The 230,686-nt window shown below is 39.9% G+C and carries 198 protein-coding genes and 2 tRNA genes (2 of these 200 cut by a window edge); 106 read left to right on the top strand and 94 right to left on the bottom strand.

What is annotated here, in order from left to right; all coding sequences use genetic code 11:
- The 4 genes from LEP1GSC185_RS02660 to LEP1GSC185_RS02675 form a co-directional block, all read left to right on the top strand.
- A protein-coding gene (locus LEP1GSC185_RS02660; protein WP_008589631.1) for a hypothetical protein crosses the window boundary here: on the top strand, positions 1 to 152 show its end. 280 nt of this gene lie to the left of the window's left edge; 152 of the gene's 432 nt are visible here — the last part of the coding sequence; its start codon lies beyond the left edge, outside the window; its stop codon occupies positions 150 to 152.
- Between the two features lie 6 nt (positions 153 to 158).
- Positions 159 to 235 (top strand) — tRNA-Arg (locus LEP1GSC185_RS02665).
- A 133-nt stretch (positions 236 to 368) separates the two neighbouring features.
- The gene (locus LEP1GSC185_RS02670; RefSeq protein ID WP_010515017.1) at positions 369 to 548 is read left to right on the top strand and encodes a hypothetical protein; all 180 of its coding nucleotides are present in this window, start codon (positions 369 to 371) and stop codon (positions 546 to 548) included.
- Positions 532 to 1,008 (top strand): WbuC family cupin fold metalloprotein, encoded by a 477-nt coding sequence (locus LEP1GSC185_RS02675; RefSeq protein WP_008589907.1) that lies wholly within the window; start codon positions 532 to 534, stop codon positions 1,006 to 1,008. The genes LEP1GSC185_RS02670 and LEP1GSC185_RS02675 overlap by 17 nt, the downstream gene beginning before the upstream one ends.
- Before the next feature lie 51 nt (positions 1,009 to 1,059).
- Here the strand turns inward: LEP1GSC185_RS02675 and LEP1GSC185_RS20000 are convergent, their stop codons facing one another.
- Positions 1,060 to 1,236 carry a hypothetical protein gene (locus LEP1GSC185_RS20000; RefSeq protein WP_008591083.1) on the bottom strand — a complete coding sequence of 59 codons (177 nt, stop codon included), beginning with the start codon at positions 1,234 to 1,236 and terminating at the stop codon, positions 1,060 to 1,062.
- A 209-nt stretch (positions 1,237 to 1,445) separates the two neighbouring features.
- Here LEP1GSC185_RS20000 and LEP1GSC185_RS02680 point away from each other — a divergent pair, with 209 nt between their 5' ends.
- The gene (locus LEP1GSC185_RS02680) at positions 1,446 to 1,724 is read left to right on the top strand and encodes a hypothetical protein (protein ID WP_008590334.1); all 279 of its coding nucleotides are present in this window, start codon (positions 1,446 to 1,448) and stop codon (positions 1,722 to 1,724) included.
- A gap of 18 nt (positions 1,725 to 1,742) precedes the next feature.
- Positions 1,743 to 2,453, top strand: a complete 711-nt coding sequence (locus tag LEP1GSC185_RS02685; protein WP_008590246.1) for a lysophospholipid acyltransferase family protein — start codon at positions 1,743 to 1,745, stop codon at positions 2,451 to 2,453.
- Here LEP1GSC185_RS02685 and dapF read toward each other — a convergent pair.
- Positions 2,450 to 3,319 carry a diaminopimelate epimerase gene (dapF, locus tag LEP1GSC185_RS02690; protein ID WP_008591423.1) on the bottom strand — a complete coding sequence of 290 codons (870 nt, stop codon included), beginning with the start codon at positions 3,317 to 3,319 and terminating at the stop codon, positions 2,450 to 2,452. The genes LEP1GSC185_RS02685 and dapF overlap by 4 nt on opposite strands.
- Positions 3,320 to 3,470: 151 nt before the next feature.
- Between dapF and LEP1GSC185_RS02695 the strand changes: the two genes are divergently transcribed.
- Complete coding sequence (locus tag LEP1GSC185_RS02695) at positions 3,471 to 4,331, top strand: class I SAM-dependent methyltransferase (protein WP_008591318.1); 861 nt, start codon at positions 3,471 to 3,473, stop codon at positions 4,329 to 4,331.
- Positions 4,332 to 4,344: 13 nt separating this feature from the next.
- Here the strand turns inward: LEP1GSC185_RS02695 and LEP1GSC185_RS02700 are convergent, their stop codons facing one another.
- Complete coding sequence (locus LEP1GSC185_RS02700; RefSeq protein ID WP_008589829.1) at positions 4,345 to 5,097, bottom strand: HAD family hydrolase; 753 nt, start codon at positions 5,095 to 5,097, stop codon at positions 4,345 to 4,347.
- A 115-nt stretch (positions 5,098 to 5,212) separates the two neighbouring features.
- Between LEP1GSC185_RS02700 and LEP1GSC185_RS02705 the strand changes: the two genes are divergently transcribed.
- The 3 genes from LEP1GSC185_RS02705 to LEP1GSC185_RS02715 all read left to right on the top strand — a co-directional run bounded on the left by LEP1GSC185_RS02705 (position 5,213) and on the right by LEP1GSC185_RS02715 (position 8,433).
- Positions 5,213 to 6,817 carry an NAD(P)-binding protein gene (locus LEP1GSC185_RS02705; RefSeq protein WP_008591505.1) on the top strand — a complete coding sequence of 535 codons (1,605 nt, stop codon included), beginning with the start codon at positions 5,213 to 5,215 and terminating at the stop codon, positions 6,815 to 6,817.
- Positions 6,817 to 7,962 carry a hypothetical protein gene (locus LEP1GSC185_RS02710; protein WP_008590634.1) on the top strand — a complete coding sequence of 382 codons (1,146 nt, stop codon included), beginning with the start codon at positions 6,817 to 6,819 and terminating at the stop codon, positions 7,960 to 7,962. Before LEP1GSC185_RS02705 ends, LEP1GSC185_RS02710 begins: the two co-directional genes overlap by 1 nt.
- Before the next feature lie 99 nt (positions 7,963 to 8,061).
- Positions 8,062 to 8,433, top strand: coding sequence for a VOC family protein (locus LEP1GSC185_RS02715; protein ID WP_008589759.1), 372 nt, complete (start codon positions 8,062 to 8,064; stop codon positions 8,431 to 8,433).
- An 85-nt stretch (positions 8,434 to 8,518) separates the two neighbouring features.
- Here the strand turns inward: LEP1GSC185_RS02715 and LEP1GSC185_RS02720 are convergent, their stop codons facing one another.
- Together LEP1GSC185_RS02720 and LEP1GSC185_RS02725 are read right to left on the bottom strand one after the other, a co-directional pair.
- A complete protein-coding gene (locus LEP1GSC185_RS02720) occupies positions 8,519 to 8,719 on the bottom strand; it encodes a hypothetical protein (RefSeq protein ID WP_008591642.1) in 201 nt (66 codons plus the stop codon).
- A 69-nt stretch (positions 8,720 to 8,788) separates the two neighbouring features.
- Entirely contained in the window at positions 8,789 to 9,517 is a 729-nt protein-coding gene (locus LEP1GSC185_RS02725) for an LIC10067 family putative lipoprotein (RefSeq protein ID WP_008589423.1), read from the bottom strand.
- A gap of 124 nt (positions 9,518 to 9,641) precedes the next feature.
- Here LEP1GSC185_RS02725 and LEP1GSC185_RS02730 point away from each other — a divergent pair, with 124 nt between their 5' ends.
- Entirely contained in the window at positions 9,642 to 10,415 is a 774-nt protein-coding gene (locus tag LEP1GSC185_RS02730; RefSeq protein WP_008591457.1) for an enoyl-CoA hydratase/isomerase family protein, read from the top strand.
- Between the two features lie 70 nt (positions 10,416 to 10,485).
- Positions 10,486 to 11,016: a dCTP deaminase gene (gene dcd / locus LEP1GSC185_RS02735; RefSeq protein WP_008590361.1), complete on the top strand. Its 531-nt coding sequence runs from the start codon at positions 10,486 to 10,488 to the stop codon at positions 11,014 to 11,016.
- Between the two features lie 4 nt (positions 11,017 to 11,020).
- Here dcd and LEP1GSC185_RS02740 read toward each other — a convergent pair whose 3' ends face one another.
- The 3 genes from LEP1GSC185_RS02740 to LEP1GSC185_RS02750 form a co-directional block, all read right to left on the bottom strand.
- Positions 11,021 to 14,218, bottom strand: a complete 3,198-nt coding sequence (locus LEP1GSC185_RS02740; protein ID WP_008590938.1) for a SpoIIE family protein phosphatase — start codon at positions 14,216 to 14,218, stop codon at positions 11,021 to 11,023.
- 180 nt (positions 14,219 to 14,398) lie between these two features.
- Entirely contained in the window at positions 14,399 to 15,325 is a 927-nt protein-coding gene (locus LEP1GSC185_RS02745) for a hypothetical protein (protein ID WP_008596377.1), read from the bottom strand.
- Positions 15,322 to 18,507 (bottom strand): SpoIIE family protein phosphatase, encoded by a 3,186-nt coding sequence (locus LEP1GSC185_RS02750; protein WP_008590124.1) that lies wholly within the window; start codon positions 18,505 to 18,507, stop codon positions 15,322 to 15,324. Before LEP1GSC185_RS02750 ends, LEP1GSC185_RS02745 begins: the two co-directional genes overlap by 4 nt.
- Before the next feature lie 187 nt (positions 18,508 to 18,694).
- On the opposite strand from LEP1GSC185_RS02750, the gene LEP1GSC185_RS02755 reads away from it, so the two are divergent.
- Complete coding sequence (locus tag LEP1GSC185_RS02755) at positions 18,695 to 20,008, top strand: dicarboxylate/amino acid:cation symporter (protein ID WP_008589909.1); 1,314 nt, start codon at positions 18,695 to 18,697, stop codon at positions 20,006 to 20,008.
- Positions 20,005 to 21,330, top strand: coding sequence for an MATE family efflux transporter (locus LEP1GSC185_RS02760; protein ID WP_008591428.1), 1,326 nt, complete (start codon positions 20,005 to 20,007; stop codon positions 21,328 to 21,330). Before LEP1GSC185_RS02755 ends, LEP1GSC185_RS02760 begins: the two co-directional genes overlap by 4 nt.
- On the opposite strand, the gene LEP1GSC185_RS02765 is transcribed toward LEP1GSC185_RS02760, so the two are convergent.
- Both LEP1GSC185_RS02765 and LEP1GSC185_RS02770 read right to left on the bottom strand, forming a co-directional pair.
- Positions 21,323 to 22,768 carry a Vgb family protein gene (locus LEP1GSC185_RS02765; RefSeq protein WP_008590320.1) on the bottom strand — a complete coding sequence of 482 codons (1,446 nt, stop codon included), beginning with the start codon at positions 22,766 to 22,768 and terminating at the stop codon, positions 21,323 to 21,325. The two genes, LEP1GSC185_RS02760 and LEP1GSC185_RS02765, sit on opposite strands and share 8 nt — an antisense overlap.
- A complete protein-coding gene (locus LEP1GSC185_RS02770; protein WP_008589856.1) occupies positions 22,765 to 23,709 on the bottom strand; it encodes a site-2 protease family protein in 945 nt (314 codons plus the stop codon). The genes LEP1GSC185_RS02765 and LEP1GSC185_RS02770 overlap by 4 nt, the downstream gene beginning before the upstream one ends.
- Before the next feature lie 150 nt (positions 23,710 to 23,859).
- Between LEP1GSC185_RS02770 and cysE the strand changes: the two genes are divergently transcribed.
- Entirely contained in the window at positions 23,860 to 24,573 is a 714-nt protein-coding gene (gene cysE / locus LEP1GSC185_RS02775) for a serine O-acetyltransferase (RefSeq protein ID WP_008591047.1), read from the top strand.
- An 86-nt stretch (positions 24,574 to 24,659) separates the two neighbouring features.
- The gene (locus LEP1GSC185_RS02780; RefSeq protein ID WP_010515003.1) at positions 24,660 to 24,926 is read left to right on the top strand and encodes a hypothetical protein; all 267 of its coding nucleotides are present in this window, start codon (positions 24,660 to 24,662) and stop codon (positions 24,924 to 24,926) included.
- A 55-nt stretch (positions 24,927 to 24,981) separates the two neighbouring features.
- Here the strand turns inward: LEP1GSC185_RS02780 and mpl36 are convergent, their stop codons facing one another.
- On the bottom strand, positions 24,982 to 25,884 hold the full coding sequence (gene mpl36 / locus LEP1GSC185_RS02785) for an RlpA family plasminogen-binding lipoprotein MPL36 (RefSeq protein WP_008590167.1): 903 nt from the start codon (positions 25,882 to 25,884) through the stop codon (positions 24,982 to 24,984).
- 103 nt (positions 25,885 to 25,987) lie between these two features.
- On the opposite strand from mpl36, the gene LEP1GSC185_RS02790 reads away from it, so the two are divergent.
- Both LEP1GSC185_RS02790 and LEP1GSC185_RS02795 read left to right on the top strand, forming a co-directional pair.
- Positions 25,988 to 26,896 carry a tetratricopeptide repeat protein gene (locus LEP1GSC185_RS02790; RefSeq protein ID WP_008591776.1) on the top strand — a complete coding sequence of 303 codons (909 nt, stop codon included), beginning with the start codon at positions 25,988 to 25,990 and terminating at the stop codon, positions 26,894 to 26,896.
- Positions 26,897 to 26,975: 79 nt separating this feature from the next.
- Positions 26,976 to 27,866 (top strand): tetratricopeptide repeat protein, encoded by an 891-nt coding sequence (locus tag LEP1GSC185_RS02795; RefSeq protein ID WP_008596059.1) that lies wholly within the window; start codon positions 26,976 to 26,978, stop codon positions 27,864 to 27,866.
- Here LEP1GSC185_RS02795 and folP read toward each other — a convergent pair.
- Entirely contained in the window at positions 27,854 to 28,753 is a 900-nt protein-coding gene (gene folP, locus LEP1GSC185_RS02800; protein WP_175284892.1) for a dihydropteroate synthase, read from the bottom strand. The two genes, LEP1GSC185_RS02795 and folP, sit on opposite strands and share 13 nt — an antisense overlap.
- A 51-nt stretch (positions 28,754 to 28,804) precedes the next feature.
- Here folP and LEP1GSC185_RS02805 point away from each other — a divergent pair, with 51 nt between their 5' ends.
- Genes LEP1GSC185_RS02805 through LEP1GSC185_RS02820 form a run of 4 tightly spaced genes read left to right on the top strand, consistent with a single transcriptional unit; the run spans position 28,805 to position 33,942 of the window.
- Complete coding sequence (locus tag LEP1GSC185_RS02805; RefSeq protein WP_008589511.1) at positions 28,805 to 30,883, top strand: OmpA family protein; 2,079 nt, start codon at positions 28,805 to 28,807, stop codon at positions 30,881 to 30,883.
- A gap of 11 nt (positions 30,884 to 30,894) precedes the next feature.
- On the top strand, positions 30,895 to 32,049 hold the full coding sequence (locus tag LEP1GSC185_RS02810) for a DUF1577 domain-containing protein (RefSeq protein WP_010514999.1): 1,155 nt from the start codon (positions 30,895 to 30,897) through the stop codon (positions 32,047 to 32,049).
- 5 nt (positions 32,050 to 32,054) lie between these two features.
- Entirely contained in the window at positions 32,055 to 33,377 is a 1,323-nt protein-coding gene (hisS, locus tag LEP1GSC185_RS02815; protein WP_008596198.1) for a histidine--tRNA ligase, read from the top strand.
- A gap of 52 nt (positions 33,378 to 33,429) precedes the next feature.
- Positions 33,430 to 33,942, top strand: coding sequence for a phosphatase PAP2 family protein (locus LEP1GSC185_RS02820; RefSeq protein ID WP_050806123.1), 513 nt, complete (start codon positions 33,430 to 33,432; stop codon positions 33,940 to 33,942).
- On the opposite strand, the gene LEP1GSC185_RS02825 is transcribed toward LEP1GSC185_RS02820, so the two are convergent.
- From LEP1GSC185_RS02825 to LEP1GSC185_RS02845, 5 genes are all read right to left on the bottom strand, one after another.
- Entirely contained in the window at positions 33,889 to 35,058 is a 1,170-nt protein-coding gene (locus LEP1GSC185_RS02825) for a Re/Si-specific NAD(P)(+) transhydrogenase subunit alpha (protein ID WP_008591035.1), read from the bottom strand. The two genes, LEP1GSC185_RS02820 and LEP1GSC185_RS02825, sit on opposite strands and share 54 nt — an antisense overlap.
- A gap of 78 nt (positions 35,059 to 35,136) precedes the next feature.
- Positions 35,137 to 36,072 (bottom strand): UDP-glucuronic acid decarboxylase family protein, encoded by a 936-nt coding sequence (locus LEP1GSC185_RS02830; RefSeq protein WP_010514994.1) that lies wholly within the window; start codon positions 36,070 to 36,072, stop codon positions 35,137 to 35,139.
- Entirely contained in the window at positions 36,065 to 36,937 is an 873-nt protein-coding gene (locus LEP1GSC185_RS02835) for a M50 family metallopeptidase (protein WP_008590068.1), read from the bottom strand. Before LEP1GSC185_RS02835 ends, LEP1GSC185_RS02830 begins: the two co-directional genes overlap by 8 nt.
- Before the next feature lie 18 nt (positions 36,938 to 36,955).
- Complete coding sequence (locus LEP1GSC185_RS02840) at positions 36,956 to 38,650, bottom strand: methyl-accepting chemotaxis protein (RefSeq protein WP_008591772.1); 1,695 nt, start codon at positions 38,648 to 38,650, stop codon at positions 36,956 to 36,958.
- Positions 38,651 to 38,821: 171 nt separating this feature from the next.
- Positions 38,822 to 40,039, bottom strand: coding sequence for a DUF445 domain-containing protein (locus tag LEP1GSC185_RS02845; RefSeq protein ID WP_008590297.1), 1,218 nt, complete (start codon positions 40,037 to 40,039; stop codon positions 38,822 to 38,824).
- Between the two features lie 86 nt (positions 40,040 to 40,125).
- Here LEP1GSC185_RS02845 and LEP1GSC185_RS02850 point away from each other — a divergent pair, with 86 nt between their 5' ends.
- The 4 genes from LEP1GSC185_RS02850 to LEP1GSC185_RS02865 are packed head-to-tail and all read left to right on the top strand — an operon-like array spanning position 40,126 to position 42,816.
- Positions 40,126 to 40,599 carry an LIC_10042 family TonB-like protein gene (locus LEP1GSC185_RS02850; RefSeq protein ID WP_008590318.1) on the top strand — a complete coding sequence of 158 codons (474 nt, stop codon included), beginning with the start codon at positions 40,126 to 40,128 and terminating at the stop codon, positions 40,597 to 40,599.
- Positions 40,592 to 41,113, top strand: a complete 522-nt coding sequence (locus tag LEP1GSC185_RS02855; protein WP_010514990.1) for a UpxY family transcription antiterminator — start codon at positions 40,592 to 40,594, stop codon at positions 41,111 to 41,113. The genes LEP1GSC185_RS02850 and LEP1GSC185_RS02855 overlap by 8 nt, the downstream gene beginning before the upstream one ends.
- A gap of 2 nt (positions 41,114 to 41,115) precedes the next feature.
- Positions 41,116 to 42,084 (top strand): KpsF/GutQ family sugar-phosphate isomerase, encoded by a 969-nt coding sequence (locus LEP1GSC185_RS02860; protein WP_008590690.1) that lies wholly within the window; start codon positions 41,116 to 41,118, stop codon positions 42,082 to 42,084.
- A gap of 6 nt (positions 42,085 to 42,090) precedes the next feature.
- Positions 42,091 to 42,816, top strand: coding sequence for a type I 3-dehydroquinate dehydratase (locus LEP1GSC185_RS02865; RefSeq protein ID WP_008589927.1), 726 nt, complete (start codon positions 42,091 to 42,093; stop codon positions 42,814 to 42,816).
- 4 nt (positions 42,817 to 42,820) lie between these two features.
- Here LEP1GSC185_RS02865 and LEP1GSC185_RS02870 read toward each other — a convergent pair whose 3' ends face one another.
- The 7 genes from LEP1GSC185_RS02870 to LEP1GSC185_RS02900 all read right to left on the bottom strand — a co-directional run bounded on the left by LEP1GSC185_RS02870 (position 42,821) and on the right by LEP1GSC185_RS02900 (position 51,292).
- The gene (locus LEP1GSC185_RS02870) at positions 42,821 to 44,332 is read right to left on the bottom strand and encodes a tetratricopeptide repeat protein (protein ID WP_008589935.1); all 1,512 of its coding nucleotides are present in this window, start codon (positions 44,330 to 44,332) and stop codon (positions 42,821 to 42,823) included.
- A 111-nt stretch (positions 44,333 to 44,443) separates the two neighbouring features.
- Positions 44,444 to 46,057 carry a GMC family oxidoreductase gene (locus LEP1GSC185_RS02875; protein ID WP_008591685.1) on the bottom strand — a complete coding sequence of 538 codons (1,614 nt, stop codon included), beginning with the start codon at positions 46,055 to 46,057 and terminating at the stop codon, positions 44,444 to 44,446.
- A gap of 5 nt (positions 46,058 to 46,062) precedes the next feature.
- On the bottom strand, positions 46,063 to 46,566 hold the full coding sequence (locus LEP1GSC185_RS02880; protein WP_008591169.1) for a hypothetical protein: 504 nt from the start codon (positions 46,564 to 46,566) through the stop codon (positions 46,063 to 46,065).
- A 73-nt stretch (positions 46,567 to 46,639) separates the two neighbouring features.
- Positions 46,640 to 49,183, bottom strand: a complete 2,544-nt coding sequence (locus tag LEP1GSC185_RS02885) for a ribonuclease R family protein (RefSeq protein ID WP_008591377.1) — start codon at positions 49,181 to 49,183, stop codon at positions 46,640 to 46,642.
- Complete coding sequence (tsaB, locus tag LEP1GSC185_RS02890; protein WP_008590920.1) at positions 49,180 to 49,869, bottom strand: tRNA (adenosine(37)-N6)-threonylcarbamoyltransferase complex dimerization subunit type 1 TsaB; 690 nt, start codon at positions 49,867 to 49,869, stop codon at positions 49,180 to 49,182. Before tsaB ends, LEP1GSC185_RS02885 begins: the two co-directional genes overlap by 4 nt.
- Positions 49,866 to 50,426 (bottom strand): tRNA (adenosine(37)-N6)-threonylcarbamoyltransferase complex ATPase subunit type 1 TsaE, encoded by a 561-nt coding sequence (gene tsaE, locus LEP1GSC185_RS02895; protein ID WP_008589811.1) that lies wholly within the window; start codon positions 50,424 to 50,426, stop codon positions 49,866 to 49,868. The genes tsaB and tsaE overlap by 4 nt, the downstream gene beginning before the upstream one ends.
- 8 nt (positions 50,427 to 50,434) lie before the next feature.
- Positions 50,435 to 51,292, bottom strand: coding sequence for an Hsp33 family molecular chaperone HslO (locus tag LEP1GSC185_RS02900; RefSeq protein ID WP_008590985.1), 858 nt, complete (start codon positions 51,290 to 51,292; stop codon positions 50,435 to 50,437).
- Between the two features lie 171 nt (positions 51,293 to 51,463).
- Here LEP1GSC185_RS02900 and LEP1GSC185_RS02905 point away from each other — a divergent pair, with 171 nt between their 5' ends.
- Genes LEP1GSC185_RS02905 through LEP1GSC185_RS02915 form a run of 3 tightly spaced genes read left to right on the top strand, consistent with a single transcriptional unit; the run spans position 51,464 to position 55,245 of the window.
- On the top strand, positions 51,464 to 53,440 hold the full coding sequence (locus LEP1GSC185_RS02905) for a beta-galactosidase (protein WP_008589565.1): 1,977 nt from the start codon (positions 51,464 to 51,466) through the stop codon (positions 53,438 to 53,440).
- Entirely contained in the window at positions 53,440 to 54,381 is a 942-nt protein-coding gene (locus tag LEP1GSC185_RS02910; protein ID WP_008590108.1) for an LIC_10030 family protein, read from the top strand. The genes LEP1GSC185_RS02905 and LEP1GSC185_RS02910 overlap by 1 nt, the downstream gene beginning before the upstream one ends.
- An 18-nt stretch (positions 54,382 to 54,399) precedes the next feature.
- Positions 54,400 to 55,245, top strand: coding sequence for an inositol monophosphatase family protein (locus LEP1GSC185_RS02915; RefSeq protein WP_008589950.1), 846 nt, complete (start codon positions 54,400 to 54,402; stop codon positions 55,243 to 55,245).
- A gap of 43 nt (positions 55,246 to 55,288) precedes the next feature.
- On the opposite strand, the gene LEP1GSC185_RS02920 is transcribed toward LEP1GSC185_RS02915, so the two are convergent.
- The 5 genes from LEP1GSC185_RS02920 to LEP1GSC185_RS02940 all read right to left on the bottom strand — a co-directional run bounded on the left by LEP1GSC185_RS02920 (position 55,289) and on the right by LEP1GSC185_RS02940 (position 60,288).
- The gene (locus LEP1GSC185_RS02920) at positions 55,289 to 55,663 is read right to left on the bottom strand and encodes a c-type cytochrome (RefSeq protein ID WP_008589533.1); all 375 of its coding nucleotides are present in this window, start codon (positions 55,661 to 55,663) and stop codon (positions 55,289 to 55,291) included.
- 10 nt (positions 55,664 to 55,673) lie between these two features.
- On the bottom strand, positions 55,674 to 56,378 hold the full coding sequence (locus LEP1GSC185_RS02925; RefSeq protein WP_008596354.1) for a urate hydroxylase PuuD: 705 nt from the start codon (positions 56,376 to 56,378) through the stop codon (positions 55,674 to 55,676).
- A 145-nt stretch (positions 56,379 to 56,523) separates the two neighbouring features.
- The gene (locus LEP1GSC185_RS02930) at positions 56,524 to 57,729 is read right to left on the bottom strand and encodes an LIC10025 family lipoprotein (RefSeq protein ID WP_008590630.1); all 1,206 of its coding nucleotides are present in this window, start codon (positions 57,727 to 57,729) and stop codon (positions 56,524 to 56,526) included.
- A 1-nt stretch (position 57,730) separates the two neighbouring features.
- On the bottom strand, positions 57,731 to 58,234 hold the full coding sequence (locus tag LEP1GSC185_RS02935; protein ID WP_008591781.1) for a hypothetical protein: 504 nt from the start codon (positions 58,232 to 58,234) through the stop codon (positions 57,731 to 57,733).
- Between the two features lie 119 nt (positions 58,235 to 58,353).
- Positions 58,354 to 60,288, bottom strand: coding sequence for an adenylate/guanylate cyclase domain-containing protein (locus LEP1GSC185_RS02940; protein WP_008591139.1), 1,935 nt, complete (start codon positions 60,286 to 60,288; stop codon positions 58,354 to 58,356).
- A gap of 121 nt (positions 60,289 to 60,409) precedes the next feature.
- Between LEP1GSC185_RS02940 and LEP1GSC185_RS20235 the strand changes: the two genes are divergently transcribed.
- Positions 60,410 to 60,532, top strand: coding sequence for a hypothetical protein (locus tag LEP1GSC185_RS20235; RefSeq protein WP_269739390.1), 123 nt, complete (start codon positions 60,410 to 60,412; stop codon positions 60,530 to 60,532).
- 23 nt (positions 60,533 to 60,555) lie between these two features.
- Here LEP1GSC185_RS20235 and fliG read toward each other — a convergent pair whose 3' ends face one another.
- A complete protein-coding gene (gene fliG, locus LEP1GSC185_RS02950; RefSeq protein ID WP_008589915.1) occupies positions 60,556 to 61,569 on the bottom strand; it encodes a flagellar motor switch protein FliG in 1,014 nt (337 codons plus the stop codon).
- A 133-nt stretch (positions 61,570 to 61,702) separates the two neighbouring features.
- On the opposite strand from fliG, the gene LEP1GSC185_RS02955 reads away from it, so the two are divergent.
- Positions 61,703 to 62,065, top strand: coding sequence for an arsenate reductase family protein (locus LEP1GSC185_RS02955; RefSeq protein ID WP_008590638.1), 363 nt, complete (start codon positions 61,703 to 61,705; stop codon positions 62,063 to 62,065).
- Positions 62,066 to 62,079: 14 nt separating this feature from the next.
- Here the strand turns inward: LEP1GSC185_RS02955 and LEP1GSC185_RS02960 are convergent, their stop codons facing one another.
- The 5 genes from LEP1GSC185_RS02960 to LEP1GSC185_RS02980 are packed head-to-tail and all read right to left on the bottom strand — an operon-like array spanning position 62,080 to position 65,860.
- Complete coding sequence (locus tag LEP1GSC185_RS02960) at positions 62,080 to 63,069, bottom strand: aldo/keto reductase (protein ID WP_008590200.1); 990 nt, start codon at positions 63,067 to 63,069, stop codon at positions 62,080 to 62,082.
- Positions 63,070 to 63,084: 15 nt separating this feature from the next.
- Positions 63,085 to 63,702 carry an L-threonylcarbamoyladenylate synthase gene (locus tag LEP1GSC185_RS02965; protein ID WP_008591089.1) on the bottom strand — a complete coding sequence of 206 codons (618 nt, stop codon included), beginning with the start codon at positions 63,700 to 63,702 and terminating at the stop codon, positions 63,085 to 63,087.
- Positions 63,699 to 64,442, bottom strand: coding sequence for an SDR family NAD(P)-dependent oxidoreductase (locus LEP1GSC185_RS02970; RefSeq protein ID WP_008591386.1), 744 nt, complete (start codon positions 64,440 to 64,442; stop codon positions 63,699 to 63,701). The genes LEP1GSC185_RS02965 and LEP1GSC185_RS02970 overlap by 4 nt, the downstream gene beginning before the upstream one ends.
- A complete protein-coding gene (locus tag LEP1GSC185_RS02975; RefSeq protein WP_008591461.1) occupies positions 64,439 to 64,942 on the bottom strand; it encodes a hypothetical protein in 504 nt (167 codons plus the stop codon). The genes LEP1GSC185_RS02970 and LEP1GSC185_RS02975 overlap by 4 nt, the downstream gene beginning before the upstream one ends.
- A 39-nt stretch (positions 64,943 to 64,981) precedes the next feature.
- Positions 64,982 to 65,860 (bottom strand): hypothetical protein, encoded by an 879-nt coding sequence (locus tag LEP1GSC185_RS02980; RefSeq protein ID WP_008591095.1) that lies wholly within the window; start codon positions 65,858 to 65,860, stop codon positions 64,982 to 64,984.
- A 72-nt stretch (positions 65,861 to 65,932) separates the two neighbouring features.
- On the opposite strand from LEP1GSC185_RS02980, the gene LEP1GSC185_RS02985 reads away from it, so the two are divergent.
- Positions 65,933 to 66,487: a Maf family protein gene (locus tag LEP1GSC185_RS02985; RefSeq protein WP_008589922.1), complete on the top strand. Its 555-nt coding sequence runs from the start codon at positions 65,933 to 65,935 to the stop codon at positions 66,485 to 66,487.
- Positions 66,488 to 66,511: 24 nt separating this feature from the next.
- On the opposite strand, the gene LEP1GSC185_RS02990 is transcribed toward LEP1GSC185_RS02985, so the two are convergent.
- Positions 66,512 to 66,733, bottom strand: a complete 222-nt coding sequence (locus tag LEP1GSC185_RS02990) for a hypothetical protein (protein ID WP_008590754.1) — start codon at positions 66,731 to 66,733, stop codon at positions 66,512 to 66,514.
- Between the two features lie 95 nt (positions 66,734 to 66,828).
- On the opposite strand from LEP1GSC185_RS02990, the gene LEP1GSC185_RS02995 reads away from it, so the two are divergent.
- Positions 66,829 to 67,932: a DNA polymerase III subunit delta gene (locus tag LEP1GSC185_RS02995; RefSeq protein WP_008596121.1), complete on the top strand. Its 1,104-nt coding sequence runs from the start codon at positions 66,829 to 66,831 to the stop codon at positions 67,930 to 67,932.
- Here LEP1GSC185_RS02995 and LEP1GSC185_RS03000 read toward each other — a convergent pair.
- Both LEP1GSC185_RS03000 and LEP1GSC185_RS03005 read right to left on the bottom strand, forming a co-directional pair.
- Complete coding sequence (locus tag LEP1GSC185_RS03000; RefSeq protein WP_024863976.1) at positions 67,877 to 68,773, bottom strand: AAA-type ATPase lid domain-containing protein; 897 nt, start codon at positions 68,771 to 68,773, stop codon at positions 67,877 to 67,879. The two genes, LEP1GSC185_RS02995 and LEP1GSC185_RS03000, sit on opposite strands and share 56 nt — an antisense overlap.
- A gap of 7 nt (positions 68,774 to 68,780) precedes the next feature.
- Positions 68,781 to 70,355 carry an LIC10012 family protein gene (locus LEP1GSC185_RS03005; RefSeq protein ID WP_008590683.1) on the bottom strand — a complete coding sequence of 525 codons (1,575 nt, stop codon included), beginning with the start codon at positions 70,353 to 70,355 and terminating at the stop codon, positions 68,781 to 68,783.
- Between the two features lie 134 nt (positions 70,356 to 70,489).
- Between LEP1GSC185_RS03005 and LEP1GSC185_RS03010 the strand changes: the two genes are divergently transcribed.
- Positions 70,490 to 71,044 (top strand): lipoprotein LipL21, encoded by a 555-nt coding sequence (locus tag LEP1GSC185_RS03010; protein ID WP_008589617.1) that lies wholly within the window; start codon positions 70,490 to 70,492, stop codon positions 71,042 to 71,044.
- A gap of 98 nt (positions 71,045 to 71,142) precedes the next feature.
- Here LEP1GSC185_RS03010 and lenA read toward each other — a convergent pair whose 3' ends face one another.
- From lenA to LEP1GSC185_RS03060, 10 genes are all read right to left on the bottom strand, one after another.
- Positions 71,143 to 71,898, bottom strand: coding sequence for a lipoprotein LenA (gene lenA, locus LEP1GSC185_RS03015; protein WP_008591654.1), 756 nt, complete (start codon positions 71,896 to 71,898; stop codon positions 71,143 to 71,145).
- A gap of 68 nt (positions 71,899 to 71,966) precedes the next feature.
- Entirely contained in the window at positions 71,967 to 72,920 is a 954-nt protein-coding gene (locus LEP1GSC185_RS03020; protein WP_008590561.1) for a tRNA dihydrouridine synthase, read from the bottom strand.
- Positions 72,917 to 75,430: a DNA gyrase subunit A gene (gene gyrA, locus LEP1GSC185_RS03025; protein ID WP_008591347.1), complete on the bottom strand. Its 2,514-nt coding sequence runs from the start codon at positions 75,428 to 75,430 to the stop codon at positions 72,917 to 72,919. The genes LEP1GSC185_RS03020 and gyrA overlap by 4 nt, the downstream gene beginning before the upstream one ends.
- Positions 75,431 to 75,460: 30 nt before the next feature.
- Positions 75,461 to 77,374 (bottom strand): DNA topoisomerase (ATP-hydrolyzing) subunit B, encoded by a 1,914-nt coding sequence (gene gyrB, locus LEP1GSC185_RS03030; protein ID WP_008591693.1) that lies wholly within the window; start codon positions 77,372 to 77,374, stop codon positions 75,461 to 75,463.
- A gap of 87 nt (positions 77,375 to 77,461) precedes the next feature.
- On the bottom strand, positions 77,462 to 77,923 hold the full coding sequence (locus LEP1GSC185_RS03035; protein WP_008590238.1) for a DciA family protein: 462 nt from the start codon (positions 77,921 to 77,923) through the stop codon (positions 77,462 to 77,464).
- The gene (recF, locus tag LEP1GSC185_RS03040) at positions 77,920 to 79,017 is read right to left on the bottom strand and encodes a DNA replication/repair protein RecF (protein ID WP_008589430.1); all 1,098 of its coding nucleotides are present in this window, start codon (positions 79,015 to 79,017) and stop codon (positions 77,920 to 77,922) included. The genes LEP1GSC185_RS03035 and recF overlap by 4 nt, the downstream gene beginning before the upstream one ends.
- A gap of 12 nt (positions 79,018 to 79,029) precedes the next feature.
- The gene (gene dnaN / locus LEP1GSC185_RS03045) at positions 79,030 to 80,151 is read right to left on the bottom strand and encodes a DNA polymerase III subunit beta (protein WP_008590573.1); all 1,122 of its coding nucleotides are present in this window, start codon (positions 80,149 to 80,151) and stop codon (positions 79,030 to 79,032) included.
- A 325-nt stretch (positions 80,152 to 80,476) separates the two neighbouring features.
- Entirely contained in the window at positions 80,477 to 81,784 is a 1,308-nt protein-coding gene (gene dnaA / locus LEP1GSC185_RS03050; RefSeq protein WP_008590074.1) for a chromosomal replication initiator protein DnaA, read from the bottom strand.
- 314 nt (positions 81,785 to 82,098) lie between these two features.
- Entirely contained in the window at positions 82,099 to 83,046 is a 948-nt protein-coding gene (locus tag LEP1GSC185_RS03055; protein WP_008590506.1) for a hypothetical protein, read from the bottom strand.
- A gap of 17 nt (positions 83,047 to 83,063) precedes the next feature.
- On the bottom strand, positions 83,064 to 83,987 hold the full coding sequence (locus tag LEP1GSC185_RS03060; protein WP_008591557.1) for a branched-chain amino acid transaminase: 924 nt from the start codon (positions 83,985 to 83,987) through the stop codon (positions 83,064 to 83,066).
- 110 nt (positions 83,988 to 84,097) lie between these two features.
- Between LEP1GSC185_RS03060 and mnmG the strand changes: the two genes are divergently transcribed.
- A complete protein-coding gene (gene mnmG / locus LEP1GSC185_RS03065) occupies positions 84,098 to 85,984 on the top strand; it encodes a tRNA uridine-5-carboxymethylaminomethyl(34) synthesis enzyme MnmG (protein ID WP_008590877.1) in 1,887 nt (628 codons plus the stop codon).
- 479 nt (positions 85,985 to 86,463) lie between these two features.
- On the opposite strand, the gene LEP1GSC185_RS03070 is transcribed toward mnmG, so the two are convergent.
- Positions 86,464 to 87,207, bottom strand: a complete 744-nt coding sequence (locus tag LEP1GSC185_RS03070) for a hypothetical protein (RefSeq protein WP_008591151.1) — start codon at positions 87,205 to 87,207, stop codon at positions 86,464 to 86,466.
- Positions 87,208 to 87,518: 311 nt separating this feature from the next.
- Here LEP1GSC185_RS03070 and LEP1GSC185_RS03075 point away from each other — a divergent pair, with 311 nt between their 5' ends.
- Genes LEP1GSC185_RS03075 through LEP1GSC185_RS03095 form a run of 5 tightly spaced genes read left to right on the top strand, consistent with a single transcriptional unit; the run spans position 87,519 to position 91,849 of the window.
- Positions 87,519 to 88,979 (top strand): M20/M25/M40 family metallo-hydrolase, encoded by a 1,461-nt coding sequence (locus LEP1GSC185_RS03075; RefSeq protein ID WP_008589704.1) that lies wholly within the window; start codon positions 87,519 to 87,521, stop codon positions 88,977 to 88,979.
- Between the two features lies 1 nt (position 88,980).
- A complete protein-coding gene (locus tag LEP1GSC185_RS03080) occupies positions 88,981 to 89,769 on the top strand; it encodes an RsmG family class I SAM-dependent methyltransferase (protein ID WP_008591651.1) in 789 nt (262 codons plus the stop codon).
- Positions 89,747 to 90,508 carry a ParA family protein gene (locus LEP1GSC185_RS03085; protein ID WP_008590261.1) on the top strand — a complete coding sequence of 254 codons (762 nt, stop codon included), beginning with the start codon at positions 89,747 to 89,749 and terminating at the stop codon, positions 90,506 to 90,508. The genes LEP1GSC185_RS03080 and LEP1GSC185_RS03085 overlap by 23 nt, the downstream gene beginning before the upstream one ends.
- On the top strand, positions 90,508 to 91,389 hold the full coding sequence (locus LEP1GSC185_RS03090; protein ID WP_008590338.1) for a ParB/RepB/Spo0J family partition protein: 882 nt from the start codon (positions 90,508 to 90,510) through the stop codon (positions 91,387 to 91,389). Before LEP1GSC185_RS03085 ends, LEP1GSC185_RS03090 begins: the two co-directional genes overlap by 1 nt.
- A gap of 34 nt (positions 91,390 to 91,423) precedes the next feature.
- Complete coding sequence (locus LEP1GSC185_RS03095; protein WP_008590706.1) at positions 91,424 to 91,849, top strand: acyl-CoA thioesterase; 426 nt, start codon at positions 91,424 to 91,426, stop codon at positions 91,847 to 91,849.
- Here the strand turns inward: LEP1GSC185_RS03095 and LEP1GSC185_RS03100 are convergent.
- From LEP1GSC185_RS03100 to LEP1GSC185_RS03110, 3 genes are read right to left on the bottom strand one after another with little or no spacing between them, the layout of a single operon-like run.
- Positions 91,846 to 92,352, bottom strand: a complete 507-nt coding sequence (locus LEP1GSC185_RS03100; protein ID WP_008591698.1) for a YaaR family protein — start codon at positions 92,350 to 92,352, stop codon at positions 91,846 to 91,848. The genes LEP1GSC185_RS03095 and LEP1GSC185_RS03100 overlap by 4 nt on opposite strands.
- The gene (locus LEP1GSC185_RS03105) at positions 92,349 to 92,696 is read right to left on the bottom strand and encodes a bactofilin family protein (RefSeq protein ID WP_008589609.1); all 348 of its coding nucleotides are present in this window, start codon (positions 92,694 to 92,696) and stop codon (positions 92,349 to 92,351) included. Before LEP1GSC185_RS03105 ends, LEP1GSC185_RS03100 begins: the two co-directional genes overlap by 4 nt.
- Complete coding sequence (locus LEP1GSC185_RS03110; protein WP_008590339.1) at positions 92,696 to 93,679, bottom strand: M23 family metallopeptidase; 984 nt, start codon at positions 93,677 to 93,679, stop codon at positions 92,696 to 92,698. The genes LEP1GSC185_RS03105 and LEP1GSC185_RS03110 overlap by 1 nt, the downstream gene beginning before the upstream one ends.
- Before the next feature lie 119 nt (positions 93,680 to 93,798).
- Between LEP1GSC185_RS03110 and LEP1GSC185_RS03115 the strand changes: the two genes are divergently transcribed.
- The 5 genes from LEP1GSC185_RS03115 to LEP1GSC185_RS03135 all read left to right on the top strand — a co-directional run bounded on the left by LEP1GSC185_RS03115 (position 93,799) and on the right by LEP1GSC185_RS03135 (position 99,665).
- Positions 93,799 to 94,605: a TatD family hydrolase gene (locus tag LEP1GSC185_RS03115; protein ID WP_008591700.1), complete on the top strand. Its 807-nt coding sequence runs from the start codon at positions 93,799 to 93,801 to the stop codon at positions 94,603 to 94,605.
- The gene (serS, locus tag LEP1GSC185_RS03120) at positions 94,598 to 95,851 is read left to right on the top strand and encodes a serine--tRNA ligase (protein ID WP_008591194.1); all 1,254 of its coding nucleotides are present in this window, start codon (positions 94,598 to 94,600) and stop codon (positions 95,849 to 95,851) included. Before LEP1GSC185_RS03115 ends, serS begins: the two co-directional genes overlap by 8 nt.
- Before the next feature lie 53 nt (positions 95,852 to 95,904).
- The gene (locus tag LEP1GSC185_RS03125) at positions 95,905 to 97,185 is read left to right on the top strand and encodes an OmpA family protein (RefSeq protein ID WP_008589641.1); all 1,281 of its coding nucleotides are present in this window, start codon (positions 95,905 to 95,907) and stop codon (positions 97,183 to 97,185) included.
- Between the two features lie 134 nt (positions 97,186 to 97,319).
- Positions 97,320 to 98,090, top strand: a complete 771-nt coding sequence (locus LEP1GSC185_RS03130) for a substrate-binding periplasmic protein (protein WP_008590742.1) — start codon at positions 97,320 to 97,322, stop codon at positions 98,088 to 98,090.
- Positions 98,091 to 98,117: 27 nt separating this feature from the next.
- Positions 98,118 to 99,665 (top strand): hypothetical protein, encoded by a 1,548-nt coding sequence (locus LEP1GSC185_RS03135; protein ID WP_029607915.1) that lies wholly within the window; start codon positions 98,118 to 98,120, stop codon positions 99,663 to 99,665.
- Here LEP1GSC185_RS03135 and recR read toward each other — a convergent pair.
- From recR to LEP1GSC185_RS03155, 4 genes are read right to left on the bottom strand one after another with little or no spacing between them, the layout of a single operon-like run.
- The gene (gene recR, locus LEP1GSC185_RS03140) at positions 99,662 to 100,255 is read right to left on the bottom strand and encodes a recombination mediator RecR (protein ID WP_008589439.1); all 594 of its coding nucleotides are present in this window, start codon (positions 100,253 to 100,255) and stop codon (positions 99,662 to 99,664) included. The genes LEP1GSC185_RS03135 and recR overlap by 4 nt on opposite strands.
- Positions 100,248 to 100,595, bottom strand: coding sequence for a YbaB/EbfC family nucleoid-associated protein (locus tag LEP1GSC185_RS03145; protein WP_008590423.1), 348 nt, complete (start codon positions 100,593 to 100,595; stop codon positions 100,248 to 100,250). Before LEP1GSC185_RS03145 ends, recR begins: the two co-directional genes overlap by 8 nt.
- A 10-nt stretch (positions 100,596 to 100,605) precedes the next feature.
- The gene (gene dnaX / locus LEP1GSC185_RS03150; protein ID WP_008591422.1) at positions 100,606 to 102,054 is read right to left on the bottom strand and encodes a DNA polymerase III subunit gamma/tau; all 1,449 of its coding nucleotides are present in this window, start codon (positions 102,052 to 102,054) and stop codon (positions 100,606 to 100,608) included.
- 59 nt (positions 102,055 to 102,113) lie between these two features.
- On the bottom strand, positions 102,114 to 102,572 hold the full coding sequence (locus tag LEP1GSC185_RS03155; protein ID WP_008590032.1) for a nucleoside deaminase: 459 nt from the start codon (positions 102,570 to 102,572) through the stop codon (positions 102,114 to 102,116).
- A gap of 73 nt (positions 102,573 to 102,645) precedes the next feature.
- On the opposite strand from LEP1GSC185_RS03155, the gene LEP1GSC185_RS03160 reads away from it, so the two are divergent.
- Complete coding sequence (locus LEP1GSC185_RS03160) at positions 102,646 to 104,250, top strand: anti-sigma factor antagonist (protein ID WP_008596030.1); 1,605 nt, start codon at positions 102,646 to 102,648, stop codon at positions 104,248 to 104,250.
- On the opposite strand, the gene LEP1GSC185_RS03165 is transcribed toward LEP1GSC185_RS03160, so the two are convergent.
- A complete protein-coding gene (locus tag LEP1GSC185_RS03165) occupies positions 104,247 to 104,459 on the bottom strand; it encodes a transcriptional coactivator p15/PC4 family protein (RefSeq protein WP_008596372.1) in 213 nt (70 codons plus the stop codon). The two genes, LEP1GSC185_RS03160 and LEP1GSC185_RS03165, sit on opposite strands and share 4 nt — an antisense overlap.
- Positions 104,460 to 104,576: 117 nt before the next feature.
- On the bottom strand, positions 104,577 to 105,509 hold the full coding sequence (locus LEP1GSC185_RS03170) for a ferredoxin reductase domain-containing protein (protein WP_008589385.1): 933 nt from the start codon (positions 105,507 to 105,509) through the stop codon (positions 104,577 to 104,579).
- Positions 105,510 to 105,839: 330 nt separating this feature from the next.
- Between LEP1GSC185_RS03170 and lpxD the strand changes: the two genes are divergently transcribed.
- Positions 105,840 to 106,892: a UDP-3-O-(3-hydroxymyristoyl)glucosamine N-acyltransferase gene (gene lpxD / locus LEP1GSC185_RS03175; protein WP_008591106.1), complete on the top strand. Its 1,053-nt coding sequence runs from the start codon at positions 105,840 to 105,842 to the stop codon at positions 106,890 to 106,892.
- Between the two features lie 415 nt (positions 106,893 to 107,307).
- On the opposite strand, the gene LEP1GSC185_RS03180 is transcribed toward lpxD, so the two are convergent.
- The 3 genes from LEP1GSC185_RS03180 to LEP1GSC185_RS03190 all read right to left on the bottom strand — a co-directional run bounded on the left by LEP1GSC185_RS03180 (position 107,308) and on the right by LEP1GSC185_RS03190 (position 111,076).
- Positions 107,308 to 108,501, bottom strand: a complete 1,194-nt coding sequence (locus LEP1GSC185_RS03180) for a multidrug effflux MFS transporter (protein ID WP_008596427.1) — start codon at positions 108,499 to 108,501, stop codon at positions 107,308 to 107,310.
- A gap of 31 nt (positions 108,502 to 108,532) precedes the next feature.
- Positions 108,533 to 110,146: a long-chain fatty acid--CoA ligase gene (locus LEP1GSC185_RS03185; RefSeq protein ID WP_008596200.1), complete on the bottom strand. Its 1,614-nt coding sequence runs from the start codon at positions 110,144 to 110,146 to the stop codon at positions 108,533 to 108,535.
- Between the two features lie 213 nt (positions 110,147 to 110,359).
- Complete coding sequence (locus LEP1GSC185_RS03190) at positions 110,360 to 111,076, bottom strand: hypothetical protein (RefSeq protein ID WP_010514943.1); 717 nt, start codon at positions 111,074 to 111,076, stop codon at positions 110,360 to 110,362.
- Positions 111,077 to 111,199: 123 nt separating this feature from the next.
- On the opposite strand from LEP1GSC185_RS03190, the gene LEP1GSC185_RS03195 reads away from it, so the two are divergent.
- From LEP1GSC185_RS03195 to LEP1GSC185_RS03215, 5 genes are all read left to right on the top strand, one after another.
- Positions 111,200 to 111,466 carry a metal-sensitive transcriptional regulator gene (locus LEP1GSC185_RS03195; RefSeq protein WP_008590863.1) on the top strand — a complete coding sequence of 89 codons (267 nt, stop codon included), beginning with the start codon at positions 111,200 to 111,202 and terminating at the stop codon, positions 111,464 to 111,466.
- 145 nt (positions 111,467 to 111,611) lie between these two features.
- Positions 111,612 to 111,842: a YgaP family membrane protein gene (locus LEP1GSC185_RS03200; protein WP_008590805.1), complete on the top strand. Its 231-nt coding sequence runs from the start codon at positions 111,612 to 111,614 to the stop codon at positions 111,840 to 111,842.
- 5 nt (positions 111,843 to 111,847) lie between these two features.
- Positions 111,848 to 113,275, top strand: a complete 1,428-nt coding sequence (locus LEP1GSC185_RS03205) for a TolC family protein (RefSeq protein ID WP_008590354.1) — start codon at positions 111,848 to 111,850, stop codon at positions 113,273 to 113,275.
- Positions 113,265 to 116,414 carry an efflux RND transporter permease subunit gene (locus LEP1GSC185_RS03210; RefSeq protein ID WP_008590956.1) on the top strand — a complete coding sequence of 1,050 codons (3,150 nt, stop codon included), beginning with the start codon at positions 113,265 to 113,267 and terminating at the stop codon, positions 116,412 to 116,414. The genes LEP1GSC185_RS03205 and LEP1GSC185_RS03210 overlap by 11 nt, the downstream gene beginning before the upstream one ends.
- A gap of 129 nt (positions 116,415 to 116,543) precedes the next feature.
- Positions 116,544 to 118,001, top strand: a complete 1,458-nt coding sequence (locus LEP1GSC185_RS03215) for an NAD(P)/FAD-dependent oxidoreductase (RefSeq protein ID WP_008589543.1) — start codon at positions 116,544 to 116,546, stop codon at positions 117,999 to 118,001.
- 379 nt (positions 118,002 to 118,380) lie between these two features.
- Here LEP1GSC185_RS03215 and LEP1GSC185_RS03225 read toward each other — a convergent pair.
- A tRNA-Leu gene (locus LEP1GSC185_RS03225) sits at positions 118,381 to 118,462 on the bottom strand.
- Positions 118,463 to 118,577: 115 nt separating this feature from the next.
- Between LEP1GSC185_RS03225 and hisB the strand changes: the two genes are divergently transcribed.
- The 6 genes from hisB to LEP1GSC185_RS03255 all read left to right on the top strand — a co-directional run bounded on the left by hisB (position 118,578) and on the right by LEP1GSC185_RS03255 (position 124,222).
- Positions 118,578 to 119,159, top strand: coding sequence for an imidazoleglycerol-phosphate dehydratase HisB (hisB, locus tag LEP1GSC185_RS03230; protein ID WP_008591488.1), 582 nt, complete (start codon positions 118,578 to 118,580; stop codon positions 119,157 to 119,159).
- Positions 119,156 to 119,788 carry an imidazole glycerol phosphate synthase subunit HisH gene (gene hisH / locus LEP1GSC185_RS03235; protein WP_008590094.1) on the top strand — a complete coding sequence of 211 codons (633 nt, stop codon included), beginning with the start codon at positions 119,156 to 119,158 and terminating at the stop codon, positions 119,786 to 119,788. The genes hisB and hisH overlap by 4 nt, the downstream gene beginning before the upstream one ends.
- Positions 119,785 to 120,519 carry a 1-(5-phosphoribosyl)-5-[(5-phosphoribosylamino)methylideneamino]imidazole-4-carboxamide isomerase gene (hisA, locus tag LEP1GSC185_RS03240; RefSeq protein ID WP_008596159.1) on the top strand — a complete coding sequence of 245 codons (735 nt, stop codon included), beginning with the start codon at positions 119,785 to 119,787 and terminating at the stop codon, positions 120,517 to 120,519. Before hisH ends, hisA begins: the two co-directional genes overlap by 4 nt.
- Positions 120,520 to 120,614: 95 nt before the next feature.
- Positions 120,615 to 121,832, top strand: a complete 1,218-nt coding sequence (locus tag LEP1GSC185_RS03245) for a vitamin K epoxide reductase/DsbA family protein (protein ID WP_008591751.1) — start codon at positions 120,615 to 120,617, stop codon at positions 121,830 to 121,832.
- 8 nt (positions 121,833 to 121,840) lie between these two features.
- Positions 121,841 to 122,383, top strand: a complete 543-nt coding sequence (locus LEP1GSC185_RS03250; RefSeq protein WP_008590783.1) for a hypothetical protein — start codon at positions 121,841 to 121,843, stop codon at positions 122,381 to 122,383.
- Between the two features lie 18 nt (positions 122,384 to 122,401).
- Positions 122,402 to 124,222, top strand: a complete 1,821-nt coding sequence (locus LEP1GSC185_RS03255; RefSeq protein ID WP_008589706.1) for a DUF885 domain-containing protein — start codon at positions 122,402 to 122,404, stop codon at positions 124,220 to 124,222.
- Here the strand turns inward: LEP1GSC185_RS03255 and thiD are convergent.
- From thiD to LEP1GSC185_RS03270, 3 genes are read right to left on the bottom strand one after another with little or no spacing between them, the layout of a single operon-like run.
- Positions 124,219 to 125,022 (bottom strand): bifunctional hydroxymethylpyrimidine kinase/phosphomethylpyrimidine kinase, encoded by an 804-nt coding sequence (gene thiD, locus LEP1GSC185_RS03260; RefSeq protein ID WP_008589696.1) that lies wholly within the window; start codon positions 125,020 to 125,022, stop codon positions 124,219 to 124,221. The genes LEP1GSC185_RS03255 and thiD overlap by 4 nt on opposite strands.
- Positions 125,023 to 125,040: 18 nt before the next feature.
- Positions 125,041 to 125,394, bottom strand: coding sequence for an MGMT family protein (locus LEP1GSC185_RS03265; protein WP_008591221.1), 354 nt, complete (start codon positions 125,392 to 125,394; stop codon positions 125,041 to 125,043).
- A complete protein-coding gene (locus LEP1GSC185_RS03270; protein ID WP_008590663.1) occupies positions 125,391 to 127,205 on the bottom strand; it encodes a sensor histidine kinase in 1,815 nt (604 codons plus the stop codon). The genes LEP1GSC185_RS03265 and LEP1GSC185_RS03270 overlap by 4 nt, the downstream gene beginning before the upstream one ends.
- Positions 127,206 to 127,232: 27 nt before the next feature.
- On the opposite strand from LEP1GSC185_RS03270, the gene rsgA reads away from it, so the two are divergent.
- From rsgA to LEP1GSC185_RS03295, 5 genes are all read left to right on the top strand, one after another.
- On the top strand, positions 127,233 to 128,201 hold the full coding sequence (gene rsgA / locus LEP1GSC185_RS03275; protein WP_008591743.1) for a ribosome small subunit-dependent GTPase A: 969 nt from the start codon (positions 127,233 to 127,235) through the stop codon (positions 128,199 to 128,201).
- The gene (locus tag LEP1GSC185_RS03280) at positions 128,185 to 129,498 is read left to right on the top strand and encodes a hypothetical protein (protein WP_008590969.1); all 1,314 of its coding nucleotides are present in this window, start codon (positions 128,185 to 128,187) and stop codon (positions 129,496 to 129,498) included. Before rsgA ends, LEP1GSC185_RS03280 begins: the two co-directional genes overlap by 17 nt.
- Positions 129,499 to 129,702: 204 nt before the next feature.
- A complete protein-coding gene (locus LEP1GSC185_RS03285) occupies positions 129,703 to 130,632 on the top strand; it encodes a FecR family protein (protein WP_008589555.1) in 930 nt (309 codons plus the stop codon).
- A 228-nt stretch (positions 130,633 to 130,860) separates the two neighbouring features.
- Positions 130,861 to 132,480 carry an LIC10124 family lipoprotein gene (locus tag LEP1GSC185_RS03290; protein ID WP_024863978.1) on the top strand — a complete coding sequence of 540 codons (1,620 nt, stop codon included), beginning with the start codon at positions 130,861 to 130,863 and terminating at the stop codon, positions 132,478 to 132,480.
- The gene (locus tag LEP1GSC185_RS03295; protein WP_008591389.1) at positions 132,480 to 136,052 is read left to right on the top strand and encodes a tetratricopeptide repeat protein; all 3,573 of its coding nucleotides are present in this window, start codon (positions 132,480 to 132,482) and stop codon (positions 136,050 to 136,052) included. The genes LEP1GSC185_RS03290 and LEP1GSC185_RS03295 overlap by 1 nt, the downstream gene beginning before the upstream one ends.
- A 7-nt stretch (positions 136,053 to 136,059) precedes the next feature.
- On the opposite strand, the gene trmB is transcribed toward LEP1GSC185_RS03295, so the two are convergent.
- Complete coding sequence (gene trmB / locus LEP1GSC185_RS03300) at positions 136,060 to 136,707, bottom strand: tRNA (guanine(46)-N(7))-methyltransferase TrmB (RefSeq protein ID WP_008590146.1); 648 nt, start codon at positions 136,705 to 136,707, stop codon at positions 136,060 to 136,062.
- A gap of 49 nt (positions 136,708 to 136,756) precedes the next feature.
- Here trmB and LEP1GSC185_RS03305 point away from each other — a divergent pair, with 49 nt between their 5' ends.
- The 3 genes from LEP1GSC185_RS03305 (at position 136,757) to LEP1GSC185_RS03315 (ending at position 138,978) form a co-directional block, all read left to right on the top strand.
- Complete coding sequence (locus tag LEP1GSC185_RS03305; RefSeq protein ID WP_008589499.1) at positions 136,757 to 137,695, top strand: MBL fold metallo-hydrolase; 939 nt, start codon at positions 136,757 to 136,759, stop codon at positions 137,693 to 137,695.
- A 162-nt stretch (positions 137,696 to 137,857) separates the two neighbouring features.
- Positions 137,858 to 138,196 (top strand): PilZ domain-containing protein, encoded by a 339-nt coding sequence (locus tag LEP1GSC185_RS03310; RefSeq protein WP_010514938.1) that lies wholly within the window; start codon positions 137,858 to 137,860, stop codon positions 138,194 to 138,196.
- Positions 138,197 to 138,273: 77 nt separating this feature from the next.
- Complete coding sequence (locus tag LEP1GSC185_RS03315; RefSeq protein WP_008590989.1) at positions 138,274 to 138,978, top strand: hypothetical protein; 705 nt, start codon at positions 138,274 to 138,276, stop codon at positions 138,976 to 138,978.
- Between the two features lie 2 nt (positions 138,979 to 138,980).
- On the opposite strand, the gene yihA is transcribed toward LEP1GSC185_RS03315, so the two are convergent.
- From yihA to LEP1GSC185_RS03335, 4 genes are all read right to left on the bottom strand, one after another.
- Entirely contained in the window at positions 138,981 to 139,655 is a 675-nt protein-coding gene (gene yihA, locus LEP1GSC185_RS03320) for a ribosome biogenesis GTP-binding protein YihA/YsxC (RefSeq protein ID WP_008591632.1), read from the bottom strand.
- A 15-nt stretch (positions 139,656 to 139,670) separates the two neighbouring features.
- On the bottom strand, positions 139,671 to 140,573 hold the full coding sequence (tilS, locus tag LEP1GSC185_RS20240) for a tRNA lysidine(34) synthetase TilS (protein WP_254656595.1): 903 nt from the start codon (positions 140,571 to 140,573) through the stop codon (positions 139,671 to 139,673).
- Between the two features lie 38 nt (positions 140,574 to 140,611).
- Positions 140,612 to 140,857, bottom strand: a complete 246-nt coding sequence (locus tag LEP1GSC185_RS20245) for a PP-loop family protein (RefSeq protein WP_254656594.1) — start codon at positions 140,855 to 140,857, stop codon at positions 140,612 to 140,614.
- Positions 140,858 to 140,925: 68 nt separating this feature from the next.
- The gene (locus LEP1GSC185_RS03335; RefSeq protein ID WP_008589965.1) at positions 140,926 to 142,854 is read right to left on the bottom strand and encodes a GAF domain-containing SpoIIE family protein phosphatase; all 1,929 of its coding nucleotides are present in this window, start codon (positions 142,852 to 142,854) and stop codon (positions 140,926 to 140,928) included.
- Between the two features lie 343 nt (positions 142,855 to 143,197).
- Between LEP1GSC185_RS03335 and LEP1GSC185_RS03340 the strand changes: the two genes are divergently transcribed.
- Entirely contained in the window at positions 143,198 to 145,243 is a 2,046-nt protein-coding gene (locus LEP1GSC185_RS03340) for a sigma-54-dependent Fis family transcriptional regulator (RefSeq protein WP_008589647.1), read from the top strand.
- Here LEP1GSC185_RS03340 and LEP1GSC185_RS03345 read toward each other — a convergent pair.
- Complete coding sequence (locus tag LEP1GSC185_RS03345) at positions 145,240 to 145,638, bottom strand: SET domain-containing protein (protein ID WP_008590694.1); 399 nt, start codon at positions 145,636 to 145,638, stop codon at positions 145,240 to 145,242. The two genes, LEP1GSC185_RS03340 and LEP1GSC185_RS03345, sit on opposite strands and share 4 nt — an antisense overlap.
- 4 nt (positions 145,639 to 145,642) lie before the next feature.
- Positions 145,643 to 147,520, bottom strand: a complete 1,878-nt coding sequence (locus LEP1GSC185_RS03350; RefSeq protein ID WP_008590345.1) for an ABC transporter ATP-binding protein — start codon at positions 147,518 to 147,520, stop codon at positions 145,643 to 145,645.
- Positions 147,521 to 147,786: 266 nt separating this feature from the next.
- Between LEP1GSC185_RS03350 and LEP1GSC185_RS03355 the strand changes: the two genes are divergently transcribed.
- The 6 genes from LEP1GSC185_RS03355 to LEP1GSC185_RS03380 all read left to right on the top strand — a co-directional run bounded on the left by LEP1GSC185_RS03355 (position 147,787) and on the right by LEP1GSC185_RS03380 (position 155,061).
- Complete coding sequence (locus LEP1GSC185_RS03355) at positions 147,787 to 148,398, top strand: ACT domain-containing protein (protein ID WP_008591759.1); 612 nt, start codon at positions 147,787 to 147,789, stop codon at positions 148,396 to 148,398.
- Between the two features lie 124 nt (positions 148,399 to 148,522).
- Positions 148,523 to 150,016 carry an HD-GYP domain-containing protein gene (locus tag LEP1GSC185_RS03360; RefSeq protein ID WP_008590388.1) on the top strand — a complete coding sequence of 498 codons (1,494 nt, stop codon included), beginning with the start codon at positions 148,523 to 148,525 and terminating at the stop codon, positions 150,014 to 150,016.
- Between the two features lie 224 nt (positions 150,017 to 150,240).
- Complete coding sequence (locus LEP1GSC185_RS03365; protein ID WP_008591785.1) at positions 150,241 to 151,728, top strand: HD-GYP domain-containing protein; 1,488 nt, start codon at positions 150,241 to 150,243, stop codon at positions 151,726 to 151,728.
- 72 nt (positions 151,729 to 151,800) lie between these two features.
- A complete protein-coding gene (gene aroC, locus LEP1GSC185_RS03370) occupies positions 151,801 to 152,946 on the top strand; it encodes a chorismate synthase (RefSeq protein ID WP_008591789.1) in 1,146 nt (381 codons plus the stop codon).
- A 146-nt stretch (positions 152,947 to 153,092) separates the two neighbouring features.
- Entirely contained in the window at positions 153,093 to 154,547 is a 1,455-nt protein-coding gene (locus tag LEP1GSC185_RS03375) for an NADH-quinone oxidoreductase subunit G (protein ID WP_008590751.1), read from the top strand.
- The gene (locus tag LEP1GSC185_RS03380) at positions 154,534 to 155,061 is read left to right on the top strand and encodes a NuoI/complex I 23 kDa subunit family protein (protein WP_008591605.1); all 528 of its coding nucleotides are present in this window, start codon (positions 154,534 to 154,536) and stop codon (positions 155,059 to 155,061) included. Before LEP1GSC185_RS03375 ends, LEP1GSC185_RS03380 begins: the two co-directional genes overlap by 14 nt.
- 84 nt (positions 155,062 to 155,145) lie before the next feature.
- Here LEP1GSC185_RS03380 and LEP1GSC185_RS03385 read toward each other — a convergent pair whose 3' ends face one another.
- Complete coding sequence (locus LEP1GSC185_RS03385) at positions 155,146 to 155,442, bottom strand: DUF433 domain-containing protein (RefSeq protein ID WP_008590196.1); 297 nt, start codon at positions 155,440 to 155,442, stop codon at positions 155,146 to 155,148.
- A 352-nt stretch (positions 155,443 to 155,794) separates the two neighbouring features.
- Here LEP1GSC185_RS03385 and LEP1GSC185_RS03390 point away from each other — a divergent pair, with 352 nt between their 5' ends.
- The 4 genes from LEP1GSC185_RS03390 (at position 155,795) to rsx (ending at position 160,244) form a co-directional block, all read left to right on the top strand.
- Positions 155,795 to 156,196, top strand: a complete 402-nt coding sequence (locus LEP1GSC185_RS03390; protein WP_008591008.1) for a hypothetical protein — start codon at positions 155,795 to 155,797, stop codon at positions 156,194 to 156,196.
- A gap of 322 nt (positions 156,197 to 156,518) precedes the next feature.
- Positions 156,519 to 158,213, top strand: a complete 1,695-nt coding sequence (locus LEP1GSC185_RS03395; protein WP_008589894.1) for an RICIN domain-containing protein — start codon at positions 156,519 to 156,521, stop codon at positions 158,211 to 158,213.
- A gap of 140 nt (positions 158,214 to 158,353) precedes the next feature.
- Entirely contained in the window at positions 158,354 to 158,884 is a 531-nt protein-coding gene (locus tag LEP1GSC185_RS03400; protein WP_008590710.1) for an RNA polymerase sigma factor, read from the top strand.
- A 1-nt stretch (position 158,885) separates the two neighbouring features.
- The gene (gene rsx / locus LEP1GSC185_RS03405; RefSeq protein WP_008589634.1) at positions 158,886 to 160,244 is read left to right on the top strand and encodes an LIMLP_03685 family anti-sigma factor; all 1,359 of its coding nucleotides are present in this window, start codon (positions 158,886 to 158,888) and stop codon (positions 160,242 to 160,244) included.
- A 64-nt stretch (positions 160,245 to 160,308) separates the two neighbouring features.
- Here the strand turns inward: rsx and LEP1GSC185_RS03410 are convergent, their stop codons facing one another.
- Positions 160,309 to 160,998 carry a YwaF family protein gene (locus LEP1GSC185_RS03410; RefSeq protein WP_008590401.1) on the bottom strand — a complete coding sequence of 230 codons (690 nt, stop codon included), beginning with the start codon at positions 160,996 to 160,998 and terminating at the stop codon, positions 160,309 to 160,311.
- A gap of 45 nt (positions 160,999 to 161,043) precedes the next feature.
- Positions 161,044 to 161,868 carry an acyl-CoA thioesterase gene (locus LEP1GSC185_RS03415; RefSeq protein WP_008591319.1) on the bottom strand — a complete coding sequence of 275 codons (825 nt, stop codon included), beginning with the start codon at positions 161,866 to 161,868 and terminating at the stop codon, positions 161,044 to 161,046.
- Positions 161,869 to 161,966: 98 nt separating this feature from the next.
- Here LEP1GSC185_RS03415 and LEP1GSC185_RS03420 point away from each other — a divergent pair, with 98 nt between their 5' ends.
- The gene (locus LEP1GSC185_RS03420; RefSeq protein ID WP_008589577.1) at positions 161,967 to 162,563 is read left to right on the top strand and encodes a TetR/AcrR family transcriptional regulator; all 597 of its coding nucleotides are present in this window, start codon (positions 161,967 to 161,969) and stop codon (positions 162,561 to 162,563) included.
- A 20-nt stretch (positions 162,564 to 162,583) separates the two neighbouring features.
- Here LEP1GSC185_RS03420 and LEP1GSC185_RS03425 read toward each other — a convergent pair whose 3' ends face one another.
- The 5 genes from LEP1GSC185_RS03425 to LEP1GSC185_RS03445 form a co-directional block, all read right to left on the bottom strand.
- Positions 162,584 to 163,180 (bottom strand): hypothetical protein, encoded by a 597-nt coding sequence (locus LEP1GSC185_RS03425; protein WP_008596271.1) that lies wholly within the window; start codon positions 163,178 to 163,180, stop codon positions 162,584 to 162,586.
- A gap of 77 nt (positions 163,181 to 163,257) precedes the next feature.
- Entirely contained in the window at positions 163,258 to 163,914 is a 657-nt protein-coding gene (locus LEP1GSC185_RS03430) for an SAP domain-containing protein (protein ID WP_008589408.1), read from the bottom strand.
- A 35-nt stretch (positions 163,915 to 163,949) separates the two neighbouring features.
- A complete protein-coding gene (locus LEP1GSC185_RS03435) occupies positions 163,950 to 164,519 on the bottom strand; it encodes a DNA-3-methyladenine glycosylase I (RefSeq protein WP_008591128.1) in 570 nt (189 codons plus the stop codon).
- 114 nt (positions 164,520 to 164,633) lie between these two features.
- Positions 164,634 to 165,383, bottom strand: a complete 750-nt coding sequence (locus LEP1GSC185_RS03440; RefSeq protein WP_008590620.1) for a glucose 1-dehydrogenase — start codon at positions 165,381 to 165,383, stop codon at positions 164,634 to 164,636.
- A gap of 53 nt (positions 165,384 to 165,436) precedes the next feature.
- Complete coding sequence (locus LEP1GSC185_RS03445) at positions 165,437 to 165,865, bottom strand: MarR family winged helix-turn-helix transcriptional regulator (protein ID WP_008591658.1); 429 nt, start codon at positions 165,863 to 165,865, stop codon at positions 165,437 to 165,439.
- Between the two features lie 413 nt (positions 165,866 to 166,278).
- Between LEP1GSC185_RS03445 and LEP1GSC185_RS03450 the strand changes: the two genes are divergently transcribed.
- From LEP1GSC185_RS03450 to LEP1GSC185_RS03495, 10 genes are all read left to right on the top strand, one after another.
- The gene (locus LEP1GSC185_RS03450) at positions 166,279 to 167,802 is read left to right on the top strand and encodes a TolC family protein (RefSeq protein ID WP_010514921.1); all 1,524 of its coding nucleotides are present in this window, start codon (positions 166,279 to 166,281) and stop codon (positions 167,800 to 167,802) included.
- Positions 167,803 to 167,888: 86 nt separating this feature from the next.
- Positions 167,889 to 169,184: an Ig-like domain-containing domain gene (locus LEP1GSC185_RS03455; RefSeq protein WP_232298408.1), complete on the top strand. Its 1,296-nt coding sequence runs from the start codon at positions 167,889 to 167,891 to the stop codon at positions 169,182 to 169,184.
- Complete coding sequence (locus LEP1GSC185_RS03460) at positions 169,181 to 169,810, top strand: lipoprotein (RefSeq protein ID WP_008591146.1); 630 nt, start codon at positions 169,181 to 169,183, stop codon at positions 169,808 to 169,810. Before LEP1GSC185_RS03455 ends, LEP1GSC185_RS03460 begins: the two co-directional genes overlap by 4 nt.
- A complete protein-coding gene (locus tag LEP1GSC185_RS03465; RefSeq protein WP_008589651.1) occupies positions 169,807 to 170,472 on the top strand; it encodes a tetratricopeptide repeat protein in 666 nt (221 codons plus the stop codon). The genes LEP1GSC185_RS03460 and LEP1GSC185_RS03465 overlap by 4 nt, the downstream gene beginning before the upstream one ends.
- Positions 170,473 to 171,141 carry a hypothetical protein gene (locus LEP1GSC185_RS03470; RefSeq protein WP_008591553.1) on the top strand — a complete coding sequence of 223 codons (669 nt, stop codon included), beginning with the start codon at positions 170,473 to 170,475 and terminating at the stop codon, positions 171,139 to 171,141.
- Between the two features lie 6 nt (positions 171,142 to 171,147).
- Positions 171,148 to 172,584: an efflux RND transporter periplasmic adaptor subunit gene (locus LEP1GSC185_RS03475; RefSeq protein WP_008590555.1), complete on the top strand. Its 1,437-nt coding sequence runs from the start codon at positions 171,148 to 171,150 to the stop codon at positions 172,582 to 172,584.
- Positions 172,584 to 175,655, top strand: a complete 3,072-nt coding sequence (locus LEP1GSC185_RS03480; protein WP_008591351.1) for an efflux RND transporter permease subunit — start codon at positions 172,584 to 172,586, stop codon at positions 175,653 to 175,655. The genes LEP1GSC185_RS03475 and LEP1GSC185_RS03480 overlap by 1 nt, the downstream gene beginning before the upstream one ends.
- Positions 175,645 to 178,311 carry an efflux RND transporter permease subunit gene (locus tag LEP1GSC185_RS03485; protein WP_008590219.1) on the top strand — a complete coding sequence of 889 codons (2,667 nt, stop codon included), beginning with the start codon at positions 175,645 to 175,647 and terminating at the stop codon, positions 178,309 to 178,311. The genes LEP1GSC185_RS03480 and LEP1GSC185_RS03485 overlap by 11 nt, the downstream gene beginning before the upstream one ends.
- A 192-nt stretch (positions 178,312 to 178,503) precedes the next feature.
- Positions 178,504 to 185,451, top strand: a complete 6,948-nt coding sequence (locus LEP1GSC185_RS03490; RefSeq protein WP_244264626.1) for a TIGR04388 family protein — start codon at positions 178,504 to 178,506, stop codon at positions 185,449 to 185,451.
- A gap of 14 nt (positions 185,452 to 185,465) precedes the next feature.
- The gene (locus tag LEP1GSC185_RS03495; RefSeq protein WP_008594041.1) at positions 185,466 to 186,137 is read left to right on the top strand and encodes a hypothetical protein; all 672 of its coding nucleotides are present in this window, start codon (positions 185,466 to 185,468) and stop codon (positions 186,135 to 186,137) included.
- A 2-nt stretch (positions 186,138 to 186,139) separates the two neighbouring features.
- Here the strand turns inward: LEP1GSC185_RS03495 and LEP1GSC185_RS03500 are convergent, their stop codons facing one another.
- Complete coding sequence (locus LEP1GSC185_RS03500) at positions 186,140 to 187,276, bottom strand: hypothetical protein (RefSeq protein WP_232298475.1); 1,137 nt, start codon at positions 187,274 to 187,276, stop codon at positions 186,140 to 186,142.
- 358 nt (positions 187,277 to 187,634) lie between these two features.
- On the opposite strand from LEP1GSC185_RS03500, the gene LEP1GSC185_RS03505 reads away from it, so the two are divergent.
- On the top strand, positions 187,635 to 188,075 hold the full coding sequence (locus tag LEP1GSC185_RS03505) for a hypothetical protein (protein ID WP_232298476.1): 441 nt from the start codon (positions 187,635 to 187,637) through the stop codon (positions 188,073 to 188,075).
- Here LEP1GSC185_RS03505 and lsa26 read toward each other — a convergent pair.
- Complete coding sequence (gene lsa26 / locus LEP1GSC185_RS03510; RefSeq protein WP_008594457.1) at positions 188,065 to 188,856, bottom strand: surface adhesion protein Lsa26; 792 nt, start codon at positions 188,854 to 188,856, stop codon at positions 188,065 to 188,067. The genes LEP1GSC185_RS03505 and lsa26 overlap by 11 nt on opposite strands.
- A gap of 471 nt (positions 188,857 to 189,327) precedes the next feature.
- On the opposite strand from lsa26, the gene LEP1GSC185_RS03515 reads away from it, so the two are divergent.
- From LEP1GSC185_RS03515 to LEP1GSC185_RS03525, 3 genes are read left to right on the top strand one after another with little or no spacing between them, the layout of a single operon-like run.
- Entirely contained in the window at positions 189,328 to 190,758 is a 1,431-nt protein-coding gene (locus LEP1GSC185_RS03515; protein ID WP_232298477.1) for a choice-of-anchor D domain-containing protein, read from the top strand.
- Between the two features lie 9 nt (positions 190,759 to 190,767).
- Positions 190,768 to 192,687 (top strand): S8 family serine peptidase, encoded by a 1,920-nt coding sequence (locus tag LEP1GSC185_RS03520; RefSeq protein ID WP_008595255.1) that lies wholly within the window; start codon positions 190,768 to 190,770, stop codon positions 192,685 to 192,687.
- Entirely contained in the window at positions 192,677 to 193,033 is a 357-nt protein-coding gene (locus tag LEP1GSC185_RS03525) for a hypothetical protein (protein WP_008593500.1), read from the top strand. Before LEP1GSC185_RS03520 ends, LEP1GSC185_RS03525 begins: the two co-directional genes overlap by 11 nt.
- A gap of 37 nt (positions 193,034 to 193,070) precedes the next feature.
- On the opposite strand, the gene LEP1GSC185_RS03530 is transcribed toward LEP1GSC185_RS03525, so the two are convergent.
- Complete coding sequence (locus tag LEP1GSC185_RS03530) at positions 193,071 to 194,102, bottom strand: alpha/beta hydrolase (RefSeq protein ID WP_008593780.1); 1,032 nt, start codon at positions 194,100 to 194,102, stop codon at positions 193,071 to 193,073.
- Entirely contained in the window at positions 194,083 to 195,519 is a 1,437-nt protein-coding gene (locus LEP1GSC185_RS03535) for a flavin-containing monooxygenase (protein ID WP_008594690.1), read from the bottom strand. Before LEP1GSC185_RS03535 ends, LEP1GSC185_RS03530 begins: the two co-directional genes overlap by 20 nt.
- Before the next feature lie 119 nt (positions 195,520 to 195,638).
- Between LEP1GSC185_RS03535 and LEP1GSC185_RS03540 the strand changes: the two genes are divergently transcribed.
- Both LEP1GSC185_RS03540 and LEP1GSC185_RS03545 read left to right on the top strand, forming a co-directional pair.
- Positions 195,639 to 197,342, top strand: coding sequence for a GMC family oxidoreductase (locus LEP1GSC185_RS03540; protein WP_008595475.1), 1,704 nt, complete (start codon positions 195,639 to 195,641; stop codon positions 197,340 to 197,342).
- 75 nt (positions 197,343 to 197,417) lie between these two features.
- On the top strand, positions 197,418 to 198,356 hold the full coding sequence (locus tag LEP1GSC185_RS03545) for a CPBP family intramembrane glutamic endopeptidase (protein WP_008594338.1): 939 nt from the start codon (positions 197,418 to 197,420) through the stop codon (positions 198,354 to 198,356).
- Between the two features lie 40 nt (positions 198,357 to 198,396).
- On the opposite strand, the gene LEP1GSC185_RS03550 is transcribed toward LEP1GSC185_RS03545, so the two are convergent.
- Positions 198,397 to 199,701 (bottom strand): hypothetical protein, encoded by a 1,305-nt coding sequence (locus LEP1GSC185_RS03550; protein ID WP_008594540.1) that lies wholly within the window; start codon positions 199,699 to 199,701, stop codon positions 198,397 to 198,399.
- 245 nt (positions 199,702 to 199,946) lie between these two features.
- Between LEP1GSC185_RS03550 and LEP1GSC185_RS03555 the strand changes: the two genes are divergently transcribed.
- From LEP1GSC185_RS03555 to ilvC, 6 genes are all read left to right on the top strand, one after another.
- On the top strand, positions 199,947 to 201,398 hold the full coding sequence (locus LEP1GSC185_RS03555) for an NAD-dependent succinate-semialdehyde dehydrogenase (protein ID WP_029607874.1): 1,452 nt from the start codon (positions 199,947 to 199,949) through the stop codon (positions 201,396 to 201,398).
- 126 nt (positions 201,399 to 201,524) lie between these two features.
- On the top strand, positions 201,525 to 204,668 hold the full coding sequence (locus LEP1GSC185_RS03560; RefSeq protein ID WP_008595486.1) for a SpoIIE family protein phosphatase: 3,144 nt from the start codon (positions 201,525 to 201,527) through the stop codon (positions 204,666 to 204,668).
- A gap of 166 nt (positions 204,669 to 204,834) precedes the next feature.
- Positions 204,835 to 206,403 (top strand): methyl-accepting chemotaxis protein, encoded by a 1,569-nt coding sequence (locus LEP1GSC185_RS03565; protein WP_008594406.1) that lies wholly within the window; start codon positions 204,835 to 204,837, stop codon positions 206,401 to 206,403.
- Positions 206,404 to 206,576: 173 nt separating this feature from the next.
- On the top strand, positions 206,577 to 208,145 hold the full coding sequence (locus tag LEP1GSC185_RS03570) for a methyl-accepting chemotaxis protein (RefSeq protein ID WP_008593846.1): 1,569 nt from the start codon (positions 206,577 to 206,579) through the stop codon (positions 208,143 to 208,145).
- A gap of 82 nt (positions 208,146 to 208,227) precedes the next feature.
- Positions 208,228 to 210,999, top strand: a complete 2,772-nt coding sequence (locus LEP1GSC185_RS03575) for a SpoIIE family protein phosphatase (RefSeq protein ID WP_008595262.1) — start codon at positions 208,228 to 208,230, stop codon at positions 210,997 to 210,999.
- Between the two features lie 92 nt (positions 211,000 to 211,091).
- A complete protein-coding gene (gene ilvC / locus LEP1GSC185_RS03580; protein WP_008594834.1) occupies positions 211,092 to 212,093 on the top strand; it encodes a ketol-acid reductoisomerase in 1,002 nt (333 codons plus the stop codon).
- A gap of 73 nt (positions 212,094 to 212,166) precedes the next feature.
- Here ilvC and LEP1GSC185_RS03585 read toward each other — a convergent pair whose 3' ends face one another.
- On the bottom strand, positions 212,167 to 212,538 hold the full coding sequence (locus tag LEP1GSC185_RS03585; RefSeq protein ID WP_024863892.1) for a DoxX family protein: 372 nt from the start codon (positions 212,536 to 212,538) through the stop codon (positions 212,167 to 212,169).
- A 306-nt stretch (positions 212,539 to 212,844) separates the two neighbouring features.
- Here LEP1GSC185_RS03585 and LEP1GSC185_RS03590 point away from each other — a divergent pair, with 306 nt between their 5' ends.
- Complete coding sequence (locus LEP1GSC185_RS03590; RefSeq protein ID WP_008595521.1) at positions 212,845 to 214,467, top strand: caspase family protein; 1,623 nt, start codon at positions 212,845 to 212,847, stop codon at positions 214,465 to 214,467.
- A gap of 72 nt (positions 214,468 to 214,539) precedes the next feature.
- Here the strand turns inward: LEP1GSC185_RS03590 and LEP1GSC185_RS03595 are convergent, their stop codons facing one another.
- The gene (locus LEP1GSC185_RS03595; protein WP_008594093.1) at positions 214,540 to 214,746 is read right to left on the bottom strand and encodes a hypothetical protein; all 207 of its coding nucleotides are present in this window, start codon (positions 214,744 to 214,746) and stop codon (positions 214,540 to 214,542) included.
- A gap of 164 nt (positions 214,747 to 214,910) precedes the next feature.
- Here LEP1GSC185_RS03595 and LEP1GSC185_RS03600 point away from each other — a divergent pair, with 164 nt between their 5' ends.
- The 3 genes from LEP1GSC185_RS03600 to LEP1GSC185_RS03610 all read left to right on the top strand — a co-directional run bounded on the left by LEP1GSC185_RS03600 (position 214,911) and on the right by LEP1GSC185_RS03610 (position 219,103).
- The gene (locus LEP1GSC185_RS03600) at positions 214,911 to 215,144 is read left to right on the top strand and encodes a hypothetical protein (protein WP_008595435.1); all 234 of its coding nucleotides are present in this window, start codon (positions 214,911 to 214,913) and stop codon (positions 215,142 to 215,144) included.
- Positions 215,141 to 217,051: a MutS family DNA mismatch repair protein gene (locus tag LEP1GSC185_RS03605; RefSeq protein WP_008594726.1), complete on the top strand. Its 1,911-nt coding sequence runs from the start codon at positions 215,141 to 215,143 to the stop codon at positions 217,049 to 217,051. Before LEP1GSC185_RS03600 ends, LEP1GSC185_RS03605 begins: the two co-directional genes overlap by 4 nt.
- Positions 217,052 to 217,132: 81 nt before the next feature.
- Positions 217,133 to 219,103: an LTA synthase family protein gene (locus tag LEP1GSC185_RS03610; protein ID WP_008595701.1), complete on the top strand. Its 1,971-nt coding sequence runs from the start codon at positions 217,133 to 217,135 to the stop codon at positions 219,101 to 219,103.
- Here the strand turns inward: LEP1GSC185_RS03610 and LEP1GSC185_RS03615 are convergent, their stop codons facing one another.
- The 6 genes from LEP1GSC185_RS03615 to LEP1GSC185_RS03640 all read right to left on the bottom strand — a co-directional run bounded on the left by LEP1GSC185_RS03615 (position 219,104) and on the right by LEP1GSC185_RS03640 (position 226,401).
- Positions 219,104 to 221,164 (bottom strand): AsmA family protein, encoded by a 2,061-nt coding sequence (locus LEP1GSC185_RS03615; RefSeq protein WP_008593634.1) that lies wholly within the window; start codon positions 221,162 to 221,164, stop codon positions 219,104 to 219,106.
- Between the two features lies 1 nt (position 221,165).
- Positions 221,166 to 222,128 carry an ABC transporter ATP-binding protein gene (locus LEP1GSC185_RS03620; protein ID WP_008595292.1) on the bottom strand — a complete coding sequence of 321 codons (963 nt, stop codon included), beginning with the start codon at positions 222,126 to 222,128 and terminating at the stop codon, positions 221,166 to 221,168.
- Complete coding sequence (locus LEP1GSC185_RS03625) at positions 222,125 to 223,117, bottom strand: ABC transporter ATP-binding protein (protein ID WP_008594003.1); 993 nt, start codon at positions 223,115 to 223,117, stop codon at positions 222,125 to 222,127. Before LEP1GSC185_RS03625 ends, LEP1GSC185_RS03620 begins: the two co-directional genes overlap by 4 nt.
- Complete coding sequence (locus tag LEP1GSC185_RS03630; protein ID WP_008594334.1) at positions 223,114 to 224,154, bottom strand: ABC transporter permease subunit; 1,041 nt, start codon at positions 224,152 to 224,154, stop codon at positions 223,114 to 223,116. The genes LEP1GSC185_RS03625 and LEP1GSC185_RS03630 overlap by 4 nt, the downstream gene beginning before the upstream one ends.
- The gene (locus LEP1GSC185_RS03635) at positions 224,151 to 225,164 is read right to left on the bottom strand and encodes an ABC transporter permease subunit (protein WP_008595506.1); all 1,014 of its coding nucleotides are present in this window, start codon (positions 225,162 to 225,164) and stop codon (positions 224,151 to 224,153) included. The genes LEP1GSC185_RS03630 and LEP1GSC185_RS03635 overlap by 4 nt, the downstream gene beginning before the upstream one ends.
- A 103-nt stretch (positions 225,165 to 225,267) precedes the next feature.
- Positions 225,268 to 226,401: a lipocalin-like domain-containing protein gene (locus LEP1GSC185_RS03640; RefSeq protein WP_008594642.1), complete on the bottom strand. Its 1,134-nt coding sequence runs from the start codon at positions 226,399 to 226,401 to the stop codon at positions 225,268 to 225,270.
- A gap of 182 nt (positions 226,402 to 226,583) precedes the next feature.
- Between LEP1GSC185_RS03640 and LEP1GSC185_RS03645 the strand changes: the two genes are divergently transcribed.
- Positions 226,584 to 227,567, top strand: a complete 984-nt coding sequence (locus tag LEP1GSC185_RS03645; RefSeq protein WP_008593594.1) for a lysophospholipid acyltransferase family protein — start codon at positions 226,584 to 226,586, stop codon at positions 227,565 to 227,567.
- On the opposite strand, the gene LEP1GSC185_RS03650 is transcribed toward LEP1GSC185_RS03645, so the two are convergent.
- The gene (locus tag LEP1GSC185_RS03650; RefSeq protein WP_008595284.1) at positions 227,568 to 229,535 is read right to left on the bottom strand and encodes a phosphoethanolamine transferase; all 1,968 of its coding nucleotides are present in this window, start codon (positions 229,533 to 229,535) and stop codon (positions 227,568 to 227,570) included.
- A gap of 604 nt (positions 229,536 to 230,139) precedes the next feature.
- Between LEP1GSC185_RS03650 and LEP1GSC185_RS03655 the strand changes: the two genes are divergently transcribed.
- Positions 230,140 to 230,686 carry the 5' portion of a phosphoadenylyl-sulfate reductase gene (locus LEP1GSC185_RS03655; protein WP_008594078.1) on the top strand. Its footprint extends 185 nt past the window's final position, so 547 of the gene's 732 nt are visible here — the first part of the coding sequence; the start codon lies at positions 230,140 to 230,142; its stop codon lies off the right edge, out of view.

The following is a 230,686-nucleotide window of genomic DNA, read 5'->3' on the forward strand; positions in this document are numbered from 1 at the left end:
GACCTTGGTTAGCGAACCTGGCTCACTTAGCCGGAGTGATTATCTATCTTGGCTTGTCCGGTTTACTGCTATACAATTACACCAAGGGAAAAAAACTGGTCCCGAAACTTCCCCAAGAGCACTTAGAGCTTTTGGAAAAGAAATTCTTTTAATCACCCGCGCCCATAGCTCAGCTGAATAGAGCGTCTGACTACGGATCAGAAGGTCGGAGGTTTGAATCCTTCTGGGCGCACCAACTTCTTCTTTTTCCCATAAACTCTGACATTATGTCCCAAATAGTTAAGAAAATATTTTAGAATTTCTATCAGAAAACTTGACTTTAATAATGAGTCTCAAGAACGATAGTTATAGAGAGACCGGGGACCAGAATGGAAAAGTGCCATTGTGCTCAAATCACGTTTGAAAAAATCGTAGAGACTGCTAAACAACAGGGACAAGACTATCGTGAAGTGGTAAAAGCTTGCGGAGCTGCGGATACTTGCACAGCCTGCACTGATTACCTAATCGCGTATTGTGAGCAGCATCTACAACTTGTCTCGGCCGGATAAATTACTCATAGATCAGGAGTTATTCGATAAACTCCTTCCACTTGCTTCCTCTTCCGCTAGAGGGAGAACCAATCACAATTTCCACGAACTAATAGAACCGTATCAGAGATTTCTGAATGTACTTACAAAGGACACTTACGTCCAAGCTCATCGCCACAAAAATCCTCCAAAGCCCGAGACCTTTTTAGTAATAAAAGGAAAACTAGGCTTCGTACTATTCGAAGAAGATGGAAAAGTAAGCGATAAGCATATCCTGAGTTCGGACGGACCGATCTACGGGATAGATATTCTTCCTGGAGTGTACCATACATTGGTCTCCCTTTCGGAAACCTGCATTTGTTTCGAAGGAAAATCAGGTCCGTACGATCCGGCCATCGACAAAGAGTTCGCAACTTGGGCTCCACCGGAGAACAGCGAAGATAAAACTCAATATCTGGATTTTCTCAGATCTCTTTTCTAAAATCAGAAACGATATAGTCTCTTATTCCTAACCCGCGTTGGGGATTAGGAATTAAGGTTTCTGATCGAAAATATCCTCGTACAATTCCCGGATCTTTTTCAAATTTCTTCCTGGCGGGGAAGGAAATGGAATGATCCTGCCTAGATTTTTCGCCGTACCGGTTTCTTTTATATCTTCCGATTCTTTATGATTATGTCTGTTTAAAGGGGGGAGATTTTCTCTCTCCATAACTTATTCCTTCGGAAAATCGAAGTCCTAAATTCAGTGACATTCGCGAGATTTTTTAAAAACGAAATCATAAAATCCGGTTTGAAATTTACGAAAACTGTTGCCATAGTATTTTCCCAGGCAAACATGCGAATGGTTTGAAAGGATTTTGCTTTTAGGCGATTCCGATCATATCCTATTCGAACTTCCCCTTAACGGAAAGGAAAAGTATGCCCGAATTCGATCAAATCGATCTGTTCAACTATGCCGCTTACGGCAATGAAGACGATCCTCAATGGGACGATATACGTAATTATATTCGCTCTAATGCCAACGCTTCGAAGGAATATGAGGAGATCAAAAAAAATCTCTCCAATGTTCAACCGAAACGAAAACAAAAAGATCTCGGAAGACTCCGACAAGAGATAAAATCCTCTGATGGAGATCCAAGTTCTAATAAGCCTGCTGGTCAGGATAAAAAATGGTGGAGCGTTTTCTTAGGAGAATAGTCGCTAAGGAAGGTTGCCATGGAGAAAGAAGCAAAAACATATCTTCGGATCAAAAATTTCGTGGCTCCCTTTATTGGTTTAGCCGTGAACATCAGCGCGTACGGAACCGAAAATATAATAACTAACGGTAAGGTAATCCTCACCTGCAATCATAGATCCGATATGGATCCGTTTATTCTTTCTTACACCTTTCCCAGATTCATTTCTTGGATCGCAGCGGAGTACACTTTCAGAATTCCTATCTTCCGGGACCTTGCAAAGATCGCAGGCGGGATCCCAATGTCTATCGATGGGAATATTTCCCTCGGCTCCATTAAGATGATCCAACAGGTTTTTAAAAAAGGAGAGACCCTAGGAATTTTCCCGGAAGGCCACGACTATATGGTCAAAAACGATTTTAAATCCGGAATGGTGGACTTTCATTCAGGATTCGCTGCATTCTCCATACGTAACAAAGTGGATATTCTTCCTTCCGTAATTATCCCAGTAGAGGAATCTTATTCTGATATCCCGATTCCGCCTATCGTTCGCAGCTTTATGGGAATGCCTAAAGAAGTCTGCGATATCAAAAAACGTGCAATCTACAAAAAAGTAAAAGTGATCTACGGAGAAAAAGTAGATCATAGAGAATTTCTTTCCGGTTCCTTAGAGGAGAATATGAAACAACTCTCCGACGTGGTTAGAAGTAGAATGATCGCGTTACAAGAAGGTCAGTACGCGGAAGCTTAAACTTCCACGACTCCACTGAATACTTCTGTAGCAGGTCCTGTCATCAGCACATGACCTGATTCCAGCAACTGAACTCTTAAGGTCCCACCTCTTAGATCTATACGAACATCTTTGCCTGTCTTACCATTTAGGTGAGAAGCTGTCATCACAGCACAGGCACCTGTTCCACAAGCCAATGTTTCTCCAGCACCTCTTTCCCAAGTCCTTTGGTATAGATGGTCTTTTCCTCTTAACGATACGAATTCAACATTCACTCTGCGAGGAAATAGTTCCGTATAATTTTCGATCAATGGACCGATCTCACGGACTGGAAATTGATCCGGATCTTCCACATAAATAATGCAGTGTGGATTTCCCATACTTACAGCGCTGAATTTTAGATTATAAGAAGAATAACCTGGCAGCCCGCTTAAAAAAGAAAGCGGCTGTTCTAAGATCGGATTTTCGTTTTCCCATTTAACAGGGATTAAAGAAGGAACTAAGATCGGTTTTCCCATATCCACGGAAACCTGTTCCACTTTACCAGTTCCATTCACTTTAAGGTCGAGTTCTAAAATTCCGGCGCCCGTTTCTATCTTAGGTTGTTTTTTATTCGTAAGACCGTGATCGAACACGTATTTTCCTACGCACCGGATCCCATTTCCGCACATCTCGGAAGAAGAACCATCCGCATTGTACATATCCATTTGGAAATCGCCTTTATTGGATGCACGAATGAAGATCACACCGTCACCTCCGATCCCGAAATTACGGTCGGAAAGTTTTTGGATTTGCTCCGGACTCAGACGTAAATCGTCTTTTGTTGCATCCACATATACGTAATCGTTCCCGATCCCTTCCATCTTGGTAAAATGTACTTTAGCCAAAAGAATCTCCTAATCAAACCTGAGAGGTTGTTTCCATGCTTCCAATGGGACCTTCTCCGGAAAATCCAAAAAGCCCCGGAGAGGCTTTGTTTTTTACTGGAATTTAAAGACTCGCCCCGAAGGATACACTATCACCTAAACGGAACTCCCTTTGAACCAGACCTGTTATCTTTGCGGAAGCCAGAAAAACAAAACCTTATTCGTCGAAAACGGAATCCCAATCGTGCGTTGTTTAAATTGCAGCCACGCATTCTCCACTTACGAACAAGACGAACATTACGAAGGATACTGGGACGACGAAACCGGTTATGATTTAGACTGGTGGGATGTGGCTCATAGAGAGATCTATAAAGACTTCATAGGCAAATTTCTTTCAGCTCCTAAGGGAAAAATTTTGGACGTTGGTTGCGGACTCGGATTCTTCGTTAAAACGATCGGAACTTCAAGACCGGGTTGGGAAGCGGTAGGTTACGAGATCTCCGAAAAAGCGGTCAAATTCGCGAGAGAAAAAAACGGTCTCAAACAAGTGTTCCCGGGTATCGTCCAAGACAGCGGACTTCCAAAAGAAAGTTTTGATATTATAACTCTTTGGGATGTAATTGAACATATCCCCAAACCTCATAGCCTTATCCAGTATCTGTTCGGACTCTTGAAACCCGGCGGATTCTTATTCGTGCAAACTCCTAATTTTCCGGTCCAGCTATTCAAAGCAAAATTGAAAGTAGCTTTAAAAGGAATGCAAGAAGGCGGACATTATTTAGAGGCGAAAGATCATATTAACGATTACACGGAAAAGACCTTGGGACTCCTTGCTGAACAATGCGGGTTTAGTTCCGTTGAATTTTCGATCTTAAAACCGATTGCGTCCGTATCCGGAGTTTCCGGCCCCAAAGCAAAATTAGGAGTTTTCTTAAAGAAGACATTCTATTACGGAACCTTAATGCTCTGGTATCTAACATTCAAACAAGTAAATCTGAATCTGACCTTGTTTGCTTTGCTAAAGAAAAAGTAATCGTTTAAAAAGTTTAAAGGACAATCCCTTTCTCCAAACTTAAAATATAATTTAAAGCGGAGGAAAGATCTGGAGATTCCCAATATTCTTTTCCTTCCAACGTTTTCTTTTCCAGAACTGATTTAGTTTTGGCGGAAGAGATAGGACTTTTCAAATAAAAAGATTCTAACCCGAAAGAAAGTCCACCGCCTACATCATCCTTTAGAGAATCTCCGATAATATAAGACTTTTCAGGATCGACACCCGTTAGTGCCTTATTAAAGATCAAGGCTGAAGGTTTTTCTGCTCCGCTTTCTTCTGAGGTCACTAATCTGTATCGAATATCTTTTGGAAATAGAACGGATAATTTCAGTAATTGAGTTCTGAGAGATTCGTTTGTGATAATGATCAAATCCTGAACTTCTTGTAAGGCTCTTAATAGAGAGAGGATCTTTTTGAACTCTGCAGAATTCTTCTTTTTCCAATCTTTGATTCCTTGTAGAAAAAACCCAAAGTATACAGAATCCAATTTGAGAACAAAAGAAGGATCTAACTTTCCAAAAAGAAGCTCGGACATCTTCTTAAAATAAAGAATACGGAGTCGATTGACCGGATTGTTCGGAAGTTCTTTTTTCACTTCTGCACGAACAGTGTCGTAAGCCTTTTTGAATTCTTTGGAAGAGGAGAAGCCTAAGGCCTTTGCCTTTTTTTCCATTTCACGGATCGTAAACTCATAGATCCCTATAGAATCGAAGACCGTATTATCCAAATCCAAAAGAACTGCCATAACTCTAAAAATCCCGGACCTATCGGAAAGCCAAGGAGAGTTTTGGAAAATACTCGGGAAATTTCTTTTTCCTTGCTTCTTCTTCCCTGAAAACTAATCTGCAATCCGTTCGTTTATGTCCGAAGATCGTTTTTCCAGAAAAGTATTCCTTTCCGCATTAGCATTTTGTGCAGCTCTTTTAGGGATTGGTTCTTATTTCAGATTCAAAAAAAGAAAGATCCAAGGAAGTATCCTAGGCCCAGACAGAGAAACAGGTCATAGACTCAGACAGGTCAGGACCAATTTTTCTCCTACAAGCACGATCCAAACAAAAGTGCTCATTGCAGGGGGAGGGATCTCAGGACTTTCTTCCGGATATTATCTATCCCAATTCGGGATCTCGGATTATTTGATCTTGGATCTGGAAAAGGATGTAGGTGGAAATTCCAGATACTCGGAAACCAATTCTTTAAAGTATCCTTGGGGTGCACATTATCTTCCGCAACCGGGGCCGGAGTCCGTATTAGTTCGTAAATTTTTAGAAGAGAACGGATTGGTCCAAGGCAAAGATCCCAATGGAAATCCCATCTACCCGGAAAAGTATCTCTGCTTCGATCCCGAAGAAAGACTTTTTTACCAAGGAAGATGGCAGGCAGGTTTAGTTCCGAGAAGAAATGGAGAACCAGACTCTCAAGAATTACTATTTCGTAAAATTATAAACTCCTGGCAAAATAAGAAAGGAAGAGATGGGCAAAAGGCATTTTGCATTCCAATAGATCGTTCTTCCAAAGATCCTGAAATTTTGAAATTAGATCGGATCAGTTTTACCGATTACCTAAAATCACTCGATATACATTCACCTGAAATACTCTGGTACGCTGATTATTGCACTCGAGATGACTATGGCGGAAATTCCGACAATATCTCTGCCTGGGCAGGACTTCATTACTTCTGCTCGCGACTGAGAGAAGAGGAAGATTCTCCTCCCGTTCTAACTTGGCCGGAAGGAAACGGATTCCTATCGGAACTCCTGCAAAAACCTTCTAAAGAAAAGATCAAAACTTCTACCCTCGTAGAAAGAATTCGTAAGAATTCTGGAAGTTGGGAAATCAACGCTTACGATGTAATAGAAAGGAAGGATCTTCTTATTAAAGCAGAGCAAGTTATCTACGCTTTACCTTCTTTTACCCGAAAATATATTTTGGGGGAGAAGGACCCATTCTTGCAAAAATTGGAATATTCTCCTTGGCTGGTTGCAAATCTGTTCGTCGAAGAACTTCCCCAAGGAAAAGGTCATCCCCCTGCCTGGGAAAACGTAATTTATAAGAGTAAATCTCTCGGCTATGTTGTTTCTACTCACCAAGATCTAAGAGCGCTAAGACCGCAATCCGTTCTCACCTATTATCTTGCTTTCGGTGAGAAAGATACAATCGCTTCAAGAAAATCTATCCTTCCTAAAACCTGGGAAACTTGGAAAGAAGAGATACTTACCGATCTAAAAAGGCCACATCCGAATATAGAAAGTTTGGTCTCTAGGATCGATATCATGACTCATGCACACGCAATGGTTCGGCCTGTTCCTGGTTTTCTTTGGGGAGGAGAAAGGGAAATATTAGCAAGGTCCGAATCCGGGATACATTTCGCTCATTGTGACTTAAGCGGTATTTCCATTTTTGAAGAAGCATTGTATAGAGGATTCGAAGCTTCCAAAAAAGTTCATGCATTTGCAAAGAGAAGTTGATGGAAGAGAATAAAACACTTAGTCCATGGATCATTTCCAAAAGATTCGACCTTAGCTGGTTTATCGCACCGGGTTTGATCTCCGTAATCATAGTGTTGGCCGCGAATTATTTTGGATTTCCGGAACCTTCTCCCCTCGGTTCTTCTAGAACAAGTGGTAGCGCATTGCCTCCTTGGCTTTGGTTACTCCTTATCCCAGGAGTAGATGTTTCTCATGTGTATTCTACTTTATTTAGAGCGTATCTCGATAAGGAAGTTTGGAATCGAAGAAAAGTGCTTTTAACTTTGGTTCCTTTTTTGTGCTTTATAGCAGCTCTTCTTCTTTACTCTTTTGGAAAATTATTTTTCTGGGGAGCGATGGCTTATCTTGCGGTATTCCATTTTATCAGACAACAATACGGTTTTCTAAGTTTGTATGCGAGAACAGAGCCGAAGACTGAAAGTAAACTTCCATTTCTTTTGGATAAGATCTGTTTGTATATGGTAACCTGTTTGCCCGTTCTATACTGGCATCTGGTTCCTGAAGGAAGGCATTTCGAATGGTTTATGGAAGGTGATTTTTATCAATATCCAAATCGTTCACTTTCAAACTTCATCCATATACTATTTTGGGTTTGGGTGATAGTATACTCATTAAGCCAAATCTACCTTCTTCTCAAAGGACGAAGGATCAGTTTAGGAAAACTTCTACTCTTATTCAACACAGCTTCTGTTTGGTATGTAGGCATCGTATTATTGAACGATGATCTTGCATTCACTCTTACGAATGTGATCAACCATGGAATTCCCTATATGGCCTTGGTATTCGCATATTCGAATTTTAGAAAGAAGCAACTTCCTTCCTTCTTCTATAATAGCTTTCGTAACGCTGCTTTGGCGATCCTAAGCTTCTCATTTGTACTACTGGTATTTGCTTTCACGGAAGAATGGTTATGGGATAGTTTTGTATGGAGGGAACATCCGTATCTCTTCGGAAACTCCTCCGTAATAAAAGCAGAGTTAGGACTGGGTCTTGATGGAATCTTAGTGCCTATCTTCTTTCTTCCCCAATTCACTCATTATATCTTGGATGGGTTCCTCTGGAAGGGTGGAAGAAACAACTCTGAGCTGGAAGGCTTTATAGGCCCCCGAAATTTAGGCTCATAAAGCCCATCCGACTTGAAAAACGAGTATCTTACGGTTTTCCGATAGACAAGCCCGGTTTTCTTCTCATAATGACGAAAAAGGAAAACAGGATCTACCTCAATGATCATCGTAGAAGGAATCGATTATATTGTAATACCTACCGGGGATATAGAAGCCTCTGTAAAATTCTATTCCGAACTATTTGATTTCGAGACGATCGAGGAAAAAGGAAACGAATTCGCAATCATCGGTTTGGATTCTGTTAACATTAAACTCCTCAATACAAACGGAGTTAAAAGTTCTTTAACCGAAGTTAAATCCCCTGTCCTTAGTTTCGTATTGGATGTGGATGATTTTACCGAAGCGATCGTAGAACTCGAGTCTAAGTCGGTTCAAATCGTAAGAGGACCAGAAGCCAGAGACGGAGGAGAATTCCTTCATTTCTTGGACCCGTCCGGTAATATTTTAGAGATCAATTACAAAGAAGATTAAGAGTAATTACTCGCTTCTTAATAAAGAAAAGCCCTCAAATTGAGGGCTTTTTTATTGGGGTTAGACAATCGGGCCAAAAAAGAAGTTAGGAGATCTTGTCTACAAATGCTCCCTTAGTTTTATAAATATCGCCCGCATAACTAGGATTCATTGCTTTTTGGTCAAAGACATCCGCCTGCTTGTTTTCGTAAGGTTTGTTTGGAATTCCTTCCACCTTAGGCATTTTGCGTGGATCGGAAGAGGCCTTTTCGGCGAGTCCGAGATATATAGAGGTTATCGTTGCCATTCAGTATTCCCTCCATTCCGATCCTAATCCAAATCGGAGAATAAACCAAGTATTTTTTTACCCTAAAGATCAGGGAAAAGATACGGTACAATCGCCCTTTCCGGCAGTGACGAACATCTGGACAGTGTAATAACTGGAGAAGGTCAAAGTAGGTTCAAATACCCAAGTGCTCGTATCTCCAAAAGTTCCCACATCCGTTCTACCGCAGGTTTTGGAAAACTTTGAATAGATGAGATAAGTATCACAGGCAATCTTAACGTTGGTGGGTCCTTCCGGATTCAGGTCAATTCTAAGCGCTTTAGTTCCCGTCTGACCTGAAATGGAAAATGTTTTGGAATCAGGATAAGATACTCCTAATTCTTCTCCATACAGGTTATCAAAGGACTTATAACAATCTATATAGAATTTTCTACCATAACAGTTGGTAGCAGTATCTCCGTTATTCTCATCACAAATAACGGGCCCATCTTTAGTCACAAACAATGTTCCGGTAGAAGCTCCTGCCGGAACCACTGTGACAATCTCAGTGCTGGTAGCGCTCAGAACACTTGCAGATACTCCATTAAATTTAACCGTAGTTAGACTTGTATCAGCTGAAAATAGACGACCTTTGATCGTGATCGTTGTTCCTGGATTTGTCCCAATTGGAGGAGATCCGCTGGGAGGATCAATTTCTGTGATTACTGGATTTCCCAAACCTAATTGGGTAGCAAGGTCCGAATCCTTGCCTGAAGAACAACCAAGCCCCAAAAGAGATAGAGATAAAATAATAGCTAAGATCTGAGTCTGAAATCGCATTTTTTCTTTAACCTAGAACCGTTCGCACACAGCGCTTTTGCTTGCCGTTTTTAAAAAACCGCAGAACCTACCCAATTATCGGAAAAATTCACCCTATCCGGGAAAGATTTTTTAGAAGGCAAACATGAGCGAGACTGTTCTTTATTCCATCGAAGATTATACGTGCATAATCAGTTTAAATCGACCCGAAAAACGAAATGCAATTTCTAGAGAACTACTCTATCAGCTTATGTCGCATATAGATAGAGCAAGCAAAGATCCAAAAATAAGAGCCCTAGTACTTAGGGGAGAAGGTTCCGTATTCTGCGCTGGAGCCGACCTAAAAGAAAGAGCAGATATGTCCGAGAAAGAAGTACATAAATTTCTGGACCAAGTAGGTAAATGTTTCTTGGCTTTGGAAAATCTTCCCTTCCCAACGATTGCCGCCTTAGATGGAGATGCGTACGGTGGCGGACTAGAAATGGCGCTATGCTGTGATTTCATTCTGATGAGTGCGGAAGCAAAAGTAGGTCTTACGGAAACAGGACTCGGAATTATTCCGGGCGCAGGCGGAACCCAAAGACTTCCGCGCAGAGTAGGAAAAACAAAAGCATTAGAACTTATTTTAACCGCATCTGTGATAGATGCGCAAACTGCGTTTGATATCCAACTTGCAAATTCGGTTTGGCATGACTCTGCATTTATGGCCGGGAAAAAATTGGCCTCCTTACTTTCCGAAAAAGCTCCTATCTCCTTAAGGCTCGCAAAGGAAGCAATTAGAGAAGGAGAAGGAAAAGATATACAAACAGCCCTAAAAATAGAAAGAAAACATTATAATAAAACTTTAAAAACGGAAGATAGGATCGAGGCATTAAAGGCTTTCCGAGAAAAAAGAAAACCGGAATTTAAAGGAAAATAGAACTTCGAAAAAGGGAGGCGAGACACAAGGCCGACCCAAAAATAGGCAAAACAAGGAAGCTGGAATACGAATGATTCTAACGGGTAAGGAAATTAAAAAAAGATTAGAGAAGGACATCATCATAGATCCTTACTCCGACACTAGATTAAATCCGAACTCTTATAACCTAAGGCTTCATAACGAATTGGTCCGTTATACGGAAAGCCCGTTGGATATGAAAAAATCCAACCCTTCCGAAAACCTGGTCATCCCGGATTCAGGACTTCTACTTCAACCGGGAGTTCTTTATTTAGGTAGAACATTAGAATACACCGAAACACATAACCTGGTCCCTATGCTAGAAGGTCGGTCTTCTATAGGTAGATTAGGAATGTACGTGCATGTCACTGCCGGATTCGGAGATGTTGGATTCAAAGGATTCTGGACTCTCGAAATTTCAGTCATCCAGCCCTTAGTGATCTATCCGAACGTGGAAATTTGCCAAATCTTCTACCATACGGTCGAAGGTGAGATCACTGAATACAAGTCAGGCAAATACCAAGGCAATAAAGGTATCCAAACCTCAATGCTCTATAAGGATTTTGAGAGCGGTAAATATTAAGCTTCTATAAAGAAGCTTTTCTATCTCTTTCGATCAGTCTTACTAATTTCTGGGCGTTTTCATCTTCTGGATCTTTCTGCAGAACTAGATGAGCATATTCTAAAGCTAATTCGAATTGTTCCGTCTGACGATATAGGTCTGAAAGATTGATCAGGTTCATGGAATTATCCGGTTGGAGTTCCTCCATTCTTTTTGCAGCCAAGATAGCTTCGTCCATTCTTCCGATCCTACGATTTGCCAAAGAAAGATAATACCAGTATTCTACTAAGTCAGGATCTGACCCTAAATACTTGTTCAGAACTTCCACAGCTTTTCCGTAATTTTTACCTTTAAAGCTGAGAAGTCCAAGAAGTTTAGTCACCTTTGTGTTTTGAGGATCCGATTTGTATAAACCTTCAAGTGCGCCAAGAGCCTCGCTCAATCGGCCGCCCATGTAATCTTCTTTCGCCTTTTTATAGATAAACTTCCAGTCGAAAGGGTCGGAGATCTCATCTTCTTTTCCGTTTCCTTCCGGAGAAGCGACAGGAGAATATTCCACTCTAAGAAGAGAAAGGTCGTCGGTTAACTCGCCGACTTTTAGGACTTCTTCTTCGATTCTCTCCAGATCTCCATTGCCTTTCTCGACCATTTGTAGGAAGAGCATCTCATCTTCATTGATGGTGCGAACTTCTTTTTCAGGAGTAAGATCCAAATCGTCCTTACCGTCCGAACCTATGATCAATACGTCGCCAGGTTCTAATCTTCCGGAGTGGACCTTAAATTCGTATTCTGAATCCAATCCTATCTTTCTAAGAGTAAGTCCGGTTTCTAAGAAACCTGCTCTTCCGTCTCTATACAAAACGGAGAATGGGTGCTCCGCGTTAAAATACCAGAATTTACCTGTTTCATCTTCTACGACGATAAACGTTCCGGAGATCACCATGGATCCGTTAAATGATTTAAAAACCGATTGCATTTCATGATAGATTTCGGTCAAAAATTCGGAAGGACCGGTATCCAAAACTCTATCGTTTGCAGCGGATCTTGCAAGAATGGAATTAATCACAACTCCCATGACAAGAGAGCCCCCTGCACCTTGCATGGACTTACCCATTGCGTCTCCATTCATCGCAAAAGTATAACGTTTATAGTCGTTTTCTTTTCCGAGACGAAGATTTCCGGTCACACAAAGGTCTCCGCCTAAGTCAGCACGTTTGCCTTTGAACTCGAATTGTTTCTTTTGGCGAAGAATAAAATCTGTGCTTACCTTAGGAGATTTATTCGCATTATAAAAAAGCGGTTTTGCCAATAGAGACGTTAAGAAATAATCCCCATCTTGCTGCACCTTCAGGCGTTGAAGTTCCTCTATCTTTTCGGAAAGTTCTCTGGTCCTTTCTCTTACCTTAGTTGCCAAATGTTCCGCGTAATCTTGGAGTTCTCCTCTTGCTTTTCGGATAGAAGTCACCATGTTATTGAATGAGTCCGACAAAAATCCGATCTCATCCTTTAGATCCACTTTTACCTCAACGTCCAAAGCTCCTAAGTTTACTTTTTCCACCCCGGACAATAATCTGTTTAAAGGAGTAACCAAACTTTGTCGGAAGAATAGAGGGAATACAAAGAATACTACCACCAAAACCAAGCCCAAAATCAGGGTTTGTTTTGCTGCAGTTGGATGCATAAATTCTCGATACTTGCGGTAAGAATATCCTACTTCGCTGACTACATCCTTCTTTACATCGTAATTAATATAAGTTACGAAATGTTGGTGTTCATCCAAACTTTTTCTGTAATGCCGGTACAATGCAGGTTGAAATGGACGGAAATATAAAAGGACTTCTGCTTTTAAATGGCCAATGAGGAGATCCTTTTCATCAAAGGTACAAGTTCCGTCCTTCTCTTTCCATTTTTGAAGAAGATGTTCTTTGAACGGAATTACTCCTTTATTCCCGACTCCTTTTAGATAATTTCTACCGTCCACGCAGAATTCTTTCGGGAAAATATAATCCAGTTTGTTGGAAGTTACGAAAACTGCTGTGTTTAAAGTAATCAGGTGATCGAATAATTTTGTTTTTAATTCTTTTCCTTCCAAATTCGGATTATCATCCAAAAACTTCAGGATAGAAGCTTTATATCCGCTGAAATATTCGTGAGTATCTTTTAACGTTTTTTTAACGGAGTTTCTAAAACCTTCTTCCGCTAAAAGTTTCATATGTTCGAATATGATCGTATTCTTAAAATCGATCTCTAACTGAGGAAGTCTTAGATCGTATTGATTATCGTAACGAGAATAATCCACATTCTTGGATCCGCCTTCCCATTGAACGATATATAACATCTCGGGGATTTGTTTCCCACCTTCCAGCGCTCTCGACATGTTTACGATACTTTTGGTATCGTATTCCGCTTCTTTATCTTGGTTAGAGATAAAAACCAATGCCTGCATGATCAACATCAATGTCACAAAAGTGATCCCTACAATCTTGACCATGAAGGTGGTTTTTTCTTCGCTGAAATTCAGGAAGATCACAAGGATCAAAAAGATCCCTAAGGTCATCAAAAGAACGATAGAAGTTAGATAAGTAGAACGTTCAATCCAACCGTCTCGACTAAGAATATTCGTGAGCGCAGGAACCACCCCACCCGCAAGAAGAGCGGCCATAAAACCGCCGATCGCAAATCGGACCCTTCCCTTAGTTTTGGTCATTCTGTAGATAGGTAATATCAAGAAAGAGATCAGAACGAATAGTCCGATCAAAACCGCAATGATAGAAGAAGCTTTCTCCGCGTTAAAATCCCAGTGATGAGCGGTGAAGTGATATTTCCTAGGAGAACTAAGAGTAATATAATAAAAATAGGAAATACCGATCGCAGCAACTGCATACATCCCGATAGTCAGGTTCCGGTTCATTTTGGGATTTGCATGACCAGGATAACGTGCTAAGAACTGACCCAAGTGAATGAGCGCGGGTAAAATGAATCCTACGGTCAACCATCTATGGTAAGCAGCGATCGGGTTGTATAAGAAAGCCGCAAAAAAATAACCGGAACAGAAGAAAGAAAAAAACAAGGCTCCCAATGCAAGATGCATTGTGCTTGAGGATTTTTCTTTCAAGAAGAGGAAGAATAAGGAAGTGCATAAAAACGCTAAGATAGATAGCAAACTTCCGAAAGAATAATAGTTCAGCAGAACATCGTTTTGTAAGATTGAAAAAATTTCCATGCAAGCAATAAGGAAGGGCTCTAATAATCCGGACTTCAGCCGGGTTTCAAGGGCTTGGCCCATTGAGACAAGCTCTTATAAATGGATTATATTAAAGCCGGAACCGATCAGATCAAATCAAAAAAGAAATTCGTTTAGAATTCACTGTTTTGTATAACGAGTGCGATATAAAAATCAAGCTTAAAGTTTTTCAATGTCTTGGATTTTCGTAAAAGAGTTGGGAGGATAAACGCTGTAAGGTCCTACTTCTACCCAACCTTGTAGGATCTTATTCCAATCTTTTCTCTGAACTTTATTCAAAATCTTGAAAACTAGTTCTGTGCTCAGCATTTCAGAAGAAGCTACCTGCTTTAGAAAGGATTTGTAACCTTCGTAACCCAGCTCTTTGTGAATAATGAATTGAGTACGGACCGACTTGGAGTAAAACCAAGGCCCTAAACTAGGATTGGAAAGATGAAAATCCTTGGAAAGTGGAGGATCATTTTTAGGAACTGTTTCATTCAGGCTCCATTCCTCCGTTATTGATTGGAGTTCATCCGCATCTAGCTTCAGATAACCTCTTTTGGATAAAAGATATGGTAGATAGGAAACAATCCCTTCGCTTAACCAAGAAGGTTCCGTAAAATAATAATGTCCCAATTCATGCAACAGCAACGCAGGGTAGCCGGGAGGCACCAATCCCAATTCCATAAAGATCCCGAATTCTTTTCCCAATTCTCCGGAGACATTATTGTATCCTCCCACTCTTGTCCCGTTCAGAAAAACAGTATCTCTTAATACCAATCGTATCTTATCTTTTTCGGAAGGAGGAAGAGATTTGAATATTGGAGAAGAAGCCTGATGGAACGGAATTCCTAGATAAGATTCGTATGCATCTAAGATCTTTTTTGTCTTATCGAAAGCGTATTTGTCCCATTCTTTCAGTTGGGTTTCATTTCGGATCGCTAATCTGATCTCTCCCCCTTTTAATCTGAAGGAGAAGTTGGATTCGTTTGTTTTGGCAGATTTCTTGTTTTGGGAAAGAATAGGAAAAACTGAAATTAAGAATGCGGAAAGTATTCCAATCCGCATCCAAAAAACGAACTTAGAGCGGAAACCGTTTATCAACGGTCTCTCTCTATCAAACGGATCAGTTTATGAGCGTTTTCATTCCCAGGTTCTTTTTGTAATACTTTTCGAGCATATTCTTCAGCTTTATCGTACATTTCCATCAAACGATAGATATCGGATAGATTGATCATATTGGAAATATTGTTTGGATCGATTTCCAAAAGTTTCAAACTCGCAGTTAAAGCCTGATCGTACTTGCCCATCTTCTTGTTTGCGATGGAAAGATAGAACCAATACTCGTGAAGATCCGGATCAGTTGCAAGGTAGTTATTTAGGACCTCTACAGCAGTGTTATAGTCCTTACCTTTAAAGCTCAAGAGTCCCAAAAGTTTGTTCAATCTTTGGTTAGCACTATCGTGCATATAACCTGTTTTCAGAAGTTCTAATGCTTCGTCTAAACGTCCGGTTTTGTACATCTTCTTTGCATCTTCGTAAACCGAATCCGTATTTAATGCTTTGTCGATATGATCGGAAGATTCGAAAATTTCTTCGATCTCGTCGTTCTTAGGTTCTCCCTGAAACTCTATCTTGAGAAGAGAAAGGTCGTCCGTGAGTTCTCCGGTTTTACGGATCTCTGTCTCTATATCTTCTAGATTCGCTTTCGCAGTCTCTACATGTCGCAAGAACAACATTTCATCTTCGTTGATGGTACGGATCGTTTCCTCAGGAGTTAGATCCACATCGTCCCTGCCGTCAGAGCCAAGAATGATGATATCGCCTCTTTTGAGTTGGAAACTTCTTACCTTAAATTCGAACTCCGAATCCAGACCTAGTTTCCTGAGAGTCAGTCCGTCTTCGATAAAACTTGCCTTTCCGTCTCTATATAAAACTGAGTAAGGATGCTCAGCATTAAAGTACCAACATTTTCCGGTCTCATCTTCTATTAGATAGAGGGAAGCGGAGATCACCATAGACCCGTTGAATGATTTGAATACTGCATGGATCTCGTTGTAAATTTCCGTTAGCCATTGCTCAGGAGTTACATCCAGAATTCTATTGTTTGCTGCGGAACGTGCAAGAATGGAATTCATAACAACCCCCATTACCAATGCACCGCCGGCACCCTGCATGGATTTACCCATTGCATCGCCGTTCATGGAAAGAGTATAACGTTTGAATGAATCCGGCCGTCCCAATCTAAGATTTCCGGTAACACAAATGTCCCCGCCCAGATCGGAATGCTTTCCTCTAAACTCGAATTGTTTCTTTTGGCGAATGATAAAATCAGTCGAAACCAATTTTGATTTGTTCGCGTTATAGAAGAGAGGTTTTGCCAATAAGGAAGTTAAAAAATAGTCCCCGTCCTGCTGCACTTTGAGGCGTTGGACTTCTTCCATTTTTTCTTGAACCTCTCTAGTCCTTTCACGGACTTTTTCTTCGAGGTTTTCTGCGTAATCTTGTAGTTCCCTTCTAGCTTGTTTAATGGAAGCTACCATCGCATTGAATGAGTCGGCCAAGAATCCGATCTCATCTCGGACCTTAACCGGAACCACTACGTCCAGATCTCCCTTGTTTACCTTTTCCACCCCGGAAAGAAGGCTATTCAAAGGATCCACCAAGCTGTTCTTGAAGAAGAGTGGAAACAATGCGAGAACGATAAAGATTACCGCGAGCAAAATCCCGGTCTGTTTTACGGCAGTAGGGTGCATAAATTCTCTATATAATCTATAAGAGAATCCGACCTCGCTCATCTGCTGCTTTTCAGGCTGGAATTTCATGAAGGCTACGTAATGCCCGCTTCCATCCTGACTTCTTCTGTAGTGACGAGTTTCGCTCGGTTTAAAATATCTGAAATATCTTAGAACTTCGGAACGTACCTGGGCTTGGTCTAAGTCTTTTCCATCCCAAAGGCAATCTTCGGACCAATGAGAGAAAATTTCGTCTTTAAAGCCGAACTCCGAATCTCCTAAACCTTTTACGAAATCTCTTCCTTTTTTGCAGAAAGATCCACCCACAATCGCTTCGAGTCTATTCGTAGCAACGAAAGCACGTTTGTTCCACTGCTCCGCATTTTCGAAGATCAGTTTTTTAAGTTCCGCATCTGAGAGGTCTTGCTTTTCATCCAATAATTTTTGGATAAAACGTTTATAACCGCCAAAGTAAGTATGAGTTCGGTCCAAAATAGAAATTAACGATTTTCTAAATCCTTCTTCCTTTAGATTGCGGATCTCTTCGTAAGTAGTGACGTTCTGTAAGTCAGCCTCGATCTCTTTGAGGTTTAATTCTTTATTAGGATCATACTCCGAAGAATCCAAACTCTCCTTGGAATCATCCCAATGGAAAGCGTACTCAATATCCCCGGATTTGACACCATTCTCCAAGGCCCTCTCGATATTCACCATACGCAAGCTGTCGTATTCGGCGTCTTTTTCCTGGCTGGAGATATAAACTAAAGCCTGCATGATCAAACAAATCGTAAAGAGTGTAATCCCAACGATCTTAACCATAAAGGTAGTACGTTCCGCACTATTATTGATGAACGCGATGACTAAGAAAGAGAAAGCAGTTAAGAACAAGATTACGTTTGAAGTCATGTACGTAGAACGTTCCATCACTCCGTCTCGACTGAGAATATTTGAGATATTCGGATAGATCGCAGCGATCAAAAATCCTATATTGAACATGAGAAGAGCGATCCTTCGCTTGTCCTTTGTGATCACTACTCTCCATGTAGGAACGATTATAAAACCTACGATTGAGAATATTCCGATTACTAATGCAAGATAACGACTGGCATCAAACGCGTTAAAATCCCAATGGTGTGCAGTGAAGTGGTAGATCTTCTCCGAAATATAAGTAAAGTATATGAATAAACTTACTGTGAGCGCTGAAACAGAATGTTCAGCAATCAGAACCAATCTTGCTATGCGTTGGTTACTATTTCCTGGAAATCGAAGTAAAAACTGCGTGAAATGAGCCAGAGAAAAAAGAATAAATCCGCCAGTCATCCAGCGGTGATATGCCGCAATGGGATGATATAAGAAGGCCGCTAAAAAGTATCCTGTCTCGAATACGCTTAATAGCAAAAAACCTATTCCCAGGTGAGTGGTGGCTATGGTCCTATTCTTTAAGGTAAGAAAGAAAATCCCAAGGAATGTGGTGGTCAAAGTGACCAATAAACTTCCAAACGAATAATAATTAAAGAGGACTAGGTCCCAAGAAATCGGATTTAACCCCATAAACTCCTATAGGCACTCGGACGCCCGGATGATCGAAACTGACTTCAAACCGAATCTTTTATTTTTAGTTTACCGGTTCCGGAATACATCTTCAGAACAGGTAAAAAATCGGCTAAAGCCTTCACTATCATTTTGAAAAGGGAAAAATCAATAGAAAAATAAGAATGTGACTCCTATTCTGTCGAGTATGTCCGATTCCAAGACGAACCGAAAGCTTCCGAATACTATTAAGTTTCTTCCTTTCGAGAAACTCTGGTTCAGAGTTTTGTTAGGTTTGGTATCCGGACTTTTAATAGGCCTGTATCTTAGTCCTGAAAATTCGTTGGTATCCCAAGAATATTCTAAGCCTATCGTTTCATGGTTAGGCCTTCCCGGTCATTTTTTCCTAATCCTTTTACAGATCATCATGATCCCTTTGGTCTTTTGTTCCATAGTCTTAGGAATACACGCAGGGGAAACTCTGGAGAATCTTAAAAATTTCGGGTTAAAAGCGTTCTTATACTTCGTATTCACCACGATATTAGCCGTATCTATCGGAATGATCTTAGCAAGTACGATCAAACCAGGAAGTTTTGTAGATCCGGCCGGGATCCCCAGAGTGCAGATCCCAAACAAAATATCCGAAACCTCAGGTACTCTTTCCGTAGATAAAGTCCCCGACTTGATCCTGTCGGTCCTTCCTAGAAACCCATTCCAAACATTTGCAAACGGAGATATGTTAGGAGTAGTTTTACTCGCTCTTTTAGTCGGGATCGCTCTTCTTTCTATTGAACAGCAAAGTACTGCAAATGTTTTGCCTGTATTCCAAGCCATATTCAAAACGAGTATGATATTCGTGCAATGGGCCATGAAGATCGCACCATTTGCGGTATTCGGGCTAATCGCTCAAATTACTGCAAAAATTGGACTCAAAGTTTTATTAAGCCTTGGAGTTTATTTTATAACGGTACTAGGCGGATTAGTTTTAGTACTGATCATGTATTCGATCATACTGATACTTTTCACAGGAAAGACACCTATCTGGTTTTTCAAACGAGCGGGAGAAGTACAATTACTCGCTTTCTCCACTTCCAGTTCTGCCGCTGTTCTTCCTTTTTCCTTAAAGACAGGAATAGAAAAGATGGGTATCTCTCGAAAAATTGCAGAGTTCATTCTTCCTTTAGGAGCCACAGTAAATATGGACGGAACCGCCCTCTACCAAGCGGTTGCAACTGTATTCTTAGCTCAGGTATATGGGATAGAATTGACGGCGACAAATCTTGCGTTCGTACTCATCGCAACTGTTGTAGCCTCTATCGGAACTCCAAGCACTCCAGGACTGGGCATCGTAATTCTCGCATCCATTTTAGCCGGGGTGGGAGTTCCTACAGAAGGGATCGGAATCATTCTGGGAGTGGACCGTATCTTGGATATGTGCAGAACGACTGTGAATATCACAGGAGATTTAGTTGCCTGCAACGTTTTCCAAAGTTTAGAAGATAAGAAACGACCGGATATTTGAGTCTTCTTTTGGAAAGAAAATTTCTCACTTTAACATTCTTCAATATAGTTGCGAATTTAACGGTTCCACTCACTAGCTTCGCGGATGTCGCAGTGCTAGGCCAGTTAGAATCTCATACGTACGTAGCAGGAGTCGCTCTTTCCAACGTTCTATTTGATTATTTGTTCTGGGGATTTTCATTCTTAAGGATGAGCACAACCGGTCTCACCGCTCAAGCAGAAGGAAACGAAAACAACAAAGAGTCCTTTCAAATACTTTTAAGATCGTTATTGCTCGGCCTTGGAATAGGCGTTCTGATCCTTCTGTCTAAAACTTATTTGGAAGAATTCGGGTTTTCCGTATTGGAAGGGGAGAAGGATGTAAAGTCAGCAGGAGGAGAATATTTTAAGTCCAGGATCATCAGTGCACCTGCAACACTTTGCAATTTTGTACTTACAGGTTGGTTTCTAGGCAGATCCAAAAGCGCTACTGTCTTAGTGGCCACAGTGATCGCCAACGTTGTAAATATAGGATTGAATGTTTGGTTTATTCTATTTTTAGATTGGAAAGCTTACGGAGCAGGAATTGCAACTTCTATAAGCCAATACTTAATGTCCGCATTCTTCCTTGTTTTGTTATTCAAGGAAAAAGACCGTTTCTTACAAATTTATCAGGAAATCCGGATCTTTTCCCTAAAGGGTTATACTTCTTTGCTCTCTTTGAATTCGGATATAATGATCCGGACATTACTTCTAATCACAACTTTCAGTTTATTCAGAAATTACAGCTCCGGCTTAGGCTCTGAAACATTAGCCGCTAACGCGATCCTTCACCAATTGATATTGATCGGAGCTTTTTGGATAGATGGGGCAGCTATCGCTATGGAAACTGTAGCAGGAAATCTAAAGGGAAACAATAACTCGGAGGGCTTAAGAAAGATCCTGAAAATGGCGATCGTTTCCGGGTTTGGGATCTCTTTGTTCTTTTGTATCCTGATCCTTCTCCCTTCCGGATTCTTATTCGAATTATTCAGCAAGTCCAAACCGGTAGTGTCTATCGCAAAAGAATACGGTTATTGGATAGCACCGGTTCTCATCTTTGGATCATTTGCATTCATATTCGATGGTTTCTTCTTAGGAATTTCAGAGGGTAAAATCCTCCGAAATTCGATGATAGTTAGTTCCATCGTATTCTTCTTTCCGATCGCCTATTGGGGAAAAATACAAAACAATAATCATATATTATGGCTTTCACTCTCTTCTTATATGCTGGGAAGAGCGATCACCTTAGGTATCGTTGCTTACAAAAGATATTTTTTAATCAGGCAAGAATCTTTTAGTTAGAGGAAAGATCCGTACCTTTCGGAAGGAGTGTCACCTCAATCTCTGCAGGAATAGGTTTCCAAATTTCGGAATCTTTTGCCTTGAATAAAATAGGAGAAGGTAAAGCGGCCCAAGCCTCGCTACGGAACAGATCCACCATATCTTCCGATTTTTGGTAAGCGCGAGAAGATTCTATCTTCTCCGGTTTTACACTCGCTAGAGGAACCCAACCAAAACTCGGAATATAAATGTCCAAAGTATCTTTGAAAGAAGGATTCGAATTTCCGGAGAATACTAAACTTTTTACGGGACGAACAGGCAAGCCTGAATCCAGCAGGGACTTTTTCAGGCCATCCCAATCGGAACGGAATAATCTCGCGTCGAAAATTTTATCTAAGAAAAAATTTCCCGCCTTCTCCCTTACTGAAACCCTGTTTTTTGTGAATGCAGCTAGGTCAGTCGGGATCTCTTCCTTCTTCTTTAAAAAATCGTCTAGGACGTAATATCTTACATTAGTCGTTCTTGCTTCAAAATGATATTCTAGAGCTTGAGGACCTTTTGGATCGTCTATGCCTAACTTTTTAGAAAGAGCACGAACTCCCATTACCATATCCCCTTTAAATTTAGGATCTTTAGTCTTTAGATTTCGTATCCTTTGGTGTTCAGTGGTAGGCGGGGGAAGAAGGCCCAAAACTCCGCCGACTAATGTGGTCTCATCCAGAGAAAATTTGATCTTTACGTTGATAAGATAAGTAGCTTCTCCAGAAGCAAGGAAACGATCCGTTTCTACGAAGGAGATCTTTTTTACTTCTCTTGTAGTTCTATCTACAATATAGATCCTGCTTCCCAAGATTGCAATCCCTCTAATATCTTTAGAAGGAGAACGAATGGAGCCTGTGATCTTTCCGCTAGCAGGGTCATATCTATAAACGTTCCCGTCGGAAGAGTCGGTTATCCAAAGGCTGTCTCTTGCAAAACAAATATCCTTTGGCTCGGATCTATCCGTTAAAAAACCGCCAAAAAAGCTCTGTGTACCCTTATCGTAAACTGAAACCTTTCCAGTATCAGAATCCAGGATATACAGATAATTTTGGAAGTTCGCAATCCCACCTATCTTGTCTATTGGGACTTGTATCCTTTCCGTAACTCCGCCTGTGTTCGGCTCAACTTTTAGAACGACCCTTTTGCTAGCTACGAACAGTTTACCTTCTCTCGGATCGAAATTTAAACCCGCAATGAATGGAATTCCTAAGTTAAAGGCTTCCTGCCTGCCGCTTGGATCCACACGAATGATTGCCCTTCGTTTACTATCGGCGAACCAAAAATTTGTTCCGTCGTAAGAAAGACCGTAAGGACTCTCCGTCAATTGAATGTCTACGTCACCTTCTTCTTGTGGATGAATAGAAAGGGAGGTTGTAAGAAAGAGTAGAATGGAAATTTTTGAGATCAGTTTTCTCATTTTGAAAATACTTCGAGTAGAATTTTCCAGAGATCTTCTCCTAAACTGTTTTGAACCCCGGAAGAAGATACGACAGTGATCGGAGAGATCGGAAAAATAAGCAGGAAGGATAATAACATACCCCAGCCGAATATCTTTCTAAATTTGCCGATTGGATAAGAAGCATCCGGAACAAAAGGATGTTCTACTCTGATAAAATAATAGATGAGCAATCCCCATAAGATCCACGAATAATTCCAAATTGAGAGCAAAAGAAATGCAGAAAACAGATAATAGATCCACTTTCTGTAACCTTCTCCCGCTAGTGAATAGATAATATGACCTCCGTCCAATTGACCAAAAGGTAAAAGATTTAATGCAGTGATCAGAAGTCCTACCCATCCAGCAAAAGCAAGAGGACTGTATTCAACAGTAAAGAGTGAAGAGTCGAAAGAGCCTAAAATTTTCTGGGATAAAACGTAAGTGAAAATACTATCTCCAAAATGAATGTCCATAAGACCGGGATGAGCTTGCAATACTGCAGTTCTTTCTGCGAGGGAAACTAATTGAGAATTATATAATCCGATCACTATACAAGGTATAGAAAGTACCAGACTCATTGCAGGTCCCCAAATCCCGATATCGAATAGTTGGATTTTGTTTCTGATAGGTTCCTTGATACGGATCACTGCACCCATGGTGCCTACGGGAGACATTGGAACAGGCAAAAAATATGGAAGAGTTGTCTTGATCCCATAATATCTAGCTGCAAAATAATGCCCCATCTCATGGCAGAAAAGAATTCCGAGAAGAGAGAAAGAATAAGGAGTTCTGATCCGAAAGATCTCCGAAATTGTAGCCGAGTTTAAATACGGGATCCTGAATATATCATCCTGAAAGGTTAAGGTAAAAAAAGTTAGAACAAAAAGAAGTATGTTCCAACTGTAAGACGATCTGTTCAATTTTTTAGACCGTTTTCCTTTAGATTCCGACTCAGGTCTTCTCTCAAAATGATTCCTCCTTTACATACAAGCATGCAATTTCAGGCTTATTCATAGCTAAATATAACATTACTCTTCTATCGACCGTCAAAGAAGAACCGGGATATACATTTGTTCGAAAACATCAAAGCAATAAAAAAAAATGATCCGGCAGCCAAGTCCTATTTGGAAGTCATTCTCTGCTATCCGGGTTTACATGCGCTTTGGTTCCACTCCCTGGCACACTCCTTATATAAGATCAAAGTTCCCCTGTTTCCCAGAATGATCAATACTTTCGCTCGATTTTTGACAGGGATAGATATCCATCCAGGAGCAAAAATCGAACCCGGGATCTTTATAGATCATGGTCAGGGTGTTGTTATAGGGGAAACTGCGGAAATAGCGAAAGGCTGTCTCATCCTGCAAGGCGTTACCTTAGGTGGAACAGGCAAAGAAAGCGGCAAAAGACATCCCACATTAAAAGAGAATGTGGTAGTGGGCGCAGGCGCAAAAATTTTAGGAAACATAGTCATCGAACATAATGTCCGGATCGGTGCCGGTTCTGTAGTTCTTAGGGATGTACCTGCAGATTGTACTGTTGTAGGTGTTCCAGGAAAGGTAGTCCGTTCCAAAGTGGATTTCGGAAAAGAAGGAGAAAGAATGCTGGATCACGGTGAACTTCCTGACCCTGTCGCAAGAGTTTTCTCTATTCTGGTCGAAAAGATAGATACCTTGCAAAAAGAAGTGAACGAACTGTACGCAAAATCCAATCTGAAAGAGAAAAAATCCGCTGCAAAGAACAAAGATGATGAATTAAACGAGTTCATTCACGGCGGCGGGATCTAAATTCCGGAAAGATTTTTTTTGACAAACTGACCTTCTTCTAAATCCTTTAGGCTATATTCGTTAGCCGCCTTTGCGGCCGAGGGTTTATGAAGTCGAAAATAAGGGCCTTTTTTCTAATTTGTTTTTCTGCGATCCTAATCTATTCATTTTCAGATTGCGGATTGTTAGTAAATCATGAAGATCTTTGTGCGGAAGATCTGAAAGATTATGATAATTGTTTTGCTTTGTTATTAATTGTTGATCCTGCCTGCGGGCAAGGAACAGGTACTTGTCTTCCTGGGTATGTCCAGTTATCTAAAGCGGTTTGTGCTAGCAGAATGAAAGTTAAAGGCTGTAGAGCTCACCGGAATTAAATAAAAAAGCCTCCGATAGTTGGAGGCTTTTTCTTTCAGAGACCGATTGATAGTTTTATTTTTTGGGGATAAAACAATCCACTCCGTCTTCTTTCAATTTAGATTTTAGAAGGTCCGCTTTTGCGCGATCCATAAAATCACCCATCTGAAGAACGAACATACCGTCTCTTTCGAAAAGATATACTTTTTCACCATATTCTGCAGAAAGATTTTTTCTGTAGTCTTCGGCAAGTCTGCTATTCCTGAAAACTCCTACTTGGACGGTCTGTCCTTTAGGAGCTCCTTTCACTAATGGAGCAGGAGTTACCGCTTTTTTAGGTGTAAGTCTTTCCGGCTTGTTTTCTTTTAGAAGAGCTTCTTCGTCTTCCAGACCTTCCATGTCTTCGGACTCCGCCGCTCCACCTTTGCTAACAACAGTGAGACCTACTCTTGCAATTCCTACATCTTTGAATTCCAAGTTCTCAGCCGCTTTTTCGGAAAGATCAATGATCCTATCTTTTACGAAAGGCCCGCGGTCGTTTACTTTTACTAAAACTTCTTTATCGTTTTCCAGGTTTTTTACTCGAACCACTGAACCTAAAGGAAGGCTTGGGTGAGCTGCAGTCAGTTTTGTTTTGTCGAAAATTTCTCCGCTTGCAGTCGGCTTACCGTGAAATTTAGGACCATACCAAGAAGAATATCCGACCTCGTCGAAGTCTCCATTGGAACCTGATTGCTGTCTGGAAGGAGTAGTGGCTTTTACAGGCTTGTTATCGGCAAGAAGATCATCCAATCCTCTGGAAGCGGATGAGTTCTTAGCCAGAACCAAATCTCTTTTGGACTCTTGGTCCATTGGAACGATCTCTTTTTCAAAAAATATTTCGGAAGGATCTCCGGACGCGCTGATACTTCTTCTTGTTTCGGAAGAAGCGCAAGCGGTAACAGTTATCAATGCGAAGATAGCAGCTATCTGTTTCATTTCGGACCTCTGTCTTTCTATGTTTTATTTTCGGAGGTTTTTGAAGTTTACATGAAGTTTTTTTCAGGTTGTTTTCTGGGGAAAATTAGTCGATATTCCGGGTATGACCGAGGCCGATATCAAAAGAAAGTTCAACGAGGCTTTAAAACTCGAGAAAGACGGGAAAATCTCCCAAGCGGCCAAGGTATATTCTGAAATTTTGGGAATGAATCCCAAATTCCAAAAGGCATATCTGAATCTGGGCGCCCTTTACTCTCGCACCGGGGATTCCGAGAATGCGATCAAGACCTACCAAAAGGCGCTCGAACTAGGAAAAACCACCGAGCTATACTATAACCTTGGTGTGGAATTGTATCGACTCGGAAGTTTAGACGCTGCAGTTAAAGCGCTCAAAAGTTCTCTCGAGTTAAATAAGAAATATTTAAACTCTCATCTTCTTCTTGCATATTGTTATAAACAATTGGATCGTCCGGATAAATCGGAATTGTATCTAAAGAATGCGATCAAATTAGATCCTAAAAATAAAACAGCTTATGCTGCGCTTGCTACCATTTACTTTGATACTGAAAAATGGGAAGACGCTTTAACTGCTGCCAACACTGCCATCCAGATCAATCCGAATGATCCTAGAATGGAAATCCTAATTACGGAAATCCATGTTAAACTTGGAAATTATAAACAATCTTTCGAAACTCTTAAGAAGGTGACTACGACCGCTCAAGGGTTCGTTCAATTCAACGACTCTATAAAGGCTGCTAAACAAAAACCGAAACCGGAAGAAAAAGTTTTCTTTGATAATCTGGAAGTCTTAACAAGAAAAAAATTGGATGAATTTAAGGACAAACTCACTCTTTCGAAAGAAAATCCTCAGGATTTCGAAGCTCCGGAAGCTCAGGACGCGCTTGATCTTTCTCTTATGTATTTGTTTCATGGAGATACGGAACGGGCTTTAAAGTACTTATTATATGCACAGAAAAACCTACAGGAAAATCCAACTTCTGAAGCCGGTTAATCTTTTTCTTTTACCTTTCCTTCTATTTTTCTCTTGTTTATATCCAATCAGAAACAACGAACAGATCGAAAACGATCCTATGTTTCTATATCTTCCTGCGACAGATTATACTAGGGAAAAGGTTGACTCAGTAAAAAGTCCTTGGGAAGCAAAGTCTCATAGAGGAAAAGCGATCCTTGCTCCAGACAAAAACAATCTCGGGATTTTATTCGTAAGATTTTCCCTCATAGACGATGCAGAGGGGGAATTCTTAAGTTCGCAAAAACTTCTTTCCAATAATCCCATTCCTTCGCTCAATCTATTACGTTTATATTATCTAGTGGACGATATTTCGGAAGCTAAAAAATTCCTGGAGACATTCCTCAAACAAGCGCCGCCTATCGAACGAAAAAAATTCGAGAACCTTCTTATCGAAGCGCAAAGGGACGAAGAACTTGTAATTTATAGAGACGCACTTTCTACCATCCCCGGCCAAGAGATCTATGCTTGGGAAGGATTGGCTGAGTACTTCTTCTCCAAACAGGAATGGTCCAAAAGTTATTATTATTTGGAGAAGATCCTACAACAGAGCCCTTTCCATAAGAATGCGAGGGGCCTCATGTTAAAAATGGCCCATATCTTGGAAAAATGGGACGACGTTTTGGTTTTCGGACTTAGTTTAAGCGGAACCGGAGAAAGGATCCCCGAATTAGAATATTATATCGCTCATGCATATTGTGAAAAGAGAAGATATACAGAAGCATTAGATTGGCTAAACAAGGCTCCGGAATCTGAAAAAGAATCCTTGGTATTTTTAGAATTATGGAAACTTTCCCTGCTATCTAAAAATCCTAAAGCGGATGTTTCTCCTCTTCTTCCTTATTTTAGAAAATTAAAATCCAAGGGACTTCAATTTACGGAAGAGGAATTTTTTCCCACCTTAACTCCGGAAGGAAAAGAAGCAATGGATCGCATTCGTTACGGACGATAGTCGCTTCGCTCCTGAAGCCCGCGTTGCGGACTATAAACGCCGTGAGACATTTCCCAGGTCTTCATAGCTAACAGAAAGGATTTTGGAGAATGGGTTCTGATCATAGGAACTCCTTTGGACCAAAGATATGTTTCCGAGATCACAGTCGGAATGACTCTATCTTCTACAGGCAATCCGCCCAAAGCGTTTCCTAAAAAGGATTTTTTAGTAACTGAAATCATTAAGTTCGGAAACTCCGAAAGGATTTCAGTGATCTTAGAAAGGACTCCAAAACTTACCTTATAGTCCGGGCTTAAAAAAAATCCCATCCCTGGATCTAAGATCAAACGATCCGCCAGTCCTAAATTTTCGAAAGTTTTCGTTCTTTCCCTAAAAAATTCCAGAGCAATAGGAACAACAGTCTCGGGTTTTAGATCCGAAAACTCGGAAGCTTTGATGGAATGATCCTGCGAAAACATGGCCACGTATTTTGTGGGCTTATCCTTTCGGCCCCTTAACAGATCCAAACTTTCGGGATCCACAAAACCCCTGATATTATTGATATAATCGACATTCGCTTCCAAAGCTTTTCGGATGACATAAGGACGGAACGTATCTACTGAGATGGCAACCTTCTCCTTTTTTAACTCGGAGATGATCTCTTTCATTCTATTCCATTCTATTTCTTCCGAAATGGGTTCCGCTTTTATATTGGAAGATTGTGCTCCGATATCGATTACGTCGGCACCTGCTTCTATTAGGGATTTTGCCTTAGCTAACGCCAGATCTTCGCGCAGGTATTTTCCCCCATCCGAAAAAGAGTCGCTGGTTATGTTCAAAACCCCGAATAGGATCGGTTTTGGAGGGAAAATTTCGCCCTGGGTTCTGTTCAGAAGGTCGGATTCCATCTTAGTTTCCATCTTGATACTTGGGGTCTTTGTTCCGATACTAATTACAAGATGTTTTTTTACAATCAAGGAAAAGGACCCGTTATAAAACGAAATCATTTTCTAAGCTCCGTCCTTGCCGGAACTCTTCTGTCTTTTTTATTTTCCTGGGATGGTTCCGCTCAACCTATTCCTACACTCTTGGAAAGAAATTTCGGATCCCCTTTAAACACACAAAACGTAGAATACAATCCTATCATCAGTCCTGACGGAAGATATTTGATCTTCCAATCCAATCGTCCTGGGGGAGAAGGAGAGATGGACATTTGGCTCTCCGAAAACGCAAATTATAAAAAAAGGGACGGGGAAGCTGATTGGAAGAAGCCAGTAAACCTAAACCAAGATATCTGGGAACAAAATAAGAAGGAACTCCCTTCCGGAGAAAAAAGGTCCAAACTATTCAATACGGATAAGTACGAAGGCGGAATCTCAATTCGATTCGACGAGTCCGGAAACCCTGAGGAAATTTTTCTTACTTCCGTCCGAAACGTAAAAGCGGACAGAGAAGGTTTTGACGCATTAGATATTTATTATACTAAGAGAGACGAAAAGACAAGACGTTGGAGCGATCTCATCGGTATCTCAGAGATCAATTCTAATTGGAACGAAAAGATGCCGACCATCTCTCCTGACGGAAAATATCTGATCTTTTCTTCAGATCGCCCTGGTGGATATGGAGAATACGATCTTTGGGTAAGTTACAGAAATCTTTCCACCGGTGTTTGGTCCAGCCCGGTCAATTTAGGATCGGAAACCAACTCTAAGGCTAGTGAAATTCTCCCTTATATTCATCCGGATGGGGAACAATTGTACTTCTCCTCTAACCGAGAGAACGATCGTAAAAAATTTTCCTTATATCGTAGTTTCTTAAATCTTCCCGGCACTGCCGACACGGAAGATGCTGAAGACAAACTCACCGTTTCTAAAACCAATCTTCCTCATCCGGTCCCGGAAACAGGAAGTCTGGAAAAACTACCTCACCCATTTAACTTGGATGCGACCGAAGGTATCGATTCCGAGGGAATTTCCTTCGATAATGAAGGACTTTGGGCTTATATATCTTCCAATCGAAATGGAGGACAGGGTCAGTACGATATTTATAGATTCCAGGTGCCTGAAAACCTGAGGAATTCCTACGACGTATCTTTTCAGGGATTGGTTCTGGACGGTTCAGAAGCCACAATGATAGGTCTAGATGCCACAATCAAAATTTCCGATAGTGTGGGACCTTCCCGCACAATTACGTCCAGAAGGATTGGAGGAGATCTTTCCAAAGGAAATCCGACTAACTTTAAAACCGTTTTAAAAACGGGAAGATTGTATAAGGTAGAAATTTCTTCTCCCGGTTTTTATCCCACTGAGGACAAGCTCGACTTACGTGGAAATGTGGAGAGAAACAAAAAAGTTTATAAAACTTACGTACTTCTGCCTATCAAAGATGAAGAGAAAGGTAAAATTGTTAATACCGGCGACGGTGATAAAGGGAAGGGACTTAATGTGGTAGTCGTAGATGCTACTACTAAAGAGCCAATCACTGGAGCGACCGTTACAGTTTTTACTCCTAAGAATAGACAGGGAGAAATCTTAAAATACAACAGTTTGTCAAAAAATTTCCATATCGACTTGATCCCTGACACTGATTTCGAGATCTTTGCAAAGGCTGAGAAATATATTTCCGAAAGTGTTAATATCTTGAAGAAAGATGTTAAACCCGGTTCCACGATCTCTATAGCGTTAAGGAAAGATTCGGAAGTCCCAGTTGTTTTAAATACTAAACTCTATTTTGAATTCAATAAGACCGAGGTGACTGACGCACATCGTAAACAACTCGATCTCATTGTAGACTATCTCAAGAAGAATCCGTCGGATAAAATAGAGATTGGGGGCCATACAGATAATATAGCTTCCAAAGAATATAATACTCGCTTAAGCGGGAACAGAGCGCGGAAAGTTTTTGACTACATACGTAGTAAAGGGATCCAAGCTTCTAGGTTAAAAACCAGAGCATATTGGTATTCCAGACCTGACGAAGATAACTCTACCGAAGACGGAAGAGCTAAGAACAGGAGGGTTGACTTCCGCAAGCTATAACAGGAGAGCAGATGGAAGTCGAGTACCGATCCTACTTACAATCACCAAGAATATGGGATACAATTAAAGACCCCCAGAAAGTCGGTTATATTCTGAAAGAGTACGTACATAACAACGGACTCTTTTTGAAAGAAAATCCCTTAAAACAAGAATTACAGATTCTGCAAACTACTCCAGAGGGAAAAATTTTTCTTAGGATCGATCCTGAATCTCTGAATGAAGAAGGGGAAATCACTGTTTACAAAACCTTAAGTAAACACATGGAAATCGGCTTTAAAGTAGAATCCGTCAATCACGAAGACGGAGTAGTAGTCTGTTCTCCTGAATATGTAAGGATTGCAAAAGACGGTCGCATTCTCCCAAGGATAGAAGGCCTACAAGGCAAAGTGGTCGCGCACAGATTCCATATGCTTAAGAAAGAACAGGATTCCACCAAGGTTCTGGGAACTTCCGGCCAAATCCTTATGACTGACTTACATAAGAATATCCTATCCGAATATCCGTATTCTAGATTGGTATTTCCTTCGGGAAAAGAACTTAGTTTTGAACAGGACCTAGCCAAACGTACAGGTAAAATCATCTTCGTAAAAGATGCGATCAATATGGATCCACTTTCCGAAGAAGAGGCAAGCGGTTTTAATGTCCTAGATCTAAAGCAAGAATTAGAAGATGAGATGATCTTGGAAGATAGGACCAAAATTTATCGTTCCGGAAAAATTCAATCTTTCGCGATCTATCCGATATATTACAAAGATCCTTCCGGATCGAAACTCGTTGCTTTAGGTTATGCGGAGACAAAGGACAGAATTTTGGATCCTGCTATTCTGAAAAAATACGCAGAGTTAGAAACTGTGTTTAACGATAGGATAGAAGACTCCAACACTCTGGATATTGATATCCGTCAAAACGTAATCAATGCTTCCGAAGGAGGAATTCTTCTGGAAGTAACCGAATCCCAGCTAGTCGAATCATTTCTGCATAAACCTTTCTTTACTGCGGATATAACTTTTAAGATGCAAGCCCCGTTGAGATTCGCGTTTAAAATCCGACATATTTCTCAGATCGGGGAAATTTACCTGGTCGGTGCAGAAATAGTTGGCTCCAACGATGCCAAGACGAATATGACTCTATTAAAGAAGAATTTAAGCTTCATTAAGAGCGTCTAAGAGACTTGGAAAAACAGAAAGCCTTTTTACCCACAGCCCCATACAAGGGGACGAGAGATTTTTATCCGGACGAAATGAGATTCCGAAATTGGATGTTTTCCGTTATGAGGAAGACTGTCCAATCTTTCGGGTACGAAGAATATGACGGCCCCATCCTAGAATCTTTCGAACTCTATCTTGCAAAAAGCGGAGAAGAGATCGTTCAACGACAACTCTACGATTTTACTGACAAAGGAGATCGCCATGTTGCGATCCGTCCCGAAATGACTCCCACTCTGGCAAGAATGGTAGCGGGAGAAGTCAGAAATCTTGCTAAGCCTATCCGTTGGTTCTCCATCCCGAACTTGTGGAGATATGAACAACCGGGCAAAGGCCGCCTCAGAGAACATTGGCAGCTCAATGTAGACCTGTTCGGAGTAAACTCTTATCGAGCGGAAGTAGAGATCATTCTGATCGCTAATGCAATTTTAGAAAATTTTAATGCTCCTAAGGGAAGTTATCAGATCAAGGTTTCTCATAGGGGGATCTTGGATTCCTTCTTAAATCAATCTCTGGCCTTAGCTCCCGAAAAAGCGCATGCTGTTTCAAAACTTTTAGATAAAAAATCAAAGATCAGCAAAGAAGCTTTTGAAGAAGAGATCAAACCTCTACTTTCTAATCCGGAAAAACAGTTAACTCTGATCTATAAATACTTGGATACGGATCTCCAAACGATCGGTGAGTTAGAAGGTATAGACAGTTCTTCCGTTGAATTTATTAAAAACCTTTTTTCAGATCTTGCTTCTTTAGGAATTAAAGATCAATTGGAATTCGATCCTTCTATCATCCGCGGTTTCGACTATTATACCGGCTGTATCTTCGAAGTATTCGATACCAATCCGGAAAACAGAAGATCTCTGTACGGCGGGGGGAGATACGACAACCTGATCGGATTATTCTCCAATGAACAACTTTCCGGGATCGGCTTTGGCTTGGGAGATGTTACCTTTAAAAACTTTTTGGAAGGACATGGACTCGTTCCCAAGGACCTAAATTCTAAAAATGCGGTTTTAATCCCTTTGATGGAAGATAAAGTTTTTCCGGAAGTTTTGAAACTTGCGGAAGAACTAAGGAAAGAAGGAATCGGAGTGGAAACAATGCTCGAATCTGCAAAACTCGGCAAACAAATCCAATCGGCCGAAAAAAAAGGATATCGTTTCCTGATCTTCTTGGGAGAATCCGAAATCTCCGAAAACAAGGTTCAGTTAAAAGATATCGTATCGGGAGAGCAGTCCTCCGTCTCAAGATCCGATCTAATCTCCATCTTGCGGAAATCCTTACTTGGATAAGAACACATTGGAAAAATTATCCGCTTTCGAAAGAATCGATTACTCGATCGCGATGTTCATTCGCGAAAAAATCCATTCTCCAATACTGAACAGAACTCTCTCTAGGATTAATCGTGGAGAAATGATGTTAGTTCTTATTCTTCCTTATCTTGCGTATGCCGCATGGCAGGGAATTCTTCCTTATCCTTGGTGGATCGTAATTCCTTATGCCGGGATTGTTGCCTATGCAAACGATCGTTTTGTTTTAGTTTTAAAAAAATTAATCGCTCGTAAGAGACCCTTAGTCACAGTCGCGGGAAAAGTGGATCAAAATCCGGACATGAAACATTCTTTTCCTTCCGCTCATGCATCTAATTCGATGACGGCGGCACTGATCTTAGTGTTCTTGTTCGGTTTTCCGGAATGGTTTTTAGTGCTGAGTCTTTTGGCGGGGATCGGTAGATTATTATCTCTACACCATTTTCCCTCCGATGTGCTCGGAGGGTGGTTGATAGGAACCTGTTTCGGGACCTTAGGCCTTTTTCTTGGCCGCTGGCTTCTTCCCTTCTTGTTTGGAACCACCTAAGGCATCCAAAGTAAGTTTATGACGGATCTCTCCTTCGTGAGTGATCGTCGTAGAAGCAATAACCTCGTCGTTCAAGTCAAAGTTGATCTTCTTCTCTTTAACCAATAGTTTCAGATAATTTAATACGTTCTTAGCGAACATTCTGGATGCATCGGAAGGAAGAGAACCTGCCAAGTTTTGGTGACCGACTACGGAGACTCCGTTTTTGGTTAAAACAACCTTACCGTGCTGAGTGTACTCGCAGTTTCCTCCGTTTGGAGAAGCAAGGTCCACTACTACCGATCCGGCTTTCATTTTATCTACGATCTTTTTAGTGATGATGATCGGAGCTTTTCTACCTGGGATCAAAGCAGTAGTGATGATCACGTCCGCTTTCGCAGCGAATTTTTCGATCGCTTCTTGCTGGCGTTTTTTGTATTCTTCAGTTTGTTCTACTGCGTAACCGCCTGCTGCTGCAGAGTGAGTTGCACCTTCTACCTCGACGAATTTAGCGCCAAGAGATTGGACTTGCTCTTTTACTTCAGGACGAGTATCGAATACGTCTACTACAGCTCCTAATCTTCTGGAACTTGCGATCGCTTGTAATCCTGCAACACCCGCTCCGATAATGAGCACGGAAGCAGGAGTAATAGTACCTGCAGCAGTAGTCAACATTGGAAAGAATCTGGTTAGATGAGTGGAAGCGATAAGAACAGCTTTATATCCGGCAACAGTTGCTTGGGAAGAAAGAACGTCCATAGACTGAGCACGTGTGATACGAGCAATCGCATCCAAACTCAATACTGTAACTTTTTGAGCGGCAAGCTTTTTGATTACCTGAGGATTCACCGCAGGTTGGAACATTCCTAAATAGAAAGCTCCTTTTTTGATCTTAGATAAGCTTGCTCCATCCGCTAAGTGAATACTCACAACTAGGTCGGATTTTTTCAGGATATCGGCGCGAGATTGTATCGACGCTCCGGCTTTTTTATAATCTTCGTCAGAGAAATAAGAACCTTCTCCAGCGCCTTTTTCGATGATAACAGAAGCACCGATTTTTTTTAAGGCATCAACTACGTCCGGCGTTACCGCTACTCTAGTCTCTTCCTTAGCTTCTTTTAAAACTCCGATATTCATACAGCCTACTCGAAACTCAATTTTTCGGTTAAATTCCCTTATAGGGGAAAAGTAGGTCCAGATTTTCTCGGCGAACGATTAATCCAAGTGATTTTTGAAATAATCGACCGTTTTCCTGATTCCTTCTAATAAAGGGACCTTAGGTTCATAACCCAGTTTTTGTCTAGCTAAAGTCAGATCCGGCTTTCTGCGGGCAGGATCGTCTTGGGGAAGAGTTTTATATATGATCTTGGAAGAAGAGCCTGTCTCTTTTAAAACTAACTCCGCTAGTTCTTTAACGGTAAACTCTCCGTCATTCCCTAAGTTAACAGGACCGTTGAAGTCTTGGGTATTCATCATTCTAATGATACCGTCCACAAGATCATCCACATAACAGAAGGATCTGGTTTGAGAACCGTCTCCATAAACCGTGATGTCTTTTCCTGCAAGTGCTTGGACCACGAAATTACTTACTACTCTTCCGTCGTCGGGAAGCATACGAGGTCCGTAAGTGTTGAAGATACGAATGACTCTTATGTCTACTTTATGATTTCTATGATAATCGAAACAAAGAGTTTCAGCGACCCTCTTTCCTTCATCATAACAACTTCTGATACCGATAGGATTTACATTTCCCCAATATGTTTCTTTTTGAGGATGTTCGATCGGGTTTCCATAAACTTCGCTGGTAGAGGCTTGTAAGATCCTTGCCTTGACTCTTTTAGCAAGTCCCAACATATTCATAGTACCTAGTACGTTGGTCTTAATCGTTTTGATCGCATTGGATTGATAATGGATCGGGCTCGCAGGACAAGCAAAGTTATAGATCTGATCCACTTCGAGTCGAATAGGCTCAGTGATATCATGACGTATTAGTTCGAAGCGAGGGTTGGAGAGAAGTTTTTCAACATTCTTCTTTCTTCCGGTGTGAAAGTTATCCACACAGATAACTTCGTTACCTTCGTTTATCAACCTTTCGCATAAATGAGATCCGATAAATCCGGCTCCACCGGTCACTAGCACTCTATTAGCCATCAATTCTCTCGATATTCGTAAATTCCGGAGGAAGAGGTTTGCCGTTCAGATCCAAACCTCTGCTTAAAAACCATTCCAATACTTCCGGAGTCACTTCTCCAGGAAATGGATTGTCTAAACCTAGTACCGGCCCTTCATCAAATCCAGGAGTTTCATCCGGAACCGGACGAGGAACTACCGCTCGCTTCAATGAAAAGAATATGATGGATACGCTAAAAAAGGACCAGAGCAGAGCAATCAAATATCCCAGGAATAAAACCGATTTCGGTACGGTTCCACCAGGATAAGTCCCCGTAGCCCAGTATGCCAAGATACCTGCGTCTGTATTTTGAACATTCTCCGTAAAATCCAAAAGATCGTATAGACTATATAAACTTACGCTGGTCCCTAAAAACACAGTAACCAATCGGTCCCAACCGAACGGAAGGAAAGAAGAGACTAAAAGAAAAATCCCCCAAAGTAGACCGGTCTTTTGAGCAAGTCCGCCGGAAGAAGTGTACTTTAAAGTGAGTAATAAAACTGCCCCTCCTAAAAGTAATAAAGTGGGTCGGACCAGACTTCCTTTGAATCCTCTGTTGATCAAAAATCCTCCGACCAAACATGAACCTAAATAACCTGCGGAAACTACGAATATAAAAGGACTTTTACCGGATGTAGGAGAAGCAACAGTTTGTCCAGCTTCGTCACCGTTCAGTTCTATCATCTGAACGGAACCGCCGGAGATCAAGGTTGCGATCGCATGCCCTGCTTCATGAATAAAAACGACGAAGTCTTTTAGATAAGAAACCCATCCGTGATTCCAATAGGAAAGAAGAGTTACTATGATCGCGAGTAAGAGTGCAAGTCTTAGGAAACGATTCTCCATTCTACATAGAATATCGGCCTATTCCGTTTTAAAATGGCTTAAAATCCCGCCGAATTTTTGAGAATGTTCCAGAGTATCTTTTACCGAATGCCTGATATTCTCGGAAGTAGCTGCGATGTCTTCCGCCGATTTAGAGATTGCGCTCATAGAATCCGAAATTTCGCCTGCAGATAGTTTTTGCTGCTCCGAAGTTCCTGCCATCATCTTTCCTAAAACCAAAACCTGATCGGAACTGCTTCGTATTTCTCCGAGTCTTTTAGACTGTTCTTGCAAAAGACTTTTCACCTTTGACGCGGAGTTGTGAACTTCTTCTATATAGTTTTGAAGATTTTCGAATACATCAACCGACTGTCCTACTTTCAGAGCGCCTTCTTCCACCGAATTAGATGTACTTTTTACGAGATAAGTTATATCTTTGATACTCGATTTGGTCTGTTCTGCAAGTTTCGAGATCTCATCCGCTACTACGGAAAACCCTTTTCCTGCTTCTCCGGCTCTTGCGGATTCGATCGATGCATTTAACGCAAGCATATTTGTTCTTTCGGAAATACTTGTGATAATGCTCACGATCTTATTGATCTCATTGGAATAAGAACGTATCTGCTCCATGGATTGGATTGCTTCATTAAATATCTGTTTTGCTTGGTCGGCCTTGTTTGCAACATTACCAGCTTGTGACTCCAAGTTTTGCATAGACTTGGAAGTTTCGCCCAACGATACATCTATAGAGCCGATACTATCGTTTACGTTGGATAAACTTCTAGTCTGCTCGGTGATCGTCAATACGATCTCATCGATCGTTTTCGAAAGTTCATGTGAAGCTGCTGCAGTTTCTTGAACTGCATGTGCTTGCTTTTGAGAAACTCTTTCGAAAGAACCTACTGATTGGAATAATTCCTCGTACAATTTGAGATTTCTTTGGTAGTTCTCTTTCATCTGAACAAGAAGTCCCCAAAGACTGATCGTCATACATCTTAGGTTAGAATAGATTTTGTCTGCATCTTCTATCCCTTCTTTCCTAGGAAATTCAGCTGCAAGATTTCCGTTCACTACCTTGCCCACGATCTCTAAAGTCTCGGACATTTTCTTTTTCAGTTTATAGATGGTTCTCAAACAAAGATAAAACCCCAGAACCACTGCAAGAAAGGTAACTGTAGAAGCGATCGGGTCGGTTAAAAATAATTTCAAACCTAAATAAGAAGAAGGAATGAATATACAAGCGAATGTAAAAGTTACAAGACCTATATATCCGAACTTAACTCTGAGAGAATTTACAAAAGAGAAAAAGGTCCTAAAAAGTTTAGATCCTTCGTTCAGTCTTGCAAAAAGTTTTTCCGCCTTTTCTATTTGTTGTCTATTCGTCTTCTTACGAACAGACATATAGCCGGTGATTACTCCATTTTCAAGAACAGGTGTTACAGTGGCATCCACCCAATAATGGTCTCCATTCTTTGCACGATTTTTAACGATCGCATTCCAAGGACGGCCGGACTGAACAGTATTCCAAAGATCTTCGTAAACTGCAGGGGGTATATCAGGATGACGAACAATATTATGAGGTTGGCCCAGCATTTCCTCTTCTGAAAAGCCGCTTACATCCGCAAAATCTTGTGAAACGTAAGTGATCCTTCCTTTAGAGTCGGTTCTGGAAATAATTACCGCCGATTCAGCGAACTGAATTTCTCGACCTGTAACCGGTAGGTTCTTTCTCATATTTTCAGTAATTTTTTTGAGTCAAGTTTGGTATAGCGAATTTAATGGATTCACTTCTTGATTTTATTAAATCGGAATATAGTAGAGTAATAATTCGTAAAAAATCAGCCTAAAGAATAATACTTTCGGATTATTTTTATGAATAGAAGCGTCTTGAAACCGAACGCACTCTTATTTTATAAAAACGAGATATGCTTGGATACATCCGGCAATACCTCCAAGAAAGGCGCCTAAGCTGATCAAGGTGGCCTCGTCTTCCTTAAAAACCGAATGTAATAAATGCTCGAATTCTTCCGGCGGGAGTATACTTAAGTTCTCGAAGACCAATTTTTCGATCTCTAATCTCTCTTCGATATAATCCTTCATTTTATCCGCTGTTTCAGGTACTAGCTCCAGAATAGAATTCGCAATCTTCTCCTTTAGTTCTTCCAACTTTTTGGAACCTAATATCAGGGAAGCATACGGGATCTTTTTCTTTAATTTCTCGTCCATCAACTCTTTGGATTTGGATAAAAGTTCCGTAATGATCAGATCTCCCCCTTTTCCTTTAAAGATCACACCGATCAAACTTTCCGGATCTAAAATTTTAGATGCTACTACCGATGCAAATTCTCTGGAAACATCTATCTGTCTTTTTAAGAAAAGACCTTGGTATTTAAAAAATATGAACCTTTTAGGGCGCAGAGGGGAGAAGATCATAAGGATAGCCAGCCAATTGGTGAAATAGCCTACAAATATCCCCATGAGAGGCATGGTCCACCATTGGTTTAAGTAGGCTATGAACAAAACTTGGACACATCCTATCAAAAATCCGAAATAGATCCCTGAACGAATAATAAATCTGAATTCAGGACCTCCGCATCTTCTAAAAATTTCAGAAAGAACGTTTGCATTTTCTCCGGAAAGAGATTCTTTAATTAAATCACCAATTCCTAATATACCTTCCAGATTTTTACCGAATGAAGTATAGATCTCTTGTATTTTTTTAGGGATATCCTCTCTGATCTCTTTTTCTAGGATTTGTTTCGCTTCTTCCGGTACCATTTTCCAGATTACCGGATTGTCCGCAAAAAAGATGTCTTTCACTATAGAGGAGGACTTTTCACCGATCCTATCTCGGATTAGATCTGCAATCTGGACCGGATCTATCTTTTTGTAAAGATCGTAAGGTCGGATCAATCTTTCCATCATTACGTCGGAAATGAGTCCCGCCATCTTTTGAGAATGTTTTGGAATGATACCCTGCCAGCCTAAAACTCGCCATCCTTTAAACTTAATAGGATAGAAGATCATCTGAACCGCAATATAGTTTGTGATCCAACCTACGAACGAACATGTGATCAAAATCGAAGTGATCTCGACCGTAGAACCGTGAATCGAATCGAACAAGTGCATCCGGCCGAGTTTTATTGGTCTGAAAATTCGATTCAAGAAAAATTCAATATTAATTATACTTGTAAAATCGTATCAATCCTATGGAAGCCAGAGTTTCATTTTACATATCTCTCTCTATCCATGTGATCGCATTTTTATCCTATTACTTGATCCGAAACCTAAACCCTGAAACTTTTTCGGAACAGATCAAACTTAGCCTTAGCAAGGGACAGATCCCAAGTTTACATTTTTCACTTCCTAAAAATTCAGGAGAAGGACCGAATACTTCTTCCAACTCGGATATAGCTGGGACTCCGGAAGCGGAGATCGAAAGATTCAAAAACGAGATCCATTTTCCTCCGGAAGCCTTGGAGCAAAGATTAGAATCTGATTGTTCTTGGGAAGTGCTGATAGGAGCTAACGGAGCCGCTAAAAAAGTCACTACTATCAAGCCATGCAAATATAAGGTTTTCGAAACACAGTTTAGAAGATCAGTTTCTAGCTGGAAATTTCAACTACCGGAAGGAAATATAATAATTATTCCGGTATCCTTCCGCATTGAATCTGATGAGTGAATCTTCCAAATCATGGTATGCAGTTTATACCAACTCTAGGGCAGAGAAAAAGTTAGCGTTAGAACTTTCCAAAAAAGGTATAACCCAATACTTGCCGATTATCTCGACCAAAAAACAATGGTCTGATAGGATCAAAATCGTTCTGATCCCGGTTTTTCCTTCTTACGTATTCGTAAAAATTGATATAAGGACCGAAAAATTAAAAGTACTAGAAACTACAGGAGCGGTACGATTGGTTTCTATCGGAGAGACCCCTCTTGTAATCGAAGAGAACGATATCGAGATGATCCGCCAACTTGTGACGGAGTATCCGGACAGGATCAAGATCGAAAGGGAAAAGATGCTGGCTCCCGGTAAAAAGGTACTCATCATGAGCGGGCCTTTTAAGGACAGAAAGGCCAGAGTGATCCGAAAAGGAAGTAAATCGTCTATTCTTGTTTCCATTTCGGGTATGGATACTACAGTATCCTTGGAATTGGATTCGGAACTATTAGAAACGGGCGAGGAGAATTAGAAGTGGGAAATACATTAGATAAAGTTAAAAAAGCTTTGGATACCGAGATCGAAGCAATCCTCCATTTTAGAGAGAATCTAGATCCAAACGTAGAAAAAGCGGTAGAGTTGATCTTCCAATCCAAAGGAAAGGTAATCGTGACCGGCGTCGGAAAATCCGGGGACGTAGGCAAAAAGATCGCATCTACTTTATCTTCTACAGGAACTCCTTCTTATTTTCTGCATCCATCTGATGCAGCACACGGCGACGCTGGAATTTTAGCGCATGGAGATGTGGTAATCGCAATCGGTAAGAGCGGTGAAAGTGAAGAATTACTAAACCTTCTTCCTACCATAAAAAGTATTGGAGCAAAGTTAGTCGGCCTGACTGCAAATCCTCAGTCTAGATTAGCCTTAGACTGCGATATCGTAGTCCTAACTCCTGTATTGAAAGAGGCATGTCCTCTAGAACTCGCACCGACCTCAAGTACCACCATCGCGTTAATGTTGGGAGATGCGATCGCAATGGCATTGATGGAACTTAGAAATTTCCAAAAAGAGGATTTTGCATTATATCATCCTGCAGGAAGACTCGGAAAAAGATTGTCCCTAAAAGTGGACGATGTGATGAGAAAAGGAGACAAACTTGCAAAAGTTAACTCCGATGCAAGTTTAGAAGAAGTTCTTTCCGAGATCACAAAAAAGCTGGTAGGCGCGACAGGTGTAGTGGACCCGAGTGGAAAACTAATCGGATTCGTGACCGATTATGATATTAGAAAATTATTAAACGATGGAAAGTTAGACAAATCCATTAAAGCTAAAGATCTGATGAATCCCAAACCTTCAGTGTTCGAAAGCGGAATCATGGCTTACGATGTTTTACAATCGATGGAAAGAAGAGAAAAACCTATCTCCGTAGCTCCGATTGTCAATAAGGACGGTGTCTTGCTAGGTATAGTTTCCATCCACGACCTTTTACAAAAAGGACTCTGATTTTCGATGAACCGAAAGGATTCTCAAAAAATATGGATCATTCTTACATTGAATGAGGAAGAGTTTTTCGGATTAAAAACCCTTCCTAAAGCCGATTTTTTAGAGATCCGCTTGGACCAATTTCGTTCCGATAAGGACGCTCCGGAAAAGATCTTACAAAAAATAGAGGATCTAAACGCGGCTTGCGTTTTCACCTACAGACAACCTGAAGATTCCAGCTTGAAAAGTTTAGGTATTTGGAATAGAGAAAATGTCAGACCCTTACTTGCCGGACTTGAATCAGGAAAACATTATATAGATCTGGAACTAGATAAAGACAATCCGGTCTTTAATGGTATAGACGAGGAGCGTTTCGGGATCATTCGATCTGTTCATAGTTTTTCAGGAATTCCAGATTACGAAGAATTGCTTTTTTTCTTAAGGCCTGTTACGGAAGAAGTTTTAGCTACAGTTAAGTCTGAACTTCCTTTCCAAAGAATTTTTAAAATAGCTCTACTCCCAAAGAACGAGCATGAATCAGAGGAATTCCAACATTCGGCTCTCAAACTTTCTAAGCTGTGTGCCAAACAGAATATTCCGATCGGATTTTGCGGAATTTTGATGGGAGAATCCGGAAAAGAATTTAGGATCTTTCCCGAAAAAATAGGATCTCAATTCACATATTGTTGTTTGGGAGAACCGAAAGCTCCCGGCCAAGTGGATCTGGAAAGTTTACTTACAAAAAGAAAGTAAACGATTAGTCCCTATCTTGGGAATCGTCTTCTTCTTTTTCATCTTCCGTTTTTTTATGATCTCTGGTCCCGGCACGAGTCTCTAAGAATATTTTGAAATTTTCTTCTGATCTGAACTTTTTAAACGCCTTATCTTTTTCCGCAGACGCCCAGTAAGAAGATTTAATACTTCCGGATTTTTTAATATAGGACATGGCCCTTTCTTGGTCGTTCTTCTCAGCGTAACATTTCGCTAAAAGGTAATATGCTCCTGCGGAATCCTCCACCTTTTCCAAATGATTGATCGCTTTGTCTACGGAACCTGTATATAGATAGGTTTTACCTAAATAAAAATTATATTCTCTGATTTCTTCTTCATCCGGCTGCACTGCATGAAAATATTTGAGAGCTTTTTCGTAATTGCCGTTATTTGTATAATATCTTGCAAGTTTTAAGATGCCGTCGTAATAAACATCCGGAAGATCTTTCAGCTCCGGATTTTCTTTTTCGATAGCGGAAGCGATCTCTTTCAGCAGATCATAACCTTCTTCTTTTTTGCCGATCTGTATCTTGCAGAGACCGATATACATCCGGATCTCTCTGGTCTTTTCACCGTATTCTAGGGCCTTTTCGGCGGTTTTGATCGCGTTATCACAATCTTTTTGCTGCCATTTAATTTTGGTCAGACCGATCAAAGGCAAAACCGTATGCTTATTTGCATGAGCCTTTCGATAATACTTGGATGCTTCTTCGAAATTTTTCTTTTTATGATAAGCTGCCGCTTGGGTCAGGTGAGTATAGTAGAGTAACTTTTCTCTTTCGGATGGGATCTTTGGTTCTATACGATTCAGGACCACAAGTGCATCGTCATAATTCCCGATACGAACGAGTAAAGCTCCGTACTTATAACCATACTCCACATTATCCGGTTCACTTTTCACTAATCCGGAAAGAATGGTTTCGGACTTAGCGAAATCTTTTTCATTATAATAAGCTAATGCAAGTCTCCAAAGAATCTCCCTGTTATTAGGATCCTGTTTTAACTTTTTTTCCAGAGCGGAAACACTTTCCTGTTCAGGCTCGTCTTCGTGATAAACAGGTTTGCGAGGTCCTCCGGAAGAATATCTTTCTTCTGCAGCTGCTCTGATCTTTTGGATGTGAGAAAGGTCAGGATCGATCTTTAATAATCGATTGGAATAAGAGATCACTTCTCCGTAATCTCTTTGGTAATTATGATAAAGTATGATCTTTGTAAGAGAGTTGACTAGATCCTTTTTAGGGAGATTTAAACTGACCGCTTTTTTGAATGCTTGGATGGATTTGGCGTAATCTTTTCTGCTTTCGTAGATATAACCAATGTACATCCAGGCCTCGCCGGAAGAAGGGTTTCCATCATTATATTTTTGGAATTGTTTGAGAGCCTCTGTGTAATCCTTTCGAGAATAGGCTTTTTTGCCTTCTTTCATATCTGCGAAGACAGAATCGGAAAAGAAGAAGATACTAAAGCAAATCAGTAAAGAAAATAAGGCCCTAGCCATACTAGTAAGACCTATATTTTCCCTCCGAATACTACAAAAGAAGGAAGGCATTTATCCAATTTTGGATGAGAACGCCACGAATAAAGTGGAATTCTCGCCTTCCTATAGGAATTATTTATTTCCTAAAACTTCTGCCTTTCTCTGTGCCAAGGCTCTTGCGGCCCTCAAATTCACACTCATGGTCGTAATCTGAGGATTTACGGATAATCCAGTAGGATACACGGAAGCATCCATTACGAAAATATTCTTATGACCATAGAGTTGAAAGTCCATATCAACCGCACCTAGGTCGGGAGACTTAGCTGCTTGGATAGAACCATGAGGGTGAGCGGAACCGATTGCGATCTTTCCCGGCTCGATACTTTTATCCAGGATCCAATCGAACTTGGAATTTTTATCCACTGGGATAGGTTCTTCTACATCAGGGAATGGGAATACGATCGCCTTTGCACCGGCGGCAACTTGAACTTCTGCAAGTGCCTTCAGACCTTTGAGTAAATTTTTGCCGTCGGTAGGAGTTATCTCGAAATATACTTTTCTTCTTCCCAAAGACCATTTTACAGAAGCGTTCGCCTCTCCATCCGCGCCGTCACGAACGAGTACGATCCCAGCACTCATGTTCGGATATTTTTTCATAGTATCAAATTGTCTCTGACCATAGAAAGGGATCAAAGAACTCGCCAAAGTAGGACGGAAAGGAGCAACTTCTAACCAATATCCATAACCTGTATTATTTTGGTTATGGCCGTCCTTAATCACTGCGGATTGAGGAGGTCCGGAGAACATATTGATTGTCTCATCAAAGATCGCAAAGTTCGTGCTTGTAGGATGGACTTTCAAATTTCTTCCTACCCAGTCGTTTCCGAGGCCGGATCTTTGCAGAAGTGCAGGTCCTTCAATTGCACCGGCACTCACGATAACAACCGGAGCGTCGATCACTACTTTTTGCAATACATTGCTTGGAGCCTTTTCGTAAGGATCAGGAGTAAATTCAGCAACTACAGTTTTAATATCTCCGTCTTGGATGTATTGCGCTCTCATATTGGAGATTACAGTAGCGCCTGCCTCGATCGCATCAGGGATCCAAGTTAAGAATGCGGATTGTTTTGCATTGATAGGGCAACCCAAACCGCAACGGCCGAGCCCTATACATCCTCTATTATTGTTTTTTAATACTTCAGGATGCAAGCCTAATGCTTTTCCGCCTTTCATTAAAGTGCTATTGTTTGCATTGATCAAATTTTGAGGAACTTCGTGAACACCTATTCTTTCATGTACTTCCGAAATATAAGCGTCCATTTCCTGTCTTCCGTAACCTTTCCAACCGAAACGAGAATCCCATTCGTTGGTCACGTAATCGGGGGGATAAAGAGAAGTTTGCCAGTTTACAGTGGTAGAACCTCCAACAGTTCTTCCTTGTAAGATGGAAAGAGTTTGCTCTTCTGAGATGATAAACCCTGCATCCCTATACAATCTAGCTTGGGAAAGGAATTCATCTCCTGTGAATTTTGCAGGAGTAAAATATCCGCCTTCTTCGATCAGGATTACTTTCCATCCTGCTTTAGCAAGGGTGGCAGCTACAACCGCCCCTCCCGCTCCGGAACCAATGATGACAGCTTCCGCTTTCAATTTCCAAACTCCGTCTTTGATCCCGTTCTCTTTGATCAAAGATTCGTGTTTTTCCGGAGTGATGATCTTATAATTTGCCTCAGGAATTGCTCCCATAGTTCTTAACCTTTATATCCCACTAGTTCGTTATAATCTCTTTCCATAGATACCAAGAAGAAAGACAACTGACGCATGATATTGTAAGCGCCTCTTTTCAAAGATAAGGAAGAGTTTTTCCAGGAAAGAAGTCGTTTCTCTCTATCTTCTTTGGAAAGTCCGACCATAGAGGTAAAAGAAAAATCCAAAGCAAGAGAAACAAGGGAAGAGCCCGGCAAGAATGCCAATAATTTCAAAACAGATTCTGTATCGATAGGATAAGGATGACCGTAGATGTATTTATCTGCGGCGACCCCCAAGTCGAATCCTTGGATTGGATTTCCTACGAGGAAAACTTCTTCCAATGATTTGAAAGCAAGGTATTCAGAATCACTCAGTCCATGCAATTTAGGAATTGGTCCAGATTTGCAGGAAGCTTGGGGAACTAGGATGGCCGATACGGCCGCCGTTTTGAGCAAAAACTTTAGAAAGCGACTACGAGAAACTTTCTCATCCAGAAACGATTCCAATTCTAACTCCTAAACTTTGTTCGAAAAAACAAAGTTTGCCGTAACGAATGTTCTGGAATATGTTTGACTTTGTCTATCCTTTCTTTTGGAATTTTTGCATCTTCACATAAATTTTAATTTCTTCAAAATCAATTCTATCCAATTCCACTTGGAAAGTTTCTCCTAATGAATATTGTTTGGTATATTTTTTAGAATAGAATGTGAAGTCAGTGTCCGCTTGTAACTCTCCTTCGTCAGTAAACTCAATCGCAGGAATGATCGCTTCCACTGGAGGATTATTCAATTCTACAAACGCAACCGCTGCTTTGAATCCGACAAGAGTTGCAGTAAATTCTCTGATACCAGTTTTTTCCAAAAATCTGCAGGCTTTGAGTTTATAATAATCTCTTTCTGAATCCGTTGCCTTTCTTTCTTCATGAGAAGTATGAAGACCCATTACTTTAATGTCTTCTTCGGAATATGGTTCTTTTTCCGAGAGTAGGATACTTTCTAAAACCCTGTGACAAACCAAATCAGGATAACGACGAATGGGAGAAGTGAAATGACAATAGTCTTTGAAACCTAGTCCCCAATGTCCCAAATACTCTCCCGAATAATATGCCTGCATAAAACTTCTCAAAAGAGAAATATTAAACAGACGCTCTGCTGGGCTTCCTTCGATCACTTGTAGGACATTACGAATCGATTCGTAAGACGTATCCTGTAATTGTGCGTTGACCCCGTTCAATCTTAGAAACGAATTTAGCATTTCAAGTTTTTCCACATCCATCGGTTCATGGACACGATATAAAGTCGGTCTTTCCTTCTTGCGTATGTATTCTGCTACTTTGATGTTCGCAGAAAGCATAAATTCTTCGATCAGGATATGAGCCTGTAATCTATCCACAGGTTTGATCTCGACCACATTATGTTCGGAATCGGTGACTACCTTGGTCTCTTTCAGATTTAGATCGATTCTTCCCGAGTTTAGTCTTCTCCTCCTAAGAACGTCCGCAAATTTCATCATCTGAAAGATCCAATTTTTCGGATCTCCCGATTTGATCTCTTCTTCCGCACGATTATAAGTGTATCTTTCGGCTACACGTATTATGGATTTATAAAATTTAGCATGGAAGATAGTTCCGCTCCAATCCGCTTCCATCTCCACTGTAAATGCGAGACGATTCTTCTTTGCAACAAGACTACAAAGATTTTCGGAAAGTTCAGGAGGTAACATCGGAACTACTCTGCTTCCTAAATAAACGGAAGTTGCCCTGGCATATGCTTCAATGTCCAGAGCAGAGCCTGGTGTTACATAGTGAGAAACATCAGCGATATGAACGTAAAATCGGATCTTCTTGCCTTCGTCTATAAATGAAATTGCATCGTCAAAGTCCTTTGAGTATTCTCCGTCTATCGTGATGGATTTGAGTTCTCTTAAATCCACTCTAGAATTCCAGTTGTCTACTGTAGACTCTTCCACTTCGTCCGGAAGTTCTTCTAACTTTATTTCCTCCGGATAAAGGATCGTATAATTGTACTTCATTAACATCCGCATTAGATCCGTGTCTTCTTTTGTATCCGACTCGAATCTAACGAAGTGAGCTTCGTATAGATTTTTTTCATGATCGGAATCCTGCTTTAAGGTTACGATCAGAACATCTCCGATATTGATCTCATCCTGTAGATCCTGGAGTAATGTTTTGCGGGGAAGGAAGCCCTCTTTCAGATCTCCTTCCATATCCAAAAAAGTTCCGACTATAAATTTATAATCCTTTTCAGTGACCTTCATTCTATAAAGTTCACGCCCTCTGCGAATAACAGATACGACTTCCCCTTCTAACTTTCCTTTGCGGCCGATACCTGTAGGAAGAATTTCCACAAGGTCACCTTGGATAGCGGAGGAAGTGTATTGTCCAGGAACAAAAACTTCGGTTCCAGTAGTCAGTTTTACGAAGCCGTCTCCTTTTTTACTTAAAGAGATGGTTCCGCTTAAGGTCTGATTTGAACGAACGATTATATTCTTTTTTTGGATCTCTATCAGACCTTCATTTTCGAAAAAGATCAGAATCTCTTCCGCAGAACGTTTTTGTTCTTGGGCTTCCCATTTTTCCCTTCTATAACCTTTTTTCTGGCCTGCATGCGCGATGAACTTGGAGTATACCTCTTGCATCGAGAGAACTTTGCCTGCTTTAGAACGGAAAAATTTTAGAAGTTTTCTACCCGGCTCATTCTCTCTTTCCCATTCATGACTTCCGAATTTTCTATCGTAAAATTTTGGCTTTGATGCAGGTACATGAGATTCCGGTTTGGAGTCTTTCTTAAACTTAGGAGTCTTAAATTCTTTTTCTTTTTTAGGAGGAGAAGGCGGTGGAGGATCAAATTTACGGCTTTTTTGATCTCGTTGGACTTTCTTTTCGACAGGAAAAATTTCCGATTCGGCGGAGCGAGAAGACTTATGATCCTTTTTCTTTTTAAAGATCATCTCCTTTGCTTCTCTGATCTTTTTTCTTAAAGCGTTCTCTTTCGATTCTTTCGGAACGGGTCCTTTGGATCTTTTGTTCTCTTCACTATTCTGTTTTGTTTTTATTTTTTTCTTTGTCTGTATTTGTTTAACTGTTTTCTTTTTTTGTGTCATGTATAATATACCTTAGGCTTATCGTCAGCGTAAGTTCCTCTTAGATAATTCGGAACTAATTGCAGATAAGAATGATCTTCCGGTTTAGATAACGCCTTCTTGATCTCGCTGGACTTCTCCAACAAACTCGCTTCCGGCGAAGGAAGATTTTCTTTCATATTTGTTCCCGCAAAAAATTCGGGAGAGTCGCTGAACTTAATTCCGGTAAGATAAGAGCCTATCCTATCTTCCGGGATTGTTTCCGGGATCAGATCCGGAGCAATGTCCAAGGTGCCCCAATAACCTCTGGAGTCTCTTAGACCGAAATAAATTTTTCCTTGTTTCGCTTCTATTCCCACACAAACGGAAGATTCGGATTCCGCATAGTATTGGCTGGTGTACAATTCTAAACTATCAATTCCTAAGACCGGAATATTCCAGATCTGTGAAAAATTCCGCGCAGTCGCTACTGAGATCCTGATCCCGGTAAAAGATCCAGGACCGGTTGTAGTTACTATTATATCAGGTTTTTCCCAATTGGATACCTTCAAACAATTGGAAATTTCTTTAATGAGTAATAGAGAGGATTCTCTATTATGCAATTCCCGATATTCGGAAAGTTTTTCCAGTTTGCCATCGTTCGATTTAAGATAACATCCGACTAGGATCCAAGAATTGGTCGCATCGAAGAATAATATTTTTGTCATAAGATTTTCTCCGACTTCAGAAAGGACTCGATCTCTAAATCGGGCCTTCTCCATTCTTCTCCCAAAAACTCGATCTGCAGATTCCGAGTATCTTCGTCTGCTTCTTCCAAACCGATCTTGATAATGAATTTTTTACCCTTAAATTCAGGTTCTGCCTTTTCCCACCATTCTATCAGTGAAATCCCTTTGCCGTCCCAATATTCTTCAAAACCTAAGTCCGTAATTTCCTCAAAAGAACCGATCCGATACAGATCAAAATGAAAGATCTTTAAGGGATCTCCCGATCTATTTTGAATTTCCGGAAACGGATACTCATTCATCAAAGTATAAGTAGGTGAATTTACAAATAATTTGGATCTATCCAATTCTGGTTTCAGGTGATCCAACAAAGCATTTACAAGTTTAGAAACAAACGTGGTTTTGCCTGAGCCCATCTTTCCGGAAAGAAGAAGTAGAGGAAAGTTTCCGTCTTTCCAGACGGCAGCTACAATCCCTGCAAGTTTTAAGACAGGGGTATCGATAGAATCTAAGGTAAGATTTTCAAACCGTCCTGACATTCTACTTTCTAAAATAACTCTAAGACCTGCGCCTTTGGAAATCTATAGATAGAATTACAGAATTCACAAGTGACTTCGATCTGTCCTTGCTCTTCTGCGATATCCATCGCTTCTTCTTTTCCTAAATTTTGGATGAGTTCTTTGATCTTCTCTTCCGAACAATCACATCTATATTCCGGCCTTCCGGTCTCCAATATCTCGAACTTTGTATTCCAAGAAGATTGCAAAATTTCTAATGCTTGGGAAACGGTCCCTTCGTAAATTTTTGATTTTTCCTCTTCTAGTTTTCCGGCAAGTTCTCTGACTGCATCTATATGTTCCGGTCTCGCTTCCGGTAACGCTTGTAAGAACAGACCTTTGATTCTCCAATGGAGACCTTCTTGTTTGACATAAGCCACCAAAAAGGAAGGTACCTGTTCCGAATCTCTCAGATAATTTTCGATATTCGTTTCAAAACTTTGGTTCCGAAAAGGAACGATGGATTGATAAATACATTCTCCGTCTTTCCAACGGAATACTTTCAAAATCCCTAAATTTTCTTCGGAGATCTGTCCGGATTCTATATCTTCTTCAGGACGATGTCTTAAAGTTGCCTTAAGTCTTCCGTTACGAGTACTATATGCTAATACTGAATGGATCTCTGAGTCGTCGTAAAAGCGGATTTGAACGCTTACCTTTGTGTCTTCTTTTACTAAATCAGCCAAGAAGAATGCGGCTAGCATTGTCCTTGCAAGAAGCTCCGTACCAGCATCGTCAAAACCGTGTAAGTTAGACGCTGCGGTTACTGCGTAAGAAATTTCCGCCGAGGAAAAACGAAAGTGAACGTCGGGAAGAATCCCATAATGGTATATATCGTTATTTTCCATGTAATATCGGATTCCCGACCTGTAAGGGAGAGATTCTAATCTATTCTCCCTGAATCGTATCGAAAAGACAGTATTTTTTCCGAATTTCGATGGGATTTCCCGGTTTTCTTTCTGGAAAGATCTTCCCTTAAGAGAATTATCGTCTCTACCTTTTTAAGATGCGAGGATCGAATGATTTTCGGAGCTGATTATTATCCCGAACAATGGACTCCTAAAGATTGGGAAGAGGACATTCGGATCATGAAGGACATGGGATTATCCAGAGTCCGTCTCGCAGAGTTTTCTTGGGCCCTAGTAGAACCTAAAGAGGGCAAATTCGATTTTTCTTTTTGGAAGAAGATGTTGGATCTCTTTCATAAGCACAAAATAGATGTGATCCTAGGAACTCCAACAGCCACATTCCCCCCCTGGCTCGCAAAAAAATATCCTGACGTTCTTCAGACCAGAGATGGAGTTTTAAGAAACATAGGCACAAGAAGACAAGCATGTTTCTCTTCTCCAAATTATAGAAAAGCAGTGGTTCGAGTCGTTACTAAGATGGCCCAAACATTAGGAAATCATCCTGCAGTTATCGGCTGGCAGATCGACAATGAGATCGGTCACGAAGGTTCCGATATTGATCATTCTGAAACTTCTCTTAAAGCATTTCGTCTTTGGTTGAAACAAAAATATAAAACGATCCAGAACTTAAACGATACTTGGGGAAATATTTTTTGGGGAGTAATCTTTAACGACTGGAACGAGATTCCTTTGCCAGGTCCTCATGTGAGCGCAGGTTTTAATCCATCTATGATCCAAGACTTTTATAGGTTCCATTCGGATACGATTGTGGATTTTGTAAAATTGCAGGCCGATATTGTTAGAAAGTTTTCTCCTAGCAGAAAGCTTACTACGAATTTATATCCGAGTCCTTTTCTCCCTGTGATCGATATGAGCGAATTATTCACGCATTTAGATTACGTTTCTTGGGACAATTATCCTACTTGGGGAGACCAAGAAGAACCGTTCCCTCATCCGTTTATCTCAGCGATGCATCAGTACAACCGAGGCTTGAAAGATCTTCCGTTTACCGTGATGGAACAAATATCAGGATTCCAAGGGCATGATACTTTGGGTTATCTTCCTGCTCCAGGTCAAATACAACTTTGGATGAAACAAGCGATCGTACAGGGCGCGGAACAAATTATATTTTTTAGATATAGAACTGCAAGATTCGGACAAGAGCAGCTCTGTTACGGGATCTTAGACCACGACAAGTCCTTGACCGATAGATATTTCGAATTGCAAAAAGGGATCTCTGAGATCCTGCCTGAAGCAGAGGATTTTGCATCCGAACATTTTCCCGCAGATGTGGCAGTTCTTCATGATATAGAGAATGCGAGGAACTTCAAACACCAACCAATCTCTTCCGGTTTAAAACATAGTCCTGTTCCTTTTGCACAAGTGGGTTACGACATTGAAATGGCCACTTGGTTTGCAGGTCTCAATATTCTAAACGTAAACACTCACTTCTTACCCATATCAAAAGCTGACTTTTCCAAATACAAAGTATTGGTACTTCCACTGTATGCAATGGTAGAAGACACTATTGTAAAAAAATTGGAGCAATTCGTTAAAGGGGGAGGTGTTTTAGTTTTAGGATATAGAGCAGGGTTGAAGGACACAAACTCATGGATGTTGGATTCTCAGGTGCCTGGTCCATTCTCCGAAATGGCAGGAGTCAAAGTCAGAAAGTTCGAATCAGTAGGAAATCAGAACGTTAAGTTCCGATTCAGGCTATTACCGGGCACTTGTTCCAAAATCTGTGAAATACTTGAACCGACTACTGCCAAGGTTTGGGCAAGATATTCCGATAATAAAAAATTTTATAAAGGAAAACCTGTCATAACTTGTAATCGATTCGGAAAAGGATCTGTCGTATACGTTGGAGCAAGCCTCAGTCCGATATCTTTTATGCTATTGTACAGAAGAACGTTAAGAATGGCAGACGTCCCTTTTACTTTTTACGGACCTACAGTGGAGCGCAGCTTTAGAAAGGGAAAGTCGAAAGACTACGAAATTTTTATCAATCATTCCGGTAAGAAGGCTCTCGCCGGTTTCAAGCTACTCAAACCGTATGAGGTGAGGATCTTGACTAAAACAAAATAATGAAGCTGAATGAAGTTAAAGAATTAAACAGGCTCTTACAGAATCATTCGAATGGAAGGAACAAGGAAAATTCCGTTTATGTGGATAATCTTCATACTTCCTTCATTGAATTCGAAGAGAAGTTTATTCTACCTTCCACTTCTGTCTTCGAAATTGAGTTTAGCGCCGCAGAAAGTTTTCTGAAGTCCTTACTTCATCTGGCACCCGAGTTAGTCGCGGATTCTCTAGTTCTTCCCGAACCTAGACCAAAAAGAGATATCGATCGTTTGTTTCTGATCAGACCGTTCTATACCGAAGGAGAAATGTTTAGGGAAAATTCTCCGGAAGTCTGGAGAGATAAACTTCCTCCTTTTGCTATCGTTACCAGCTTTCATGTAATGCATCTTGGCGGTGCACCCAAGGAAGACATTTATGCTCAAGCTTCTCAGGGAAAAACTATGTCCGTTTACACCAAGAGAGCCTATTTTTCTTCCAGAGTGATCCCTCTGGATTCTCTTACATTGTTAGAAGATGCAGTGATCGACTTCACCGCTAAGAAGTACCAAGAATCCGATTTTATGGTCCAGATCTCAAAGGATACGTTCGAAGGAGTTAGGCACACATATTCCGAAATTTTTGACGAGGTCGACTATTCTAAGCAGGTGAACTTTATCCATGAGTCCCTAGGGATCACTCCTTCGGATTGGACTCTTGGAAAAATTTTCGCACCTTTGGCGGTGGAATACCTGACCCTGACCACCAGGTTTTTGGATCCTTCCCTAGATAAGATCGCAAAGGATTTTAATTCGTTTCACCAAGTAGTTGATCTTTTGTTAAGACCAGGCAGCATGACCTTAGAAGAATCTGCCCGAAATTCATTCTTCGCTTGGCTCCGATCTCATAAATCGGAGAGGATCATTTCCCCCTCGGGAAACATGGCCTGGAAAATTTTGCGGGCGTAAAGGACATAAGACCCGAACATGGAATCCTTAGCACCTCCCATAGATTTCCCTCTTGAAGAAGTGAAGAAGAGAGTGAAATCAGTCCAATCCGTATCCGGGCTTATACTGGAATCCGCTCGTAAACTCCAAAAGGAGATCCGAGTTTTCGGGATCGTAAGCGACTCCGAAGAAAAAGAACGAATTCATAAAGCGGACGAATTGATGGGAAAATTTCTAATCGATTTCATCCGACAAAACTTTCCAAACGACTCCATCATTTCCGAAGATTATTTCAAACACGACGGAAGTAATTCTTTCCGTTGGGTTTTGGACCCGATCGACGGATCTATGAATTTTGTACGAGGCATTCCTCTCTATTGTGTATCCGTAGGTTTAGAACATAGAGAAACTCCTGTTGCAGGAGTTGTATTCGCGCCGGAATTAGATACACGTTACTCTGCAATCTTAAGCCAAGGTGCATTCAAGAACGGACTTCGAATTGATGTTTCTAACACGGACGCACTTGCAAGATCCCTTTTGGTATCCAGCTTTCCTACAAATAGAAAGGAAATCTTAAACGAAGTCATTTCCGACATCACTGCATTCATCAGTTGCGGTAGATCTATGAGAAGGACCGGATCTTTCGTATTGGATACATGTTGGGTAGCAGAAGGTGTACTCGACGGGATTTGGGAGAAGGGTGTAAAACTCTGGGATACTGTCGCAAGCTCCGTGATCTTAACGGAAGCAGGCGGTAAACTCACAGACTTTCAAGGAAAACACTTCTTATCGGGACAGGCAGAAGTGGTAGCTTCCAATGGAAGGATCCATAAGCAGATCATAGATATTCTAAGAAATGTTCGGATCTCCATCGGAAGAAATTAAATCCAGTAAGCTGCGCGGACTACGTCGAAGCTTACTAAAGATCTTATTGTTTCAAAAACTCTTCTAATGATCTTATCTGAGCTTCCGTAAAATTAAAACGGGTCATCGCCGTACTCTGACGTTTAGGAACGTAACCTGGAGGATATTCTCCTCTCATTCTAGCTTCCAATAATTCATACGAAGAATTTGCCACAGATGGTCCGACTGCGCCGTCCAGTTTGGGATTTGCGTTATGACAAGCAATACAGTTAGCCATATACAATCCTCTACCGGCTTCCGCTTCCGGAGAAAGTGGCTTGGATTCTTTACAAAAAGAGAATACTAACGTGAAAAATGTTACGAGTAGAAAGCTAAAAAAAGAAAGGCGGTGATTACCGCCCTTCTCGCTTCCACTCCGATTGATTTGGAATGGATTCATTCAATATTCCTTAAGCAGTTAAAAGAACTTCCATCAGAACATAGGTAACTAAAGCGAAAATTACTCCGCTAGTAATTACACCTTTTACGGTTTTGATCGGCTTAACAGTAGGACCGTTTTGGTCAGCAGTTAAAGCATTCACTTCGAAGATCACAATCAAAAGTACCATAATTCCGAGGAAAACTCTCAACTTATCCGGGCTATAGTTAATAGGAAGATTACGAGCAGCTCCCATTGCAAATAACATTGGAATAGAGAAGAAAGTGTTAGTTCTAGAAGCTACGAATGCGCGATTTGCATTAGGAGCAGGATCCACAGTGGTCTCTCCCTTAGCTTTTGCGATCACAACTTTTTGATTCGGCCAGATCACGAACCAAACGTTCGCCCACATAGCCGTTCCGAAAAGTGCACCCACTAGAATTACTACAACCCATTGGGAATTGTGCGGAATACCTTGCGCTCCGAGTGCGATAGCAATCATCGCTATACCGGATAAGAAGGTAAACATTGCGCCCCAACGGAACCACCATAATGCGCGTGGAACTAGTTTCTGAGTTGCGTTCTTTTTTGTATCCGCATCGGTCTCGTTGAAGAAAGGACCTTGTACAAAGTTGAAGTAGTACAACATTCCGATCCAGGTTACCCCGGATAAAAAGTGAATATACTTAACTAAGTAATAAAGCCCGTTCGTGGTGGTAAACAGGGTTAATTCCATGATTCCTCCGAACACAGTTCTAAAATATTATTCGGTCGTTAGCCGAATGCGATTAGGATTATTTGTGAAAGAGGTCCAGTCAAGCAGTTTTAGAAAGTTTCTAAATTGGTTTTACGAACTTCAAGTATACTTGAAGTTTTAGGGATCATTTACCTCTTAAATCTAATACGATATTCTTTCCAAGTTCGGTAAAGAAAGAAGGTTCATCGTCATCGTCGCTCGACTTAAAAGGAAGAAAACGATCTCTAAAAATTTCCGACTCAGTAGTTAACAAAACCTTGGTCTTATTCCCGTTACGTTTGGTTTTATTTTCGAAACGTGTTCCGCCCTTGCCGTCGGATCCTTCCACCAAAAGTTTAAAACTTCCTTCAGCATATTCATCCATATTTCCGGGGATAAAGAAGTTCACTGCTCCCGGTGGAAAAATGGAAAGAAATCTACCACCTATCGTGGTTTCCGGCATTTTGCTATAATATCCTATGACAGTGTCCATATTACCTGAACGACTAAACTTAAGAGTATATCCTAATCCTCTAACATCGATCTTTAATCCAAAAACGTTGATAAACAGATATGTTCTAAGATACAATGTTTTAGGAGAAGCCCAATACCCTGCAGGAGACTTTGGAATTCCTAATATAATTTTTCTGCCTTCGTTATAAAATTCCCAACCCTTAGTAAAACCTCCCGGCTGGAACAACTGAAATCTGAAGGAAACTTGTCCTAATCGTTTATTCCATTTTTTATATGCGATAGGAAATTGTTCCTTCATTCTTTCCGAAAGTGTATAGGTAAGAAATAGTTCTTCATGATCTTTTTTAATCTCACAATCGAACTGATGGCATAAGAATTTCTGAAGAGAAGAGTGTTCTAAAACTTGATTCGGCTCGGCCCTACGAAGATGTTCTATAGTATCTTCTATCATGGGAAAAACATCGAATACGCTTACTTCAGGCGAGATCATCTCCACTGTTCGAGTGATCTTATAAATAGGCTTAGTGTAAAACTCCGCAGGCTCGGCCTTTACAAAAATAGAATACGGACTTTCCGGAAAAACGGAAAGAGGAGAATCGGATATTTCTTTCCTGAATCGATCTCCGCTCTCGCTTAGGCGAAAGGAAAGAGCAAGATATCCGTCTTTTTTATAAAACTTCTCTTCCGAATCTGCTTCCGGATTTCCGTACAAAATCCCACGGACTGGATCGTCCGTAAATTCGGTCTGGATAAAATCTTGGTATTTAAAATATCTTTCGAAATAGTTCGCAACATGGTGATTCTTTCTTACGCAATTTCCGATTAACGGAAGGACTAATAAAATTAGAAGATAATAAGAAAAAACTTTTTGGTTCATTTTATCTTCCGCTTTTTGTTAATTTATAAAGTTCGGAAACTTTCGCATCGTCTACAGATTCAAAATACTCTTTGTGAATGAGCGCGCCATTAGGAGAATATACTCTTAAGAAAGATTTTCCTTCTACCAGGCCGGTGGATAAGGTACCTTTTTTATCCAACAAAATACTTTCGTAATCTTTCTCTTTTTCCTGGAGAATATAATCAAAAACCGCAGAAGGTGCATTTTTCAAATCCAAATATGCGGAGAATATAACTCGATCTTCGTCCTTTAATAATGTCTGCATCTTCCAGTAGATCTTGCGTCCGTGCTTTCTACAAAGGACTATATCCTTAAAACGGCAGCCTAGTAAAAAGTATGTGTTCCCTTTTACACTTGCTGAGCTAAAAACTTTTCCTTTTTGGTCGGCTATTTTGAAATCAGGAAGTCTTTCTTTCTGCTCAGCACCCAAACCTAAAGTTGAGAATAACAAAACTATCGGAAAGACTCGGGTCTTATACTTCATTCTTTAGGATTTCCTATTTAGATATGGTTAAATTCGGATTACAAAACCAAGTATCCAATCAGACAGGAAAAGGTTTTATACGTTCCCTAAATTTTATAAGAATAGATCGAAATTGGAAATTATTTTCTGTGAAGCCTAAAAATCCCGTCCCAATCTCCTGGGGGAGTCTGGTTAAGGATCATTTTGGTTCTTTTGGCGTAGAGTTTTACGATATTGTCTGTAGGCTTTTCTTTGTATAATTCCTTAAAGATCGAGAAAGCATTCTTGAACTGTCCTGCTTTGTAGAGAGCGATTCCTTCGTTCAATTTTGTTTTAGAACCTTCCTTCCAATCTATTGATTCCGGTTCGTCAGCTTGAAAAACCTCATACAAAATTACAGGTTGAGTCTTTCCTTTTACAATTACAGTATCGATCTCTCTCGCCATTACGTCCGAAAGAAGGTTTAAACGTAAGAAAGTATGATGTGTTACCAAAATTTTTGTCTTATAAAATCCGGAAAGACTTTGAACTCTAGACGAAAGGTTTACCGTATCCCCAACAACGGTAGTATCAATCCTTCTCTCGCTGCCGACAGTTCCCAGAATCAACGGTCCGGTGTTCACTCCGATTCCCAGATCCGCACCGATGCCAATCGCGTCGTTCCGAGACGCCACAAAACGAACCATATCAATTGCTGACTGCAAAGCGTTATCCGCTGAGTTAAAATTCTCTTTCTCGGCTCTATCACTATGATCGGAGAACAATGCCATAATCGCATCTCCGATATACTTATCCACGAAACCTGCATTCTTAAATATAATGTCTTCAAAGGCGGAGAAGTATCTATTCAGATATTTTATATTCTCATCGGGACTTAACTTTTCGGAAACGGTAGTGTATCCTCTTAGATCCGCGAAGAAAACAGACATTGTTTTTTCTTTCGAATCGCCTATTTTAATCTCTACAGGACTTTCTCTATCAAGTATGGAAATGAATTCGGAAGGAACAAATCTGTAAAACGCGTCTCTTTGTTTTGAGATCTCCAAGTTCAGCGCTTGAGACTGTTTATATAAACTTACATATCTGGAGACCAAAAGACTAATGATCACAAGAATGAAAACGGAGAAAGAGATCTTAAAGAAAGGATAATGGAATCCGGCAATCTTAGTCATCGCATCGATCGTATCCCAAAGTCCAAAAAGACCGCATACCCCGATACCCACCGCAAGTTTAATCGAATCGGGCTTTTTCAAACGAATCGCATTCGCAGAAAAGAAGATCACATACAAGAGCATCAAAAATAGAAGCCCTTGGAAAACGGTCAAATTTGGGAGGACGTACTTAAACGGCAAAAACCAATTCGTTAAGAACAGAATCCCGCTTAGGACGCAGAAACTCCTAATGATCCAAAATTTTCCTTCTTTTTGATAAAAGAAGTCTTTTGCAAAAAGCATAAAGACGGGAACCATCGGAATAAGTGCGGAAATTTCCCCCCTAAAAAACAATTCAGTATCCGGACCACCAGGAAAGTTAATAAATTTATTATATATATGAAAGGTGGTAAAATAGAAGTATACGGAAGAGAATAGGGAGAATAATCCGAAATATAAATAATAAATGTCCTGCTTTCTTGTTACAAAGAACAGAACATGATAGAAACCGAATATAAAGTAGATCCCGAAAAGAAATATATCGAAGTATTCCGAAGTGGAATTATATATTTCCTCCAACGAGGAGATCCTAAAATTTTTAGGGTGATAGAATCCGAAATGATCGTTTGCCTTTATAGGATTGCTGTCGGCCATTCCCATAAAGCGGATCTTCAATTCGTTTTTGCCCGACTTTAAGATTCCATGATCAAGCGGAATGATCAGACCTTTAACAGAACGGTTTTTAGTAAGTTGTCCGTTAGTAGGTTCGTACCATTCTTCTCTTATTAAAATTCCATTCAGCAGAATTTTCCAATTTTCCCCAATATCGGTAATATAAAGACCTGATGGAACCTTAAGTAAGTCATCTGCCTTATCTAAATTGAATTCTGTTTTGATCTCAACTTGATGAAGACCTGAATCCATGGGGATCTGAAATAGACTATTGAAAGTCCATGGCAAATTAGGAAGTGGTGTCCAATCTTCGGAGACGGATTCTTGCTTTTTACTCTTAACTTCCGTTTTCTTTTCGTTCGGAGTTTCCGTTATGATTCTTCCCGTCCATTCCAGGTCGGAAAAATCTATCTTTCTAACAGGTTTAGTATCTGATATACAACCGAACTGGAAGATCAGTAAAGTAACGCATACCCAGAATATAAATCGTTTGTGAGCTATATGGTCCAGGTTCGGACCTCACATAACGAGTTCGTCTTCGCCAGCACGTGCGACGACGATATCTCCGGATTCTTCCAGCTTACGTATGATATTAACGATTTTTTGCTGAGCATCTTCCACGTCTTTAATACGAATAGGTCCCATGAAGTCCATATCCTCTCGGAGTAGGTTCGCAGCACGCTTGGACATGTTCTTGAAGATCTTTTCCTGAACTTCTGTATCAACTGACTTAAGAGCTTTTGCAAGGTCGGAGTTATCTACTTCTCTCAATACTTTTTGGATCGCACGGTCGTCGAGTAATACGATATCCTCGAAGACGAACATTCTCTTTTTAATCTCTTCCGCAAGTTCTGGATCTTCTTCTTCCAGAGCTTCGATGATCGTTTTCTCCGTTCCCCTGTCCACAAGGTTCAAAATTTCTACCACTGAATCGATACCACCGGCAGAGGTATAGTCCTCGCTCGCCAATGTAGAAAGCTTTCTTTCCAAGACCCTTTCCACTTCTCGGAGAACGTCCGGAGAAACTCGGTCCATGGTTGCGATCCTTTTTGCAACTTCTGCTTGGATCGTATGAGGTAATCCTGATAGAATGCTGGATGCTTTCTGGGGATCTAAATAAGATAAAATTAATGCGATAGTTTGAGGGTGCTCGTTCTGGATAAAGTTCAATAAGTGCTGAGGGTCAGTTCTTCGAATAAAGTCAAAAGGACGAACTTGCAAACTCGAAGTAAGTCGGTTGATAATATCGATCGCCTTCTGGTTACCGAGGGCCTTCTCCAAAAGTCCTCTAGCGAAGTCGATACCTCCATTCGAGATGAATTCCTGAGCCATCATAAGCTCGTTGAATTCTACTAGGACCTTCTCCTTATCTTCCGGAGTGATCTTATCTAGACGTGCGATCTCGAACGTGATCTGTTCGATCTCGTCTTCACGCAGATGTTTAAAAATTTCCGAAGATACGTCGGACCCTACGGCGATTAGAAAAATGGCCGCTTTTTGTCTTCCGGTAAGAGAGGTCTTTTTATTCAGCACTTTGAGCGCGTCCTAAGGAATATTATCGGCAAAACTTTCCATTTTCAAGGTAAAGTTTTTTTGTCGCTTCCGGCTTGCAAAGACGACATAAATTCCGAATTTGGGAAGGGAAAGCTTTGTAGGAGATCCAACCGTGAAATTAAAAGTTTACGAATACAAAAATTGTAGCACCTGCCGAAACGCCTTAAAATTCCTGGAAGGCAAAAAGATAGATTTCGATAAGAAGGCAATTCGGGAAACACCGCCTACCAAGGCAGAACTCAAAAAAATGCTCGGGTATGTTGGCGGAGACTCTAAAAAATTGTTCAACACTTCTGGCGGAGATTACAAAGAATTAGGTCTTAAAGACAAACTTTCCAAAATGAGCCTAGACGAGCAGTTCGAACTACTTTCCGGGAATGGAAACCTAGTAAAAAGACCTTTTGTATTGGGAGAAAATTTCGGATTAGTAGGTTTTAAAGAAGAAGAATGGAAGGCCGCTTTAAAGACTAAATAAGCCCTCCCATCCAATTATCTACCTACAGAGCCCATGCTAGAAGCCGGATAACGCAGTCCGGCCGCGGCATCTTTAGGAGCCACTGAATTGATCCTGTCCAGATCTTCCTTGGACAGCTTGACCGAACTCGCTCCTATATTCTCTTCTAAATACTTGCGTCTTTTGGTACCCGCAATCGGAACTATATCCTGCCCCTGAGCAAGAACCCAAGCCAAAGCAAGTTGTCCTGCAGTAACCGATTTTTCATTTGCGATCTCTTTGATCTTCGCCACTAATTCTAAATTTTTTTGGAAATTCTCTCCCTGAAAACGAGGGGAGTTTCTTCTAAAATCAGTAGGATCTAGGTCCTCGAATTTTTGGATCTGACCGGTTAAAAACCCGCGACCAAGCGGACTATAAGCTACGAATCCGATCCCAAGATCTCTACAAGTTTGTAAGATACCGTCTTCCGGATCTCTGGTCCAAAGAGAATATTCGGTTTGCAAAGCGGAGATAGGATGGACCTTTGCAGCTCTCTTGAGCGTATCAATTCCTGCTTCGGATAGGCCTATGTATTTTACTTTTCCCTGCTTTACTAGATCTGCCATTGCACCCACTGTTTCTTCGATCGGAGTATCGGGATCCACTCTGTGTTGATAATACAGATCTATCGTATCCACACCTAAACGTTTTAAACTTCCTTCGCAGGCCGCTTTTACATATTCAGGCTTTCCATTATATCCTCTTTTGTATGGATCATTCGGATCTCTTACAATACCGAACTTGGTGGCGACCACTACCTTTTCTCTTTTTCCTTTGATCGCTTTTCCTAAAAGTTCCTCATTTATATGAGGACCATACATATCTGCGGTGTCGAATAACGTAATTCCTAAATCGATCGCACGGTGAATAGTCGCAATAGATTCGGTATCGTCCGTTTGTCCGTAAAAATCCGACATTCCCATACACCCTAATCCTTGTTCGGATACGAGTGGGCCTATCTTTCCCAATTGTCTTTTTTGCATGATTGCCTCCAGAGATTATAATGAGTTGATCTTTTCCATTCCCTTGCCTTCTCTTAAGATAGAAATTCCATCTCCTGTGCAATCGAGAATGGTAGATAATTCCAATTCTAGAATTCCTCCATCTATGATCCCATCCACTTTGTTGCCATATTCTTTTTCGATCATGTCCACATCGGTTACGAATTCATCTTTGAAAAATACGGAAGTAGAAGTAAGAGGATTCGGATGAAGTTCCAATAAAGCCTGCAGATACTTAGAATCAGGGATCCTTATTCCAATATTTTTATCCTTCTGATTTGAAAATGACACTCTAGGAAGATGTTTATTTGCCTTAACGATGAATGTATAAGGTCCGGGAGTGATCCTTTTCATTAAACGAAATGCTTCGTTGGAAAGTTGTTCCATATAATTGGAAGCTGTAGAAATATCCGCGCAAAGTAGAGATAGAGGCTGGTTCTTAGAAATGTTTTTTAGTTTGTATAGTTTTTCGACTCCTGCATGAGATTGGGAATCTGCGACCAAGCCGTAAACTGTATCTGTTGGAAATACATACACCCCTCCCTCGGATAATTTTTTGGAAATTTGTCCGAGGATCCTTTTCTCAGGATTTTGGGGATGTAATTCTATTATCATATACCGGAAGTAACACCTCCGTCCACGACGATAGCCTGACCGGTAACGTAAGCCGCCGCATCGGAAGCCAAGAAAACTGCAGCGCCCGCAAGATCTTCCGGTCTGCCTAATCTAGACATAGGGATCCTTGCTTTCATTTGCTCCAATACTTCGGGTCTTTCCTTGATCATTTCCGTCATGTCCGTATCTATAAATCCCGGACAAATCGCATTTACTCTATATCCGGAGCCTGCCCATTCCACCGCTAGGGCCTTGGTCATATTGATGACTGCACCTTTTGTCCCGCAATACACAGACGCAAACTTAGTGCCGACGATACCTAGGACTGAGGCGATATTGATAATGTTTCCGCCTTTTTTCTTATGTATTTTATAGTATGCCTGACTTGCACGAAACACCCCCACAAAATTGGTTTGTGTCACGTTTTGTATGTCTTCTTCCTTAAAAAATCCTGCAGGTAAATTGGTCGCAACTCCTGCATTATTTACAAGTACATCTAGTTTTCCGTGCTTTTTACTCAATGCTTCAATAATAGGATCCATTGCTCCAGGTTGGCGAATATCAGCTGCAAAAGCTTCAATCCCGGATCCTTCCAAACGTTTAATGGATTCAGCGGAAGAACCAGTCCCATATACCGTCGCACCTGCGTTTAAAAATCCTTGAGCGATCTGTCTTCCGATCCCTCTTGTAGCTCCTGTCACTAATACTGATTTACCTGTTAAATCGAATACGTTTTTCAAAATTCTCCTCCCTTTTCGTCTGTTTTAGGTTCCGAATAATACACTTTAGGTTTGTTCCCGTCTTGCAAAACACCACAAGGATGTTTGGATCTGTCTTTGTCGGATCTTCTCCCGGCGGAAATATCATATCTTTCGAATAGTTTTTTAGAATCTATTCTCATATTATTTCCGTAATCCGTGTTAGTTGCCTTGATCTTTTCTTTTTTCTTAGGCAAAGGCTCCGTAGGATCGTTAGGTTCTTTTTCCTGTTTGGATTCTTCTTCTATCTTATAATCGTTCTTTAAAACTCCGCGATCTATATAATGAGAATATCCTTCATATTCTTCATGAAACGGATCACAGTCGGAAAGATCCGGAGTTACAACTATCTTGTCACAGAATAGATCGAACCAATCACAAGTATTCTCAAACGTTTGATTCTTGAAATTTTGAAGATTGAATCCTCTGCATGATACGGATGAAAGAAAGAACAGAAGCAAGATGATCTTAGGGAATTTCATATTCTATTCTTACTTTCGGAAGGAAAACCGGAAAGACCCTTACTTTTTAACTTCGCCGCTAGGAGTAGAGTTTGCCGGGTCTTTACTATTTTTAGACTCTCCCGGTTTTTTACCGGTTCTAGATTGGTAAACGCTTATGATCGCTTGTTTTTCTTTTTGGCGATTTTTCTCTTCCGATTCACTCAATACTTCCAAGCAATCGTCCCAATATTTTACTTCTTCAGGAGTTAAATAGTCCGTTTCTAAAACTTTGTTTTTAGTAAGTTTTTCTTCGGACTCCAGCTTTCCTTCTTTTGCTTTTTCTAACAGGATCTTGGCTTTATAAAGTTGTAACAAACCTTGTTTCGCAAAATATAAATTCTGCCCTTGGTTCCCGACTTCCCTTTCTAGCTTAGCCGCCTGCCAAGTATCCCTATAGATCTGAAGATGCTTTTCCATAACAGGGATATATTGTTTGCCTGGTGCTTCCGTATTCAGTTTCAGATCCACAACCTTAGGCTGGATATCCTTCTCCAATGCGTCGGAACGATTGAATACTTCTTTTGCTTGAGCCTCTGCCAGTTGATCCAATTTCGTTTTTAAGGTTTGAAATTGGTTTCCGGCAGATTCCCATTCTCCCCTTTGAAAAGATGATTCTGCCTTTGAATAATCTGCTAGGGAAGTATCCCAGTCAGCCTTCTTACCGAAATTTAAAAGGCTGGTCCGAAGGTATCGTAAGGATATCCAAGATTTTTTACGCAATGAATATGCTCTGGATTTAAGATCCACATTTGAGTTAGTCGGTTTGGTCTCCGGACTATCGGTAGATGCGGTTTTTTTAGCTTCTTGGGAATAAGAAGAAGTGAAAGCCACTATCAAGATAAGAATTACCGAAACTAGATTGCGTATAGAGAAGAATGATCTAAGAAATAAATTCATTGGTTCGATCCGTGCGAACATTGATACTGGGAAAAGGAGTGTCTGGCAAGGCTTTTCTTTCAGAATGGATATATGCTCATTCTGAGATCCCAATCTCCCAGAAGAAAAGAGATCTTACAATCCTTAGGATTACATTTTCAAATCCTACCTCTTCCCGTCGACGAAACTAGCCTGCACAAAGAAACACCTGTTCGTTATTTAGAAAGAGTGACCATGGCTAAACTCGGGCCTAAACCAAAGGATCCGGAAGAAATGATCTTGGCTTCCGACACAATAGTAGTTTTTCAAAATAAGATCCTGCAAAAACCTGCAGACGAATCCGAAGCGTTCTCGATGATTTCCGAACTTTCAGGAAAATCGCATCAGGTCTATTCCGGCCTAGGAATAATGACCGAGGATAAAAAAATTTTCGATTACGATGTTTCAGAGGTGGAATTTCTTCCTTGGGCTAAATCCGAAATTTTAGAATATATTAAAATTTGCAAACCGTACGACAAAGCTGGATCTTACGGAATTCAAGATCGGAATTCACCTGTGAAAAATTTTAGCGGATCTTATTCGAATATCTTAGGATTTCCGATCCGTAAATTTTTCTTATACCATACTCTTTGGAGCAGGTTTCTATAATTTCTAATTTGAGAAAAAGGAAACTTAAACGTAAAGATCTAGAAATCGACCTTTAGAAACGGAAGCATCCTGAGGAGAAGAACTTCCATCCGGCCCGTAAAGTTTCAGGGACTTTCCCATATCGGAAAAATCTCTTTGTCGGATCGGTTCTATTGCAGGCACCCTGGACTGATTTAAGATCGGTTTGATATAGGTAAGATAATCTTCTTGGGCAGAAATTCTTTGAACGCCGTCGCTGATTCTCATAGCTGTTACCTATTTAATAGATCGGAAAAATCCGGGATCTACTTTAGGAAAAGAATCGGATCATCCGCTTGACTGCCTGCAGAAATCCTTCCAGGATGATTTCCGTGGCCGATACCAAAGTTTCGAATTCTTACGAAAATCTGATCGATTTTCTTCACAAGACCAAACCCAACCTGGAATCCTTGCCTCAAGTTCTATTTGTGGTCTCCCAGGATTCTTACGAATTCGGTGTAGTCAGCGATCTGTATAAAACCGCCTACAAAAAAAGTGCAGATCCTTATGAGATCGTGGTGTTTGTCGCTGAACCGGGAGATCTGGAGAATTTTCAGAACGAAGCCGGAAACCTCGATATGTTTGCGGCACAAAAATTATTCATCATCAAATCGGGAGTCACATTCTTTAAACCTTGGCTGGGAAAAACAAAATCCAAAACTTCTCCTAAATCTTTTTCAGTTCCGGAAACCGTAAAAATTCTGATCCATTATGATCATTGGGATCTTCCCAAAGAGTTGCTTTCTATATTTGGAGACAATGTTTCCCATTTTAAATCCTCTAAAATTTTCCCCGATAAAAGAAAAGAAGCCTTCTTAAGAGCCTCCAAAGAGGTAGAGGTCAAATTGGACAACGAGGCAGAAGAGGAGTTTCTACTTAAGGTAAATCCAAGCGCCGGGGCTTACTTAAAAAATTTAGAAAAACTGAAATTATATTTAGGAAAGAAAAGTTTCAACCTTGCGGATCTGAAAGAAGTGTTATTCCAAAGTTCTGAATTTAGTTCTTCCGAAATTGTGGATTATTTTTTCGAAAAGGATTACGGAAGATTCTCCAGGGAATTTTCCAAGTTCAAGATAGGGAAGGATTCACTTCTAATCTTTCTTTCTTTAGTGAAAGATCATTTGGATAAGTTAAGAATTTATAAAATTATTTTGAGACTGTATGACAAGGTCCTGAGTGAAAAAGAACAGTCCGATCTCCTTGGAATCGGAGCCTATTCTCCTGCTCGAAAAAATCATACTTTTAAGCGTCTCAGAAAAGAAAGCTCTGCATTTAACGATCTGGAAATTAAGGAACTATATGAGTTCTTACTGGAAATGAACCAAAAGATCAAAACAGGTTCCGAAAAAGAGGAAACAGTATATTATTTCTTCAGGAAGATGGAGGATTTTTTCCATCCTCGGAATCGAACAGTTCGAACTCGGTGATCTTTCTATAAATTGTTCTTTCGGAAATTCCCAAAATTCTCGCAGCCTTTTCTCTATTCCCGTTCACTAAGATCAAATTGCGTCTGATAATTTCTCTTTCATAATCTCTGAGAGGAATTCCGGTACGAACAGATAGATTATCGTTTTGTTTATAACCTGTTTCGAATAATTCAGGAGGGAGATGTTTTGTATCCAACGTCTTCACGTTATGAAGTGAGACCATCGCTTCTAACATATTTTTTAGCTGATGAAGATTGCCGGGATAATCATACTCTAATAAAAACTTTCCTAACTTTTCGGATATTTTAATATTCTTACGATTATATCTTTTACCTATCAGATCCAGAAAAAAACGAGTTAAAGGGGGGATATCTTCCTTTCTATCTCTTAACGTAGGAATTTTTACCTGAAGAGTTTGGATTTCGGTCATCAAAGACTCTTGCACTTTACCGGACTTCACTTTTTCCGGAAGATCAGGTTGATCGGAAAGCAAATATCTATTCTTCCCTTTTTCATTCCGGATCTTTTGTAAAAGTTGCACTTGAAAGCTTGGATTTAAGTTGGAAATCCCCTCTAAAAAAATCGTTACCCCCGCTTTACCGTCTAACTTAGAAAAGATCTCCGAAGTCTCTTGCTCCGATTCGGAGACTGAAAAATCGAAGACCTGATATTGTGGAAACCTGTCTTTGCAAAATGAGTGAAAAAGATACCCTAAATAACTTTTTCCTGTCCCTGATTCTCCTAAAAACAAAATCGGAAGATCCGAAGAGACCGCTTGTTTCATACGATCCAAAATTTTGCGGGTAGAAGGGGATAATGCGATAAAATTAGATTCTTCCATGACTCTGCTACGGCTGAGAAACTTCCAGGATCTCTCCCTTTACTAAACAATCGAATTTGAATTTTTCCGTATTTCTCAGATAATTTCGAGCAACGGACGGATCACATTCCAAAATTTTAGCAGTAGAGAAAGTATATCGTTCTAACGAATCCGGTATTACTTCGACCCCCTCCGATGAAAAAGAGGATGAAAGAAACGTAACCGCCCATACCCCTTTTTTTCCTTCTGAAAATCCGGATAAGTTAGGGACTCGGATCCAAAACGCCTTAGACCCGGATTTGACTAATACTTTCGGAAAATTTCCAAAATATTCGGAATTAGAGGCCTCACTTACGGAACTGGAGAATAAAGATGCAAAATTGCTGCGGACCGGCTCTGAAGTTAGGATCTTTTCCTTCTTCACTTCTTCATAAATAGTTCCTAAACTCCATGGATTTAGGAACTCTCCCAATGAATATTTGCCTGCAAACTCCACTTTTTCGAGAGAAGAATCTTCTATCTTCATTTTTGGATCGGGAGAAACACTGGTGCTATATAATTTTCCTTCTTTGAAGACCAAAGTTTTGGAATCTCTCGGAGTTACTATTCTCTGGAAATAGGCAACCTCTCTGAACTCTGCTCCTCTTTTTGCCGCTTCTTTATGTTCCCTACGTGCTTCCGGTCCGGCATAAGAAGAATATAGAATGGAAACTTTAGCTCCTATCTGGCTCAGACCCTCGATCGCAGCTCCGTACCCACCGATTGAGTTGGAAGCTTTGGCATTAGTGAGAATGCTGATCATTCTTTCCTTTTTCTTTCCCGGAGAATCCTCCGAACTTAGAATTCTTCTTAATCTAACAAGTGCATTCGTAAGATCTTGGGTATTGGATTTTCCTTCCGATTTAAAATCCTTCCACTGTTTAATGAACTCAGAGCGACTGGATTCCGGAAAAACTTTGGAGCCATTCTCGCTAAAAACAACCAAACGAAATTTTGTTTCCGGCTGCCAAGAGATCGCTTCTAATTGCGACATAAATTCTTTTCTTTCAGGTGCGTACGAATAAGAAGAATCGAGTACGATGATCTGTGATTTCGCAGCTCGTACAGGTTCTCTGGAATATTCTTTTATCTTTTTTTTAGGAACCAGAGGAAAGGAATCCTTGGTCAACTTCTCTAAAGTCTCAAACAGATCTTTTCTGCCGATGATGGAGTATTCTTCCATTTTAGAAAGATTACAATCGTATACGGAACGATCGATCCTGATCTTTTCCTCAATCGATAATTGGTCTCGAACTACATAATCCGGTTTGAGCCTGGAGCATGTTTGTTTGAATTTTTCTCTTGAGATCTGAGGAATTAGAAAATCTTTTATTTCCGGATCTGAATTCGGAGAGAGTTGTTCTTTTATCTGAAGAGAATAGATCCTGGTCGCATAGAACTGGCTTAATTTAGCCAACTCATACGGCTTTTCTCCAGTTCCTTCTAAAGACACAGGAGCTTGTCCTTCCCAATTTCCCGGAAGAAATACGACTGTCGTCGCTATTGCGTCGCTGGTCGCCAGAGTTAGCAGAACAAAAAGATAATTTCGGAAATTTTTTGACAATTGTGCGCTGCGAATTAATTTTTTTTTACCAAAAAGTTGGCTGCTTTTAATTTTAAACGTATTCATTAAAAAATGGCTTGCGGAATCCGTTTAATGGATATATTCCTCAATTCCATCTGATCAAGGAGAAAATGATGATCAAGAAAGTAATCGTTATTGCGCTGTCTGCTGCATTACTTACCTACTGTGGAGCAAATACCGCTCAGAAAGATGCTACTTCCGTTGGCGACGGAGGATGGTCTTTCGAAGGTTGGGGTGGACCGCCTGAGCAAAGAAACGACGGAAAAACTCCAAGAGATACCAATCCTAAAGACTATTATTACATGAAGTTCGCTTCTCGCGCATCTGCTAAAGCCGTTGCGAAAAAAAGTCTCGCAATGATGCAGTCTACTTGCCGCGAAGCTTCCCGCTTACAAGGTGCTTCCGACGTTGTTAAAAAAATGGTCGGTGAGACTGTTGAATCCGCATCCGGAGTTTCCGACGGTGAAGCAACTGCTTCCGTTATCGTTGGTACTTCTGCAGGTATCGTTAAAGGAGTAGGGGTTTACGAGTGTAAAGCTACTGGCCCAGGTTCCGATCCTAATGATGTTTCTAAAGACAACTGGGAAGAATGCCAGTGTGTTATTTACGCTAAATTTCCAGGTGGACGCGACGCTCTCGTAGCTAAAGCTCAAGAAATCGGTAAATAATATTAATTCGGTTCGAGTTTTTACTCTGACTGAAATGGAAAACCCCGCCTCGAAAAGGTGGGGTTTTTTATTTTCAAAGAACAAGCAAAGATAAGCGCTTATTCGGTTGGTTGTTGCTGTTCTGAGAGAGTTAAACCGAATTCAGTTGCAATAGAATTCGCTGCCCCTTGATAAATATCTCCCTTATCGAATACAGTCTTTAAAGCGGCAGTTGCAGACTTCTTCAATTCTTCCTGCTTAACCGGATCAGTAGTTTTACTTAGCTCTATTAATTTTAAACTAGCAGCTTTTAGATTTCGAATGCTATCGCCTAAAAGTGGATCTTTTGAAATGTTTGAAGAAATCGGTTGGATCCAAATATCGTGCAAGTTATTTAACTTTCCGGCTTTTACGATAGAACCGTTACAGCGTACTTTCGCAAATTCTCCGCTTGCCTCCGATTCAAAGCAGGACATTCCCTTTTCTAGTTTTCCTTTAGAAGGAGAAGTTAGAGAATTTTTTGCAAATGCTGTATCTCCATCAGCTACAACAAACAGGACCGCGTCGTAAAAGTTTTTCAGAAGTCCGAAACCTTCTTTTCCATCCACTGTTTTTAGTTTCAGATATTCTGTTACTGATTTCTTTCCTTTAGAGTCTGTGGATTCATAAGGAACGATCTCTAGCCCGTTGACCTCTTCGAATTCATATATTAAAGTTACTTGTTCCGATTTTTCTCTGGTTCCCGGCTTTTTATAAACGTATTGATCACTGCCGGAATATTTTGTTCCAATGATCTGTTCGACCGGAGCATCTTCTTTCTTTTTATCGCATGCGAGTAATACAAATATGGTGAATATGAGTGCAATGGCTCTCATCAAATTCCTCCTGAGAAGAATTTATCAGCGTATTTTAAAAAATCTTTGTCAATCCCAATCCTTAGGGATTAAGAAGCTAAGCTCAGACTATTCTGAGCTTCGTGCAGAATTTGGATCAATTTTTCGGGGTCTTCCGTTTTGAGAAGTTCTAGTCTCACAGATTCTACTTCTTTTCTGGATTGTACATAACGCACCAGATGTTTTCGGAGAAGAATTAAACCATACTTATCTCCGAAGGTTTCTCTCATCAATTGCAAATGACTGAATGTAGTAGATAGGATCTCTTCGAAACTCAGATCCTCTTTTTTGATATTTGAGAATATCCAAGGATTTCCAATGGAGTTCCTACCGACCAAAACTCCATCGACTTTGGATTCTTCCTTCCTGCGAAGCGCTTCTTCGTAACTGCTTACGTCTCCGTTTCCGAAGATAGGGACCTTTCTTTCGGATTTAATGTCGGAGATCGCATCCCAATCCGCTTTTCCTGAATAACCCATCTCACGGGTTCTCCCATGAACGGAGATCGCCATCACTCCGGATTCTTCTAAGATCCGGGATACTTCCATATAATTTCTGGAAGTATCATCCCAGCCTAAACGGATCTTTGCAGTGACTGGAATATCCAGTGCCTTTCTCATTTCTTCTATTATTCTTCCTGCATATACAGGCTTGAGAAGAAGACCGACTCCGGAGCCCCTCATGGAAACATTTCGAGCTGGACAGCCCATGTTTAAGTCTATAATGTCCGGATTTAATTCGCGAATTCTTTTTGCTGCTTCGACTATGATCTCGAGTTTATTACCGAAGATCTGGAAAGTGATCGGTCTTTCCTCTTCACGAAAACGTAATAGAGATAATGCTTTTTTAGATCCGACAGCAAGGCTGTCAGTTGAAACGAATTCAGTATAGGAGAAGGCGGATCCGTATCTCCGGGCTATGGTTCTGGTCGGGCTATCACTGATCCCGGCCATCGGCGACATGGCCAACCAACCGGGAATTTCGACAGAGCCGATACGGATCATTTTTCCTTATTTTCTCGAATTACAGTACAATCTTGGACCTTATCGTTGTCCTTGATGTCAACGACTCTGACTCCTACTGCAGTTCTTCCCATTTTGGAGATTTGGTTCGCTTCGGTTCTGATGACCATTCCTTGTTGGGTTACTAAGATGATCTCGTCTTCTTCTCCCACTGAACTTACAGCAACAGCCGCACCGTTTTTCTCTCCCACTTTCAAGAAGGCCATTCCTTTGCCTCCTCTTCCTTTGGTCCCGAACTCTTCGAAGCCAAGACGTTTTCCGTAACCATTCTCAGAGATCAGGAATATATCGTCTCCTTCTACCACCTTGGAAAGCCCAACAATCGCGTCTTCTTTAGAAAGTCTCATTCCGGTCACACCTTGGGCTGTTCTTCCTTGGGCGCGGATTGTATCCATTTCGATACGAAGCGCGAGTCCGTTTGCGGAGAAGATCATGACGTTGTCTCCCTTCTCGACGGAAATTACTTGGATGAGTTGGTCTCCATCTCTAAGGCCAATCGCAATTATACCGGATTTTTTGACATTGCCAAACTCGGATAATTCTACTCGTTTAATAAATCCATTTTTAGTTACGAGCAGTAGATCTTTTCCTTTATCTTCTTCTCTAAATGTGAATATTGCGGAGACAGTTTCGTTCTCGCCAAGACCTATGATTGCTTTTAATGATTTTCCTCTGGCCTCCTTGGAAGCTTGAGGAAGTTCATAAGCTTTCATCATATAAACTTTTCCGATATTAGAGAAGAACATCACATTGTCGTGAGTCATCGCGGTTTTCATGATCTTGACCACGTCTTCTCTCTTTTGAGAAAGTCCTTGGATTCCTTTTCCACCGCGTCTTTGTCTTTTGAAAGTATCCAGAGGAAGTCTTTTTACGAATTGATCATAAGTAATTTGTAATACGACTTCTTCGTCCGCAATGAGATCTTCCGCGTTGAAAGAGGAAGATTCTACACTTTCTAAGCTGATATCCGTTTTTCTTTTGTTCCCGAATTTTTCGGAAACTTCTAACAACTCAGTACAAACTATGTCGGACACCCTTTCAGGTTTTGCTAGAATATCCTTCAGATCCATAATAAGAGCACGAACTTCTTCCAACTCATCGATTACCTTTTGGACTTCCAAAGAAGTAAGTCTTTGGAGTCTCATTTCAAGGATCGCATCAGCTTGGACATCGGAAAGAATGAAGCGAGCCATCAACTGTTCTTTCGCTTCGGCCGCATTTTTAGAAGCACGGATCACTTTGATCACTTCCTCAATATTCTCGAGAGCGATCTTTAACCCTTCTAATATATGAGCTCGTTTTTCGGCCTTATCCAGATCGAATTGGGTTCTACGAACAATTACTTCTTTTCTGTGGATGGAATAAGCAACTAAGATCTCTTTGATATTAAAGATCTTAGGCTTATTATCTAAGATCGCAAGCATCGTGATCCCATAACTTACTTGTAGTTGAGTAAGTTTTAGAAGTTGGTTCAGGATCACCTGAGCATTTGCATCTTTTTTAATATGGATCTCTACACGGATCCCTTTTCTGTCGGAAAGATCTAAGATCTCGGAAATTCCTTCGATCTGTTTTTCGTTAACAAGTTCTCCTATTCTTTCTAGGAGAGTTCTCTTGTTCACTTGGTAAGGGATCTCTGTGACTACGATAACTTCTCGGCCTTTTTTGTTCTCTTCGATCTCCACTTTGGATCGGATACGAATGGAACCGCGGCCTGTATGATATGCTGAGAGTAAACCTTCTCCTCCTATGATGATACCACCTGTAGGAAAATCCGGACCAGGAATAATCTTTAATAGTTCAGGAATCGTAATCTCCGGATTTCGGATAACGGCAACAACTGCCTCAACACATTCACTTAAGTTGTGAGGCGGAATATTGGTCGCCATTCCTACGGCAATTCCGGAAGAACCGTTTACTAATAAGTTTGGAAAATTTGCAGGAAGTACATCTGGCTGGTGTTTGGTATCATCGAAGTTGGGAGAAAAGTTTACAGTTTCCTTCTCTATATCTCTTAAAAGTTCTTCTGCAACTTTTGCAAGTCTCGCTTCTGTATATCGATATGCAGCAGGGTTGTCTCCGTCTATGGAGCCGTAATTTCCCTGCCCGTCAATAAGAGGAACTCTAAGAGAAAACTCTTGGACCATACGAACTAATGCATCGTATACGGAGCTGTCCCCGTGTGGGTGATAATTACCTAATACTTCTCCAACAATCTTTGCGCATTTGACATAAGGGCGATCGCTTCTCCAGGCCCTTTCATTCATTGCATGTAGAATACGTCTGTGAACCGGTTTTAAGCCGTCTCTGACGTCAGGCAAAGCTCTTCCTACAATTACGCTCATCGCATAACCCAGGTAGGCTTCCTTCATTTGGTCTTCGATTTCGACAGGAATTACCCTGACGCCATTCTTCAATGCATCGCCAATATCAGGACGGGAAGAAAGACTGAATCCTAAAGTTTTTGTTTCGTTCTCTAGCTCTTCGCTCATTTGTATTTAGAATTTCCTATTACCAATATATTAAAGATCAAGGTTCGCAACTTTTGCAGCGTTGACCTCAATAAAGCGACGTCTCGGATTTACTTCGTCGCCCATAAGTATATTAAATGTGTCTTCTGCTTCCACATAATCATCGAGTTTTACTTTTAGAACGACTCGTTTTTCAGGATCCATTGTCGTTTCCCAAAGTTGTTCAGGATTCATCTCACCCAAACCTTTATATCGTTGAATGACTGCTTTTTCCGTTCCAAGAGATTTTAGATATTCATCCTTTTCTTTATCGGAAAATAGATATGTGGATGTTTTACCGTGTTTAATCAAATACAAAGGAGGTTGTGCAACATATAGAAACCCTTTTTCAATGATTGGCTTCATATAACGAAAGAAGAATGTAAGAAGCAATGTGCGAATATGAGAACCGTCTATATCTGCATCTGTCATAATAAAGATCTTATGATAGCGAGCTTTATCTACATTAAATTCATCTTCGCCAATTCCAGTGCCTAATGCGGAAACCAAAGTTCGAATTTCTTCATTACCAAGAATTTTATCTAAGCGGGCTTTTTCTACGTTTAGGATTTTTCCCTTTAAAGGAAGAATCGCCTGATAATGTCTGTCTCGTCCTTGTTTAGCGGAACCGCCTGCGGAATCACCCTCTACAATATAAAGTTCGGAAGCAGCCGGATCTTTTTCGGAACAATCCGCCAACTTTCCAGGAAGACCACCACCTTCTAATACTGACTTACGACGAGTTAAATCACGAGCTTTACGAGCAGCTTCTCTGGCCTTAGCAGATAATATACATTTTTCTAATATCTTTTTAGTAATCGCCGGATTCTCTTCGAAGAAAAGAGAGAGCCCTTCTCCTGTTAGAGTCTGCATGATCCCTTTGATCTCAGCGTTTACTAATTTTTCTTTTGTCTGAGAGTTGAACTGAGGTTGTGGAATTTTTACTGAAATTACGGCAGTGATCCCTTCTTTTAGGTCCTCTCCCGATAACGCAGTGGGTTGTTTTTTTACGAGCTGTTGATCTTTCTTTAAAAAATCATTAAGAGTTCTGGTTAAAGCAGCACGAAAGCCCTCTAAGTGAGTTCCACCCAAGTTATTATTTATATTATTAGTGAAACAAAAAATATTTTCAGAATATGTATCGGAGTATTGTATCGCAATCTCTGCGACTACATCATCTTTGTTTCTCTCGAAGTGAATCGTCTTGTGAAGTGGATGTTTGTTCTCATTCAGATATTCTACGAAGGAAACAATACCACCATCGAATAAGAACTCATGCTTTTCAGAATCGGGCTTTCTCTTATCCTGAACGATCAGTTTTAGGCCCTTATTCAAAAATGCGAGTTCTCGGAAGCGAGAAGTTAATACATCAAAATGGAATTCAGTTGTAGTGAAGATGGTTGCATCCGGTTTAAACCGAACAACTGTACCTCTTTCGGTAGTATCTCCAATAACATTCACAGGACCAAGAGGAATACCTCTGGAATACTTTTGCTGATGGATCTTTCCATTTTGGTAAACTTCTACTTCCAATGATTCGGAAAGTGCATTAACTACAGATACACCAACGCCATGGAGTCCACCGGAAACTTTATAAGCATCGTTCTCGAACTTTCCACCGGCGTGTAGAATGGTCATAACGACTTCGATCGTGGAGATATTTTTTTCAGGATGAATGGCTACTGGAATTCCACGCCCATTATCCTTCACTTCTATAATATTATCAGGAAGAATGGAGATAGTAATGTCGGTACAGTGACCGGCCATTGCCTCGTCTACAGAGTTATCTACAACCTCATAGACCATCTTATGAAGACCGGTCTCATCTTGGGTCCCGATATACATTCCGGGGCGCTTGCGTACGGCCTCTAATCCTTCTAGGATTTTGATCTGACCTGCGCTATAACTGCTTTCTGGTTGGCTCATCCAGTCCTCCGGGATCTATGAATAGTTTTCCTAAATTAGCTAAGGAGGCAAGGAAATTCGGAGGTATTTCCGTAAAGAATCTCCTTCTCAGAGGTATTCAATCAGCTCTAAAAGTCTTTTTTTTGCGATTGGATCGGTTTCTTTTTCGGCTAAAGAAACTAGGTTTTGTTTGCCCTCCAATCCGGTTTTATCCGCGGTATATGAGGGGGATTTTTGCTTTTTGGAAGTGAGATTGCCGATCCTAATTTCAATTTTTTTTACTACATCTCTTCCCAAATAACGAGCAGAATAACTTAAGATCCTCTTTCTCATAAAAAGGATCTCTTGTTTGTATGCAGAATGAACTGTTAAGATCACCAATGTATCATCTTTTAAAGCAAATGGTTCCGAATGACTTGCATATACCGGACCTATTATGTCGACCCAACGTTTTGCTAAAGTTTGGACTGCTATTTTCTCCGCTAAACTTTCTTCCGTTAAGCCTAAGTTTTGAAGAATATTTTTGAACTCTTGAGGTTCGATTTTTTGTATTTTAGATTCTTCTTTCATTGGTAAGGAGTTACTAGACCATTCTTGACTACAAAGATCTGTTTTTCATCTTCTAATCTTCCCACATAGTCTGAGATACCTTCTAAGTCGGTAGTAGTAAAGAAGGCTTGTCCAGAATTTAAGACCAGATCCACGAAATATTCCCTTCTTTTCACATCTAATTCACGAATTACATCATCGATCAAAAGAATGGGGGTTCTTCCCAATTTCCTACGATAATACTCGAATGCGGCCGCTTTTAGGGAAATTACGGTACTTCTTTTTTGGCCCTGAGAAGCAAAATCCATGATGTCACGATTATCTTCTCCGATATATAGATCATCGCGGTGTACTCCCACGGAAGTATAACCTAATTTTCTATCTCTGTTGATATTCCTTTGTAAGGTTTCTTTAAAGTTTTCCAGATCGAAAAAGCTAGGTTTGTATTCCAGAGTTAAATTGTCTCTTCCGCCGCTGAGCTTTTTTAGATTTTCTCTATAGATGGGATCGAACTCTAAAATGAATTCTTTTCTTTTTTCAAAAATACTGATCCCTTTTTCGATCAATCTCTGATTCCAAATTTCATAGAGACCAGGATCGGAGGAGCCACTTTTTAAAAGTGCATTTCTTTGTTTTAAGATACGATTGTATTCAATCAGATCATTTAAGTAAGAAGGATCTAAAGAGGAAAGTAAACTGTCCAAAAATCTTCTTCTTTCGGACGGCCCACCTTCCACAATAATCAAATCCAATGGTGTCATTAAAACACTTAAGAATTTTCCTACTAAGTCGGATCTTTTTTTAACTTCTTCTTGATTAAATTTTAATTTGCGACGACTGACTGGTTTTTTAGAAAAACCTAATTCATAAATTTCTCTTTTATGGTCTCTATCAACTTCGCCTTTGATATAATATCCGTCGGAATTCCAACGGATCAAATTCCCTTCTTCCGATTCCCTAAAACTTTTTAACCAAGAGATCATGGAGATCGCTTCTAGTAAGTTTGTTTTTCCTTCTCCATTCTCACCCACAAAGAAAATAAGCCTGGAATTGAACTCCAGGCTTATCTGTTCGTGATTTCTGAAATTGAGAAGCCTTAGGCTTCGTAAAAACACGGATCTTCTCTTTTAAATTTTCATCGGCATGATTACCGATATAAAATCAGGATCAGAAGGATCCTTAAAGACAACAGGGGAACTCGAGTCGCTGAATTCTATCCTGAACTCATTGTCGTCGATGGACTTGAATACGTCGGATAGATATTCACCTTTGAATGCTACAGTAACTTCGTCTCCTGAATATTCGATAGGCATATTGATACTAACCTCGTTCACTCCTTGAGTTTGAGCGTAGAAGTTAATATTATTTTTTGTGAATGTTAAACGGATCTGACGAGTTGGTTCTTCTGCAGCAATAAGAGCTTGTCTAAGATAGATCTGAAATCCTTCTTTAGGGATCACCGCGCTAAATTTAGAAGACTTAGGAATTACTTGTTCGTAATTAGGGAAATTACCTTCGATCAATTTACAAAGTAATTCAATCTGATTTGCATTCACGTAGATCTGATTGTCTATGATGCCGATCTTTCCAGTTTCTGCAGTAGCGATCATTTTAGAAATTTCTCTGATCGCCTTAGAAGGAATGATCACTGAATCTTTGAATTTCAAAGTAGTTGAAAGAGGCCTTTCGATCTTACATAATCTTCTTCCATCAGTCACTGCGAATACAAGTTTATCTCCCTTTGGAACCATGAATAGTCCGTTGAAGATATATCTTTGATCCTCGTGAGCGATCGCATAAGAAGTTTTACGGATCATCTCTGCGAACATAGCTGTCGGAAAATCGGAAATATTAGAAGGGTCTACTTTAGGAATAGTTTTGATCTCTTCTGCGTCCATTCCATTTAGCTTATTTTTATAATCATTCTTTTTTGTAGCGTCGGTGATATAAGTAATACTGGAATCTGCATCGCCGTCTTCCGTTGAAAGTAACGCCTCTTCAAAATGAATGGTCTTAAAAATACTGGATAATTGTTTTGCAGGTAATGAAATGTCTCCCGACTTCTCTACTTGAGCATTTAATGATGTTTTAATAGAGATTTCTAAGTCAGTCGCAGAAATAGAGACGGAAGAAGTTTCAGCTTCTAATTTTAAGTTGGAGAGAACAGAACGTATTTCTCTAGCAGAGATAACTCCCTCTACAGCGTGAATTGCTTTTAGGAATTCTGATGTGTTCACTTTGATCTTCAATTTGCATTCTCCATTTATATAGGTGATCTATATATAGATTCTTATATATGTACTGTTGTAGTACTTGTACCTGTGCATATGTAGATAAGAGTCATAACTCTTTAGATAAAGGAAATATGTCGCATATATATTGAAAAGTACAATTTCCAACACCCGGAAAAAACTCCTGTGTATCCGTTATAATAACCTTCAAAACCGAAGTCTATAAGGGACAATAATTTTGTGTTATGTCTTATTTACTAGTTATAGTCAAAATATTAACTAGCTATTTACAAGTTATCTATAGGTCTATGTCGCTTTTAGATGAGGATTGAAACTAAGTTTTTTATTGGAATCGGAATCGATTTAAAACTTCTTCCACTTTAATGGAAAATTCTTTATCATCTTTTATTTTATTTTCTATGTTGCGGACTGCGTGGATTACAGTGGTATGTTCCGCAGAAAACATTCTTCCTACCTGACTTTTATTCAGTCGGAAACCTTTGTGTAATACATACATACAGAGATGTCGAGGGATCACATACTCAGGTTTTCTGCTCTTTCCCATCACTTCGTTCGGATCCAGGTTATAAAGAGAAGAAATATGTTCTATGACCTTGTCTTGGCTGAGTTGGAAATTCTTTTTACGGAAGATACGATTCTTTAGTATCTCTTCTATCATTGTTGTGGTGAAGAACAGATGTGAGAATGCTCTTTTATGAAGAGCCAAATCATTCAAAGCACCTAGAAGCGCACGAGTATCGTCTTCGATCAGATCTGCAATGAATTGAATATGCTCTTGAGAAAGACCCAAATTTAAAATTTGGCAGTTTTTTTCTAAAATCCCAATGCGAATGTCTTTGTCTGGAGGTTGGATATCCGCCTGAACACCTGTTACAAATCTAGATTTTAATCTTTCATGTAGAGGAAGTTCAGAGCTAGGGCGATCGGATGCGATCACTATCTGTCTTTTCCTTTCGAATAGAAAGTTGAAAATAGAGAAGAACTCTTCTTGGGTTTTCTCCGCTCCTGTGTTCAGAAGTTGAATATCGTCGATCAATAAACAATTATAAGATTGGTATTTAATCTTAAAAGATTCGATAGAATCTCTTGACTGCAGGGCGAACAAAAACTCGCTCATAAATGATTTTATATCTATGTAATGTACAGTTTTCCAAGGTTCTTTTTTAAGGATTTCGGAACCTATAGAATGTAGAAGATGGGTTTTACCGACTCCCACTTTTCCAAATAAGTAAAGAGGATTGATCTCTGCAGGATTTTTTACACACTCCATCGCAGCGCTGAAAGCGAGACGATTTGTGTTTCCTACGATAAAATTATCAAAAGAATAATCCGGATTAAAGGAATAAGATTTATCTTTAAATTTTTCCTGAAGAACTTCGCTTAAATTAGAGGCACTTTCTAAAATGATCTCGACCGGGACTCTATTTCCGCTGGCTCTGAAGATTGCTTCTTCTATATGGTTTTGATATTTTTTCTCAACATGAGTCTTTATATTAGAAGATGGGGCTATTAAAATGCAACGATCGTCTGTTAAACTCTCTAATTGTAAGGTATATATGAACTTATCAAAGTAAGTGGGAGGAATTTCCTTGGAAACTTCCTCTAATACACGCTTCCAACTAGGGTCCAAAAAAATCTCCAAAGAAAAAAATCCAAAACGCACCGAAGACTTTATGAATACGAAACTCGCATTTGTCTCGGAAAAGAAAAAACTGAATTAGGAAACGGTCCGAAGGACCATCCGACGAGATTACACTATTTTTCTTCTGTCAGTCGCATACAAATGAAAATTCGGAAATCGAAAAAGAAACCTTAGGAAAAACACAGTGGATTAGTGATAAATAAATCATTATGTCGCTTAGTATTATTACGGATATTTCCTTATATTTAACCGTTGTTATGCGAAGTGGTAGGTGTAGAATTAAAGAAAGTATAAATGAATTTTTATTTTTGTTCTAGAAGAGATAGTTCGTGAATAAGCAATGATAACGCGATGTTCTCTTGTCCATGAACTCTTTCGTGTAATTTTTCCTTAAAACGAAAGATCGCTTCCATCTTAGGTAAATTAGAATCGAAATCCGATTTGGAAAATTCCTGCAATAATAGTAATCCGATCAGATCCAAGAAGTCCTTGAATGAAAAATCTTCTTTCCAATCAGAATGTTCTTCTTTGTATTCGAGTATCCATTCTTCTAATCTAAGATAATCTAATGGTTGTCTTAGATTTCCGTTGATCCTTTGAGAAATTTGTTCTAATACTTCCGATGGACAATCGAAGGATACCATACTTCCTCCTTTTGCAGGAAAGTAAGGGATCGAATTTTTATTATGTAGTTCCTTGATCACTTGTTGGGGAAGATATCCGAAAGGAATACAAACAGCTCTACTTACGATAGTTTCTTTCAGTTGTTCCAAATCGTTTACTATGAAAATAAAACGTGTGAAGAAGGGGGCTTCTTCTAGCGATTTTAAAAGTGCGGTTTCAGCTTCGTTACCGATGAGGGAAGCATCTGGTATGATAATGAATCTTGTCTTGGAAAGGTGAGGTCTATAATAAAGTCTAGTCCGGATCAACCAACGAATAGTGAACTCTTCCGGGTTATCTTCTTTACCTATCGCGATTTGTTTATTTTTCTCTAATGGAAACCAAACGATATCCGGATGCGAATGGTGCATAAACGCTCTACAAGAAACGCAGTGCCCACAAGAAGTTCCTTCTAAACAGAGAACATGTCTGATAAATCTTTCGACTGCGGATTCTTTTCCGGTTCCTTCCGGCCCATGAAATATCAATAAGGGAGGAAGAAGGTCAGGTTGAGATGTGTATTTTTTTAGGAATACGAGCGCCCTTTCTTGGCCTTTGATTTCCTCAATACCGAATGCGGAAGACATGTTCTTTTTATTAAAGATTAATAAACAGGAGTCAACCAGTGTTTGTAGTTTTGGTTTTTACCGACTACTAGATCGAAGAATGTTGACTGCAATTTTTTAGTGATCGGTCCCATTTCTCCAGTACCGATCTTTCTCTTATCCACTTCGCTGACCCAAGCGATCTGCACTCCTGTCCCTGAGAAGAAGATCTCATCTGCGATGTAAAGTTCACTTCTTGTGATCTCTCTCTCGATAACTTCGTAACCAGAGTCTTTAGCAAGTTGAAGAACGGAACGTCTTGTAATTCCTTCTAGTAAAGAAGAAGAGATGGATGGTGTGATGATCTTTCCATCTCTCACTAAGAATATATTCTCCGCTGAACCTTCACTTACGAAACCTCTTCCATCTAAGAAGATCGCTTCGTCATATCCGTTCTGAACTGCTTCCGATTTTGCAAGAGCAGAGTTTACATATCCTCCGGATACTTTGGAGAGAGTAGGGATCACAGTATCGTCGAACCTTCTCCAACTAGAAACCATAGTAGTCAGTCCACGCTTGGTATCTAAGTAGTCGTCCAACTCTAAAACATAAATTGCAAGTTCAGTAGGAACATCGTGGAACCTAGGAGAAAGTTGCAGAGCAGAGGTATAGATGAAAGGTCTAAGATATACGTTCCTTCTGTATCCGGATTGTTTAAGTAGATCTAAGGTTATGTCACGGAGTTCTTCCGGAGTTTTTGTGAATTGCAATTGCATGATCTTAGTGGAATTCACCAAACGTTTATAATGATCTAAGATTCTAAAAACATATAAGTTATCAGAGCTAGGATCATAATATCCTCGGATACCTCCAAAGACTGTGGTTCCGTATTGTAACGCGTGAGTTTTGATGTTTATATTTGCTTCGGACTCCGGGACTATTTTTCCTTCGAAGTAAGAGAGTTTCTTGATGGATTCGGGCATGTACAGGGAACCTGAAAGTGATACTATTGATTACATGATTCTAAGCATGGGCTCTACTGTCGACTAATGATCGATGTTATGAAGTGCTTATGCAGGAGTGCTAGGTCTAAATGAATTCTTCTTTTTTTCCCAATCGTTTTGATTGTGTGGTGGTCGGTGCGGGTCACGCAGGCTCCGAGGCTGCCTATGTCTCATCTATCGGAGGCGCTAGAACTTTACTCATCACAATGAACTTAGATACGATCGGACAGATGTCTTGTAACCCGGCTATCGGTGGGATTGCAAAAGGACATATGGTTCGAGAAGTAGATGCACTCGGTGGTTTAATGGGAAAGGTCATCGATGCTACCGGTATCCAGTTCAAAATGTTAAATACATCTAAAGGCCCTAGCGTTTGGGCTCCAAGAGCTCAAGCGGAGAAGAAAGAATACCAACTCAAAGTAAAACATACACTTGAATCTATTCAGAACTTATCCATCAGGCAAGATACTGTAGAAGATCTTTTGATAGAAGGAGATCGTATTGTTGGAGTTCGGACAGGAAGAGGTTTCGAAATTTTCACCAATCATTTGATCTTAACTACAGGAACATTCTTATCTTCTATTGTTCATATTGGAACTTACCAAAAAGAGAACGGAAGATTCGGAGAACCTACAGTCAAAGGTCTTTCTCATTCACTTGCTAAGTATGATTTGAAATTGGGAAGATTGAAAACAGGAACTCCGCCGCGGATCCATAAAAATTCAGTAAATCTTTCCGTGATGAGCTTGCAAGAAGGTGATCCGGATCCTTCTCCTTTTTCTTTTTCTACAACTAAGATCACTCGTAGACAGATCCCTTGTTATATCACTTACACGAATGAAAAAACTCATCAGCTCATCAATGAGAACATTCATCTTTCTCCTATGTATTCCGGTCAGATCAAATCGACTGGTCCTAGATATTGCCCTTCTATCGAAGATAAGATTGTTCGTTTTGCTGATAGAGAAAGGCATCAGATCTTTTTAGAACCAGAAGGTTACGATACACAAGAGATCTATTTGAATGGAGTCTCGACTAGTCTTCCGGAAGAAGTGCAATGGAAGCTTGTACGTTCCATTGCTGGACTAGAAGAAGCTGAGATCTTAAGACCTGGATATGCGATCGAGTATGACTATGTTGATCCAACGGAATTAAAACCGACTTTGGAAACTAAAAAGATCAAAGGTCTTTATCATGCGGGACAGATCAACGGCACTACCGGTTATGAAGAAGCTGCTGCCCAAGGTTTAGTTGCCGCTTACAGTGTGCTTTCTTCCTTGAGAGGGGAGGAGCCGATACTGTTTTCCAGAGGAGAGTCTTATATCGGAGTTCTTGTAGATGATCTAGTTCATAAAGGTGTAGAAGATCCGTATAGAATGTTCACGTCTCGTGCGGAACATAGACTTCTTTTGAGACAAGACAATGCGGACCAAAGACTCATGAAGTACGGATATAAGATGGGTCTTGTATCGGAAGAAACCTTTAGCGAGATGAATAGTAGATACAAGAAGATATCTGAAGTTAAGGAAAAGATACAATCAACTCCGCTTAAGCCTCTACCTGAGTTCGAAGCTCTACTAGAAAGGAAAGGCATCCAAAGTTTGAAGTATGGTGCGAAGTTGGATTCCTTTTTGAAAAGACCTGAGATTGCTTTCGAAGATGTTAAGTTTCTAGTGCCTGAGTCGGAGGAACTGAGTGCACAAGATAGAAAGGTCATCGAGATGGAGATCAAGTATGAGGGTTATATTAAAAGAGAACAAGATACTATCGATTGGAAGAATAAATATCTAACAACTCCAATACCTGAGACGATCGATTACTCTTTGGTGCCCGGTATTAAAAAAGAAGCCATCCAGAAACTGACAAAACATCGTCCTTTAAATTTAGAAAAGGCTGCTCAGATATCTGGTGTGGATCCAAGCGATATCGATATGCTTCTTTTTTATATTAAAGGAAGAAAGCCTAGCCCAGTTTAAACTTTCTGAACTATAGCCGATGAAATGAAAGACCCCGAGTTGCCTCGGGGTTTTTTATTGTAGTGAATCACTTGGTGCTGAATGTAGATCGACCCGTCCCAAATAAGGAAGTTTATTGTGGTCCGAGTGTTGGAATTCCAACGTTTCACATGAAACGTTTTTTAGAAAAACACTATCAGAGCTTATAAACTCTAATTCACTTCTTCCTAATTCTCATGAATTCAGATCGAGTAAAAGGGTACCCAAGGGTATTCAAACCATGTTGAAGTGTTTACCAAAGCTGGCGCGGATCTATATTCTTCTGATCAAATTATATGGGTAGATGATTCACTACCAAGTGTGACAAAACTTTCGGATTATAATAGCCAATTCGATTTTACATTCACTTTGATGAGTATGTTGGAGTTTCAACAGGCGAATATAAAAAAGGGAGGGTAATCTTCCCTCCCTTCGCTCTGTTTCACGTGAAACGCGAGTGATTATTTTCCGTAAACAAGCTCGTGAGTTTTCTCCACGGCCCATTTATCTCCCTGCTTGATCAAGTAAGTGAATTGTTGCAAACGATTGTCTTTATCCCAGATGAGTCGGTTCATTCTTTCGATCGTTCCTTGGACATTCATACGGCTCAGAAGTTTTCCGTTCGAATCAAAAGTCAGAACAGTTGACGCTGCTTGTTGCTTATCTTCGTTATATATATTCTGTTGAAATAGTCCCGGCTTGTTCGGGTCCTTAATGATCGCAAATCTTTCGGTGATCTTAGCATCAGCCCATTCAGTTTGAGCTTCTTTTACTAAACCATTTTCACCCCAAGAGATGATTGTGCAGGTAAGTATATTCTTCCCGTCTTTATCAATTAGTTCAATTGAAGAAAGGACTCCGGCTTTATTGTATCCGAAGTTTTTAGATTCAAGATTCACTCCGTCTTTATTATAGAGTTCTTCTTTTAAAATTTTACCTTCTTTATATACAAACTTGGTGTAGCCGTCTGGTTTTCCATCTTGTCCGATGTAGTTTTCTTTAATTAATTTTCCGGAAGGATCATATTCATACTTCGCAGTATAGATCAGATTACCTTTTGAATCTTTTACTAATTCTTGGCTAGGACCGCCCTTTTCGAAACCTAAAACGATCCTATCAGTATGTGACCACTTTCCAGGAGTGAAGGAATGGATCGGGCTGATGCAGAAGATAAAAACGAAGGAGAAGAATACTCTTTTTAACATGGAGATTACCTCCCTCTAGACATCGACTATTTGTGTAAAATGTTAAGAGTCTTTTTAGGAAATTTGAATGGGTTTCTTCCATAATGATACCGGATCAAGATCAGATATTTGGGTCTTTTCCTTTTGTAGTACCTGTAAGACTCTTGGAATCTCATTTTATTTCAGTAGGAAGTCCTACATGAAATTATAACATTCGGCTCTCGAAATCAAAGGAAAACTCCTTGCCGAAGCTGACTGACTGAATAATTTTTTACGGGCTTCTACATCTAAAACATTAGAAGCTAATAAAGAAAGATTAGTGGAGAGGAAATATGTCCCTCAAAAAAATCGGGATCACGATCCTTGCTCTTATTGCGATCTTCCTAATTTATACGATCGCATTCACTGAAAAAGGGATCAAACCCATTCAACCGGAAGCAAACATTCCGAACTTAGACTACTCTGCTTTAAGTGAAGAGGCCGCAAAAGATCTACAAGCTTATATCAGGATAGCAACTATCAGAGGTAGAGAGAAAGAAGGAGCACTCTTTTTAAAATCTATTTTAGACAAAAGAGGAATCCCTTCTCGCATCATTGAATATCCCGGTAAGCAGGACAGAGCATCTCTTCTTGCTGAGTTAAAAGGTAAGGATACAACTAAAGAAGGTTTAATACTCACAAATCATATCGATGTTGTAGAAGCGGATGCAAAAGACTGGGATGTTCCTCCATTCTCCGGAATAAGAAAAGGAGATAGAATTCACGGAAGGGGTGCAGTGGATGTTAAGGGTCTTGGTATCATGCAGCTATATGCATTCTTACTTATCCATGAGAAGAAGATCCCGCTCGAAAGAAACTTAATGTTCCTTGCGATTGCAGATGAAGAAAGTCGCTCGGAACATGGAGCTAGATTCCTAGTAGATAAACATAAAGAAATATTCAATGGTTACGAATATGTTTGGAACGAAGGTGGGACTGGGTCCAAAGACATCGCTATCAAAGGATCTAAAGTATTCAATATTCAACTCGCGGAAAAAGGCGCGGTATGGTTGGACTTAAAAGCTAAATCTATTCCGGGACATGGAAGTACTCCGCCGGTGAGTTATGCGGCAAAGTCCATGGTGGATTTTTTACAAGAAGTGCAGAACATCGGAAACAAAACTATGATCAAGGACGAGACTGCTGCATTCTTTTATTCATTGGGTGGCATCAGTAATTTTCCGGACTCGTTTGTTTTAAAGAGATCTAGAAATCCTGTACTATTTTTGATCTTAAAAGGTGTGATCAACTCTAATAGACACTTAAGAGCGATGACTAGAAACACAGTGAGCTTAACAGGTATAGATAGTCATCCGATTGGAATGAATGTGATCACTTCCGAAACGACCGGCTCATTAGACATTCGAATTCTTCCGGGACAAGATGAGAAAAAGATCTTTGAAGAAGTAAAAGCTCTCGGAGAAAAATACGGAGTAGAAGTTACTGCTCGTCACTTGGAATCGGGAAGTATTTCTCCGATGGATGGATTACTATTCAGAGTCCTTGCAGGAACTGTTACTTCAGTTGAACCGGGATCCATTGCCACACCGTTCTTATCGCCTGGAACTACCGACAGTTCCTATCTCAGACAGATTGGATTAAAATGTTACGGACTTATCCCTGCATTACTTTCCTCGGAAGAGATAGATGGTATTCATGGTAAGAACGAGAGTATGAGTGTTCCTCAGCTCAAGATGGGTATTGAAATTTTATTCAAGTCCATCATCGAATACAATCACCAAGTCGCAAAGTAGAATGACAGAAACAGAGACAAGCCATCCGGACTTCAATCATGATCCGGATGGGATCCGAGCCGCGATAAAATATAGATTTCCAAAAGACACTGACCAGATCCTTCCCCTATTCGATTGGGAACTTGTCTCTCTATTCTTATCTTTCCTAAAAGAAAAGAACCAAGCAGGCGGATTTTTCTCCAAAAGAGATACAAACGAGATCTTAGATCGCCACGTTCTTGAGTCGATCTTTCATATTTATAAGATCCGTAGCGTACTAGGATCGTTTAACAAGATGAAGGTGGGAGATGCAGGCACAGGTCCGGGCATACCTGGATTCTTCTTTCGTTGTCTAGTAGAAAAGGAAAGACCTAAGTTAGTTCTATTAGATTCACAAAGAAGAAAACTTTCTCACACGGAAACGTTTGTGAAAGAAAACAAGATTCATGGTGTTGAATTCCTTTTTGCAAGAGCGGAGGATTGGAAAACTGACTGGAATTTGGGTGTTTCTAGGGGGTTTGTGCCCTATCCTTGGAGCGCAGAAGTCTTAAGTAGATGTATTATAGAAGATGGATATTATGTCCCATTCATTGGGAAAGACGAGTTTGATGCAAAGATTGAAAAGAAGATCTTAGCTGATAGTGGCTTTGAAGTCATTCGAACTATATTCTTGCCCGAACTTGAATTTTTAGGCATGCGACATATTAAATTCTTGAAAAAGGTCGGATCGGCAAGGCAAGGTATCCCTAGGGCTTGGAAGCTTCTCGAAAAGGAGAGCAAAGAATTCTATGGGAAAGATCGTATCCATTAGTAATCAAAAAGGCGGCGTAGGAAAGACTACTACCTCCATCAATCTTGCGGCAAATCTTGCTGCGATAGGCAAAAAGGTCCTGATCGTAGATTTTGATCCACAAGGTAACTCGGGATCCGGTTTAGGATTCGAGATCAACACTCTCCAAAATACTTCTTATGAACTTTTGATCGGAGAGTCTTCCGCAGCGGAATGTATCAAAAGAACTGATATCGAAAATCTTCATATCATTCCTTCCAATATCAATTTGTCCGGTGCAGAAGCTGACTTATTGGGAGAAGAAAATCGCGAATATCGTTTAAAAGATGCGATCGGTCATTTGAGAACAGAGTATGATTATATACTGATCGATTGTCCACCTTCTCTCGGCGTCCTTACTATCAATGCATTGTCCGCGGCCGACAGCGTAATGATCACTCTGCAAACGGAATACTTCGCTTTGGAAGGACTGACCCAACTTATGAAGATTATTTCTCTCGTTCAGGAAAAATTGAATCCTTCTCTAGAGCTTGAGGGTGTTTTACTCACGATGTTCGATAAGAGAACCAATCTGGCTCAACAAGTGGCAGAGGACGTTAAGTCTTACTTTAAAGAAAAAGTATATACTACTGTTATCCCAAGAAACATTAAACTTTCAGAAGCTCCTTCTTTCGGTAAGTCTATTCTTTCCTATGATCCAGATGGGATTGGTGGACAAAGTTACAGAAGTCTAGCATTAGAAGTTGCCGGTAAAAATTAATGAGTGCTAGCGCAAAACCGAAAGCATTAGGTAGAGGACTAGGCAATTTAATTCCTGTTTCGGAGGAAAAATCTTTCAAGGAAGCAGGGGGAGAAGGTTCACTCAAAGAAGTTAAACTTTCCGAGATCCGTCCAAATCCCGACCAACCTAGAAGAACTTTTAACGAAGAATCTTTGCGAGAACTTGCGGAAACAATTAAGGCTCATGGAGTTATCCAACCGATCGTAGTAAAAGATACTGGATCGGGATATGAGATCATCTCCGGAGAAAGAAGATACCGTGCATGTAAAATTGCAGGCTTTATAAAAATCCCAGTTGTAGTTAAGAAGGCGAATGTCCAACAAACTTTGGAAATGGCTCTGATTGAGAATATCCAAAGAGAAAATCTAAACCCGATCGAAGAGGCTTTGGCTTACAAAACTCTTTCTGAAAAATCCGGATTAAAGATCACGGATATTGCATCACGTGTTGGAAAGAATCGCGCGACAGTTTCTAACCTGATCCGTCTTTTACAATTACCTGATTCAGTTATGGATTTGGTTAAGAATGGTAGAATATCCGAAGGTCATGCTAGACCGCTTCTATCCATTGCGGATCGCAAAAAATCGGAACAACTCGCATATCAAATTGCGGAGAAAGGTTTAACTGTCCGCCAAGTAGAAGATATCGTTGCTAATCTAACGGAAGAAGCTCCTGTTCGTGAGAAGAAAAAATCCAAACGTAAAGAAGTGGATATTGTAGAGCTTGAGAATAAGTTCCGCAAAAAGTATTCTATGAAAGTGGATATTACCCATAATTCTTCTTCTGGAAAAGGAAAACTTAGTATTGCTTATCCAAGTTTGGATGCCTTGCAGAAAGTTTTAGATGCCTTAGGGTTATAACCCTTAGAATAATTTTGGTCATAAAAAATAGTCCATGTGCTCAAACGATTCGGGATTCTATTATACTTTAAGAGTACGTTATTCCGAGATCGACGCACAAGCAGTAGTATTCAACGCTCATTATCTTACTTATTTCGATACAGCTCTAAATGAGTACATGAGATTTCTTAAATACGACTATAAGGGTGAATTAGAGAAGAATGGCCTCGACTTTGTAGTCACTCGCTCGCTGATCGAATACAGAGCACCTGCAAGATTCGACGAAGAATTAAAAATTTATGTGAAAGCAGGAGAGATTAAACCTGCGAGTATCCTTTGGAATATTCAAGTTCGAAAAGTATCAGACGATAGCTTGGTTTGTAATGGAGAATTGACCTGGGCATTCTTATTATTGGAATCCAGAAAGCCCGCAAAACTTCCGGAAGTCTTTAAGAACTTAGGCGCTCAAAAACGATCTTAATTCATTAGATCTACTAATAGACCTCGAATATCTTCCATTCTTTTCATTAGATCAAAAGTAGAATTCTCAGGATGAACGATAAAGTCTGCGAGAGTTTGGATCTTATCGTCTACAATCTGAACTACCTGGTAAACTTTCTCGGATCCACCTCTAGCTCTTGTACGTAAAGTTTCTATACTTGTGTTTCTATCTAGGACTTCTTTCAAGATACCTTGAACGATCCTTTTATAAACTTCTAGATTTGCATATGTGGGAGATTTTAAAAAATTTCTCTCTGCATCCGGAAGATCTCTAAGTAAAGAATTTAGATCTCTTGTTCTTTCCTGATTATAAGGAAGTAGATGTTCTACTAAATCGAAAAACTCACTTTTAGAATCAGGAATCTGGGAATCGGAAACGGAACTTGGTACAGGTTGGTATATAGAAGCGTTTAGAGAAAGTCCGAAGTCTCTTTTTTTACGTGATTCTGTGCGAGGGTCTTTTTGTTGAGATTGGATCTTCAATGAGTGGTCGGGTTAATCTTACAATTTCCCTCGAATTGTACTCCCTCTTCCATAACTACCTTTGGAGTGATGATATCACCTTTCATACGGCAGCTTGCGAGTAGAGTCACTCGTTCCGACGCGAATATATTCCCATTAATTTCACCGCCGGCGACGACAATACGAGCTTTAATATCCGTATCGACGATTCCGGTCTTTCCGATTAGGACTTTTCCGTCGGTTTTTATGGTTCCCCTAAAAATACCGTCAATACGTAGAAGCCCGGAAAGTTTGAAGTCTCCGCTGAATTCGGCGCCTTCGCCGATGATGCTATTTACTGCTAATTGCTCTTCTGTATGGGCCATCAGTCTTGGATCTGGTTCAAGAATGCAAAAGGATCGATCGCTCTGGTACCCACATGAATTTCATAATGAAGACTGTACTGGGGACTGTTTTCCGATTTTCCAACAAAGCCTAGGACTTCGTTTTTAGAAATTTGCTGGTGTGCTTTCACTTTTACACGATCCAGATTTGAGTAAATCGTTTTCCATCCGAATTTGTGGATTACCTTAACAAAGTAACCGGTGTTGCGTGTATATCCGATCTCGTCGACCGTACCAGGTGCAGTTGCGACTACTTCTGATCCAGGGAACGCTCCAATATCCAATCCGTTGTTAAAGTCTCTGCGAGCTGTAACCGGATTTAGATATTCTCCGTAAGGATAAAGAACGTAACCTTTAACGGGCCAAATCGACGGGGTCTGGCGGATTAGATTTTTACGTTTTTTTAATATACTTATGATTTCTTGAGTAAGTTCGTTAGCTACTTTAAGATTGTGGACGTCTTCTTTTAATCTAAAAACTTCCGCTCCTGGTGCTAAGTTATTATCGGAACCAAGAGCGAGTTTTTCAGCTCCACCGATCCCTTTCGCCACCTTGGAATTATCTCCGGTCAGTCTTCCGTAAAGAGCACCCACATGGTTGTGATAATATTCAACATGCTCGTGGAGTCCGTTGATCTCTTCTTTCATTTTTGCAGACTGACGAATGAAGTCTTGGTTGGATAAGTTCAATTCCGTAAGTTGGTGAATAGATCCGGAATGACTGAGAACGTTGATAGAGCTGATAAGAAGAAGGACCAGAATTGTCCCGATGAAGATGGTGATCGCTCTGTAAGAGATATGGAAGTTGATCGTCTTTTGTTCGGAGTGAGGGATAACCATCACAGTGAGACGTTCTTTACCCTTCTTATTCCAATTTGCTATTTTGATATCTAGCTTAAGCTTCAGATCTTGGTATTTATATCTGAGCCTATAATAAAGTAGTGCAAGATAGGATTTAAGATTCAAGCTATTATGTCCCAAACCAACGAGTTTCCCCGTTCCGTTGTTATGCTGTAAGGATTCTAAAAAATTCTCTTTTCAGTCAATACAAATCATGAAAACTGCCTTTTAAAAGCCGTTTTCACATGTACTCCATCATCGACACTCACTGCCACTTAGATATAATACAAGAGCAAGGGCAGGATATTGCAGAATCTCTAAAAAAAGCAAAAGAATCCGGTATAAAAAAGATCGTCCAGATCGGTATCGACCTTGAGAGCTCAATTAGAGCGAAAGGTTTATCTGAAAAATTTTCAGATGAAGAGATAGAAATTTTTTATTCGATCGGTTGCCATCCAACGGAAACTCATGAGTTCCCTAAAAAAGAGGAAATTTTGACACTAGTCAAAGAAAACGTGACGGACCAAAAGTTATCCGCGATTGGAGAGATCGGGTTAGATTACTATCATGATGCGTCGACTAAAGCGTATCAGACGGAAGTATTACATTCCTTCTTAGAAGCTTCTTCTCAATATTCTCTTCCAGTTGTTATTCATTCTAGAGATGCGGCAGAAGATACGGTCTCTATCTTAAAAGAACATAGGGACATGGCATTCGGAGTGATCCATTGTTTTACTTACGATTATCCTACGGCAAAGAAGTTAGTAGACTTAGGATATTATATTTCATTTTCGGGAATCGTCGCTTTTAAGAATGCGAGAGATATCCAGGAAGCGGCGGAAAAACTTCCTTTAGAAAGTATGTTGATCGAAACGGACGCGCCGTTTCTTGCTCCACCTCCTTTTAGGGGAAAGAGGAACGAACCGTCTTACACCAAATTTGTATTAGAAAAGATGTTCTCGCTTAGAAAAGAACCCAACTCGGAAGTAGAAAAAACTTTGTATAATAATTCCTTAAAATTCACGCAAAGGAAGGCGTATCATCATGATTGATCTGAAATACATTACCGATAACACGGAAGAACTAAAATCAAATCTTGAACTAAGGGGTTTTAAGGACCTCGCTGTTTTAGACCAGCTAGCTGACATTATTCAGAAGAGAAAAACCCTTCAGAAAGAAGCAGATATATTCCGCGAAGAAAGGAATAAGGCGAGTAAAGAGATCGGAAAAGTGAAACAAGCCGGCGGAGATATCGCAGCTGCTTCTGCTTCTGTAAAAGAGATCGGCGATAAGATCAAAAAAATAGAAGATGATCTTGAATCTCTGGAATCAAAACTTTTGGAGATCAATTTAGGTCTTCCTAATATTTTGGATAAAGATGTTCCTGTAGGAAAGAACGAACACGATAATAAAGTTTTGTACGAAGTCGGAGAAGTCCGGGATTACAAATTTACTCCAAAACCTCATTTCGAATTAGGAGAGGCATTAGGTTGGTTCAATTTTGAGAAAGGAACAAAACTCGCAGGAGCAAGAGCTTATACTTATTTCGGGTTGGGTGCTAAATTAGAAAGAGCGTTAGCGAATCTTATGTTAGAGACTCATACTGCCGAGCACGGATATACGGAAGTTTGGGTTCCTGTTATGGTAAACGACGAGTGTATGACTACTACAGGACAATATCCTAAGTTCAAAGACGAATATTATAGATTAGAAAGAGATGAACTCAATCTAATACCAACTGCAGAAGTTCCTTTAACGAATCTATACAGAGACGAGATCATTCCCGAATCTTCTCTACCAATCTCTATCACTGCTCATACATCCTGTTTTAGAAGAGAAGCAGGCTCTTATGGAAAAGACACAAGAGGTTTGGTTCGAGTACATCAATTCCAGAAAGTGGAACTTGTAAAGTTTGCTCGTCCCGAAGACTCCGAAGAAGAGCATAAGAAGATGCTTTCTCATGCAGAGAATATCCTGAAAAAATTGGGGATTAGATACAGAGTAATGCTTTTATGCAGTGGAGATATTTCCGCTGCTTCCTCCAAAACATACGATTTGGAAGTTTGGATGCCAGGTTTGAATCGTTGGATGGAAATTTCTTCAGTTTCTAACTTCAAAGATTTTCAGGCAAGGCGTGGTAAGATCCGCTACAAATCCAAGGAAGGCAAAAACCAATTGGTCCATACTTTGAACGGTTCCGGTTTGGCGATTGGTAGGACCTTGGCCGCAGTTATAGAAACTTATCAAAAAGAAGATGGAACAATCGAGTTCCCTGAGGCTTTGAAAAAATATCTCTGAATTTTTCTTTGAAAAAGTATCAGGTTTTTCTATAAAAGACAGATAGTTAGAGTATGGCTTCTAAAATCCATACTCTTCCTTCAAATTCCTTCCGGATCGTTTCTGTTTTACTTTGTTATTTCATATTTGCGGGATTCTCCGTATCAGGCGCTGAAGATTCTTTTTTAAAAGGGAAGGTTGCTCCTATAAAAGGAGAAATTAACACTTCCTTAAATGAATTCGGGATCAGCCTTTCGGAAGACGGTAATATTATATATTACTATTCCAAACGTAGGAATTCCAACTACTCGGATCTTTTTAAATCCGTAAAAACAAAAGATGGTTGGAGCGCGGGTGCAGAAGTTTCCGAATTAAATTCTCAATTCGACGACCAAAGTCCTTTTATAGTAGAAAATGAAAAGGCGATCATCTTCTCCTCTAATCGTGATGGAAGTATTGAATTTAAGTTAGGCAACGGCAAGATCGGAGTTTCCAGAGATCTATATTTCGCAACTTTAAAAAATGGAAGTTGGGATAAAGCCACTAGACTTCCTTTAGAAGTAAACACTCCGTCTATAGAAGAGAACCCATTTTTAGCCGGTAGCTATTTATTCTTTACTCGTTACCCATTCGGAAAAGTCGCCGAATCAGATATTTATATTTCCGAATACAAGGACGGTTCATGGGGAAAAGCAATCCGTATGGAAAGCCCTATAAATACAGAACATGCAGAGATCGCGGCAACTTTAAGCAGGGATAGTAAGTATTTGTATTTTTCTTCCAATCGCCCCGGTGGATATGGTGGATTAGATATTTATAAAGTAGAAATCAAGGAAGACGGTACCTTCTCCCCTGCTGTCAACTTAGGACCCGTAATCAATTCTCCCGGCGATGAAGCATTTTACACGGAAACTCCTGACGGTAAAAATGCGTACTTTTGTAGGCTTGTGAAAGAAGGAGGGAATTACGACATCTACGAATTTTCCGCTAATGAATGGGAAGAATTAAAGAAGAATAAGAAGATCTCGTTGGAATCCATTCATTTCAGGACCGGATCCTTTGAGATCGAAGAAGAATCCTTCGAAATTTTGGACAGATTGGTTACTTTCTTAAATGAAAATCCATCCATAAAGTTAAAGATTACCGGGCATACCGATTTGCATGGAGACCCGAGCGACAATTTGGAATTAAGTCGAAATCGGGCTGCGTCAGTGAAGGATTATTTGGTCAAAAAAGGAATATCTACGGCTAGATTTACTACGGACGGAAAGGGAAGTAAGGAGCCTATCTATCCGGAAAAAAACCCGGAAACGGACCGTAAGAATCGCAGGACCGAATTTCAAATTTTAGAATAGACTAAAAATTCCTTTAACAACCGGAAGATGCCGATAACCTAGGTATCATGAAAATGCGGAAGCAGTTTCAGTCGGCATTTCTTTCGGCCATCGTACTTTTTAGTTCTCTAGACTTATATTCTCAAAGCAAAGCTATGCCTTCTAGATTGGATTCTGTCCTTTCAAAAAAGGAATTGGTGGTAGGCGTCAACCGCGTTTACGAACCTTTTTATATCCAAGATCCGAAAGACGGTTTTCCAGGTTTCGATATGGAACTTGCAAAAATGTACGCGGACTATTTGGGGGTAGCGCTCAAAGTAAAACCTCTCAAAACGTTTCGTCAATTCTCGGATGAGATCGCGGCCGGTACTATAGACATTGCAATGGCCGGAATGTCTACGGATCTAAGTCGTGGAAAGACTGTTACCTTCTCAGACCCTTACCTTCTTACGACTCCCGCAGGACTTGTTAATAAACGTTCTCTTCCTCCCGAGCCGGAAGGAAGTATAGTAACTACTAGGACCTTTAAATCTTTAGAGGATCTAGCGGTTCTAAATGCTCTTTCATTTTCTGTCAGATCCAATACTACAAATCATAATTATCTTCTGAGAAGATTCGGTAAGAACCAAATTTATAGCTATCTTTCCGATTCCATTGCGATCGATGCATTAACAAAAGGGAATGTGATTTGTTATGTTGCGGATAGTTTGTACATTCTGTCATTGCTCCAAAAGCAGCCTAGTCTAAAAGCTAGCTATGTTGCTCTCGTTAATCCTGTAATGGATGAATATATCAGTGCTGCATTGCCTTTGAACGATCTAGTCTTTGCGGATAATTTTAATTTCTTTATCAAAGAATTGAAACGAACAGGAATGATAGAAAGTCTTCGTGCCAAATATTTTCTAGGGAATGGTTGGGTAAAATAATTCGTGTTGGACTCTCCCTTTCAAAAAATCAAAAGTCTCACCCTAGTAATATTCTTCTTTGCAGGTGTTTCTATTTCCGCCCAGGAAGTGGAAGAAAAGACAAAGATAGATTTTCAAGGGAACTACAGGGTGCGTGGTTTCAATTTAGGAAGAGATATTTATACCTCTAGACAAACTCCTGTAACTCCTTATAATCGGAGCGCTTTTGTCCAACAATACAACCAAGATACTCTTACTAAGTATCAAAACGAATTAGCAGCGAGAGAGAAAGGTTATCCGAGTACACTCAGTCCTCAAAAAGAAGACACAACTTATTATGATACTAGGATGACCTTGAATATGAACTTCTCCACTTCGAAATATTTCGAAGCTTTGGTGGGCGTTCAAATAGGTGATATTATTTTCGGGGGAAGAGGGGTTAACCAAAGTTCCAACGTAGGACCAGGGCAAGGTGGAGAAGCTACTTTCAGTTCTGCTGTGAATATGCAAACAAACTTTCTCTATCTTAACTTCAAGCTACCTGAGAGAAGCTTTACTGCAAGGGTTGGACTTCAGCTTTTTACCTCTGCTCAAGGTAGAGTTGTCTTTGTTCCCGGAACAGGAGTAAACCTAACGAAGGATATTAGGGATTGGAATACAACGATAGAGGGTGGTTGGTTCGTAGCAAAACAAAATAATCTTACCGACCTAGATAAAAATACATTCGCTGATAAAAATTACCAAGGCTCGAATATCTATTTTTATAAGATTAAGACTAGCTTTTTTAATAATGCTAAACACGAATTGTACAGCTTTTACTTAGACGACAACCTACGAGATGTTCAGGATGTAACAGGTGTATACGGCCTTGTTTCCAGAACAAGTGAAAGTAATCAATTGTTCTGGCATGGTCTATTCAATGAATTTAATTTTTCCGATTTTACATTAACGGTTCACGGGATTTATAATCACGGACATGTTAAATCCTTGAATCCTTATAGAGACGCAAACGGAGACGAGGTCCAGAGAAAGTACGACTTGTATCAGATCAAAGGCGGGTTCTTTGATACACAAATATCCTATCGATACAATGAATCCGTAAGCGTGACAGCAATGGGTTCCGGTTCTACAGGAAGACCTGGTTACGAAAAAGACGGTACCAGATCTAATTTGCACGGAAATGGTTATCGGACTTTACTCCCAGGATATTCACTTTCGAACATTGCTAATGACTTTACTGGAGGTTACGCACTATTCTCCGGTAGAGATATGAGCGGTCTGTACGAGTACGGGATCTTTACGGATATAGTTCTATCAGGGCCTTTAGTTTTAACTTTGGGTTATTATAGATTGTATGGAACTAAATCTCCTCTTATAGATAACAATAGATTTTATAACGAGGAAAACTTTTACCATACATCCGCGTATTTCGGTCAGGAATATAACTTGAACCTAAGATGGAGTGCATTTAGAGATATGCAGATACTTTTACGTTCCGGTTATTTTGTGGCAGGGAACGGATTGAAAGCGTACTTAGATACCACCCAAGGAACGATCCTAAGGGAATTGTTCGTAACTGCAGAGCATAGATTCTAGAGCTTAAGTCTGGAGCGGATCGCTCTTCCCAATGTATATTGGTCCGCGAGTTCTATAGAACCACCCACAGTAATACCATAGGCGATCCTAGTAACGGTTACATTAAAGTTCTTTAATTGATGGTTCAGATAATCCGCTGTTGCATCCCCTTCTAATGTGGGATTAGTGGCGACTAGAACTTCTTTAAGATCTTCAGGTTGTATTCTGTTTAAAAGTTCTCTGATACGTAGATCCTGAGGTCCTACACCCTCCAAAGGAGAAATAACTCCGTTCAGAACATGGTATCTACCTTTGAATTCGCCAGTGTTTTCTATAAAGAATACATCTTCCGGTTGTTCTACTACGCAAACCGTATGACTGTCTCTTTTTTCAGAAAGACAAAGATCACAGATCTCTTCTTCCGAATAAGAACCGCAACGGGAACAGAAACGGATCCTTCCTTTTACTTCCGATAAACTTTGAATAAATCCGTTAAAAACTGCCGGGTCTTGTCTTAATAAATGAAAACTGATGCGGTATGCACTTTTTCTTCCGATTCCTGGAAGAGAGGAAAGCGCATTTACCATTCCTTCGATTAAATGTTCAGCCAAGGTTACCGCCGAATAATTTGGAAATTTCGGAAAGATCTAGTCCGCCCGTGATCGATTTTAATTCGTATTCCGCAGCTTGTTTGGCTTTTTGGATGGCATCGTTTGTAGCTGCCATGACTAGATCCTCTAACATTTTATTATCTTCCGAATCGAATAATGCGCGATTGATCTTCACATCTACGATCATTCCATCTCCGGTGGATGTGACTTGTACCATTCCTGCGCCTGCATCACCCATTACTCTTAGGTTGGAGATCCTTTTTTTGATCTCTTCCATTTTGCCGCGCATTTCTCCCATCTTGGAAAAAAGTTCGGATGCGTTTTTTAGATTCTCAAACATTACTTTTACTCTAGTGACCCAGCTTAGGCACTTTGGAAGGATCTACATCCGTTCCTAAAAATTCATTTTTAAAAGATTTTTCCCATTCCGCATCTTCGGAAGAAACGTCTTTGGCCATATCTTCTAGAGAAGAAAGAGCGCCAGGCCTCTGTTCTTTAGGAGTCTCTTTCTTTTCATTAGACACAACCGGAGATGGAGTCGGGGTAGGAGTTTGTATTTCTTTTGCTGGTATGGGTGCTTGTTTTTTAGGGATCTCGAATGCAACAGCGGGAGCATTTGAATCTTGGTCTTGGATCATCAGTATAAGATGATTGATCCTGTCTACAAGTCCTGCAAGGCTAGGTTTTGCTAGATCTTCCGTAAGCTTTTTGATCTGTATTTCTATAAAAATTTTGATCTCAAAAGAGTTTCGCAAACGAAGTGTTTTCACTTTTTCGAATAATTCGAAAAGACGGAAAGACAGTTTGTTTAATGCGATTGGATCCACTGATTCGAAATCCTTTCTCATCTTGATCAGATCTTCTCTTGGATAGTTCACCGATTCGGAATCCGCAGCTGAATCCTTTACTAAACATAATGTATGAGTGAACTCTATAGAGTCCCAAAGGAATTTGTATATGTCCTGACCTTCTTGGTATAAGTTCTCGATGATCTGCAAAGACTTGGAAGAATTTTCGGCATCTACTAGACTTTTGATAAAATCGGATAAGAAATCTATCCCATGGTAACCGATCATTTTTCGGATCTCTGATCCTAATAGTCGATTGTCTGTGAACACGAGAGCTTGCTCCATAAAGGAAAGCATGTCTCTCACAGAACCGTCACCCTTTTTTGCGACCCAGAACAATCCTTCCGAATCGTACTTTGTGTTTTCTTCCTTACATAAATTCTCCGCATAGTCTTGGAGAACGGATAACGGAACCTTTTTAAAGATAAAATCTTGGCAACGAGATAGAATTGTCTCCGGAATCTTATGATACTCGGTGGTTGCTAGAACGAAAACCACATGAGCAGGAGGTTCTTCTAAAGTTTTTAAAAGTGCATTGAAGGATTGATCAGTAAGCATGTGCACCTCGTCAATGATGTACACTTTGTACTTACCACCCATTGGAGTGAATTTTACGTTATCCCTAAGTTCTCTGATATTTTCGATACCGCGGTTACTCGCAGCATCTATCTCAAGAACATCTCCTGAAATTCCTTTGGTGATCTCTTGGCAAGAGTCGCACTGATTACACGGCTCGTTATCGATCGGATTTTGGCAGTTCAATCTTTTAGCGAAGATCCGAGCGATTGTAGTTTTTCCTACACCACGAGGCCCAAAGAAGATATACGCATGACCTATTTTTCCGGATTTAACCGCGTTTTGTAATGCGCCGATCGCAAGATTCTGATGGATCACATCCTGGAATCTTTGGGGGCGGTATTTGCGAGAGAGAACTTCGTGATTTCCGGCCATAGGTTGTAATTTTACCAGATAGCATGGGACAATAAAGAAGGAAAAGCCTAAAAGTCCGTCTAATTCCTCTTATCTTTGAAGAAAGTTTTAAATAACTCTGTGGTCGTCTTCGATTTGATTAGTACAAGTTCTGGAAAAAAATTTCTGCTATAGATGGTTTCTAAAGGAAGAGATGATATTCCTTCTCCCAACTTTGCCGGAACTAGATATGCCACTTTAGGGATCCTGGAAAGAAGAATGGAGCCTCCACACATCAAACATGGCTCCAGAGTGGTAATGAGGATACAGTCTGTCAGATATCTTTCCTTGCAGATCCGCTTTGCTTCTGAAATTGCGAGAACTTCGCTATGTAAGGAAGAATCTTCCGAAATTTCCACCGAGTTGAACGCTTCACAGACAAGATTTCCGTTTTTGTAAATTTGTGTGAAACTAGGGATCTCTTCCGAATTTTGAGTTCGAATTTCCGCAAATCGGTCTAAAAAAACCTTAAGTAGCGGCTCTATTATTTCATGGCTCATTTTCGGTTTCTATTTCCGTTTCTCTTTTAAATTCTTCTTGCTCTTAGCGAATGTAAATGGTTTTTTCTAGCGCATGATTCTTTCGGCCAAATTGATGAGACCGGCCGGTTCTTCCGCAAAGTCCAACAGTCTACTTGTACGTTTAAATTCACCTACGGGACCGGTTGCAACGCAAAGGCAACCTTTAGTTTTAGGTCTAGCCTTGGACAGAAGTTGGTCAATGAAGGGAAGCAAGATGGATTCCGTGATCCAGGCTTCTTCTTCCTTGGTCAATTGGTTGACCCGTCGCGATTTTTTAACCGCTGTTGCTTACGCAGAAGACGTCCAGGTCATCCAACCTCTAGTCCCTTTGGCCGAAAAAAATTCAGTCATACACAGATTGAATTCTATCCAAGTGGGTACTTCTACCAACCTAAGCGGTGGATGGCTTCATGTTCTGAGAACTTTGGAATTACATCCCATCGCAGACGGATATAAAAGAGTCATCCTTCTTACTGATGGAAATCCAACATTAGGGATTAAGGATCCTGTTCAGTTGATCCAGATCGCGGCGGATGCATATAAAAAAGGGATCAGCACGACCGTTATCGGTTTTGGTAACGACTTTAACGAAATACTTCTAAAAGAGATCGCTGAATCCGGAGGAGGAAACTTCTACTATGTGGAGACTCCAGAAGAGACCGGAGATATATTCTTCAAAGAGTTCGGCGATATCGGAACCTTATACGCTCAATCTATAGAGCTTAAGGTAGATTTTCCGAAAGGAATAGATTATCTTGATCTAGTTTCGGAAGTTTCTTCTTACCAAGAGCCTGACCCGGAAGAGACAGGACGCACTAAAACTCTAGTGTTAGAAGTCGGGGACATGAGAGCGGACGATGTAAAAAGTATAGTTGTCCAACTTCGCCCTACTAAAAAGGAAACTCCACCGAATATTAATATTTCTGCAAGTTATTATGAACTGACAGATGGAGCTAAGCTAGAACAGAAAGTTATAGATATTCCTTTGGATTGGAACGACGACTCTGCTAAGGAAGATGCGGACGTGGTAGTCGAGGCTACGATCGCCAAAACAGGAAAAGGTTTACGAAAAGCCGGAACACTTTTGAAAGAAGGTTACACCGAAGAATCTATAGCACTCTTAAACGATCTCATCAAAGAAATCAATGAAAAGGAAGAGCTCGCACCTGAAGTTCTGCAAACTCTTGGCTTTAGAGTGAGCTCTTTAAAGAATCGGATTTTGGAAAATTCTCCTACTGCTGCAAAACATTTGGTGGCATCCGCTTCCGAACTTCAATACGGAGTCATGGAAAATTTTCCGGACGACGGGGTGGAATATCATGATCAGATCTTTGCTTATCGTACGAATGAAGATATAGATCTTTATAGATGTCCTGAGATTAAAACAGCCATCCAAGAAAAAATGAAAGAAGGTTACAGATACATCGTATTCAATCTTGCAAAATCTTCTTATATAGATTCATCTGCAATCGGCATGTTGATACAGATCGCAGGCTGGCTCAGAAAAAGAGGCGGAGAATTGATCGTAAGTAACCTAAGATCTTCCGTAAAAAAAGTATTCTCGATCACTCGACTGGAATCTCATATTCGCGCTTCTGAAACGGAAGAAGAGGCCCAAAGTTTATTAAAGGCCTGGATAGAAAGTAAGGCGGTTTAGCTTAGTAAGCTTTCGGCCGCTATTATTGCGTCTTTTACTTCGGAATATAATCCAACAGGGATTGCGATCCCTTTTTGGGTAGGTTTGTATTCACCTTCGCTGTCCGTGTACCAAACTCTTAAGTTCAGATATTTATTTCCTTTAAATTCCGAGATTTCCACTCGGATGATCTCACCTTTGCCTTTATCGATATCTCGGATTACACTCATAGTTTTCCCTTCCTGACGGCAAAAGACTAAATTCCCGCTTTTGGATTTCCAGTCGTTTTCCATAAAAAAAGGCCCCCGACTGGGAGCCTTTTACTCATAAAAAATTAAGAAAATCGATCAGTAGGTTTCCACGAATAATTGGTGGGCGCCTTCCAGATGATGTTTGTATTCTTCATAAGTTCCGGAGTTTCCGTCGATCTTTTGGATCTCTTCGATCACCCCTTTTTCCATTCCTTTCGGACCACCGCAGATATAGAAACGTCCGCCGGAAGAGAGAACTTTTTTCACTTCAGCTTCTAACATTCTAACTCTATGAGAGATATACATTCTTCCGCCGTCGAAAGGATTGTTTTCTTCTCTGGAGATAGCGGTTACTAATTTAAAATTAGGAAATTTTTTCTCTAATCCTCTTAGATAATCCATCATTACTAATTCGTCGGAGTAAGGTGCTCCGTAAACGAGTGTAACATTACCTGTGAAGTTGATAAGTTTGTGTTCTAGAAGTTCTTCGCTCATTCCGACAAACGGTGCGATCCCAGTTCCGGTTGCGAGAAACATGATGTCTCCGGAGAAGTCGGTGTTTGGAAGAAGGAATTTTTTTCCGGAAGGTCCGGTCATTACTACTTCGTCGCCTACTTTCAGATCGCAAACATAGTTGGAGCAAACTCCTTTGAATTGGATGTTTCCGTCCGCATCGTAAACATTGTCTCTTTTGATAATGAATTCGATCGTATCTTCTTTCATTCCGAAAGAGTAGCTAGGAGAAGCGATAGAATATAAACGAACAGTATAAGCTGCGTCCGCAAGTCCTTTTGCTTTTTTCTCAGGGTCCTCTCCCGGTGGGATGATACCGCCGGACTGTCCGATCAAATAAGGGTACTGACTATGATCGATTGCCAGAGTGATTCTATGAATTAAGGACTCGCCTTCTTTTTTAGGTCTTTTACCTTTTCCAGATTCTGGAGTAAGTAGGACATTGCTGACAACCTTGGCTTTTAGCGGGTTTGATTTTTTGAATATATTGATTTGCGGCTCTCTAACGGGCTTCATGGGCGGGCTGGGTCCTAATATCGATTTCTAATGTATTACAGAATTTTTTCGGAAGCTAATTCGTCAAACGGGATATTTATAGTCCATTCCAAAGCATTTGATTAATCGATTCATATAAAGTCGGAAGCTTCAAAGGGTCGAACAAGCCGTTACGAACGAAGGCAGGTTATTCTACCATATTATGTCTTCTTGATTTCTAATCCTTAGATAACATACAGCCCTGAGTATCCGTTGGTTTATATGAGTAATTCATTCTGAAATTTCGGATAGATCCGAATTCGATCTGCCAATACGTTGGCAGATACTAAAAGTCTAGAAAAGAGGGTCTCAATGGCTAGATACAGCTTGGAAGAACTGGCTTCCAAAATTTCCGGAGCAAAAATAGAAAATTGCGCGGACCCCAAAAAAATTCAGGTGGAATCAGTTTCTCCGGTTAACCCGGGAGTTACGAACAGCATTAGTTTTCTCGCAAATAAGAAGATGTTAAATGAGGCAAAGAAAACCGCCTCAAGTATCGTGCTGACTACTTCCGAGTTCGCAAAAGAATTAGAAGTGCCTTGTTTGGTTGTAGATAAACCGGATCTGACTCTTGCTCAGGTTTTGGATCTGATCTACCCTCCCCACAAGTTTGAAAACAAAGTAGAAGCGAACGCATTCGTTCATCCTAAAGCAAAGATCGGCAAAAATTGTTATATAGGAAATTTTGCATCCGTTGCGGAAGACGCCGAGATTGGAGACAACGTAATCTTAGAAGATGGAGTTCGTATCGGAAGAGGGGCAAAAGTCGGAGAAGGATCCCATGTAGGACCGAATAACGTGATACACCACGGAGTTATCCTAGGAAAAAGATTTAGATCTTTCGGAAATTGTACCGTAGGCGGTGACGGATTCAGATTCGTGTTTGCAAACGGTAAACATAATAAGATTCCCCAGGTCGGAACGGTGATCGTAGGAGACGATGTGGAGATGGGTTCCAATAGCGCGATCGATAGAGGCGGTTTGGAAAATACTATCATCGGTGACGGATGTAAATTCGATAATTTGGTACATATCGGGCATAATTGTGTATTAGGAAAAAATGTAGTAATTGCAGGTTATACAGGTATAGCAGGTTCCACTACAATAGGAGATAACGTTACTATCGGTGGAGGTTGTGGGGTTGCAGATCATATCAGCATTCCTAGCGGAACCATCGTGGGCGGAGGAACTTCCGTTAGAAACACTCTTTCTAAGCCAGATATTTATGTAGGCTGGGACTATGGATTGACTTTCCCTGAATTCCAAAAGCTCAGAGTGAATATCAAAAACGTGGTTAACTTCCAAAAATGGGCCAGAAGAATAAAGGCTTTAGAATCCAAATTGGGAATCAGCTCCGAGGATTAAGCTGCCGTTCGCAAGTTCGATCTCCATATTTTTCGCTTAGAATCGCCTAAAGTATGGATTCTAAGCGGGTCCCTAAATCTTCCCGAATTATGTCCAATAAGCTTGACATAGTTCGGAGAAGGTTCAATTCTTCGCCTTATCCCAATCCGGAGGCTAGCCTTGAATACCCGACCCCATACTGAGGTCTTGGACCATATTCCAAACTCCCAGATTTCCGGGCGGGACTTTCCTCAAATAAACAGATTAGGAAAGTTGTTGGATTCTTATGCGGATAATTTGCTGGAGCCACATTCCTCAAAAGTTGTGCTTATCAGTGAATTAAGATATACTCGCAATTAAACAAAAAACAGATCTTTGATAAGGCCCGAATTTTCGGGCCCTTCATTCCTTTTTCTTACCTTACCGATAAAATACATTAAGATTCTTTAATTTTCTTATGGCTTTTTCCAAAGGAAAATAAACAAGCCAAAGACATAACACCTGACATAGACATTATCGCTATCATCGGATAAGAACTTCCGTCATGAAGAAGGCTAACTGCCGCAGTGGAAACCGCGCCGAATACCATTTGTAATGCGCCCATTAAAGCGGATGCGCTACCTGCATTCTTAGAAAAGGGAGCCATTGCAAGTGCGGAAGCGTTTGGGACGATTAGACCGAATGCACTTACCAAAAAGAAGATGAGAACAAGCATAGGAATAAAGCCTAAACCGACAATTTCAAAGATCACTAACAGGGAACAAAGTATCAGATAGGAGTAAGCAACATATTTCACAATGGTAGCAGCTTCGAATCTTTTGAGAAGAACACGATTGATCTGACTGGAAAGGATCAGACCGAAAGCGTTAAATCCGAAAAGATAACTATATTCTGTCTGCGAAAGCCCGTTCAGAACCATGAACACAAATGGAGATCCTGCAATGTAAGCAAACATGACTGCTGCAGAAAATCCGGAACTAAGCACGTATGTTTTGAAGATAGGATTGGAAAAGACTTCTATATATTCTTTGATCACCGGGGCAATCTTAAGAGAGATAGAAGAATCTGCACCTTTGCTGTCTTGGAATACGAGTAGAGACCCGAAAAGCATCAAAGTGGAAATACCTGTGAGAGTAAAAAAGATCCAGTTCCAACTTGCAAATTGAAGAAGAAGTCCTCCTACAGTAGGAGCTAGTATAGGAGCAATTCCCATGACTAAGATGATCTGAGAAAAAACTTTAGCTCCTTCGTGGGGAGAGAATACGTCTCTTACGACCGCTCTTGGAATTACCATCCCCGCACAAGCGCCTAAAGATTGTAGAAAGCGAAAGAATATTAGTGCATTGACCGAATTTGAAAATCCGCAAGCTAAGGAACTTGTGATATATAAGACAAGGCCGAAGAGCAAAGGAATCTTTCGGCCGAAACGATCTATGATAGGCCCATAAAATAATTGTCCGAAAGAAATTCCGAAAAAGAAACTAGTTAACGTTAATTGCACATCTGAGATCGGAGTCCCAAGATCTTTGGCGATCTCATTCATACCCGGAAGGTACATATCGATCGAGAAAGGTGCAATTGCTGTCAATGCCCCAAGTATTAGGATTAAGGTGCCGTTTGATTTGCTCACTCTCCTAAAATTGGATTAGAATACTAGAGGTCTATTCTTCTAATTCTTTTCTTAGAATTTTCTTATCGAACTTACCTACGCTGGTTTTCGGGATAGAAGAAACCGACCGAATATCATCTAGCTTTGGTAATTGCCAATGAGCAAAGTGATCTTTCAGTCTATCATGGATCTTCTTCGGATCCACTTCTTTACCTTCTAGAGGGACCACAAAGATAACTGGAGCCTCGTCTCTTACCGGATCTTTTCTTCCTACAACTGCTGCTTCTAAAATATCCGGATCAGCCATTACTAGATTTTCCATATCAACGGAGGAAATCCACTCTCCTCGGGTTTTGATCAGATCCTTTTTGCGATCAGTGATCTGCATGTAACCAAATTCATCTAGAACGACTACGTCCCCAGTACGGAACCAACCATCGGGGGTAAAAGATTCGGAGGATTCTCCACTTTTATAAGAAGCTGCAATCCAAGGTCCTCGTACTAAAAGTTCGCCAGGAGTTTTTCCATCTTTCGGAACATCTTTACCGTTATCATCGATCGCCCTAATCTCTACTCCAGGAACAGGCACTCCTTGTTTGGCCCTGTAGGAGTATCTCTTATTATCATCCCAATTACCCATAAAACCTCGAAGATGAGATACGGTTCCAACGGGAGAAGTTTCGGTCATTCCCCAGGCATGAAGAATAGAGATCCCAAAATCTTTTTCAAAACCTTCGATCAGGCCTCGTGGTGCAGCAGAGCCTCCTACAACCATTGTGTGAAGTTTCAGATTATATTTGGTCTTCTTTAAGTGTTGGTAGAGAACATTCCAAACTGTGGGAACTCCTGCGGTAATAGTAACTTCTTCCGATTCCAATAATTCCGCCAGCGCTGCCCCTAAAAGATGTTTCCCAGGAAATACTAACTTACATCCGGTCATTACGGATGCGAAAGGAATTCCCCAAGAATTTACATGGAACATCGGAACCACAGGAAGAACAGTTTCAGATTCTTTAATGCACAATGCATCCCCCATGCAGATTGACATCGAATGTAGAAAAGTGGACCTATGAGAATACACTACTCCTTTCGGATTTCCGGTTGTTCCGGAAGTATAACAAATTCCTGCCGCTTCGAACTCGTCTATAGGATCGAAATTTTCAACCTCATCTCCTGTTTTCAAAAAATCTTCGTACGAAATCGAATTAGGAAGTTTCGGAAAAGGAACATCTTCTTTATCATCTATTATGATAAATTTTGACACACCTTGTATTTGACTTATGTTCTTTTCAATCGCTGGGGCTAAAGATTTATCCACAAAGATAAATTTATCCTTAGCTTCATTGATAATGTATATGAGTTGTTCTGGAAATAATCTGATATTGATCGTATGAAGAACTGCTCGAATACTTGGGATTGCAAAATACAATTCCAAGTGAACGGAATGATTTAGACAGAAAGTGGCGATAGCGTCTCCCGGCTTTACGCCCGCTTTTCGTAAGGCGCTCATCAGACGGATCGTTCTTTTGTAAAATTCTCCGTAAGTCAGTCTTTGGATGGAATTATCATGCCATTTGGTTACGATTTCTTTATGAGGGTGAACCTCTTTCGCTCTTTTTAAAATGGAAGGCAGAACCAATGGATAATCCATCATCGTAGAACGCATATACTTCTCCGCTTAAAATGTCGGGCTAAGATTATTGCACTGTATCTGATACGGTCAAGAAGAAACGGAAGTATTCAAAATTGTTTTATATCGAAACGAAATATTGAATGAAAATATGGCTATTGGATAATCAGACGCATAGTGAAAGCGATGCCGGAGTTTCCACATCGGATTTTAAAACAAAATTGAACTAAACGAAGTTAGTCGGAAGAATTACTTACAGTACCCTGCCAATGTAAATCCTAACTCATATGCCGTGAAAATTTGAATATTAGCTGCCCAGGCAAGCTTAGGGTCTGCATCGATCAAACCTGAAGTAGCGATTGTGATCGGTTCCAATATTTTTTGAGTGAATTCGCAAGGAGAAATAGGCAGTCCTTGATCACCTTTCAAATATTTTCCAAGGGAGAAGAATAGAAAGTTCCTAATAATTTGAGACTTGCCTTGCACTACGTTTGCGAATTTCAGATAAGATTCCAAATTTGTTTCTAATTCTTGTCTCGCTTTTAGATCCAAGGGGTTCTTTTTTAGCTTAGCCGAAGTTGACAGAAATTTTCTCTCTAAGTCAATACGAAGTCTCTCCGCACAGAAGAATTCAGTTCCTTCTTTCGCATGTAAGGTCTCGTATTTGATCCTATAATATTCTAGTTTTCCATCTCTATTAAGCTGAAGATGTCTTCCTTCTCCTGCTTCCGGAACATATACGATTTGTCCGGTTAAGTAGGTTTCCCGAATGTTATGCTCGGCTATTTTGTACAAAGTATCCAACATAATTTGCTCGTTTTCACTAGATGCCGATTTTTCGGAAGAGAGGAACTGCAGACATGCTTTGTTAGTATCCGGGTGCTCAGAATATGCCTGTTGCATTCTCTGGGCCGAACCAACGCAAGATATGAATAGAATAGAACAAAGACAAACAACCTTTTTCATTTAGATAGAAAATCCGGGATTGGAATGGGTAATCTATTCTTTTTTTCGTTCAGACTGATATCGATCGGCTGGAGGTTTTAGTATAATTCTTGACAACTATACATACCATACAGGGTATACGTTATGGAACTAGATGAAATAAGAAAACAACTTACTCATAGACTGCATAGGATCAAAGGCCAGCTGGATGCACTTGAAAAGAGCCTACATGATAAGGATGAAGATTGCGAAAAAACCTTAATTCTACTCAAAGCTTCCAGCCAAGCGCTTAAAAAATTCGGAGAAGCCTATGTTCAGGAGTACATGGATAGATGTTTTTCGGAAAAGAAATCCTCTGTTTCTATCCAAAAAAATCTGAAAAAAGCGATCAAAGCTGCATTTTCTCTCTAACTCTCACCTTTTAATCAATTTTTCAACCTTTTGCGTCTGAAACCGATTTCGGGCGCTCATATTTATTTTATCACAGGATTTTTTGTTGACTAGTTGCATACCCCCATGGGTATGTGGATATTATATACCTAGGGGGGTATATAATATGGAGAATACAAACACTCAAAGCTGGTATTTGGAGAGGGTCTTATTCCTGATTGCGGGATCGGTCTCTTTGATAGGTTTAATTATCGCGAACTTTTTCAGCCCATGGGGACTTCTTCTGAATCTCTTAGTTGGGATCAATATGATCCTCTTTTCCGTGACAGGATTTTGTCCGATGGGTTTCGTTCTTACTCGATTGGGCGTCCCCAAAAAATGCGGATCTGACAGGTAAATCCAATGAGAGTCAAATCCGTTCTATCGCTTATACTGGGAGGGGTATTGTTCACGATACCTCTTCCGAGCAAGGCCTCCGATCCTAATATGGATTTTTTCTCGGTCTGGGAAAAGGTGGCGGGAAATTCTCCTTCTTTACAAACGAAAAGTTTGGAGATAGAAGCAGCGAAATCCGCAAGCGCTAGAGCGGGTTTGCATTGGTTCCCTAAATTATATACGGATGTTCGAACATACCAAACGAACGATCCTATCTTGAATTTTACGGGTAAACTAGGCCAGAGATCTGCAACACAGTCCGATTTTTCCACTGCAAGCAATCGATCTAATCTTTCTAATTTTTTAGATTCGAATAATCAGCTTTATCAAAATATAAATCCGAATTCGGCAAATATATTTGCGAAAGATACCTTAAATCATCCGGGCAGCAACACATATTCTAGGGGAACTTTGGGTATGGAGTTTTCCGTTTATGAAGGCGGATCGGGAAAGGCTTTCAAAGAAATTAAAGATAAAGAACTTCAATCTTACATTCTCGAATCAGAGTATTTTAGAAAAACTTTATATATACAAACCGCTGTCGCCTTTCATTCTTCTTTAGTTTTCTCCGACGGAGTTAAGGAAAGGGAAAAAATACTTCGTCAATTGGACTTCTTTGTAAACTCGTATAGGCTTGACAGCGTCGGAAATCCAATCGGACATTCCGGCTCTCTTGCCTTAAGGTCCGTTCAACTAAGAGTTTCTTCCGAAATAAAGGAAAAGGAACTATATCGAAAAGAATCCTTGGAATCGATCAGAATTTTGTCGGGAGGAGCAGTGGAAAATTTACGACCTTCTGAAACTTCTTCTTCACGTTTTTATGAAGAGGTTTTACCTCTGCCGTCGTCCGAATCAGAGAGACGCACCGCGATTTCCAAAATTCTGGAATCTTATTCAAACATATCCAAACAAAAGGTTGCTATGGAAAATTCAAAGTTTCTGCCTAAGGTAGGTGTTTATGCGGAAGCATATGGCTATAACGGAGATAGGAATTTTGCAAATTCTTACAACGCGGGAGTTTTTTTACAGATGAATCTTCTGAATCCTACGGATTTGGGTTCCAAAAAGGAAGCGATGATCCAAGCGGATGTAGCGGAAACAAAAGCAAAGGAAGCTAGATTAAAGGAAAATTCGGATTTTAAGATCCTATTAGAAAAAGAGAGGGTATTGTCCGAAAATCGAAAAGATTCGGAACAGTCTTACCGGATACAATACGAACAACTTCTTCTTTCCCAAACATTATTCAAGAGGGGAAATATTCCCGCTTCTAGTTTGGCGGAAAGTTTTTCCAGAACTTCCGACGCTTTGTCTCGGAAAGAGTTTATGGATTTAGAATATTTAAGAACGAGAGCTCAGCTCATCCTTTATTCGGAGGAAAACGACGATGGGAAATAATAAACAAGAACAACCGGAAGGTTTTGCGGGAATACTCGCAGGAAAATTTATCCGCTCTAAGCTAACTCCGATCTTCGCGGTAGTAAGCATTTTTGCAGGAATACTTTCCGTATATTTAACTCCAAAGGAGGAAGAACCTCAGATTTCCGTTCCTATGGTGGATATTTCCTTTTCTTCTCCTCAATATTCAGCAAAGGAAATGGAAAGAAAAATTACAGAGCCGGTGGAGCGATCCGTATGGGGATTGGAAGGAGTAGAATATGTTTATTCTGCAACTAGAGACCACCAGTCCATGATCACAGTCCGCTTTAAGGTGGGAGAACCGTTAGAACCTTCGCTAGTTAAGATACATCATAAGATCCTAGAGATCAGAAACCAACTTCCTCCGAATACTTCCGATCCATCAGTAAATTCTTATACGATTGATGATGTTCCTTTCTTAGCTCTCACATTTAGTTCTAATGTTACGGATGATTATTCTCTTCGCAGTTTGATTTCTCCTTTGGCAAGAGAACTTTCTTCTACTCCTGATCTTTCTAAAGTGGAATTATTGGGAGGAAGAAAAAAATCCGTCCGCATAATCGCAAATCCGCAAAAGATGAAAGAGTTCGGTGTGGATTTTATCCAATTGGCGGAAAGTTTACAGGCTAATTCTTCCGATTTCCCGGCAGGTAAAAACTGGGGAACTAAAAGTGTATATGATATTGAGATAGGTTCTTCTATCAGAAACTCGGACGACCTAAGAAAGATCCCTATCAAACAAAGTTGGGGAAGAGTTGTTAAGCTGGGAGATATAGCGCAAGTATACGAAGGGCCTCAGGAAAGGACCAAACAATCCTATTTTTTTCAAAAGGAAAATCCTGAAGTCGGAGAGAATGCTGTCACTATCGTATTTTCCAAAAGAAAAGGAACTAACGTAGAGGAATTGTCGAAAATTATCCGAGAACGTGCCGACGAATTTCGAAAAGACCTTCCGAGCGGAATAAAACTGAGTGTGATTCGGGACTACGGTAAAACGGCAGGAGTAAAGTCGAATGAACTGATTGAACACCTTCTGATCGCGACTATTTCGGTTTCCGTTTTGATTGCTTTATGGATGGGAATCCGAGCTTCTTTTGTGGTTTTCGTAGCGATCCCGGTCACATTAGCTCTTACATTAGCAATTTATTATTTTCTGGATTATTCTTTAAATCGTGTAACCTTGTTCGCGCTTATTTTTTCGATAGGGATACTTGTAGACGATGCCATAGTTGTGGTTGAGAATATAGAAAGGCATCTTGCTTTCCCTGGGAATAAAGGGAAGATCAGATCCATTTTGGATGCAGTTTCGGAAGTAGGAAATCCTACTATCCTGGCTACCTTCACGGTAATTGCCGCAATATTGCCAATGGCATTCGTGCGAGGTTTAATGGGACCATACATGAAGCCGATACCTGTCGGAGCTAGCCTTGCGATGCTTCTTTCCCTTTTTGTGGCGTTCTCAGTCATTCCTTGGATCAGTTTAAAAATATTAAAAGAACATACTGCTACTAATGGCGGACAGAAAATTTCACGGTTAGATGCAATCTATCTCAAAATTGCAGGCTGGTTATTGGAATCTAGATCGAATCTGATAAAGATGGTCTCTTTGATACTAGCGTTGTTTGCTGTTTCAATTTCCTTGGTAGCGTTCAAGGCGGTGAAGGTGAAGATGTTACCTTTCGACGATAAGGACGAATTCCAAATCACATTGGATTTTGATCCAAGAACTCCTCTATCCAAAACTGTAGAATTAAGTAAAGAACTTGCAAAATCAATTTTGAAGGAAGAGAATGTGGAGAAGGTCCAGATTTTTGCGGGAGAGCCCGCACCCTTCTCCTTTTCCGGAATGGTAAAACATACATTCTTACGAAGAGAAGAGTGGAAATCGGATCTTCATATCGTTTTAAAAGATAAAGACTCCAGAAAGAAAAAGAGTCATGAGATCATAGAATCCATTCGTCCAGTTTTAGAAAAATATAATAAAGAGAATTCTGTACTTAGCAAGATATTGGAAATTCCGCCGGGCCCGCCGGTACTTTCGACCCTAGTAGTGGAAATATACGGGCCGACTGAAAAAGAAAGAATTCGAGTTGCTCAAGAGATCCATTCGATAGCAGCAGCTCAAGAAGGGGTAGTAGATCTAGATTCTAGTCTTTCTGAGATCAGACCTAAAATCAGATATCCTTTCAAATTCGATAAAGGAGGACTTGTAGGAATTCCATCTTATGCGATGGCAAAAAACGCTGAATTGTTCTTTGCAGAAACTCCTGTATTCATTCTATCCGAGTCAGAACATCCGGAAGACATTTCCGTGGATCTGTCAGTTCCGAACGAATTTAGAGCTTCGTCTTCTCCGTTTTCAAGTTGGGACCTTTCTTCTCAATTTTCAGGATCTGTTTCTCCAAAAAATTTAGTGGGAGAAGGAGAAAGAATTTCTTCGAAAGTGCTTCATCGCAAAAATCTAAAACCTTTGGAATACGTTACAGCGGAGTTTTCAGGAAAAGAAGAAGCCCCCGTCTATGGAATTCTCTCTTTGACCCCTAAAATTAAATATCCGATTTATACTTCCGAGGTGCCTTGGAACACAAAACATCCGGTAATAAAATGGGATGGAGAATGGTTCATAACGTATGAAGTCTTTCGCGACTTGGGTGGAGCTTTTGCCGTTGTGATGATATTGATCTATGTTTTGGTTCTAGGCTGGTTCCAAGATTATAAACTCCCTATCATCATTATGGCTCCGATCCCGATCTCTCTTATCGGAATTATCCCAGGACATTTGGTTTCCGGAGCTTACTTTACCGCGACATCTATGATCGGATTTATTGCTGGAGCCGGAATCATAGTTCGAAACTCAATCATCTTGGTCGATTTTATTCAAGCTGAGATTGAAGCGGGCAAAGATCTGAAAAGAGCAGTCTTGGATGCGGGAGTAGTTCGCTTTCGTCCGATGTTTTTGACCGCAGCGGCAGTGATTGTCGGATCTTCCGTTATGTTATTCGATCCAATTTTCCAAGGCTTGGCAGTGTCTTTGATTTTTGGAGAGATCGCGGCGACCGTGTTGAGCAGGTTCGTCGTTCCCGCTTTCTATTTCTGGTTTTCGGGGAGAAAAGCGTAAAACAATTCTAAATCCGGGCCGTTTCATTCGATGCGGCCTGACAATTGTCGCTACTCAAAAATCCGACTAAATATCTTTTTTTGTTTGGATCTTTTCTTTTTAGCGTATAATACCCATAGGGGTATATGTATGAAAACTGTGATCTTAGGTGGCGGAATTTCAGGCCATACGGCCGCGACACTTCTTAAGAAGTATGTAAAGAGAAAACACGAAGTCGTAGTTGTTACACCGAACTCACAATGGAATTGGATTCCTTCTAATATTTGGGTCGGCGTCGGCTCGATGAGACCTTCTCAAGTTACTTTCGCCTTAAAGCCAGTGTATGACAAGTTAGGAATTCGTTATGTGCAAGCGAAAGCTATTAGTATTCATCCTGAAGGAGACCTCGAAGGAAATAAATCTTATGTAACTGTCGAATACGTCTCCGGAGAGCAACAGGGAAAGAAGGAAACCATAGAATACGATTTTTGTGTGAATGCAACCGGACCTAAGTTGAACTTTGATGCGACTCCCGGTTTAAACCCTCAGCTTGGCAATAGTTTGTCAGTTTGTACATATTCACATGCGGAGGAAGCTAGTAAAAAATTTGAAGAAACAATTCGAAGGATGAAGTCCGGAGAAACGCTTAACTTTGTGATCGGAACTGGACACGGAACTTGCACATGCCAAGGAGCAGCATTCGAATATCTATTTAATGTAGATTATGAATTACGTAAGGCAGGAGTTCGAGACCGAGCCCGCTTACTATGGATCTCCAATGAATACGAATTGGGTGATTTTGGAATGGGGGGGATGCATTTGGAACAAGGCGGCTATGTTACGAGCAGTAAAATTTTCGCAGAATCCCTATTTGCCGAAAGAGATATCCAATGGAAAACCAGAGCTCATGTTACCAAACTAGAAAACGGATTGATCCATTTCGTAACTCTTGATGGAGAATCTGGATATGTTCACAGCGATTTTACGATGTTGATCCCACCTTTTTCGGGAGTAGGATTGAAAGCATATTCCAAATCCAGTCAGGATATCACCGATACCTTATTTGCTCCGAACGGGATGATGAGGGTGGATGCGAACTACCAAGTGAAACCTTTCGAACAATGGAAACCTCAAGATTGGCCTAAAACTTATCAGTCACCTTCGTTCCCAAATTTATTCGCAATTGGTATAGCTTTCGCACCACCCCATTCGATCTCAAAAATAATGAAAACCGAAGAAGGAGTGCAAATTTCTCCTACACCTCCTCGTACGGGAATGCCCTCCGCAACTATGGGACGAGCTGTGGCTAGAAGTATTGCCGACATGATTCTGTACGGAAAATCTATACCAAGCCACACTGCTTCGATGGCGGAGATGGGAGCAGCTTGTGTTGCTTCCGCTGGAAAAGACTTATTCAACGGAACTGCTGCCTCCATGACCGTATATCCTGTGGTACCGGATTATGAGAAGTATCCGAAATTCGGGCGATCCTTAAAATATACCACGGGGGAGATCGGATTGGCAGGGCATTGGATTAAGTTGTTACTGCACTATTTGTTCCTTTATAAGGCAAAAGCTAAACCCGGATGGTGGGCGATTCCGGAATGAAAGGGAGGAAGAAAATGAGAGAAGAGAAAGAATGGGTCCCGCTGGAAAATGCGCAACTAAGAGATGCATATACCCAAGGAGACTTTACCTCAGTGCCTGGAAAAACCTTACTAAGATTACGTACATGCATTCCGTGGCAGATCTGGCGATTTTTTTGGATTAACTTGCGTATGACTTTGATGATCTTAAAATCTCATCACTGACTCGCCGTTGCGCAATCTCACATCCTGTTCGATTGGGCTCCACGGCGTCTTTCTCGCGTCTTCGTCCATCCATGGACTCAGATCGCGTTTGCTTACGTTCCCTATGGGTCACTGCAAACGCTCTCGCTCGAAAGCTTCGAGTCCCTTGGACACCATTTTGATACGAGTGAATTTTTTGCCGAAGAAGGGACTCGAACCCCCACGGTGTTACCCGCTGGTACCTGAAACCAGTGCGTCTACCAATTCCGCCACTTCGGCTAGTGGTTGGAGGGATTCTATCCCTTGGGATAATTTTGGTCTTGGGGACTTTCCGTCAGCTTATTTTTGGAATTCATTGACACGATAATTAATAGGAAAGTAGGGTCAGGATAGAATGAAAGAAGAACGTAAAACTTCGGAGACGGACATTAAGCTCTCCCTGAATATTCGGGGGAAAGGAAATTATAAATTCGATACTCAAATTCCGTTCTTCGAGCATATGCTTTCTCATGTTTCTAAACACGGTCTTCTGGACATCGATCTTTGGTTGCGAGGCGACATAGAAATCGATTGCCACCACAGTGTCGAGGACACTGCAATTCTTCTCGGCGCCACTCTTCATAAGCAGTTGGGAGATAAAGCGGGGATCAGAAGATACGGCCATTACACTCTTCCAATGGACGAGGTTCTTACCACAGTCGCAGTCGATCTAGGCGGTAGATATTATTATAAATATACCGGTCCTGAACTTGTAGGTAAGTTTGGAATTTACGATGCAGAGCTGTCGTTGGAATTCTTACAGAAGTTCGCTTTGAATGCAAAGATGAATCTACACGTTCATGTTCACTATGGAGAAAATCGTCATCATATTCATGAATCCATTTTTAAGGCTTTCGGTAAGGCTTTGAGAATGGCGATTGAGATCGATCCTGCTGCAGGCGGTGCAATCCCTTCTACCAAAGGTGTTTTGGAATGATCGCTGTTCTCGATTATGGAATGGGGAATATTCACTCCTGTTTAAAAGCGATCTCACTCTTTACTAAAGATTTTTCTTATACTAAGGAACCCTCCGTTTTGAAACAAGCGGATGCGATCATTCTTCCCGGTGACGGGCATTTCGATAAGGCAATGAAAAATCTGAATGAATCAGGTTTGAGAACCTTTGTGGATGAACATGTAAAGGCAGGAAAACCTTTGTTCGGGATCTGTATAGGTTTTCAAATTCTGTTCGAAGATTCCGATGAAGTCATTTCAGAAAATAAGAACGCGACCGTTTCCGGACTAGGATACATCAAAGGTAAGATCCGAAAGTTTAAGGGAAAAAATTACAAGGTCCCTCATATCGGCTGGAATAAATTATATAAAAGAAATCCTTCTAAAAGTAATTTATTGAAAAATTTAGAAGACGAATCATTCGCATATTTTATACACTCCTACCGTCCCGTTGGAGTGGAGAGTTCCGCAATCACCGGCTTCTGTGATTATTATGGCGAGAAGTTTCCTGCAGTAGTTGAAAAAGGAAACGTTTTCGGAACGCAGTTCCATCCCGAAAAATCCTACACCTTCGGTCTAAAGATTTTGGAGAACTTTATTCAATCCTTATGATTTTAATTCCGGCCATTGATTTGTTGGATAATTGCGCTGTCAGATTATTCAAAGGTAAATACGACGAAAAAACGATCTACTCCACCGAACCTTGGAAACTTGCAGAAGGTTTCGAAAGAAATGGAGCTACTCTCTTGCATCTTGTCGATTTGAACGGCGCAAGAAACCAGATCGGGATCAACACGGAATCTATTTCAAAAATTCGTAAATCTTCCAATCTAAAGATCCAACTCGGCGGAGGGATCCGTGATAAAGAAAAGTTGGAATATTATGATTCCATCGGTATAGATCGTTTTATCCTAGGAACGGCCGCGGTAAATAATCCGGAACTTTTGGACTTCGCTTTAAAAAAGTACGGAGAAGACAGGATCGTTGTGGCGGTAGATGCTAGAGACGGTATAGTCAAAATTGCAGGCTGGGAAGTAGACTCCGGTGTGAAGTATTTGGACCTTCTGGAAAAAATGCAACAAGCAGGGATCCGTAATATTATTTTTACGGATATTGCCCAAGACGGAACTTTGGCGGGTCCAAACCTTAACGCATATAAGGAAATTTTGAGCAGATATAATTTTCAAGTAATCGCATCCGGTGGTATCTCTTCTCTAAAAGATATCATGGCTTTATCCGCATTGGGGACTTCCGTTCCGATGTATGGAGTGATTACAGGAAAAGCTTTATACGAAGGTAAGATAGATCTGGCCGAGGCTATTACTAGTCTGGGATCCGATTAATTTTTAATTCTTCTTTATAAGTACATATCCCCATATTTTTTCTTTCCTTATGCCTTCCAGGTACGTATAAAGGTATTTTGTAATCGGAGTCCCGAATGAAAAAACTGTCCCCTAGCTCTATTCTTGCCGTAATTTCCGGTATCGCGGCATTTATCTCGTTTTTATTGATCCGAAAATATTTCGGCGGAGAAACTGCGGACGGACTTGCACAATCTCTTTGCGATGCAGTCAGCGAATCAGGCTCTTGCTCCAAGGTATCCGAAAGCAGCATCTCTGCGATCCGGGACGTTCCTTGGTTGGGAGACCTTCCAATCGCACTATTCGGATTTGCATTTTACGGATTTGTTACATATCTTTTTGTTCGCTCCGAAAAGAGTCCTGAAAACAAAGAAGGATATCTTTTACTTTCTTTTTACATTTTGCTTGTTGCATTAGTGATCGATCTTGGGCTCTTCTCCGCTTCCGTATTTTATATAGATGCGATTTGCGGACTTTGCGCGGTTACTTGGATCTCTACTTTGATCTTGGTTATAGGGACCTTCTTCCAAATTAAGGACTATAAAGACAAATCCTTGAAAAAGGCATTCGGCATCCTCCAAATCGAAGGTTTAAATACTTATATAGTAATTTTGTTGTTCCTTGCGGCAGGCCAGATCGGAGGAAAATCTTTCCACGATTCTTTGGTAGATGGAGAACATACAGGTGTAGCCCAGATACAGAAACAACTGGCCGATTACGAAAAAGCTCCTGTAGTTTCCATTGATCTACAAGGTTCTTCTATACAAGGAGATCCAAACGCTCCTATCACGATTGTAAAATTTGCAGACTTCAATTGTGGTCACTGTATGGATACTTCTCATATCTTAAAAAGAGTTTTGAGAGATTATCCGGGACTAGTAAAGATTGTTTATAAAAATTTCCCATTGGATGCGAATTGTAACCGATTAGTACAATCTCCTCGTCCTGATGCGAGTTCTTGTGTAGCGGCTTCTGCTGCGATTTGTGCGGATAAACAAAATAAATTTCCTGCAATTTACGAAGGACTTTATAGAAATACTGAAAATCGAATCGCTCATTCTCCCGCTTCCGTGTTGAGTTTAGCTCAACAAGAAGGATTGGATATGAATCAGTTCCGCGCTTGTTTGTCTTCTCCTGCTGTCCGTAATCAGATCAATAAAGAAGTGGATGATGCGGCTAAAGTGGAGATCCATAGCACTCCTAGTTTATTTATTAATAATAAACCGATCCAAAGTGGAACCCCAAAAGAAGCTTTCTTAAGAGCTTTAATTGAAAGTTTAATTAAGAAGGTCTGAGGTTTTAAGTGTCGGAAGCAGCCGAAGTCTCCAAAAAGAATTTCTATTGCAGGAACTGCGGCTCTTCTATTCTTTCCGATTCGGAAAAATGCCTGTTTTGTGGTTCCTATCAGTTACCCGGAAGAATTCCTTTTTTTAAATTTTTGTCCGAAAGTAGATTATTCCGAACTGCTTTCTTCTTTCCATTTTCGGCTCTAATTGCTTTTGCTTTGCCGATCGTATTCGCATTATATCCGATCCCATTTTTAGATTGGTCTTGGGTGCTTCTTATTTCCTTTTTCTTTTTTACATTTTCCGTCTTTGGATTCGTTTCAGAATGGATCTTTTTGAATAAGTTTAAAGGGGATGCAAAGGATTTTAGAGAAGGATTTTTCGAATGGCAAAAGACTCTTTATCTGCGTAATCCTTATCTTTCTTACTTCGGAATGTTCTTATTCGTATGTGTTCCTTTACTAAATTGGGAGAATCACTTTTCCTTTGCTGCATCTTCTTCCGCTATCTGGACGCTATTGCTCGTATTTTTATCTAAAATCCTTATTCCACTTTTCTAAACATCGGAGTTATTATCCATGCTGAAGAAGATCCTAATCATTTCTCTCTCCGCTATCGGTATATTTGTTCTATCTTTCGCAATTTTAATTTGGCACACGATCAATTTCCGACCGCTCACATTAGGTTTATATTATGAAAAGATCTTTTGGGAGAATGTTTTGGATGACCCGGAAACGTTGACCTCTCTTCGAATTTTGGATTCCTGGGGGATCACTTCTCATAATTACAAATGGTCCGACTCTTCTCCTGAAAAAGAAATGGAAAGAGCAGATAAAGCAAAAAGGGATTTGGAAATACTAAGGACTTACGATTCTTCCGGACTAAGAGGAGAAGATAAGATATATTATAAAGCATTAGAATGGGATCTGGAACTGGCGGCCGATTATGAAAAATATATTTATAATTCTTATCCGGTAAATCAGCTATTCGGCGTTCAAAATCATATTCCTTCGTTTTTAGCGACATCTCATATGATAGAAGATTATGAAGATGTGGAATCTTATATCGCGAGGTTAAACGGGATTTCTGAAAAGTTGGACCAAGTGATCCGAGGTTTAGAAATAAGGCAATCTAATGGTGTGATCCCGCCTGATTTTATTTTGAGAAGGGTCCTGGATGAACTAAAAAATTTCAGGGTCAAAAATCCGGAAGAAAATATTCTATATGTAAGTCTTCGTAAAAAATTGGAGAAGAATGACGAGATACTCTCCGATCAAAAAATTTCTTCCTTGGCGGAAGTAAAAAGGATCTTAGAAAGTTCCGTTTATCCAGCTTACTCTAAACTCCAAAATTTTTTAGAACAACAACTTAAACAGGCGGATAATAAAGCGGGGGTCTGGAAGCTTCCGAACGGAGAGAAGTTCTACGAACATACCCTAAAATATCATACTACTACAAATCTTTCCCCCGAGGAAGTTCATTCTATAGGACTTTCGGAAGTAGCTAGGATCCAAACCGAGATGAGATCCATTTTAGAAAAGTCAGGTATTAAAGTTTCGAATCTACAAGCTACAATGAAACAACTGAGAGAAAAACCTGAGTTTCAATTCCCGAATACTCCGGAAGGAAAAGAAAAAGTCATAGAGGTATATAAAGAGATCCTAAAAGAATCTATCGAAAGATCCAAGCCTATCTTTCCTTCTTGGCCAAAAGCAAAAGTACAGGTGGAAAGGATACCTGAATTTAAAGAAGCTGGGGCGCCTGGAGCTTATTACGAAGAACCAAGTCTGGATGGAAAACGTCCCGGCGTATTTTATGCAAATCTTCGCGACTTAAAAGAAATACCCAAATTCGGGATGAATACATTAACGTACCATGAAACGATTCCAGGTCATCATTTGCAGATTGCTTGGTCCCAAGAATTGACTTCCGCGCCTAGAAAGCTGCGAACTACACACTTTACCGCTTTTGTGGAAGGTTGGGCTTTGTACGCGGAAAGACTCGCAAAAGATTATAATTTTTATTCGGACCCTTATGTGGATCTAGGAAGACTGCAAGCTGAATTATTCAGAGCGGTCCGTTTAGTTGTGGATACCGGAATACACTATAAACGTTGGAGCAGAGAAGAAGCGATCCGCTATATGTCGGACAATACCGGAATGGCTCCTAAAGAAGTTTCTGCGGAGATCGAAAGATATATCGTTTATCCAGGACAGGCTTGCTCATACAAAATCGGAATGATCTCTTTTTTGAAAATGAGAGAAGATTGGAAGTCGGTCAAAGGAGAAACTTTCGATATTAAAGAATACCACGGATTCGTTTTGGGAAAAGGGTCTCTTCCTTTGGAAATTTTAGAAAAAGTTTCAAGGGAAGAATTGGGATTAGTTCCAAAAAACTAGATCTTAGGGTTATGATTTAATGTCTTTGTCTTTCCGGCAGGAAAAGACTGTAAGATTGCTGCATGTAGGAATTCTCTCGCTTTTCCCACAGCCTCGGAAAGAGGAAATCCTTGGGCCAGATAAGAAGCGATCGCAGAAGAATAAGTACATCCTGTTCCATGAGGATTAAAATCCTCTACAAAAGGTTTGGTATATTTGAAGGTTTGTCCATTCGAAATTCCTAATATGTCCAACGCCTCTTTCGAATTTTTGATATGTCCACCTTTTAATAAAACGGGCACTCCTAATTTTTTTGAAAGAGAAACCGCTTCCGATTCCATGGATTCAATTTTGGAAATTTCTCCCGAACCTAAAATTTTTGCCTCATCTAGATTTGGTGTAACCAAACTTGCCATCGGGACCAATTCGGAGATCAAGGATTGGATCGCTTCGTCTTGTAAAAGTTTGGCTCCACTAGTGGCAACCATCACCGGATCTAATACTATCTCGAAGTTTTGGCCTTTCGTTTTGTACTCTTGTAAAATTTTGGAGATCCTTCTTATCAAACTTTCGGAGAATAACATTCCTGTTTTGATCGCTTTTACCGGAAAATAAGAAAGCACTGCTACAAGCTGCCTTTCAAGAAAGTCGGGATCAACTTCCAAAATTCCAGTGACACCGTCCGGATTTTGAGCCGTTAAACAGGTAATGACAGATGTTCCGAAAGTCCCGGTGGAGTTAAAAGTTTTGAGATCGGCTTGGATTCCCGCTCCTCCTCCGGAATCGGAACCTGCGATCGTTAATACTACCGGCTTTTGCATTCGGAACCTTACAATAAATTAATCTGGCCAGCCGAATCGTTTCCAATCCACGACCTCTTCTCTAGAAAATTTGATGCCTTCGGATTCTAAAAGTTTTTTTTGAAGGATCGCTCTAGGAGTATCTCCTTTATGGGAAATTTTTCCCATACTATTAATGACTCTCTGCCAAGGTACCTTTTGCTCTTGTCCCTTTTTTAAGGCGTTCAAAGCGTAGCCTACCGCTCTGGCTGCTCTAGGTTTTCCGATCAGAACTGCGATCCTGCCGTAGCTGGTGACTTTTCCTTTCGGGACTTTCTTTACGATTTTATAAACTAGGTCGTAAAAATTCTCTGCCTTTGTTTCTATCTTTTTCTTTTTAGGTTTTGCGATCATACGGCAGGTTTTTCTAAACTTGTTTCCACATTTGGTTGTGGCGGCCTAAGCGGTAATTCTACTTTGAATACCGTTTTTCCCGGAGCGGATTCTACTGTGATCTTTCCTTTGTGTTTTTCCACGATCCCTTTTACTATACCAAGGCCAAGTCCCGAACCTTCTCCTTGGTCTTTTGTAGTAAAGAATGGATCCCAAATCCTGTCTTTGATAGAAGGATCTATTCCTGGTCCGTCATCCTGCACTTCGATTGTAACAGTATCGCCTGTAGAATATACTGATAATTCTATCGTTCCTTGTCCCCGAATGGCCTGGTTCGCATTTTGAATGAGATTGGTCCAAACCTGGTTTAGTTCATCCGGATTACATACGACTTTTGGGATTGTGGAGAAGTTCTTTTTCACTTCCACTCCATACTTGAGTTGATTGTTCATGATCACCAAAGTATTCTCGATCCCCTCTATCAGATCAGCGCTCGTGAAGGATTTACTTTGGTCTAGGTGGGAATAGTATTTTAAAGCTTTTACGATCCGAACGATGTTTTTGATGGAATATTTAATATTCTTAATATTTCGGTTTGTGTTGGATGCATGCTTAAGCATCTCATATCCAGGCTTTGCCCCTTGGGCCAAAATTTCCAGGATGTACTTTCGAACTTCCATGATATCGTTTTCTATAATGAAAGAAGCCACTTCTCCCGCTAAGGAAACTTCGATCCCCATTTCGACCATTTCTTCTTTCATTTCTCTTTTGATCCGGAACTTGTCCTTGGATTCCATGACCTGGCTTTTTTTCCGATCTCTCAGGATATGAAGAAGTGCAACTTCAAATGATTTTCTCAATTTCTTGTTTCTAGCAAATCGAACGATTTCAAATACGTTCTTTACGATATAATTCATGTTCGATTCTAGATTATCTGCAGAACCGTTGATAACTCCTGCAGGAGTATTGATCTCATGCGCGATCCCTGCAACCATGGTACCTAAAGAAGCCATCTTTTCGGACATGATCAATTGGGACTGTGCGTTTTCCAACTCTTGGGTCCTATGGCGGACTTTTTCCTCAAGAGTTTCGGTAAGTTCTATTAGTCTTTCGTAAAAAATGGAATTAGAAAGCGACATCACTGAAACCGATCTCATTTCGTTCAGTTTTTCCAATTCGGAAGCAGTGTATCTTCTTCCATCGTTCTTAGGTCCTAGAACGAGCATCCCCAAAAGACTTTTGTTTAAGATAAAAGGAACAAGAAGATCCGCCTTGGTCTTTGCCGCGAACGAAAGCGCATGTTCTTTGATCTGTTGAAGTTTTACGTTATCTACGAATTCTTCCGAATAAAAAATTTTATCGTGTTCAGTGATCCATAATAGAAAAGGATCGAAGATATAAAAATGATCTTCTCCCGTATCTCTGGGATAAGGGGAGAACTTTCCTAGATCTTCTCTCCATAAGTAAATTTTAGCCCTACTCGCATCGATGATGCTCGGGAGGAATTTTATTATTTTATCGCATACACTTTCCGTGATGTTGGTTGCAATCAGATCACTTTTGAATTTATCTAACGAAGAAAGGTATTTTACGTATTCTTGGTCAGTCAGTTTAGAAAGCGCGGAGGATAAGTTCCATGCGGGACCGAACTCATTGAACCAGATCCAAACAAAAACGGCGGCCAAAGTGGTAAAAGGCAAACTGATGAGAAGCACGACCGTACGATCCGGATCCAAAGACCTGAAATCCAAACCGAATATTAGCGCCGATTGTAATAGGAATGCGGCTAAAACAAGACCGAATATTGGTCCGAATTTGCGTATGATTTTCATCGCGTGCTCGTAAAATTAGGCTTAAGAATGTCTACTTCCACGATTCCAGTAAAGGAGTTTTTTACCATAGCAAGGGTCTTCGGAGCCTTCTACGATCTGTATTCTCCAGAAAGGGGAAGAGTACGAGCCGTACTTAGAGGAAGGCTCAGAAATATTTCCGCAAAAGAAAGACATCCCTTTGTTGTAGGCGACAGGGTCTGCGCGATGGAGTCAGGCGGAGAATGGGCTATCGAAGAAAGATTACCTCGCAAAAACGAACTTCTACGTAAAAGTAGAGAAGGAGATGCGCAGGTACTTTGTGCAAATGTGGATCAAATTGCGGTACTTGCCTCTTTAAAAGATCCTGAAACTAAGGATGGATTTTTAGATCGTTGTTTGGCGGCCGCATATCTATCCCAGGTCCCTCCCCTAATTATATTTACAAAATCTGATTTAGTGGACCAAAAAACTGCGATTAAACGTTCTTCCGTTTATAAAGATCTAGGTTACGAGGTAATTACTGTATCTTGCCAGACCGGCCAAGGTCTAGAAGAATTGTATTCCAAGTTTTCTTCCAAAACCACGTACTTAGTGGGAAATTCCGGAGTCGGAAAATCTAGCTTAGTAAACGTCTTATCCGATAGGGAATTGCAAAAGACTTCCCAGGTCAGTCTTTCCACTAAGAAGGGTAAACATACGACTACAAACTCCAACTTTTTGGTTTTGGAAGATAATATCGTGTTAATCGATTCTCCAGGCATTAAAGAATGGGGTATCTTACATTTATCCAAAGGTGAGATCTTGGAAAGTTACCCGGAATTGAGAAAGTATAAAGAGGATTGCGATATTTCCGACTGTTGCGATGCGGGCCCAGGATGCAAAATGTTGTTTTCTATGGGAGAAGCGACCGATATAAGTACGGAAAGAAGAAAGAGCCTGGAATCTATGCTTGCAAGCTTGGAAAACCCGTTTAGAATCACACGTAGAGATCACTTAAAGAATGAAAGTAAATCCTAAATCGATAGAATATAGCTCGATCGAAGAGGTTTTAAACTTCGTACGCGATTATAATGCCGGAAATATGTTACGTTTCCTAAATGCGATCGAGGACAATAGCGGCAATATTCTAGTAAAGGAAGAAGTCCAGGTAAAGGAATCCGCTCTTACCCGATTGAAAGAAATTAAGGGTCAGTACAATCCCGAATTTAAGATAAAATTAACTAAGGAATTAACCGGTCAGATCCAGGATAAGTTAGCCGAAAAGATCGTTTTTCAACTTAAACAAACGGATAAGAAATTCCTAAAGTTCATGTACGAAGAGAATAAATTCAACTTTAAGGGGATTATTCGCAACGGCATCACCAATAAGAAACATTTACTTGCGCTCTTTAAAGTTTACGAAACAAATCCTCATTTTTTCAAACATATCTGCGAGCTAGGTTTATTGGCTTTGGGAATCGTCCTGATCCCGGACGCTCTTAAATACAAAATGTTACGTAGATATTCCTTCCTTGGCGGGATCTTTATGGATATTGCCAGGGTTTCCGGAGACCATTGGAATCGTCCTTTTCCGGACGATACAGAAAAAACTAGGATCGCGAAACAATGTGCTAACTTCATGCAGAAGTTGGATCTTCCCGAATTCGTATGTTCCGCCGCTTCTAACCACGTTCCCCTAGGATTGCAGGACAATGTGGAGGTAACCGCGGCAGGTGCTAAAAAATCCGAAAGAGAAAATCCGGACGAGACATTCTTTGCGGAGATGATGGTGGATGATGGAGAAAGCGATTCTACTCCTGACGACGAAGAAGACGCAGGCCTTCCCGATAAATCGGAAGACGTACTACGTGAACTTCTCACTGATTCTTTAAAGATTGCCAGGTATATTCATACCGTTAGCTCCTTCTCTCATGATAAAGAATATGTAATGGAAGAATTGGTGTATTTCTTGGCTTACAATACGTCTAGAGGATACTTCAACGAAGTGTTAGCCAATCCTTTAGTGAACTTATTCAAACAATTTGAAGAAAACGTAAAGCGTATGCGCAAGTTGGCGGAAGTAGAAATGCAATGTCTTCATCCTCCCGCCGCTTGGGCTTATCCAAAACCAAAAGCAAGCCAGGTATTATGTAAGAATAAAGTCTGGGATTGTCCTAATATAGTGCAAGGGTGGGATATTCACGTCATCTCTTCTCAAGAAGCGTTCGGTTGGGTAGGCTCCAGTCTAAACGCTGATCATTATCCGAAGTGCAAATTGGAAGAAGAGTTAGATTCCTTACCCGACATTGAGCCAAAAAAGGTGGAGAAAAAATAGAATCTGTTCTCAAATGACTAATCCTTAAGGGTTAGTTTTCATCCTTTCTATTATAATCTGCCAAAGGGACATTTTTAGGAAATTTTTTTCCAAAGGAAAACTTTTGCTTTTTGTAAAACACTTTAAACCAAAGTATTGGTAAAAAGTCCTTGTTAGATTGTTATATCTATAGGATTCTTAAGCTTAAAAAGCGGGGGAGAATATATGTTAAAAAATAAAAGCACCCTAATTCTAATGACTGTATTAGCAATCAGCTATCTGATCGCTTGTAGTCCTAAAACAAGCAGTGGCCAAATTAAATCGGAAGCGGTATCTTCTACTGCTAAAATTGTTTGGTTGAATGGAGACGTTAAAGTCCAGTCTGCCGAAGGTGAGAAAAAAGCCGAGTTCGGTCAGACAGTAACTGCTGCAGATACGATCCTTACCGGCAAAAACGGATCTGTAGAGATCATGGTTGCCGAAAGTGGTATCATCAAAGTTTCTAAAGAGAGCGAAGTATCTATTGCTGCTCTTGTAGGGGACGAGGGAACGAACGTTAAGGTCAATCTGAACTACGGAAGGATTGTTACCCTGGTTCGTAAGGAGAACAAAAACTCCGATTTCAGCGTAGTAACGCCTACCGCTCTTGCGGGAGTTCGAGGAACTACCTTCTTAACTTCAGTCGAAAATCCTGCAGGTACAAAAGTGAACTGCGCAGAATCTCATTGCGATGTTAAATTCGCAGTATTAGAAGGTTCGGTTGCAGTATCTAAAGTCGGAGAAGAGTCCGAAGTCATTTTGGAAAGAAACAGAGAGATCACTCTGAAGAAAAACCAAAAGTTGACCGAAAAACTCATCCTTTCTTTGAGACCTGAGTCAGTAAAAGAACTGAAAGGGTTAATCGTTCTTAAGAAAAACGATGTTTTAGAATATAATAACCTGGTGGATGAACTGAAAGCATCCAGCGAAGAACTTCGTATTTTGAGCCAGGCTTCCACTGTGGAAGAAGTTCGTACACAATTGCAAAAACGTGAAGCTACTAGAGCCAATGCGGACGAAGTAGCAAGAACCGCTCAGCAAGTGAACGAAACTAAATACGTCCAACAAGACGTTCAGAAAGAAAAGTTGAAACTCAACGCAAAAGAAACTTTCTAATTTAGTTTCTTCTTCTTTTCCGCTTTTAGGACTTCTATAGAACCCCGCCATACCAGCGGGGTTTCTCTTCTTTTTCTTTATAGCCGGTCTTACGCAAATAATTTGTAATCTTGTAATGCTCTTTGTCGGACCAACCAAGGTCGGATAATCCTTTGTAAAAATAGCCTCATTTTTTCCAGAACTAGGAAAAGATTTGCTAAATCAGTCCCTGGGAAATTTTTTTACGGGATGGGGAACAATTCATTTCGTAATCTTATTATATTCTCTCTTATTACGAGTTTTGGGCTTACTTGCTCCTCAGTACAGAAGTTAAACGAACCTTCTAAGCTGATACAAGAACCGTACTACAAGCCGATAGGCGACTCAGAGAGTGTGTTCATTTTTAGAGAATCGGATACTGACTTTCGGGTTCGTAAAGCAGGGCATGAGGTCCCGATCCTAGCATTCTCTCCTATCGAATATCCAAAATCAGTGGATAAAAAATTGGCCTCTTATTTTGAGCAAGAGATCAGTTTGATCTGGAAGGATATTAAATTTTCTAACGCAAAAATTTCTCCTGAAGTTTGGAAAAACAAAACCGGATTAACTCAAGAGTTAAAATCCAAAGATGTGGACGTTTTAGTTTTAGGCTCGGTAATTGAGACTGATTCAGGTTGGACTTTCAAATTCGAATTAAAAGATTCGGTGGATACAAATTCTTACGGAGACTTTGAACTTTCTTTCAAACGTCCGGTTTCCAGCGAAGAAGTGGGAGCTTGGAACCAAGCAATATTCTGGAAATCTTCAGATAGAGTTATTTCATTAGAATCCAAACAAACCACCGTTCCGATTTGGGATAGAAAGCCTGATCTCACTAAGATTAAGGAGATCGTAAACTCTTCCATCAAAGGAACTTTAACGGTAAGGGCTTCTTCCGGAGATACGGAGATCCTTTGGAAAGGTAAGTCGTTAGGAAATACTCCTTTGACCGAGGTTCCGATCTTAGAAGGGATCCAAGACATACAAGTAGTCTTAAAGGGAAAAAAACCGATCACTAAAACCATCCAAGTAAGAGCAGGTAAAAAAAGTTTCTTATTTCAGGAGTGGGAAGAGGATCGTACATTAGGATCTGCTAAAGTAATTACGGTGCCTAACGGATTGTCCGTTTCTTTGGACGGTTATAAGCAGGGAGAAACTCCTTTTTATCGCAGTAACTTAACTCCCGGAGCGTATCAGTTGGAGCTCTTAAAGGAAAGCGCAGATGGGGCTTACGTTTATTACGAAGGGATCTTGGACGTAAAACCGGATCGTTTGGTGGAATTAGCGCTTCCATATTTCGGATACGGACTATTGTCAGAATTAGAATTCTGGAAACCTTCCGGAGAATTTGGATTTTCTCCTTTCGGACCGAACGGTTTGGAATTTGCAAAAAAGAAAAACTTATCCAACGGTTGGAACGGAGTGTATTCTCTACCTTTTATTCCAGAAGAGTTAGAGATAGAGGGCTACTTCTTACTTCCCGTAGATCACGGAGACGGTTCGGTGGCTGTAACATTCCATTTGAACGGTCTTTCTTTAGGAGTTGTTGCAGGAAAAGAGAAAGTCTCCATCTTCCAATTTCCTTCCGACGGAAAAACACTCAGCACTTATAAATATCTGGACGTGGACAAAGATATTGGTCGTCCATTCCTGTTCAAAACGGATTTAAAAAATAAAAAATTGTCCCTATATCTTGGTAGGGACGTGGTTTGGCAGGGAGATTTACCGGCTGGAGGACTCTGGACTGTTTCCGTTCTGACCAGAGGAGAAGAGTTCAGGGAAAAAACTCCAATCAAAGATCTGAAGATTCTCTATAAGGGATACAAGTGATGAATCGTATACTTTCTCGTTTTATAATATTATCAATCGTTTCCGTTTTTGGCGTACATTGCGCTTCTAAGGATTTCAGAAAATCAAATTCCCAAGATGCGATCCTAGAAAAAGATATTATCGCCGCTCAAAAATTGAAACAAGCGTCCAAGCTGATCAACGAAGGAAACTCGGCCTTTCAAAAGGGAAAATTCGAAGTCTCTCTTTCTAAAGGTAGAGAGGCGGTAAAAGCCTATCCTACTGCCGAAGGTTATTATCTGATCGGCTCTTCGGAATATCGTTTGGGTAAAACCGAAGACTCTTTGAACTCTTTGAAAAAGGGAACGGAATTAGATCCGGAGAATGAGCAGATCCTTTTAACTCTCGGGATCTTATATACTTCTCAAGGGGCTAATAAGGACGCTTTGGAAGTTTATTCCAAATTAGAAAAACTTCCTAAGGTGGATGGAAGCGCTTATACATTCAAGAAAGCAGTATTACTAAAAACGATCGGAAAATATGACGAGGCTTATTCCGCTCTCAAGTCCATTCCGGAAGATAAGTTCAAATTTAAGGCGCAGTTGTACATGCAACTGGGAGATACTGCCGTTCAAGTAAAAGATTACGAGGCGGCAGAATCCTATTTTGAGAAGGCTAGAAGTGCGGATCCTGAACTGGCATCTGCAAAACAATCTGCCTCCGCAACTAAAGTTGCCGGTCTGTTAGAAAAAGGAAATGCCGCTCTTAAAGCAAAAAGTTATAGAGAGGCGATCCAATACTTTACTTCTGCGACTCAGTTGGATCCTAAGAACCCTTCTCCTTTCGTATTCTTAGGTAATGCAAAAATACTTTCAAATGACACGGACGGCGCTATTAAAGCATTCGAAACTTCTCTCAAACTAAAAGCGGATTACTTAGAAGGATATTCAGGTCTTGCATCTGCTTACAGTAAATCCGGAAATAATCCTAAAGCAATTTCAGTTTTAGAAAAGGCGATCCCATTCTTTCCTAAAAATGCGACTATCTATAACCAAATCGGTTTGAACCAAAAGTCATTGGGTGAAAATGCAAAGGCTATGGTCTCTTTTAGCAAGGCGCGTGAACTGGATCCGAATTATAAAGAACCTGTTCTGAACCTTGTGTATCTTCTAGCTTCCGAACACAGATATAAGACCGCTAAAAACGAATTAGATACTTTAAAATCGGACGAGGAAACCAAGAAGGTAGCAGCTTTTTTAGAGTCTTCTGAATTGATCCATGAAGGAGATTTACGTCTTCGTAAAGGAGATACTAAGGCCGCAAAGACCTATTTCGATCGTGCGAAGGCAAAAGATCAGGATGATCCAGGAGTTTATACAGCCTACGGTCGTTTGTATCAGATCAGCGGAGATACAAAACTTTCGGAGCAAAATTATCTAAAAGCCTTGAGTCTTCAAAAGGGAAATCTTCCTGCATTACAAGGTTTGATCCGTCTTTATTCCGCTCAGAAAAACCAATCTAAAGTTGCTCAGTACACTAAAGAATTGGAAGCAATTACAGGAAACGACCCTCTTTCCGGAATCGTACTCGCAAGGACTTACGAAGATAAAAAGGAATTCGATAAGGCCGAAAATACTTATAAAAATTTAATGAAGAAGTATCCGGACAACGAATCTATTCAGTTCCGATTGGCATTTCTTTATTACAAGATCGCTTTAGAAGAGAATGAAAAAGCAAATTATGATTCTGCAAGTTCCTGGTTAGTAAAGGCAGAAAAGTTAACCAAAGATCTTCCTGAGATCGCGGAAGCCAAACAAACTATCGACCAGAACAGAAAGTTCTCCGAAGTAGTTCCTACAATCCAAAAAGCAAATCGTCTTTTTGATAGTAAGGCTTACGAAAAGGCAGTTCCACTTTATCAATCTGCATATGATAAAACTAAAAAGCTGACCTTGTATATTAAGATAGCTGAATGTTATCTGGCTATGGGAATGGAAGAGAAAGGGATTTCTCTTTTAGAAAATTCACCGGAGGGATCCAAAAATCTAGCCGCACAAGAAGCAATCTACGCCTTCTTACTTAGGAAAGGAGAAGTGGATAATGCTGAGAAAGGTTTCCAAAAAATTCTCGAGAAAAAACAGGATTCTTATTATAGCCATTACCAGCTTGGAATTATCGCGCTCCAAAAGAAAAACTACGACTCAGCAATCGAGTCTTTCAATCGTTCTTGGCTATTGAACCCGGAATTTACCGCTTCCCGGATAGGTAAAGGGATCGCGTATTATAATCAAAATAAGAGTAAAGAAGCCAAAGAAGAATTCGAAAGCGCGATGAAGGCTGATTCCGAAAATGAATTGGCTCCTTACAATATTGGGATCGTACTTTTCAATGATAATCTTCTGGAACAGTCGGTTACAATATTTAAGGAAATCATAAAGAAAAATCCGGACTTTCCGGATGCGCATTTCCAACTTTCTTACATCTACTTTAAAAAAGGAGATCTGGAAGCTGCAGACGCAGAGATCGTAAAAGCTCTCGAGCTAGAAAGAGACGAGAAATTCTTACATGCGCGTATTCGTATCCTTTCCGAATTAAGGACCAAGAACCCAGGAAATGCAGAATATAAAAAACTGGTTTTAGAATTAGGAAAGGAACTCGCGGAGAAATTCCCGAATTCACCTTATTCCAGCCAAGCCGAAAGGCTGGTTCTTTCCGATTCGGATACACCTGTGATCTTACAACCGTTCCCGAATCGTGGGTCTTTGATCGGAGTCCCTGTAATTATCAACGATCTGTTATTGATGAATTACGGAACTTCTATCGAAGCTTTGGATAAAAATAGGGCGATCCGTCTTTGGAGGATCACAAGTACTAAACCTTTTCGTAATGTTCTGGCGGATCGTAGAGTTTACGCATTCACAGATAGAAGTTTAGAAGTTAGGGATCAAAACTCAGGTTCTGTTTTCCAAACGATCAATCTGCCCGGAATGTTCAAAAAAGCGTTGGTTTCCGGAGATAGAATATTAGTAGAAACCGAAACTTCCGGAAAAAGAACCTTAACCAGTTACTCGGATACTTTCGAGGAAAACAAATCCATTCCATTAGATTCTAAATCTTGGTCGGCCTCCAAAAAGGGACAAGTGTTCTTGGTACAATCCTCTTCTAAAGAAGATAAGATCTTATACGCAGATGCAAAACTGAATAAGGATGTAGATTCTGCTTGGACTGGGACTACAAATCCAAGATTGCTTGGCGCAACTGAAGATGGAACCTTCTTCCGAACGGATAAAGAGATAGTATATGTTTCCGGAAAAGGAAAGGCGACTAAGACTGAAATTTCGGACAAATCCGCGAATCTTTTCAGCGTAAGGGGGAATTCTCTCTGGTTTGCAGGTAACGATAGAATTTATCGTGTAGATGCAGATTCTTCCAGCCTGAAAGAGATCAAAATCTCAGACAAAGAAGTTGAAGGTCTTTTACCAGGCAAAAAGAAAGATGTGATCGTATTATATAAAGATAATACTGCTATCAGATACGATGAAAAGGGTGAAACTGTCTGGACTTATAAATTGGATCAAGATTCTGACAATGTGTATTCTTTATTGTATCACTAAAACTGTTTCAGACTTTGACCCGATCTAAATAATAAATCCGGGAGCCAGTCTCCCGTTTTTCCTGCTCAAAATGGGAGATTGGAAAATTCTCCCTTTGTAGAGAAAATTCAGAATGAACCGGTTTAAATCTAGGATCATCCCTAAAAAGACGAATTCCTTTGCGAGCATAAGGACCATAGTCTGTAGCAAAATGGAATATTCCTCCGTCCTTCAAAAGAATATGGACAGTATCCAGGAATCTTGGATTTAAAGTTCTGTGTTTATGATGTCTGCGTTTAGGCCAAGGGTCGGGAAAATTCAGAAGTACCTCGTCAAAGATACTTGGTTCGAAAATTTCTTCTAAAAACCAATTAAAGTTCACTGAAAGGAGTTTAACGTTCTTAATGTTATACTCTTTCAGATCACGGATTGTTTTTCGTAAACGATCCGCTTTCTTCTCCATGAGAATAAAACCGGTGTCTGGATTCTCTTTGGCTAAGGAGACTGCAACCTCCCCCCAACCTGAACCGAGCTCTAGATAATATGTCCCGAATTCTTCGGAAAACAAATCGTTTTTTTTTAATTTACTTCCGGGGTTTATTTCTAGGAAATAATCAGAGGTAAAGGGAATTCGAGTAGCGATCTTCCATTGTTTTTCACGAAAATTCGATGTCATCGCCGAATGCCTGCAAATACCAAATCTCTTAGTTGTCTAATTTAATACAGTGAAAATAAAATTATACGGAGTAAGAGGATCTCTTCCTACTCCGCTTTCCGGTTCGGAATATAGAGAAAAGTTAGAAAAAATCCTAGAGTCCGCTCATAGGGAATTCAAACATAAGAACGGAACCTTCTCCGTTTCCGCATTTTTACAATCCTTAAGCCCGGAACTGTTACACCCCGTGGGAGGAAACACTACTTGCGTATATGTCGAATCTACAAACGGTCAGAAATTAATTATAGATTGCGGTTCTGGAATGAGAGAATTGGGCAATGATCTTTTGAAAGAAGGTATAGCTCAAGGTGGCTCTATCAAAATTTTAGTGACACACACTCACTGGGATCATATTCAAGGTTGGCCTTTTTTTAAACCGGGTTATATTCCAAACGTTCAAATCGATTTTTATTCTACTATCTCAAATCTAAAAGAAAGATTCGATCGCCAACAAAATCCTGAAAACTTCCCGATCACTTTGGATGAGATGATGTCCAAAAAGACGTTCACTCTTTTACAAAGACAGCAAACGGTTCAGATCGGTGATTTTAAAGTGACTCCTTTTCTTTTAAAACATCCGGGCAACTGCACAGGTTATCATATAGAAGAGAATGGAAAAAGTTTCTTATTCTGCACCGACGTAGAAGTAAGAGAAGAGGATCTTACCGAATTCGAACAATTACGCGCAAAATTCGGAAGACCTGACATGTTGATCATAGACGCTCAATATAGTTCTGAAGAAGCGGACCGTAAGATTGGTTGGGGCCATACATCAGGTAGACTAGCTGTTCGTTGTGGAGAAGTTCTGGGTGTAAATAAGTTGGTCCTAACCCATCATGAACCGGATCATCCGGATGAAGAAATCATACGAATGTTCAATCAAGAAAAGCAATCCACTGCTCTTTCCGAGATCGTATTAGCTAGAGAAGCTGATATATTTCAATTATAAAGATAATATTAGCTAAGACTAGATGTTTGGGTCTATTCTTGATCTATCTTTTCGCTTTTAAATATATTTTTTAAAAAGAATCTTCACACCAAAAGAAATCTTCTTTCAAATTTTTTTCTAGTACTGTATGCTCTCCCGGCTATGCAAAGACTAGAGATCGGGATGGATCCTTCTAAAAAGGTAACACCTGATTTGCCGACGGATCAAAGATTTTATACAAGGTTCCGTAAAGACAGTCAGGTTAAACTTTTTGAGGGAGGAAATTGGAGCGAAGGGATTCTCGTAGATATATCGATGATAGGTGCATCTATTCTTTCAGATGAGAATTGGAGCCCCGGTAAAAAAATCACGATTATGTCCCCAATGTTTACTTGCGAGATACCTGGAGAGGTTATTCGTAAGACTGTTAGTGATACAGGGCAAAGATATGCGATAGTATTTCACGATCTTTGTGACTCAAGCATACTTGAGATACTTAATAAGATAGCATATTGCAAATAACGTTTTTCCATTAAGTAAAGGGATTTTTTTTCCTAAGCTCTAAACTCAAGGTTTGTCAGGCCGACATTTATAATAGGATGAACCTGGGAGCCATACAATCTTCTTCCATGATGGAAAGACCGAAAGATACTTCGGTTAAGTACATTGGTCACGGGCAGCTAGAAAGCGCGCCTCAGGCTAGTTCTGTACTTCATGTTATTTCTCATGAACTCGGTCATGTTGCAGAGTTTCGCAACGAAGCAATCAGAGACAATGCAGAGCTAAGATCTATAGATGTTTCCATAGAATACGAACTTAGGGACGGAAAATTAGTTGCCGTTGCCGGAGAAACCAGAGCAACAACAGTCAAAAAGGCCGAAGAAAAGAAATCCAATCTTTCATCTTTAAACGAAGAAGAAGTCGGGAATACCGACAAGTCGGCTGATCAGGCTAAGAAGAAGGAAGCAGCTTCTCGTTCCAATATGATCTCGGATAAAGAATGGGAGCTTATGTCAGAATTACGTGATATAGATCTGGAATTGAATCGATTGGATAAGAATCAGGCTTCTTCTCATGACGATCCGGAAAAAAAATCGGAAGACGAAGCTCGTCGCCATATGGAACTTATAGAAAAAAAACGTAAGTTAGAAATGGCTTTGAGCCAGGAGAAACTGAAAGCTCTCCTAGAAGAGACCTTAAAAACGATCCAAGAATTAAATCAAAAACAGATCCAATTTGCCGGAAAAGTATATTACGGAGATGCGATTAACGCTGCCGGTAATCTTTTAGAAACTCACGCTTAATATTAGCCTTGTTCGTTGATCTCTTGCGGGATTGCGTCCTCTTCCATTGGGGGAATGATCAAGGATTTCATCATATTTTCTATGATCTTTCTGAGTTCAGGTAACCCTTTTCCGTACTTAGGAGAAACGAAAACGATTTCCAACATAGGATACAATCCTTGGATGTTTTTCATTTTTTTTCTGAGTTTGGAAAGTTCTGACTGATTGAGTTTATCAATTTTAGTGCGGATCAAAACCGGCTTGGTTCCTTTCTCGAAACAGGTACCGATTAATTCCAATTCTTCGTCCGGTAATTCCCTTTGTGCATCGGATAACAAGAACAGACATTTTAGATCTTTAGCTGAGTTCAGATAATTCATTAATAGATCCATCATCTGCTCATGGTCTTTATGAGAATTTGCGGAGTAACCGAAACCGGGAGTATCCACTAAGAACAATGATTTGGAAACTAAGAAAAAATTTAAAAGTTTGGTCTTGCCCGGAGTAGCTGAAACCTTTGCTAAGGACTTTCTTTCTACGATTGCGTTTAACAATCTGGACTTTCCGGAGTTGGAACGACCGGCGAATGCAATATGAGGAATACCTTTGGAGGGAACTTTAGAAGCGTCTGCATAGGAAGACAGAAATCTAACTTCTCTAAAGAATGGGTCCGGCTTTAATTCTTGGAGTTCTTCCATAAACCTCTGGACTCTCTAATCTTGTTGGAAATCGTCCGATCGAATATCATCCAAACGGGCATCCCACATACGAAGACAAACCAATACAGTTTTCCCCTCCCGTTTTAGAATGGGTAGCATTTTTCTAACCGGAACCGGAATCTCTTTCTCTCTTAGGATTTCGGAAACGTCTCGATGGATTCCGCCAAGCAGGATTTTTTCTCCTTCTCCGTCGTTAGACGGTTCGCAGTTTTTCGGGATCTTTTTGGTCTTACTGTTCCATTTCAAAAAGAAAGAGTCAGAGTTATAACTGAACGGTTTCAAATAAGAAGCGTTTTTGGGTAAGATGTACAAATCTGACGAAACACTTTTCCAAAACCAAACTTCTTTGTTTTCGAGGGAGAAAGAAACTTTTCTGTCAATGTTATGTAGAAGGTCCTTAAGAAACTGGGAATTCAACGGATGAAGACCTAAACTTTTAAGATGTATGTCCAGAACTTGTTTACAAACGGATGCTTGCTCTTCTTCTAAAATCTGTCTAGATACGATCCTAATCTCATCTTCGTTTACTTTGCGGTTTCTAAATCCGCTTCTAGGCGTATCTGTATCGTGAAAATTATTAAAAATTTTATCCGGATCGGCCCCTTCTTTTAAAAGTACCGGAAGAAGTTCGGATCGGATCCTATTTCGAAGATATCGGGAAGAATGATTGGACTCGTCGTCGAATACAGGCCAATCCGCTTTCGACAAAGCTGTTTTGCGATCCTTCTCTCCGAATAATAATAAGGGTCTGAATCTATTATTTTCTAAAACTCCCAAAGTGCGGAGGGAATTCCAACCGCCACCTCTGATAAGTTGTAAAAGTACTGTCTCTAAATAGTCTTCCGCGTGGTGTCCGGTTGCTATATAGCCGCCGATCTTTGCGGAAATCTTTTCCAGATCTCTGAATCGAAGTAATCTCCCAGCTTCTTCTAAGCTTAGTTTGGTCCTAGCGGCGAATTTCGGAACGTTTTTTTTTTAAAGGTGAAATTAGGACTTAAAGACTGGATATATTTTAAGATCTCGGATTCTTGTTCTACATTATCGCGGATAGAATGATCCAGATGATAGATTGTCGGAAAATGAGAGATTAAATTTTTATTATGGAGCCAAAGATAAAATTGAAGAAGTAAAGAAGAATCTTTTCCGCCCGAAAAAGCGATTACTGCAGGCTTGCTTTTCATAAAGTCCTGATAAACTTTTAATCGAGACCAAGCGGATTGAAAAATATATTCTAAAGTTTCGTTCATTCTTATTTTAAACGTTTTACGCCTATTAAAGTAATATCATCTGTCTGTTCCCTTTCCCCGGTAAAGTTTTTTATCTTTTTTAGCACGGTTTCCAAAAGAATAGGCAGATTTTCTTTTCTGGCTTCAAAAACACATTTATGTAGACGATCCATTTCAAAAAAGTCTTCGGAAGGATCCATTGCCTCCCAGACCCCATCCGTAAACATCAGAAAAAAATCACCTGGATCTAAGTAAAATTCTCCTCTATTCTCAAAACGATCTATTTCAGGATCTATTCCCAAAACAACTCCACCTGTAGGAATTTCCTGCAAACGATTTTCCTTTTTACGATAGACTAGAATATTTCCTTGGCCTCCGCCGCTGAAAACAAAACGGTTTTCGTTTTGGTCCCAATGAATAATAGTCAAAGACATGAAACGAGGAGAAACAATATCCTTAAAATAATTTTGATATAGATATGTGTTTACAGTCTGCAATATCTCCCAAGGACTCGGATTTTTTCTAACTAGGGAATGGATGACTGTCCTTACGGTAGCCATTACTATACCGGCCGGCACTCCTTTGCCGCTTACGTCTCCGATACAAATGTAAGTCTCTTTGTTGGTGGGATGTATTATAAAATCATAATAGTCCCCGCCTACACCTATCGCCGGTACCATGATCCCACCGAATTCATAATTAGGGTGGTCCGGCATTTTTCTTGGGAGTAAGGATCTTTGTAAGTCCCTTGCTATCTCGATTTCTTTATCTAATCGTTCCTTTTCCGCTCTTTGGTGGAATAAATGAAAATTTTGGACCGAGATCCCTGCTTGGACCGCAAAAGCGTTTAATACTTCAATTTCTTCAGGACTCCAATGTAGCTCTTCTTCTTTGGCGAGAAGTATCCAGATCTCCGAATTGTCGGAACGTAGGACAGGTAAAATTGCTAAGTGTTTTTTCTTTCCAATACTTCCTAAGGTTTTCCATTCTTTTAGATCGGTGGAATCCATTAGGAGCGCGGATTCTGTGGTCTTTTTAAGTACGTTCCATTCTCCCTTTAATTGTACATTCAGTTTGATCTCTGGCGCTCTTGGACTTCCCGTAAGTATATGTCCTTCGGTAGAAATTGTTTTTCCTGTTTCGTCTATTTTTCTTTCTAACAGAACGAAAAGGTTACTTTCTGAAAATTCGGTTAAGGAAAGAAGAATGACCCGAAAAATTTCAGTCCTATACTTAAATCCCAAACTGCTTAGTTTTAAGGCCGCCGAGTGAAGGTTCCTAAAATTACGGGATTGGGTTTGAGAAACCTCGAAAAGGATCCTGTTCTTTAGAGTAGTTGCAAATTGGCTCGCGATCAATTCTAAAAAGTAACGATCCTTCTCCGCTTGTACGGGATCGTCTTTTTCATAATCTACATTAATTAATCCTAATACTTCTTTTTTTAAATGGATTGGGACGGAAAGTTCGGATTCAACCTTATTCACTCTACCGTATTGTCTGATCTGTTTATGGGGTTGCTCGTCGAATCTATAATATACTGACTTACAAGTTTCGATTGCTTGTCCTAAGGGGCCGTTCTGTTCTCCTTTTTTGATCTCCATCCTAAAGGCTAACTTTTCCAACGCTGGGCCCTTTTTATTTTTACAGGATTTTACCAGGATACGATCCAATCTTGGTTCGTACACCATTACAGAGATCCCAGGAAGATTCAATTTTCTGAATGCTAAATTAGTGAAATTTTGAAGAAGGTCGTCTAGATTAGGACTAGTATTAAAGAGTGAAAGGAATTCTAATAAGATCTCGTTGGATAATGCATGAACTTCGGGAGGTTTTATCCTATTCCGTTTTCTTTTTTCTAAGATCCATTCTCTTCCGCAGGAATTACAAAGAAATTTTCCATCTTTGAGTTTACCTTCTGGAAGATAAAATTCTCCGCAAAATACGCAGGACATCCGGAGAAAAATGGTAAAGAAAATGTTTACTAGAGGAAAGACGTTTTCATCTCATTTAAAATAAAATCTCTTAATAACGAGAATTCGTTCTAAATTTTAAAGAATGATCTTAGTACAAGTTTAGAAGGTATATCGATCATTCGTAATATTATGTCCTCTATAATATTGAATCTACATCGATTCTGATACAAATATTGCATTCTTTCCTGTAAACAAAGCGAGTTGCTTGGATTTTAAGTTTTTTTCCTTGACTGCAAAATCATCAATCAGCACCTTTTTTAAGCAGATGTCCGGTTACATAAAACCCAGCCCACTCCGCCATATACAAGAAGTGGCAACCGCAATGAATTCGACTTTAGATCCAGATCGCCTTTTGGATCTGATTTTGGAGAGATGTATCCAAATTTGTGAGGTCGGTTCCGGTTCTCTCATGCTGATTAGCAGAGCGGACGAGGTCTTGGACATAGTAACCTTCAGAGGGATGAATCCATCCGTTCGTACAAAAGTTAAACTCCGAGTTGGAGAAGGTATCACAGGTATCGTTGCGGCTTCCGGCGAAGGGATGATAGTAAACGACGTTACCCAAAACCCGCATTACATTTCTATTAAGGACGATATTCTTTCAGAACTAGCGGTCCCAATGATAGTGGAAGACGAAGTGATCGGAGTTATATCCCTCGATTCAAGTAGAAAGCAGGCATTCTCAGACGAGCATCTCGAGTTAGTTTCTACTCTGGCCAATATGGCGGCTCAGATCTTTAAGAACCTCCAGACTTTCAGACAGCTCGAACAGAAAAATAAGATCCAACAAGTACTCATAGATATTTCTAGAACTGTCACTTCTACGTTAGTCCTTCAGGAAATTTTTGACGATGTGATGGATCGATTGGACAAATCTCTAAACCTGGAAAGAGGTTCCATCGTTCTTTTCGACTCGGAGAAGAATATACTGAAACTCAGCGCGGCGTCAGGACTCACTGCTGAGGAAATGGAAAAAGGAGTGTATCTTCCCGGAGAAGGAGTTACCGGAAAAGTTTACGAATCCGGAGAAGCTGTAATCGTAGAATCGATAGTAAGCGATGAAAATTTCCTGAATAGGCTCAATAACGCCAGTCATTTTAAGAACAACCCCGAGAACGTTAGCTTCCTTGCGGCGCCTATCAAGTCGGACACCGATGTACTTGGCGTAGTTAGCGTATTCTTTGTTCATAAAAAGTACGTGGATCTAAAGACGTATTTGGACTTCCTTCAGGTAGTGGCCTCGGTAATTTATCAAGCGATCCGCATCCAAAAATTGATCGATGAAGAAAAACGCGAGATCTCCAGAGAGAACATTTTATTAAAACGAGAACTTAAGAATAAATACAAGTTCGGTTCCTTGATCGGAAAATCCAAATCTATGGAAAAACTTTTCGAGATGATCCAACTCGTGTCCGATTCTCGCGCTTCCATATTGATCACGGGAGAGTCCGGAACTGGAAAAGAAATGATCGCTTCTGCGATCCATTATAACTCTTCCAGAGCGGATAAACCTTTTATCAAGATCAACTGTGCAGCTATTCCTGAAAATCTTTTGGAGTCCGAATTGTTCGGTCATAAAAAAGGATCTTTCACAGGTGCTGTCGCCGACAAAAAAGGAAAGTTCGAGATGGCCGATACAGGGACCATCTTCTTGGATGAGATCGGAGAGATGGATCTTAATCTTCAATCCAAACTTTTAAGAGTTCTTCAGGAGAAAGAAATCGAAGCTGTAGGTTCCGTTAAACCTAAGAAGATCGACGTAAGGATTATAGCCGCGACTAACGCAGATCTGGAAGAGCTGATCTCTCAAAAACTGTTCAGGGCGGATCTATATTATCGTTTGAATGTCGTCAATATGCTGACCCCGCCACTTCGAGAAAGACCCGAAGATATTCCGCTTCTTATCAACCATTTCATTGCTAAGTACACTTCCGAAAATATCAAGAAGATCAAAGGGATCACTAGAGAAGCTCATAAACTTTTAATGAGTTATAGCTGGCCTGGTAACGTCCGTGAATTGGAGAATGTGATCGAAAGAGCGGTTGTACTTTCCCAATCCGAAATGTTGGACATCCAAGATTTCTCAGAGATCAGCGGACGTATCCTTTATGGTGACGAAGGAGAAGACGTAGAAGTCGGCGTAGATCCGGAAGCTTCTTCTGAAGTAGCAAGTTCCAAGTTCTCCCCTGCTCATTTGGACGCGTTAGATGGAAGAGCTATGGAAGTTGTGGTCGGAGAGGTCGAAGCAAGACTGATCAAATACGCCATGAAGAAATTCAAATACACTAAGACCAGAGTGGCCAAGTTTTTGGGCATCAACAGAAACACATTGGATAAAAAGATCAAAGATCTTAAGATAGATTACTAAGAAGAAAGTTTGTCCTTCCAGTTCTGATCGAACTGTTTATAGTTGCAGGTCAATTCTTCGTCCTTTAGGATCTTGCGGACCGCTCGGTCCCTTCCTAAAGGATTACTTTCCCCCTGGACTCCGCTTTTATCTTCCAAAGTGTTTGCTTGGTCGCTATGGTTCATGAAGCGGGAATTATCCACACAAAAGTACCATTGTCCTTCGAATAGATAAGAATATGTATGGATCAGATCTTTCAGTCTTTTCGGAAGAGCTTGGACTTCCTCTTCTGTAAGAGTCCAAACGGTTTTAGGATGGAACTCCCACACGAGTTCCCCTTCTTCTATATCTCTGCCTGCAAAAACTCCCAAGCCTCCTATAGGGGACTCGGAAACGTAAGTCGGTACTTTCAGCATATTTCTATAATCCGATTGCGGCCGCGGAAAGTGAATCATTTTCCGGAGAAGGATAAGGTTCCAGGCTTCCATTTTTCAGGACGACTACTTGGTCGGCGGCATGTAAACCGGTCAACCTATGCGTAACGGATACGATCGTTCTTCCTTCGCGTAACTTTTGCAGAGTTTTTAAGATCCTCGCTTCTGTGATCGGATCCAAAGCGGAAGTTGCCTCGTCCAAAAGAAGAATCTGAGGATTCCTAACCAAAGCCCTTGCAAGCGCGATCCTTTGCTTTTCTCCGCCTGAAAGTTTAGAACCCTTGTCTCCGGCGATGGTTTCGTATCCATCCGGGAGTGCGGAAATGAATTCGTGGATCTCGGCGAGTTTTGCAGCTTCGATCGCTTCTTCCGGAGTTGCGTCCGGACGTCCCATACGAATATTCTCAAGGATGCTCGCATGGAATAAGAAAGTATCTTGGAAAACGATACCGATCATCGAATGAAGTGCGCTCAAACGGATCTTCTCCATTGCAATCCCGTCCAAGCTAACTTTTCCTTGGTTCGGTTCCATCATTCCTAAGATAAATTTTAGAATGGTACTTTTTCCGGAACCGCTTGGCCCTAAAATAACCGTGTAAGTTCCCTTTTTGATCTCCAGGTTTACACCGCTTAGATTCTTAGTTCTACCTTTATAACGAAAGTGTAAATCTTCTAGCTTGATAGAATTATGTAACTCGGAAGGTGCAAATGGACGTTCTCCTCCTTCTGATTCGAAGGTAGGGGTTCTTAAGATCTCTAATATTCTTCTAGCAGAACCGCTTGCTTGGTTCATTGTAGGGAAATATTGGGACACATAAAGTAGAGAATAAGATAAATTCAAGAATGGGGGAAGAAAAGCCGCTAGAGCCCCTACGCTCACCATTCCATGGAATGCAAACCATGCTCCGGAGATCAAAAGTACCGCTTGTAAAAGTAAAATTCCACCTGAAGCAGAACGTTCCAGATAAGAATTGGTCAGTCCCAATCTTAAAGAAACGTGAAATAGTTTCTCACAATTCCCTTTGAATTTATCCCAGAATGCTCCGTCCAAATCGTATACTCGGATCAAATTTTGAGCGGAGATAGATTCTTCAACAGCGGTTAAGACCTTAGCTTCTTCTATCTTTCTTTCGTAACTTGCCGCAGTGGATCTAGTAGAGAAGAACACTGGTCCTAAAAAAGTGATCGGCCAGATCAAGGTAGCAATTGCGCCTAACTTCCAATCTAGGGCGAACAATAATGCAGTACCAAAGATCGCTTCGAGTAATGGGGAAATTCCCCAAGGAATAAGAGCGAGCACTGCGTTTTCTAAAGCAGTTAAGTCTGTGGAGAACCTAGAGAGAACATCTCCCAAACGAGTATTTGCGTAGAAGTCTAAGTTCACCCTTTGCAGATGAATGAATAGTTCTTCTCTCATGTCTCTTATGGCACGAGCTGAGACCCAATTGTACAAATAGTCCCTGACAGTACCTGCCGCGGTGATTAAGATCGTTCCTCCGATCAAAAGAGCGCCTGTGATATAAAGAACTGTTTCATTCTTCCCGATCAAAGCTTCGTCGATCAAAAATTTGAAAGAGAAAGGAATCGCGGAATAAACGATGATTTCGGTAAAAAGTAGAGCTAAAACAATTCCCAGTCGTACTTTATAATTCTTAAAATATCTGCCTAACCCGAGAAGAACTAGAAAAGGAGATTCAGAGGAAGGTTCATTTCCTCCAAAACTAGGCCCTAAAGAAGAAGAATAAGAGCCTCTAGCAGCCTGACTTCCTTGCGGAACCTTAGGTACGGCAGCTTTTGAGTTAGAGTACGTCGCTTGTGTTTTTCCGAATTTGAATCCTTCGGTAAATTTCTGTTTATTTGTCATATATGTATCCCCAGGGGGAAGAAGGGCGTATCGGTTAGTAAAAAAATTTCCCCGATTTCCCCAGTGTATTCGGGAGGCCTTTCGGCGTATATCCTGTAGCAGCGGATTTTCCGTGAACTTCTGTCACATTGCTGAAAAATTTTAGGAGACAGAATACTGAAAAAGGAGCTACTACTCATTTAGACTTCGAAAACATTCCTTGAAAACTCGGGTTTTTGAGTGTTATTTTTCAGGTGATATGCAGGCTTTGTAGGAAAGCGGAAACTATGATAGAATTTAACTACAAAGAAGAATATGGAGTCTACAGGGTCACTCTCAAGACTTCCGAAACCGCTCCAGGAACGCTTCACAAAATGGTGAAAGCGATGTTCTTTATGGGATTTGAGATACTTTCCGGAGATATTCGCACGATCAAAGACGGCGACTCTATGATCAGCTACGACGAATTCCTTCTTAGATCTCCTGAAACGGATTCTAAAATCAAGGCATCTAAATTAGGAATCTTAATGTCTTCCGTCTTTTCCGATGATAATGCGTTGGAAGAGATGATCCAAACCTCAAGTGAAATAGATATTCGAAATACATTTTATCTAGGACAAGATTCTCAATTGGAATTTGAGGACTTACCCGGCAATTCTGCTACAAAGTTTTATTTAGAAGCGCCGGACAGAAAAGGATTATTATACTTTGTGACCGGAGTTTTAAAGGATTTAGGGATCAATATTATCTCCGGCGAAGTTAGAACCGATGGCAAGTCCTTAAAGGCCCAGGATACATTCATATTGACCGACTCTCGTACAGGACTCGGTTTTGCAGGAAGCTCCACAGAAGAAAGGATCCGTAGGTATATTCTACAAAGCAGCCTAAATCAAGTTTGATCAGGCATATTTGAAACGTCCAAAATTACTAAACCTATAAAGAGACGTATTACAGTATCGGAATGATTCGATTCATCGGATCAATTTGCCGATATTATACTGCAGGAGTTCCTTCCACTTAACGATGGACGCAGCCAGAGATTTACAAAAATTCGATTTTACGGAGGAAGTGATCCAGCACTTTCGAGAAAATAGAATTATACCAGTCGATTTTTATAATAAACACGGACAGATCCTAATCCATAAAAAGGATATGGCCACTGGGGACGATATCAGTCGTCTTCAAAAATTCGAAAAACAAGGAATCTATTTTTTAACTGCGGAGATTGCTAAGATCCATCCAGGCTCCGGTAAAAAAGGTTCCTTAGATCCTTCTTTTGATAAACTTATTAATCCTACACTCACTTTGGATATGTCCAGAGGAGCGAACGATCTATTATCCGACATTAAAAAGTTTCCGTTGAATGGAGAGCATGTTAAAGAGATCAATAAATCCATTAATGCAGTCCTAGACGATTTTAAATCCTCTCCGAATATGGAGACCGGATTGGTCAACATCATAGAAGTGATGAAGAATGCCGGAATGCCTGTAGACTCCGAAGTTCTCACAAAGAGGACTGTGATCGCAATGGCGTTAAAGGTTAGGGCCGCAAAAGTTTTTACCAAAGTGGATATGGAGCAAAAGAAGACTGAACAGATGAATCTGATGATGGCTTCTTATCTTGCGGATATCGGTTACACTCAGATGAAGATTCCGACTCATGCGAACCTAAAACCGGAAGAGTTAGAATATATTAAGAACCATCCGATCATCAGTTACTTGATGATCGCCAATCTTCCTGAGATAGAAGATCCGGTCAAATCGGTAGTTCTGAATCATCACAGACCACATCGTGGAGAAGGGATGAATAATAATTATCCCCAAACCAAACCGTTGGTACAAAAACTCCAAGGTTATAGGGAGAAATACAAAGACGATTATCGCAAAAATCTTTTAGCTACCGATATCCAAAAACAGGTAAAGTCAATTCTGACTAACGCGATCTCCTATGAAGATATCGGAATCCTTTCCATCGCGGGTGAATTCGCTTCTTTGACCACTCCTCAGCCTTGGAGAGAACCGATGGATGGCCTCAAGGCAATGAAGCTCATCTTAAATAATAGTTTTTTTGCTTATAACGAAAAAACACTGAAAGACTTTTTCGATCATGTGGGCCTTTCCTTGTGCGATAACCAACCTTTCGTTAAAGTCGAAGATTATGTTATTGTCGCTTCCCAAGATTCGAATCGTAAGGTGTTTTTTGAGATCTGTATTATCAAAGAATCCCATAAAAATTCCATCCGACCGATGCTGGAAAGGATCGGGACAATCCGACCGAAGTTCGCAAATAACGGAAAGATCAGGATCTCAGGCTTTGAAATGGATAGCCTGAGCGTAGACAGAAGAAGAGCAATTTTCAATTTGGAGCGCAATGCAGACCCTAGAAGGATCATTTACCTAGTGGATCCTGAAATCGATCCTGAGTTTTTTGACTCTTTGGATCGCAAAGTTAGGGAAACATATCCCTCTAGGACTTCTTCCGATTCGGATTCCGCCTCTAAAGCGCCTGTTTCTTGATCGTTAGGCACAATTTCGGAAATTTATTCTTGCCTACTAGCTAGGTTGAATCATTTCTTTGTTACTAAACAAATATCTTACTTAAACGTTATATACTTTGGGCTTATAGTCCGGTTCAAAACTTTGGCGCTACTAGCAGTTTTGATTTCGGATTTCAAAAGTTTGGACCGGAGGGACAAACTTTTCTATTTTTAGCCCTGAGGTAATGCGTATGGATTTTTACTATGACTCAATTTCAAAGTGGTCCAATCGATCCTCTCAGACTTGAAAGATTTGAGTTCAACGCTGAAGTTATCAGCCAGTTTAAAGAAAGCCAATCTATTCCCGTGGATTTTTATAATAAGAACGGGCAAATCTTAATTCACCGCAAAGAAAATGCTAGTGAAGCGGATATTAATAAGCTACAAAAGTTCGAACTTCAAGGGATTTATTACCTACTATCAGAAAGACATAAAGTAGGAATTCAAGCAGAACAACCCGATTCAGTAAACGGCAAAAAAGTTTCTTATATTAAATTAGTGAATCCTGATCTTACTTTGCAGATGGCAAGACAGGCTTCCGATCTTCTCAAAGATTTGAGAGATTATCCTTTAAATGGAAATCATGTAAAGAATGTCGCAAAAGCCATTGACGGGATCTTAGATGATTTTGCAAACAGCCAAGACGTTGAATTAGGTTTGGTCAACGTAATCGAAGTAATGAAATCCGCCGGAGTGGAAACCGACTCTGAAGTCCTAACAAAAAGAACTGTCATCTCTATGGCAATGAAGCTTCGGAGTTTAAAAGCGATCTCGGTCAAAGACAGCGAAAACTCAAAAGCACAACAATTGAACCTGATGATGGCGGCTTATATGGTGGATATAGGCAAAGTCAGAATGAAATTTCCGGTGCATGGGAATCTAAGCACAGAAGAATTCGAATATGTAAAAAATCATCCTATCATTAGTTACTTGATGATTGGGAACATGGCTTCTATCCAAAGTCCGGTAAAAACTGCGGTATTGAACAGTCATAGACCTTATAGAGGAGAAGGATTGAACAATAACTATCCTTCGACTGCATTCTTAACGAAACGATTGGCAGAATATTACGAAAAATACAAGAACGATCCTTCTAGAAGTGTACTTGTGGAAGATATGCAAAGACAGTTGTATATTCTACAAAGTAATTCTTATAGTGAAGATGATCCTGCTATTATTTCCATCGCAGGAGAATTCGCATCTCTTAGCAGCGAACAACATTGGAGATCGGCATATTCTCCGATCACAGCAATGAAGCTGATCCTGAATAACAGCTTTTTCTCATATAATGAAAGAGTGGTTAAGGAATTTTTCGATTTTATGGCCCTTAGCTTATGCGAGAATAAAAGTGTTCTGAACGTGGGAGATTATGTAATCGTAGTTTCTACGGATTCCCAGCACAAGATCCACTTTGAGACTTGTGTGATCAAAGAGATCAATAAGAATCAGACTCGTCCTCTTCTTGAAAGAGTCGGCACGATCAGACCGGTCTTCTCGAATAAGGGAAAATTAAAGATCGTAGGTTACGATCGTAAAACTTTCCGTCCTGATATACGAAAAGCAGTGTTCAATCTTGCCAACGCAGTGGACCCGAGAAGGGTGATTTACTCTATCGATCCTGAGTTGGATCCGCCTTTGTTTGATTTGATCGATAAAAGTTACCGCAAAACAGCTCCGAAATCTGTCGCGTAAACGATCCGCTTTTCCTTTCCACTCTGGAATCCTACTTTCTTCCGTTGGTGGTCTCCTGTTTTCTGGTACTGTATGCCTTCCAGTTGGGGTAAAATATTCAAAGTTAGTACGTTCGGAGAATCTCACGGAGAAGCCGTGGGAGTTGTTGTTGAAGGAGTTCCGGCAGGGATCCCGATCCGATTGGATGAGATCCAAAAGGATCTAAACAGAAGAAGACCCGGACAAAGTAAACTCACCACTCCTAGGGACGAATCGGATACGGTCCGAGTTCTTTCCGGGGTCTTTGAAGGAAAAACGATCGGTAGTCCGATCGCATTGATCGTAAACAATCAGAATACGATCTCAAAGGATTACGAAAATTTAAGGGAAACTTTCCGCCCTTCTCACGCAGACTATACTTATCAAACCAAGTACGGATTTCGCGCACATGTCGGTGGGGGAAGGTCCTCCGTTCGCGAAACGATCGCGAGAGTTGCCGCAGGTGCGATTGCCAGAATGATCTTAGAAGATGATCTAGGTGTCAAAACAGTCGCTTGGGTAGACACGATCGGCACCATTTCTTCCGAAATTGCTGAGAACAAATATCCCCAAACCAGAGAAGAGGTGGATGTAAACGAAGTTCGTTGTCCGGACACTCAAGCTGCGGACAAAATGCGTTCTCTTATTCTGCAAATGAAAGAAGCGGGAGACAGCGTTGGCGGAATTATTCGTTCTGCTTCTTATAATCTACCTCCAGGGTTAGGAGATCCGGTGTACGACAAATTGGATGGGGACATAGCTAAGGCGATCCTATCCATCCCTGCCTGCAAAGGATTCGAGGTAGGTTCCGGATTTTCTGGAACGCTTCTAACCGGAAGTACTCATAACGATGAGTTTTACGTAGAAGAAGGATCAGGAAGAGTCCGCACTCGCACAAATAATTCGGGGGGACTCCAAGGTGGGATCTCCAACGGAGAAACTTTGGTGGTCCGAGCTGCGTTTAAACCCACCTCTACTATTTTCAAAAAACAAAATACAGTAAATATCGAAGGAAAAGAAACCACACTGGAAGCGAAAGGCAGGCACGATCCATGCGTTCTACCTAGAGCGGTTCCGATCGTGGAAGCAGCGATAAACCTGGTTCTAGTCGACGCTTATCTTTACCAAAGAGCGATGAATCCTCAATGGTTCCAGAAATGGGCTCAAATTCCGGATTATTACAAGGATTTAAAACTCTGAATTCGTCTCTTAGTCCGCAATGCACTCTTCAAGAATCTGAGACAGGCTCTCACATCTTTGCGATCTAGAAACGGGTTGCCAACTTGGAATAGTACGTTTCAATTGAGATTTGGCGCCCTGGCTTGTTTAGGAAAACGGAGGTTCGAGTGGTCAAGATAAAGATAGACGGGATCGAATACGAGGTCGACGAGAAAAAAAATCTAATATCCGCCGCGAAAGATGCCGGAGTGGATATACCGTTTTTCTGTTATCATCCTAAATTATCCGTTGTGGGCATGTGTCGTATGTGTCTCATCGAGATAGAAGGGATCCCTCGCTTACAAGTTGCCTGCAATACTAAAGTGACCGAAGGGCTTTCCATTATCACAAAGAGTGATAGAGTTATAGAAGCAAGAGAAGGAACGATGGAATTCCTACTTGCTAACCACCCGTTAGATTGCCCTGTCTGTGATAAGGCCGGAGAATGCCAACTCCAAGATAATTCTTTCGGATCTGGAAAGGGGAATTCCAGATTCACATTAGAAAAAAGGAATATTCCTCAGGAAGAGATCGGTTCCAACCTGATCATTAACCACAATCGTTGTATCGTATGTTACCGTTGTGTTCGCTTCGAGGAAGAGATGGTAGGAGAGTCCAACCTGGGACTCTTTGAGAGAGGATATCATTCTATTATAGGTCTCGCAAAGGAAGAACCTATCGATCATAATTACCAGGGCGCGCTTGCAGATATTTGCCCGGTTGGTGCATTATTAAACCATAAAACGTTATTCAAATCCAGGGTTTGGTGGTACAAATCCGAAGATTCCGTTTGTCCCGGTTGTAGCACAGGTTGTAAAACTTACACGAACGTAAGAGATAACAAAATGTTCCGTTATATGCCTCGTATCGACGAGGAGAAGGACCAGTATTTCCTTTGCGATAAGGGAAGATTCAACGTGGATTGGCTCAATACCAATAGATTGTTCTCCTTCTATAAAAATGGAGAACCAAGCGTAAGCACAACGGTACTAGATGAGATCTCTGAAAAAATTTCCCGGTCCAAAAAGATCGCTGTGATCGGCGGAGCTCATGAGTCGGATCAGAACTTAAAATCCATCAAAGAATCTTTGTCTAAGCTCGGAGTTGCATTCGTAACAGAAGCAAGAGTAGGCTCCGAACAATACAAAGAACCTGAACAAGTGGATTTCCAATATACTACGGACAAAAGACCGAATACTAAAGGTGCTGTAGATGCCGGATTTATTTCCTCAGACGGTATAGATTCTATTCGTTCTGCGGCGGCAAAAGGCGAATTCGATCTGGTTTTTGTAATTAAAGAAAAGATTTCCGAGACCTTGGCCGGCGTTCCTTCTGAATCTATAGTACTCTTAGAAACGAATCTTACGGAAGACGTGACTAAGGCAAAATATTCGGTGCCGATCAAGGCGTATTCGGAACAAAACGGAAGTTTTACGAACAAGAAGGGATGGATCCAGAACTTTAATAAATCAATGGAAGCTCCAAAAGGTCTATCAAGTTCTGCGGAAATCTTCTCGTTGTTGCAAAAGAAAACGTTAGAATTACGTTCTAACCCTAGAGAGGCAGCCGTTGGGAACAGTTAATGTAATTAATGTAGCGGCAAAACATAAGCCGGCTTGGTACCAAAGATTATACTCCTATTCTATCGCGAATGGTCTTTGGATCACTTTAAAACATTTTATCAAAGCTGCTTTTCTAAAAGGTGCAGTTACATTAGAATTTCCTGAAAAGAAAAGAAAGTTCTCTCCTCGTTTTCGTGGAATGCATACCATGAAACGTGACGAGATCGGTAGAGAGAGATGCACTAGCTGTTTCTGTTGTATGTGGATCTGCCCGGCAGACGCGATCAAGATAGAAGCTGGGCATGTTACCCCTGAAATACAGCATCTTCATCCTGAAGACAAGTTTGCTAAGAAGTTTGAGATAGATCTGTTGCGTTGTATATTTTGCGGAATGTGCGAAGAAGCATGTCCTAAAGGAGCAATTTATTTAGATGGTCCTGCAGAAATGGCGGCAGACAATAGAGAAGACCTGATCTTGACTAAAGAAAGAATGATGCAAAAAGTCGGCGGGCCGATCATAGGAGAAAGGCTGTAGTCCTTTGTCCTTTTTTATTTCTATAGAAGACTTGCGGGATTGAGGAGTTCCTCGCCCGCAAACTTTAGCTGTCTTTACTGACTCTTAAGAGACTCTCCGCTCTGCATCTCTTAGTTCCGATGCAAATTCTCTCGGAAGTTCTCTATTTGCTTTATCCAATATCGGAGAATGCAATCTTTTAGAAGCGTATTCCAAACAAGCTTCGATATCCAAAACTTTAATATTCGGATATTCATTTAGGATTTCACGGTATCCGAATCCTAAAAAAATCATATCTAATATTTCTAAAACTCGGATCGAGGTTCCCCTGATAACCGGTTTACCTCCGCAGATGGAAGGATGAGAGATAATACGGTCTAGTGTTTTTGTATCTGTTTCCATTCTAATTATACAACAAAGCCCCAGACCAAATTTTGAATCTTAAATTCTGAAGTCTGAAATTTTTCCTTGGAAAGAAATAATCCCTAAGATTTAGGGAATGAACAACTTTCCCAAAAATTAGAAAAGTAATATAAGGAATAGAAAATAAATAAAAGTAACTAAAATACTCTTAGGACAGAAAAATCGACATAAATCGAGCTAAGTCAATCCAAAGAAAAAGAATTCGATTCGAAGCAGGGCAGCATCGCAGATCATATTCTAATCTAAACACTTTTTGAGTGTTCATAATATGGAAAACGGCTCCATCGAATCAATTTATGTTAAAATAGGCGACGTCTTCCGATATTGCCGGATGGAGAAAGGCCTCTCATTAAAGGAGCTTGCCGATGCTCTTAAAAAAGAATACGGAGTTCCATTCAATCCTAACCTTTTAGGAAAGATTGAAAGAGGAGAGTCCAGGTTACTCACTCACGATTTTATCAATCTTTGTTTATTCTTTCGTTTGGAGCTAAAAGCGTTTCTGGATAAAGATAAGAAGAATATCCATGAGACTGCTCTCGGTGATCTAACGGAAGATCCTGCAATTCGTAGGATCTTGATTTTCATAAGCGAGAACAGAGGTTCCAAAGGATTTGTTACCTTCTTAGAAGAATTTCTAAAATTTATGGGACCACAATTGATCCGAATGAGCAAAGATACGGACGCTAAAAATTTAAAAGCTGCTTCTCCAAAGAAGAAGGGCCGTAAGTCTTAATACATCCCTTTAGTAACTCAGTACTTCTTTTTTCTATAAAATATAGAACAAACTTTACTCTTTAAAATCGAACGCTCTTTCGAAATAAAAATTTTATTTATTTCAGAAATTATATTATCTCGTTTCGAAAATAAGTGAGAATTAAGAAGCATATATTACTCTATCGTTTAAATACTTAAAACCTCCACATTAAAACTAAAGAGGGATCATAATGAAGAGAATTATCATCCGGAGTGTATATACTCTGGTTATCATAGGACTTCTCGGCGGGTCATTCGTGGCTTGTAGCGATAAGTCCTCATCAAACGGAGCGGAGTTAGGAATGCTTTCTAGCCTTCTCCCTTCTAAAAGCGGAAATGGATCTAAGTTATTTAGCGCGGCAGCCAGCACTTATTTTCATAACGAGATTTTTCCTCCACATTGGTTGAATTGGACCACTGATGGTGCGAACCCGATCGAGACAGGACCAACTTTCTTAACTCGCGGTTTGAAATGTAGCGGTCGTTATTGCGACGATGTAAACCTTCTCGCAAGCGAATCCGGATACACTCATACCAATAGTTGGTGGACAGATTGGTTCTCCGAAGAAGGAACTAATTATCGTGTTTGCGATAATAATGCATTCGTAACCGGTATTAAATGTTCCGGAAGTTATTGTGATAACGTTTCCTTAAAATGTTCTCAATTGAACAATAACGGTGTTAGAACCGGATGTTATTGGACTTCCGGTATTTCAGAGGAAGATGGGGGAAAATTTGTAGCTCCTGAATCTATGTATATAGCCGGTGCAAGCTGTAATGGTCGCTATTGTGATACTATGAGCTTATATCTTTGCCAGGCGGATAACGGTGGACCAAGCGTTGACTACGACGCTCTTGCTCAACAATTCGCACCTCGTTTAAGATTCGATCAAGAGACTACTACAGGCTCTGGAGATTCCGGAAAATGTTTTACGAGTGATCCTCAGACTTATTACACTCAAAGAGCCGCAGGAGTTTCCGCGCAAGATCTTTGTAATAAGGATTATTCTACAATTTCCAATAACCAAGTTCCGATTTTCTACGAGACTTCTCCAGTTGGAACGAATGCGGTTCTTATCAGGTACTGGTTCTTCTATGCTTGGCAAAGTACTTGTTTCTTAAGTTTCGGAAGTCACGCTGCAGACTGGGAAGGAATGAGTGTCCTAGTAGTAAACGGACAGATGAAACGAGTTGCTTGGTCTCAACACTCTGGATGGTATTCCAAAGAAACTGGTAACTTTGAAGTAGTGAATGGAACTCACCCTGTTGCGTATGTCGGTAAAAACGCGCATGGATCTTTCCATGATGACGGTGGATCCGGCGGATGTTTGTATTTCGAAGATTTCAGAAATCCAGGCGGTAACGATTACCACCAAGACACTTGGAACAACTTAGTTAAGTTGAGAAGAGGTGGAGACGCTCCTAGTTGGATGAATTGCCAAGGAGACGGATGTTTTGACGGGATCGGTCATCCGATGGAAAGAGGAGACTGGCGTTCTCGTGCAGGTTGTGGATCTGACGGTTGTGGTAAATCTTCTGTCGGAGGAAATATTCCTTTCGTGAATGATCCTACAGGTTCTGATTATTCCGGTATCATGGCAAAACATAGCGGCAAGGTATTGGATGTCTCCGGTGTTAGCACGAGCGATAGTGTTAATATTTGGCAATGGACGAACGTAGGCCAAGACAATCAAAAATGGGCACTTGAGTCTACAGGTGACGGATACTTTAGATTTATCGCAAAACATAGCGGCAAATGTATGAATGTGAAGGGCGGATCCACTGCAGCAGGAATGAATGTAATTCAATATTCTTGCGGCGGAGGAAACAATGAAAGATTCCAATTACTCTCTTACGGAGATGGATTCTTTGCACTTCAAGCAAAACATAGCAGTCAGTGTCTGGATATTGCAGGCGGCGCGACTGGAGACGGAGGTCTCTTGGTCCAATGGCCTTGTGCTTGGACTGATAACGAAAAGTTCCAGTTCTTGCGTTAAAATACGAGGCGGGAAGCCGCCGCGTGACTGAAAAGGTAAGGCTCTCGATTTTTGGGGGCCTTATTTTTTCTGCTTCCGCAGAATCGGAATACCCCAAAAACTAGCAGAAATCCTTTCTTTTCGGCCCAACTGAACTAAAAATGCAAGGTCTTTCCCAACAGGAATTTATTACTCTCTACGAGTCCTGCAAGAATACAGTGTATCATTTCCTGCTCAAACTCTCAGGAAATCCCGAAATTGCCGAAGATTTGACCCAAGAGACATTCTTAAAGGCCTTTGAGGTCATGGATCGTTTTGATTCCGAAAGGGGTAGTTTCTCTTCTTGGTCCTGCACGATCGCTAAAAACCTTTATTTTAAACATTTCAATCGTACAAAGAAGGAGACTGGGAACGTCTCAATTAATGTAGAGAACTTTCCGGAGCTTTCGGGTGGGAATCATGAAGATCCTCTTGAATTGGAGAAAAATTCCCTCAATTTAGCTTTAAAAGATGGGGTTTCCCGTCTTCCCGAGCCTGAAAAGAGTATAATACTACTGAAGGAAATCCAAAAGAAAACTCTCAAAGAGACTGCGGATGCTCTCGGAATATCTGAGAGAACCGTTAGTCGTCGTTTGCTTAGCGCGTTCAGATTATTAAGAACGCATCTTGAAGCGGAAGGGATCGGACTATAAGATGGCATTACATACCCAACAGTCGAATAGTTTCGAAGACCTACTTGAGTCTTATCTTTCCGGTGAGCTTGACGCTGTCGGAAAGAAACAACTTTTGGAGATCGTATTAAAAGACCCTGAAAGAGCGGCCGAATACCGAAGACTTACCCAAATCCAATCCCAGCTCAGGACTTCTGGCGCATTCCAGGAATTAAAAAACCTATCTCCTAAATCTTCCCCTAAAGCAGTCCTACCATTCCCTAAACCTACGATCTATCTTGCAGCGGCAGCTTTGGTATTTGCAGTATTTGGAATATACTTCTATCAGAATTCCCAAATTAAAAAGGGAGAAGCCACTTTAGACAAGTTTACTTATTCATATGGTGACTGTTCTATCGAAGGTAAAACTTCCCAAGCGGGAGAAGATGTATCCGGCAAAAGGATCGTATCCGGAAAATCTTCAGTATGTGACGTTCAGTTAGAAGGTGAAAAGAGTGTGGCTCTTAGAGCTTTGCCAAATACGGACTTCACTGCGGAACGTAAAGAAAATGCAATCCATGTGTCTCTAGGTTACGGTACTATTCTCTTAGATAGCCAAGGCCCTAAGGATTCGGAAAATATCTCCATAGGTTCAGACGATTTCAGATTAATCTTAGAAGGAACTAAGGTCTCGGTTAATAAAGGACGTACTGATTCTTCTCTTTCCGTAAAGGTGTTAGAAGGAAAAGTCAGATTAGAGTCCGGAGATGCGATCTTCTTTGAGTCAGTCTCCAGTTGGCTAACTAAGGAAGAATTAGCGTTACTCGCGAAAGAATATCCTATCCTATTCGATAAAAGACAATTAACGATAGAATCGGGCCAACAACTTGCATGGAAAGGACTCTCTCCCGCAAGAATGGAAGGTCTTAAAAAGATCGAAGATTCGATCAAGGCCAGTAAAAAATCCCAGCCTAGCGCTCAATTAGATGAAACGCTTATCAAAAGCCTAAAACCTCATGTAGATTCTCTTCCTAAAGATCCATTCTTGATCTCTCCTAAAGAGCTTAAGAACTCTCTTAAAAAAATACTTCCGGACGAAAAAGCGGATCTTGAAAGAAAATTTGCAAGTATGGTCCGTTTCCCGCCAAAAGACCTGAAAGAAAGAGAACAACTAATGGAATTGGTCAAGAAGGTGGACAAGGCATCCATTACGGATATCTTAAATAACAAAGGTCCTGGTATCGGTAAGGCAATTTCTCAGGAAGTTCGTATCCTTTATCTAAAAGACGGATCTATGGAAAGAGGGATTATCTACCAGCAAGATAGTTTCTATGTGGTATTAAGACCTGATGGAAACTTGATCATTCCTATGGATGCCGTAGAAAGAATAGAATCAGAATAAATCTAGGTGAACTAGGTTTTTGCAAAGATTGAAGATCTACCTAGATCTTGATGATAATATTTTTCTAACTTTCCTCTCTTAGGTTTTTCTTCCAAAAAGGAAGATATAATAAGGTAAATAAGATCATCCCTAAGGCCTGCATCCAAAGAATGTAAATTGGCCAAGGACCTAAATAATCCATGAGAGAACCTGCAGCGGACTTTTCTCTCATATATCCGTAATTTGCATCTAAGGCAAAATCTATAACCAAAGCAGTTACGACATAGATTTGGGTGTAAAGAACGGATCGAAGTACTGCTCCTTTTCTAGGCGTCAGTTCTAATCCGAAAACAACATAAAGAGCAGATATTACAAGGCCAGAATGAGCTATGAAGAATATAAAAAAGTAAATATGAGGAAATGTTACGGATAGATCCGGAGTGATCACTCCTTGCATAGAACCTGCAATTACCCAAAAATAAGAAAGTTCCGCAAGAGTTCTATTTCGGGTAAATAGGGCCAAGGAAGTTACGATTGCAGACCAATTACAAAACTCCATAGGTAAATCATAACGTACCTGCCAATAACCTGAATCGATCCTATATATTACATAAATACAATAGTTTAAAAGTAGAATTACTCCTAGGATAAACCCGATCATATTTTTGATTTTTGGAGATGCGAACTTTCTAGCGGTATAAGGTAAGCCGAGGCCGAGGAATGCAGTTAAGAAAAGAATAATAAAATGGAGAGGGTCCCAATGTTCGAATCTCATCGAGGATACCCTCTCCTTACGTCAGCGAAATTTCAAATCATAAATTCAATCAAAGATTGGCGCATTTTTTACGCTAAAGATCATTTTCATTTCTTCTTCAGTGAATTGATGCGGTCTCTTTCTTTTTAGATCCATAAATAGTCCGTGTACGAAAGAAGTAAGGACTAATTTTTTGGTTTTTTTCGAGAATACGTCATGGCGGAAGGCCAATCGATTTTTTTCCGATTTTTGATATACGGTTACTATCACATAATCGTCCGGGAAACGCATTGAGTCGAAATAATTCAACTCAGCCTTGTAAACAACCGGGCCGATCCCTTTTGATTGTAATGAATGCAAATCCAGTCCGCATTGATAAGAGGAACGGATCCTTGCGTCATCCAGATAGTATTGGATAGTTTCTAGATTTACCTTACCTTCCGGATCCATTTCCGCCCAACCTACGCTGATCGGATGATAGAATGCATAAGGATAATTTTCTTCGGAATAAAAGACTTCTACAGAATCGTCAAAAAGACTTAATACGAATCTTGCCTTACAGACCAACGCCGAATCGGAAGCGCGAAAAATTTCCTGCATGATCTCCGTGGATTCAGGGTCGGAGTGAAGAATGTCCGTAGTGACTACCGCATCTTCCGGGTATTTTAACTCTGCTTTATATTCTATTTCGCATAGGCGGACTACCAAGCGGTCCGAACTTAGGATTGTTTCCCCTTCTTCTTTTAAAAGTTGGAAGGTTTTGATCCTTGCTTCTTCAAAATAACTTTGGTAGGTGCCATTGTTTACATGTCCGTTTACGTCTATATCAGATTTACGGACTGGAACTGCGAAAGATGTTATGATCTTATCCGTTTTTTCCATTAGCCTCATAAAAGCCTCCGGTAGACAAAGTGGTCTACTTGGTAAATTCCAGAATAAATTATGGTAGACAAATCGGTCTACCATAATTATAATCAGAAGAGAAAAATATGAGAATCCAAAAGGACTTAATCCGGTCGGAAGACCCTGCCAAGGACAGGATCTTAAAAGCTGCTTTTAAATTATTCTATTCCAAGGGTTATCCCAATACTGGGATAAACGAAATTTTGGAAGAAGCGGGAGCTTTTAAGAAGAGCCTATACATTCATTTTCCTTCTAAAAAGGATCTGGGTAAGGCATACCTTTTGGAACAAGAAGAAGCTATATTAGGTTTTGTTAAAAGGATCGCTAAGAGAGAAAAAAAATATTCGGATTTTATTAAATCTTGGATGAAGATGCTAAGAAGAGGTTTGAAAAATACTTATATTTACGGTTGTCCTTACGCAAATTTATCCAATCAAACGCATGATGAACCCGAGATCTCGGATTTTGTAAAGGTTGCATTGGGTCGCTGGGTAAAAGATTTCGAAATCTGTTTAAAAGAAATCACGTGGAGCTCCAAAAAGGAAAAAACTGGACCTGAGCTAAAGGAAATCTCGGAAAGTATTCTTTTTTATTACCAAGGCGCGTTACAGTTATACGGAATGTCCGGTGATTTTAAACATATCCATCGATTGGAAAAAGCGCTTCTATCTTTGGACAAATAGAATTATATTTTTAGAATATATTAGTCCCAGATAGAATTGGCACATTCTATTAGGTCGCCTGCAAAATAATGAGGGAAAGAATAAGCCAATTTTCCCGTTATAGGATTTAGGTCTTTATAAGAAACGGAATCTATTCTTAAAGTGTCCGATTCGTCCCTATAAATTCTGAATTTTAAGTGAAGTTTGAATTTATCTTTTCCAAATTTGAAACTTGTATTGCCCTTACACGATTTAAAACAACTATCGAATACTTCTTCGGTGTTTCTGTTGGAGCGGAGAGTAAGCGACTGTTCCTTACAATTGAAAGAACATTCGTCCGGATCGGCAGGCTCGTACGGAAATTCAACGAGCACTTCTTTATTCCCTTCCGTCTTATAAGAACCGTGAATGGTCGGCACTAATTCTCCTGGTCTTCTGCTTCGCATAGTTGCGCCGGAAGGAGGGCTAAGTATCAACTCCAAACCGCTAATCTCTAAGTATAGTTTAGAATCTATTTTGGGGAAATTTTTTTCCCAGTTTAAACATACAGCCTTATTTTCCGACTGAGCTCCTAAGAAAAAAGGGAAACTGAACGTGATACAAAATAGAATGGAGAATGAGAACAACTTAACTTTCATTTGCTTTGACGATTATTTTATAATGGGTCCGGATAGTCTACCAGCAGAAAAACCCGATTTTCATTACAGATTTAGCATTACTTATTACTATTAGCCTCCAACTTTCGGATCTCTTTGGCAAATTCTTCCAAAAGAGAAGGATCGAATTTTTTACTGCCAGCTCTGTCTCGGACTTTTCCCCATAAAAAAGCAGCTATATTCAGTTTATTCTTAAACGCAGAAGTTTTCGGATCGGAATGAAAATCTTTTACGAATCGATTCCATCTTAGAACGCGATCATCCGGCCGTTCTTCCTTCGGTGGATTTTCATATACTTTCAAAAGATCTTGGACGGAGAGCTTTAGATTCCCAATCTTCTCGGCATCTCGAACTGCTTCTGCCATTGCCTTGGTAAAACTGAATTTTTTGAGATCATAATACTTTCTGCAGAATTCCCTGAATTTAGAATCAAATCGAATTCCTTCCGGAATAATTTTAGATTTAAGAGTGATCTCATTTTCGCTTTTGATTTTTCTGCGAACAGGGTTATGCCTTCGAGAAGAGTTTTCTTTCTTTAAGAACTCTTCTCTTCCTAACGCAATGTAAGATCTTAATCTTTCTTCTAATTCGGCTTTTGCTCCTTTGGAAGAAATCTTTAAATTCATACAAATTTCCTGTAATTCTTCTCTGTACCAATAGTAGGATTCGAATTCGGATATCGTTTTAATTTTTTCGAAAGAAGGACGGGATTTCATTTTTGTTTGTTGGGGTTCCCACCGAAGGGAGAGATCTATTTTTTCTTCTTAGAGTTCCAAGCTGGCTTGGACTGCATGGCCTTTTTGTAAATGGGACATCCTGGACCGTGAGCTCCTTCTAAATATCCAGTGCTCATTAAAAATTCGTTCACTATTTCTCCCCCGACAAACACGAAAGTTTTTTTGAATAGCTTGGTCCATTCTTCTAATGATTTCGGATGATGGGAATGCAACCAATCTTGGAAACTTCCGAATTCTTTTTGGAGACCGATGATCACGTTTGCGTTATGGATAGCCGCGTTTATTTTGAGTCTATTTCGAATAATGCCCGCATCGTTCATGAGTCGATCGAAATCTTTTTCGGAAAATTTTGAGATCTTTTTGATGGAGAAGTCTTTGTAAGCTTTGCGGAAGTTTTCCTTTTTTCTTAAGATCGTAGTCCAAGATAGACCCGCTTGATTGATTTCTAAGATAAGTCTACCGAATAGTTCGTCGTCCGAATTTAGGGTAAAACCGTATTCAGTATCATGATAGATCTTGTTTTCAGGATCTTGATCCTTTTCGAGTGAAAGAACATAATGACAATATTTTGTAAGAGCTTTCATATAATTAGAAGAAGATAATCTTAAGAGTTAAGTCGCTTCTTACAAAAGAACAGGCAAGAAATTTTTTGGATCCTTCTCTTACCTGTTCATAAAACTACTAAATGAGTACTCGGTCTAAAAACCGATCAACATACCCCCATCCACTCTAAGAGTTGCCCCTGTGATCCAATCTGCTTCCTCGGACGAAAGAAAGGCGACCGCAGATGCAACCGCTTCTTCCGGATTTCTTTTGATCTTTAAAGGAATGGAGTCTAGGATGGATTTTCTAATTTCTTCCGGAACGTGTTCGGCAAATCGGTTATTGATAAAACCCGAAGCGACACAATTCACAGTGATATTTCTAGAGGCAAGCTCTCTTGCTGCAGATTTGGTAAGAGCAAATAGTCCGGCCTTAGCAGAAGAGTAATTTGCTTGTCCCGCATTTCCATAAAAACCGGAAACGGATCCTATGTTTACGATCCTACCGGAACTTTTTTTTAACATAAACTTTGCAGCAGTCTGGATCCCGAAAAAAGCCGCTTTTAAATTTACTGAGTGCACCTTCTCCCATTTTTCTTCGGACATTCTTAATAGAAGATCGTCCTGAACCACTCCGGCATTATTGATCCAGATATCTAAGGCGCCGGTTTTCTCGATTGCAAATTCAGCTAATTCCTTGTTTTGGCTTTTGGAAGTTACATCGCAGGTTTTCCAAAAGATTCCTTCCGGATTAAATTTTGCTAATTCATCTGCTGTTTCCTTACAAGTGGAATCTTCTAGATCAGATAGGATGACCTTCGAGCCCCGTTCCAGAAACATTTTTGCGATCGTTTTACCGATTCCTCTTGCTGATCCTGTGATTACTGTAGTTTTACCTTCTAACATGATCGTTCTCCTATTTATTTCGATGTCGAAATATATGTTCAAAAAAATTTACATCACAAATCGAAATTCGAATGAATTTTAGTTAAAATTCGCATGAATTCTTCTTTTTCTTCCTCTTTTAAATTATGACTGAGTTTTGTTAGTGTGGCCTTTGAGGCTTTTTGCACTTTCTCTAAGGTTTGTTTTCCCTTGTCCGTTAGTTCAGCGGAAGTTACCCTTTCGTCTTCGTATGGCTTGGATCTTTTAACATAGCCTAATTCTTCCATTTTGTCCAAAAGAGCGGTCACAGTAGAGTTGGTTCTGTCCAAGAATTTTGCTAATTCGCTCATTGTCAGCGGACCTTCTTTACCCAAAACAAACAGTACACCTCCGTGGGCTGGAACCAGATCTTTGATTCCTTGCTTCAGGAATTCTTCGGATAAATGTTTTTGGATCCGGTCCCTGGTTCTGGATAATAGATGAATTACATACTCCGGTTTCATTTATTTAGACATCGAAATAATAGATTGGTTTTGTCAAGTTGAAAAGTTTTTTCTCTGATTAATAATGTCCGCTATATGCAAATTCGTATGAATTGATAATCTTTAATACTCTCTTTGGGATATGTTTGTGTTCGTTTAACGTAGTTCTTTGAGAAATTAAACCTTAGAAAATATTTTTATTTCAATTTTAGTTACCTGAGGGACGAAAAAAGATAATGGGTAACTATGTTTATAGACATATGACATAGTTACGATCTATGCAAAATTGTAAAATACGTCGTTCGAGCTTGACCGAAAAGAGGCTCAAAAAAAACTCAATTTTCATAAAGATATTTTTATGTGTAAGTTTTTTCAAAAACTACGGAATTTTATCAGGATTTGTCGCAGTCGACTTAAGAATAAATAATATTCATATGAAGAAGATCCTAGGCACCATTGTCTGTCTCCTTTTTACCCAATCTTTTTTCGCAAAAACTGTTAATGACGGAGTTGAAATGGATCTGGAAAAGGCAGTTCTACTCGGTCTGGCGAATAATGTTATCTTAAAAAATCTCGAACGACAAAATGAAGTCTTTCAAATGACCGTCCGAGAAAAATGGCGGGAATATCTTCCGAAATTAGGTGTTTCTTATTTTGGTCTTCGGAACTTAAATCAAAATCAACAAGATTCAGTTTATAATGATATTCGTTTAACAATTCAACAGTTAGTTTATGATGGAGGGGAAAACGGAAGACTAATAGAGTCCGCTAGATTATCTGCTGAGATTAACAAGGCTGAAATTCAAGTTCAAGCTCGAAAAGCTAAGATAGATGTAGTCCGCCAATATATGAAAATCATTTCTAATCGCGGTAAATATCTTTCCGCGAGACGTTTGTACAGAAGTTTCGAAGGCCAATTGAGCGACACTACCCTGGAATATAAGAATGGATTAAAATCTAGATTAGATTTTCTAGAAGTTTCCGCAAAATTTAACGAAGCGAAACTATCTTTATTAAAGGCAGAGACTGAATTCAAAAATTCGATCACTGAACTAAAGTTAATCCTTCAATTAGAGGACTCGGACGATTTTGTAATTCAAGAAAACATTTTCTATGATTATTATATAGAGGACCCTAAACCCATTTTAGATGCCGATGAGGGAAATTTAGAAGAGAATCGCCCAGACCTTAAAAAATCTAAAATAATCGTAAATCGATTGAAATTGGAAAGGGAATCATTAGATTCCGCGTGGAAACCAAAATTATTTGCCGGTGGGTACTATGGTAAAAATACAAACGACGTATTGCCGGTAATTCATGATAATTATGGATTTAATTTTTCTGTTGTTGTTCCCTTAGGGTCTTCTACTCTTCAATCCCAATCTAATTATGGTATACAAACTGATGGAACTGGTATTCAAAGAATCCCAGGATACGGACCTCAATTTGTAGGTCAAGGTGCGAACTCTTTTAATAGTGCGAATTTGCAATTATTTGATAATCTAAGCCAGGCGCGCAAAGTATTAGAAGGCGAGCTTAAATTCGTAGATGCAAAATCTTCTTATGAATTTGCTAGAAAGCAGGCAAAATTTGAAGTCATTAAAGCCAGAGATAAATTATTAGAAAACTATTCAGTAATTTCTGTGCTTAGTCAAAAGGTACTTCTCTATTTAGAAAATTTTCGGATTAATCGTGTTAAGTTCAAGAGTGGTCAACTAAAGAGGACTGACTTATTGAAAAGTGAATATGAATTTTCTAAAACGCAGGACGATTTGGCTGAAGCATATTCTGAATATCTGAGATCCTGTTACGAATATTTCTATGTAACAGGAAGAGATATTGCAGACCTTCCTTTTTATAAGGTCAATTTAGGCCGAGGAAATAGCATTATTGCAAAATTAGTTAAAGAAACAAGAGAGAACGAAGACTTCTTTCCGGAAAAGGGCAGAAAAAAATGAAATTTAACTTTTTGAGAAAGTCAATATATGGGCTTTCTATATTCTTTCTAATTTCTTGCGACCAGCTAACTGGATCGGCAGATAAGATGTTCCCATTTTTAGGTGGTTCCGAAAATCCAAAGCTGGTATATTCTTATCCTTTGAAAGATACAGCGAACATTCCTCCAAATGCAACAATATCTTTTCTATTCGATAAGGAAATGAATATCGATTCTTGTATTTCAGCCTTCGTTATTGATCCAAAAACTACCGGCTTTTTTGCTAGTAATCCATTTGGTTTTGAATTTACTCCTTCCGCTCCTTTATCGGATGGGACATATACGATTACTATAACAAAGTCCTGCGAGGCTAAATCTGGACTAGATCTAGATAATGTTTTCGTTTTAAGATTTGCCGTCGGATCGATTCCAGGTGGAAATCAATTATCGCCAACTGTTGTAAGTTCTTCTACATTGCATGGCACCCCGGCAACTTGTAATGCCGGGTCTGGAGCTTCTATTAATTTTTTCACAAACACTGTCGAGGACGGTTGTGTGGGAACGGTTGCCTCACGAACTCCAATTCAGATTGTTTTTTCCGCACCAATGGATAGGACGATTACTACATTAGCTTTGTCTTATACGGCAGGTCTTGCAGCGTCTATTTCGTGGTCATCTGATTCGCAGACTCTTACAATATTACCTGATGGCCCGCTTAATTTTGGATCGAGATATACGTTTAAGATCGATTCCACGGCCCAAAGTCAGGTCGGCTATCGGATAGATGCCCCATTTACTGCAAATTTTGTTGCCGGAGGTTTAAATCCTTTACCGGCAGTGCAAGCCGTAGGCTTGGAAAGCCAAGGCTGTTCTACGACATATCCCGGTTCGGGTTCCGCCTCAGGCGGGGACTGGACTTTAGGTAGTTGTTTTTGGGATAACTCGCTTCCTCTACTTTCTTCCGGTTCTTATAGGTTTAGAGGTGGAGATGACGGTTCAGGAGCTATTGGCTCTTCGAATGCTTGTGCTGATGTAAATACAGATAATTTTAGAATAATATTCAATAATTACATGAATACGGGAAATACTGTAAATGCTGTACGGATGCAGAGGGTTTCTCCCCCTTCTTCTAATATAAGAACGGCAACTTATTTGTGGTCCGATTGTCAGTCAGCATTTCCGTTTGGTTGCAAAGTTCTTACAATAACATTTGCCGAACAAGAATCATCTTGCAATGGAACTTTATTTGGGGACTCAAGTACAGGTGGAGATTTCAATCTAGATAGAACAGATAACGCCCCTGCAAATTTTCCTTTCTATCAACTGATAGTAGATACTTCCGCCCAAGATGTGAACGGAAAAAATTTAAGTTCTCAATTTATTTTCGGTGTAGAGGGGAAATGAAATATTTTATTATTATTCCGATTGCTATTAGTTTATCGATGCAATGTGTTTTTATAAGAAATTTCTTTCCAGCAGAACCTGAAATTGCAAGAAACAATGGTAAAACGGGCTATGTTCTAATTGCTCCGATCCGATTGAAAGATTCAACTGGAGGAAGCTTTGTCGCAGAAGTATTTCGAGAAAATCTGAGATTCGAATTGGCAAAGCAGGGCTTTGTTTCGGCCGCTTTGGATGAAACAAATAGAGAAAGTCTACCATACAAAGATGGTGGTAGAATCACGTTTCCAGAAGAACCGTCTGACGTTAAACAGGTGAATTCTACCGTTTTAAATTCAAAGGAAGAAAATCCAAAATTTCTAGGAATTTCTGAAAACGAATTAAGAAATCTCTCCGATAAGACGAAATTTGATTATTTTCTAGAAAGTACTGTAATCTTAAAAGAAACTGGAACTGTTTTGGATCCAGTCTATTCAGTTTCTGTTTTTATTCGTGTGAGCAGCAAATCTGGAAAGAAATATGGTGAGATCCGGTTTTCTTCCGATACTACAAAAGAAAAGTTAGATGATACAGTAAAATATTCTGCTTACGGATTGGTGAAACAAATTAAGGATTTGGTTAAGGAATGATTAAGGAAAGGCTCTTCCAGTTAAGAACATATTTAAATCTTAAGATTATAATAATTTTCTCAAGTGTTCTGATTGCGATCTTTGGTATTTTTCTTTCTTGGCATTTTATTAAATTGGCAAGACTCAATACGGTTTATCAGGAAGCTATTTCTGCATATTCAGTTAAAAATTTAGATAAATCTAAGAGCCTGTTGTTGCAAATTTATGAATCTGATTCTAATTTTAAAGATGTGTCTTTTTTATTAGGAAAAATAGAATACTTTTCTAAAAATTTTAATCAATCTATAGATTATTTCAAGAATTGTGCCGACAACGGTAAGCTAAACTGCAAGCTTTGGATTTTGAAGTCGTTGATTCATTCGGGTAAAGATTATGATCTTTCGGAAAAAATTTTAAATCAACTTTCTGACGATGGATTTGAAAATCCCGAGTTAGACCAATTTAGAGGTATTCTATATGAGAGAAAAGGAAAATTAGATTTAGCATTGGAAAGCTATAATCGGTCAATTTCATATACATCAGCGATCCTACCCTCACTAGCACGAATGGAAGCAATATATAAAAAAGCTGGGTTTTCAGATAAAGCTCAGCGTTATAAGGAATTTTCAATTGCAGTTCAAGAATTAAACAGCGCTTTTAAAACAAATAAAAAGGAAAAATGAATGAATTATTTGAAAGGAATGTATTCCTATTGTTTAAATTTTTTTAATGATTATGTTAAAACTGAACCTGAAGTTTTAGCTCAAAATGTTAAAAAATTTCTCATTATTAGCATAATCGGCGAAGTTATTCTGATCATATTTTATGTAATTCTTAACTTGGTAATAACCTATACAACGAATTACGAAGATGTGGTAGCATTAAACATTAGGATGAGATATCTATTTGAGCAAAGAGAAGTATCGCCTTTTCTATATTCAATGAATACATATCCATATACAGTTTTTTGGGGCGCTTTTTTTATTATACTTTTTCAAATAATATCTATTTTTTCTCGCTGGGGTCTAATAAGGCTATTTTCCGAGAAGCACACAGATTTAGGAAGGGTCGCATTAGTTGAAATTCATTCTTTCTCTAGATTCTTTTTTTCACTTTTTCCACTTTTACTTATCGCTAAAATTTTTCCTCAAAGTTGGAAGTTACAATTACTACCTTTGATTTTTTATGTATCCGTCTATATGCTTACTATATTATTCGGAGCATTTTTTTATTTAAAAAGATGGATATCGGTGACTAACGTAGTTTTAGACCAACCTACAGGAAGATCTATAATTACTTGGTCTTTCCCATTGTTAATTGTTGGATTCTTAATTTGGATTGCTTACAGTTGAGCTAAGATGAGCCTATTAAAAATTATTCCAATTAATAGTAAAACGCTCTTTTTAAGCTCTGTCTTTCTATTGTTTGTTGCTATTTTACTTTCTTTTTTGGTTCCTAAGATTTCTCGGACTTTTAAAGATTCTAATGTGAAAAAGCCTTCTGTTAAGACGATTGAAATTCAAAGGAAAATGGTTTCTCCAAGTATAGAATCTAGTGGGGTCGTAGATCCGGAAGAAAAGGTAGAAGTTTACTTCAAAGTTCCGGGAAGAATAGAAAAAGTGTACGTTGACGAGGGGGACCATGCATCGAAGGGAAAATTATTAGCTTCTTTAGAAAAATTTCAACTTGAACAAGAAAAGAAAAGGTTTGAAGCGAATTTGGATTCTTCGAAGGCTCAAGTTAAGTTAGCTGAAGAAAAGTATGAAAAGGCTCGGAGACAAGTAGAGGCTAAGTATATTGAAGTTCGTAAACAGTCCGAACTTGTAAATAAGTATAAGGAAGAATACGAGAAGTCTAAAAAAACCTACGAAGCTAAAGACATCGTTTTTAAGGAGGGTGGTATAAGCAGCGAGGAAGCGAATAGTGCTCGAGTTGAAATGATTGCACGAATGACGGCTTATGAAAATGGCAAGAGGGATTACGAAATCGTCTCGATTGGAATGAGAGATGAGGATATTAAAGCGGCTGGATTAAAGGTTCCGGCAAACGATTCCGCAAAATTGGCTATATTAACAGATCTAAATACGAAGATTGAAAAAGCAGAAGTTGAGGTAGCAAGAGCTTCATCTCGATCTAATGAGTCTCTTCTCAATTCAGCAAAACAGAATTTAAGAGAAGCGGATCTTTATTCTCCTATGGAAGGTTTTATTATAAAGAAATATAAAACTCGCGGTGATGTAATAAGCGGATCCTCTGTTCAAGGCCAAGCAGTTGTATTAGTCGCAAAATTAGAAACAATATATGCTGTTTTTAACGTTAGTGAAAAAGATTCCGTAAAGGTTAGGAAAGGATTAGAAGTCGATATATCCATTGATGTTTTGCCTGAAGTAAAGTATAAGGGAATAGTTAGTAAGATTCAGCCTTATATTGAAGAAAAAACCCACACTCTTCAAGTAAGTGCAAAAGTAGAAAATAAGGGAAATAAATTAAAGCCTGGAATGTTTCTGCGAACAAGGACGTATTCAGGTGAGCAGATACCGATGTTTGAAATACCGAGATCAGGGTTTACCGAAACGGGTGATAAAGAAGGTTTTGTTTTTGTTATTAAGGATCAAAGAGCATATAAAGTTACTGTAGAGGTTTCTGAAACCAGGGGCGAATCGATTTTAGTTTCAGCAGGCTTGCAAGAGGGCGATCATGTAGTTGTTGAAGGGGTAAGTAGACTTAAAGAAGGTATAGAAGTCGACGTTCTAAGATCGGAAGGTTCTGAACAAAAACAACCCGTAGGCCAATAGTGAAGAATGTTGTTTCTTTTCTTTTTGCACGACCGATAGCAGTTATTGCTTTTTTCGTTTCATTAGTTATATTCGGCATTCTTTCTTTATTCGACCTAAAGATTACTACCTTACCGGAAATCGGCTTTCCTAAGATATTAATTGAAACTAAATACCCATATGCCGGGATTGAGGAAACGGAATCTTTAGTTTCTCGCCCTATCGCAGAGAGATTAGGTTCTTCTCGGGGAGTGAAGGCAGTTTATACTGTTTCTGAGCCCGGAATTTCTAAAATAACGGTTACCTTTGTGGATAATCGTGACTTAGATTTTAAAATTTTAGAACTTCGCGAAAAGCTAGAACAAGTAAGAGAAGCACTCCCTCAAAATGTCGAAAAACCGGTACTTACCAGATATGATCCTAACTCTGGCTCTTTTTTAGAAATCGCAGTTTTCCCAGATAAATTAAATGATCCGATTCTTCTTAGAAGCAAAGTTGAAGAAGATTGGAAGCCGATTTTAGAGAGGGTCGAAGGGGTTGCTAGCCTTCAAATCGGGGGAGGTTATGAAAGAGAGGTTCTTGCAAAAGTGGACTCTCGAAGAATGTTGTCTTTTAAACTTTCACCTCAGAATGTTGGAAGGTCGGTAGTCCAATCAAATCGAAATGTTCCAGCAGGATCTGTTCCTTCAGGCGATAAAGAAGTTCTAGTCCGTGTTCGAGGAGCTGCTGAAAATTTAGAAGATCTTTCCGAGACAGTTGTCTTTGTCGGTCAAGATGGGGAGCCTGTTCGCTTAAAAGACTTTGCTTCCTTATCATATGAATATAGAAAAAAATCTGAAAAGGCTATTTATAATGGTAAGGAATGCGTTATTCTATATTTCTTTTTGGAATCCGGTGGAAATCCTGTAGAGGTTTCTGAAAAAGTAAAAAAGCAAGCTGAAGAAATTTTAAATTCTTCCCGATCCGAATTAAAATTCGAAATGGGCTTTGATGAATCAGATTATATTAAGAAGGCTGTTGCCGGGTTACGAACTTCTTTACTAATTGGTGCTTTTCTCGCATTCGTAGTTTGCGCATTAGTTCTTAGAAATTTTTCAACGCCATTAATAATTCTCGTTATAGTTCCTGTCTCAGTACTAATCTCATTTTTTCTATTTAGGATTGCAGGTCTTACTTTAAATATGATGTCTCTAGGAGGATTGGCAGTTGGGATAGGTATGTTGTTTGATAATAGTAACGTAATGTTATCCGCGGCAGAGCGCATTTACGAAAAATATAAAGATCGAAAAAGGGCCGCCGAAGAAGCTGTTTCTGAAACAGGAGTTTCGATTGTTATCGCTACTATTTCTACATTGTTTGTTTTCGTTCCAATGGCATTCTTAGATAGCTTTATCGGATCATTGTTTTCAGAAATGGCAATTGCTATTTCATTATCTTTGTCGGTTAGCCTAATCATTGCTCTTTCATTAACTCCAACTCTATACTTTTTAATCCCAAGAATTTATGCAGCAAATGGAACTAGAACTTATACATTTTTTTTTAAAGCGCAAGAAATTGAATCTTTGATAATAAAAAGGCATTTGGAGATTCTGAGAAATTTTATCGAACGACCAAAGCAACTTTTTATATTTTTAGTTGGGCTTGCATTTCTTTCGTTAGTATCTGTATTAACAGTAAAGAAAGAAATTCTTCCAGCTATGGAAACCGGGGAATTTGCGGTAACCTTAAGTTTTTCACCGGGAACTATCAGAGAGAGAATGGAAGATTCTACTTTAGGTTTCGAAGCTTATGTAAAAGAACAGATTCCTATAGAACGAACAGTTATTCGGATCGGAAAAGAAATTGAAGCATCTGGATCTGCTTCGCTCGGATCAGAGGCCATCTCGGAAATTCGATTTATTTTAGATTCATCATATAGAACTAAAACAGCAAAATATGTCGAAAATTTGAGAAAGTCAATTATATCTGAATTTCCTAATATAGATGCAAAGATACGATATTCCGGCGATATCCTTACTTCTTTGATTGGGGAGAATTCTGAAATTCGATTAGAATTACGAGGTGAGAATTTTGCAGAATTAGAAGTATGGGGCGAAAAGATTGTTCAGCAGTCTCAATCTATTAAATCAATTCTAGCTAGTAAACACACACTTTCGGAAAGAATCAGATCGTATTCGTTAAAAGCGGATGAAGCTAAAATGTTAAGATACGGTTGGTCGAATGATTCCTTAGCGGAATATTTAAGAATAGCTACTTTGGGTGGTTATTTTTCTGGTCTTGAAATTTCAGGCAAAGAGATTCCGATTCGCTTGGTCTTCAGAGAAGAAGATGTTCAAAACGCGGCCTCATTATTAAATTTTACGATCCCAGCTGGAGACAAATTAGTTCCAATTGGAGAACTTGTAAAACTTGATAAAGAGTCGGGTTATCGGTATTTGTATGGAATTGGAAGTCAAAGAGCTAATATTATATCTATTATTCCAGAATCTGGAAAGAAAGAAACTGCAATAAAAGAACTTTTAGATCGTTTAGAAAAAATTCCTTCAAGTCTTTCACTTTCCTCAGCGAATCAGGAGGATTATTCAGAAGTTTCTCTTGAACTTGGATTTTCAATCTTACTCGCATATATAGTTCTATTCCTTCTGATCGCAGGACAATTTGAATCTGTTCGCGTTTCTACATTGATTTTAATAACAGTTCCACTCGTGGTTTTCGGATCGATGATTGCTTTAGTTGTTACGTTTAACTCGTTAAATGCAAGCTCGTTTGTGGGTTTAATTTTGCTAATGGGAATCTCCGTGGACTCAGGGGTTTTGTTTTACGAATATTTTCATTCCTTTCGCAAAAAGAAACGAACAGACAAAGAATCTGCAATTTCTGCGGCTTCTACTATAGTTCGCCCTGTTATCATGAACTCTTCCACTACAATTGCTGGCTTATTGCCCGTTATGTTCGGACTGATACCTGGCTCGGAATTCCAAGCTTCTATGGCAATTGTAGTTGGCTTTGGTTTGGTTCTTAGCGTACTAAATTCATTATTTGTTTTGCCAACATTCTTCGTTTTGATGTCGGACAGAAAGAATGCCTTTTAAATTTAAGCAAATTTTTAAGAACAAACCGGGCGCAGCTCTTTCAGCATTTTCTATCATTCTTCTTTTATCTATATTGCGTATATTTAATGTAACTTTGCAAACATTTCCGGATTTAAAATCTCCAACCGTTACCGTAACAACCAGTTGGCCAGGAACGGATGTTTCAAAAATAGAAAGAGAAATCACCTTTCCCCTCGAAGAATCAATTAGTTCCTTGGGTGGGGTTTCGAAAATTCGCTCAGTCACGGAATCTGGTAAATCATTAATTACCGTTTCCTTTGCTACGGAATCTAACCTGGCGGTGAAAATTGCTGAGTTGCGAGAAAAAATTGAAATTGTTTCCGTTCGCTTTCCAAGGGATGTGAGAAGGCCTTCTATTCAATCTTTCGATTCAGCTGAAAGTCCTGTTTTTATTGCAACAGTTGCTAACACAGATGAACAAGATCTTTTTGAAACTCGAAGATTAATTGAACAGAAAGTTAAACCTTATATGGAAGGTATTCCTGGGATTGGCAGGGTTTTAGTTATAGGGGGAGAAGATAAAGAAATTTTAATTTCTTGCGATCGAGACCGTTTAGAGGCAGAGGGATTAACGATTGGAGATGTTTTAAATGTAGTTCGTCAAGGGTCTTTATATTCAAGAATCGGCATTGAAAAAGGAGGGAATGTAGAGGTGCCGATATTTTTGGATAGTCGTAAATATACTCCAACAGATTTCGCGTCCTTACCTATTTCATTTCGAGGACAAGGAACATTATTTTTAAGAGATGTTGCCAAAGTCGGATACGCAAATAAAGATTTGGAAACGATTTTCCGTCGAAATGGGAAAGCTGGAGTAAGTATTTATGCTTTTGCCTCAGGGGGTCTAACTTTCTCTTCCAGAATAATTCTTAATGCCGTTAGAGATTTAGAAATGGAAGGTATAGAACTTCGTATTCTATATGATAAAAATGATCAAATCCAAGAGGAAATGTTATTACGTTTTCTTTTTACTTGTACTATCTTTATTATTTATTTAGCAATCAATGACTTTAAAAAAGCTTATACTAGAACCATTGGATTTACGTATTCAATTGTATGTACCGCTTCTGTCTTATCTTTCGCAAATCATAACATCGGAGCGACACTATTGATTGGAATAAATATTGCGCTTTGCCTACTAATTTTACGGAAAGTTTTTTTTAAGACAAAGAACTATTATGGATCTATATATTTGGCTATTGGTTGGATAATTTGTGTGTACTATATTATAGATCCAGAGTTTTTAAAATTACTATTATACACCTCCACTTCCCTGTTAACGTTTTTAGCTTTATTTTTAGGATTTAATAATCTACAGTTTAGGAAATTTCCATTACTGAGCAAGATGGCGATTTTGGATGAAAAAGTGTCTAACTTACTTTATCCCAGTACGCTTTTTTTTCGATCTTTATTTTTTAAATGTAAAAGTAGTTCACTGGCGAAATATACTGTTTTCTTTATAGAAAATTTTTCCTTGAAATTGAATCACTATAGAATTTTAGGAAAGATTAAGCTATATTCCGTGTTCCAAGTTTTACTACTATTTTCCCCATTTATTCTTTCTGTCTTCATTGCCAAAAGTTACTCTAATCCGTTAAGTAGACGAACTATCGTTGGTAGGATTGAACTACCTTCAGGAACTGGAATTGGGGCAACGGATAAGATTTCGAAAAAGGTTGAGGCTTCGATCTTGGCAGCAAATGTGAGTGACGAAGTGCTTACTACTGTAGAATCTGATCATGCAAATTTGATAATTAAATTAAGGAAGGGAGAATCTCCTGATCCAGAGTTGCTTGCTTTTTTAAAAAAAGGAATTGGGAAACAGGCGCCGGCTTATGTTTCACTTTTACCTGATAGGGACAACGAAACTAGTATCGAAACCACATACGAAATTAGGGGTCCTGATCAAATTGAACTAGATCAATTAGTGAAGATTTTTTCGAAAGAAACATCGGGAATGCCAGAGGTTGAAGAAACTGTTTTAAGATATAAAGGTCCTCGCGACGAGTTCATAATGGATCTAGATCCGAGTAAATCCTCGCAGTCTTTATTAGAAACCTCGCATCTAGGAGAAGATATCCGATTAACTTTACAAGGAGGGGTTGGAGCAAAAGCATTTGTAGATTCGAAATTATACGATGTTAGAATTAGATCTACAGAAGAATTTCGCGAATCGAAAACTTCTTTAAATAAAATTAAAGTTAGAAATTCAGCCTCAAAATTTGTTCCAGTTGAGGAGATTACCTCTGGCAAAGAGGATACAACGCCTGTAAAAATCTATCACACCGATAGAAAAAGGTCCTTGGCATTTTCTGTAAGATTGAGAAACGATAGTCCAGCATACATTGATAAAGTGCGTGATAGAGTGAATGACATTCCGTTGCCAGGAGATTACACAATCTACACTTCAGAAGGGGAAAGTTTTGCAAAGAGATTTGATGTAGCCTTTATATTAACGTTAACTGTGTTGATCTTACTTCCGATTGTATCTTACCTTGGCAATCCTAGTTTATACAATAGGTTCTTAATGCAATCGTGCAAATTATCTGTGTTGTTCATATTTCTTGGAATTGTTTTCCCCGAATGGCGATCTGATTCGTATATTTATTTTATTCTTCTTGGTTTATTAATTTAATAGGTTTTATGTTTTAATACCTAATTTGAGATATAGCTTTATTCCTTAAGGGCTTTTCTCCGTGAGATCTATACTATCTTAAAAGAAGTGGCGTCGACTGAAGTAAGAAAGTTTTTTCAGATTTGTAAATTTATCTTGAATAGTGAAAAAAAGCCATTTTTTTGTGATTTGAGTCATCTTAGGGTAGTGTTTATGTCACAGCTAACCGTATCTTTTTTACGTAGAATGAGAGTATATTTAATATTGGCAGGGTTTGTCCTGTTTCCCTTTCAAGGGACATTAAAATCTCAAGCTGTGGACCCTGGAAGTATGGAGTTGCCTACAGGTGCCTACCAATCTTCTCAATGGGACAGTCTCTTCCAGCAAGCATATTATCTTTCTGACGTTGCAACATGGGACCAATTGGTTGGAGAGGGATTCAGTTATTTTTGGTCCGACTGGGAAAATCAATCTAACATTGAGTTTGCAAATATCTTAAGCACAATAACAAATAGTGATGCGATAGCAGGAAACCAAGGATACTTAGACTACGTTACTAGCTATTTGCAGATGGAGCAACAACAAGCTGCAAAGGACTGGGAAAATCAGGCAATATATCGGATCGAGCAAGAAAGAAGTTATTTCTTAGCAAGTTTACAAAATAGTCAGGTAGATACCTTAACGACTCAAAGCCCGGTAAGTAACACTTCTGAAAGTTTAGCTTTAAATTCATGGAACCAGAAATTTCAGGAGAACACTCAAGTTGGAATGTATGAATTTCAACAAGCTTTAAAGGATTTACAGACGGAGTTTACTGGTTTACAGAACTCACTTGCAAGCACGGATGCTCAATTCCAACAGAACTTTCAGCAAATACAAGCAATTGAAAATCAAGTTCGTCAGAGTGTTGCCAATAGTGCGGATGGTTTGAAAAGTTATCTTCTCCAACAAAGTCTTCTACATTTAACAGATGCTTCCGGAAATTCTCTTTTGGGAGATTTTTCTGGAATGGATTCTACTCAGCTATTAGCTGCTTATAATACGATCGATGCAAGTAAGCTAAATACGGCGGGTGTAAAACTTAAGAATTTAATCGATACAATCTCAACAGCATTAGATCCCACTAATCCTGCTTCATTAGCGGATATAGCATCTGAAATGCAAGATTACTTAGAGGTCCAAAAAGACTATGCGAGCACTCAAGCTCTAGCTGCGAGAGCCGCTGAATACCAGAACTGGACTTTTGGCGATGGTGGAACAAGCGTAATTCGATATGCTCCTTCTACTATGTACAATGGGATATATTCTTCGGCGGGTTTTCAGGACAACCAAGCTGGTCATTTGGGTTCTGCGGTTGCGGATTATTTAGCTGGCAATGCAGCTAATTTGATTACACAGTTAAATGGACTGTTAGGAAATCCTAATTTAACTGTTTCGCAAGTCTATAGCATGGACCTTGTTGCTTCTTCAAGTGCTGCTTATATAAATCAATATTGGATGTGGAATATAGACTTTCTAGATCCTTATGACTATGAACAAGGGAGTTTATCGCAAGACGGACCTAATTATTATACGTTACAAGCAAAATATTATGGTTGTTGGGGAGGCATTTGTGTCCCTGCTTACGAATGGAAATATGAAGAGTGGGTATATGCACAGGGTTCTGTGCAGGTTCATGATGCAGCTCAACAAGCAAACGCGGAACTTTTTGAGGGCTACTTGGCGGATATTAATCTGCAATTAGGAGATTGGCAAAATACCTTAATGCCTGCTATCAACAGTTGGGAGCAACAAGTTTCCGACTACCAAGCTAGATACTCGGAATGGCAGACTAAAAAGTTAGATCTTCAGAATCAAATCAACACTCAATATCAAACCCAAGTTCAGGAGTTATATCAAAATAGAGAAGAATGGCTTACGAACTTATCAAATCTATATTCGGATGCGAATGCGGCTTCTTCGGGTGCTGCAGTGCTTCCTACATTTTCTTCCAATGTATCTAATTCTTCTGCAGCGTCTTTGGCTTCTCTTTCTAATGAACTTTCCTCCTTTCAAGCGGATGCAGCAAAGGCTCCTGACGCAAGTAAGGTCTCTGGGTTTTATGATAATATTGGAACTGTAATGAATGGAGCGTATAATTTAAGCATTGTAGAAACCCAACAGATAGCTGCATTGGATGCTCAGAAAAGCTCGGTAAACAATCTTATCAAAAGTCTGGAAGCGCAAAGAGAGATGAACTCTTCGGATATTTCGGAAGAAGTTTATGCAAAGTTCACTGGAAAAACTTTCACGGGAGCAGATGCTACTGGTAAGATAGAAGGAGCCGGACTTTGTGTAGGTGATAATTATAAAACAAATCAATCTACATGCGATGCTTTATATAACGACGATAAAAATTTTAAACTGAAATATTCCGATGTTTATGTAGATGACAAAGGTACTATTCATGCGGTCCAAAATGTAAAAACAGGTCAAGCAGTCTTCCAAGGTGGAGATGCTACAAATTCCGAAAGTTATGAACTTACAGAAACAAGTATAAACGTAACCTTAGGAAATGTTGGAACAGTAAAATTAGCGGATACTAAAAATTTAGGAGGAGTATTCAAATCCAATTGGTATTCGAATGAAAATTCAGAAGCACTTTCTTCCTACATGCAATCTTCTTATACAAATCGAACCGATGCGTATATCTCAAACGGTTTGATGAATGCTATTTCATTAAACGCTTCTGCTGCGGATGATTATGCAGGAGTAATGAATACTAGAGCACAAAATAGTGCTGTCGCTCAAGCAAGTGCAGCTTCTACAGCAATGAGTATTGCCCAAACCCTTTTGACAGGTGGTTCCGGAATGGATTGGGCCAAACAACAAGTCAAAGAAATGACTAAGTCAGCAGTCGCCACCGGGATAAGTAAAGCTACCGGAATCCCGGCAGACGTTATTAGCGCATTTATAGATTACAAAGCGGATCAAAAAGCTAAGAAAAAAGCACAACAAGCAATGGATCAGAGAATGATGATCATTTCTCCAGGTCTTTACGTTCTCTCACAAGTTCCAGGAGTAAGAGATGTTGTTCGTCCGATCAATAATATCATACAAAAGGGAGTATCTGAGGCCATCGTGGGAGCGACTAAAGTCACTGCTGAAGTGGTTCATGGTGTTACTTCTGTTTTAGGAAAAGATGGGGCAAAAGCTATTCTCGGCCTTACTCTTGGGCCTGCAGGATTTGTAATCAATACATCAGATATAGATAAACTAGATGATAAGATAAGAGATTTGGGAAAAGAGTCTGCTGAATATATCCGAGGAAAAGATTTACAAGCGGACCTTGCTAAGGGAGATATTCAGGCGAAGTGGAAGGCTGATATTAAAACAGCTGCTTATAACCAAGTGGCAGAACAATTTGCGCCGCCGGGAATGGATCCCCAAATATTCTCTCAACTTTGGCAAGAATTTGATAAAAGACAAGCTGCCAAAGCTGCTAAGAAAGAACAACAGAAACAAATGGTTTCTACGGCACTTCAAATTGCTGCTTCCGTTGCCCTACAGTTTATTCCGGGACCTGGAACCGTTGCCGGTGGAAGTATGCTAGCTTCGGCAATAGCAAGCGTTGGAAGCACTGTATCAAGTGTAGTTTCTGCAATTGGAAGTGCAATTTCCACAGTAGGAACTTGGGTAGCTAATGCAGCAACTTGGGTTGCAAATTTACCTGGAGTCAGTTCAGTTGTGAGCGCTGTCTCGACAGCCTATAACGCCGTCGCAAATTTTATAGCACCGGCTGTAAATATTGCAAAAACTGCGATCACTACAGTTTCGAATACTGTCGGAAGTTTTTTCACTTCTGGTGGGACCCAAGCCGCAACAAATGTTCTTACCACAGCGCAACAGAATTATATTGCTGGAGTTCGTTTCTTAGGTGCGGCTGGACAAGCAGCGATAGCTTCCTCTTCCGGAAATGATAACGCGACTTTATCAGCATTTGCTAATGGAATGCTACTCGGAGCCACTGGACCTATGGGGCTCGCAGGTTCGGTATCTTACACTCCTCCACAGAAAGCTAACACATTAGGTGGGATGTTAGATGAAGGGTTAAATGGACCTTCTGCATCTGGTTGGGGTGGCGGATTGAACGTTGGAGGTTCCGCCTTTAACGGAGGCATTTCGTTTGTTCCCGGATCAGGTTTGAATTTGAATTTCGGAGGAACCGTTGGAGATGCCGGAGGATTCTACAATTTAAGTTATAACTTAGAATCTGGAAACACTAGTGGCTCCATCGGAGCAGGTCAAGAATACGGATCCAACTTTGGTGTAAATCTAAGCACGGATAATGATCAGAAACCTTCCATTTTTATGGGATTCGGTTGTGATATGGGAGAAAACAACTGCGGTGGAGGAGCGGCCAATAAGCTAGGATTAGGCGGATCTTTGACCATCAATGCGGATGGAACTGTCGACCTAGGCGCAGATATTTTAGGAAACCAAGCCTTAGGAATTTCTTTTGATTCCAATAGTAACTCTTGGGGACCGATCACTGCGAATACGAATTTCGGAAACGACTATACGGTCATGACTGCTCAGAACCTTGCGGATAAGGCTCAACGAGAAGCGCAAATGAAGATCGCCGGTACTTATGGAGATGTATTAAAAGATCCTAATTTAATCGCTAATAGTGAAAGCTTAAAGGCCATTGCAGATAGCTACGGCGTAAAACCGGAAAATTTACCCGAAGTCATTCAGAATCTTTCAGACACTGTTCGTAATCCTGATGCCGATCCGAATTTACGTCAGTCAGCTCTTGCTTCTTTAACAGAGATGATGGGCTCCGTTCATAACGAAGCATATGTAGATGGAAACAAAGGACTTAAGGACGCGATCGATAAATCTCCTGCTATTGCGGAGATTAAAGTGCAAGGAAAGGATCAGCATGGATCTGCAGAAGACGGTATATTTAGTCAAGTTGGTGAGCAGGCTAAGATCTATCTGAACCAAATCGCGGGGAATGCTTTTGGGGACTTTGCATATATAAATGATAATGGTGAAGTAGTCTTTAGAAGTTGTTTTGTCGCTGGAACTCTTGTCTGGACTAAGGACGGACAAAGACCGATTGAGACGATTAAGGTAGGGGATATTGTTCTTTCTTGGGACGAGGAGTCAGGTCAAAATGAATATAGAGCTGTCACTGAGACTTTTGTAAATCAGACTACTACAATATTAAAAATTACTTATGCTGACGGGACCGCAATAGAAACTACTTGGAATCACCCATTCTATTTGCAACAGGGCTTGTGGGTACATGCTAAAGATTTAATGGCAGGGGACTTGTCCGTTACTGCTGATGGTAAAGTGGCGACTGTTGCTTCGGTTGTAGAAATTATTCGAAATGATACTGTTTATAATTTTGAAGTGGAAGATAATCATACGTATTTTGTTTCGAAAGCCGGGGTGCTCGTTCATAATTATTTAGATCAAGTGAAGCCATTTTTAGATAATTTTAAGGATGCATTGACTTTTATTAACCAAGAATCTTTAAAAGCCGTTAGTACGATTAATGAGGATATTAAAAAGGCTACTGAGCAAAAGAAAATATATAGCGATTTGATAGATAACGTGAATATCACAGCTTCCGAAAGAGCAGCTTATAATAAAGAGATCAACAAGCTTAACGAGACTATTAAAAGTAGAACTAATGATCTAAATCAGAGAGCAAAAGAAATAGATATGGCAATTACTTTTAGAAATAAGTCTGATGAATTATTAAATCAAACTCAGTATACAGAGTTTCTAAAGACTCAATTAGAAGGTAATGAGAATTTAACGCCTGCGGAGAAGGCGGTTTATAATAAAACCCTTGCCGAACAAATCGCAAAAGTAAAAAAACTTAAAGCCGAAGTTCAAGCAGCATTTTCGAGTGTATCCCAAAGATTCGCAGGTGAGGCTAACCGATTCTTGGATGCAAATCTGAAGTATACAGGACCATTTGCATTTTTAAATGAGAACACTGCTACAGTAAATGCTGGAAATTCTTTATTATCAAATTCTCCAGCCTTCAATGAAAAGAATACTATAGTAAATGCCGATGGTTTTGCGACTAAGCTCGATAAGACCACAACCAATATAATTAAGGATTTCAAAGATAAATATACAGGTGACCCATCAAAAATGCCTGATATAACGAAGGTCTTGGACCGAACCTATGAAAGGCCTAATATCGATTATAAAAGAATGAAGAATGACCCTGCATATAGTGAGTCAGTGATGAAGAAACTAGCTGATCCATTATATGGGGCCCAGTACGGTCGTAAAGGTACTATATTACAATTGGAAGTTGTAATGGGAACAATGAAGCAAGTATATCCGACAAAGGAAAAATTCTTAGAAAAGGCCCTAGTAAGAAAAGTTGGCGAATCCGACAATGAGTATGTTACTCGTCAAACTAGAATGGAAGGAATTGCCTCTTGGATGTATGATGGTTCAAAAACGATAAAGGTAGTTGATAGCGAAGCTACGTATATGAAAAAACTTGAATCTGGTGCAATTACTCTTGATCCGTCAATGATAGTATATAAAGAAGAAGTTGTTCCAAAAAGTGACAATGATCTAGCTTCTGGAATAGCATCTGCAACCTGTCGTATTTACGCAAACTGGCTGCAGGCGGTCTTGTCCCAAAAAACGAATTTGAGTTTTGGTGAGTTTTATAGTTCTAAGCTAATGGAAGGAGATATCGGGATGGGTCAACAGACTGTTGCTCCAGTATTAGACCTCGGAGGAACACCTGGATTTGATAATAGCTACGGCGCACCTGAGATTGGCGGGGGGGCACATAATTTCTCCAGCTTATCGTTGTCTTTATTCGGAGGTCTTTTAGGTCCAAATAAGTTTACAGAGTTTTTAGGCCAATTTATAGATATGCCAAACCCGATCCCGTTTGATACATTAACTCAAAAGTTGGATAACTATAAAGAAGGAGACGTTGTTCAGATTTGGGTTGATAATAGTAATCCACCTGGACCGAATCATTTTTGTTTGATTAAGAAAACAGCAGAGGGTTGGATCAATTATAATCATAATGGAAATTTAGGAAGGGTCGAATTTGGTAAAGTAATAAAACCAGAGGATCTTCAAGATACTAAGATCTACAAAGTCTATGGACCTAATAACTAATAAAGGAATTTAAAATGAAGCGATTAATAGTTTCTATTTTTCTATTAATGTATGTTAGCTGTACTGCCAATACACGCGTAGAAAATAAGAATATTTCCGTATCTGAAGATCAAACGGAGAAAAGAGGTAGGACGGTATATAGAGTACTTTCTAAAAAAGAATATTTGGTTAATAAAACTATATTGTCTGGTGGTTCCAGAAAAATTTATGAAGCTATACGAAAGAAGAATTCGAGACTAAAAGAAAAAGGAAATGCGATTTTTTGTGGGGAATTTAGCCCTAAAGATCTGACGATTCGTATTCAGTATGTAGCGAAAGAATATGATGATATGAAAAGTTCCCTCTTACAGCTGACAGAGAATAGCCCGAATGTTTACACGGTTCATTTTGAAAATGAACCTTTACTTGATGGAATATTCCAGGAAACAGATGATCAAGCTGGTACTAAGTTTTGGCAAATTGGTCTCTTTCCAATTGGAGCAATATCAAAGATTTCCAATCCAACAAATGACCTTGGAATTTTTACAAACAGATTTTTCGATGTTAAATCCATTGCTCTTAACAAAAAGAAAATAGAGACAATCCAAGACTGCATTATGAATTTCAGAATTCAATGGTGTGGAGAACAGGCCAATCCGAAAGATCGAGAATGGAAAGATTGTGATCCACCAGGTAACGAATATTAAATTTATTTCAAATCAACCAAACACGGCACCCCATCGTAAGTATAAAAAATTGGTTCCTTCGATTTCGGATAACGAAAATAAAACACTCTTCCCATACTACTCTCCGGCCTGAGTTCAAAAGGCTCATACGGCTTTTTGAAAAGGAAGAGTTGTTTTGGATCGTATGGAATAAATTCTATATAAGTCGCCATATTCATAAATGATTCGGAAAGATCAGTTTCTCCGGACGAAATCTCTGCACCATGAACTTGTTTATATTTTGGCGATATGGAAAACAAACTAGGGCTAACTTTTGCGTTTGCATCGGAAGAATTTTCGAAGTTTACTGTTACTTTGATAAAATTTTCTTCCGGGTTTTCAGGATAGATTATTCTAATTCTTGGTGGACCGCCTCCACCTGTGATCTGCATCTTAAATGAATCAACCCTTTGAGTGGAAACTATTTTAGGTCGGATTGTTTTTGTTCCGAAATCTAATTCTTTTGCTTTTACAACTTTATATTCCGATTGAATCGGTCCTCTCAGCTTCTCGAATTTAGGGAAGCCTTCTCTAATATGCCGAACCGTTTTCATTACATAAGTAGCCACCATCGACTCACTTTCTGAGAGCCAATAGAAAGGAAGAAGAAGCCAACCTTGCCAAAGTTGTCGATATACAATATCTTTTTCTATTTCTGGTAATACGATCTCTTCTCCACCGCCATCGTACAAAATAGCTTTTATACGAAAATCTTGAGATTCGAGGCCTGGTAATATGAATAATGTAAACATTGAAACATAAAGTAACCAATGTCTTCTATGAGCAAAATGCGAAATGCGTAATACTAAAACATTCTTTAGCTGACCTTCAAGTTTAGAATATCCATCGATTTGATGAAAGCCTAAAAGTTTGATTCCCGAGTCTGGAGAGATCCTTTTTTCTAAATTTTCTTGAACGGCAAGAATAGCTTCTTTTGAATTTAATGAATGGTCTGTTTCATATACAACTATAAGACCAAATTGAGACGAATTTTGTTTTCTTTCGGAAATAACACCTTCTCTATCTTCTTTTTGAGAATTTCGTAATATTGAAAGATAACATTCTTGGAAGATGAAAGATAGAATAAATAATATGAGCACAAAATGTATAGGGGATTTCATCGATTGTTTTTGTTCCAGTAACGGTGAATAACTTTTATAATACTTTTGCAAATAATTATTCCCATCATTCTATTAAAAGTTCCAGCTAAAAAGCAAATAGAAGAGAATTAACTAGTATAAGCTATAAGATTTAATTTTTGAAAAGTGGAGAAGAAATATCCCAAACAGGTAAACGAGTGTGTATTGATTTCGTATATTATTTGCTATTAGAATCTCAGAAATTTCTTTCCAAAACGATTTTCCTGCGAAATTTTGAAAAAAACTCTGACCCTTAGTGTTAAAATTATTCGTATAATAAGATATGGGACTTTCTTTTAGACATTTCGTTTATTCCCTATTGTTCGTGCTCTCTTTCATAATGAGTTCGAATTGTGAGGGCGATCTGTACGAGATCCAAGATCCTTCTTTCGGAATGGTAAAAGACGCTGCCTATTATGTTGAAGCTCACAAGTTAGCGGATACTCAGAATTTAAGGATTTTTGCAGAGCCTGCCGAGCATAATGTGTATGCACATTTTAATTTGAAAGTCTCTCCCGAACTTTTTCTGAAACAAGGTTGGAAGAAGGGAAATCAAGTCGATGAAAGTTTTTGGAAAGAAGAACTGGCTTGGGACATTCTTCATTTCGGATTAGAAGCCCCGGTAGAATTGGCGGACGCTAAAGTCTATATCAGAGAAGATCTCTCCAGAAATTTTTCCGGCAATATAGAGGTGCTTGTTCTAACCGGAACCGAGGGCTATTTGGTTTGTAGGCAATTCACTTCGGATTCAAAATCTTATTTAAGCAATTTTAGTTTTTAGGCTTTTCTTGGGTGCCCGCGGGCTCCCTGAAATTGATCTCAAAGATATCATAATGTGATTCTCTGGCTCCTGTCACGAAAGCGACGGAGACCCCCATATAATATTTGCCGGTATATTTCATCGCCTTCCATGCATATTCGGCCATCTCTTCGGAAGTGATTGAGAATGGATGTATCCTTCCCCTAGACTCATCCATATAAAGACCTTCGTAAGTGCCTATAACTGTGCCTTTGTATTCCAAGCTTAGTATCCTACCCATTACGGAGAAATTTCTTTTTCCGCCGGTCTTACGACTTATCATCTTATCAATAGGATGTGAAGTATCGTGCGCTTGGACCCAAACCGTAATTCTTCCGCTTGGATCTTTTACAGGTGTGGTATGCGGTATTATGTTTTCTTGATATTGTGCCTGGATAACTTCTATACTGCTAGAAAGTGCTATCGGTTGGATCCTGTGGATATTGAACTGTATCAGGATCGTCTGGTTCAGGTTTTTACTTAGGAAGTTCACTACATCCGCGTTTTCCGGACGAACGCTAAAGTTTGCTTTTCTGCGCATAGGCATATAACATTCGTCCCTAGTTTCATCACATTCTTCCGCGGGATCGAAAGTTAGGACTTCTATCACACCTTCGTAAGATTCGAATACAATCCCTCGGCTCTCGAATTGGATTAATTTTGCAACAGTCCAACCCTCCGAATAGGTCCCCAGGGCAAAAGCGGGTGCGTGAGAGAATAAAACAGAAATATAAACAAAGAGGGAATATTTTCTGAGAGTCATAAATCTTTATTGGACGAGACTTTTGGGCTCTTACTACCTATCGGCATCCTTAGATCCTAAGGCCAAGTATTTTCCCTTTATAAGGCGATCCAAAGCAAAATATCGAAATTTTTTCTTTCCAAACTATAACAATCTGGTTTCAAAATAATTTTGGATTACGGAATTCATAAATAGCCTAGTTCCCTCTTATAAGTTCCCATTTTTCGTCATTTTTTAGAATTATTCTGCCAATTCTTCCTATCTTTTAGACCGTATTTTTCTGGACGTACCTTTTCAAACATTCGGCAATAGAAATGGGAGAAATATAGTCTCCATTTGTTAATAAAGGCATAACTTATATTGGATTCCTTGTAGGAATTCCAACATAGTAGGGATTCAAGATTGGGCTCAGGTTATTATCGTTTTATTTTTATCTTATGCATTCTGCCGGGAATACTTCCTCATTTGAATTGCGGGGGAGGAGGTGGCGGAATGAAATTGTTTCCAATTTTTCCATCCTCTTCCGGTATCAAAGGTCTGCATGTTTCGGACTCAGCAGGCAATCGATATTCTTCCGGTTCTACACTTTCTTTAGGTTCCGCTTTAATTAGTTCCTCTTTTTCTAATACTTTGAAGGTTGAGAATGACGGAAATTTTACCGTTACTCTCACAGGAAGTCCGGATGCGGTTTCCAAAAGTGGGATACATGCTTCTCAGTATGTGATCGATTCTCAACCTGCTAGCACGAGCTTGGCAGACGGAGACTCTAGTTCTTTTCAGATCAGTTTTCAGCCTAGTTCCGCGGGTGTTAAATCTGCGTATTTGATCATTAACTCGGATGATCCGAATATCGGTACTTATATTCTTTATTTGAAAGGAACCGGCATGGAAGCTCCTGCTCCTTCTATCCAAGTTTCGGAAGGTAGCTTTAATTTTATCCCGAACGCTCAGACGAATTTTTACGCACCGTCAGGCGGGACTTCTTCCAAAACGATTACCGTTAAAAATTCAGGAGAGCAAGATTTAGTAATTTCTAATATTTCTTTGGGAGGAGCGGATGCGGGTTCGTTTAGTGAAAACGGTTCTTCGGTTACGATCTCTCCTAAAAAGACCTATTCATTTACGATCTCTTTCGGTCCGCTTTCTGTTGCCACTTTTTCCGCTTCGGTCTCAATCGACAGCAATGATCCGAATATTGCAAGCTACTCTATAGGTCTTGCCGGGGTCGGAACTTCCGGAAACGTTCCTCAAATTTCTGTAATGTATTCGGATAATAACAATATCTCCAGGGATATTACGAGTGGAACAGGCTTCTCTTATTCCTTTGGAAGCGTTTTCCCGGGAATCGTTTCTTCCGGTAAAACGATTACAATTCGTAATTTAGGAAGTTCTAATTTAGATCTTTCGGGCACTCCTGTGGTCTTAAGTGGAACAGATCCCGGGGAGTTTACTGTAACTCAACCTTCATCCACGAGCCTTTCTCCAAATTCTTCCGCTACGTTTGTGATCAAGTTTAGTCCAACAAGTGTCGGTTCCAAGTCCGCTACGGTTACTTTGAATACTAGTAACGGAAAAGGTGGGAATGCTTCGAGTTCTGTTTTAGATGTATCCGGGGCGGGAGGAAGAAGGGATATTATCGTAACCTGGGCGCATTCTAAAGAGCATGCAGTTCACATGGCATCAGGCGCTTATAGAGTTTGCTATAAAAAAGGTTCGGATTTTAGTGCACAAGGCGATTCCGGCGTTACTTGCGATGCGGATGTAATGTACGCGGGTGATCCTTATACCCCGAATTATAAAACGATAACCGTAAGTTCTGCTGGAACTTGGTATATCCGAGTAAAGTCCTTTTCTCAGTTTAATGGGACCGGTTCCACATTCTCTAAATCGATCCAGGCAAAAGTTAGTTCTCCGGGATATTAAATAAATTTTATGAAGAATAAATTCATCTCATTTGCTCTCATTCTTTCCGTCTTCTCTGTTGGTTACCTGTTTGCCGAAAAGGAAACGAATGCTGTTTCTAACTGGTCTAAACTTTTGGACCCGGTAGGAAATACCGATAATAAGAAATATTATAAAAGAGATTCCAAAATTAAATTCAAATCTTCGGAAGTCTTGGTTAAGTTCAAAGACAACGCAGGTGACTCGGTTAAATCGTATGCGGTTGGTTCCTTTAACGGAAAAGTCCTAAACGATTTAGGAGAGACTGGGATCTCTCAAGTGGAATTGAGAGAAGGTCAAACTGTAGAAGAGGCAGTCGCTGAATACTCTGCTCATCCGGATGTGGAATATGTGCAGCCGAATTATATTTATCATGCGAGCACTTCCCCAAATGATCCGATTTATGGCCAGTTATGGGGGATGAATAACACTGGTCAGAGTGTGTTAACTGCTACCTATGCGACGAACAATCCCGGAACCAGTACTGACGATATGAGAATGGAAAGCGCTTGGGATGTGAATACGGATTGTTCGAACACAATTGTAGCAGTTGTCGATTCCGGAGTGAATTATAATCACCAAGATTTAAATGCGAATATGTGGAGTTCCGGTTCGTGTGTTTCGGACAAAGGAGTCTCCTTGGGTGCATGTTCAAACGGTTGGGATTATGCGGATAACGATTCCAATCCAATGGACTTGAACGGTCATGGAACTCATGTAGCTGGAACGATCGGAGCCAAAGGAAATAACGCAACTGGAGTCGCAGGAGTTTGTTGGACCGCTAAAATTATGGCAGTTCGAGTTTTAGACCAATCCGGTTCCGGAGATACTGCAACCATTATCAAAGGGATCAACTTTGCAATTCGTAACGGCGCTAAAATCTTAAATTTAAGTTTGGGTGGACCTGATTACGATTCAGCTATGCGTTCTGCTATGGCAAATGCCGGCAGTAAATATGACGCGTTATTCGTAGTTGCTGCAGGAAATGACGGCAGCGATTTGAACTCGGATAACTCTTATCCTTGTGAGTATGATGAAGCCAATATTCTTTGTGTGGCCGCTCTAGATCAAAAGTTCCAGTTAGCAAGTTTTTCTAATTACGATTCTTCCAAGAAGAGAGTGGATATAGGCGCTCCAGGTACAAATATTCGAAGTACTTGGGCAGGCGCAGAGAATACTTATAATCTCCCTTTTGCCAGTTGGAATCTATATCATCTTACAGGTACTTCTTGGGCCCTTGCTACATGCTCCTCTTCGGTTTTATTACTTTCTACTAATTGCGCTACAGTACTCGCCGGAATTTCTACATCTGGATATCAATCTAATTCACATTCCCTCGTTTATGGCGAAATTGCAATTACTTCCGGTGCTGAAGCTGTCACCGCGAGAATGAGTTTATATCTAGATACGGAAGGAGGATATGATGGAATTAATATGTATGCTTCCAGTTCTACTTCTATGCCGGTTATCTTTAGTTCTGTTAACAAAGTAGGAAGTCTTTCAGGAGAACGAAACGGGCAGATAATTCCAGGCTTTGAAGTTGCTTTACCGAATTGCGTCGGCTCTTCGAATTGCAGCTTCGGTTATGAATTTATTTCAGATTCTTCCATCAATCGGGCCGGTGTTGCGATTACCGCATTTAATCTGATCACTCTAGACGTTAATGATATTACTCAGTATAATACTATTAACGGAACCTCTATGGCAACTCCTCATGTAGCAGGTCTTGCTACATTGCTTAGATCCTTTAATCCTAAGTTTACATATTCGGATACGATCAAGGCAATTGTCGCAGGCGGAACAACGACTAGTTCTTTGCAAAGCATTACGAAATATGGGAAGGCGGCTAACGGGAATGGAGCGATCCGAAATTTAGAAGCTCCAACGGATCTAAGCATAGATGTTCCTTAAATATTTTATAAAATCGATTTCGATCCTTGTCCTTCTATTTATAGGCGTTGCTCCCATGTTTTCTCAAGGATTTCCTAAAAATCTTCCCGCTGAAAAAGGTAAATATGTGAAGCCTGGTCGAGTTGTTCCGAACGAGTATATTTTTAAATTGGTATCGGGAACTAATTCGGAAAGGATCAAGGAGCTAACCGCCAACGCAACCGTTTTGAATATCGAAACCATTATGGAGAATACGTACAAAGTAACGTATAAATCCGATCCGGGTTTGGATCTTCTAAAGAAGGCTTCTTCCAAATCTGGTTTTGTAGAATCAGTACAGCACAACTTGGTATACAGGGCTTTTTAAGAATCGGCCCTGCTATTTACTTTATAAAAATATAATCCTATTTTCCGGAAAATCCTGCCTGCATCCATCTTGCGATTTGGTCTAGAGCATTTTTGGCTTCTGGAACGCTCCTGCCTAAATTGAAAAAACCGTGGATCAAAGTTTCGTAGATTTTGATCTCCAGTTTAATTTTTGCTTTTTGAAGAAGGTCTGCATATGCCAGCCCTTCATCCTGTAGAGGATCAAACCCTGCGAGCAACATATACGTTTTAGGAGTATGAGAAAAGTTCGACTGCTGAAATGGTGTGACTCTTGGATCTGTCCAATCTTTCGAATTCGGAACGCTATGATGTTTGAAATAACGAAGTAGATCCCGAGTGAGAGCGTATCCGTTTGCAAATTCTTCTACACTTTTTCTTTCTTGGATTAGATCGATCCATGGGTAAATCAATATTTGGAATTGGGGAAGAGTGAGTTTTTCTTTTTTAGCCTGAGTGGAAATAGAGATCGCTAAATTTCCTCCTGCAGAATCCCCACCCACTGCAATCCTTTTAGGGTCGATGCCAATGGACTTTCCATTTTCTTTCACCCATTTATAAGCGGAGTAAGCATCTTCCCAAGAACAAGGATACGTATGTTCAGGACCCAATCTATAATCAACTGCGAGTATTGCTCGACCTGAAGTTTTTGCTAAATATCTCAAGGGTGGATCGTGAGATTCCAGATCCCCGATCACAAATCCTCCCCCATGAAAATAAAGCAAACAGGGTTCCAGGTCTTCAGATATATTAGAAGAATATAATCTGATCTTGATCCTATGCCCTGTCCCAGGAATGGAAAAATTTTCAACTCTGGGAAGTTCTACTTTTTCCAGATCGAAAAATACCATTATATTTTTGAAAAGTTCTCTCGCTTTAGGCGGAGGAAGATTTTCAGGTTTCGGCTTAATTTTAGCTAAAATTAATGCGGCTCGGACCTTGGGGTCCAAGGTCCGTCCTCTTTTGATATCTTTTCCGAAAATTCTAAGAATCGAATCGGGAAGAGAAAGTAAGGTTCTGGCCGCTAAGGTCTCAAACTTTTGCCAGAGCACTTTTTTTCCTTGGTTCTGATTTTTCGTTGGAAGAGCTTTGTTTTCCGGATTGTTTGTATTTTGCTATGGATGGAACAGGCAATGTTTGCAAACTTTTAGACGCCCTCTTTTTACCTGCTTTTAGCTCCTTCTGCATATAATACAAAAAGTCTTCGTAGTCTACTTGCATCGTATGTCTTGCAGAGCTTACGTATCTCTTCTTCATTTTCTTTTCATAATCTTTGATCTGATTTTGCATTTCAGGAATTGTAGGAAGGCTGTAATTTCCGGTCAGATATTCAGCCAGCCATTTTCCTTGGAACTCTGCAAGAGGCATGATTGCTCCTAAAGGTTGATACAATCCTACAAAGAATAAATTATTCAGATCCGGTTTGAAAGTCCTATGGAACAAAGGAAGATGATTTTCGGGAGCGGAGATAAAATCAGGTTTAAAGAATGGGAACTTAACGTTATAACCGGTGCAATAGATGATCGCGTCGATCTCTTCTTCCGAGCCGTCTGCAAACTTTACCTTGTTTCCGTTATATTCTTGGATTACAGGTTTATATTTGATATCTCCTCTTCCGAGTCTTACTAAAATATCCTGTGAGATGGTTGGGTGGGCTTCTCCGGGTTTATGATCCGGTTTAGGAAGACCGAAATCTTCCATCTTACCTACTCCGATCTTTAACATTGTCCCGAATAGAAATTGTTTTAACCAGAAAGGTGTTCCTGGAGGAAGCAACTCTGTTTGTTTGTCTAAAGGTTTTCCGAAAAGATAATTCGGGATCACCCAAGCGCCTCTCCTGGAACTTAAAAAGACTTTTTTTGCAACTCCGGGACGGCTCAATTCGACGGAAATATCCATTGCGCTGTTTCCCATACCGAGTACTACGACTCTCTTGCCCGCCAATTGGATAGGATGTTCAGGATCCACGTAGTCATGGGAGTGTATTATCTTTCCGTTAAATTTACCCGGGAAATCCGGCTCAGGCCAGCGGGGAGACCAATGATGTCCGTTAGCTACTATAACAGCATCGTAAAATATTTTTTCTCCCTTTTCGCTGGTAACTAGATAGGTCCCATCGTCTTGGGGTTCTACCTTTGAGACGCCGTTCTTGAATTTAATATGTTTACGAAGTCCGAAGTGTTCCACGTAATCTATGAAATATTTTTGGATGGGTTCGTGGTTCGGATAATCCGCGTACCAATCCGGCATTGGATAATCCCGATACTCCATTCTATCTCTATGAGTGTTAATATGAAGTGATTTATAAATATTACTCAGGCCGTTGTCGTTCTTAAATCTCCAGTTACCTCCTACATCGCTTCCTTTTTCGTAGCAGTCGTAAGGGATTCCCTTGTCCTGCAATGATTTACAAACAGTGATTCCACTAGAGCCGGCGCCAATAACGCAGACTTTCGGTAACTCTTGCATATAGTTCTCCGATCTTTTTATGAGGTTGATAAAACGAATTAGTAGTAGATGTTTTTAGAACGCATAGTCAAGTCCGAAAATGGATTGAGTTAATAAATCGATATGTTTAGGTCGGATTTATGAAGACAGAAGAGAAAACAAACGTTCATTTTGATTACGACTATATCATAGTAGGTTCCGGTTTCGGTGGAAGTGTTTCTGCCATGAGGTTAAGCCAAAAAGGGTATTCTGTCTTGGTGATCGAATCCGGAAAAAGATGGACCGCTAAACAATTTCCTAAAACGAATTGGTCCGTTCACAAATATTTATGGATGCCTAGATTAGGTTTTTACGGAATCCAAAGATTAAATCTCTTAAAAGATTTTTTTCTAGTTAGCGGCGCCGGAGTTGGAGGAGGCTCCTTAGTGTATGCGAATACACTTTACGTTCCTTCTGATAAAACGTTAAATCATCCTACATACAAGAAGATCGGCGGTAAGGAGGGAATGCTTCCTTTCTATAAAGTCGCTTCCAGAATGTTAGGTGTCGTTCAGAATCCTCACTTGGATGGATCGGACGATGTTTTAAAGGAGATTGCGCATGAGATGGGAAGAGGTGAAACTTTTTCTCCAACTCCTGTCGGAGTATTCTTCGGAGAAAAACCTGGAGAAACGGTAAAAGATCCGTTCTTTCTGGGCGAGGGTCCTGAAAGAACCACTTGCAATCTTTGCGGAGGTTGTATGGTAGGTTGCCGCTTTAATTCTAAAAATACATTAGATAAAAATTATCTATTTTTTGCGGAAAAGTTAGGTGCAAAAGTCCTTCCAGAGACTAAAGTAACGGATCTTGTTCCTTTAAATGAAAGAGGAGAAGTCGATCCGGATGCAAGCGGAGAATTCGGTTATCAACTTTCCACTAGATCCACAACTGGCTGGTTAGGATCTCCTAAAAGGAAATTTAAAGCTAGATCTGTCGTACTTTCTGCCGCAGTGATGGGAACTGTAGGCTTACTTCTGCGTTCAAAAGAAGCAGGACATATGAAACGTCTTTCTGTTCGTCTGGGAGATGATGTTCGTACGAATAGTGAAACGGTTTTGGGAGTTACTAAGTTTGGAAAGGATGTGGACTTTTCTAGAGGTGTTGCGATCACTTCTTCCATTCATCCGGATGAACATACTCATATAGAGCCGGTACGTTATTCTAAAGGTTCCGATTTTTTCGGCACTCTTGCGAGTGTGCTAACCGACGGCGGAGGTATTTTCCCTAGACCTCTAAAATATTTTTTTACAATGTTTACTCAGCCTATTTATTTTTTGAAAGCATCCTGGCCTTTCGGCTTTGCTAAAAATTCTCTCATTCTTCTGGTAATGCAAACTTTGGATAATAAGGTTAAGATAGTTAGAAAAAGAAGAATGTCCTGGCCTTTTGAGAGGTCTATGACTTCCGTTATAGGCTCGGGAGAGAAGGTACCTTCTTATATTCCGATCGCAAACCAAACGGCGAGAAAGGTCGCCAAAAAAATAGGCGGTATTCCAAGAAGTTCATTGAATGACGTTCTTCTGAATGCTCCTATCACCGGGCATATCATGGGTGGTTGTGTAATGGGTTCGGACCCGGAAGAAGGTGTGATCGATTTTGAGAATAAAGTATACGGTTATAAAAATCTGAGAGTGTGTGATAGCTCGATGATCCCTGTGAATTTAGGTGTGAATCCTTCTCTTTCCATCACCGCTATGACTGAAAGAGCAATGTCTATGATACCTCCAAAGGAGAATAAGAAGATCTCAAGTTTTGAATTTGAAAAACAATTTGGGATCACATCGGTGGTCTTTCCTAAAATCTGATCCGAAAACGATAGACCTAGACCTCCCCCGAAGAAATTCTCTCCGTATCGGACATCACCGATCCGGAGAAGGATTTTGGGCTTATTAAAAGAAAGTTTAAAGGATTTTTTTCAAAACAAAAGGGATTGGATCTCTTTCGGGGGAGTGTTCATTCTATTCTTGATTTTTTGGTCTTATAATTATTCTTTTCGGTTTGCTCCACTTTTTACCCAGGCTTTAAAGGATAACCAGATAGGTTTAAGTCTCTTTTACTTTTTATTTTTTGCCGCAGGCGCACTTGTTATTTATCCTATCGTTCTCGCATTTTACGGAAAACTAAACGAATTCAAACCTTCAATTCCTCTGATATTGGGTTTTGTGGTAGTTCTTGCAATCGTATGTTCCGCAAGGATAAGAGACTCGGAATTATTCAACTGGGCGACTTCGTCTTCTGTTGAGATTGCAATGCTTACGGTAAATTATGTGGGGACAATTCTCGCGTATTCCGCACTACCTCTTGCTTGGATCGTTCTGCGCAAAAATTCTCCGGATAGATTTTTGGGTTTAGCTAAATCGCCCAAGTTCCTAGAGGTATTATTCCTACTCGGATTGATGCTTCCGATAATCGCGATTGCATCCTTCTCTCTTTCTTTTCTTTCTGTATATCCTAGATTCGCGGGAAGAATGTCCGATGGTTATTTGATATATCCTCCGGTTTTATGGATCGTTCTATTCGAAATTTCTTATGCAGCTGATTTTGCGGTTTTGGAAACTTTTTTTAGGGGATTTATGGTTTTTCCTCTCGCTTCCAGAACGGGAAGTAAGCCTGCAGTTTTAGCAATGGCATTTATGTACGGTCTATTGCATTTTACGAAACCTCAATTTGAAGCATTAGGTTCCTTTTTCGGCGGTTTTATTTTAGGAATGATCTCGTACAGGACCAAATCGGTATATGCAGGAATTTTGATACATATAGGTGTAGCTTTGGCAATGGAACTTGCCGCTACTTTACAGTTTTTATATTTTATGGAATAAGGATCTCCTCCGGTCCGATTTAACCGGAGGATTAGGAATTTCAGATACGGATAGTATATCCGATATTATAGAAGAAGATCACGTGAACTATATGTTGCTGTTGATAATGGTCTACCAAAGCTCTTTTTACGGCAGGATCATCCGATAAGGAAGAAATATAGTTAATGATAAGTTCATTCTTATATCCGTAAGCTTTTGCCGGATCGATAGTCAGCCCATCGTTAGCATTGCTGTCGGGATATGCCCCAATATTTGGTGTATAAGTTGCGTTATCTACCAAAGCCGGCGTGGCTCTATACATCATGTTGGCCGCAAAGAAAAACTTTCCATAATCGAATTGTAGTCTTGGACTAATATCACTGATCCCTTTTTTCCGATCCGTGTTATCGTTTACCTCCGCATAACCTACAACCAAACTAGGAGTGATCCTAAAAGTTTCCCCTTTAAAAAATTCATGAGAAACGGTGAGACGATAGTTATGAGTTCCTTGGAAAGTTCCGCCATAGTCATTTAACATTTTGTTGTTGATGGAGAATTGCGGGTTTAGCCATTCCCAAAAAGGAGCTTTCCATCCGATCACCCAGTAACCTCTCATCACATAAGTCGGATCGTTTTGGTTAATGAATAAAAATCCGGCGGAGAATGTGCCCAGTCTAGTTTCATGATCGTACATCGCTCTAGTGAACAGATAATCATAAAGACCGTTTTTTTCTTTTCTGGTTTTCACTTCATTCGGATCGAATTGCAAGGTTCCTGTGGCAAACGACTTATCTAATAGATAAGTTTGATCAGGACCTCCCGGCGTGGATTGTAATCTAAGATCCGTGTCGGTGTTACTTCTGTCCAATAGAGGGTTCATCATTGTAAGCCCAAGTTTAAATTGTTTAGGCAAACCTAATATTTCCACGCTAGTAGTTAAGAAGTAGGCTTCGTAAAAATCTTTGTAAGGCGTTCCGTTCCTTCTCGCCTGTCTTTCTCCGAATAGATCGGAACCTTGGAAGGCTCCGTCATTTGAGAAAGATTGAGAAAGCAGAATAGAATGTTCCGGAAGTGAGTCCTTGGGAGAAGGAGGTTTGGCCGCTCCCGTTGGAACACTCTCGTCGGAAACAAATTCAGGAACAGCATCAGGAGTATCTTCTGTGATTTGTTTTATTTTATCCTTGCGGATTCTATATATGACTCCGTCCGGATCGACCACTTCAATCTCGGTTTCCGTTTCTTTTTGAACGGAAACTTTTTTGAAAATACGACCCGCATTCATTTGGATCGTTACCGCTAAAATTGATTCGAGAGGGAAAGTGAGGACCAGTAGGAGGATTGAGGAAATACCTAAAATTCTTCCCATACAACCATTTTTAAAAATGGGGAAGTTTCTTCAATACACATACACTGTAATTACTTATTTACCGATCCAATTACTGATGTATAACAATCTTTATTTTTAGAAATGGTGTGAACTTTTTCTTCCTCCGAGAGTCCACGATGATTTGATCCTTAAACCATTTAGGCTTTTAGACCTTTACAAAATTCGGTTTTCAGCATTGTTACAAAGATGTATTCTTGGAGAAAGATATCCTTTCAGGCAAAAATATGATTCAACTCAATCGACCTTCTTTATTCAAAAATTCTAATTTTTATTCGGGAGAATGGAGGACATTTTCCAAGACCATCCCGGTCTTTGATCCAGCGACTGGCGAGAAAATAGGAGAAGTACCCGATCTTCCCAGAGAAGAAGTAAGAAAGGCTTTGGAGTTTGCGGAAAAGTCCCAAAAAGAATGGGCCAAGATGATCCCTAAAGAAAGAGCCAAGTTTCTTCGGAACTGGGCAGACCTAATGATCCAAAATAAAGATGATCTGGCAAAAATTATGACCTGGGAACAGGGAAAACCTTTGGCGGAATCCAAAGGTGAGATTGATTATGCAGCTTCTTATTTGGAATGGTTTGCAGAGGAAGCAAAACGTGCGTACGGAGATTTGATCCCTACACATAAAAAGGAACTACGATTGATGGCTTGGAAGGAGCCGATAGGAGTTACCGGTATTTTAACTCCTTGGAATTTTCCTTCTTCGATGATCACTCGAAAGATAGGACCTGCATTAGCCGCGGGATGCGTAGTGATCTCTAAACCTTCTGAACTTACTCCTTATTCGGCAATCGCGTTAGCTGTTCTTGCAGAAGAGGCAGGAATCCCTTCCGGAGTCTTCCAAGTAGTTACCGGTCAACCGGAACCTATAGCGAACGAATTTTTAGAAAACAAAATTGTTCGTAAGATCAGTTTTACAGGTTCCACAAGAGTAGGAAAGATCCTTTTAGAAAGATCGGCAAATCAAGTTAAAAGAATTTCTTTAGAGTTAGGAGGCAACGCTCCCTTTATAGTGTTCGCGGATGCAAATATAAAAGAAGCGATACGTGGAGCAATCGCATCAAAATTTCGTAATGCCGGACAAACTTGCGTGTGCACGAACAGATTTTTGGTAGAGGATAAAATTGCCGAAGAATTCACTCACGGTTTAGTGGAAGAAGTTTCCAAATTTAAAGTTGGGAACGGCTTCGAAGAAGGAGTCAATATTGGTCCTCTGATCCATTCCGCTGCGGTCAAAAAAGTGGACTTACATTTAAAAGACGCCATCGAGAAAGGAGGGAAACTTCTGATAGGAGGTAAGCATCATTCTCTGGGAGGAAACTTCTACGAACCGAGCGTTCTCTCGGGAATTTCCGAAAGATCATTATGTTTCCAAGAAGAGACCTTCGGTCCACTTGCACCTATCAAAAGTTTCAAAACGGAGGAAGAAGCGTTACAAATTGCGAACGCAAGCGACGTGGGTTTAGCATCTTACGTATATACGAACGATCCGGCTAGGATTTGGAGAATTTCCGAGGCATTAGAAGCGGGAATGGTTTCAGTAAACGAGGGGATTTTATCCACGGAACAGGTACCTTTTGGCGGAGTAAAAGAGTCCGGCTTGGGCAGAGAAGGCTCCAAATACGGAATGGAAGAGTATCAGGAAATAAAATATATCTGTTGGGGCGGGCAAGGTTGAAAGCAGAAACTTCGAATTCTCGCCGTTAGTTTTGTAAAAAAATTTTCGTCTCCTGAGTTCGGACTTCTTTTCGCATTTTCCTTGACGAAGCGGTCCTTCGGATCAATTTCTTAGGCTGCCCTTTTTATGGACCCTTTTTATTTTAATTTTTACTTCTTCGGATCCTTACTCGCTTCCTTATTTTCTTTGTATGTATCCTTTTTCTTTCTAACCATCAAGGATAGAAGTAAGGCCGCCTTTCACCTCGGCCTTTCGAGTTTATCCACGACCATCTTTCACTTTGGATATTTAGTTGCTTTCTGTTCTCCTGACGAATGGACGATATTCCACAGATGGATCGTGATCCCATTCCCGATGGTGGGATATACTCAGCTTTTCATTTTCTTTTTCTATTTCCCTACTCCTAAAAGAGAAAAGTTAGGGCTGACTTTGTATGCGATCTTGTATGCAGGCGTTATAACATTAGCGATCTTTTATATTATTCTTTCTTTAAAGTCTACTAGAAGTTTCGTTATGGGAAGCCACTATTGGGACTTCGAAACTCATTTATTCTATAAAATTTTCTCTCTTATAGTCTTTCTATATAACTTCATTTTTTTGATCGCGGCCATTTGGAGAGCGATCGTAGAAAAGGGTGGAGAGAGAAGATCAGTAATCTATATCACTCTGGCATACCTGACCATTACGCTTTTACCGGGTATTACAAATGCTTTAAGTAGAGAAGGTACTGTATCTCGTGCGGTTTATCAACAGACGGCGGATATTCTCCTTGTAGCCGGACTATTCTTAATACTTATCGTTTATGTAAACGCAACGAAGGAAAGAACCACTATATTAAGCAGGATTGTGGGTGTGAGTATGGCCACCTTCCTTCTTGCATTCCAGTTGGTGGGGTTTGCAATACTAAACGGTTATGATTCTTCCTTTGACCTGATCAAAAAGGAAGAAGCTAAACTGGTGGTTTTACAAGGAGAAACTCCGACCGGATTCGCATATCTAACTTCTTTCGATCCTAACGAAAATCGTTTTCAAACGGAAAGAGGCTTTAAGGATCCAAGATTCGATTCTGAAGATAGGTTAGAGATTAAATTCTTTTATATTTTTAAAAATCTTACGAGTTTAGGAAGTCTTTCCGCCAAGGATAGATGGGAAAGGTCCAAGGCATTTTTAGAAAATTCCCCCAAAGAATTTTATGCATACCAAGAAGGATTGAAGCAATTTTTCGGATCTAAGGGAGACAATTCCGTTTCAGATGAAGATGTCCGCGAGTTTTTCAGATATTTGAACAAAAAATTGAAAGTAGTTCGGAGCAAATATTCTCATTTGCCTTCTAAATCGGACGCTCCCGCGATCTATAAACTCCTAAAATCGGAAGAAATAGGCCTTTCTGCAGTTTTAGAAAAAGTGAAAGTAAAGGCGGAAGCAGATCTAAAGGCGAATATATCCGAGTCGGATTTGGATAAAACTGTCCTTCTTCCTTTAACTCCGATCCGAGAAGTGGGGGAAAGGATCTATAGAGGAACGAAATATTATAAAGTAGGAGATGAGAAACCGCAATACTATGTTTCGTATTTGGTCGTACATCCTACAAATGGAAACGTTTACGAAGTAGGTTTCACTTACAAATCCTTCCGAACGTTCATACATGAACCTGCATTGATCTTAGTCGTATGTTTGCTCGCAATTATGTTAGTGATCAGTGTTGGATTCAGATTCTTTTTCCAAAATGCACTTATTAAACCTATGGACGAAGTAGTCGTAGGCTTAACGGAAGTAAATTCAGGCAATTTGGATTATAGACTCGAGCCAAGAGTAGAAGATGAGATCGGATTTATTGCCAGATCTTTTAATAGAATGGCAAGGTCCATCCAAGCCGCTCGAAAAAGATTGGAACAGTACGCTAACGAACTGGAAGAAAAAGTAAAAGAACGGACTAAAGAATTAGAACAAACCTTAGGAGAAGTACAAGAACTCAAGCAACAACAGGATGGGGATTATTTCTTAACTTCTCTTTTGATCAAACCTTTAGGAGCGAACAAAGCAGTTCATGAAAACGTAAAGGTGGATTTCTTATTAGAACAAAAGAAAAAATTCACTTTCAGAAGATATCATGATGAGATAGGTGGGGACTTAAATATCTCCAATCATATCGAATTAAAGGAAAGATCATACACAGTATTCTTGAACGCTGATGCAATGGGAAAATCCATGCAGGGTGCCGGTGGAGCGCTAGTTTTAGGATCTGTTTTCGAATCGATCATAGAGAGGACCAGACTTGTCGATAATATGAAAAACCAGTCTCCTGAACGCTGGTTGAAGAATGCATTTACGGAACTACATAAAGTTTTCGAAAGCTTTGACGGTTCTATGTTGGTTTCATCGGTAATGGGGCTCGTAGACGACGAAGTAGGTATTTTATATTTTATTAATGCAGAACATCCTTGGACAGTCCTCTATAGAGATGGAATTGCAAGCTTTATAGAAGACGAACTCATGTTCCGAAAACTAGGAACTACCGGAATGGAGGGTCGTATCTATATCAAAACTTTCCAATTGGAACCTGGAGATGTGATTATCGCAGGTTCCGACGGTCGGGACGATATTTTGATCGGGACAGATGCAGATGGGGGGAGGATCATTAATGACGACGAAAAACTCTTCCTTAGGATAGTGGAAGAAGGTAAAGGGGACCTAAGCGGAATTTATAACTGTATTACCGGAAAGGGTCCTTTAACAGACGACCTTTCTCTTATCAGACTATCTTTTAAAGAGGCTGATTCAGATCAGAAACTTCACGATGAACAAAAACAAAAGATAAGAGAATTATTGAATAGAGCAAAGGAAACTTCTCAAAACAAGGACATAGCAGAAGCTATTACCTATTTGGAAGAAGCGGAGAACCTAGACAGCCGTATTCCTGAAGTGAAGAAAAATTTCGTAAAATTGTTCTTAAAACTCAAAGATTATTCCAAAGCAGCACATTACGCGGAAGACTATTTGAATATCAAACCTGTGGATAAGGAAATTTTATATGTAGCTTCTTTTGCAGCGAGAAAGGCAGGGCAATTAAAAAAAGCTTTGGACTTTGGCGAGAGATTGAGGCTTAGAGAACCGGATCATTTTAAAAATTTAATGAATTTGGCCCAAGTATACATTGCTCTCAAAAATTACGAAAGAGCAATGTATATGGTCCAATCAGCTTTGCATTTAGAACCTGAAAACGAGGCAGTACTTAGGATTAGGGATGTGCTTAGGAAAAATTGGCGTTAACACGTTGCCATTTTGACTAATATCAATTTTTAAAAGTTAGTCCTTAGGGTATTAAAATAGAATGTGAGTTTTTGCTCACTTTGCAAAAAATAAGATCGATTCTATGTGCCTTCGGTCTGAATCTAGAGTATTCTTTAGATTAAATTAAAGATTATTGGGGGCGCCAATGACTGACGAACGAACCACCGAAAAAATTGCGGCGTTAGGCCCTTTGACTATCAACCGGATCCGCATCGGGTTAGTTTTTTTGATTTTGGCTTCTTTGGGTGCTTCTTGGGAACAAAGCTCCTTTGAGCAAAATATGGCTTATCTTGGCGGAACGATCTCTTTGGGAATCGTTTCTTTGGTGAATTTATTTTATTCTTATCGGACCGGACGTATCCCGAAATCAACAGGGATGATTTCTGTCCTTCTGGATGTGTTAATACTTTCTGGGGTTATGTTTTTTGCGGCTTCTACTGAAAAAAACATGTCTTCAGGTATTATTAGACAAATCATCTTATATGCAATTAATGTAATATTTATCGTATATTCAGGACTACTCTTAACGCCAAAATTCGTAGTTGTTACTGGGTTCGTTTCGGCGATTTTTCAAGGCGTAGTTGTATTAAATTGTTATCTTCACGGAGTGGTATTCTCCGAGGAGCCGTTAGAAGTACTTTCCCCTGGATTCGCTTCCATCTCCGAACAAATCCTAAAATTAATTTTTCTGATAGTGATCGCTTTTATAGTTAAAAGTGTGATCAATATATTCGGACTGCTGCGCGATGCGGAGGAGGAAAAATTAAACACGATTATAATATCCGGCAATGAACTGAAAAAAAGTAAAGAGAGGATGGATTCTGCCGCGATTTCCTTAAGGGAAAAATCCAGATCTTTAAGGAACTTCTCCGACGAATTTTTCGATGTGATCAATAATCACGCCGCTTCTTTTGATGAAATCGGAAGTACTTTAAGCGAATTTTTATCTCAAATCGAAAGTGCTACCTCTAGCGTTAAAGATCAGTTTGGTAGAATAGAAATGCTTGTAAAAGAAAGTCAAAACTTAAGATCTTTGATCGATAAAATTTCAGGTTATTCTTCCGAGTTAAACGGCCGTATTCATTCGGTTTTAAATACAGGCAAAGAAGTGACCGAATTTGTTTCAGGCCTTTCTGAATCGTTGGAATCTCTTGGAGAATCTTTTCGTTCTGTAGGAGAGGTTACTGTTATAATGGCCGATGTAGCGGATCGTACCAATCTACTTTCTTTAAACGCTTCTATAGAAGCAGCAAGGGCCGGAGTCGCCGGTAGAGGTTTTGCAGTAGTTGCTACCGAAGTTTCTAAACTTGCGGAGAGTAGTGGACAAAATGCCGCTAGGATCTCTAAAATTATCGGCGAATCCAATGATTATGTGGATAAAGGTAGAAATACCGCTTCGGTAACATCTGAGAAGGTTAGAAATCAAGAAGATCAATTTGCCGCATTTTTAAGTAGATTTAATGAATTGAATGGGCTTTTAGAGGATCAGATCAAGATAAACGATCAATTTTTGGCTAGCTTATCGGAATTACGAAAACTTTCCGCAGGAATAGAAACTTCTTCAAACGAGCAAAATACCGGGGCTTCTATGATTATGGGAGCGATATCGGAATTGCAGGTCTCGATGGATTCTTTGCTCAGAAAGAGCGAATTTTTATCGGACACAATACGCTCGTTAGAAGAGGAAGCTGAGCTTCTTGGAAAGGAGAATTGATTTATATCAGTTAAAAGCTCGGATATATTAGGGACTTATTAATAAAGGCAAACGTTAACTTGCTTTTGCAATAAATTTTCCACGAATAAAATCCGAAAAAGGATCGATTTATTCGCCCTTTTATCGTCTTGGATATTAATAAATAAAAATATTCCTAAGGCGGGTTTTTTAAAATGGCAACGCGTTCCGAAACGGAAAAAATTCTCGCTCAAGGTCCGATTACGATCAATCGAATCAGATTCGGGCTGACATTACTCTACTTTGCCTCCATAGCTATGGGGTACAAGAGAAGTACTCTATTCCAAAACTCACTTTATATTATTGGGACTTCCGTAATGGTGATGTATGTCACCTACTCTTTCCTCAAAAATCGATTTGGAAGCGGAGTATCTCCCTTTTTAGGAAAAGTTTTTATAATAACCGACGTTGTCGTTCTTTGTTTGGTCATGATCGGTGCTACAATGGAAGACCCGAAGCTTGCTTCCAATATTATAAAACAAATCGTACTCTATACAATTAACGTTATATATATCGTGTATGCCGGTCTTTTACTTTCACCTCGATTCGTATACTTGGTGGGACTTTTAACGATATTTTGCCAGAGTTTAGTGACCGTGAACGCGGCTCATACGGGAGTAATTTTTACGGAAGATAGTATAACCTCCATTACTCCAGGCTATGCGGCGATGTCGGAACAGATCACCAAGATGCTATTTTTGTTGACCACCGCCTTCATCGTAGTTGCGGTAATTAAGATCTTTTTGCAGTTAAAGAATATAGAGGAAGAAAAATCCCAAGCCATCGAGAAATCCAAAGAAGATCTGGAACACGGAAGGATCAGGATGACCGAGTCCGCAGTTTCTTTAAGAGAAAATTCCAAAAAGTTAAAAGAATTCTCCGATGATTTTTCGGAAGTAATAAGTAATCATGCTGCTTCTTTTGAAGAGATCAGTTCTACCATGGAAGAGTTTTTGGCCCAAACGGAACAATCTGCGGAAACGGTTAAAGACCAATTTACAAAGATCGAAGGCTTGTTGGGAGAGAGTAGAAATCTCAATACTTTGATCGATCGTATCTCCGGACATTCCAACGACTTGAATCGAAATATGGACATAGTTTTGGAAGCCGGAAAAGCCGTGAGTCAATTCGTAGACGGTCTCAGAACTTCTTTGGAATCTTTGGGGAGCTCTTTCCGTTCCGTGGGAGAAGTAAACCAAATCATGTCGGACGTAGCGGATAGAACCAATCTACTTTCTTTGAACGCATCTATCGAAGCAGCAAGAGCAGGAGCCGCTGGAAGGGGATTCGCTGTAGTTGCAACTGAAGTTTCCAAACTTGCGGAAAGTAGTTCGGAAAACGCGGATCGTATTTCTAAAATTATAAACGAAAGTACAAAGTATGTCCAAAATGGACAAAAGTCCGCTCATACTGCGAATGAAAAAGTGAAGGAGCAAGATACTTTGTTCACAAACTTTTTAGATAGTTTTAAACAACTGAATCAATTATTGGGCGAACAAAAAATAGTGAACGACCGTTTTTTGAACAGTCTTTCAGTTTTGAGAAATTTATCCTCCGATATTGAATCGGCTTCCAAAGAACAGACAATTGGAGCTAATGCAATCATGACGTCTGTATCTTCTTTACAAAGTTCTATGGATTCTTTGTTAAGAAAGAGTGAAATGTTAGCGGAAACCATCAAAATTTTGGAAACCGAAGCCCAAACATTGGCTGCGAAAGGTTAGTCGTCTTTCTGATAAAATTTCCGAACTAGTTTGTATAGAAAAATCTTGAATTCTAAACACTAGGGATTAGAAAAGTCGCTCCATGATTTATTTTAACTCATGGGCGATCTCTACGCTCATCTGTTCCATTTTTACTTTCATCATTTTCGCTTTTTTAGCTGCGCTAAAGAAGAAAGCGAACTATACAAGCGCGTTCTCTCTCCTTTTCTTCTTCGTTTTTCTGATCAATTTCGGATTCTTTCTATCTGCGATCTTTCCTTATCCGACCGCTTCATATCATAGACTTGTTACCGGTCCGGCAGCGGTATTCGGTACCATTTTTCTTTGTATTTTTGCATATTTATATCCCAGAAACGATCGTTCAAAAGAAACGAAGTATGTGATCGGAATTTTGCTCGGGATTTCTTTAATTACGATCTCCTATTCCTACTTTCAGATTTTTACGAATAAACCTTTATTCGATTTTAAGGGACAAATATATAATTATCAACAAAAGGTGGGCAATCTTCTCGCAGCTTCCCTACTTGCATTCCTTTTAGTAATGATCTTTATCCAGGTCAGAAAAATTATCCGAGCGGATAAAGAAGAAAGAAAAGCGTTAGTACAGATGTCTATAGGAATGGACATCACATATACGGTTCCGGTGGTTTCCAATTTGTTGCTCCGTGAAGGTGTGATAACCTTTAATACATTCCAACAATTGTACGTAGGTTTTATGATCTTAGGGTATTTTACTCTAACTATATTATTTATTAATAATACTGTAGATAAGACCTCTTTTATGACCAAGATCATAGGAATTACCGTGGCAACCTGTTTGGTCTTTGCTCAGGCATTTTCTACAGTAGTAAATCTGAAGAATGAGTCTTTGTTTGATGAGATCAGCATTAAGGAAGCGACTACATTTTTGAATACAGGCAAATCGGAAGGCTCTTCCATTGCATATGCTGTTTCTTTGGGAGATTCTTCTAATAAACCCAAGGTCCTGATCAAATCTGCGGGTATAGAACCGAATCTAAATCTGGCTCAAAGGGAAATTTTAGAAAATAAAAAATCAGGGAATTTTCTGAAAAGGATACCGACTACCAATCTTCCTAAAACGATTTCGGACGACTATGTACCTTCCCCTAACGATCTGTTTTATTCTTATTATCTCAGAGACGAAGTAGGAGAGAGAACTCTTCTTGTAGCTTTTCCCTATTTACATTACAGAAAATTTTTGGATGAAACGAATAGCTGGTTAGTGCTCTTAACTCTTTCTCTTGTCTTCGTGATCTTAGTTTTATTTCCATTCTTCTTCAATCGAAGTCTAGTTCGTCCTTTGAATACTTTGATCCGAGGAGTGGGAGAAGTAAATTTAGGGAATCTAACGATACGCATTCCGGTACTTGTACAAGATGAGATCGGTTATCTTTCCGAATCATTCAACAAAATGGTGGGAAGTATTCTAGAAGGAAGAACCAAATTAGAAGAGTATGCGGATACCCTGGAAGAAAAGGTGGATGCCCGCACAAAAGAAGTTACCGAAAAAATGGAAGAGATCCAGTCACTCAAGGTACAGCAGGATGGAGATTATTTTTTAACTTCTCTTTTAAGCAAACCCTTGATGACGAATTGGAATCGTTCTTCTTCGGTTACGACTAACTTCTACATCGAACAAAAGAAAAAATTCGTTTTTAAGAATAAAGAATCTGAGATTGGCGGAGACATTTGTATCAGCGGTAACCTTCTATTCGGTCCCGAAAAAGAAAGATGGTCCGTATTTCTGAATGGAGATGCTATGGGAAAATCCATGCAGGGTGCGGGTGGCGCTATCGTACTTGGAACGGCTATGAACAATATCATGGCCAGATCCGCTAGCCAAGGAAAAGTTCTAAATATTTCTCCTGAAGATTGGGTGAGAGAAGCTTATAGAGAATTAGATGATATTTTCCGGACTTTCGACGGTGTTATGATGGCGTCTGCCATTTTAGGTCTAATCAATGAAAAGACCGGAAAGATGTATTATTTTAACGCGGAACATCCTTGGGCAGTACTTCTGCGGGACGGCAAGGCTTCTTTTTTAGAAACAGAATTAACTTTGCGTAAACTAGGTTCTCCTTCCGAAATGAGCTTTAGAATTTTGGAATTCGATTTGATGCCGGGTGATATTCTTTATGTTGGTTCGGATGGAAGAGATGATATCAATTTAACCGAAGATGGCGTGAATTGGATCATGAACTCGGATGAGAACATGTTTCTCAAAACGGTCGAGGAATCTAAAGGAGATCTGGACAATTTAGTGGATCGTATTCATAGTTTAGGTGCATTATCCGACGACCTTTCGTTAATACGGATCGGATTTCATGAAAAACTTTCTCAGAATATTACCGAAGCAAAAACTGGGATCCCTGAATCCGTTCTAAGAAAATATACGGAAGCAAAGGCTTTATTACAACAAAGAGAGATCGGCACTGCAGTAGTATTATTGGAAGAAGCGCTAGATTCTGTCCCTTCTTTCAAAGCTGCCGCAAGATTATTGGGGCAAGTGTACTATGATCGAAAGGAATACGATTCTTCTTCTCGTTGGTTTGAAAAATATTTAGAATTCGATTCCAATTCGCCCAATGTCTGGTTCTTACTTTCAGTATGTTATAAACATTTAAAAGAATATGCAAAGTCTAGTTATGCAGCGGAGAAGGTCCGTTTGTCCCAACCTCATCGTCTCGCGAACCTGATCAACCTTACGGATAATTATAGATTATTAGGTCGCTTTAACGAGGCGCGTTCGATCTTAGAAGCGGCAGAGTCCATAGATGGAGAGAGCCCTGGAGTCCGAAAGCTGGACGAACTCTTGAAATCGAAGGGCTACTAAAACAAATTTAGATTGTGGAATCGGCCATTTCACAATGTTTTGTAAAAAAGACGCCTTTTTAGAACTCCAAAGGTGGAACTCGAGGTGCCACAATGGCTAATTTATATTATGATAAAGATACGGACCTTTCCGTATTAAAAGGAAAGACCATCGCCGTAATCGGATACGGAAGCCAAGGTCATGCACAAGCTCAGAACATGAAGGATTCTGGGCTGAAAGTTATCATCGGTCTGAAAGAAGGATCCAAATCCAAAAAAGAAGCTGAAGAAGCCGGTTTCGAAGTATTCTCCGTTTCCGAAGCAGCTAAAAAAGCGGACATTATCCAAATCCTAGCTCCGGACGAGATCCAAGCAGATATCTATAAGGCAGATATCGAGCCTAACTTAAAAGACGGAGATGCATTAGTTTTCTCTCATGGATTCAATATTCATTTCGAATTTATCCAACCTCCTAAAACTGTAGACGTTTACATGGTAGCTCCAAAAGGACCGGGACACTTGGTTCGTAGAGTATATGTAGAAGGCGGTGGAGTTCCTTGTTTGATCGCTGTAAACCAAGATGCAACCGGAATAGCAAAACAAAGAGCGCTTGCACACGCAGCTGGAGTAGGCGGAGGAAGAGCTGGGATCTTAGAAACTTCTTTTAGAGAAGAAACAGAAACAGATCTTTTCGGAGAGCAAGTAGTTCTTTGCGGCGGTCTTTCCAACTTGATCATGGCAGGATTTGAGACTCTTACCGAGGCTGGATACGATCCTGAGATCGCTTACTTCGAGTGTTTACACGAAGTTAAATTGATTACCGACCTTATCTACGAAGGTGGATTAGCTCGTATGCGTTATTCCATTTCCGGAACTGCAGAATACGGAGACTATGTTTCCGGACCTCGTATCATCGATGCAGGAGTTAAAGCTCGCATGAAAGACGTTCTTGCGGATATCCAAAAGGCAAACGGTTCCAAGTTCGCAAAAGCTTGGATCGCAGAAACCAAAGCGGGTTACCCTGAGTTCAATAAGATGAGAGAGAAAAACGCAGGACATCCTATCGAAGAAGTAGGTAAAAAATTACGCAGCATGATGAAATGGCTAAGTAAATAATAAAAGCCTAATATTTAGATTTAAAAGGCCGGAACTTTCCGGCCTTTTTTTATTTGTATGGGATCTTTACGTTTTAATTAAGCGCGGTTTTTTTAGTAAACATCCATGCCCATGAAAGGAATAATATTTGGAATGGTAGGCGAATCAACGTGAAAATAAACTTGGGATCTTCCGACTCATACGCGTTTAAACTCATTTGTATGTTTGCAGGGAAAACCGCGATCAATAGTAAGATAATTCCCCAGGCGGCAAACACTCTTGTAGATAATGGAAGTAACGCGAGAGCGAGTAAAATTTCACAAACTCCCGCAAGTATATTCACTTCATAATGATAAGGTATATAAGGAGGCATCATTCCGTAATAAAATTCCGGGATAATAAAATGCGCCGAACCCGCTAAGAGATAAAACAAAACCATTAAATAAAAAAGGATCTTCCGTACCATATTGCCTCGGGTATTAGACAAAAATAAGAGGTGGATTTTATATATTTTGATCTGAATCTCTTAGAATATACCTCGCAGGAGGATGGAATTTCAGATTGTTTCAAATTGGTACGGATTTTGGGTGCGACATGTTGGAAATTTCTTGCCTAAGCCCCTAAAATCCCTCTAAGTTTGGAAAAAAAATCGGAAAATCCTAGGTCTTAAGTCCGGCACTTGCTCTTAGAAGGTATCTATCTATAGGGCAAAAAAATAATGACAAAGCCTAGCTTTTTGCTATTTTGAGACACCCAAGCCAGGAGGCTCTGATTGAAATCCTTAATTTCCATAATCGGAATTTCCCTCTTTTTGTTTTCTAATGATGTATTCGCGCAGAAAAGGTTCGGCCTTATCTTCGGATCCAACTATAAAGGAAACAAAGCCGGAATTCCGGAATTAAATCTTTGCGAGGCCGATGCCAAATATCTACATGATGAGATCAAACGTGTAGGAAAATTCGATGAGATCAAAATTGTTTTGGGTCAAGATGTTACCAAAAACAATATCCAGAAAGAAATTAAGGCTCTTGCTTCCAAAGCAAAAGCGGATGATACGGTATTTCTTTATTTTTCCGGCCACGGCGCTTTTCAAAGAGATGAAAAAGCTAAGAACGGAATGAGAAACCTGATCATCTGTTATGATAGGCCTCACCTTTCAGACGATGAGTTAAACGATTATTTAGAAGGGATCAAATCCCCTAAGACGGTTTTCGTTTTTGACTGCTGTTTCTCCGGGGGAATCGCTAAAAAAGGAAAGGCAACCAGAGGTTCCGCTAACGTTCCGATTCCGGAAGGTAGCGATGGAACAGTCAAACAAGACTCTCAGGACTTTTTCTTCCAAGACAAGGCAATCATTTCAAGTGCGGACGATAACCAAACCGCGATCGAAGTTGGAGGGACGATCAATCACGGGATCTTTACCTATAATTTCGGAAAGGCTCTTTCTAACGGAGACCTAAATCAGGACAATGTGATCACCGCTCTCGAGGCGTTCTTCGCATCTAAAGACGAAACAGTCAATATGGCTAAAAAGTACGATCACGAACAAGTGCCTCAGATTTCGGGTAACGCTTCGGGAATCTTCTTAGCTGGAGAAAAAAAACCGGAGCCTCCAAAACCTGTGGAGCCTGTTAAACCTCCTGTAAATCCTACTCCTGTTCCGGATGTTCAACCTCCTAAACCTGAGCCTGAAACTCCAGTAGTCACTAACGAAGAACCTCCGGTTGTTCCTACAAATTTGAAAGGTGATTTGGTGATTAAGACCACAATCATCCAAGACAGGGCTTACGCTGTGTCCGATCTTCCGCCTGAGATCCGTTTGACTTCCGGTAAGAAGAGGGTAGGAAATCGTTCTATCAGAGTGCTTATAGACGATAAGGAAGTGGACAAGACAATCACTACCGAATCTTCCAATTATTGGGGAGCAGTAAAAAGAATGGGGAAACTCATTCCAGGTGCGACTTATACTTTAACCGTCAAAGGGGTACCTGCCGGAGTTCATAAGGTAACCATCCAAGCGGACGATTACCCTGAAATCCAAAAGACCCAGGCAGTTTTACCTAATAAGAAAAACGATCTGGAAGTTGTGGCTTCAATGACCGGTTACGGGGCGATCCGAGGAAAAGTATTCTACAAAACTTTGGACAACCCGGTGCTCAACCAGCCGATCTTTATGCCTACGATTACGAGTGTAAGTGGTATCCAAAAATTGAATACTGATCAAAACGGTAACTTCTGGTTTACAAACTTAAAACCAGGAGAGTATGAGATCAAGGCTACCTTTGCGGAAGATCTGAATTTAAATAATGCTGATATTAAGGTGAGAGAGGGCGAAGTAACTGAAGTGGATATTATCCTGAACGTAAAACTTCCTTCTACCAAAACTAAATATTAAGAAATTAGAATATTTGGTTTTCAGGAGAGCCTCTCGATAGATCGAGGGGCTTTTTTGTTCCTGGTTTGGGTTTTAATCTTTTTGGAAACTATTCCATTGTTTGGAATTGATCCTTCTTTTACGGATTTCGATTAAGATTTTCATTTGTTTTCTATCCAGCAAATTCCCCGCTTTTAAACCAAATTCCGGTAAAGCGGTATCATTTGTTAGATTTGCAAAGGTTTTTCCGATTTTTGCAAAGGAACTCCGTAGATCCGGATCCATTTCGGGATATATCATAAATCGCCTCCGTGCGACCCCATTCGGGAAAAAGGGAGAAAGTTCCGGGTTTTCCATCCTTGGAAAGGAAGCTTTCTCCCAAACTGTACTTCGGGACTTTGCGAAAATACTTGAGATATTTTTTTTCTTGTACGAAAAGAAAGTACGGAGTAAATTCGGTAAAAATGCAGATTCGTCTGGAAAACAGGACCGGTAAAAGATCGGGGAGATTCGTAGTATACGAGTACGGTACGGATCTATTCGGTTACGTCTACGTGGACAAAATTTTGGGCCGCGACAAAGGCAAAATGGTTTCCAGATGGTTGATGCAAGACGTCGGTTCCTTGGTCCGACTTTTGGACCATGAAATATACAAAAGAGAGACCGAAAACTACGAGAACGTTACTTTAGCGGTATGAACGCCCTAATAAGGGTCCGTCGACTTGGATCCGAAATTTCCCGCTTAGGCAGGATTATCCGAAAGGAAGAATCCGCTCTTTCCCTATTATCTACTTTTAGAATACTGTCCTTCTTACTCTTTATTGTATGGATCGTTGGTGTTTATCTTCTTAGAACTGTTTCCGATCTATACTATTTACCTTCAGTTATTATCTTAGCCGTTTTCTATCGTTTATTGTCTGCCTACCAAAAGAGAAGGGAAAAGATCAGAAGGTTGCATGTCTGGACAGATTTTTTAACGGCTCAGATATCCAGGATCAATTTGGACGGAAAACATTATCCGAAATCAAAGAGAGAATATTACAAAAACCTTGTATTGGAGACAGGCCTTCCTTCTTGGACTAAAGATCTGGACTTTTTAGGGGAGAAGGGTATCTTTTCCAGAATAGATACCACCGTAATCCAAAAAGGGACTTCCAGATTTCTCGAATACTTTTTAGAAAACCCTGAAGAATCGAAAGTAATTGCGAGGCAAACCGCAGTAATCGGTCTTTCTAAAAAAGCAAAGGTACTTCAAAAGTTACTCAGGCAATTTCGATTGTACGAAGCTTCTTTTCCAGCAAGAAGAGAAGGGGAAGAAGAGAAACTTCCTTCTTATATTCCTAAGATCGGCAACATGCAGCCGGAACGTTCAGAAAGGAATAAGATAGATTTTCCATTTAATCTATTCGAAGAGGAGCCGAATGATTTTTGGAGATCTTCTTTTGGAAAAGTTTCAGGCTTGCTTAGAGTTCTATTTCCGATTTGGTTGGTCCTTGTTTGGATCTTGGCACTCGGAAGTTTTTTATTCGGACAAAGCTGGGGATTCGGGATCTTTATTCTTCATTCCGCATTTTTCGGATCTTATAGAAATAGATCCTTAAGAATGTTACAACCGATTGCAGAAGATTCGGAAACATTGGAAGAATTAGGAAAACTTCTTCTTTATATACGTTCTTCTAATCTTTCCGGAACGAATGGAGGGATTTTTCTTTCCAATTGGAAGAAGAAGGAACTCAAAAACTCTTGGAAACAATTCCTCAAAATTTCCAATCTTGCAGCTTATACTCAGTCGCCTCTGGCTCATGCGTTATTGAATATTCTATTCTTTTTCGATCTTTGGATCTGGAGAAGGTACACTAAATGGTGGGAAAAAGACGGATCTTCTCTTAAGGATTCCATGTTCGAACTTGCCGAACTGGATTCTTTACTTCCACTTGCGAACATGAGTTGGATAGAACCAGGATTTACATTTCCTATATTAGAAAAATCAAATGCAACAATCCGTGCGAAAGATCTTGTACATCCGTTAATCCCTTCCGACAAAAGAGTACCGAACGATCTGGAGCCTATGCAACCGGGGAAACTTCTTCTTTTAACCGGATCGAACATGTCCGGAAAAACGACCTATTTGAGAGCGCTCGGAATTTCCGGAATTTTTGCGATGGCAGGAGGACCAGTGCCGGCCTCCGAATTTGTAACTCCTATTTTAGAAGTACATTCCAGTATCCGAAACGAAGACTCGGTAGAAGAAGGTATCTCTTTCTTTTATGCAGAAGTCAGACGTTTAGGAAGAATATTACAAGATGTTAAAAATTCGCAAAAAGGTAGATTAGTTCTATTAGATGAGATCTTAAAAGGTACGAATTCCAGAGAAAGAACGATCGCCTGTAAAGGGATCTTAAAGAAGTTAAAGCAGTATGGAGTTTTCGGGATTATTACAACCCACGATCTAGAATTAGCGGATTTACCTGAACTTTCTCTATTTCACTTTAGAGAAGATATAGAGAACGGCAAAATGACTTTCGATTATAAGATCCGATCAGGTATAGTCCAGTCTAGCAACGCTCTCGAAGTTTTAAGATTGGAAGGTTTGGATCTGGATTAAAATCGGACTTGGGTTGGTAGTGGTATCTCTCTTTTTTGTCTTGCCCGACAGGCTATATAAATTTCTAATCTATTGGAAAAGATGAAACGTTTACCAAGCAATCTTAAATTGATCGGCGGATACGCCATCTACTTTGTTCTCATTCTGATTTTTTATAAAGCGGCTTTTCTTTGGGTGTATTCCTATAGATTAGAAGGTGCGGAAACCAAAGATGTTTTGTGGGCGATCTTGGTAGGACTAAGATTCGATATTTCCGTGATCGGAATGATCTTAGGGCCGTTCGCTTTCCTTTCCTGTCTTCCTTATCTGAATCGTTTCAAGTTTTTTAATTTTTTCTGGGGATACTTTCCCATCTTGATCAGCGTTTGGATGCTTTCTCATTTGATCGCAGACATTGTTTATTTCGAGAATGCAAACAAACATATCGGATATGAGGGCTTCGTATTTATAGGAAAAGATATGGGTGTGATCTTAAAGTCCGCCTTCGAACAGAATCCTTTTCTCGCGGTAGTTGCTTCTCTCTTGATTTTGGTATTTTTACCTTTATCCACTTATTTTTTCTTAAAATTCAATCCGTACAAACATGAGCAGGAATCTTGGAAAAGGGACTCAATTCTTTCCTTTGTCGTTTTGGTCCTAGTTGTTTTTGCGATCCGAGGAGGAATTCAAGAAACTCCTTTAAGGGCTAGTAATGCTATCGTTTCCGGGCATTCTTTCGTGAATAATATCGCGTTGAATGGAGTATTCACATCCATCATGGATTTGAAAAGTCAATCCATTCCGAACTATCTGAAATTAGAAACTAAGGAATCCGTTCGTATCGTTAAAGAGGAAATTTCCTACGACGGTGCTGAGTTTGTTGGAAAAAAATATCCTTTATTAAGAAAACAGAAACAAACTAATAACGGAAAACCTCCGAATATAGTTTTGATCCTTCTGGAAAACTGGACCGGAAAATTTATAGATCCGATAAGCGACGGAAAAGTTTTCGGAAAAGAACTTACTCCTAATTTTAATAAACTTTTGAAAAAAGGGAGATTTTATACCAGGTTTTTTGCCTCTGGGGGAAGAACAACTAACGGTATGATGTCGATCCTTACAGGGTTGCCGGATCGCCCCGGGCTGACGGTGGTTCGAACTCATCAGGTACTTGGAAATTTTTCCGGAATAGGGAATATTTTTAAAAGCTTAGGTTACGATACATTCTTTGTGACCGGCGGAGATCTAAGTTTTGATAACAAAGCGACTTTAATGCCTCATTGGGGATTTGATTCAGTTCTTGGCGAAAAAGAGATCGCCAAACTGAATCGTTTCAAGATCGGAGCTTGGGGTTATGACGATGCAGACGTTCTACAAGTACTACATGAAAAAATTTCAGAATCTAAAAAACCTTTTCTAGGAGTTTCTCTTACCCTATCTACGCATTATCCTTATCGAGCTCCCGACCCTAAATTTCGGATCTTTAAAGAAGATGAAAGAGATTTTGAATATCTAAATGTGTATCATTACGCAGATTGGGCGGTCAGAGATTTTATGGATCGTGCGGAAAAATCGAAATACTTCGATAATACGATCTTTGTATTTGTGGCGGACCATACTCATCATCGTTATTTGGATTATTATGAAGATAGGAATATTCCATTTTTAATATATTCTCCCGGAAGAATATTGCCTGCAATAGACGATAGGGATGCTTCTCAGTTGGACGTAATCCCAACTATCTTGGGTCTTGTCGGCAAGGAGGCTTACTTCTCCGCGATGGGAAGAAATTTGCTGGCTCCTAAAAAGACAGAATCTGCGTACTTTGCGTACGGAAATTTGATCGGTTGGATCGAGTCTGATCTATTTTATATCCATTTCGTGGATGGAAATCGTAACTTAAAATATTCTGCGAAAGGACCAAGAGAAGAAGTGAGTCTTTGTGACACTCAACCTAAGATCTGTGATTCACATTTTAATAAGGCAAGAGCGTTCTTGAATCTTAGCCATGAATTGATGAACCAGAATTTGGTATTTCCAACTAAGGAAGAATTGGAAAGAAAAGAGTATTAATTATTTCTCTTTTGGCTTTTTGTCCGAGTCGGAACTGTTTCCGCCGAACAGACCTGTAACTCCGTCCCAAAGATCTCGTACATATTCTCCGATCACGGATCCTGCGACACCGCCTGCGTAAGGTCCGCCAAGAGGAATTAAATAAGGTCCTAGCAAGGTCATGCCTGTATACACACTTCCGAGCCAGATCGGATCTACATAAGGTATACTTTTTCCGAAAGTTCCGGCATAGATAATCGGAATTTGTAAACCTTTACCTATGTATTTTCCGCCTAAGCGAAGATGTAATCTCATATCTATTTTTTGATCAAAGCCTACGGTCCCCTTCCCATCTACATCCATTCCGCTGTTTTCAATTTCCAGTTTCATATTGGGAAAGTACATTTCGTTGCCAGAAACTTTCACATCGGATCGAAGAGTTTCGAATTTTAATTCGCGCCCATCTACTCCCTTGAACGCAATAATTTTACCGAGTGTATTCAAGACGGGAACCATGAAGTTAGCGTAACCTACCAGCTCTCCGTTTTTGATCGTGATGTTTCCGATCCCTTTCATATTTGCAAAAAGTTCAGTTACTGAGTCCCTAGAATGATTTCTGATCTGAGTTTCAAAGGAGAACCAGCTGGAAAGTTCCCCTTCCATAATTTTTTCAGATAAATAAGGAAGAAGAACTTTATCGACCTGGAGCCTATGTGCGTCTCCTTCTACTTCTATCTTAGGGATGTTGGGATATATTTTAGCTTTTCCTAATATTTCTCCGTTATAGATATATGCATGGAAATTAGGAATAGATAAAAGAGGATCAACATACTTCGCTTCCATCTTGATATGGGCAAATCTATGTTTGAACGCAAAAATGTTATTCAATTCTCCGGTAAAATAGAAAATACCAGGAGGAGAAGTGGGATCGAAAAGATCTTCTCTGACTTGGAAAAGTTTTCCTAGTTTTAAAAGATTATGATAATCTCCGTAATCAGCTTTGATGTCGAATTGACCTAAACTTCTGTTCTTCCAGTTTACACTTCCCTTTGCAGTGGCCTTTGCGACTCCTTCCCAGACAGCTTCTATAAAAGGAAAAGCTACTTTTTTATTTATCAGGTCCAGATCAAAATCCACATTTAATCTGATATTCCCGAAAGGAAGTCCTCCTTTATATGCAAGATCCTTAATTTGATTCCGGACCTTGAATTTGAAGATGGTACCTTCTTCTTTTACTACTTCTGTTCTTCCGGAAAGTTTTGTTTTGGAGAAGTCTGCGGCAGGAAAAATATTAAATATTTCTCTAAGCAAGGAGAGGGAAAGTTCTTCCGTTTTTAAAACCGCGCTGAACTGTAATTTCTCCCAATTAACCGGAAAGTTTTGCAGGCCGCTTGTCATTTCCAGATCGATAGGTTGATCGTCTATTCTTCCTTGGAATAAAAGATCCACATCTTTCCCGTAAAAAGAAACGGAGATTTGGGATTTTTTGAAATATACTACATATTTTCTATCGTGGCTTTGTTCGTTATATACTAATGTGAAATTATCTATTTCAATATTCTTTAAACTGATTGCAAAAAAATCTTCTGTAGAAAATCCGATCCGAGAATTTACGTCATCCAGAAGTTCTTTTACATTACTTTTCTGTTCCGTCTCCTTCTTCTTTCCGTTCAAATATTCCACTATATCGAAAGATCCGTCCTTTCTTCTTTCTAGTTGAAGAGAACCTCCATTTATGGAAATATCCCGGATCTCTATCATTCTTTTGATCAGACCGAACCAGGAAATATCTATATCTACTTTATCACTGACTGCTATCAGAACATTGTCTTTTCTGATCTCGATTTGATTTAATTCGATCCCTGGAAAGGGGAGAAGGTAAAGATCCGAGTCGGCTACTTTGATATCCAGGTCGGTTGAACTTCTTAGACGATCTAGTATAAATTCTTTATATACATCCTTTTTCTGGACGAAAGGGATATAAACGATCAGTATGAATAATAATACAAAAAATCCGAGTGCGGATATATATCGGATCTTATTTTCTTCCAAGTATCGATTGATTACATCCCAGGAGCGCATTTTATTTTCCGTCCGGAAAATGACAATAGGACTTATGGCCTTCGCCTAGGTCCTTCCATTCCGGAGAGGTTTCGGAACAGATCTCTTTTGCGATAGGACAGCGAGTATGGAAATGGCAACCTTTCGGTTTTTTTAATATACTAGGCACTTCTCCTTGCAGAGGAGTTTTTCGGATCTTTCGATTTTCCACTTCGAATATCGCTCCGAACAAGGCTTTCGTATATGGATGAGAAGGTTTTTCCGCTATTTGGGACTTTGTACCTATCTCGACGATCTTTCCTAGATACATGACTGCGATCTTATCAGAGATAGATTTTACGATCCCAAGGTCGTGAGAGATGAATAGATATGAGAGCCCGAAATCTGCTTTCAATTTTTGTAATAAAAGAAGCACCTGGGCTTGATTGGATACGTCCAAAGCCGACACCGCTTCGTCGAATAGTATAAATTTAGGTTTTAAGATAAGCGCTCTTGCAATTGCAATCCTTTGTCTTTGTCCACCGGAAAACTCATGAGGATATCTATTTAGTATTTCAGGAGATAGGCCCACTTTTTCTAGGATCTCCGAAGCTTCCTTCTCCGCTTGTTTATCCGTATAATTCTCGTGGATAAACAGTCCTTCCGTTAAAATGTCCTTAATATTCCTTCTTGGGTTTAAAGAAGAATAGGGATCTTGGAATACGATTTGGATCTGTTTTCTGAGAGGTAAAAATTCTTTTTCCTTTAAATCTAAGATCTCTTTTCCTCTAAAGAATATGGATCCTGAATCCGATTTGAGAAGCCTGAGTATCGCTCTTCCTAATGTGGATTTTCCGCAACCGGATTCTCCTACAAGGCTGAAGGTTTCACCTTCTTCCATTTCTAGATTTACATCTTCGACGGCTTTGATCACAGATTTTCTGCCGCCGAAAAATCCTTCTTTTCCGTAACTTACATTCAGATCTTTAATCTCTAAAAGTTTCATCCTGCAAGTTCCTTTTTATCGTTTAAGAAGCAAGCGGAAAGATGTCCGGATCCATTCGTATTTTTTAATATAGGTTTTACATTATTGCAATGAGAGAATACGAAATCGCATCTTTCGGAATAATGACAACCTTTAGGATAATTTCCGGGAGAAGGTAATCTCCCTTCTATCGGTTTAAAAATCCCGGTCTTAAAAAAATGAGAAGGTAAAGAATCCAAAAGATCTTTCGTATAAGGATGATTGGGTGCGTCCAAAACTTGATCTACCGTTCCGAGTTCAGCGATCCTTCCCGCATAAAGTACGCAGATACGATCCGCAATATGGCTGACCAAACCGAAATCATGAGAGATGAATAATACTGACAGGTTCATCTTTTCCTTGAGTCTTAGTAGGAGTTCCACCAACTGGGCCTGGACAGTAACGTCCAAAGCGGAAGTAGGTTCATCTGCAATAAGAAGTTCCGGATCGCACATTAACGCCATTCCGATCCCTACCCGCTGCAAAATTCCGCCGCTCAACTGATGAGGATAACAATTCATCCTTAATTTTATGTCGGTAATTCCTACCGCTCCAAGAAGATATTCGGCCTTATCTTCCGCTTCTTTACGGGTCCCAAGTCCATGTTCTAAAAATCCTTCCGTCATTTGATCTTTTATTTTGCTTAAAGGATTTAAGGCGGAGAAGGGTTCTTGAAATACGTATGAGATTTTTTTTCCTCTGATCTTTCTTAAACTTTCAGAGTCGGTTTGGAGAAGGTCCGTTCCTTGGAATAAAACCTTTCCATTCGTGTATCTAAAAGATTCTTGAGGAAGCAATTTTGTGATCGCAGTAGCACAAACCGATTTTCCACAACCGGATTCTCCTACAAGCGCGAGAACTTCTCCTTTACGGATCTCGAAGTTGATATCTTCCAATAACGGCACGAACTTTCCTTCTTTGGAAAGTTCTAGATTCAAGTTGGATATTTGGAGAATAGTTTCCGAATTCATTCGTACGTTACCTTCTCCTTAGAATCGAAAGAATCGCGTATCCCTTCTCCAATAAATGAAGAAAGAAGGATAGTTGCCGCTAAAGATAAAGAAGGAAATGCAATCAACCACCAAGCTCTTAGATTGTCCCTTCCTTGGCTGATCATTTCTCCCCAAGAGGGATTCGGCGCGGGAATTCCGTAGCCTAAAAAGTCGAGAGCGCTTAAAATTGAGATCGAGCTGATGAGTGCAAAAGGTAAGAAGGTCACAAGCGGAGTGATCGCATTCGGAAGAATGTGATTTTTCATAATACTCCAAGAACTAGCGCCTAATGCTTTTGCAGCATCTACGTAAGTAAGGGACTTTGATCTGTAAAATTCTCCCCTCATATAGAGACTGATCCCGATCCAGCTCAATGCCGAGTAAGTGATACCCAATACGATAAATCCTCTTCCGAAAAAGGAACCCATGATGAGTATCAAATATAAGAAAGGAATGGCGGATAAAATCTCTATGATCCTTTGGAGTATGATATCCGTTCTTTTTCCGTAATATCCTTGGATCCCGCCTACAATCGTTCCGAAAATAAATTCTATAAAAACTAATATAAGTCCGAAACTCATAGAATTCCTATATGCATAAAAGATCCGAGTGAACACATCTCTTCCTCTATCGTCCGTTCCCAGCCAATGTTTTGGACTAGGAGGAGAAGGTGGGTTTTCATGATCATCGATCGACTCTAAATTGTCTTCATTGTATCCGTACGGTACAGGAGGAAATAAGATCCAGTTATCGTCTTCTTCTTTGAAATCTTCCCTTAATTTTAGCTTTTTATAATTTATAGGGGAATATTCGGATCCTCCAAAGTCTTTATCGGTGTAACGGAATAGGATCGGGAATTTCCAGGAATCGTCGTAAGAGACGATCCAAGGCTGGTTATTTGCAAGTATGGGAGCAAATAGGGAAATAATATAAGAAGTCCCTAAAATCCAGAGAGAGATCCATGCCTTTGTGTTGGATCTGAATTTTTCGAATCTTCTTTTTGCTAAAGAGTTCATGCTTCGAAATTGATCCTAGGGTCTATGATCACGTAACATAGATCGGAGATAATATTCCCGATCAGCGAAAGAAAACTCTGTATCAATAAAAGTCCCATCATCAGGTTGGTATCTCTTTCCGTAACTGCTTGGAAACCGAGTAATCCGATCCCATCGATGCTGAATACTAACTCGATTATCAATGATCCCGCTAAGACTAAACTTAGATTAGAACCGAATCCTGTCGCGATCGGGATAAGACTGTTCCGGAAAGCGTGTTTGTAAATCGCATCTTTAAAAGATAGACCTTTGGAGATTGCTGTCCTCACATACTCTTTTGAGATCTGATCTAAAAGGGAATTTTTCATCAAAAGAGTGAGCATAGCAAAAGATCCGGAAACATAACAGAGCACAGGCAAGAACATATGCTCTGCTCTATCTAGGATCTTTTCAAAAAAGTCCAGATCATCGTAGTTGTCCGAATATTCGTGGCCTAAAGGAAATATCGAAAATACTTCTCCGGAGGAGAACACGTATAGTAAAAGCATGGAAAGAGCGAATACCGGAATAGAATATGCGATCAGGATGACGATGCTAGTTCCGCTATCGAATGCCTGCCCACTTTGGATTGCTTTACGAATTCCTAATGGAATGCAGATCAGATAAGAAAGCAAAAATCCAGAAAGACCGAAAGTGAGAGATACAGGGATCTTTTCGAAGATAAGTTCATTTACCGGACGCGAGTGTAATCTGGATTCTCCCAGATCTAAATTTGCAACGTCCCATAACCAGTACAAGTAAGCAACGGGTAGCGGTTTGTCCAAACGTAGTTTTTGTTTTAGAATTTCTATCTCTTCGTTGTTGATCAAAGAAGAGATAGCTCCGTCTTCGTTGCCGTATCCTCTTAACTTTGCGATCTCTCTTTCTAAAGGTCCACCTGGAGCCAGATGGGATAGAATAAATACAAGGAAAGTGATTCCGAGTATAGTAGGAACGATCAGAAAGATCCTTTTTAAAAAATAATTTCTCATTCGGATTAAAGTCCGTTAAAAATCGCAACCCACTTCGGGCATCGAACAATTTTCCATACCGTTTGCCAGGGATAAAGGTTTTTTCTCCGTCTGGGATCGGCAATTAACGGAATGGTTTTAGTTCCAGGTAACCTTTTCCTTTTACGGATTTTCCTTCTACTTCTCCGCCGACCTTAACTGCGCCTTCCCAATAAATTAGTCCGGTGCTAGATCTTGCGTCGAATTCCTGCTCATCGAATCTGGGCGTGATATTCAAATTAAATCGTTCGGAAATTAATTTCCATCGTAATTTGTAGGAATTCCCAGATTGATCACTTTTCCAGGTCTTATCTTCCGGAATAAATTTCAGATCGTTTTCGTTTTCTAAAGATATTATTTTTCCGTCGGGAGAGCGATAAGTCCCGAACGTCTCTATATCTCCCGCTCTATTTTTGAAATTGAATGCCATGATATCGGAACCATCTTCCATTTGGATACAGATCCAATCCCAGGAAATATCCTTGGAAGAAAGATCGAAGGCAGCCTCGGTTCCTTCCGGGCTACTCCATTCATGATCCATCCAACTTGTGCCGGATTTGACATGATATTCTTTTCCCTCCAAATAAAGAGAGCCCTTGGTTTCTAAACGGGGGATACTATAATAATAAGAGAAAAATTTGGGATTTTTTCTGCTTTTGAACGATTTGCCGTTTTTGCCGTGAGTTAGAATGTTCTTCGGTTTGGCGCTGAGTTCTAATTCTAAACCGAAGCCTGAGTCGGTCCTAGGAAACGCAGTGACCCTAAAATCAGCAGGGCCTGTAACTTCCATACGATAATCCCCGCTCCATAAGTTGGTCTTGTCTTGGCCTGCAACTCCGCCTAATTCTCTTTCGATGGTTTGGGATATCTTATGTTTTTCGTCTTCCAGGTCGGAGATAGCAAAATGGACAGGATACAATGCAACTTTAGGTCCAAGGTAAGCTCGGAAGAAACTTAATTCATATCCTAATTCTTTACCTTCTTCCGTATCCAGAATACCTATGAAATAACACCATTCTACTCTATAGCCTTTATGGAAAAAGTGGTCTTGGGGAAATTTAAAACCTTTGCCTTGATGAGCCTCTTTCAGATCGGTTTTAGGAGTAGCGGATCCGTTTCCACTCGAGATTAAGAGAATAGATGAGAACAGAACTAAAACTAGGATCCCGGAGGTTCTTTTGGGTCTTGCGACTCTATTTGTTAAAAATTGGAAGGGCATAATATCGTCCTTTTCATTTTGTCGGACAAAGTCCTGAGAAATTAGACCCGACCATGGTTTCTTTTTCTTTTTAAGTATTCAATCGATTCGTTTTTTTTATTTTTAGATCCGGAGAAGATCCTAAAATTTGAAAATCCGTCGGGGTATTCTTCGGATCTGTTTTTAAACATGGGATTGATATTATGGCGAATCCTAAACCCAGAAGCGAGAGACAAAAAGTCAAAAAATTCCTACAGTACATATTCGCGAGAATATTGGTAGGCACTCTTTCTATTTTTCCTTACGTTCTTAGGGGAAAGATCCTATTCTATATAATTCGGTTCCTGGCCAAAACGACAGGCGCTACAAAAAAGAGGATAGAAAGACATATACGAACTGCTTTCCCTCAAATATCGGAATCAAAGATACAAGAGTACATTTTTCATAACCTCAGAAATCTTTCTCATATGGCCAATGAGTTCTGCGAAGAACCTAGAATGAACGGTAAGTTCATAGATAAATGGGTGACCTTCTTGCCGGATAAGGAAACTCATACTCGCCTATTTGAGAAGGGAGGGATCCTGGTTTTAGGTCATTTGGGAAATTGGGAAACAATGGGTGTCTCAATTTGTTATACTGCTCCTAAAAACGATCTATACGTATTTGCGAAAAGACAGTCCAATCCTTGGTCCAATGCATGGATCGAAAGGAATAGAGCGTCCCAAAGAATCAAATTAGTGTATACGGACGAAAGTCCCAGAAAAGCGCTAACCTTATTGAAACAAGGAAAGTTAGTCGCTTTTATCTCGGATCAGGACGCAGGCAAGACCGGGTCCTTCTTTCCTTTTTTAGGAAATATGGCTTCTACTTTCTTGGGACCGGCGACATTCTCCAGAATGACCGATGTGCCGATCTTATTTTGCAGCAGTTGGTACGATGAGACCGGAAAATTATACTTTCATGTAGAAGAATTCAAAAGACCGGATCTGGATCCTAGAAAAGACCCGGAGCTATGGGAGAGAGAATTTACCTATAAATGGGTAAAACGTTTAGAGGAAGAAGTATACAAACATCCGGCAGATTATTTCTGGTTGCATAGGCGTTGGCATACCAAGCCTGAAAACAAAGAAGAACTAGATAAATTTTGGAAAGAATTTCGATCTACTGCCGAAAGATCCAAGGTTTGATCAGAACGCCGCGGCTTTTACGGAATTTCTCTTTAATTCCGCGGTTTCCAAATTTGATTGCGAAGATTCATAAGGCAATCCTTGGGATGTGAATAATTCCACACAAACACCGCAGTCTTTTACTACTTCTCTAAATTGGATCTTACTCTCATCGTTTGCGTCTGCCCAAAGATCTTTTAATTCTTTCGGATCTTTAGAAAGATCGAATAGACGTTCTTTGGAAGGATTAGAGTTCAGGTTCATTATATAATGATAGTTTCCCTTAATATAGCTGATCCCAACTTTGTACAAAGAAATCTCGTTATTATTGGTAATGATGATCCTACGATCTCCGTAAATATCTCTGAGTAAGGATTTACCCTCTAGATTCGCAGAATATTTTTTGATCGCTGGGTTGTTTTCCAGATTTAAAATATCTATGAAAGTAGGGATCAGGTCCGTGTTCGCCACAGGTTTATCTGTATTCCTACGTATAGCTTGTAGATTTACCGACTCTTTTAAAGAATTCGGAATGTATAATAGCATCGGGACGGCAACAGTTTCTACATAGTTACTATCTATATGTCCCAGGTAATCGTGCTCAAAAAGGGATTCTCCATGATCTGAAGTAAAGATAACAACTGTATTCTCCAAGAAACCTTCTTTTTTGAGATAGGCGTACACTTCTTCCAGAAGGCTGTCCATATGGCGAACAGAGTTATCGTATTGGTCAGGGACAGAATCTACTGCGAAAACTTTGGATTCTTCCGGTACAATATACGGAAAATGATTCGTATTGAAGTGCAGTACTCCCGCGAATCTTTTGCCTGAGGTCTTAAATCCGGAAAGATATCTTTTGAATTCTTTTACGGTTTCTCTATCATCAATCCCGATATCGTTAAATACTTTTAAACCGCTCTTTTCTTTATCCCAAAGGAAATCGATCCCCGAGTTTTTGAAAAATCCTTCGAAGTTGTTCCACTGCAAATTATGGCTAGTGATATAGAATGTAGAAAGTCCTGCAGATTTACCATACTCCCAGAACAACGGATATGTATGGGTCATCGGAACAGGTTGAGAAGGGGAAACGCCGGTTAATATACTTGGAAAAGATAGAAGAGTAGAACTTGAATTTGAATACGCCTTTTTGAATAAGAAGTATTGGCTACGGTCCGCTGTCTGGGCGAACTTGGACATGAATGGAGTCGTGTTTCTTTCGTAACCGTAAACTCCTAAACTTCCCTTTCTTAAACTTTCAGTGACTACAAATAGAACATTAAATCCAGGATTAGAACCGATTTGAGGAAGTCTAGGGTTGTTCCTGGACTGTAATCCTGCGGAACCTAAACTATCTCCTGTTAGGTGGTTGTATAAGTTCCTCCAAACAAATGCGATCGTATTCGTATCGGAAACATATACTTGGTCGTTAAATCTAGTATTATTATGTAAGAATCCGCTGATCGCTAAAAAGAGGATCACTACTCCGATACGTACCGGTGTCTGGAATTTGTATTTTAGGGGCTCTTTAATAGTTGAGAACCAGAGAGAGGTGCCTAGTACGATAAATAAGAGAAGACCAAAAACTAAAGAAGACTTTGTAAAACCGCCTTCCACGATTGTCCAACTGTTCAATGGTTCGTGAAATATAAAAGAGAACACGAAAAAGTTAGGCATGATCCCGGTATACGCATAGTATCCGTAAGAACCTAATAACGTTCCGACATAAAAAGATAAGATCAGAGAGAATACGATATAGTAAGCAATCTTAGATTTTTGTTGGTATAAGATCCTAAGCAGAATGATAGCTGCAGAATATAGGATTACTGAATAAATAAATGAGAGAAAATAAAACGCCCACTGCAAGGGTTTGAATGTAGGCAATATTTCATCTCTAACAAGGATGTCTGAAATTAATATTACTGTAGGTAAAACCCAGACTGAATAACGGGAGAATATCTCTAGTATATTTTTTTTATTTATAGTTCCCATCTTTATCCAAAATTCCTAAGGATAAGTAATTCGTCAATTACACCTAGTATATTATACCTTCTCAATCGCTAAAAAGAAAGTTATAAAAAATGAATATTAGACCGATGTTCAGTCTTAATTAAGATCGATTTTAATTCATTCTTTAGAGCCTTAAATAGAACAAATTCAATAAATAAATAAACGATCCCTTCTCCATCGAATACTTGCAGTTAGACGTTCTTTGGAGACGGATCGTTAAGTTTTTCGTAAAAAGATTGTGGATTGCACGCATAAAAAGTTTCGGAAATATGGAAATAAATTATATCCATATTCAGTTCGAGACCTATCGATCCGTTATGCTTAGTCATTATTTGTGTGACATAACTATAAGTTTCTTTTTGTAGAATTTTTGCTGACCAGTAAATTCGGCAGATATTTAAGATTCTCGAAGTAGATCGGAGATTTTCTATATTCTATAAAAATTCTCTATTCTCTCCCGGCTCTGGTGGGAACTTTGTCATATAGCATCAACTATACTTTACAAATAATCCAATATATAAAACTTTGGTACATTATATTGGTCACTCTTAATTTGGCCAGTCCAATAGTAAAAGGTTCGATTTAGATGAGTCCATTCGATCTGGAAGCAAAATTAAAAGACCTAAGTTTAGAAGATTCTTTGGCGAAAATTTCCAGAGAATTTCCGGGACAAGCTGTGTTCTCCACAAGCTTTGGTCTAGAAGATCAGGTAATCACTCACGCAATTTATTCCCAAAATTTGGACATTCGTATCTTTACTTTGGATACGGGAAGGTTGTTCACAGAGACTTATGAGCTTCATAAACGTACAAATGGAATGTACGGTAAACGGATCCAAACATTCTTTCCGGATGCGCAAGCAGTAGAGGATCTGATCAATGAGAAGGGCCCCGATTCCTTCTACGATTCCATAGAAAATAGAAAAGAATGTTGTCATATTCGTAAAGTTGTCCCTTTGAACAGGGCTTTAGAGGGAGCTAAAATTTGGATCACCGGAATTCGTAACGATCAATCTGGTTCCAGAGAAAATTTAACCAAAGTGGAGCTGGATACGGGAAGGGATATTTTGAAATTCCATCCTATTCTGCATTGGTCTTGGGAGAAAGTACAACAGTATATCCAAGACAATAATA

It is taken from the genome of Leptospira licerasiae serovar Varillal str. VAR 010 (assembly GCF_000244755.1).
GTDB lineage: Bacteria > Spirochaetota > Leptospiria > Leptospirales > Leptospiraceae > Leptospira_B > Leptospira_B licerasiae.

Excerpts from the sequence above, each read along its gene's own strand:
- LEP1GSC185_RS02670 (WP_010515017.1), top strand. The coding sequence starts at position 369 with ATGGAAAAGTGCCATTGTGCTCAAATCACGTTTGAAAAAATCGTAGAG.
- LEP1GSC185_RS20000 (WP_008591083.1), bottom strand. The coding sequence starts at position 1,236 with ATGGAGAGAGAAAATCTCCCCCCTTTAAACAGACATAATCATAAAGAA.
- LEP1GSC185_RS02680 (WP_008590334.1), top strand. The coding sequence starts at position 1,446 with ATGCCCGAATTCGATCAAATCGATCTGTTCAACTATGCCGCTTACGGC.
- LEP1GSC185_RS02685 (WP_008590246.1), top strand. The coding sequence starts at position 1,743 with ATGGAGAAAGAAGCAAAAACATATCTTCGGATCAAAAATTTCGTGGCT.
- LEP1GSC185_RS02700 (WP_008589829.1), bottom strand. The coding sequence starts at position 5,097 with ATGGCAGTTCTTTTGGATTTGGATAATACGGTCTTCGATTCTATAGGG.
- LEP1GSC185_RS02705 (WP_008591505.1), top strand. The coding sequence starts at position 5,213 with ATGTCCGAAGATCGTTTTTCCAGAAAAGTATTCCTTTCCGCATTAGCA.
- LEP1GSC185_RS02710 (WP_008590634.1), top strand. The coding sequence starts at position 6,817 with ATGGAAGAGAATAAAACACTTAGTCCATGGATCATTTCCAAAAGATTC.
- LEP1GSC185_RS02715 (WP_008589759.1), top strand. The coding sequence starts at position 8,062 with ATGATCATCGTAGAAGGAATCGATTATATTGTAATACCTACCGGGGAT.
- LEP1GSC185_RS02720 (WP_008591642.1), bottom strand. The coding sequence starts at position 8,719 with ATGGCAACGATAACCTCTATATATCTCGGACTCGCCGAAAAGGCCTCT.
- LEP1GSC185_RS02725 (WP_008589423.1), bottom strand. The coding sequence starts at position 9,517 with ATGCGATTTCAGACTCAGATCTTAGCTATTATTTTATCTCTATCTCTT.
- LEP1GSC185_RS02730 (WP_008591457.1), top strand. The coding sequence starts at position 9,642 with ATGAGCGAGACTGTTCTTTATTCCATCGAAGATTATACGTGCATAATC.
- dcd (WP_008590361.1), top strand. The coding sequence starts at position 10,486 with ATGATTCTAACGGGTAAGGAAATTAAAAAAAGATTAGAGAAGGACATC.
- LEP1GSC185_RS02740 (WP_008590938.1), bottom strand. The coding sequence starts at position 14,218 with ATGGAAATTTTTTCAATCTTACAAAACGATGTTCTGCTGAACTATTAT.
- LEP1GSC185_RS02750 (WP_008590124.1), bottom strand. The coding sequence starts at position 18,507 with ATGGGGTTAAATCCGATTTCTTGGGACCTAGTCCTCTTTAATTATTAT.
- LEP1GSC185_RS02755 (WP_008589909.1), top strand. The coding sequence starts at position 18,695 with ATGTCCGATTCCAAGACGAACCGAAAGCTTCCGAATACTATTAAGTTT.
- LEP1GSC185_RS02765 (WP_008590320.1), bottom strand. The coding sequence starts at position 22,768 with ATGAGAAAACTGATCTCAAAAATTTCCATTCTACTCTTTCTTACAACC.
- LEP1GSC185_RS02780 (WP_010515003.1), top strand. The coding sequence starts at position 24,660 with ATGAAGTCGAAAATAAGGGCCTTTTTTCTAATTTGTTTTTCTGCGATC.
- mpl36 (WP_008590167.1), bottom strand. The coding sequence starts at position 25,884 with ATGAAACAGATAGCTGCTATCTTCGCATTGATAACTGTTACCGCTTGC.
- LEP1GSC185_RS02790 (WP_008591776.1), top strand. The coding sequence starts at position 25,988 with ATGACCGAGGCCGATATCAAAAGAAAGTTCAACGAGGCTTTAAAACTC.
- LEP1GSC185_RS02795 (WP_008596059.1), top strand. The coding sequence starts at position 26,976 with ATGTTTCTATATCTTCCTGCGACAGATTATACTAGGGAAAAGGTTGAC.
- folP (WP_175284892.1), bottom strand. The coding sequence starts at position 28,753 with ATGGAATCCGACCTTCTGAACAGAACCCAGGGCGAAATTTTCCCTCCA.
- LEP1GSC185_RS02805 (WP_008589511.1), top strand. The coding sequence starts at position 28,805 with ATGTTTTTTTACAATCAAGGAAAAGGACCCGTTATAAAACGAAATCAT.
- LEP1GSC185_RS02810 (WP_010514999.1), top strand. The coding sequence starts at position 30,895 with ATGGAAGTCGAGTACCGATCCTACTTACAATCACCAAGAATATGGGAT.
- LEP1GSC185_RS02820 (WP_050806123.1), top strand. The coding sequence starts at position 33,430 with ATGTTCATTCGCGAAAAAATCCATTCTCCAATACTGAACAGAACTCTC.
- LEP1GSC185_RS02825 (WP_008591035.1), bottom strand. The coding sequence starts at position 35,058 with ATGAATATCGGAGTTTTAAAAGAAGCTAAGGAAGAGACTAGAGTAGCG.
- LEP1GSC185_RS02830 (WP_010514994.1), bottom strand. The coding sequence starts at position 36,072 with ATGGCTAATAGAGTGCTAGTGACCGGTGGAGCCGGATTTATCGGATCT.
- LEP1GSC185_RS02835 (WP_008590068.1), bottom strand. The coding sequence starts at position 36,937 with ATGGAGAATCGTTTCCTAAGACTTGCACTCTTACTCGCGATCATAGTA.
- LEP1GSC185_RS02840 (WP_008591772.1), bottom strand. The coding sequence starts at position 38,650 with ATGAGAAAGAACCTACCGGTTACAGGTCGAGAAATTCAGTTCGCTGAA.
- LEP1GSC185_RS02850 (WP_008590318.1), top strand. The coding sequence starts at position 40,126 with ATGGAAGCCAGAGTTTCATTTTACATATCTCTCTCTATCCATGTGATC.
- LEP1GSC185_RS02855 (WP_010514990.1), top strand. The coding sequence starts at position 40,592 with ATGAGTGAATCTTCCAAATCATGGTATGCAGTTTATACCAACTCTAGG.
- LEP1GSC185_RS02865 (WP_008589927.1), top strand. The coding sequence starts at position 42,091 with ATGAACCGAAAGGATTCTCAAAAAATATGGATCATTCTTACATTGAAT.
- LEP1GSC185_RS02870 (WP_008589935.1), bottom strand. The coding sequence starts at position 44,332 with ATGGCTAGGGCCTTATTTTCTTTACTGATTTGCTTTAGTATCTTCTTC.
- LEP1GSC185_RS02875 (WP_008591685.1), bottom strand. The coding sequence starts at position 46,057 with ATGGGAGCAATTCCTGAGGCAAATTATAAGATCATCACTCCGGAAAAA.
- LEP1GSC185_RS02885 (WP_008591377.1), bottom strand. The coding sequence starts at position 49,183 with ATGACACAAAAAAAGAAAACAGTTAAACAAATACAGACAAAGAAAAAA.
- tsaB (WP_008590920.1), bottom strand. The coding sequence starts at position 49,869 with ATGACAAAAATATTATTCTTCGATGCGACCAATTCTTGGATCCTAGTC.
- tsaE (WP_008589811.1), bottom strand. The coding sequence starts at position 50,426 with ATGTCAGGACGGTTTGAAAATCTTACCTTAGATTCTATCGATACCCCT.
- LEP1GSC185_RS02900 (WP_008590985.1), bottom strand. The coding sequence starts at position 51,292 with ATGGAAAATAACGATATATACCATTATGGGATTCTTCCCGACGTTCAC.
- LEP1GSC185_RS02905 (WP_008589565.1), top strand. The coding sequence starts at position 51,464 with ATGATTTTCGGAGCTGATTATTATCCCGAACAATGGACTCCTAAAGAT.
- LEP1GSC185_RS02910 (WP_008590108.1), top strand. The coding sequence starts at position 53,440 with ATGAAGCTGAATGAAGTTAAAGAATTAAACAGGCTCTTACAGAATCAT.
- LEP1GSC185_RS02915 (WP_008589950.1), top strand. The coding sequence starts at position 54,400 with ATGGAATCCTTAGCACCTCCCATAGATTTCCCTCTTGAAGAAGTGAAG.
- LEP1GSC185_RS02920 (WP_008589533.1), bottom strand. The coding sequence starts at position 55,663 with ATGAATCCATTCCAAATCAATCGGAGTGGAAGCGAGAAGGGCGGTAAT.
- LEP1GSC185_RS02925 (WP_008596354.1), bottom strand. The coding sequence starts at position 56,378 with ATGGAATTAACCCTGTTTACCACCACGAACGGGCTTTATTACTTAGTT.
- LEP1GSC185_RS02930 (WP_008590630.1), bottom strand. The coding sequence starts at position 57,729 with ATGAACCAAAAAGTTTTTTCTTATTATCTTCTAATTTTATTAGTCCTT.
- LEP1GSC185_RS02935 (WP_008591781.1), bottom strand. The coding sequence starts at position 58,234 with ATGAAGTATAAGACCCGAGTCTTTCCGATAGTTTTGTTATTCTCAACT.
- LEP1GSC185_RS02940 (WP_008591139.1), bottom strand. The coding sequence starts at position 60,288 with ATGGATTCAGGTCTTCATCAAGTTGAGATCAAAACAGAATTCAATTTA.
- LEP1GSC185_RS20235 (WP_269739390.1), top strand. The coding sequence starts at position 60,410 with ATGATTCTTCCCGTCCATTCCAGGTCGGAAAAATCTATCTTTCTAACA.
- LEP1GSC185_RS02960 (WP_008590200.1), bottom strand. The coding sequence starts at position 63,069 with ATGCAAAAAAGACAATTGGGAAAGATAGGCCCACTCGTATCCGAACAA.
- LEP1GSC185_RS02965 (WP_008591089.1), bottom strand. The coding sequence starts at position 63,702 with ATGATAATAGAATTACATCCCCAAAATCCTGAGAAAAGGATCCTCGGA.
- LEP1GSC185_RS02975 (WP_008591461.1), bottom strand. The coding sequence starts at position 64,942 with ATGAAATTCCCTAAGATCATCTTGCTTCTGTTCTTTCTTTCATCCGTA.
- LEP1GSC185_RS02980 (WP_008591095.1), bottom strand. The coding sequence starts at position 65,860 with ATGAATTTATTTCTTAGATCATTCTTCTCTATACGCAATCTAGTTTCG.
- LEP1GSC185_RS02985 (WP_008589922.1), top strand. The coding sequence starts at position 65,933 with ATGCTCATTCTGAGATCCCAATCTCCCAGAAGAAAAGAGATCTTACAA.
- LEP1GSC185_RS02990 (WP_008590754.1), bottom strand. The coding sequence starts at position 66,733 with ATGAGAATCAGCGACGGCGTTCAAAGAATTTCTGCCCAAGAAGATTAT.
- LEP1GSC185_RS02995 (WP_008596121.1), top strand. The coding sequence starts at position 66,829 with ATGATTTCCGTGGCCGATACCAAAGTTTCGAATTCTTACGAAAATCTG.
- LEP1GSC185_RS03000 (WP_024863976.1), bottom strand. The coding sequence starts at position 68,773 with ATGGAAGAATCTAATTTTATCGCATTATCCCCTTCTACCCGCAAAATT.
- LEP1GSC185_RS03010 (WP_008589617.1), top strand. The coding sequence starts at position 70,490 with ATGATCAAGAAAGTAATCGTTATTGCGCTGTCTGCTGCATTACTTACC.
- lenA (WP_008591654.1), bottom strand. The coding sequence starts at position 71,898 with ATGAGAGCCATTGCACTCATATTCACCATATTTGTATTACTCGCATGC.
- LEP1GSC185_RS03020 (WP_008590561.1), bottom strand. The coding sequence starts at position 72,920 with ATGATCCGTATCGGCTCTGTCGAAATTCCCGGTTGGTTGGCCATGTCG.
- gyrA (WP_008591347.1), bottom strand. The coding sequence starts at position 75,430 with ATGAGCGAAGAGCTAGAGAACGAAACAAAAACTTTAGGATTCAGTCTT.
- gyrB (WP_008591693.1), bottom strand. The coding sequence starts at position 77,374 with ATGAGCCAACCAGAAAGCAGTTATAGCGCAGGTCAGATCAAAATCCTA.
- LEP1GSC185_RS03035 (WP_008590238.1), bottom strand. The coding sequence starts at position 77,923 with ATGAAAGAAGAATCTAAAATACAAAAAATCGAACCTCAAGAGTTCAAA.
- LEP1GSC185_RS03055 (WP_008590506.1), bottom strand. The coding sequence starts at position 83,046 with ATGTCTTCCGCATTCGGTATTGAGGAAATCAAAGGCCAAGAAAGGGCG.
- LEP1GSC185_RS03060 (WP_008591557.1), bottom strand. The coding sequence starts at position 83,987 with ATGCCCGAATCCATCAAGAAACTCTCTTACTTCGAAGGAAAAATAGTC.
- mnmG (WP_008590877.1), top strand. The coding sequence starts at position 84,098 with ATGAATTCTTCTTTTTTTCCCAATCGTTTTGATTGTGTGGTGGTCGGT.
- LEP1GSC185_RS03070 (WP_008591151.1), bottom strand. The coding sequence starts at position 87,207 with ATGTTAAAAAGAGTATTCTTCTCCTTCGTTTTTATCTTCTGCATCAGC.
- LEP1GSC185_RS03075 (WP_008589704.1), top strand. The coding sequence starts at position 87,519 with ATGTCCCTCAAAAAAATCGGGATCACGATCCTTGCTCTTATTGCGATC.
- LEP1GSC185_RS03080 (WP_008591651.1), top strand. The coding sequence starts at position 88,981 with ATGACAGAAACAGAGACAAGCCATCCGGACTTCAATCATGATCCGGAT.
- LEP1GSC185_RS03085 (WP_008590261.1), top strand. The coding sequence starts at position 89,747 with ATGGGAAAGATCGTATCCATTAGTAATCAAAAAGGCGGCGTAGGAAAG.
- LEP1GSC185_RS03090 (WP_008590338.1), top strand. The coding sequence starts at position 90,508 with ATGAGTGCTAGCGCAAAACCGAAAGCATTAGGTAGAGGACTAGGCAAT.
- LEP1GSC185_RS03095 (WP_008590706.1), top strand. The coding sequence starts at position 91,424 with ATGTGCTCAAACGATTCGGGATTCTATTATACTTTAAGAGTACGTTAT.
- LEP1GSC185_RS03105 (WP_008589609.1), bottom strand. The coding sequence starts at position 92,696 with ATGGCCCATACAGAAGAGCAATTAGCAGTAAATAGCATCATCGGCGAA.
- LEP1GSC185_RS03115 (WP_008591700.1), top strand. The coding sequence starts at position 93,799 with ATGTACTCCATCATCGACACTCACTGCCACTTAGATATAATACAAGAG.
- serS (WP_008591194.1), top strand. The coding sequence starts at position 94,598 with ATGATTGATCTGAAATACATTACCGATAACACGGAAGAACTAAAATCA.
- LEP1GSC185_RS03125 (WP_008589641.1), top strand. The coding sequence starts at position 95,905 with ATGGCTTCTAAAATCCATACTCTTCCTTCAAATTCCTTCCGGATCGTT.
- LEP1GSC185_RS03130 (WP_008590742.1), top strand. The coding sequence starts at position 97,320 with ATGCCTTCTAGATTGGATTCTGTCCTTTCAAAAAAGGAATTGGTGGTA.
- LEP1GSC185_RS03145 (WP_008590423.1), bottom strand. The coding sequence starts at position 100,595 with ATGTTTGAGAATCTAAAAAACGCATCCGAACTTTTTTCCAAGATGGGA.
- dnaX (WP_008591422.1), bottom strand. The coding sequence starts at position 102,054 with ATGGCCGGAAATCACGAAGTTCTCTCTCGCAAATACCGCCCCCAAAGA.
- LEP1GSC185_RS03155 (WP_008590032.1), bottom strand. The coding sequence starts at position 102,572 with ATGAGCCATGAAATAATAGAGCCGCTACTTAAGGTTTTTTTAGACCGA.
- LEP1GSC185_RS03160 (WP_008596030.1), top strand. The coding sequence starts at position 102,646 with ATGATTCTTTCGGCCAAATTGATGAGACCGGCCGGTTCTTCCGCAAAG.
- LEP1GSC185_RS03165 (WP_008596372.1), bottom strand. The coding sequence starts at position 104,459 with ATGAGTGTAATCCGAGATATCGATAAAGGCAAAGGTGAGATCATCCGA.
- LEP1GSC185_RS03170 (WP_008589385.1), bottom strand. The coding sequence starts at position 105,509 with ATGAAGCCCGTTAGAGAGCCGCAAATCAATATATTCAAAAAATCAAAC.
- lpxD (WP_008591106.1), top strand. The coding sequence starts at position 105,840 with ATGGCTAGATACAGCTTGGAAGAACTGGCTTCCAAAATTTCCGGAGCA.
- LEP1GSC185_RS03185 (WP_008596200.1), bottom strand. The coding sequence starts at position 110,146 with ATGCGTTCTACGATGATGGATTATCCATTGGTTCTGCCTTCCATTTTA.
- LEP1GSC185_RS03190 (WP_010514943.1), bottom strand. The coding sequence starts at position 111,076 with ATGAAAAAGGTTGTTTGTCTTTGTTCTATTCTATTCATATCTTGCGTT.
- LEP1GSC185_RS03195 (WP_008590863.1), top strand. The coding sequence starts at position 111,200 with ATGGAACTAGATGAAATAAGAAAACAACTTACTCATAGACTGCATAGG.
- LEP1GSC185_RS03200 (WP_008590805.1), top strand. The coding sequence starts at position 111,612 with ATGGAGAATACAAACACTCAAAGCTGGTATTTGGAGAGGGTCTTATTC.
- LEP1GSC185_RS03205 (WP_008590354.1), top strand. The coding sequence starts at position 111,848 with ATGAGAGTCAAATCCGTTCTATCGCTTATACTGGGAGGGGTATTGTTC.
- LEP1GSC185_RS03210 (WP_008590956.1), top strand. The coding sequence starts at position 113,265 with ATGGGAAATAATAAACAAGAACAACCGGAAGGTTTTGCGGGAATACTC.
- LEP1GSC185_RS03215 (WP_008589543.1), top strand. The coding sequence starts at position 116,544 with ATGAAAACTGTGATCTTAGGTGGCGGAATTTCAGGCCATACGGCCGCG.
- hisB (WP_008591488.1), top strand. The coding sequence starts at position 118,578 with ATGAAAGAAGAACGTAAAACTTCGGAGACGGACATTAAGCTCTCCCTG.
- hisH (WP_008590094.1), top strand. The coding sequence starts at position 119,156 with ATGATCGCTGTTCTCGATTATGGAATGGGGAATATTCACTCCTGTTTA.
- hisA (WP_008596159.1), top strand. The coding sequence starts at position 119,785 with ATGATTTTAATTCCGGCCATTGATTTGTTGGATAATTGCGCTGTCAGA.
- LEP1GSC185_RS03245 (WP_008591751.1), top strand. The coding sequence starts at position 120,615 with ATGAAAAAACTGTCCCCTAGCTCTATTCTTGCCGTAATTTCCGGTATC.
- LEP1GSC185_RS03255 (WP_008589706.1), top strand. The coding sequence starts at position 122,402 with ATGCTGAAGAAGATCCTAATCATTTCTCTCTCCGCTATCGGTATATTT.
- thiD (WP_008589696.1), bottom strand. The coding sequence starts at position 125,022 with ATGCAAAAGCCGGTAGTATTAACGATCGCAGGTTCCGATTCCGGAGGA.
- LEP1GSC185_RS03265 (WP_008591221.1), bottom strand. The coding sequence starts at position 125,394 with ATGATCGCAAAACCTAAAAAGAAAAAGATAGAAACAAAGGCAGAGAAT.
- LEP1GSC185_RS03270 (WP_008590663.1), bottom strand. The coding sequence starts at position 127,205 with ATGAAAATCATACGCAAATTCGGACCAATATTCGGTCTTGTTTTAGCC.
- rsgA (WP_008591743.1), top strand. The coding sequence starts at position 127,233 with ATGTCTACTTCCACGATTCCAGTAAAGGAGTTTTTTACCATAGCAAGG.
- LEP1GSC185_RS03280 (WP_008590969.1), top strand. The coding sequence starts at position 128,185 with ATGAAAGTAAATCCTAAATCGATAGAATATAGCTCGATCGAAGAGGTT.
- LEP1GSC185_RS03285 (WP_008589555.1), top strand. The coding sequence starts at position 129,703 with ATGTTAAAAAATAAAAGCACCCTAATTCTAATGACTGTATTAGCAATC.
- LEP1GSC185_RS03290 (WP_024863978.1), top strand. The coding sequence starts at position 130,861 with ATGGGGAACAATTCATTTCGTAATCTTATTATATTCTCTCTTATTACG.
- LEP1GSC185_RS03295 (WP_008591389.1), top strand. The coding sequence starts at position 132,480 with ATGAATCGTATACTTTCTCGTTTTATAATATTATCAATCGTTTCCGTT.
- trmB (WP_008590146.1), bottom strand. The coding sequence starts at position 136,707 with ATGACATCGAATTTTCGTGAAAAACAATGGAAGATCGCTACTCGAATT.
- LEP1GSC185_RS03310 (WP_010514938.1), top strand. The coding sequence starts at position 137,858 with ATGGATCCTTCTAAAAAGGTAACACCTGATTTGCCGACGGATCAAAGA.
- LEP1GSC185_RS03315 (WP_008590989.1), top strand. The coding sequence starts at position 138,274 with ATGAACCTGGGAGCCATACAATCTTCTTCCATGATGGAAAGACCGAAA.
- yihA (WP_008591632.1), bottom strand. The coding sequence starts at position 139,655 with ATGGAAGAACTCCAAGAATTAAAGCCGGACCCATTCTTTAGAGAAGTT.
- LEP1GSC185_RS20245 (WP_254656594.1), bottom strand. The coding sequence starts at position 140,857 with ATGAAAAGCAAGCCTGCAGTAATCGCTTTTTCGGGCGGAAAAGATTCT.
- LEP1GSC185_RS03335 (WP_008589965.1), bottom strand. The coding sequence starts at position 142,854 with ATGTCCTGCGTATTTTGCGGAGAATTTTATCTTCCAGAAGGTAAACTC.
- LEP1GSC185_RS03340 (WP_008589647.1), top strand. The coding sequence starts at position 143,198 with ATGAATTCGACTTTAGATCCAGATCGCCTTTTGGATCTGATTTTGGAG.
- LEP1GSC185_RS03345 (WP_008590694.1), bottom strand. The coding sequence starts at position 145,638 with ATGCTGAAAGTACCGACTTACGTTTCCGAGTCCCCTATAGGAGGCTTG.
- LEP1GSC185_RS03350 (WP_008590345.1), bottom strand. The coding sequence starts at position 147,520 with ATGACAAATAAACAGAAATTTACCGAAGGATTCAAATTCGGAAAAACA.
- LEP1GSC185_RS03355 (WP_008591759.1), top strand. The coding sequence starts at position 147,787 with ATGATAGAATTTAACTACAAAGAAGAATATGGAGTCTACAGGGTCACT.
- LEP1GSC185_RS03360 (WP_008590388.1), top strand. The coding sequence starts at position 148,523 with ATGGACGCAGCCAGAGATTTACAAAAATTCGATTTTACGGAGGAAGTG.
- LEP1GSC185_RS03365 (WP_008591785.1), top strand. The coding sequence starts at position 150,241 with ATGACTCAATTTCAAAGTGGTCCAATCGATCCTCTCAGACTTGAAAGA.
- aroC (WP_008591789.1), top strand. The coding sequence starts at position 151,801 with ATGCCTTCCAGTTGGGGTAAAATATTCAAAGTTAGTACGTTCGGAGAA.
- LEP1GSC185_RS03385 (WP_008590196.1), bottom strand. The coding sequence starts at position 155,442 with ATGGAAACAGATACAAAAACACTAGACCGTATTATCTCTCATCCTTCC.
- LEP1GSC185_RS03390 (WP_008591008.1), top strand. The coding sequence starts at position 155,795 with ATGGAGAAAGGCCTCTCATTAAAGGAGCTTGCCGATGCTCTTAAAAAA.
- LEP1GSC185_RS03395 (WP_008589894.1), top strand. The coding sequence starts at position 156,519 with ATGCTTTCTAGCCTTCTCCCTTCTAAAAGCGGAAATGGATCTAAGTTA.
- LEP1GSC185_RS03400 (WP_008590710.1), top strand. The coding sequence starts at position 158,354 with ATGCAAGGTCTTTCCCAACAGGAATTTATTACTCTCTACGAGTCCTGC.
- rsx (WP_008589634.1), top strand. The coding sequence starts at position 158,886 with ATGGCATTACATACCCAACAGTCGAATAGTTTCGAAGACCTACTTGAG.
- LEP1GSC185_RS03410 (WP_008590401.1), bottom strand. The coding sequence starts at position 160,998 with ATGAGATTCGAACATTGGGACCCTCTCCATTTTATTATTCTTTTCTTA.
- LEP1GSC185_RS03415 (WP_008591319.1), bottom strand. The coding sequence starts at position 161,868 with ATGAGGCTAATGGAAAAAACGGATAAGATCATAACATCTTTCGCAGTT.
- LEP1GSC185_RS03420 (WP_008589577.1), top strand. The coding sequence starts at position 161,967 with ATGAGAATCCAAAAGGACTTAATCCGGTCGGAAGACCCTGCCAAGGAC.
- LEP1GSC185_RS03425 (WP_008596271.1), bottom strand. The coding sequence starts at position 163,180 with ATGAAAGTTAAGTTGTTCTCATTCTCCATTCTATTTTGTATCACGTTC.
- LEP1GSC185_RS03430 (WP_008589408.1), bottom strand. The coding sequence starts at position 163,914 with ATGAAATCCCGTCCTTCTTTCGAAAAAATTAAAACGATATCCGAATTC.
- LEP1GSC185_RS03435 (WP_008591128.1), bottom strand. The coding sequence starts at position 164,519 with ATGAAAGCTCTTACAAAATATTGTCATTATGTTCTTTCACTCGAAAAG.
- LEP1GSC185_RS03440 (WP_008590620.1), bottom strand. The coding sequence starts at position 165,383 with ATGTTAGAAGGTAAAACTACAGTAATCACAGGATCAGCAAGAGGAATC.
- LEP1GSC185_RS03445 (WP_008591658.1), bottom strand. The coding sequence starts at position 165,865 with ATGAAACCGGAGTATGTAATTCATCTATTATCCAGAACCAGGGACCGG.
- LEP1GSC185_RS03450 (WP_010514921.1), top strand. The coding sequence starts at position 166,279 with ATGAAGAAGATCCTAGGCACCATTGTCTGTCTCCTTTTTACCCAATCT.
- LEP1GSC185_RS03455 (WP_232298408.1), top strand. The coding sequence starts at position 167,889 with ATGTTCCCATTTTTAGGTGGTTCCGAAAATCCAAAGCTGGTATATTCT.
- LEP1GSC185_RS03460 (WP_008591146.1), top strand. The coding sequence starts at position 169,181 with ATGAAATATTTTATTATTATTCCGATTGCTATTAGTTTATCGATGCAA.
- LEP1GSC185_RS03465 (WP_008589651.1), top strand. The coding sequence starts at position 169,807 with ATGATTAAGGAAAGGCTCTTCCAGTTAAGAACATATTTAAATCTTAAG.
- LEP1GSC185_RS03470 (WP_008591553.1), top strand. The coding sequence starts at position 170,473 with ATGAATTATTTGAAAGGAATGTATTCCTATTGTTTAAATTTTTTTAAT.
- LEP1GSC185_RS03475 (WP_008590555.1), top strand. The coding sequence starts at position 171,148 with ATGAGCCTATTAAAAATTATTCCAATTAATAGTAAAACGCTCTTTTTA.
- LEP1GSC185_RS03485 (WP_008590219.1), top strand. The coding sequence starts at position 175,645 with ATGCCTTTTAAATTTAAGCAAATTTTTAAGAACAAACCGGGCGCAGCT.
- LEP1GSC185_RS03490 (WP_244264626.1), top strand. The coding sequence starts at position 178,504 with ATGTCACAGCTAACCGTATCTTTTTTACGTAGAATGAGAGTATATTTA.
- LEP1GSC185_RS03495 (WP_008594041.1), top strand. The coding sequence starts at position 185,466 with ATGAAGCGATTAATAGTTTCTATTTTTCTATTAATGTATGTTAGCTGT.
- LEP1GSC185_RS03500 (WP_232298475.1), bottom strand. The coding sequence starts at position 187,276 with ATGAAATCCCCTATACATTTTGTGCTCATATTATTTATTCTATCTTTC.
- LEP1GSC185_RS03505 (WP_232298476.1), top strand. The coding sequence starts at position 187,635 with ATGAGTTCGAATTGTGAGGGCGATCTGTACGAGATCCAAGATCCTTCT.
- lsa26 (WP_008594457.1), bottom strand. The coding sequence starts at position 188,856 with ATGACTCTCAGAAAATATTCCCTCTTTGTTTATATTTCTGTTTTATTC.
- LEP1GSC185_RS03515 (WP_232298477.1), top strand. The coding sequence starts at position 189,328 with ATGAAATTGTTTCCAATTTTTCCATCCTCTTCCGGTATCAAAGGTCTG.
- LEP1GSC185_RS03520 (WP_008595255.1), top strand. The coding sequence starts at position 190,768 with ATGAAGAATAAATTCATCTCATTTGCTCTCATTCTTTCCGTCTTCTCT.
- LEP1GSC185_RS03525 (WP_008593500.1), top strand. The coding sequence starts at position 192,677 with ATGTTCCTTAAATATTTTATAAAATCGATTTCGATCCTTGTCCTTCTA.
- LEP1GSC185_RS03535 (WP_008594690.1), bottom strand. The coding sequence starts at position 195,519 with ATGCAAGAGTTACCGAAAGTCTGCGTTATTGGCGCCGGCTCTAGTGGA.
- LEP1GSC185_RS03540 (WP_008595475.1), top strand. The coding sequence starts at position 195,639 with ATGAAGACAGAAGAGAAAACAAACGTTCATTTTGATTACGACTATATC.
- LEP1GSC185_RS03550 (WP_008594540.1), bottom strand. The coding sequence starts at position 199,701 with ATGGGAAGAATTTTAGGTATTTCCTCAATCCTCCTACTGGTCCTCACT.
- LEP1GSC185_RS03555 (WP_029607874.1), top strand. The coding sequence starts at position 199,947 with ATGATTCAACTCAATCGACCTTCTTTATTCAAAAATTCTAATTTTTAT.
- LEP1GSC185_RS03560 (WP_008595486.1), top strand. The coding sequence starts at position 201,525 with ATGGACCCTTTTTATTTTAATTTTTACTTCTTCGGATCCTTACTCGCT.
- LEP1GSC185_RS03565 (WP_008594406.1), top strand. The coding sequence starts at position 204,835 with ATGACTGACGAACGAACCACCGAAAAAATTGCGGCGTTAGGCCCTTTG.
- LEP1GSC185_RS03570 (WP_008593846.1), top strand. The coding sequence starts at position 206,577 with ATGGCAACGCGTTCCGAAACGGAAAAAATTCTCGCTCAAGGTCCGATT.
- LEP1GSC185_RS03575 (WP_008595262.1), top strand. The coding sequence starts at position 208,228 with ATGATTTATTTTAACTCATGGGCGATCTCTACGCTCATCTGTTCCATT.
- ilvC (WP_008594834.1), top strand. The coding sequence starts at position 211,092 with ATGGCTAATTTATATTATGATAAAGATACGGACCTTTCCGTATTAAAA.
- LEP1GSC185_RS03585 (WP_024863892.1), bottom strand. The coding sequence starts at position 212,538 with ATGGTACGGAAGATCCTTTTTTATTTAATGGTTTTGTTTTATCTCTTA.
- LEP1GSC185_RS03595 (WP_008594093.1), bottom strand. The coding sequence starts at position 214,746 with ATGATATATCCCGAAATGGATCCGGATCTACGGAGTTCCTTTGCAAAA.
- LEP1GSC185_RS03600 (WP_008595435.1), top strand. The coding sequence starts at position 214,911 with ATGCAGATTCGTCTGGAAAACAGGACCGGTAAAAGATCGGGGAGATTC.
- LEP1GSC185_RS03605 (WP_008594726.1), top strand. The coding sequence starts at position 215,141 with ATGAACGCCCTAATAAGGGTCCGTCGACTTGGATCCGAAATTTCCCGC.
- LEP1GSC185_RS03610 (WP_008595701.1), top strand. The coding sequence starts at position 217,133 with ATGAAACGTTTACCAAGCAATCTTAAATTGATCGGCGGATACGCCATC.
- LEP1GSC185_RS03615 (WP_008593634.1), bottom strand. The coding sequence starts at position 221,164 with ATGCGCTCCTGGGATGTAATCAATCGATACTTGGAAGAAAATAAGATC.
- LEP1GSC185_RS03620 (WP_008595292.1), bottom strand. The coding sequence starts at position 222,128 with ATGAAACTTTTAGAGATTAAAGATCTGAATGTAAGTTACGGAAAAGAA.
- LEP1GSC185_RS03625 (WP_008594003.1), bottom strand. The coding sequence starts at position 223,117 with ATGAATTCGGAAACTATTCTCCAAATATCCAACTTGAATCTAGAACTT.
- LEP1GSC185_RS03630 (WP_008594334.1), bottom strand. The coding sequence starts at position 224,154 with ATGAACTCTTTAGCAAAAAGAAGATTCGAAAAATTCAGATCCAACACA.
- LEP1GSC185_RS03635 (WP_008595506.1), bottom strand. The coding sequence starts at position 225,164 with ATGAGAAATTATTTTTTAAAAAGGATCTTTCTGATCGTTCCTACTATA.
- LEP1GSC185_RS03640 (WP_008594642.1), bottom strand. The coding sequence starts at position 226,401 with ATGCCCTTCCAATTTTTAACAAATAGAGTCGCAAGACCCAAAAGAACC.
- LEP1GSC185_RS03645 (WP_008593594.1), top strand. The coding sequence starts at position 226,584 with ATGGCGAATCCTAAACCCAGAAGCGAGAGACAAAAAGTCAAAAAATTC.
- LEP1GSC185_RS03650 (WP_008595284.1), bottom strand. The coding sequence starts at position 229,535 with ATGGGAACTATAAATAAAAAAAATATACTAGAGATATTCTCCCGTTAT.